Below are 230,686 nucleotides of genomic sequence, written 5' to 3' on the forward strand. Positions count from 1 at the left end.
TAAAATTCTCATTACCACACATCCTGAACATCGTGATGTTTGGCTTTGGTTAATTCCCTTTGCGGATAACCGTTGTTCAATCGGTGTAGTTGGGTTACCGGAAATATTGGCGGGTGAGAGCGAAACTGTGTTGAAAAAATTTGCTCTTGAATGTCCAATGCTGAGTAAAATTCTTGCTAAGGCAAATTGGGAAAATGAATTTCCGTATCGCCATATTCAAGGTTATTCCGCTAATGTGAAAACGTTGCATGGCAAACATTTTGCTTTATTGGGTAATGCAGCGGAATTTCTTGATCCGGTTTTTTCATCTGGCGTGACTATTGCGTTACATTCCGCTCGCTTGGCAAGTCGTCTTATTGCTCGTGGGCTTCAAGGACAAGCTGTGGATTGGCAACAAGAATTTGCAGATCCGTTAATGGTTGGCGTGAATGCGTTCCGCACTTATGTGAACGGTTGGTATGATTATAGTTTCCAAGATGTCATTTATGCCCGTAATCCACAACCTGAAATTCGCCAAATGCTTTCGTCTATTCTTGCCGGTTATGCGTGGGATGAGAAAAATCCGTTTGTGACGAAATCCTCCCCTCGCTTGAAAGCACTTGCGGAATTATGCGGCGAGGCAACACAAGATTAAAATAACAATATATAAGCATTCAAAAATTGCTATTTGCAAACGTTGAGTGCTTTTATTTTTTCATAAGGAAACACCATGCCATCGTTTGAAAATCTTTCTTTTATTACCGCACTTTTATTTTTTTGTATTTGTCTCATTTTATTTTTTATTTTTGTACGTAAGCAAAGAGAGGTGGAGGCGTTACAACAAGAGTTAGATAAAAATATTAATATTTTTAATCAATTGCTGAATAAATATGAACGTATAAAAGACGAAAAAACTCAGCTTGGGCAACAAGTTGTAAAGGCACAGACACTTGTCGAAACCGGTCAAATTCGTTTGTCGGAACGTGATGAAAAAATCCTTTATTTGCAAAAAGAATTAGATAAAGAACAATTACGGTGTGAGCAAGTTTCTCAGCTGGTAACAGGATTGAAAGAGCGTTTGGGGGTAGTAAGTACACAGGCGGAAAGTTTTCAACAGCAGTTAAATCAAAGTCGTGCAGAAAAAGAAAAGAGAGATTGTGCTTGGGCTGATTTAAATCAGAAACATACCGCACTTCAACAAGAACTGACAGAATTAAAAGTCACGTTAAGTGAAAAAGAAAAAAATTTTGTCGAGCAACAACAAAATTTTTCTCAGGCTAAACAACTGTTAAGTGTTGAGTTTCAAAATCTTGCCAATCGGATCTTGGAAGAAAAAAGTCAACGATTTAATCAAACTAACCAACAAACTTTAGACAGTTTATTGAAACCTTTTCGTGAACAAATTGATGGTTTTCAAAAGCGGGTGAACGAAATTCATTCCGAGTCCTTGAAAGGCAATGCCAGCCTTGAAAGTGAAATTAAAAAGGTGTTGGATATTGGGTTGGCAATGTCGAAAGAGGCGAATAACTTAACTTCTGCTTTGAAAGGCGAAAAGAAAACCTTGGGGAATTGGGGAGAAGTTCAGTTAGAGCGTACATTGCAATTAGCCGGATTGATTGAAAATGAGCATTACAGCAGTCAAGTACATTTTAAAAATGAGCAGGGCAAACATAATTATCCTGATTTTATTTTGCATTTACCCGATAATAAGCATTTGATTATTGACAGTAAAATATCTTTGGTAGCTTATGAAAGTGCGGTTAATTCTGACGATGAAAATCAACGTAAACTTGGTTTACAGGAACATGTTAAAGCCTTGAAAAATCATATTGACGATTTATCTCGGAAAGATTATAGCAATTTGATTGGTATGCGTAGTCCAAATTTTGTATTGATGTTTGTTGCTGTTGAAGCAGCTTATATTGAAGCGATGAAACATGACAGTAACTTATTTAATTACGGATATGAAAAAAATGTCATTTTAGTTTCTCACACGACATTAATGCCTATTTTGCGGACGGTAGCGAATTTATGGCGAATTGAGCGTGGTAATCTTGAGGCAAAAGAAATTAGTGCAAAAGCAGGTGAAATTTATAATCAAATTTGCGTAGTGGCAGAGCGTTTAAATAAATTAGGTAACAGTTTATCCGGTGTAAGTAATCATTATAATAATACCGTTACCGCACTTGTAGGACAGCAAGGTTTGGTGGGGAAAGTTGAGCGGTTCAAGGATTTATCCGCTAAGGCGAACAAGATAATGCCGGAGATTGAATTGTTGCATAATGATATAAACGTTGAGAAATTAATTGCCGTTCAAGCTGAAGTCGAAGAGAAATAGGATTTTTAGGTAAAAATCTTTTAAAATAATGACAGTTTTGACATAAGAGGGAATACATTATGATTATTGTTACAGGTGGAGCCGGATTAATTGGAAGTAATATCATTGCGGCATTAAACGATATGGGACGTCGAGATATTTTGGTAGTGGACAACCTGACTGATGGGACAAAATTTGTCAATTTGGTCGATTTGGATATTGCGGATTATTGTGATAAAGAAGATTTTATTGCTTCCATTATTGCCGGTGATGATTTTGGAGATATTGATGCAATTTTCCATCAAGGCGCTTGTTCTGCTACAACAGAATGGAACGGTAAATATTTAATGCAAAATAATTATGAATATTCAAAAGAACTATTGCATTATTGTCTATTGCGTGAAATTCCTTTCTTTTATGCCTCAAGTGCGGCGACTTATGGCGATAAAACAGACTTTATTGAAGAACGCCAATTTGAAGGTCCGTTAAATGTTTATGGCTATTCAAAATTCCTATTTGATGAATACGTGCGTCAAATTCTGCCACAGGCTACGTCGCCTGTTTGTGGGTTCAAATATTTCAATGTATATGGTCCTCGTGAACAACATAAGGGTTCAATGGCAAGTGTTGCATTCCATTTAAATAATCAGATGTTGAAAGGAGAAAATCCAAAATTATTTGCAGGATCAGAGCATTTTTTGCGTGATTTTGTTTATGTGGGCGATGTGGCAAAAGTGAATTTGTGGGCATGGCAACATGGTATTTCAGGCATTTATAATTGTGGAACAGGTAGAGCGGAAAGTTTTGAACAAGTAGCAAGAGCGGTGTTGAATTATCATGGCAAAGGTGAAATTGAAACTATTCCGTTCCCTGAGCATTTAAAATCACGTTATCAAGAATATACACAAGCTAATTTAACAAAATTACGTGCCGCTGGTTATCAAGCAGAATTTAAGTCGGTTGCTGAGGGAGTAGCGGAATATATGCAATGGTTAAATCGCAAGTCTTGATTTAGCGAGGAAAATAGTGTTAAAAGTGCGGTTTAATTGGGTGTTCATTTATTCGGTATTCCTTTTAAATCTGCAACTAAAAAGACTATTTTGCTTTATAATATCGGCAATCTTCACTGTTATTGGTCAAAACCTATGAAAATTCTCGTAATTGGACCTTCTTGGGTGGGTGATATGATTATGTCCCATAGTCTGTATCAAACCTTAAAACAACAATATCCCGATTGCCTGATTGATGTATTGGCACCGAATTGGTGTAAGCCTTTACTTGCACGTATGCCTGAGGTTCGCAATGCGATTACTATGCCCATTGGGCATGGTTCCTTTGACTTAAAAGGTCGGTATCGAATTGGTAAATCTTTGCGTAATCAATATGATATGGCGATTGTCTTGCCAAATTCCTTGAAATCGGCTTTTATTCCTGCCTTTGCGAAAATTCCTGTACGCCGTGGTTGGATAGGAGAAAGTCGTTATTTTTTGTTAAATGATTGGCGTCGCAATAAAAACGACTATCCGATGATGGTACAGCGTTATGTGGCATTGGGTTATGATAAAACCGTATTGCCGACAGCAAAACATTTAGCCATTCCTAAGCCTTATTTGCAAGTTGATGCTCAAGAGTTGGAACAAACTTTAGAAACTTTTGCAAAACAAACCGCACTTTGTACAAATCGTCCGGTAATTGGGTTTTGTCCTGGTGCAGAATTTGGACCTGCAAAGCGTTGGCCACATTATCATTACGCCGATTTAGCCCGACAGTTAATTGAACAGGGCTATGCCGTTCGTTTATTCGGTTCGGCGAAAGATAAAGAGGTAGGTGAGCAAATTAGTCAAGCGTTGCCTCAAAAATTACAACATTATTGTGTAAATCTTGCTGGTGAAACAGACTTAAATCAAGCTGTTGATTTGATTTCAGATTGTGTGGCAGTAGTGAGTAATGATAGCGGTTTAATGCATATTGCCGCCGCACTTAACAAACCTTTGGTTGCTGTTTATGGACCAACAAGTCCGGAATACACGCCGCCACTTTCCGACAATGCTGTGATTATTCGTCTAATTGAGGGAGGCTTGATTAAAGTGCGTAAAAGTCAAGATAGCTCGGAAGGTTATCACCAAAGTTTAATCGACATTACACCGCAAATGGTCATCGAAAAATTACAGGATTTTTTAAATTAATATGAAAGTTTGTTTGATTAAAACCAGCTCAATGGGCGATGTAATTCATACTTTGCCAGCCTTGACTGATGCTCAAAATGCTATTGCTGATCTGCAAGTGGATTGGGTGGTGGAAGAAAATTTTGCGGAAATTCCCCGTTGGCATTCAGCCGTTAATCATGTTATTCCTCTAGCAATACGACGTTGGCGTAAACAGCTTTTTTCCGCTCAAACAAGAAACGAATGGAAAAATTACCGCACTTTGTTACAACAAAATCAATATGATGCGGTAATTGATGCTCAAGGGTTAGTGAAAAGTGCGTTGTTTGGAGCGAGTTTAGCGAAAGGGGTAAAACATGGTTATGATCGTCATTCTATTCGTGAGCCTTTCGCCTCATTTTTCTATGACAAAAAATATACTATTTCTTATCAACAGCATGCTGTTGAACGTATTCGTCAATTATTTGCCCAAAGTTTAGGTTATGAATTGCCTCACGAAAAAGGCGATTATGGTATTGCGAAGCATTTTGTGCATTCGACTGAAAATGCACAACATTATGTCGTTTTTGTTCATAGCACTACAAGAGCGGATAAGCATTGGCTCGATGCGGAATGGAAAAAATTAGCCCAAAAATTGACCGCACTAGGTTTGCAAATTCGCTTACCTTGGGGTAATGAAAAGGAAAAAGCACGTGCCGATTGGATTGCACAAGATATTCAAAGTGCGGTAGTTTTACCAAAACTTTCATTGACCGAGTTGGCACAACAGATTACCTATGCAAAAGCGGTAGTTTCTGTGGATACTGGATTAGCACACTTGACTGCCGCTTTAGATGTTCCGAATATTACTTTATATGGAGCAACAGATCCGAAGTTGATCGGGACGTATGGTAAACATCAACATTATATTCAGAAACAGGGTATGGCGTTGATTAGTGCGGAAGATGTGTTGAGTGAATTACAGTCAAAAGAAATATTGAAATTTTAACCATAGAACATCTGCACTTTGCATTTACACTAAGTGCAGATGAATTTGATTATAAACGGATAACGCCGTCATAAATATGTGTTGCCTCGCCGGTCATATAAAGTGGGTGTCCTTTTCCTTGCCATTCAATCATTAACCTTCCTCCCGGCAAATCGACTTGTACGCAACTACCTAAAACGCCCTGCATAATGCCAACGGCAACTGCTGCACACGCACCGCTGCCACAGGCTTGTGTTTCTCCTGCTCCTCTTTCATACACACGCAGTTTAATATGATTGCGGTTGATAATTTGCATAAAACCGGCATTTACACGTTCAGGAAAGCGTTCATGGCTTTCTAAGAGCGGTCCTAATATTTCGATGTTTGCGTGTTGAATATCTTCCACTTGTGTTACACAATGTGGATTGCCCATAGATACCACACCACATAGCAAGGTTTGTATGTCTGTGCGAATAATATAATTTTTTTCAAATTTATTGGCGTTAAAAGGGATTTTATTCGGTTCCCAAATCGGTTCACCCATATTGACACATACCATGTCATCGTCTTTAACGCATAACATCATTTTGCCTTTTGCAGTACTCACGGCAATTTCTTTTTTATTGGTTAAACCTTTAAGCACGACAAAACGAGCAAAGCATCTTGCACCATTGCCACATTGCGAAACTTCACTACCGTCCGCATTGAAAATACGATAGTGAAAATCCAAATCCGGATCATAAGGCGGTTCAACGACTAGCAATTGATCAAAACCAATCCCACGATTGCGATCTGCCAATCTTTTTATGACTTCAGTGGGAAAATAAATGTTTTGAGTGACAGCATCTACCACAACAAAATCATTCCCCAGTCCGTGCATTTTGGAAAATTGCATTTCCTCTTCCTTAAGCAAATTAAAATTGGAGCTATTATAATCAGCTGCTTAAATTGAGTAAATGAGAGAAATCATTCACTCAGATTGTGAAATTCATATTTTTTTCTGCAAAATTGTATCGTATAATTCTCCGCCAGTTTAAAAAGATAAAATTAAACTATTTAAAAAATTTATTTCTTTGATACATAAGGAGTTTTTATGAAATACAAATTATCTTTAGTACTTTTGGCAATGCTGCCCGCACTTTCCCATGCGGGGGGGGGAATTTTAACTTTTACGGCAAAGCGGGAATTGATTTAACCTCTCGTTTTGAAACTATGAGAATAATTGCAAACCATGATGGTAACCCTCCCATTTCAGCAAGTTCAAGACAAAATACTTTCTCGCCAAGCATCTTTTTTGAAACCACTTATAATATTTTACCGCAAACAGAAATCGGTCTAGGATTAGGCTATATTAAACGCAAAGGCTTTGAGCATTCTGCAAGCTGGGGAATTCATGGAGGAGGAGAGTATGCACCGATTTCAGATAATACTGGAATCGAAACCTATAAAATACCTCGTTATGCCTCCCTGCCAATTTATTTTATTCTAAAACAAGATTATGCCCTAAGTCGAAATACAAACCTGTATTTCAAAGCAAATTTAGGTTATTCAATCAATAAAATTTCCAATACACAATATAAGTATTATACAGATCTAGAGCAAGAAAACGTTTTTAAATTATCGGAGTTTCAGAGCGGGTTGCGTCCGATGAAAGTGAAAAATGGTCTTTATTTAGGTTTAGGATTGGGGATTGAATATAAAGCTTTCTTAGCAGAAATTGGCTATTATCATACCAAATCAAAAGTAACTCGTAAAAACTATAACTATGAGATTAGAAACTCGATCTACGAAAGTACCTCTTACAATAATGATGCCATACGTTTAACCCTTGGGGTTAAATTCTAAAAGTAACATTCTCTCCGCACTTTGAGGCGGAGAGAATGTTAAGTTTTTGTTTTATACCACGCCAAGATAAATGTAGCAATTTGCGTCGGGTTGTTAATATCCAGTAAAGGAACGGAAGTCTGTACAGGATAATCTGTCGCTAACGCTATTACATATTCATCACAAGGCGGACAAGGTTTTGTCATATTTTGACGATGTAATAAAATTTTGGCGATGGGGTCTTGTTTAAACCCTTCTACTAAAATTAAATCTGTCAATTGGGGTGAAAATTGTTGAGCGAGATAATCTAAAGTGACAGGTTTTGGCGTTTCGGTCATTAATGCCCAACGGTTATCACATGCCAACATAACTTGTGTCGCACCAACCTCTTTCATACGCCAGCTGTCCTTTCCCTCTTTGTCGATTTGTGCGTTATGATGGCTATGTTTGATGACTGAAACCCGCAAACCTAAACGGAGCAATTCAGGCAGTAATTTTTCCAATAATGTGGTTTTTCCGCTACCGCTATAACCTGTGATACCTAGCATGGGTTGCATATAAATTCCTCTTTTATTGAATAATGCGTAACAGAATGGGTTGAAAAGCCTTTTTATGTTGCCATTTTTTACTGTATGAATGGATAAGCACAAAAGAAAGTGCGGTACAAAAAAGGATAAAAATTGCACCCCACAATTCTTGGCTAAAAATTTGGTTTGCAATGAGTGTTGCACTGAGCAAGGTCATTAAAGGAATAATATACAATAAAAGTGCGGTAGAAATCAGAGAACTTTCTTGTAAACCAAGCTCAACAATTTGACCTATTTTTAAGGGTATCAGGCTATTAACGATAAAGATATGCTCCGGACTTTTGCCGGTTAATTCAGAAAGTGCGGAAGTTCCGCAAGTATTTTTTGCTGTACATTGGCTACAAGCATTTTTGCTTTGACATTTCACTGTTGCTTTTCCTTGATGATAGGCAATGACTATCGCTCTTTCTGTTAGCATAAAAAACCTATTTAATTCGAATATCTTGAATAATACGTTTAGCGGAAAAGAGAGGAAGTTGACCGACAAAGGTTAATTCTTTGTTACCTAGAGTGTTGCTGTAAAAAGTGGTGGAGCCTTGCTTCCAAAATCTTTCTCCGTCATTATCAACAATGCTGTTAGACAAATAGAGTGCAAAAGAAAATAGTCCGTCACTATAAAATTGGCTCTCAATAGGGTGTTTATTGTCTTTTTCTATTGTTATGGATTGGCTAATTAACTTAAACCCTTTTGGGAGCCACTCCGGTTTCCAATTTTGTTGTTGAGTTTTCGGTTCACTTAATAACGGAGGAAAAATGACATTATCTATATAGCTACCTAATTCGATCAGTTCATCACCAAGATATAAATTAACTACTCGGAACTGCTCTAATAAATTGCCTTCACGATCCAACATATCACTGCGTAGCAACAAATGATTTTGTTCATCGATAAAGACTAAATATTGATAGCGAAAATCGTCTTTAGGCAAAATACGTAAAGTTTGTACAATGCGATCCGCCACACGATTACGCCCAATGGTTACGATATCGTAATAATCTGATAATTGCTTAACATCACTCCACATTACAACAGGTAAGTTATCCATAATATGACCGCTCTTTAAAGAGAATGCTTGGAAATTAGGTTGAAAATAACTCACTAAATTTTCATGTTGGATAATTTCTTGTTGAACACCATCTAAGGTAATAAGTTGGGCGTAACTTTTGCCATCCTGATTAATATGACGATAACGAAGTGAATCTATATTGGTTGGTGTGGCTTGTACAAAATAAATTTCATAATTTAATGTATTTTGTGCTGCAATCATTTTTTCCAATAATTGCTCAGGTTCTATATTTTCTTGAGCGAAAGTTGAAACTGAAAAAGTAAGAAGTGCGGTCAAAAAAGAGAAAATTTTTAACATAGTATTCTTCCTAAGAAAAAAATTCACCACCAAACGGTGGCGAATATCTTAACATGAATTGAGCTAATGTTCATTATTTGGCAATCCGAAACTGTCAGTATGCAGACGTCGCTGTAATTCATAGTTTTGTAACATTATGCCAATACGTTTGTTCCGTTGTTCTACTTGCTCCTGCGTAATTATTTCTTTTCTCGGAACATTATAGCTGATTTCTTGTACCGAATTATTAAATGGAAGCGTTTGTAGCGTTGGGGTATCCAGTGTATTTTTGCCCGCTCTTTCATGATTAAAAGATTGAACGCCAAGTACGGCAACGAAACAAACCGTTGCAGCAACTGCCATTTGTAACATTGGGGAAAAGAATGAGCGTATTTTTTGTATAAACGGAAGTTTTTCCACTTCTGCGAGTGTCGGTTGAGACTCGAGAGAATGTTCGATTTGTATTTTTTCTTCCTGTTCAATGAGCGTTCCCATTCTTGCTGTGAAATCAGAACCTAACAGCACTTTACTTTCTTTGCGTATAATGGAACGAATTAAATGATAATTTGACCAACTATTTTGTAAGTCTTTGTTTTGACAAAGGGTGTCAGTAAATTTGTTACCACAATGCTCACCATCGATATAAGCTGAAAGTAACTCTTTTTGCATCTTTAACTCCAAGTCTTTGCTTATTAAACTATTTAACGTTGTATCAAAGGTTGAATTTTGCTTTCGATTATTTCTCTTGCACGGAAAATACGAGAACGTACGGTTCCCACCGGACAATCCATAATTTCTGCAATTTCTTCGTAACTCAATCCTTCCATTTCACGTAGTGTAATAGCTGTTTTTAAATCTTCTTGCAGGTTACTGATAGTATCAAAAACAACTTTTTTCAATTCACCGGATAATATTTCATTTTCGGGAGTATTCACGTCCCTTAAATTTGTACCAACATTATAACTTTCAGCGTCTTCTGCTAATATATCCTCTGTTGGCGGACGCCGTCCTTGTGCCGTTAAGTAATTCTTTGCCGTATTAACCGCTATTCGATATAGCCAAGTATAAAAAGCACTTTCGCCACGAAATGATTCAATTGAGCGGTAGGCTTTTATAAAGGATTCTTGTACAACATCGGGAATATCGTTTTGTGAAATATAACGAGTAAGTAATCCAGCAACTTTATTTTGATAACGAGCAACCAATAAGTTAAAGGCCTTTTTATCTCCCTGCTGTACTTTTTCTACCAAAGCCTGATCCGTTAGTTGTTCAGCCATATAACCTCTTGTATCACATCTAACAAGCCTTAATATTAAAGCCAGCCAACCCCTGTGCTTGTTAGACGTAATGGAATAAAAAAAGTTCAATCTTTTTAGGAAAGATTATTGATATAAATTTAAATTTTCTTGAATATGATCTACCATCTCTTGTAATTCAAGATCAGCAGCCGGAGTTTTATTAAAAAACCAAGAAAAAAGTTGTAAATCCGAGCAAGCTAATAAACGCAAAAATATATCTTTTTTAGCATCAGGTAGTTCATCAAAATATTGTTGAAAAAAAGGCATAATAACTTTATCTAATTCCAACATGCCTCGGCGGCAATCCCATTCAATGCGGAATTTGTTGTATTTTTCCATGCTTAATTTCCTTTTATCTAATTTTCTTGTTAATAGTAACAATCGGAAGAAACGCTGTAAATAAAAGAGATGAATAAACTCGGTTCGGATAGATTTTAGGTGTGCAATATAAATGGCATACAAATAAGGCGTATTATATATCAATACGCCTTTGCTTTTAGGTGTAAATCCCTTTAACTTTTAACCAGCTCTACTACTTCACGGGTTAATCGTCCAATTTCTTCCCATTGTTGGGACTTAATCAAAGATTTCTCTACAAACCAAGAGCCACCGCAAGCAACTACGTTTGGAATAGCGAGATAGTCTTTGATATTTTGTGGCGAAATGCCACCGGTCGGCATAATTTGTAAGTTACCGTAAGGGCCAAGTAAGGCTTTTATCATTTTAACACCGCCACTTGCCTCAGCAGGGAAAAACTTGACAGCTTGTATGCCGAGTTCAAGAGCGGATTCGATTGCCATTGGATTATTTACCCCTGGCGTTACAGGTATATTTAACTCTTGACAATACTTCACAATATTTGGATTAAAGCCTGGAGTAACAATACAATTTGCTCCGGCATTTTTGGCAGCCAATACCTGTTCTTTGGTTAGCACCGTGCCTGCAGCTATGAGTACTTCAGGATATTGTTGGTGAACCAATTTAATGGCCTCTTCGGCAGCTTCGGAGCGGAAAGTAATTTCCACTACAGGCAAGCCGTTTTCAGACAATGTTTTTGCTAAGGGTAAAATATCCTCTGCTTTATCTAAAGCAATAACCGGAACAACTTTAAGCTGTTTCAACTTGTCAATAATTTGTTCAGTGGTATAACGCATTTTTAACCTCTTTTTTAATGTGAAAAAATTTCTTTAAAATGGTTATTTTATTTGAAATAACGTTTTGCATTGTCATAGCAAATGTCTTTCACCATCTTTCCTAGCAGGTTGAGATCATTTGGTGCTTCACCACGTTCAACCCAGCCACCAATCATTTCACATAAAATACGGCGGAAATATTCGTGGCGAGTGTAAGATAAGAAACTGCGAGAATCAGTCAGCATACCAACAAATTGGCTTAATAGTCCCAATTGTGATAGCTGTTGCAGTTGGCGTTCCATGCCATCTTTTTGATCGTTGAACCACCAGCCTGAACCGAATTGAATTTTACCTGCAATGCCCCCTGTTTGGAAATTACCGATCATTGTGCCAAGCATTTCGTTATCACGAGGATTTAAGCAGTATAAAATGGTTTTCGGGAGTTGGTCTGTTTGATCCATGCTGTCTAATAAACGAGAAAGTGATTCAGCAAACGCACGATCTCCGATTGAATCAAATCCAGCATCTGCACCTAGCAATTTGAACATTCTCGTATTGTTGTTACGAATTGCTCCGATATGGAGCTGCATTACCCAATGGTGTTTGTGGTACTCCGTGCCTAACCAAACTAATAGTGCGGTGCTAAATTGTGCAATTTCTTCTTCTTCAATAGGTTGATTGTTAAGTCTTTTTTGCAATATTTGATCAAGAGTTTTCTCATCAGGAATTGGTGAGAAACGGACAATTTCCATACCATGATCAGCAGATTTACAACCATATTTATCGAAATGTTCAATACGTTTCGATAGAGCCTGTTTTAGTTTATCGAAAGTGTTGATTTCAATATCTGCGACTTTTCCTAACTGCTCAATATAATCATTGAACAGAGGAAGCTCAATTTTAAACGCACGGTCAGGTCGGAAACTTGGTACAACCTCAACATCAAAGGTATTATCTTCTGCAATGGCTTTATGGTATTCCAATGAATCAATAGGATCATCGGTTGTACCAACCAAATTTACATTCATTTTTTTCATAATACCACGTGCTGAAAACTCAGGCTGTTGCAATAACTCTTTCCCTTTATGCCAAATTTTCTCCGCTGTTTCAGGTGAAAAAATCGTGTCGGTAATACCGAACGGACGACGTAATTCTAAGTGAGTCCAGTGATAAATCGGGTTACCGATACATTTTGGTACAGTGTTGGCAAATGCGAGATATTTACTGTACTTATCTGCACTTCCCGTAATTAAATGCTCTTCTACCCCAGCTGAACGCATTGCTCGCCATTTGTAGTGATCGCCCTCTAACCAAATTTCAGCTAAATCATTAAATTGGCGATTTTCTGCAATCTCTTTTGGGTTTAAATGGCAGTGATAGTCGAAAATCGGTTGTTCTTCAGCATAATCATGATAAAGCTTTTGAGCCGTTGAGGTTGATAGTAAAAAATCTTCCGTCATAAATTTCATCATTATGTCCTCTTATTGAGTTATTTTTTGTTCTAATATACTTGCATTTTCGTCCACTTTTTCTTTAGAAAGCGGGTAAACGTATTTCAACAGTAAAAAAATCAAGATGCAAGCCAATGCAGGTACTCCCGTTGCAAAGTTATAGATTGACTCTAACACTTCTTGTGGTTGTTGTGGGATTTTTGCAGAATAGCCAATGTAACTTAGTGCAAAGCCACCTAAACCACCAGCTAAAGCTTGACCGATTTTGCGAGCAAATGAATAAACTGCATAAATTGTGCCATCTTCACGGCGTCCAGTTTTGATAAATTGGTTATCAATAATATCTGTAATAAATGCCCATATAATAATTTGGAAATAACTTAGACCCAGTGTTGCAATGAGTGCAACAATGATAAATAACCAAACATTTGTGATTTTAACGAAGAATAGCACACTGTATATGACAGCAGTTATCAATAAACCTACAGAAGCTGATTCTTTTTTACCGTACTTTTTCACAATATTTTGGGCAAACGGAGCAACCATAAATGTTGTCACGGCACCTAAAATACCACCAAATGACAATGCTAATTTACTATTAAAGTAATCAACATACAAATATGGGTTCATTGTACCGATGATTAAGGTTGCTAGCAGTAAAATGATAGCGATTAAAATAAAGATAAGTAACGCACTGTTTGAGAATAGACTGCTAAAGATTGCTTTTACGTCATCTAAACAGTCTGATTTATTGTGTGATTTGTTGTGGCGACGACCTTCTTTTTCAGGCAATTGAACTCGCTCAACCGAAAATCTCCAACAGATTTGGTACAAAATAAACGCACAGATCATAAATGCTCCCATAATGTATGTGAACATTTCTGGGATAATCACTTGTTTACCCTCAACTTCTTTGTAAATAATGAGTGGAATTACAAATGAGATAAAAAGTACCGCAATATTTGCACCCACTGTACGGAAGATAGATAATCCGGCACGCTCATCAGCTTTTGTAGTAATCACGGAAGCCATTGAACCATAAGGAATATTGACCGCAGTATAGGCTAAACTACCCCAAACTATGTAGGTAACAGTGATGTAGACCAATTTTGCGGTATAAGACCAATCTTTCACAATGTGCAAGAAAAGCAGAAATCCTGAAATACAGATAAAGGGAGTTGCCCGGCGAATAAGACCTCTGAAACGCCCCTCTTTAAAAGGCTTTATAGTATCTACTAAACGTCCCATACCAATATCAGTAAAAGCGTCAATAAATCTAGAAACTAGAAATAGAAGACCGACAACATAACCTTCAATTTGTAGTACATTAGTATAAAATAGCATTAAAAAGAAGGCGGACATCATAAAACTGAGATCATTAGCAATATCGCCAGCCATATAGGCAAGTTTGTCTTTTAAACCAAAAGGTCTTTGTGTTGAACTCATAAAAACTCCTTGTTAGGAATATAGATTAAATACGGGTGTCTTTATAACCACAGAAAGCATCAACTGGGCTAATACCTTTAAACTCGGAATTACCCATTAATTTTTCTACCAGTAATTCTATGGTTGGTTCTTTGCCGTCATAGGCATTGATGTAAGTTTTTACCTGAGGAACATCAACTAAATGGAATGGGCATTGAACGGAAACGAAAATTGTAGGTACTTCATGTACATAGAATGGAATATCAGGCGTTCCTTTGGTCGCTTGCCATACGATACGTTGAACTGTACTCATTTGCACATTCGCAACATTGATAATCAGATCATAATGATCCGTTAATGTCGTAATTGGGCGTTTTTGGGAGTATTCATTACGAATAGTTTTGACCTGTTCTTCGTCCGACATCTTGAGAATATTATCCATCGGTGATGTATAAATAGAAACTGTAAATCCTTTTTCTTCCAGTTTTTCTTTTAAGATTTCTGTTGCACTGCGTTGACTACCTGCAACCATTTTACCGAAGCCACCATCTGTACCTTTAACATTTACAAGTAAGATTCTAGGGAAACGTTCAACATTAATTGGGAAAATATCTTGTTTATGTTTAACTAAGGTAATTGCTTTATCTGCAACATCACGGAAAATTGCTTTATGTTCTGGAAGTCCTATTTTTGCTAATGCTTGTTCTTTTGGTTCAAGCAATGTTTCTCTTGGGCGATTGTGTAAGCCTAATTTTGCTTTTAACCCTAGAATACGAGTAAGGGCATCATGAAGGCGTTCTTCGGTAATAATGCCGTTTTTATAACCTTCCATCATATAACCGAAATCTTCATCAGGATCGTTAAAGAAAAGGAATAAATCACAACCTGCAGCGATAGCAGTCGGTAGCATTTCGCTACGCTTCATTGCTGAAGTCATTGCTACCATATGGCTGGCATCAGTAACAACAACACCGTTGAAACCTAATTTACCTCGTAATAAGTCTGTTAAAATTGGTTTTGAAAGTGTCGCTGGTAGGCAGTCCTCATAAGCTAAATTTGGATTGAAATGCTGCTCGTAAGCAGGTAAGTGTATATGACCTGCCATCAACGATGGTAAACCGGCATCAATTAAGCCTTGATAAACTTTGCCGAAAGTTTTGTCCCACTCTTCGCAACTAAAACTGTTTACACTAAAAGAAAGATGCTGATCTCTTTCATCCACTCCATCACCAGGGAAATGTTTTGCAGCCGGGGCAATACCACTTTCTTGAATACCTTTCATATAAGCCAAGGACATTTCTAGTACTTTCTCTGGATTTGAACCAAATACTCGATTAGAAATAATTGGGTTTCGCCAGTTATAACTAATATCAACGATAGGAGCAAAACTCCAGTTACAACCGATAGCTGCTGCTTCAATACCAGCTACACGCCCCATTTCATAAGCATATTTAGCATCATCGGTTGCACCGATTTTGACTTGTAAACCAATTTCTGTTCCATCACTGCAAGCACCATTACCACCAGCTTCTGTATTCGCTGCAATTAAGAGAGGAATTTTACTTTTAGTTTGTAGAATATAGTTTTGGTCATAAACCTCCTCAGCAGGACCGGGATTATAACGTACCGCACCAATATGGTAACGGTTTAAAACATCAGTGAGATATTCCTCGGATCTGCTTGAACCCATATTCACAAAAAGCTGACCGATTTTTTCTTCCAACGTCATATTGGCTATAGTGTTTTTTACCCATTGAATATCTTCATCTTTTAAGTAATAAGGTTTTTTCGTTAAATCAACAGACATAATTTCTCCTTGCTTATTTGTCAAAATAGTAATAATTGTGATCAAGCGGTTAAATTTGCATTAAATTTTGCAACCAATTGGGCTTGATATTGAGAATCAAATTTTTGGTAAACCAATTTCCCTAATGTTTCTAATACTAACTGATCCCAAGATTCATCTTCATTGCCACATAAAATCGGGAAGAAATTTACACTTGCTTCATTGGCACTATTTAAATCACCCGGTGAATCACCAACCATTAAAATATTGTTCGGTTGATAGCCATATTGTGCTAATTGGTTTAAACAATGAGTTTTTGTACCCTCATCTTGTCCATAAACTAGATCTACAAAAGGGAACAAACCATGTCTTGTCCATTCATCAAGAATAGCTTCATTATTTGCGGAACTTACCACAGCGATGTCTGCAAACTCTTTAATAATCGCGAGGGAACGTTTGACTAAACGGAATGGTTTATCTTGAGTATGTAGAGTTTTAATACCCATATTGACTTTTTCCGACCATGCTAACGCAAGTTTTAGATCATCGGTATGGTTGTCTTGTATTGCTTGAATAAGTGAACGATTGGATAATTCCGAAGTTGTATTTACCCAGTGTTTTAATTGGGTGAAATCCTGTTCATAACCATACTCTTCCAAAGAAAGAATCAATCCTTTGAATCGATTGATACCACGTGTTTGAGAGTAAAGGTTAATTCTATTCCAAATTTCAATAAAACGTGCTTCATCTGTAAGTCCAAAAATTTCAACAGCATAAGGTCCGAAACACTTATCATGTTTAATGTTCATTGTATCCATTGCACAACCGTCAGAATCAATGCACACAATAAATTTATGTTTTGGTATAAATGTTGTCATTATTTTCCCCTATACACCGCTGTAAGCAGAGAAACCGCCATCAATCGGCAATACTACCCCATTTATGAAGCTGGCATAATTTTCATCCATTAAGAATAAAATTCCACCCATCAATTCATGTGCTTCACCAAAACGTCCCATTGGAGTATTAGTTAAAATTTTATTAGCTCGAGCTGTCGGATTTCCTTCACTGTCAAAAAGTAATCCTCTGTTTTGGTTACTGACTAAAAAACCCGGAGCAATGGCATTACAACGAATACCTACTTTAGAGAAATAAACAGCAAGCCATTGGGTAAAGTTACTGATAGCCGCTTTTGCTCCTGAATAGGCAGGAATTTTAGTTAACGGAGTATAGGCATTCATGCTGGAGACATTAATAATATTAGCCCCTTTTTTGCCGATCATATCTTTGGCAAATACTTGAGTAGGAAGTAAAGTACCTAAATAGTTGAGGTTAAATACAAATTCAATACCATTTTTATCTAAATCGAAAAATGATTTTGTACTATCTGCTAAGTTAAATTCATGAAATTCATTGTCGGTTGTTGCTTTTGGGCTATTACCACCGGCACCATTAATCAACACATCACAAGTTCCAAAGTCTTTTTCGATAGCATCACGAGTTTGTTGAATACTTTCCAAATCAAGTACATTGGTTTTGTATGCTTTTGCAATGCCACCATTTTGTACAATAGCTTGTGCATATTGTTCTGCCGATTCGAGGTTAATATCTAATAAAGCAACTTTTGCCCCTGTTTTTGCTATTTCTTGTGCAAAAAATGCACATAGCACTCCACCAGCACCTGTAATAACAACGACTTTACCTTTGAAATCATGATTGTTTGCAATATTCATATTTTTATCTCCTATTAAGATTAATTGATATGCTAAATATACGTCTATTTTTAAAACTGGTAAACCAGTTATTAATAAAAGTGTGATTTACATCACAAAATTTAAACTTTTTTGGGTTACCTTTTGGTTTTTTATGTAAAATATGCTTAAATTATAGTTGTTTTTTGGTGCGCGAAATGTTAATTTGGTGAACCAGAAAAGTATTTTACGAACACCATCAAGAAGTCAAAAAAGCAGAGAGACAAAAAAATGATGGCAACATCACCTGAAGAACTACGTTCTTATAAAAAAATAGGGCAAGAATTAAAAGCGGAATTATTGAGAGGAACTTATGGTATTGGGGATAAATTACCGGCAGAGCGTGATTTATCTCAGTACTTCAATGTCAGTCGTACTGTTATTCGTGAAGCACTTATCATGCTTGAACTTGAGAATTTAGTCGAAGTGCGGAAAGGATCTGGTGTTTATGTAATAAATTTACCTAAATCGAGTTCAGAGGAAACTGAAGATTTGCCTGATGTTGGACCCTTTGAATTGCTACAGGCAAGACAATTGTTAGAAAGTAGTATTGCAGAATTTGCAGCTATTCAAGCAACTCGAGCTGACGTTTTACACTTAAAAGAGATTTTAGATCGTGAACGTAGAACTTTAGAGTGCGGTGATGATGAAGATTATATTGCAGATGAGGATTTTCACAAAGCAATTGCAGAAATAACGCAAAATGAAGTGGTGATCCGCATGCAAAAGGATTTGTGGGAGTACCGAATTAATAGTCCTATGTGGAAAGGTCTGCATGCACATATCTCTGATCAAAGTTACCGCTATTTATGGTTAAAAGATCACGAAAATATTATTGTTGCAATACAGCGAAAAAATCCTGTATTAGCACGAAAAATGATGTGGCAGCATTTGGAAAATGTAAAACAGAAACTGTTTGAATTATCGGATTTAGATGATCCTAATTTTGATGGTTATCTGTTTAATGTTAGCCCTTTGGCTGCTGATTTTTAATTAGATGAGGAATTTACTATGGAACAAACATGGCGTTGGTATGGACCAAATGATCCGGTATCTTTGGATGATGTAAGACAGGCTGGTGCAACGGGAGTGGTGACTGCATTGCATCATATTCCCAACGGGCAAGTCTGGTCAGTTGAGGAAATCAATAAGCGTAAAGCATTGTTGGAGGAAAAAGGGTTGGTTTGGTCAGTTGTGGAAAGTGTACCTATTCACGAAGATATCAAAACCCAAACAGGTAACTATCAGCAATGGATTGATAACTATAAGCAAACATTGCGTAATCTAGCGAGTTGTGGCATTGACATAGTATGTTATAACTTTATGCCGGTGTTAGATTGGACTCGTACCGATCTTGAGTATGAAATGCCGGATGGTTCAAAAGCGTTACGTTTTGATCAAGTGGCTTTTGCTGCCTTTGAACTATATATTTTAAAACGTCCGGGAGCAGAGGAAACTTACTCACCGGAAGAGCAAGCAGAAGCCAAAGCCTATTTTGATCAAATGAGCGAAGCGGATATTGCGAAATTAACAAAAAATATTATTGCTGGGTTACCGGGATCTGAAGAGGGTTATACTCTTGAGGAATTTCAAGCACAACTTGATCGCTATAAAGGTATTTCTACAGAGAAATTCCGCACTCATTTAGCCTATTTCTTGAATGAAATTGTGCCTGTTGCACAAGAAGTGGGAATCCGTATGGCTATTCACCCGGATGATCCTCCACGTCCAATTCTCGGTTTGCCACGTATTGTGTCAACTATAGACGACATGCAATGGTTTGTGGATACTCAACCGCTTGCCGCTAATGGGTTTACTTTCTGTACTGGTTCATATGGTGTGTTAGCAGAGAATGATTTAGTGAAAATGGCGGAAAAATTTGCTGATCGTATTTACTTTGTTCATTTGCGATCCACTCAGCGGGAGGAAAATCCACGAAGTTTTCACGAAGCTGATCACCTTGCCGGTGATGTAAATATGTTTGGGGTAACGAAAGCATTACTCACCGAAGAATATCGTCGCAAGGCAAATGGTGATAATCGCTTAATTCCAATGCGACCAGATCACGGTCATCAAATGCTTGATGATTTGAAGAAAAAAACTAACCCGGGTTATTCTGCAATTGGTCGTTTAAGAGGTTTGGCAGAATTTCGAGGTTTAGAGTTGGCATTAAAAAAAGTGTATTTTAATGACTAATTAAAGAATAAAGGTACTAAGTGTCTTAGCTGGGAAGTATAGTTCTGGACATGGTGTGAAAGAAACCCGACAAATTGTCGGGTTTTTTTCATCTAAAAGAACGGTCTGTTTTATACTATTTTTTGTTTGACAGAAGAATAAATTACGCCGGTTATCAAAGACACGATGCTACTTACAACAAGATAAAAAGAATCTGTTAATCATTTTAGGTTATTAGTATATTATTTTACACAAAGTTTTAAAATTTGTTCGCTACCCTGCACGAGATATTGATCATCTTCAGATCGTACTCGATTATTTTTCAAATCTAACATGGCATCATAAATACCTTGTGTCAGACTTGCTTGATCAAGATGACTCCAACAAGTTGAACTTAATCTATTAAAGTTGGTTTGTAATCCGAAAGCAAAGAGAATACCGCTATAATAAGTATGCACATCGCTGTCTAATCCATTGCGTTGAAACAGTTTTTCTTTAATTTGATTGATCGGGACTGAAATTTTTGCGGAGTACCAATCTTTTACACCACTGACAAAAGCGTTCACATGATATTCTTTGTTCACACGACCTTGGTAACTTTGTACTGCCACCGCATAAGCAGTGGCATAAGATTTTTGATCTATTTTATCATTGTCCAAGTTAATCACCGTTTTTATATTGTTTTCCGATGAGGTATAAGAAGTAACAGATTTTACCGAGCAAGCTGAAATCAGCCCAATACATAAAAATAAAGATATTCTTTTAAACATAAAATTATCCCCAAAGAAAAAATAAATTAATTGTACAGACGGATCGGATTTAAGCCAATAAAGAAAATTCACCGCACTTTCTCATTTATTCTCAACCTTTAAAACAAAATCTAAAAATGCTATATTGTACGCTGTTTTTTCTGACTAACCTCAATTATTTATGGCTAATTATCAAGATATAACATTTGCCCTTGCGGGTGTGTGCCAAGCGGCAAAATTAGTACAGCAACTTGCAATGAACGGTACGGTTGACCAAGAAATTTTGCGAACTGGTTTAAGTACATTGTTGCAAACTGCACCGGAAGATACTTTAGCCGTTTATGGAGGGCAGAAAAGTAATTTAAAATTGGGGTTGGAAACCTTAATGGAACAATTAAACGGCAGTGATGTAACTTTAAATCGCTATTGGTTAGGACTTTTGGCTTTAGAAGGTAAATTACATAAAAATGCACAAGCTAAATCTGAACTGGCTCGTCGTATTCAGTATTTGCCTACACAACTTGCCCATTATGATTTACTTGATGAACAAATGCTATCAACTTTAGCTTCTATTTATGTTGATGTTATCAGTCCTTTAGGTGCTCGTATTCAGGTCCAAGGCTCCCCGCTTTATTTACAGCAATTAATGACACAAAATCGTATTCGAGCTTGCTTGTTGACCGGTATTCGTTCGGCGGTACTTTGGCGACAAGTTGGCGGTACGAAATGGCAATTTTTGTTTTCACGTCGCAAGCTGGTAGCAACAGCACAACAAATTTATTCATCTATTTAACTGTTCTTAGGAGTAATTCTTTTATGCAATTCAACGCATTGACCGCACTTTCCCCGATAGATGGTCGTTATCAAGACAAAGTAACTGCTTTACGTAGCATTTTTAGCGAATTCGGTTTATTGAAATTTCGTGTAACTGTCGAAGTTCGTTGGTTACAAAAATTATCTGCAACAGGCACTATTCAAGAAGTTTCTTCTTTATCTAAAGAGGCAAACGATTACTTAAATCAATTGGTAGAAAATTTCAGTTTGCAAGATGCTGAACGCATTAAAGAAATTGAACGTATTACAAATCATGATGTAAAAGCGGTTGAATATTTCTTAAAAGAAAAAAGTCTGGCAATACCTGAATTAGTGGCGATTAGTGAGTTTATCCATTTTGCTTGTACTTCGGAGGATATCAACAATCTTTCTTATGCGTTAATGTTAAAAAACGCACGTGATGAAGTACTTTTACCTGAGTGGCGTAAGTTAATTGATGAAATCACTCGCCTTGCTACAGAGTATAAAGCAATTCCATTATTATCCCGCACTCATGGACAACCTGCCTCACCTACCACAATAGGTAAAGAAATGGCGAATGTGGTATATCGCTTACAACGTCAGTTTAAACAGTTACAACACGTGGAAATTCTAGGCAAAATTAATGGTGCGGTAGGAAATTACAATGCCCATTTATCTGCCTATCCTGAGATTGATTGGCATCAATTTAGCCAAGAATTTGTGACCTCATTAGGTTTAACTTGGAATCCTTATACGACCCAAATTGAACCTCATGATTACATTGCGGAGTTTTTTGATAATGTAGCTCGTTTTAACACTATTATTATCGATTTTGACCGTGATTTATGGGGGTATATTGCCTTAAATCATTTCAAACAACGTACTATTGCCGGTGAAATTGGATCGTCTACCATGCCGCACAAAGTGAATCCGATTGATTTTGAAAATTCAGAAGGTAACCTTGGCTTAGCGAATGCTGTTATGTCGCATTTAGGTGCAAAATTACCGATTTCACGTTGGCAACGTGATTTAACCGACTCGACAGTTTTACGCAATTTAGGTGTGGGGCTTGGTTATTGTTTAATTGCTTATGCGGCAACATTAAAAGGTATCAGCAAACTTGAGGTAAATGAACCGCACTTACGTGAAGAACTAAATCAAAATTGGGAAGTGCTGGCTGAACCAATTCAAACTGTGATGCGTCGTTATGGTATTGAAAAACCTTATGAAAAGCTAAAGGAGTTGACGCGAGGTAAGCGTGTTAATGCAGAGGCGATGCGTGAGTTTATTGAGAAGTTGGAAATTCCAGCTCATGAAAAAGCTCGTTTAAAACAACTTACACCGGAAACGTATATCGGTAGTGCAATTAGTTTGGTGGAAAAATTGTAAATTCGGTGTGTTTGTCTTGGCTATTGCCCCTTAGTATAAAAGCGTATCTTAGCTACGTAAGGGGCAAATTTAAGACACTTCAGGTAAGATTTAATTCAAAAATAGACTTTTGCCGGTTAAGTTTAAAACCTTCTCTTATTAATAATTCCGGTTGTTGCAGATTTTGTTCCATGACTAAAAGTGTCGATTGAGTATAACTGACAAATTCTTTTGCTTTTGCAATAAGTGCGGTGTAAATTTCACTCTTATTTTGGGTATTTTTGACAAAAATATCATTTAATTGCCAATAACGTTGCAGTTGTAATGAAGAAAAGCGAGGATAGAGTTGAATAAAGCCGACAGGGTTTTGCTGATTATCGACGGCGAGAAAGAAGATACTTTCACTAAATCGAATTCGGTTTGATAAAAAAATAAGAGTTCGCTCCGGATTTTCTATCATATTATGGGTGAGGCGGTATTGTTCAAATAAAGACAATAAAGCGTCCAAATTCCATAGTTCAGCTTTAAATATTTTCATTTCTCAATAATTGTTCAAAATTTATGAAATTCATACAGTAGATTTTATCTTTTTAATACAAAATAATCATCTTTTATGAAAAATTTTTTATGGATACAGGAAAATTTTTGCAAAAAAGAGTATAGTACTGACAGAATTTTTTTATTAATTATTATGGAGAACATAAAATGGCTCGTCGTCCTTTAGTCATGGGTAACTGGAAATTAAATGGTAGTAAAGCCTTTACAAAAGAACTTATTACCGGTTTAAAAGATGAACTTAATGCGGTGTCAGGCTGTGATGTGGCAATTGCACCGCCTGTCATGTATTTAGCGGAAGCTGAAGCTGCACTGGTCAGCAGTGATATTGCTTTAGGTACTCAAAATGTTGATTTAAACAAACAAGGTGCATTTACCGGTGATATTTCAACAGAAATGTTAAAAGACTTTGGTGTAAAATATGTCATTATCGGTCATTCTGAGCGACGTCAATATCATCATGAAAGTGATGAATTTATTGCGAAAAAATTTGGTGTGTTAAAAGATGCTGGTTTAGTTCCTGTATTATGTATCGGTGAAAGCGAAGCTGAAAATGAAGCAGGCAAAACGGAAGAGGTTTGTGCACGTCAAATTGATGCGGTGATGAATACACTAGGTGTTGAAGCATTTAACGGTGCAGTAATCGCTTATGAACCGATTTGGGCTATCGGTACAGGTAAATCGGCGACTCCAGCTCAAGCACAAGCAGTACATGCCTTTATTCGAGGACATATTGCAAAACAAAGCCAAGCCGTTGCCGAACGGGTAATTATTCAATATGGCGGTTCCATCAATGATGCAAATGCAGCAGAATTGTTTACTCAGCCTGATATTGATGGTGCATTAGTTGGTGGTGCATCGTTAAAAGCGTCAGCGTTCGCTGTCATTGTTAAAGCGGCGGCGAAAGCAAAAAACTGATTTTAGTTCATTCATAAAAAGTGCGGTAATTGATACCGCACTTTTTAGTATTCATATTAGTATTCATAATTTCTCGTTTTCTTAATGTCTAAAATTTATGTGGTCTTTTTTTTATACCTCAATAATGTACTGTATTCAGCCATTTGTCTTGGTGTATAACCTTATACGCAGTTTTAAGTCGCCGAATTATCGAAAACGTATTTTAGAACGTTACGCTTTTTATCCTTCGCTGACTGAACCGAAGCCGAATGGGGTTGTGATTCATGCGGCTTCTGTGGGGGAAGTGATTGCGGCAACTCCTTTAGTTAAAAAGATACAACAGCAATATCCACATTTATCTATAACGTTTACAACGGTGACACCAACGGGATCAGATCGTGTCAAAGCCGCTTTTGGTCAATCCGTCTTCCATGTTTATTTACCTTATGATTTACCCGATGCAATTTTGCGTTTTATTGATTTTGTAAAACCGAAAATGTGCATTGTGATTGAAACGGAAATTTGGCCGAATTTAATTAAACAATTATATTTACGAGATATTCCTTTTGTTATCGCTAATGCAAGATTGTCTGAACGTTCGGCAAAACGCTATGGCTGGGTTAAAGCACAATTACAAAATATGTTTAGTCAGATTAGCCTGATTGCACCGCAAGACGAGGTAAGCCTGCAGCGTTATATTGATTTGGGCTACAATCCGTCAAAATTAAAATTGACGGGAAATATCAAATATGACTTAGTGGTGAATGATGAATTAGTGCAAAAAATTACCGCACTTCGCCAATCTTGGAGCCAAAATCGCCCAGTTTGGATTGCTGCAAGCACCCATGAGGGCGAGGAAATGATTATTTTGCAGGCTCATCAAAAGTTGCTAAAAACTTATCCGCAGTTGTTATTAATTTTAGTACCTCGTCATCCTGAACGTTTTAACCTTGTCGCAGAGTTAATTGAAAAGCAAAAGCTTAACTATATTCGCCGTTCTGCACATGTTAATCCCGATTTATTAACACAGGTTGTACTTGGAGATACCATGGGGGAGTTGATGTTAATGTACGGTATTTCCGATATTGCCTTTGTGGGGGGAAGTTTAGTCAAGCATGGGGGGCATAATCCTTTAGAGCCTCTCGCTTTTAAGTTACCTGTGATTAGCGGTCAATATACTTTTAATTTTCCGGTGGTTTACCAAAACTTATCAGAGGTTCAAGGGGTAGTGTTAGTCAATGAAAATAGCCAAGAGCTGGAAAGTGCGGTAAAAAATTTGTTATCTTCTCCTGAATTATGTGAACGCTATGGTAATGCCGGTTATGAAGTATTGGTCCAAAATCGTGGTGCATTACAACGACTATTTGAATTACTACAGCCTTATTTGGAGAAAGAATAATGACAACGGTTATTTATCCTGGCACTTTTGATCCTATTACCAATGGACATATGGATATTATTCAGCGTAGTGCGGTCTTATTTAGCAAAGTTATTGTTGCTGTGGCAAAAAACCCGAGTAAACAACCTTTATTTAATTTAGCTGAGCGAGTTGAATTAGTTCAATTGTCTGTTGTTCATTTAGACAATGTAGAGGTAATTGGGTTTGATGATTTATTGGCAAATGTGGTTAAAGCAAGACAAATTGATGCGATTATTCGAGGGGTACGCACGACAATGGATTTTGAATATGAATCACAACTTGCACATTTAAATCGTTTGTTGACGAATGGTGTAGAAAGTTTATTTTTACCCCCGACCGAGCAGTGGTCTTATGTTTCTTCAACTATTGTACGAGATATTTTTTTACATCAAGGTGATGTGTCCCGATTAGTTCCTGCAGCGGTATTACGAGCTTTAGAAAAGCGGGCTAAATAATTTGATGAGATTTTATTAAATAATCCTTACATTATGTATGTTTAAAACACTAAAACTAAATAGGAAATAATGAATGTTGAATAAAATTTTTGTGTGGTTTGAAAGTCGTTTAAATCCTTATCCGGAACAGACGTTCAATCACCTACATCAAGGTCTGTTTCGATTTATTTGGTCAAATTTGGAAGGAATGAAAAAATGGATTTTCCTACTTGCTTTCTTATCGTTCGGATTGGGGGCAATGGAGGCAATTCTTTTCCAATTTATGGGCGTTTTGGTGGAATGGCTCAGTCAATATGACGTGCAAACTTTATGGGTAGAAAAAGGTGCTTATTTAGTTGGGATGTTGATTTTATTGCTATTTAGCATTATATGGTCTTTTTTAGCATCAGCTACACGTTTGCAAACCTTACAAGGTGTTTTTCCAATGCGTTTGCGTTGGAATTTTCATCGTTTGATGTTGGGGCAAAGTTTAAGTTTTTATCAAGATGAATTTGCCGGTCGAGTGTCTGCAAAAGTCATGCAAACAGCGTTGGCATTGCGTGATACAGTGCTTACTTTGGCAGACATGATGGTTTATATTTTGGTCTATTTTGTTACCTCAGGTATTGTTTTAGCAGCATTAGATATATGGTTATTAGTTCCTTTTGTTCTATGGCTAATAGTTTTTGTGGTTATTTTATGGATTGTTATTCCTGAATTGGCTAAAAAAGCAGAACAACAAGCGGACTCAAGATCATTAATGACAGGTAGAATTACTGATGCTTATGCCAATATTTCCACTGTTAAGCTTTTTTCTCATGGTGCAAGAGAGGCAGCTTATGCAAAGCGATCCATGCAAGATTTTATGATGACTGTTCATGCACAAATGCGTCTTGCTACTTCCTTAGATACTCTGACTTATAGCACAAATGTAGCGTTAACTTTAAGTACGGGAATTCTAGGGATTGTGTTATGGGGAAAAGGTTTGGTCGGTGTAGGAGCCATTGCTACTGCGTTGGCAATGGCACTAAGAGTGAATGGATTATCTCGTTGGATTATGTGGGAAATGGCACGCTTGTTTGAAAATATCGGTACTGTAAATGATGGTATGTCAACACTGACAAAACCGCTAACTATTGTGGATAAACCGGACGCACAAGATTTGGAGATTAAACAAGGAAATATTCATTTTAATAATGTAGACTTTGCTTATACACCGGATAAGCCTTTACTAACAAATTTTAATTTACATATTAAAGCCGGAGAGAAAGTAGGGCTGATTGGTCGTTCCGGAGCAGGAAAGTCTACAATTGTAAATTTATTACTGCGATTTTATGAAACTCAGCAAGGTTCTATCACTATTGACGGGCAGAGTGTCGCAGATGTTTCACAAGAAAGTTTACGTCGCCAAATTGGTTTGGTCACACAAGATACTTCTTTATTGCATCGTTCTGTTCGGGATAATATTGTTTACGGTCGTCCGGAAGCGACAGAAGAAGAAATGGTTGAAGCTGCAAAGCGAGCAGAGGCGGCGGAGTTTATTCCATTTTTGAGTGATTCTCAAGGGAGACAAGGTTATGATGCTCATGTGGGAGAGCGAGGAGTAAAACTTTCTGGGGGGCAACGTCAGCGTATTGCTATTGCTCGAGTGATGTTAAAAGATGCACCGATTTTGTTACTGGATGAAGCAACCAGTGCGTTAGATTCTGAAGTGGAAATCGCTATTCAGAATAGTTTGGACAAAATGATGGAAAATAAAACAGTGATTGCCATTGCTCATCGTTTATCCACAATTGCTGCCATGGATAGATTAATTGTATTAGATCAAGGACGAATTGTTGAGCAAGGCACTCATACTGAATTGCTGGAGAAAAACGGTTTGTATGCAAAGCTTTGGCAACATCAGAGCGGTGGATTTTTGAGTGAATATTAGTCAAGATTTTAGGATTAATCAAAGACACTAAAAAGGCGGAAATGTAAGATTTCAAATTCCGCCTTTTGCTCCTCAAACAGTGTTATTTAAATTTGTCGGCATAAGCAGAGCTGTTGATCCACTGATGATCTTGTTCCCAAGTAAATTTCCATTTACGTACAGGTCCCGCCATAACATTAAGGTAATAGTTGTTATAACCGGCAATAGTGGCAACTGGGTGATAACCTTTTGGTACCAGCACCACATCGCCATCATATACCGCCATACATTCGTCCAAAGTGCGGTCGTCCGTATAGACACGTTGCAGAGCAAAACCTTGTGGTTTATCAAAACGATGATAATAACTTTCTTCTAAGTAAGTTTCATCAGGACTATCTTTTTGGTCATGCTTGTGGCTTGGGTAGGAACTGGTATTTCCTTCATCAGTAAATACTTCAACCACTAGCAAGGCATCTGCCTTTTCGGTTTCCGGCAAGATATTGTGTACAAGGCGTTTGTTATTACCAAAACCACGTCGTTCTACTCCCACTTGTTCAGGGGTAATTAAACGTACAGGCAAGTCACCGTTACTTGGTGCTCGACAAACAGCCAACTCTAAATAAGTTTCAGCTTTAATTTCTATTTGTTGATGGTGTGGAGCGTACACCGAATAAGGCGGAATTTTCTCAAACGGTGTAGTTCGATTACCAATATTATTATATGTTTCACCGCCAGCTGAGACAGTGGCTTTACCACTTACTAAAACAAAACAAGTCTCAGTAGTTTCTGTATTAAAACTTAATGTCTGCCCTGCTTGCAAATGATACATTTCAAAACCGACATATTCCCAACCTGCACTTTCCGGTGTGATTTTTTGTACTTCACCATTTGCAGCAGGATTGTCTTTGCGTGATTTAGATAATAAATAACTCATATTTTCCCCGATGTGATCATATTGATAAGATTTAGCTGAAATCATACCGCACTGCGTAAATTTCGCTATGAGAAATATAGAAAAATCAGAGATAGATCACAAAATAATTATTTTACTTCTATTAGAATTTGATAAAAATGTTTTATTTATGATTTTTTTTGCAGTATATAAACTAGGCGTTTTATAAGATTTAGTAGTATAGAAATCTTTGTTAATTAAAAATAAAGGAGTTTTGTATGAAAAGCTTTTTGCAAAAATATGGGTTTACCCCAGCCTCATTTTTTCAACTCATTCTGATCACTGTTAATGCACAATTGATTTATGCTTTTTGGGATATTCGTAATAGCGTACCCGGTGGTTTTCCTGCCGCTTTAGGGGTAACGGATCAACAAGCCGGTTATTTATATTCTATGCAAGGACTTGTGATTATTTTAGGGACTATTGCTTTAGGTTGGGTTGGTGACCGTTTTTCAATTCGTTCTATTATGTTGCTATCTACGGTTGGTGTGGGTGGAATTTCTTTATTTCTAACCCTCTCATCTCCGGGACTTAGCATGCCTGTGTTACTGGCTTGTTTCTTCTCTATGTTATTTTTTAGTGAGGTATTATTTAAACCGGCTAATTTCAAAGCATTAAGAATTTCAACCACGGAAAAACATCAAGGTATGGTATTTGGATTATTTGAGTTTGGTCGTGGGTTGCTTGCTTTCCTTATCTCCTTGTTATGGACGGTGATGCTTTATTATAAAGTCGGTCCGAAGGCAATGATGATGACAAGTTGTATTATTGTTATTATTACTGGTATTGCAGTGTTTTTTATTGTACCTAAAGATCAAAAAGTCGGAGATGAAGATACTCAAGTTAATACGACCAAAGAAGCTATTCAGGGTGTTGCTCGTGTAGCTAAATTACCGGTTGTTTGGATTGCCGGAATTAATGTGTTCTGTATTTATGGTGCGTTTGTTGCTGCTGGGACCTATTTTGCCCGTTTTTTACAAGGTGGATATGGTACAAGTGCGGTTGCTGCGGCAGTTTTTGCAACAGTAGTTATTGCATTGAGAATGTTACCTTTGGTTTCTTCCGTTTTAGTAGAAAAAGTCTTTGCTTCTACCGCACACTTCATGCGAATGATGCAAATTATTTTAGTGGTTATTCTTTCTGTAATTGGAATTATCTTTTTTACCAATCATCCAGATATTTCTTTATATGCAGATGGTTATATTCCGGATAATACCCCGGTAGGACTCATTTCTTCCAGTATGTTCTGGACACTGGTAGTTCTTATGTTATGTGCATCAGCTTGTATCTTCATGATTCGAGGTGTTTATTATGCCCCAATCGGTGAGATGGGGGTTGATAAAAAGCATTCCTCAGCAGCAATGTCTTTCGCCATTACTATTGGCTATTTTCCTGCTTTATTAGCACCAATTGTATTAGGTGGCTTGGTTAAATCACCGGCAAAAGATGCTACAGGACAAATTATCCGCTCTTATTTAACTGATACGCAAGTGTTAGCTTGTGCTTTCTTTGGGCTTGCGATTCTTGCGTTAATTTCTGTTTTTATGTCACATACTTTAATTAAAATGAAACAGAAACAGCAATTAAAAACTAGTAATCAATAGGCGGTTTTTTATGAATGGTCAAAAAATAATAGGAAGTCAGTGTATTACGCAATGTAATCCCGATCTTCGCATTACCGAATTGATTATTCCAGGAACTCATGACTCTGCCACATCAACGTGTTATGAACGTTATTATCGAACACAGGATTTATCAATAGCGGAGCAATTGGATTGCGGTGTTAGATTTTTAGACATTCGTTTACGCAAAGAAATGGTTGCAGCCCATCGAGAATGGGTTAGTGATATTCGAGCAGAGGAAATTTTTGAAAAGTGCGGTGAGTTTTTACAAAAAAATCCACAGGAATTCGTTTTAATGCGTATTCAAAATGCAAATGAACGGAAAGATGATTTTCCTGAATATGGCGAAGCGTTGTTGTCAAAAGTACAGCAATATAAATCTTTGTTTTATGCTTGGGAGCATTCTCAAATTGTTCAAGATGGCAATCCAAAATGGCCAACTATTGCACAAGCGGCTGGAAAAATTGTTCCGATCGAATGTGCTCCGCCAAGTATGTCAATTAACAAAATAAACGGTGAATTATGGGCAGCCAATTGGCATGATAATTCGCAGATTTTGTTACAAGACTTGTGGGATGGTCCGACAGTAGAAGAAAAATGTGTGGCAATTAAAACGCTGATTGAAAAAGGCAGAGAGGTACACTCGGACATACTGTTGTTAAATCATATTAGTGCGACTAATGGTGAATTGCAGTATCCGGATGCTTATGCAGCATATTTGAATGAATACTCTAGTCGATTATGGAAACAATTGGCGAAACGTAGTTTTAGAGGTGTGCAGATTTATGATTTTATTAATCCTTCTATCTGCCAAGAATTGTTGCGATTAAATTTTGATTAGTTGAGTTGATAGATTTAGCAAAAATCAAATCTAGATCACAAAAATGAAATAAATATTTCGTTTTCAATAAAATGAATTGAAAATTTTATTCCATTGATCTACTCTAAAGACGTAGCAAGAAATGCTTTGTGATTGAGCAAAAATACTTAAGGAGAAAATAATGGAAACGGTTTTGAACTTTATCAATGGTAAACAAGTAGCAAGTAAAGGTACTAAAGCTTGGCCTATTTATAATCCAGCCACGGGTGAGCAAATTCGCCAAGTAATGATGAGTACTGCAGAAGAGGTAAATGAAGCGGTTGAAGTTGCACAAAAGGCATTTCCTGCTTGGGCTGCGACTTCGCCACTTCGTCGTGCCCGTGTAATGTTTAAATTTAAGCAATTGTTAGAACGTGATTGGGATGACTTAGCTCGTTTAATTACCGAAGAACATGGTAAAGTTTTCTCTGATGCACAAGGTGAACTAACTCGTGGTTTAGAAGTTGTGGAGTTTGCTTGTGGCATTCCACATTTAGTAAAAGGTGAATTTTCTGAACAAGCCGGTCGTGGGATTGATATTCATTCAGCCATGCAACCTTTAGGAGTTTGTGTAGGTATCACACCATTTAATTTTCCTGCGATGGTTCCAATGTGGATGTTTCCGATTGCACTTGCTTGCGGTAATACATTTATCTTAAAACCGGCGAAAGCCGATCCATCTTTATCTATTCGTTTGGCTGAATTATTAAAAGAGGCGGGGTTACCGGATGGTGTGTTTAATGTAGTGCATGGTGATCGTCAAGACAATGAAATTTTATTGCGTGATCCTCGAGTGAAAGCTGTAAGCTTTGTGGGTTCAACTACGGCTGCGGCACATGTTCATGCGATTGGTTCGGCACATGGTAAACGTGTTCAAGCACTGGGTGCGGCGAAAAATCACGGTTTAGTGATGCCTGATGTAGATATTGAAGCAACAGCTAACGCACTATTAGGTGCGGCATTCGGTGCAGCCGGTGAACGCTGTATGGCATTACCTTTAGCAGTAACCATTGATGATGAAACGGCAGATAAATTAGTCGCAGCATTAAAACCGAAAGTAGAGGCATTACGTTATGGTCCCGGTCTCACTAAAGAAGGCGAAAAAGAAAATGATTTTGGTCCATTAATTACTCGTCAACATCGTGATAACGTAAAACGTTATGTAGATATAGGTGTGTCAGAGGGGGCAACTTTAGTGGTTGATGGACGTGATAAATTCCCTGCTGGTTACGAGAATGGTTTCTTTATTGGAGGGTGTTTATTTGACCATGTAACTCCTGATATGACTATTTACAAAGAAGAAATTTTTGGTCCAGTATTAGGCATTGTCCGTGCGAAAAATTTCCAAGAGGCTATGAAACTAATTAATGAGCATCAATTCGGTAATGGTGCAGCAATCTTTACCAATAATGGTGCGGCAGCTCGTGAATTTGCATATCAAGTACAAGCAGGTATGGTGGGCGTGAATGTGCCAATTCCGGTGCCGATGGCATTCCATTGTTTCGGGGGATGGAAAGAATCCGCTTACGGTGCATTAAATGCTTACGGTCCAGACGGTGTTCGTTTTTATACCAAAATGAAAACTGTAACAACACGTTGGCCAGAGAAAGATCTTTCATCACAAGCAGCATTCAGTATGCCAACCCTATAAACTAGACAACAGAATAAAAATTTAAGTTAATGTAAAGAAGATAGTTTTTTAGCTATCTTCTTTTGCAAGAAAAGGAAATGAAAATGAAAAAAGTCCGAGTCGGTTTAATCGGAACAGGTTATATTGGTCGTTGTCATGCGATTGCTTATGCACAAGCACCGACAGTTTTTCCTCTTGAGGCTGAATTGGTTTTGGAATATTTAGCTGAAATCACACCAGAACTGGCACAACAAAAAGCACAAGAATTTGGTTTTAATCGTTCGACAGGTGACTGGCGAGATGTAGTATCCGATCCAAATATAGATGTTGTTGATATTTGTACACCCAATTTCTTGCACAAAGAAATTGCTTTAGCCGCTATTGCTAATGGTAAACATGTTTATTCTGAAAAACCCTTAGCATTAACCGCAGTTGATGCAAAAATCATGTATGAGGCGGCAAAAAAAGCAGGTGTCAGAACCCTTGTGGGATTTAATTATATTAAAAATCCGACTACACAACTTGCTCGTGAAATTATTGAGCGTGGTGAAATTGGTGAAGTAATCCATTTCTATGGTACGCATAATGAAGACTATTTAGCATCAGATACGACACCCTTAGACTGGCATTGTGTTCGTGAAAAAGCAGGACTTGGTGCATTAGGTGATTTGGCAGCACACATTGTGCAAATGTCACAATATTTAGTAGGTAGCGATATTGAAAAAGTGATCGGTGATATGGAGACGGTAGTTAAAGAACGCCCAAATCCCCAAAATCTTGCAGAGCGTTTACCGGTAGAAAACGAAGATCAAGCAACTGCTATGGTGCGTTTTGCAAACGGTTGTATGGGAACCATTGAAACGTCTCGTATTGCTTGTGGACGTAAAATGGGATTGACTTATGTAATTACCGGAACAAAAGGTACAATTACCTACACACAAGAACGTATGGCAGAGTTAAAACTCTATCTTCACGATGAAGATCCAGCTCGTCAAGGCTTTAAAACAATTTTGACAGGTCCGTTACACGCAGATTATAAAAATTTCTGTGTAAGTGCGGGTCATGGTATTGGTTTTAATGATCAAAAAACGGTTGAAATTCGTGATTTAGTGAATGGAATAGCGAATAATCATAATATGTATCCTGACTTTGAAGAAGGTTTTAAAGTTTCTCGTGTATTAGATGCTATTGCACAATCTTGCCAAGAAAGACGTTGGGTTAACGTGAAAGAAATTGCGTAATTTTCACCGCACTTTTATAAGTATTTAAAAAGGTCGAGTTGAATGACTCGGCATTTTTTAGGTATAAATTTAAAATGTTGTTTATCTCTAATTTTTAAAAATTTTTCCCTCAAAAAGTAGATCTTGTTCACAAAATTTTAACTTCATCATTGCTCTGTATCTTGATAAATGTTACATACTGTTTTAAACAATTTATTTCAAATTGTTTTATTTTTGGAATTTATATTTCTTCAAGTGGAATATAGCTGTATTTCAGAATAGTGATTAACTCAACTTTCCAGGAGTAGCGTTCTTATGAAGAAAACATTATTGGCTATGTTATGTGGCGGTCTATTATTAACCTCTCAAGCTGTAATCGCAAAAAATTATGTCATTGGTGCACCTATGAACTCTTTTGCGGATAAATGGCAAACTTATCTTCAAGATGCCGTTCGTGATTTTGATGAAAAACATGATGATGTGCAAATCAAATTGGCTGATTCAAATAGCGATCCTAATATTCAAGTCAATTTAGTTCAGAATTTTATCGACCAAAATGTTGATGCGTTACTTGTGGTTCCAACCGATCCGACAGTAGTAAAACGTATTGGCGTGTTAGCAAAAAAAGCGGGCATTCCTTTAATCGTGGTGAACCGTAAACCAAATGATGAGCATATGCAATATGTAACCAGCTTTGTTGGTTCTGATGAAATTGAAGGGGGGCGAATTCAAGGTAATTTTATTGTCAATACTCTAGCCGGTAAAAATGCAGAGAGTCTCATTTTACTCGGACCATTGGGGCAAGATGCAGTCACTAAACGTACTCAAGGTAATGAGGAAATTTTTGCTCAGCACAAGAATATTAAAGTAGTGAGCAAGCAAGAAGGTAGATGGGAACGTGACCGTGGTTTAGCTATTGCAGAAAACGTATTGGCGGGGAATAAAGGTATTAACGTTATTGTGAGTAACAATGATGAAATGGCTATTGGTGCAATTCTTGCAACTCGTAAGTTAGGTATCAAAGACGAAGACATTACTATCGTTGGTTTAGATGCAACTCCCGATGCGTTAGAGTATTTAGGTAAAGGTTTGGATGCGACAGTATTCCAATCCGCACAAGGTCAAGGTTACACCGGAGCTGAAATGGCTTATTTAGCGGCTAAAGGTGAAAAAGTACCAAGCGTTAAATGGGTTCCTTTTGAGCTAGTTACTCCGGATAAAAAAGAAGAATATCAAGCAAGATATAAATAGACGCTTCTTAACCAACACAAAGGGTAGTGTAATACCTACCCTTTATCTTGAGCAAATGTTGATCGTTATCATCTAGAGACAAAGTTATGTTCAAAAAATCATTGTTTATTTTATTGGGAGTAGCGTCGTTGTTTTCCCCCATTGTTACGGCAAAAAATTTAACCGTTGGCGTGGCGATGTATAGTCTTTCAGATAAATATCCTACCTATTTGCAAGATGCTATGAAGAAATTTGATCAGGAAAAAGCTGATGTTACTTTTCGTTATGCTGATGCAAATTCAGATCCGGCAAGAATGTTAAGCGATATTGAAACATTTATTGATTCTGGTGTAGATGCTTTGTTAGTTATGCCGACAGATAGCGATATTATTAAAGCTATTGGTGTTAAGGCAAAAAAGGCAAAAATTCCGTTAGTTGTGGTGACAAATAAGCCTAAAGATGAGGATATGAAATATATCACCAGTTACGTAGGGTCAGAAGAGATTACTGGTGGTGAAATGCAGGCAAACTTTATTGTAGAACAATTAAAAGGTAAGCCGGCAAATGCGATTATTTTAATGGGACCTCTAGGTTGGGATGCTCAAATTAAACGCACTGAAGGAAATGAAAATATTCTGAGAAAACACCCTGAAATTCAGGTGATCAGTAAACAGGAAGGTAAATGGGATAGAGCAAAAGCAATTGATATTACAGAAAATTTGTTATCAGGTAGTCAAAAAATTGATGTAGTGATCAGTAATAATGACGAGATGGCAATCGGTGCACTCCTTGCCGCCCGTAAAAAAGGGATTGCAGACGAGGATATGTTGATTGTTGGATTAGATGCAACACCTGATGCGTTAGAGTATTTAGGTAAAGGTTTGGATGCGACAATTTATCAATCTGCTTCCGGTCAAGGGCGTACCAGTGCAGAAATAGCGTATAAAGCGGCAAAAGGTGAAAGTGTACCTAAGTTGAACTTTATTCCTTTTGAATTGGTTACACCGGATAAAAAAGCACAATATATTGATAAATATAGATGATAGAAAACAGTAAAAATTAACCGCTCTTTGTTGTTAGAAATTACCGTTATTAATACGACAATAAAAATAAGGAGTTCTAAATGAATGATTTGAGTCGTTCTCCATATATTTTAGATATGCGGAATGTATCTAAAACATTCCCCGGCGTTAAAGCATTGGACGGCATTAACTTAAAAGTCAAGCGTGGAACCATTCATGCCTTAATGGGGGAAAACGGTGCAGGTAAATCAACGTTAATGAAAATTCTCTACGGCATCTATACGCCGGATGCCGGTGGAGAATTAATTTTAGATGATAAGCCTTTTAAACCGAGTGCACCGATTGATGCTATTCGCACTGGGTTGACTATGGTACCACAAGAAATTTCTCCTGCGGGTAATTTAACTATCGCAGATAATTTCTATCTTGGGCGAGAAATTACTCGTGGTAAATTCTTTTTAAATCAAAAAGAAATGGATTGTAAAACAGCGGAAATCTTAAATGAATTGGGTATTCCGATGGATGTAACCGCTAAAATGTCAGATGTTTCCGTAGCGAAGGCACAATTGGTTGCGATTGCTACCGCAGTTTCTAATGATGCGAAAGTAATTATTATGGACGAACCGACAACGGCATTAACAGAAGTAGAGGTTGAACAGCTTTATAAAATTATTGAAACGGTAAGACAAAGAGGGATTTCAATTATCTTTATTTCACATAAATTAGATGAAGTTTTCCGTGTTTCTGATGAAATCACAGTAATTCGTGATGGTCAATATGTAGGTACGAAACTAACCTCAGAAGTAACCAAAGATGAATTGATTTCTATGATGGTTGGTCGTGATATGTCAGAAATGTTCCAACGTGAACGTATTGTTATTTCTGATGAGGTTGTACTCGAAATTAAAAACTTCTCTCGTGCAGGCAAATATCATGATATTAATTTCCAAGTGCGTAGAGGAGAAATCTTTGGTATTGCCGGTCTAGTCGGTGCAGGTCGTTCTGAGATTGTAGAGGGATTGTTTGGTTATAAATTGGCTGATAGTGGTGAAATCTATGTTCACGGCGAAAAAGCCGATATTAAAACCCCGTTAGATGCTATGAAATACAAAATTGGCTTTGTAACGGAAGATCGTAAGTTAACAGGACTGTTTTTAAATTTAAGTATTACTGACAATATGATTATGCCTAGAATGTCCCCTTACTTGGAAAATTTTTTAGTGTCGGTGACAAAAGCACAGAAGTCAGCAAATGCTCAAAAAGATAAATTAAAAATTAAAGCACCAAATGTTGAGGTCATTACCAATAATTTATCTGGGGGTAATCAGCAAAAAGTTTTATTGGCTCGTTGGTTATTACTTGAGCCGGATATTTTAATTTTAGATGAACCAACAAAAGGTATTGATGTTGGGGCAAAAGCTGAGCTTTATAAACTCATGGTGGAATTAGCAAAACAAGGTAAGAGTATTATCATGATTACATCAGATATGCTTGAATTGCTTTCGATGAGTGACAGAGTGATGGTAATGCACGAAGGTCGTGTAGCCGGAATTATTCCACAAGAAGAATTGACTCAAGAACGGGTGCTTGAATTAGCATCCGGTTTAGGTCAAGTATAAAAAGATTTCCCCTAGAATAACAATCGAGGTATTTATTATGTCAAATGCTACGCTTAAAAAAATATTGAACGCCTATGGAATGGTGTTTATTTTAATTGCCTTATTTTTAGCATTATCTGCATCAATTGATGGTTTCTTTTCCGCTCGTACTGTTTGGAGTATTATTGAGCAAGTTTCTATGTTTGGGATCATTGCAATTGGAGTAACCTTTGCTATTATCACAACGGGGATTGATTTGTCCTCTGGTTCAATGGTAGCGATGACTTCTGTTGTGGCTGCTTCTATCGTAACTGGTGGCGATACAGTAAGTTCGGCATTACTTGCTTTTGCGATTTCAATTGTATTAGGTGCTGCAATGGGGGCTATCAATGGTAGTTTAACCGCTTTTGGCTCTATCCCTCCGTTTATTGCTACTTTAGGTATGATGATTATTGCCCGTGGTGGTGCTCAACTTTATTCTTCAGGTCGTCCAATTGATGCCTCTTCTGAAGCATTTACTTGGATTTCTGATGTTGATTTCTTTGGATTACCCGGTTTAGTACTTGTTTATATCGTAATTGTCATTGCTTCACACATTTTACTGAGCCGTTCAACATTTGGCCGTCACGTTTATGCAGTTGGTGGTAATTTAAACGCAGCAAAAATTTGTGGTATTAATACAACTAAAACATTGATTTGGGTTTATGTTTTCGCCGGTGCTTTGTCTGGATTAGTGGGGGCATTACTAGCAGCTCGTACTTATGCAGGTAACCCCTCTTATGGTTTATCTTGGGAGCTTGATGCAATTGCCGCAGCAGTGATCGGTGGGGTATCGCTAAGTGGTGGTATTGGTACAATCCCTATGTGCGTTATCGGTGCTTTAATTATTGGGACAACAAACAAAGGATTAAATATGCTGGGAGTTGATCCATATTGGCAACAAATTATTAAAGGTTTGATTATTGTTGTTGCGGTATTAATCGATACATTAAAACGCCGTAGAAAAGCAAATTAAGCAAAAGGTTACAAGAAAAAAATAGCAATTGTATAGTTGCTATTTTTTTTGTTTGTTGGGGAAGTGCGGTTAGAAAAATTTGATCAGCTCCACAAAAATGAAATTTATTTTTCATTTTTATTTTATTTGAAACGAAAATATGATTATATAGCTACAAATTTCAATTATCTGATTTGGGAGATGATGATGAAGACAGTGAGATTAACGGTAGCTCAAGCATTAGTAAAATTTCTTGATAACCAATATATTGAATTCGATGGAAAGGTAACAAAATTCGTTGAAGGCATTTTCGGGATTTTTGGACATGGTAACGTGCTGGGTTTAGGTCAAGCACTGGAACAGGATAGTGGCGAATTGATTGTGCGTCAAGGACGTAACGAGCAGGGCATGGCTCACGTAGCAATAGGGTTTGCGAAGCAAAAATTACGCAAACAAATCTATGCCTGTACTTCATCTGTTGGTCCGGGGGCTGCAAATATGATTACAGCAGCTGCAACAGCAACGGCAAACCGTATTCCACTTCTTTTATTGCCGGGTGATGTTTTTGCTACTCGTCAACCAGACCCTGTGTTGCAACAAATTGAACAAACTTATGATTTAAGTATTAGTACCAATGATGCTTTTCGTGCGGTAAGTAAATACTGGGATCGTGTAAGTCGTCCTGAACAATTAATGACAGCTTGTATCAACGCAATGCGTGTATTGACTGATCCAGCAGAAACCGGTGCGGTGACAATTGCATTGCCACAAGATGTTCAGACTGAAGCTTATGATTTTCCTGAGTATTTTTTACAAAAACGTATTCATCGCATTGAGCGTACACCTCCAACGGAAGCGATGCTACAAGATGCTTTGACCTTAATTCAAAATGCGAAAAAACCACTAATTATTTGTGGTGGTGGAGTGCGGTACTCTGAGGCGGCAGAGCAATTAAAAGCCTTTGCTGAAATTTATAATATTCCATTTGCAGAGACTCAAGCGGGTAAAAGTGCGGTAGTTTCTGAGCATTATTTGAATGTTGGCGGTATAGGTGTAACAGGTTGTGTAGCTGCAAATTTATTAGCACCGGAGGCTGACTTAGTCATTGGTATTGGTACAAGATATACTGATTTTACGACGGGATCTAAATGGATTTTCAATAATGACGAAGTGAAATTCTTAAATATCAACGTTGCTCGCTTTGATGCTTATAAGTTAGATGGTGTACAAGTTACAGCTGATGCCAAAGAAACGCTAGAAAAATTAACCGCACTTTTAGCTACAACAGGTTATCAAGCCCAATGGGGTGATAAAGTGGCACAGGCAAAAAAAGCGTTGGAAACTGAATTAGAGCGTGTTCACAATATAACTTATACCGAAGATTTTGTACCTGAAATTGATGATCGTTTAAATCGTGAGGCGGTTTATGCTGAATTTATGGAGATGACCAAATCTTGTTTAGCTCAAACAAGGGTGTTAGGTATTTTAAATGAAACATTAGGTGAAAATGATGTCATCGTGGGGGCTGCGGGTAGTTTACCAGGAGATTTGCAACGTATTTGGCAGTCTAAAGGCGAAAATACCTATCACCTCGAATATGGTTATTCTTGCATGGGTTATGAAGTCAACGCGGCTTTAGGTGTCAAAGTTGCGGAGCCTCATCGTGAGGTTTATGCCTTATTAGGTGATGGATCTTACATGATGTTGCATTCTGAACTGGTAACGTCAATTCAAGAAAATAGAAAAATTAACGTAATATTATTCGATAATATGACAAACGGTTGTATCAATAACTTACAAATTGGCCATGGTATGGACAGTTTTGCAACGGAATTTCGTTTCAGAAACAAGAATACCAATAAATTAGATGGGGGCTTTGTACCGGTTAATTTTGCTATGAATGCCGCATCTTACGGTTGCAAAACCTATCAAGTAACTACCGAAGAAGAGCTACGATTGGCTTTGGCTGATGCAAAAAAACAACAGGTTTCTACTTTAATTGATATTAAGGTTTTACCAAAAACGATGGCGAAGGGATATGAAAGCTGGTGGCACGTTGGTGTGGCTGAGGTGTCAAATAAAGCTGAAATTAATGCTGCCTATGAAGATTCTGTTGCTCATATTGAGGTAGCAAGACGTTACTAATTTAACTTGATAGGCTCAATATTGAGCCCATTTATCATGAAATTCATTCATTCTTTTTAAGAAGGACAACAGTATGAAAGCTGAAAATGTAAAATTGGGCATTGCACCGATTGGTTGGACAAATGACGATTTACCGGAAATTGGTAAAGAGAATACTTTTGAACAGTGCGTAAGTGAAATGGCATTAGCTGGGTTCACCGGTAGCGAAGTGGGAAGTAAATATCCACGTGATATTGACGTTTTGAAACGTAAACTGGATTTACGGGGTATCCAAATTTGTAACGCATGGTTCAGTACATTCTTTGTTGATGGTAAAAAAGAAGAAACTATCAAAGGTTTTATAGAGCATCGTGATTTTTTACATGCTATGGGCGCTAAGGTTATTGGTTGCTCTGAGCAAAGTCGTAGTATTCAAGGTCAGAAAAAAGCAATTTTCAAAGAGAAAACTATTTTCACGGAAGCTGAATGGCAATTGCTAGCGGAAGGTTATAATGAGCTTGCAAAATTAGCCGCAGAAAAAGGCATGAAGGTATGCTTACATCACCATATGGGAACTGGTATTCAAACACCCGCAGAAATTGATAAATACATGGAAATCACTAATGATGATGTGTATTTATTATTCGATTCAGGTCACCTTTATTATTCAGAAGGCTCACAACAAGTTATGTTGGAGGTATTAGAAAAATATATTCACCGTGTTGTTCATGTTCACCTAAAAGATGTGCGTGATGAGGTTGTGGCGGAAGTAAAAGCAAATGATCTTAGTTTCTTGGAAGGGGTTGTTAAAGGTACATTCACTGTGCCAGGAGATGGTGTAATTGATTTCAAACCGATTTTTGATATTTTAGAAAAATATGATTATAAAGGTTGGATGGTTGTTGAAGCCGAACAAGATCCGGCAATTGCAAATCCGTTAGAATATGCAATTAAAGGTCGTCAATATATCAGAGAAGTTGCAGGAGTTTAAAATGATTAAAGTAGGTATTATTGGTGCAGGTCGTATTGGTCGTGTACACTCAGAAAGTATTACAAAATATGTAAAAGGTGCTGAAATCAAAGCGATTTCTGATGTTCGTGTTACTGAAGAATTAAAAGAATGGGCAAATGGAATGGGTATTCCGAATGTCTATGAAGACTATAAATTAATTTTACAAGATGCGGAGATTGATGCTGTTTTAGTCTGTTCTTCCACTAATACGCATGCACCGATTTCTATTGAAGCGGCTCGTGCAGGTAAACATATTTTCTGTGAAAAACCAATTGATGCAGATGTTGATCGTATTCAGCAAGTATTAGCAGAAGTGGAAAAAGCGGGTGTTAAATTCCAAGTCGGTTTTAACCGCCGTTTTGACCATAATTTCAAAGCAATTAAGAATGCGGTAGTCAATGGTGATATTGGTGAACCCCACGTTATTCGAGTCACTTCTCGTGATCCAGATGCACCGCCAATTGAATATGTAAAAGTGTCCGGCGGTATGTTATTTGATATGACAATCCATGATTTTGATATGGTGCGTTATTTGTCCGGCAGTGAAGTAACGGAGGTGTATGCGGCAGGAGGTGTTCTTGTTGATCCGAAAATTGGTGAAGCGGGCGATATTGATACCGCAGTTATTACCTTAAAACTTGCAAACGGGGCAATTGCAGTGATTGATAATAGCCGTAAAGCAGTTTATGGTTATGACCAACGTGCAGAAGTATTCGGTTCTAAAGGTGCGATCCAAACCGCAAATGATACGCCGTCAACAGCAATTTTATCTAATGTGAATGGTGTCATCGCAGAAAAACCAAAATATTTCTTCTTAGAACGTTACATGCAATCTTTTGCTGATGAAATGGCGTGCTTTGTTGACTCAGTGGTGAATGACAAACCAACATTAGTAAACGGTACTGACGGTTTGCAACCGGTATTAATCGCAATTGCAGCGAAAAAATCATTGGATGAAGGGCGTCCTGTTAAAATGAGTGAAATTTCCTAGTTTAAGGAGATTGCACGAAAAAGGGCGGTAAAATTACCGCTCTTTTAGTTTGTACTTCTGTTACGTTGCCAAATCTCCGAAACAGACCTGTAATGCGGTGATTGCACTAAGTGCGGTAGTTTCTGTACGTAGAACACGCTTACCAAGTAAAATTTCAGTAAATCCCTGAGTTTCTGTTTGACTAATTTCTTGTGCAGAAAGTCCTCCTTCTGGACCTATTAACAAGCGAACACCTTGTGGGGGAATTTCCGGTAAGGTACGAATTGTATATTTAGCTCTTGGGTGAAGATTAAGCTTTAAGGTTCCGTCTTGTTCAGCACACCAATCTTGCAATTTCATTAATGGGCGAATTTCAGGCACTATATTACGCCCACATTGTTCACAAGCGGAAATCGCAATTTTTTGCCATTGTTGGATTTTTTTCTCCATACGATCCTTATCAAGTTTTACTCCACAACGTTCAGACCATAATGGCGTAATTATGTTGACCCCTAACTCAACGGATTTTTGAATAGTAAACTCCATTCTTTCTCCACGAGAAATCACTTGACCTAGATGAATAAATAATGGACTTTCACGATTGTCCAATTGACGAGAGAGAATGTTAACTTCAATTGCTTTTTTATTTGTTTGAGTAATAATGGCTGGGTAAATATGGTTACTTCCGTCAAATAATTCAATTTGCTCACCTACCTGCATGCGTAGAACACGCCCTACATGATTTGCCGCATCATCGCTTAATTGACAGGTTTGTTGATTTTCTAAAGAGGTTGGATGATAAATTCGAGGAATACGCATATTATTTAATGGGTTAGTTAATTTTGTTGCTATGATAACAGAAATTAAAAGTGCGGTGAAATTCACCGCACTTTTTGTCATTGTATTTGTTGACTTGAAAAAATAAGTAATTTTACCTTATTTTTTTATATCAAATTTATAAGAAATAAATCCATATAGCGTCCAACCGATGAATGTTACGATTGATCCGTATAGCATAGCTTGCTCACCTGCTGCGTATAAGGCATATAAACTATATAACGAACCGATGAAGGCAACAAATGTGGTAATTTTAGCTTTATTTAATGCTACTTTTTCTACTTTAAGTAAGACCATTAATGCAGCCATTGATAACAGATAAGGTATTACGTTGGTCACCACCGCCAAGTCTACCAAGATGTTAAATTGTTTGTTTAAAGATGGACTGATAGTCATCAGTGCTAATAAACTTTGAATTGCAGTAATTGTAACCATACCAATGATAGGTGCGTTTTTACTGGTCACTTTTTTGAAGAATGCTGGGAAATATCCTTCTTCGGCTGAAGATTTGAATACTTGAGCAATGGTAAACTGCCAGCCTAATAATGAACCGAAGCAGGACATTACCATTAAGCCCATTACCACTTTACCTGTTGTTTCTTCAAACATATGTGCAAAAGCTAAACCGAACGGTGCTGTTGAATTAGCAAGTTCCAAATTAGGAACAATACCGGCAATTACGTTGGTGGAAACAATATAAATAACCGCCGCACCTAATGTTCCGCCAAGAACTGCGATAGGAACATTTCTTTCAGGATTTTCTACTACATCAGTATTCGCACAAGCTGACTCTAAACCTAAGAAGGCCCATAACGTCATAGAAATAGATACGCCGATGGCTTCAAAAGTGGGAACGTTATGTGGGTTCCAAGCACTGACATACATTTCACCACTAAACCAGAACCAACCAATTAAACAAATCCCTACGACCGGAATAATTACTCCCCAGATAGTAAAAGAGCTGATGTTACCAGTGATTCTTGCTCCACCAAAATTCAAAACAGTTGCTAACCATAGTGTGAATATAGTGCATAGTGCAATGGATATCGGTGATAAAGTGACATTTAATAGCTCTGATCCGTATCCAACGGCGGATATTGCAATCGCAGTATTGGCAATGACTAGAGAAACCCCATAAGTGTAGTTTGCCATAAAGTTACCGGCTTTACCGAAAGAATATTCCGCATAACCACCCATACCGCCTGATTTTTTACTGAACATACCACATTGAGCAAAAGCATAGGCTAAAGCAGTTGAACCAACAGCTGTGACTAACCAAGATACAATTGAGATAGTTCCAATTTCAGCTAATTTTGTCGGTAGCATGATAATGCCTGAACCCATCATATTTACCATTGTCAGTATAGTGAGTTGTACTACACCGATTTTATTACTTTTTTGAGTACTCATAATTTTATCCCTCTATTAAAGTGCGGTTATTTGTAATTAACCGCACTTATTTTTTTATTATGCTTCAGTTAATACATATCCATAAGCACGTGTACGTCCATCAGGATCTTTTTGTAGATATACGCCCTGAATTTCCGGTGCGAATCCAGGAAGAACATTAATGCCTTCTTCCAGTGCAAGGAAATATTGTTGTACTGTCGTACTCCAACGTTCACCGGGAACAACACATAAAACACCTGGAGGGTAAGGTAATGCACCTTCGGCGGCGATTCTCCCCACAATATCTGTCAATGGAACTAATTCAATTTTGTTACGAACAAATTCGATATTCGCTTTTTGTGGGTTCATAGCATATTCCGGTAGAGTTGTTTTTCTAAACAAGTCACGTTGTAGCTGTTTAACATTTCTACTGACGTAAAGATTGTGCATTTCTTGACATAATTGTCTGATAGTGTAGCCCTGATAGCGTTCCTCATTATTTTTGTACACAGTAGGCAGTACATCTTTGAGTAATGAGTTTTGTTTGATATGTTTTTCAAACGCAGCTATTTGAGCAACTAAAGTTTGCATTTTTGTCAATGTTTCAGCCGGTGTAAGCAAGAATAAAATGGAGTTCAAGTCACATTTTTCAGGAATGATTCCATTTTCTCGCAAGAAGTTAGCAAGGATTGTTGCTGGAATACCAAAGTCTTCATATTCCCCTGTTTCAATGTTAATCCCCGGAGTTGTGAGCATGAATTTACAAGGGTCAACAAAATATTGATTATCTGTATAACCCTCAAATTTATGCCATGTATCATTTGCATGGAAATTGAAAAACTCAAGATCATTTGCAATTTCTTTAGTATCGTGATCTTGCCATTTTTTACCTTTCACATAAGGAGGAATAAATGGTTTGATTAAAGTGCAGTGCTTAAGCATTAACTTTCTTGCCTCGATACCAACTTCTACACACTCGGCCCATAGACGTTTCCCTGCAGGAGAACCTTGAATTTGAGCGTTTACATCCAGAGTGGCGAATAGAGGATAGAATGGGCTGGTAGACGCATGCAACATAAAGGCATTATTAAAGCGTTTGTGATTGCAATATCTTGCTTGTCCTTTAATATGTTTGTCTTTTTTATGAATTTGTGATGTTTGTGAGAAACCTGCTTGTTGTTTATGTACCGATTGTGTCACGATAATACCAGGGTCATTTTCATCTAAATCTAGTAATAATGGAGAGCAATCTTTCATCATTGGAATGAATTGTTCATAGCCGACCCATGCAGAATCGAACAAGATGTAATCGCATAAATGTCCAATACGTTCAACAACTTGTTTGGCGTTATAAATTGTTCCGTCATAGGTACCCAATTGAATAATTGCAAGACGGAAAGGACGTTTCTCTTCAAGTTTTTCCGGTGCCACTTCTGCGATTAATTTTTTAAGATATGCTTCTTCAAAACAGTGGTTATCAATACCGCCGATGAAGCCGAATGGATTACGGGCAGTTTCCAAGTAAACAGGGGTTGCACCCGCTTGAATTAAAGCACCGTGGTGATTTGATTTGTGATTGTTGCGGTCAAATAATACTAGATCACCCGGTGCAAGTAGTGCGTTACAAACCACTTTATTGGAGGCGGAAGTTCCGTTTAGCACAAAATATGTTTTATCTGCATTATATACTTTTGCTGCATGTTGTTGAGCATCACATGGAGCACCCTCATGTATTAGTAAATCTCCCAATTTCACATCAGCATTACAAATATCTGAACGGAAAATATTTTCTCCATAGAAATCGTATAGATAACGGCCGGCTGGATGTTTGCGGAAATATTGACCGCCTTGGTGTCCCGGACAATCAAATGCCAAATTACCCATTTCGACATATTCGCTTAACATTTTAAAGAATGGAGGTAACATTTTTTGCTCATAAAGAGACGCAGCTGTTTCAATTTGACGGCTATACAAATTGATATCATAGCTGTTTAGATCTTGAACATGATAAACCTGATCAAAATATTCATCAGAAAGTGTTTCACCTTCATTTAATACGACAAAAATAGGAATATTAAATTCAGTCGTTTTTATTTGTTGAATATACTTAACATCTTCGGCAGTCAATATTATTGCACCTATATCGGTGAAATCAGTTTGATTTAATAAAACTAATTCACGAGTTGATGTAAAATATTTTTGCACTAATGGGCTATGTGCGATTTTTAATTTTAACATAAAAGACTCCTTTGTCTTATTTAAAGAATACAAATCACCCTCTCACAATAAATATAGAAATAGTGAGATAGCTTACTTTTAAAGTTTTATAAATTATTAATATAAACAGTACGTGAATTTTTATATTTATTTAACTATAAAAAACACGAACACTTATTCTAGAATTAAGAACAAACACAGGTTTTTATTTATCAAGAAAAACCGTATAAAGAATATAAAAATTCTAGGACAAAATATTAATAAAGTAGAAAACCGTGAAATCCCCTTTATTTAAAGGGAATTAAATGGAAAAGAATTGATATGGATCACTTTTAGAATGGAGAATAGCAAAAGAAAAACAAGAACGATGGGACGGTTTCATAAGGTGTCGAGTACGACGAATATGTGCCATCAAAGAGCGACCCTTAATAGGGTTATATTCTTGACTATAATTGTGGTCTAACATAATAGCCTCCGAAATTTATTTTGCTTATATAGTTTTAGTTGACTATCGAAGCGAATTTTGCGCCTATAAAATAAAAAGTCAATAAATTTTATTTTTTTTTTTTTTTTTTTTTTTTTTTTGACGGAGATCACAAAAATTAAATTTTGTTACTATTTTATGTTATGAATTATTTTCCTTTTTTGATCCAATATTTAAATGGAGTGTTTTCTAAATCACTTTTTAATAAATTATGATCCATAAATTGACAAAAGCTAGGAATATCTCTAGTTGTGGCAGGATCATCTGCAAGAATTAATAATATTTCTCCTTCTTGCATATGGCGAATTTTTTTGCGTAAGAGCATTATTGGTTCCGGACAACGTAATCCAATTGTGTTTAGAGTTTGTGTTACAATAATATCAGTCATAATAATTTCTTTGTTAGAATAGAAAGCGTGTATGATAGCGTCCAATTTCTTTAGGGTCAAAATAAGCAAAGTATGAAATATCTTATTCCCCAAAGTGCGGTTGTTTTTGAAGAAGAAATTAAGAAGAGCCGTTTTATTACTTATCTTCAGCATGCAGAAGGTTTGGAGCAGGCTAAAGCATTTTGGCATTCAATAAAAAATCAACATCCAAATGCTCGTCATCATTGTTGGGCAACGGTTTCGTTACAACCCGGTAATTCGCAAGGATTAGGGTTTTCTGACGATGGTGAACCTAGCGGTACGGCAGGAAAACCTATGTTGAATGTTTTATTGGGGAGTGGTATTGGTGAAATTTCTGCTGTAGTTGTTCGTTACTATGGGGGAATTTTGCTTGGTACAGGGGGATTAGTGCGAGCTTATGGAAATGGTGTGCAACAAGCTTTGCAATTGTTACAGACAAGTTTAAAAATAGAACGAAAAATTTATCAACTTTATTGTGCGTATCATCAGGTCAATTGGTTACATGTTTTATTTGAAAAATATAATATTAGGATCATTTCTCAACATTTTTTACAGGATGTTCAATTTGAGTTGGGTATAAGTGATGATAAACTGGCAGCATTTCAGAATGACTTATCTAGTTATTCAGCAGGACAGTTAAGATTATTAGAAAACAAATAAGAGAGAAAATTGTGCATATTTTATCTATTCTGCGTATAGTGGGAATTCTAGTAACCTGCTTTTCCATTACAATGTTAATTCCGGCTTTTATAGCGTTGATTTATGGAGATGGGGGTGGAAAGGCTTTTATCTTGTCGTTTTTTTACAATCTTTCAGCCGGAGTTGGGTTATGGTGGCTATGTCGAGCACATAAGGCAAGTTTACGTTCACGTGAAGGATTTTTAATCGTCACAATGTTTTGGGTTTTGCTCAGTTTATTGGCAGTTATTCCTTTTATGTTGTTCGATGAGCTAACATTGAGCCTTGCCGATGCTGTATTTGAGTCTTTTTCAGCCTTAACTACAACAGGGGCTACAGTAATTTTGGGGTTGGATCATTTGCCAAAATCTATCCTTTTCTATCGTCAACTTTTGCAATGGATTGGTGGAATGGGATTGATTGTATTAGTGGTTGCGATTATTCCATTGCTTGGTATTGGTAGTGGTCATTTATATCGAGCGGAATCTTCGGGGCCAATGAAAGATCAAAAAGCCTTGCCTCGTATTGGTGAAGTGGCAAAATTATTATGGTTTCTCTATTGTATATTGACTATTTTCTGTGCGTTTGCTTATTGGGTTGCGGGAATGAGTTGGTTTGATGCGATTTCTCATAGTTTTTCTACGGTGTCAAATGGCGGAATGTCCAATTACGACGCCAGTTTAGGTTACTTTGACAATCCGGCTATTTATTTGATTAGTGCTGGTTTTATGCTGATTAGTGGTTGTAATTTTGCTTTGCATATTCGAGCATTAACTAATTGGAAATACCAACCTGTCTGGAAAATTTACGCAAGAGATCCTGAATTTAGGTTTTTCTGTGCAATTCAAGGGATATTTATTTTCTTATTATCGTTAGGGTTATATCTGACCTATGAAAATTATTCTGTTTTTGATGCTTTCTCACAAGGTGCGTTGCAGTCAGTATCAATGGCAATGACTTCAGGTTATACTTTATTTGATTTAAATCAGCTTCCGGCTTTTTTGGGGATGTTACTGGTCTTTATGGCAATATTAGGAGGATGTGCGGGATCTACTACAGGTGGTTTAAAAATGATTAGAGTGCTTGTTGTATGGTTACAAATCAAAAGAGAATTTAAACATTTAGTTCACCCTCATTTGGTTATTCCAATTAAATTGGGGAAAATGTTATTGGTACAGAGAGTTATTGATGGGATATGGGGATTTTTAATTGCATTTTTCTTAACCTATTGGGTATGTGTATTTGCGGTTATATTATGTGGAATGAATGCTGCTGATGCGATGTTGTCTGTCTTTGCCACACTAACAAATGTTGGGCCAGGTTTGGGAATAATTAGCCAAAGTTTTTCACAAGTTCCGGATAATGCTAAATATGTATTTTCTTTTGCTATGGCAGCCGGTCGTTTAGAAATTTTTTCTCTTTTACTTTTGTTTACGCCGACTTTTTGGAAATCATAATGAAGACATTGATTTTATATTTAAGCCGAGAGGGTCAGACTAAAAAAATCGCAGAATATATAGGCACAAAATTTGAAAAAAGTGCGGTACAATCTTTGCTTGATTTTTCTGGTGATTTAGCTACCTTCGATCGTATTATTATTGGTGCCTCGGTTCGCTATGGTCATTTTGATCAAAGACTTTATCAATTTTTGCAAAAAAATACCGCACTTTTACAGCAGAAAGAGAGCAGTTTTTTTGGTGTGAATTTGACAGCTCGTAAAGAAAATAAGAATACACCGGAAACGAATGTTTATGTTAGGAAGTTTTTACAACGTATTCGGTGGAAACCCAAATATGTAGGGGTGTTTGCCGGAGCGTTGTTTTATCCTCGTTATTCTTGGTTTGATCGGATGATGATTAGATTAATAATGAAAATAACAGGGGGTGAAACCGATGTAAGTAAAGAAATTGAATATACAGATTGGGAAAAAGTAGACGATTTTGTACTAAAAATTAGACAAGGTGAATGAAAAATCAGCTTTTGATTATATATTTGAATTTTTTTGCAAAGATTGCTTGCAAGGAAGTGATAATTTTCTATAATACGCCTCCTCCTCTTTTAGAGGGGAATGAGAAATGAATATCATAGATTATTTGGAAAAATTTTAAGTAATCACTTGACATGAGGTTTCAATCTCACTAAAATTCGAAGCCTTGCATTTTTGATGCAGTGTAAATTGTTCTTTAACAAACTATCAGACAAACTGTGTGGGCACTTGTGAGACTGTATTAATAAGAGATTAAAAGAGTAAGATAAGTGCTTAAACTAGAGAAATTCATAGAGAAAATGTGGATGAAATAGTCAGTATTTATTGAGCGAAGAGATTAAAATGAAGAGTTTGATCATGGCTCAGATTGAACGCTGGCGGCAGGCTTAACACATGCAAGTCGAACGGTAACGGGGAGGGAGATTACTTTCTCTGCTGACGAGTGGCGGACGGGTGAGTAAAGCTTGGGAATCTGGCGAATGGAGGGGGATAGCCACGGGAAACTGTGGGTAATACCGCGTAATGTCTAAGGACTAAAGGGGTGGGACTGTGAGGCCACCTGCCATTTGATGAGCCCAAGTGGGATTAGGTAGTTGGTGAGGTAAGGGCTCACCAAGCTGACGATCTCTAGCTGGTCTGAGAGGATGGCCAGCCACACTGGAACTGAGACACGGTCCAGACTCCTACGGGAGGCAGCAGTGGGGAATATTGCGCAATGGGGGGAACCCTGACGCAGCCATGCCGCGTGAATGAAGAAGGCCTTCGGGTTGTAAAGTTCTTTCGGTGATGAGGAAGGCGATTAGTTTAAGAGATTAATTGATTGACGATAATCACAGAAGAAGCACCGGCTAACTCCGTGCCAGCAGCCGCGGTAATACGGAGGGTGCGAGCGTTAATCGGAATGACTGGGCGTAAAGGGCACGCAGGTGGTGACTTAAGTGAGGTGTGAAATCCCCGGGCTTAACCTGGGAACAGCATTTCAGACTGGGTGACTAGAGTACTTTAGGGAGGGGTAGAATTCCACGTGTAGCGGTGAAATGCGTAGAGATGTGGAGGAATACCGAAGGCGAAGGCAGCCCCTTGGGAAGATACTGACGCTCGAGTGCGAAAGCGTGGGGAGCAAACAGGATTAGATACCCTGGTAGTCCACGCTGTAAACGATGTCGATTTGGGGATTGGGTGAATACTTGGTGCCCGAAGCTAACGTGATAAATCGACCGCCTGGGGAGTACGGCCGCAAGGTTAAAACTCAAATGAATTGACGGGGGCCCGCACAAGCGGTGGAGCATGTGGTTTAATTCGATGCAACGCGAAGAACCTTACCTACTCTTGACATCCTAAGAAGCCGCCAGAGATGGTGGTGTGCCTACGGGAGCTTAGAGACAGGTGCTGCATGGCTGTCGTCAGCTCGTGTTGTGAAATGTTGGGTTAAGTCCCGCAACGAGCGCAACCCTTATCCTTTGTTGCCAGCATGTTAGGGTGGGAACTCAAAGGAGACTGCCGGTGATAAACTGGAGGAAGGTGGGGATGACGTCAAGTCATCATGGCCCTTACGAGTAGGGCTACACACGTGCTACAATGGCGTATACAGAGGGAGGCGAGCCTGCGAGGGTAAGCGAAGCTCAGAAAGTACGTCTAAGTCCGGATTGGAGTCTGGAACTCGACTCCATGAAGTCGGAATCGCTAGTAATCGCGGATCAGAATGTCGCGGTGAATACGTTCCCGGGCCTTGTACACACCGCCCGTCACACCATGGGAGTGGGTTGTACCAGAAGTAGATAGCTTAACGAAAGGGGGCGTTTACCACGGTATGGTTCATGACTGGGGTGAAGTCGTAACAAGGTAACCGTAGGGGAACCTGCGGTTGGATCACCTCCTTATAAGAGAAGTAATCACGAGTGTTCACACAGATTGTCTGATAGGTAAGAGACATCCTTTTGGGTCTGTAGCTCAGGTGGTTAGAGCGCACCCCTGATAAGGGTGAGGTCGGTGGTTCAAGTCCACTCAGACCCACCACTCAAGCATATATAGATGTAGTTATGGCGATATATAGACATAAGTTACGGAGATGTTGGAGTGAAAGCTAAAAGGGAAGTTGCAAAGTGTATGTGGGGATATAGCTCAGCTGGGAGAGCGCCTGCCTTGCACGCAGGAGGTCAGCGGTTCGATCCCGCTTATCTCCACCAAATTACGCCAAGTGACGAGTTATCATTATTGAGTATTGCATGAATTATGGTATTCAGATATAGAGTATTGAATAATGATAGCTTTTTAAAGCTGTCTCTAAAGAAGTTCTTTAACAATATAGAAACAAGCTGAAAACTGAGAGATTTTCGAGAGGAAGTCTGAGTAGGGTATACTTAGTCTGAAAGGTGGCTAAGTATGCTAGAGATACGAGAAGGGATGATGAAGTTATTGATAGAGCGGAACATTCAAGATTGTATGGTTAAGTGAATAAGCGCACAAGGTGGATGCCTAGGCAATCAGAGGCGAAGAAGGACGTGCAAATCTGCGAAAAGCTTGGATGAGTTGATAAGAAGCGAATAATCCGAGATATCCGAATGGGGAAACCCGATAGGCGAAGAGTCTATCATTTCATTATGAACACATAGTAATGAAAGGCGAACCGGGAGAAGTGAAACATCTAAGTAACCCGAGGAAAAGAAATCAAAAGAGATTCTGTGAGTAGCGGCGAGCGAAAGCGGAGGAGCCGGTTAGTGATAACGTAGCTGTTAGGGGAATGGACTGGGAAGTTCAATCATAGAGGGTGATAATCCCGTACCTTAAGGCGGCGCGGTGGTACTAAGCTAACGAGAAGTAGGGCGGGACACGAGGAATCCTGTTTGAAGAAGGGGGGACCATCCTCCAAGGCTAAATACTCCTGATTGACCGATAGTGAACCAGTACTGTGAAGGAAAGGCGAAAAGAACCCCGGGAGGGGAGTGAAAGAGAACCTGAAACCTTGTGCGTACAAGCAGTGGGAGCCGAGAGGTGACTGCGTACCTTTTGTATAATGGGTCAGCGAGTTATATTTTGTAGCGAGGTTAACTGAATAAGGGAGCCGAAGGGAAACCGAGTCTTAACTGGGCGTTAAGTTGCAAGGTATAGACCCGAAACCCGGTGATCTAGCCATGTGCAGGTTGAAGGTTGGGTAACACTAACTGGAGGACCGAACCGACTAATGTTGAAAAATTAGCGGATGACGTGTGGCTGGGGGTGAAAGGCCAATCAAACCGGGAGATAGCTGGTTCTCCCCGAAATCTATTTAGGTAGAGCCTTATGTGAATACCTTTGGGGGTAGAGCACTGTTTCGGCTAGGGGTCCATCCCGGATTACCAACCCGATGCAAACTGCGAATACCGAAGAGTAATGCATAGGAGACACACGGCGGGTGCTAACGTTCGTCGTGGAGAGGGAAACAACCCAGACCGCCAGCTAAGGTCCCAAAGTTTATATTAAGTGGGAAACGAGGTGGGAAGGCATAGACAGCTAGGATGTTGGCTTAGAAGCAGCCATCATTTAAAGAAAGCGTAATAGCTCACTAGTCGAGTCGGCCTGCGCGGAAGATGTAACGGGGCTGAAATATAGCACCGAAGCTGCGGCATCAGGAGCAACATTAATGGTTTTTAGGTAACGACTCACGAAGGGAGTGAGTTGGTTGAGTAAACGAAGGTTGAGTTGGATTGAGAAGCGACAAGAATCATTAATGTTGCTCCTGTTGGGTAGGGGAGCGTTGTGTAAGCGGAAGAAGGTAAATTGAGAGGTTTGCTGGACGTATCACAAGTGCGAATGCTGACATAAGTAACGATAAAACGGGTGAAAAACCCGTTCGCCGGAAGACCAAGGGTTCCTGTCCAACGTTAATCGGGGCAGGGTGAGTCGGCCCCTAAGGCGAGGCTGAAAAGCGTAGTTGATGGGAAACGGGTTAATATTCCCGTACTTTGATAAACTGCGATGTGGGGACGGAGAAGGTTAGGTTATCGGCCTGTTGGATGGTCGTTTAAGCCTGTAGGTGGGAAGATTAGGCAAATCCGGTCTTCTATTAAACGCTGAGGGGTGAAGAGGAGTTTCTAAGGAGACGAAGTAACTGATACCACGCTTCCAGGAAAAGCCACTAAGCGAAAGGTTTATTGGAACCGTACTGAAAACCGACACAGGTGGTCAGGTAGAGAATACTCAGGCGCTTGAGAGAACTCGGGTGAAGGAACTAGGCAAAATGGCACCGTAACTTCGGGAGAAGGTGCGCTTACGGTAATTGTAGCTCTTTACGGGTGAAGGTGAAGTAAGTCGAAGATACCAGCTGGCTGCAACTGTTTATTAAAAACACAGCACTCTGCGAACACGAAAGTGGAAGTATAGGGTGTGATGCCTGCCCGGTGCTGGAAGGTTAATTGATGTTGTAATCGAAAGAGAAGCAGCTGATCGAAGCCCCAGTAAACGGCGGCCGTAACTATAACGGTCCTAAGGTAGCGAAATTCCTTGTCGGGTAAGTTCCGACCTGCACGAATGGCATAATGATGGCCAGGCTGTCTCCACCCGAGGCTCAGTGAAATTGAAATCGCCGTGAAGATGCGGTGTACCCGCGGCTAGACGGAAAGACCCCGTGAACCTTTACTATAGCTTGACACTGAACATTGAATATTGATGTGTAGGATAGGTGGGAGACGAAGAAGTGTGAACGCCAGTTTGCATGGAGTCGGTGTTGAAATACCACCCTTTAATGTTTGATGTTCTAACGAAGTACCTGAGACGGGTACTCGGACAGTGTCTGGTGGGTAGTTTGACTGGGGCGGTCTCCTCCCAAAGAGTAACGGAGGAGCACGAAGGTTTGCTAATGACGGTCGGACATCGTCAGGTTAGTGCAATGGTATAAGCGAGCTTAACTGCGAGACGGACAAGTCGAGCAGGTGCGAAAGCAGGTCATAGTGATCCGGTGGTTCTGAATGGAAGGGCCATCGCTCAACGGATAAAAGGTACTCCGGGGATAACAGGCTGATACCGCCCAAGAGTTCATATCGACGGCGGTGTTTGGCACCTCGATGTCGGCTCATCACATCCTGGGGCTGAAGTAGGTCCCAAGGGTATGGCTGTTCGCCATTTAAAGTGGTACGCGAGCTGGGTTTAGAACGTCGTGAGACAGTTCGGTCCCTATCTGCCGTGGGCGTTGGAGAATTGAGGGGGGCTGCTCCTAGTACGAGAGGACCGGAGTGGACGCATCACTGGTGTACCAGTTGTTTCGCCAGAAGCATTGCTGGGTAGCTAAATGCGGGAGAGATAAGTGCTGAAAGCATCTAAGCACGAAACTTGCCTTAAGATGAGTTCTCCCTAATGAAGAGTTAGTAAGGGATGTTTGAGACTAAGACGTAGATAGGTGGGGTGTGTAAGTGTAGTGATATATTGAGCTAACCCATACTAATTTCCCGAGGGGCTTAACCATACAATCTTGAGTGTTTTGCATAGAGGAAGAAGCGGGACAGGATAGAGAGAGGAAGACTTGAAGTAGAGGCTTGTTTTTTTATTGAAGAAGAGATAGAGACGGGATATAAGAGAGAGGAATTTAACTTGGCGGCGATAGTGCGGTGGGACCACCTGACACCATGCCGAACTCAGAAGTGAAACGCTGTAACGCCGATGGTAGTGTGGGGATTCCCCATGTGAGAGTAGGGCACCGCCAAGTTTTTTATGATATGACCCTGGGTGGAGACACTCAGGGTTTTTTGTTATTTGGGATAAGGCGGGGAAGAGAGAAGAGGGAAGAGGAAAATGGGAGAAAAAAAGTAATAAGGTGATAACAAGGTAGTCATAAAAAGTAGGGTAATGAAGCAGAGTGAAGAGGTGCGGTAGGAAAATTGTTTTTTTTTCTACCGCTCTTTTTTTAGGTGATTTATTTTTAGCGATTTGCTTAATGCAGAAAAACGATTTGTGAGAGTTTATAAAAATGATAACGAACAAGTATTTTTACAAATGAGCTTAGAATCAGGTATGACAGAAGCATATTTGATAGAATCTATCAAGAGATTCATATCCCTTCAAACTATGTTTTCTGTGTTTGTCTCCTTTGGGTTGTAGGTGGTGGACCTGGCGGTGTTGCATTCGGATTGAAATTGGCATTTGGCGATTATGTACACTGCATTTTTGCTGAACCGACTCATTCACCTTGTATGCTAACAGCAAGTTATCGTCATGTGCCAGATGCTGATTTGCAGGGTGAATGGGAGATGACTAAATTTGTATTTAATAAAAAGGAATTTCCGTTAGAGCCGAAAAGCTTGTTTTATGACTGGTTATATTTAAATGTGTTGTTTTCTGAACACAATACAGCGTTGAGAGAAGATTTTTTTCAAACGGGTTATAACGCTTTTAGTGATATTGAGTTTAATCCTGAGAAATCGTTTAGTTGTCAGGCGCGTACTTTGGCATTGTGTGTATCGCTTTATGAAAATAATGCGATATAGGCTTTTATTCAGGATCCTGTGATTTTTTCAGCACAATATTCATTGTATCAAAAAGTAAATCTTGCACAGCAATCAGAACTTTTTTAGGAGAAATTTATGTTTTTATTTCAAAATATTGAGCATATTGAGTATGTATTCATATAAACTGATACATTCGTCGCTAAGGGTACAATTATGTCTGAAAATTTCTCACCACTCCAATCTATTGAACCTGATCTTTATCGTTTGGCAAAAGATGCTGGACATCACCTACATTCAGATCCACAATCTTCACTGATCAAATTACGTTGTTTTACCGAGCAATTTGTACTATTACTCTGTAAGCAGTTGCATATTGAATTAGTTGATAATGAAAGCTTATCAGATCGTATGCGTAAAGCAGATTTTAAAACCTATGTTCCAAAAGAGATTCAACAAAAACTCCATTTATTGAGAATAGCAGGAAATAAGGCTGTACATACTTCTTTCTCTCATCTAGATTTTTCAGAAGTGGCAGACTGTTTGCGTGAAGCCTATCTTTTAGGAAAATGGCTCTATCTTAATCGCGTTCCTACTACTTGTTACCCTGATTTTATCCTCCCAAGCCCTAATCACAGCATTGAACAATTGCAACAACATATTCTTTCATTAAAAGAAGAAAATAAAAAACTTAATGAACATAGCCAAAAAATAATAGCAGAAAATGCAAAACTACATTTATCATTTACAGAATTAGGAGAAATACGCCGAGTTCAAGCGGAAAAACTTCAAGAAAATACAGAGAAAGTAAATTTGGAGAGTGACAAAACACTTGCACGTTTAAAAAAATACAGACTACGGGATTGTTATAGCCAATTTAAATTAACCGATGGACAAAAAACATTAGAGGATCAATTAGATCAGTTTTTAGCAGATCCGAAACAACATATCTTTTTATTAAAAGGTTATGCCGGTACGGGTAAAATCTTTATTACCCTTGGTTTAACCGATTATTTAGATCTTATTGAACGTAGCTATTATTTAAGTGCACCTACTGGAAAAGCCGCTCGTGTTATATCCGAAAAAACCAGAAAAGGTGCATCGACCATTCATTCTGCCATATATAACTTGGACAAATTAGTGGAATATCAAGATGAAAAAGATCCGAAAACGTATAAATTCTATACCGCATTAAAAGTAAATACAGATATTTCTGATTGTGTTTATATTATCGATGAAAGTTCAATGGTAAGTGATGTTTATACTGATGGTGAATTTATGCGTTTTGGTTCGGGGTGTCTATTAAAAGATTTAATGGAATACATTAATATCGATCAAAATGATCATAATAAGAAAATTATCTTTATTGGTGATAATGCACAGCTTCCGCCGATTGGAATGAATAATTCACCGGCGTTGGATAGTAAATATTTAGCTACAAAGTACCGCTTGAATAGTCTCGAATATGAATTAACAGAAGTGGTTCGCCAAAAATCGGGGAGTGGTATTATTCAAAATGCGGTAAAAATTCGAGAATGTATCAATAAAAAAGAGTTTAATCGTTTAAATATGGATTTAAATTATCACGATATTCATCAAATCGAGGCGAAAGACACGATTCAAACTTATTTAGAGAGTTGTGGGCATAAGATAAATGACGAATCGATGATTATTGCTTGTTTAAATGCCGATGTGCAAACTTATAATGAAGCAATACGACAATACTTTTTTCCGGATAAATATGAAATTTGTCGTGGTGATAAAGTCATGTCATTACGTAATCGTAAAATTGGTGGGGTGCGTATTGCCAATGGGGATTTTGCTTTAGTTAGATGGGTATCAGATGAAACGGAAACAAAAACAGTGCCATTGAAGAAAAAATTAGAAAATGGCGAAGTGGAGACTAAGGTAATAGAACTCAACTTCCGAGATGTTGAGATCGGTTTTAGAAACACTGATGGGAAAGCGGTATTTGTTAAAACTAAAATTATTGAAAATACGCTTTATTCCAAAGATCCACAATTAAGCTCAGATGAACATAAAGCATTGTATATAGATTTTAGTATGCGAATTAGAAATGAAAGAGGGATTGAATATAGAAAAAATAAAGAGGAATTTAAAAATGCGATTTTAAGTGATCCTTATTTTAATGCACTACCTCTTAAATTTGGTTATGCGATTACTTGTCATAAAGCACAGGGTAGCGAATGGAATAATGTCATTGTGCAATGTAATAACACTCATCAAAATCAACATGCTTTAGGTTATTCTCGTTGGCTTTATACTGCGATTACTCGTAGTTCGAAACAACTCTATTTAATTGATCCGCCTAAATTTAATGCATGGGATAAATTAAAGAAAACTACTCCTACTTCTATTTCGCCAATTTTACTACAACCGCAGCTAGAAAAAACGGAAGAGAGGCCTAAAATGAAAAATGATCAAACAACAGCACCATTAAAACCGGCATTCAATGCTGCCGAATTATCAGCAATTTCTCAGCTCATTTATCAAACAGTATCTACTACAATTAATAATGCGGATATTATTAACATTGAAAGCAAACAATATCACGATATTTATACTGTGTTACAAGATCAACATAAAATCCGTTTTAAAGTTGCTTATAATGGAAAAAATCAAATCACCCATATTAACTGTATTGAAAATTTACAAGTAGTTCCATTATTGGAAAGTCAGTTAAAAACATTAGAAGGAAAAACATTTTTTATTGCCGCACAAGAAAAAAATGAAATTACATTTAGCTATGACTTTCTCAATGAATTTCATCAGCAAGTGATCTTTAATTTTCTAAGTAAAAATAAGATAACTATTTGCTCAGTAGATGAAAAACAGTGGAACATTCGTTATGAATTTGCCAATAAATCGGAAGGAACTGCGACTTTAGATATTTATTTTAATGGTAAACATGAATTTACCAATATCAAACCAATACAGCCTAAATCAACGTCTAACGAGTTTTTAGAAACTGTACATCGCCTTTTAATGTCGGAGTTGTGTAAATGTTAACTTTTACCAGTAAAGAAGTTTTTGCAGAAAGAAAAAATGGCAATGCCGAGCAAGCCTATAAAATGGCTAAACAGCTAATGGCAAATAATCCAAATGACGAATGGAATCAAAGAGCTTTAGCTTGGTGTTTAGTTGATCTGATAAAACATTCTACTCAACAACATCAAGAGGCGATACATTATATTAATGAATTTAAGCTAATTGATGTTGTAAAAAAAGATGAATTGTTAACGAAGCAATTAAATTACTTTGAGAAATAAAATGATCCATTGAACAATGAAATTAACCTCGCTAGAGAAGCTAGCAAATCGCGAAAATATAAAGAAGCTGCCAATATTTATTTTAAGATATTAAAACAACAACCGGATAACTTAGAAATTCAAACTAGCTTCGCGTGGAGTCTTTATTTTCTTGCTAAAGAAACATTAAGCCAATCATATATAAAAACTGAAAACATAAAACGTTATTTTTTTGAATACTTCAAACTTAACATTGAAAAAACATCAAAATTACATCACTGTTTTTTATTTCTTGCATTGAAATTGGTTAAGAATGAAAAATTAGCCAAAGAAAATAATATCGATTTTTCCGATTTTTGTTTAAAATGGAATTTAGATAATCTGAATTGGGAAGATTATAAAATACAAAAAATAGAAGGAAATGAATTTTCTCCCTTTGCTTTAGATATATTTAGAAATGCATTAAAAAGTGCAATAAATCATAATAATCATCAAAGTTTAGATTATTTGGTTCAATTTATTGAGGGTAAAAAAAGCCAGCTTCAAGGGGAAACTATTTGGCTGGAGTGGGATTTGGCTAAATCTTATCATTTTTTGAATCAGGATATATTAGCTAAAAATAAAGCATTTGCATTATTGAAATCGAAACCTAATGAATACTGGCTATGGGATTTCTTAGGTGATATTTATGCTGTGTTTGATAAAGAAACCTCGGCTGCTTGTTATGCTAAATCCATCACTTTACAAAAAGATATTGGTTTTATCTATAAAATAAAATTCAAACTGGTAAATTATTTTATTGCAAACGGTTATTTTGAAGCTGCAAAATGCGAAATTAAAGAAATTATTGATTATAAGGAGGCATAGACTCAAAAAACTCCGGAAGATATTTTATCATTAACGGAAAGCCAATGGTATTTATCCACTGAATGTGCTACTAATAATCAAACTTTCTATCAAAAACTTTCCAAGGAGGCAGAAGTCTTACTTTATAGCAATCTTCCTTGGATTGATGCATATTTAGGAGATATTTTTGAAAATAATGATAAGAAAATGTGTAAAGTGTTTATCAAATTTAATGAAATCCCAACGGAGATTTCATTACCTGAAAGCAAACTATCTTTAAAATCAGCAAAATCAGGGAAATATGCTCAACTTAAAGGGGAATTTGAGGGAGGTAAATTTAAGCTTTTTCTCTGCCGAGAGATTGATGAAATACATCAACATCAAAAAGATTTCTTTACTCGGAAAATAGCAATTATTGATAATATCAATCATGAGAAAAAAGTTGTGCATTTCTTAGTGAATGAAAAAATTGGTACGGTCGTTTCTATAAAAGAACTTAATTTTACCCCAAAAGTTGCTGATGTAGTTGAGATTAGCTTATCTCAGCATACTCTCAAAGATGGAGCAAAACGCTACAAGGTACATCATATTGAAAAAATCGAAAAATCAGCACCTAATGATTTACTAAAATGCTTTGATGAACAAATTCGGGAGAATAATGGCATTGCCTTTACAGAAGAGAGCGATATATTTATTCCAAGTGATATTGTTAAAAATTTTGAGTTAAGTGATGGAGATTGGGTTTTTGGTATCGCAATAAAAAATTACAATAAAAAGAAAAAGGAATGGGGATGGAAAGCGGTTAAAATAACATCTAAAGAGCTTTAAGTTGATTTTGATGGAGATATTTTATTCATAGATTAGATTTTTCCAAGACTTATTTAATCGGCAACAAGGTCATATATTTATCAATATGAATATCGGAAATTTTTTAAATCCAATAATTCCACTTTTTATGTCGTGCAGAGAATTATCCTAAGGCGTAGTTTTTCGTCTATGTCTTGCTCGTGTTTTGTTAGCTACTCCAAATAAAATGAATGTCAATGGGCTGATTATTTGAGGTATAGATGGCAAAAATGATGATACTACTACTGAAAGAGCTAGACTCCCCACGGAATTTTAGTAGCTCATCATGCCAATGTTGGTAGACCTTAGAATCAGGATTCGTCAAAGCTTGATGCCACCCTACACGTTGTGCAATGAACTGTCAAAGTCCTACATCAAGTCAGAACAGGTAACAAATCGCCCCAACTCTAATGGAACGGCTCCACATGGTACTTCTAAATAGACTTTGATATGATTCAACGCATAATCCAAAAAATCAAATTCGGGTAATTTAAATAAAGTTGCCATATACTGATTCAACAGCGGTTTTCGTTGAAATAGAGTTGATTTTGATAATATTACTTACTTCATACCCCGACAAAAAGTCGGGGTATTACGTTTTAAATCAGCAAAGTTGCTGCTTTTATGACAGCTTCAATAGCTTTCTGTTCAGTTTGATGAATGGTTTGTTCGTTTGGAATTTCTTGTTGAGTACGGTTTACGATTACACCTGATACCATACCTGCACGCAGTCCCAAAGCTGAACACATTGTAAATAATGTTGCACTTTCCATTTCATAGTTCATGACATTCAATGCTTGCCATTGTTTTAATGAACCTTGATAATGGCGACAAACTTTTCCGCTATAGGTATCGTAACGTTCTTGTCCTGGATAGAAGGTGTCTGATGAGGCGGTAATGCCGATATGAACACTATCTCCAGGTTCATTTGAAACAGCATGATGTAAAGCGGACATGCAATCAAAATGGGCAACAGCAGGATATTCTAGTGGAGCAAAATGACGGCTTGCACCATCAAGACGTACTGCTCCTGTGGTAATAAGAATATCTCCTACGTTGATGTGCGGTTGAATTGCACCCGTTGTACCGATTCTGAGGAAAGTTCGGATTCCCAGTTGTGCTAATTCTTCTACCGCAATAGAAACGGAAGGACCACCAATTCCAGTTGAGCAAACAACGACGGCTTTTTGATCTATATAACCCAACCAAGAAGTAAATTCTCGAGTTGAAGCTAAAAATTTCGGATTATCCAATAGACGAGCAATACGTTCTACCCTTTCAGGTGCACCTGGTACGATGGCTAACTCTGCTCCATCCAGTGAGGCTTTTGTTAAGCCAAGATGAAAGACATCAGACATAAAATATTCCTTTTGTTTATTGTAATATCTCTCAGTATAAAGCACCTCTGCAATTTCATCAATTCTTTCCTGTTGGTATAAAATATGGGAAGGTACAATATGAGTGTTAAGGTTGGACTCTAATCTTCTATAAGATTAGAATATTCCTTGAAATATAATTCCACCTGTTGGTAGAAAAATTGATTTTTTCACTGCTCTTTTTATTAGTATTTATTTTTAAAATATCGGTAAATGAGTATATCATAGAGTATGTTTTTATATATTTTTCATATTATTTTGGACTATGGATATAAAATTACATTTAAATGCAACTACGACACCAAAAATTCGAGCTTATTTACAAAAATCAGATAAATCAGATCTTGAATTAGCAGAACAGTTGGGTATTTCGGTTCAAACGGTACGTCGTTGGAGAAATAGGCAAGATGTTAATGATCGTTCTCATAGACCGAAAAAAATTAATAGAACTCTTTCTTTTGAACAGGAATATTTGATTTGCTATCTACGAAAATATTTCGCTTTATCTTTAGATGAACTTCTTGAAGCTGGAAGAAATCTAATCAATCAAAGAGTATCTCGAGCAGTTATTAGTCGTTGTTTAAAAAAATATGGTCTAAATATTGCTAATAAGAAAGATTTACCATCTCAAGTTGGTTGTACTTTTTTGGCAATGTTTCCCTTGCCTAAAGAGATTTCTAAAGAGGAAGATTATCTTTTTATTCTAATAGAGAAATTGACAGGATATATCAGTTGTGCTTGCTTGGACAGAAAACTACAGCGTCAACAAAGTATTATCAATTACTTTAAATCTAGTTTACCTTATGAAATTAAAGAAATTGAGTTAGCCGAAGATATTACTCATCATGCCATAGTACAGGCTTTTGCCAAAAAGACTAAAGTAGTTACGTCTACCTTAATTTTGCAAAGTGCGGTGAATTTTGAACAAGATTTTATACGGTTAGTATCAGGTTATTACACTGATAGCAGATTAGGATTTGATGCACAACTATTAAGATATGAAGAGTATCTGAATAAGCATCTTAAACGAAATCGCTTAAAAAAACTGTCCCCTTATGATTATCTTATGAAATATCGCCGGTAGGACAGTTAGTTTTTTTATTTTTTTCGATATAGCTCAATAAATTCTTTGATGATGTCCATTAACAAAACAGCATTCATTACATGATCTTGTGCATGCACCATAATAATAGTGACGGGTAGTTTCCCCTCACCTTCATCCTGTCCGATGAGTTCTGTTTGAGCGTGATGTGCTGCTAACAAAGCATCATCCGCCTGTTTAAGTAATCTATCTACTTCCTCAAACTGCTGTTTTTTAGCATGTTGTAGTGCTTCCATTAAAGCACTACGACATATTCCCGCTTGAAGAATTAAATTCATCAATTGCATTTCAAGTTGCTCACTCATTTTTCCTCCAATAAAGATAGTGCTTGTGCTAAAATTTTTTCTCCATCGGTCATGCCATAACTCATCATATCAATACAAGCGACAGGTTTGCCGAATTCTGCACCAATAGTTTGGCATTCTTGCAGCTTATAGGAAATTTGAGGACCTAATAGGACACAGTCAAAATCTTGTATTAATGAACGAAAGCTTTGCATACCCTTAGCTTCAATTTCAACGGGTAAACCCTGTGCTTCAGCTGCTTGTTTCATACGTTTAACTACTAAGCTGGTGGACATGCCTAAATCACAAATAAGTAAAATTCTTTTCATTTTTTCTCCCTATTTTGAAACATTATTTTTCAGAAATTGATAAAGTAGATGTAATGGTTTACCGCTTGAATAGATTCCTTGATCTCTAAATAAGGTTGTGCCGCTAATATCTAAATGAGCCCAAGTGCAGTCATTAACAAACCGACTAAGGAAATATCCTGCGGAAACACAAATCGCCGCATTATTTGGCGGAGTGTTGCAATAATCTGCAATATGGCTTTCCACTTGGCCGAGAAATCTATCATCACAAGGTAGTTGCCATATCGCCTCTTGTGTTTGTATTGCGGCTAAATTAAGTTGATGTAGAATTTCTGTATTATTTGTCATCACACCGGAAATATCATAACCAAGTGCTTTTACAACAGCTCCTGTTAAAGTTGCAACATCAATAATTACTGAGGGTTTTTGTTCAGCTGCGAATGATAATAAATCAGCTAAAATTAACCGCCCTTCTGCGTCTGTATTAATAATTTCAATAGTTTTTCCTGAATAAGATCGGACAATCTCTCCGGGGCGCATCGCTTTTTCATTTATCATATTTTCTGCTACACCGACAATAATACGTATGTTAATAGGCAATGAATTTTCTACAACGGTTTCAAGTAAGCCAATTAATAAGGCAGCACCACACATATCATATTTCATGGTTTTCATACCATCGCCTGTTTTTAACCATAATCCTCCTGTATCAAAAGTGATACCTTTACCAACGAAACAATAGGTCTGATTACAATCAGGGGAGCCTTGGTAATCGACTTGAATTAAAAAAGGGGGATGTAAACCGCTTTTACCTACGGCATATAAAGTGTTCAAACCATGGTTTTGTAGCTCTTCTGCATCTAAGCATCGTATGGAAAGTTGAGATTTATGTGCATAACTGTTTAATTTTTTTGCAATATATTCAGGCGTCGCAATATCGCTAGGCAGATCTGAAATTTTTCTGGCTGTTATCATACCCAATACTATTTTGCATAGTTCTAAATAATTATTCGATAGTTGCCGCTTTTGCTCCGGTGTTTCCACTATAACACCAAATTCAGGCGATGCGGCGGTCTCTTTAAAACCTAAATATTTTGGATGGTAAGAAAGGTTGAGATAACTAATAATCAATTGTTCATTGATCTGCCGTTCTAATTTTACGGTTTCTTTTCCCCAATGTAATAAGATTCTTTGTGCATCTGAGTGTGCCATTTTTTCCATCAAAAAATGACGTATTTTCCCCATTAAGTGTGGGTTTTCAGCCACTTCTTTTTTAGAAAAAGGTAAGCTATATAAGCCGGCATTCGATATATTTCTGCCTATCTCGATTTTGCTTTCCATGTCCAGTATAGAAAGCAGAGGTTTCAAGCAGGGTTGTTGCTGTAAAAAATCTCGATCTTCTTTCCAAAAAAACAACAAAGCGTTTTTTATCTCTAATTGGGTTTGCCAATCATAAAGCGGAAATTCAATGTTCATTTTAACTCTCCATGAATGCGGTCAAGATAAGCTTGTAGCCAACTTTCTGAGGCCGGTTCATATTGTGTAATTCCATTTTCTCGTTTAGCCAGATAAATGATAGGGTTATATTGCTCTGTTGATACGACAAAGGAAAAATTATCAATATTAGTTGATACACCGAACTCTCCTTGCATATTCATACATACAACCGACAAATCTCCTGCTGTTCCGTAACGTTCTAATAATCGTATTTCTAATTCATTGATTGTCGCATCAGCAGCTTGTTGTGGTGTCATCCCCTCTTTCATTTTTCGTACAATTTCATAACTGGTACAGCCTTTCATTAAGTCTTCCCCCAGACCTGTAGCTGTTGCCGCACCTATATGGGAATCAGCATAGAATCCTGAACCTGAGATAGGCGAATCTCCAACTCGCCCATGACGTTTCATAAATAACCCACTGGTAGAGGTACCCACACAAATATTATTATTTTTATCAAGTGCAATAATGCCCACTGTATCATGCCCGGAATATGGACTTAGTCCACGACCTAGAGTTTCTTGATAGCGTTTTTCATAAAATGTTTTAACACGGGGTGTAAGCATGTCTTTAGCAGGAAAACCTTTCTTTAATGCCCATTTTTCAGCGCCGTGACCTACCAAAAAACTATTAAAACGTTCATGACTTAATGCTTCGGCAACGAGAATTGGATTAGCGATATTACGCAAGCCGGCTACAGCTCCCAATGCCAGAGAAGTTCCATCCATAAAGGCAGCGTCCAATTCGACATCTCCCTCTTCATTGGGTAACCCGCCATAACCAACAGATTTATATAGAGGGTAATTTTCTACTTGTGTAACCGCAGTTAAAATTGCATCTCTTGCACTTCCTTTGTTTTTAAGTAATTCAACTGCCTGACAAAGTCCTTCAAATGCCATACGCCAAGTTGCAATCATCCCCCATCTTGAATTATTCATTTATACTTGTCCTTCTTTCATTCGATATTGCTTATCAATAATACGGAAGAATGGTAAATAAATCATTGCAGCAATGAATAAGTTGATTACTTGTATAAGTGCGCCGGAAATATGCCCAGTTACAATAAAACCACTTAAAACGGGCGGTAATGTCCAAGGGATATAAACTCCGGTTGTCGTCGCAACAATATCTAAATACATTGCAACATACTGTACTGTAGTAATAACTAAAGGTGCAAGATTGAATGGGATAAGCATAATTGGATTTAAAATAACGGGCAGACCAAATAAGACAGGTTCGTTGATGTTAAATACCGATGAGCCGGCAGCTAAACGTGACACTTTTTTAGCATGTTGGCTACGGGAAAAAATAAGCATTGCTAAGACTAAGGCGAGAGTTGAACCTGAACCTCCCATAAAGATCATATCAAAGAATTGTTCGGTAATCACATGAGGAGGGGTTAATCCATTTTGCATTGCTGCCAGGTTTTCAGCTTGATTATCTAACCAGAACGGTCGTAAGATTCCATTAACCATTGAACCTGAATTGATTCCTACCGACCATAAAATATCGATCATGAATACGGTCAGTAATGCACCAATATAAGAAGTACCAAAATGGCGAATTGGTGTAGCCAGCACGGTATATACAAATTCATGAATAGTATTATATTCAGTTTTCGAGAATAAAATCCGAATGCCTAATACTAAAATCATAATCAATAAGGCAGGTATCAGAGCTGAGAATGATTGTTGTACTGCCGGCGGTACGCCGTCAGGCATTTTGATCACAATATTTTTGCGAATGAGAAAGGCGAATAATTCGGTCCAAATGATTGCCCCAAGCATAGCAATAAATAAACCTTTTGAACCTAGCCATTGCGTTGAAATAACTGAACCGACGTTTTCAACTTTAACAAAAGGGGTCAAAATAAGGAATGCTGAGAGAGATAATATACCGGAGGAAAGTTTATCTATATTTAGACGTTCACCGAGTCTATAGGCAACCAGAAAAGCAATAAATATAGACATTGTAGAAAAAACAGCATTAAAGGGAATTTCTATGATATTATCCCAACCCTTTCCAAAGGTTGCGGTCATGAAATCTTTATAGCTTTGAGATGGAAATGAACTAATTACCAGTAAAATAGAACCAACAATGATAAAAGGCATAAACGAAATATAAGCATCTCGAATTGCTCCTAAATGACGCTGTTGGGCTAATTTACCGGCAGTCGCCATCAATTTATTTTCAATTTGTTTAAACAAGGACATAATAACCTCCAGTAAGTAAGAAATTACAAAACTTATTGTAGGTGATTTTTGTTTGAAAAAAGTTGATAAAGATCACAAAATTAAAAAAGTATCATATGATTAATTTTATTTTAATGTAAATATTATTAGAATATATTTAATTTTTTAAATGTTTAATTATGTGATACATTTTTTGAGGTTTGTATGGATATAGAAATATGTATTGATAATATTGAGTCAGCATTAATTGCACAAAATTCAGGTGCGGATCGTTTAGAAGTATGTGGATGTTTAGCGTTAGGAGGGGTAACTCCTCCTTATAGCCTGATCAAAACAGTATTGGATGTGTGTAACATTCCCTGTTATGTAATGATTCGTCCCAGATCCGGAGATTTTTTATTTAATGCACATGAAATAAAAATGATGGAGCAGGACATCCACATTGCGAAACAGTTAGGAGCTCAAGGTGTTGTTATTGGAGCATTAACCGAAAACGGTGAAATTGATTTATCAATTTGCCATCGTCTAATAAGTGCGGCTGAAGGTTTGGGGGTTACTTTTCATCGTGCGTTTGATCTTTGTAGCGATCCTTATCATGGTTTAGAACAGCTTATTGAATTGGGGTGTGAGCGAGTTTTAACTTCAGGACAGCAAAGGACGGCATTTGAGGGGAGATATGTTTTAAAGACCTTGGTACAACAGGCAAAAGGACGAATTAAGATTATGGCTGGTGCCGGCGTTAATCCAAATAATGCCTTGGAATTGGTAAAAATCAGTAAAGTTGATGAATTACATTTATCAGCCAAAACTTTTCGTCAGAGTTCAATGAAAGGTAATTCCAGTGTGACGATGGGAAATAAAGCAGAAGATGATTACAAAATTTGGACAACAGATCGAAATCAAATTATTGCCATAAAGAAACTTTTCCAAGAATAGAGGGGCATAAATTTTATCTGGAGAGCGGTGAAAAAAACAAAATTTTCACCGCTCTTTTTTCATTATTCAACCAACTAATTTTGCCGTGAAAATATTACTAATAACCACAACATTTTTAGAGAAATAAGGTAGAATACGCCCCTATTTATTTTTATAAAGAGCTTTGTTTTATTTATGTTATTTGCAATTGGTCAGCGTTGGATAAGTGAAAGTGAGAATAGTCTTGGTTTGGGTATTATTACGGGACAAGATAATCGTACCGTTACCATTTCTTTTCCCGCCTCGGATGAAATACGTATTTATGCTTTAGCAAGTGCCCCTTTAACTCGAGTATTGTTTCAAAAAGGTGATGAGATTACACACCAATTAGGTTGGAAAGCAAAAGTTGTTGATGTCATGATTCGCAATGAGTTGGCTTTTTATCTTGTGCAACGACTTGATAATAACGAAGAGATTGCTGTACAAGAAATGGAATTAGCTCACCAAATTTCTTTTAGTAAACCGCAGGATCGCTTATTTAGTACACAAATTGACCGCAATGAGCATTTTGTATTGCGTTACAAGGCACTAAAACACCAACAAGAACAATTTCAGTCCTCTTTAAGAGGATTAAGAGGAAATCGAGCCGGTCTGATTCCTCATCAATTACATATTGCACAAGAGGTAGGGCGACGTATCGCACCGAGGGTATTATTAGCCGATGAAGTCGGTTTGGGGAAAACGATTGAAGCGGGTATGATTTTACAGCAACAATTGCTTGCTGAAAAAGTTCAGCGAGTGCTAATTTTGGTGCCTGAAACTTTACAGCATCAGTGGCTTGTTGAAATGCTACGTCGTTTTAATTTGCATTTCTCTTTATTTGATGAAGAACGGTGTGCTGATTTTGATAATCCGGAAGATCATGTTGAAGCAAATCCTTTTGTTGCTGAAAACCTAATTATTTGTGCTTTAGATTGGCTTGTTCAACAACCGAAACGTGCAAAACAAGCCTTGGCGGGTGAGTTTGATTTATTGATTGTTGATGAGGCTCATCATCTCACTTGGTCGGAAGATTCGCCAAGCATAGCTTATGAATTGGTTATGCAATTAAGTGCGGTGATTCCTGCCGTATTATTATTAACGGCGACACCGGAGCAATTGGGGCAACAAAGTCATTTTGCCCGTTTGCATTTATTGGATCCTAATCGTTTTTATAGTTATCGGGCTTTTGAAAAAGAACAGCAACAATATCAACCTGTTGCTAAAGCAGTACAAAGTCTGTTATCAGAGCATATTTTAACAGTTGAAGAACAAAATCATTTAGCAGAATTACTTAGCGAGCAAGATATCGAGCCAATGCTCAAAGTGATTAATTCTCAAGCTGATACGGAACAAAAGCAGGTTGCTCGAGGAGAATTAATGAGTAATCTAATTGATCGTCATGGAACCGGTCGCTTGTTATTTCGCAATACAAGACAAGGTGTGCAAGGGTTTCCTCATCGTATTTATCATCAAATCAAATTAGATTTACCAACACAATATCAAAATGCGATTAATGTGTTGAAGATGTTGGGGGAAATAAAAGATCCTGAGTTATTTTATCCTGAGCAAATTTTCCAAAAAATGAATGCGGATGCAACTTGGTGGCGTTTTGATCCTAGAGTGGATTGGTTAATTCATTTAGTTAAGAGTTTACGTGAAGAAAAAATCTTAGTGATTTGTCAAGATGCGATAACAGCCACACAATTGGAGCAGGCATTGCGAGAGAAGGAAGGAATTCGTAGTGCGGTATTTCATGAGAATATGTCGATTATTGAACGAGATCGTGCCTCTGCATATTTTGCACAGCAAGAAGAGGGTGCACAGGTATTACTAAGTTCTTCAATCGGTTCGGAAGGTCGAAATTTTCAGTTTGCTTGTCATTTAGTGTTATTCCATTTGCCGAATAATCCCGATTTATTGGAACAATGTATTGGGCGGTTGGATCGTATAGGTCAACGTCGAGATATTCAAATTTATGTCCCTTGTTTTGCTGATACACCGCAAATTCGCTTGGCTCAATGGTACCATGAAGGTTTGAATGCATTTGAGGAAACCTGTCCAATGGGGGCTATTTTGCATGAAAAGTGCGGTGCAAAATTGACAGAATTTTTAACTTCAGACACAACGGACGATTTTCAGTCTTTTATTCAACAGACTCATCAGCAACAATTACAGCTAAAATCCGAATTGGAGCAAGGTCGAGATCGTTTATTGGAACTTAATTCCAATGGCGGTATCCAAGCCCAACAATTAGCAAATGACATCGCGATACAAGACGGTTCAACAGAGCTCATTGATTTCACATTGAACTTATTCGATATTATTGGTGTTGAGCAAGAAGATCTTGGCGAAAAATCTATTGTCATTAGCCCGACAGGAACGATGCTTGTCCCTGATTTTCCGGGTTTAAAAGAAGAAGGGGTTACTGTTACTTTTGATCGTGATTTAGCATTGGCTCGTGAAGAACTTGAGTTTCTTACTTGGGATCACCCAATTGTGCGTAATGGGATTGATTTAATCGTCAGTGGTGATATAGGTAAAAGTGCGGTGGCTTTATTGGTAAATAAACAATTACCGACCGGTACATTGCTACTTGAATTAGTTTATATAATTGAGAGCCAATCACCACGTGGATTACAGTTGACTCGCTTTTTACCTCCAACACCGCTACGTTTACTTCTTGATATTAAAGGGAATGATTTAAGTCATCAAATTTCTTTTCAGGGCTTGCAAAAACAACTGAAACCAATGGGTAAAAATATGGCAACAAAAGTCATTAAAATAATGCGTCCAGCGATTGAGCAATTAATTAAGCAAAGTGAAAAAAATGTAGTTGAGCCGGCTAAAATGATAATTGAACAAGCTAAACAACTGGCGGATCAATCATTGAGTGCGGAAATAAATCGATTATATGCGTTGCAGGCGGTCAATAAAAATATTCGTCCGGAGGAAATTGAACAGTTAGAAAGTCAGCGTACGTTATCTCTTGAATTGCTTAATCAAGCAAATTGGCGTTTAGACAGTTTACGGGTAATTGTGAGTAATAAGGAATAACATGGCATTAATTGATTATCGTCCCCCTTTAGAACCTTATTTGGACATTGTATATCGTGATGATCATATTCTTGTGGTGAATAAACCGAGCGGCTTGCTTTCTGTATCCGGTAATCAACCGCAATATTATGATAGTGCAATGTCGAGGGTAAAAGAAAAATATGGGTTTTGTGAGCCAGCACATCGTCTAGATATGGCAACAAGCGGCGTTTTGCTTTTTGCAATGAGTAAAATGGCAGATCGAGAGCTAAAACGCCAATTTCGTGAGCGTGAACCTAAAAAACATTATCAAGCACTGATTTGGGGACATTTAGCACAAGATACCGGCTCAGTGAATTTGCCGTTGATTTGTGATTGGGAGAATCGCCCAAGACAAAAAGTGTGTTTTGTTCATGGCAAAAGAGCGGTAACAAATTTTAAAGTTTTGCATCGGTTTGAAAATAATATCACTCAAGTCAGATTAACGCCTATTACCGGAAGATCCCATCAACTGCGTTTACATATGCTTGCATTAGGACACCCAATTTTAGGGGATAAATTCTATGCACATCCACAGGCAAAATCGCTTGCACCACGTTTGTGCTTACATGCAGAATTTTTACAAATAACTCATCCGCTTACAAAGAAAGTGATTCAGTTTAGAACACCGGCGGATTTTCCGATGTAAGTTGATCGCACAAAAAATCACCCCTTAATCCATATGATTGAGGGGTGTGTGTTCATAAGAAGTTATTGTCTATTTTTATAATATTCAATAGCTTGTGGCATTAATTTTAATAGATTCGCTTGGCGAACATCATCGGTGGGGTGAGTTGAGATGAGCTTATCCAGCAAACCTTTTGAACCCCCGGAGGCTTTTTTCATTTTTTCCCACAATTGTGGTGCTGCTTTAGGATTGTAGCCTGATTTTGCCATCAGGAATAAGCCTACTTCATCCGCCTCTTCTTCGGCACTACGTGAATAAGGTTTATTTAAGCCCCAATCCGCAGCAAGTCCGACAATCAGTCCACTTGCGTCAGTGCCAATTTTTGTTGATAAAGCAACATGAGCAACCTGTGCAACCACATTAGTGAACGTACCCAAATTCGCTTTTTTCTTACCATGTTCTTTTAACGCATGTGCCATTTCATGCCCCATTACTGTAGCAATTTCATCATCAGTTAATTTTAAGTTGTCAACTAATCCCGTATAAAACACCATTTTGCCTTCCGGCATCGCCCAAGCATTCATTTCTTTTGATTTGATAACATTTAATTGCCATGTAAAAACTTGCCCGGTGTTGTTTTCTTTATCTGCATAAGGATGCATTTTTTTAAAAATTTTATGTATACGTTTTGCCGTCGGTGAGCTTTTATCAACCACTCCTTTTGCTTCAGCTTGCCCGATTATCTGCACATAACTTGAGGCAGACTGTTGATTAATTGAAGATGAATCTGCACAAGCATTGAGCAGTAACACAGTAAATATGACAAAAATAATTTTTTTAATCGACATAATGATATTTAAACTGTTAATAAAAAACCGCCCTTTGAGTAAGAGCGGTTTTTAGAGATTATTTTTTAGCACGTTCGAATGATTCTAAAATTTCTTGGCGAGCTGCTTCAACGCCTTCCCAACCTTCTACTTTAACCCATTTACCTGCTTCCAATGCTTTATAGCTTTCAAAGAAGTGCTGGATTTGTGCTTTTAATAAAGCCGGTAGATCATCAACATCTTTAATATAATCATATTCTTTACTTAATTTTGTGTGCGGAACAGCTACAACTTTCGCATCGCCTCCCGCCTCATCTGTCATTTTTAATACACCAACTGGACGACAACGGATTACAGAACCCGGTTGTAACGGATATGGCGTTGGTACTAATACATCCACAGGATCACCATCAGAAGAAAGTGTATTATTTACATAACCATAGTTCGCCGGATAGAACATAGCGGTCGCCATAAAACGATCGACAAATAATGCCCCACTTTCTTTATCTACTTCGTACTTGATTGGATCTGAGTTTGCCGGAATTTCAATGACAACATAAATATCATCCGGTAACGCTTTACCGGCAGGTACATTTTCTAAACCCATTTTTCTTTTCCTTTTACATGTTATTGATGAATCAGGTTGGGGAATTATAGCGTTATTTCTAGGGAATTGTCGAGTTATCAACAAAGAATCTTCTTACTGAAAAAAGTATTGTAAAAAAGTTTTGAACTATTATAATAGTTCAAAATTTAATTTTCAAAATGAGGATCTATTATGACAAAAAAAATCCCTTCTTTATTTGGTGGTGCAATGATTATTGCCGGAGGAACTATCGGGGCAGGAATGTTAGCCAATCCTACTTCAACTGCGGGTGTATGGTTTTTAGGTTCAACATTAATCTTAATTTATACTTGGTTTTGTATGACAACATCAGGATTGATGTTACTTGAGGCAAATCTACATTATCCTACGGGTGCCAGTTTTGATACTATTGTCAAAGATTTATTAGGGAAAGGTTGGAATTTGATTAATGGTGTGTCTGTCGCATTTGTGCTTTATATTTTAACCTATGCTTATATCACTTCAGGCGGTGGGATTACGCAAGGTTTTTTTAATCAATTGTTAAGTAGTACAGAAAATGCGGTAGATATTGGGCGTAGTTCCGGATCGCTTATCTTTTGTATTGTGCTGGCAGGGTTTGTATGGTTTTCCACGAAAGCTGTTGATCGTTTCAGTGTGGTATTAATTGCAGGAATGGTCATTTCCTTTTTCCTCTCTATAACCAATCTTGTCGGTTCGGTAAATACAGAAGTATTGCTAAATGCTGTACAAGGTGAACAACAATATTTGCCTTATGCGTTGGTGGCGTTACCTGTTTGTTTGGTTTCTTTTGGCTTTCATCAAAATGTTCCCAGTTTGGTGAAATATTATGATCGCAATGCAAGTCAGGTTTTAAAAGCGATTTTCATAGGCACAGGCATTGCATTAGTGATTTATATCTTGTGGCAGTTGGCTATTCAGGGAAATTTACCAAGAGCTGAATTTATACCAGTCATTGAAAAGGGCGGTGATATTTCAGCATTATTAGACGCATTAAGTAAATACTTACAAACGGATTATATAGCACTTACACTGAAATTTTTTGCTTATATGGCAATTGCAAGTTCATTCTTAGGTGTAACGTTAGGGTTATTTGATTATATCGCTGATTTATTTAAATTTGATGATAGTGTTGCTGGACGCACTAAAACAGCGTTAATTACGTTTTTACCGCCATTATTATTGAGCTTACAATTTCCTTACGGCTTTGTATTAGCCATTGGTTATGCTGGTTTAGCGGCAACAATCTGGGCGGTAATTGTACCGGCTTTATTAGCGAAAGCCAGTCGTAAGAAATTCAAAAGTAGCAGTTTTACCGCTTACGGTGGAAATTTTATGATATATTTCGTCATCGCATTTGGTTTATTAAATATCCTCGCACAACTTGCAATGCAGTTCGGTTTTTTACCGGAGTTTAGAGGCTAAATAGCTTGAAAAAGTAAGAAAAATAATTATCTTGTTAACGTATGCTTTATTTGGCACCCACTGTGGATACGTGGGTGCTTTTCTGTAAATTTTCCTAGTATTAGCTTTGATTTGTTTGCTATAGTAGGCACAATTTTTAGGGAGTATTGTAGGACAAAAATGGCAGAAAAAATCATTATTGCTGAACATCAGTTTATGCGTACGATTTCTCGTATTTCCCATGAGATTATCGAAAAACATCAGTCGCTTGATGATATTGTGATTGTTGGCATTAAACGTCGAGGTGCTGAACTTGCCGAGTTAATAAAGCGAAAAATTATAGAGTTCAGTGGAATTGAATTGCCCTCTATTGATTTAGATATCACTTCTTACCGTGATGATTTAGAGTATGTGGATCAACAGCACCAGTTGCCTGTTTATAGTGGAGCATCCAATTATATTAATATCCAAAATAAAACGGTGATTTTAGTTGATGATGTGTTGTTTACTGGTCGTACCATTCGAGCCGCACTTGATGCTTTAGTTGATTTTGGTCGAGCGGCTAAAGTGGAATTAGTGATTTTTGTCGATCGTGGGCATAGAGAATTACCAATTCGTGCCGATTACGTCGGGAAAAATATTCCCACAAGTCGTAGTGAGCAAGTTCAGGTTCGCACAATGCAATTTGATGATCGTTATGAAGTTGCCTTGGTCACAAAATAACATTTGTGAACCTTTTGCAAAATTGCTACTCTAATGAACAAATTTACAAACGTCTTACGGAATGAAAAAGCGGAATAAAAAAATGAAAGTATTTAATTTCAAAGCAGTGTTGTTTTCAATAATTGGTCTACTTAGCATTACGATAACAGCACAGGCGGCTGAAAGGGTAGTGGCTACCGTTGATGGGAATCCTATTTTAGAAAGCCAAGTAAAAAAGGTGTTGGGAAAACGAGCAAATAATGAGGAAAATCGTCAAATAGCTTTGAATAGTATTATTGATGATTTACTAGTACAAAAAGCTATTCAAGAGTTAGGAATCAAGGTTGCTCCAGCACATGTAGATAGTGTTATCGAAAATATTGCCGCACAAAATGGATTAACCTTTGGACAGTTTCTTGATGTTTTAGATTATCAGGGCATTAATTATCAGGCGTATCGTCAACAGATTGCCTATCAGATTTTAATATCTGAAGTGCGTAATCAAGCTATTGGCAGTAGCGTGAATGTTACTCGTGAAGAAATTCAAGACTTAGGACTAAAACTATTTAAACAAGCGAAAAAACAAGGAAAAGAGAAAAAAGTAACCGCACCTGAATATAATGTACGGCATATTTTGTTAAAATTGAATCCTCTGCTGAATGATGCACAAGCCAAAGCAAAATTAACTCAAATTCGTGCAGATATTTTGGCGAATAAGATAACCTTTGCGGATGCCGCCTTGAAATATTCTAAAGATTATCTTTCCGGTGCAGATGGTGGAAGTTTAGGTTTTATGTTCCCTGAAGCTTATGTTCCAGAGTTTGCCAAGGTTATCCGAACATCTAAAAAAGGTGTGATTTCGACACCATTCAAAACAGAGTTTGGTTGGCATATTTTAGAAGTAACGGATATTCGCAATGCGGATATAACGAGAGAAGCTTATATGCAAGAAGCATATCAACAAATTGTGAATCAACAATTGCAAGAGGCATCAGGCGACTGGATAAAGGCTTTGCGTAAACGAGCACATATTCAATATTTTAATTAATTATGAGATCCCGACGCAAAGTCGGGATTTTTGTTTTATAATACCGCCAATTTTTTAGCATTCACACTTTCACTTATGAAGTCAAAAACACATTTAGGACATACTGCTCGTAAACGTTTTGGGCAAAATTTCTTGCATGACAATAATATTATTCAAAATATTGTGATGGCAATTTATCCACAAAAAGAACAATTTCTTGTTGAGATTGGTCCCGGTTTAGGTGCGTTGACTGAACCGGTTGCCGAAAAAGTAGAGCGTTTAACGGTTATTGAGTTGGATCGTGATCTTGCTGAACGTTTACGCCATCATCCATTTTTACATCAAAAATTAAATGTGATTGAATATGATGCAATGCAATTTAATTTTGAACAGCTTTATATTGATGAAAACTTGGCTGAGAAAAATCAGAAGTTACGTGTATTTGGTAACTTACCTTACAATATTTCAACACCTTTGATGTTTCATCTTTTCAAATATCATGCAATTATTCAAGATATGCACTTTATGTTGCAAAAAGAGGTCGTTAAACGTCTTTGTGCAGCACCAAACAGTAAAGCTTATGGTCGTTTAACTATCATGGCACAATATTTTTGCCAAGTATTACCGGTTTTAGAAGTTCCTCCGACCGCATTTAAACCTGCACCTAAAGTTGAATCGGCTGTTGTGCGTTTAATACCACATAAAGAATTACCTTATCCGGTGAAAGATTTGTACTGGTTAAATCGTGTGACTACACAAGCCTTTAACCAGCGTCGTAAAACTTTACGTAATGCTTTATCAACCTTATTTTCGGCGGAAAAATTAACCGCACTTGCAATTGATTTAGAGGCACGAGCCGAAAATTTATCTATTGCTGATTATGCAAGATTGGCAAATTATTTAGCGGATAATCCGCCAACAGAAGATCTGCAATCGGAGTAAAAATCCAAGACAAAACTGCAAGAGTTAAGATAATAATCAATGACAACATTATGGCAACTTATTTAGTCGGTGATTTACAAGGCTGTTATGACGAATTACAGCTTTTGTTAGAGACGGTTCAATTTAATCCTGTACAAGATAAACTTTATCTTGTTGGTGACTTAGTAGCACGAGGCGATAAATCCTTAGAATGTTTGCGTTTTGTAAAATCTTTAGGGGCGGCGGCACAAATGGTATTGGGCAATCACGATTTGCATCTGATTTCAACCGCACTTGGTATTAAAAAAGTAAGTTTACAAGACCATGTCGAAGCGATTTTTACAGCACCGGATTTTGTTGAATTAATTGATTGGTTGCGACATCAGCCTTTGCTTGTCCATGATGAAAAATGTGATTTTGTCATGAGTCATGCGGGCATTTCGCCTGACTGGGATTTGGATACCGCAAAATCTTGTGCAAGAGAAGTTGAAAATGAATTACAACATGGTGATTACCATTATTTAATCAGCAATATGTATGATAACCAACCTGATCGTTGGTCTGCCGATCTGCAAGGTTTGCAACGTTTACGTTATAGTATCAATGTATTTACTCGAATGCGTTTTTGCTACAGGGATCATCGCTTAGATTTCGCTTGTAAAGCGTCAGTAGAAAAAGCACCGCAAGAACTTATCCCTTGGTTTAACTTGGATAATCCGTTGTTTAAAGTACAAAATTTGGTTTTCGGACATTGGGCAAGTTTAGTGGATACACCGACACCGGCAAATATTTATGCCCTTGATACAGGTTGTGTTTGGGGTAACCGTATGACGATGTTACGGTGGGAAGATAAACAGTATTTTGTTCAAGGAGCATTGAAAGATTATTTTTAGAGTGGCAACAGTGCAATATTATGTCGTGTGCAATAATCTGAATAACAGAGAACTGTAGTGCGGTGCGGTTCATATAACAATATATGTTAAGTGTGCGGTTGTATTGTGAGTAACGATTTTTCCTTGTCGCCGCTCAAGAATTTCCCTGTTCATTTCTCTGGTTTTAGGCTATCCTATAGCACATTTTCTATATCCAATTTGCACCGCACTTTCCATTATGAATAAGTCTTTTAGTAAGGGGTTTAGCGGAAAAAGTGCGGTAATTTTTCATATAAAAGGTAATATTATGCAAGAACAATATCGTCCTGATCTTATCGAAGCAGACGTACAGAAATATTGGGCTGAAAAGAAAACATTCAAAGCCGTTAAAGATCCTTTCAAAGAAAAATATTATTGTCTTTCCATGTTTCCTTATCCTTCCGGTCGTTTACACATGGGGCATGTTCGTAACTATACCATTGGCGATGTTATCTCCCGTTATCAACGAATGAACGGTAAAAATGTTTTACAGCCTATGGGCTGGGATGCTTTTGGGTTGCCAGCAGAAGGTGCGGCAATTAAAAATAAAACCGCACCGGCAAAATGGACTTATGAAAATATCGAATACATGAAAAATCAGCTTAAAGTGTTGGGCTTCGGATTTGATTGGGATCGTGAAATTACCACTTGTAAACCTGAATATTATAAATGGGAGCAATGGTTTTTTACTGAGTTGTACAAAAAAGGATTGGTTTATAAAAAAACCTCAACAGTAAACTGGTGTCCGAATGATGAAACCGTTTTAGCAAATGAGCAAGTACATGAGGGGGGTTGTTGGCGTTGCGATACCCCTGTGGAGCAAAAAGAAATTCCGCAATGGTTTATTAAAATTACGGACTATGCTGAACAATTATTAAGTGATTTAGATCAGCTTCCTGAATGGCCGGATATGGTAAAAACTATGCAACGTAACTGGATAGGTCGCTCCGAAGGGGTTGAAATTACCTTTAACGTTGCTCATTCAGATCAAACCTTAACAGTTTATACAACTCGTCCGGATACTTTCTATGGTGTTTCTTATTTAGCGGTTGCAGCGGCACATCCGTTAGCTGAAAATGCGGCAAAAAATAATCCTGAATTGGCTGCTTTTATTCACGAGGCAAAAAATACCAAAGTGGCTGAAGCGGAACTTGCTACAATGGAGAAAAAAGGCATGGCAACAGGATTGTATGCAGTTCATCCGATGACAGGTAAACAGTTACCGATTTGGGTAGCAAATTTTGTGTTAATGCACTACGGTACAGGTGCGGTTATGGCAGTTCCTGCACATGATCAACGTGATTATGAATTTGCACAAAAATATCAATTGCCTTTATTCCCCGTGATTAAGCCGGCGGATAATTCTGCATGGGATTTTTCAAAACAGGCTTATACTGAGCATGGTATCACCATTAATTCTGCTGAGTTTGACGGTTTGGATTTTGAGGCAACCTTTAACGGTATTGCGGATAAACTTGAAAAAATCGGTGTAGGAAAACGCCAAGTAAACTATCGTTTACGTGACTGGGGAGTTTCCCGTCAACGTTATTGGGGAGCACCAATTCCAATGCTGACACTGGAAAATGGTGATGTTGTAGTTGCCCCATTACAGGACTTACCAATTGTTTTGCCGGAAGATGTAGTCATGGACGGAGTAAAAAGTCCGATTAAGGCTGATCCTGAATGGGCAAAAACCACTTATAACGGACAAGTAGCATTAAAAGAAACGGATACCTTTGATACTTTCATGGAATCTTCTTGGTACTATGCACGCTATACCTCTCCACAATATCAACAAGCGATGTTAGATGCAGATGAAACGAATTATTGGCTACCGGTGGATCAATATATTGGTGGCATTGAACATGCAACCATGCACCTATTATATTTCCGTTTCTTTCACAAATTGTTGCGAGATGCCGGTTTCGTAACTTCTGATGAGCCAAGCAAAAAATTACTGTGTCAAGGTATGGTACTTGCAGACGCATTTTATTACACCAGCCCAACCAATGAGCGTATTTGGGTATCGCCGACAAAAGTAACGTTAGAGCGTGATGAGAAAGGTCGTATTATCAAAGCTGTTGATGATGAAGGTCACGAGCTTGTTCACAGCGGTATGACCAAAATGTCTAAGTCCAAAAATAATGGTATTGATCCGCAAGAAATGGTGGAGAAATACGGTGCAGATACAGTCCGTTTATTTATGATGTTTGCTTCACCGGCAGAAATGACACTTGAATGGCAAGAGTCAGGAGTAGAGGGGGCAAATCGTTTCTTACGCCGCCTATGGAATTTAGTTTTTGAATACAATCAAAATCCGGCACAAACCGCATTAGATCCTACCGCTCTTTCAGTCGAACAAAAAGCATTGCGTCGTGAGGTACATAAAACTATTGCAAAAGTGAGCGATGATATTGGTCGTCGCCAAACATTCAATACCGCAATTGCGGCAATCATGGAATTAATGAATAAACTCACCAAAGCATCATTATCCAATGAGCAAGATCGTGCAGTAATGGCGGAAGCATTGAATGCCGTTGTGCGTATGCTTTATCCGATTACACCACATATTTGTTTCCAACTTTGGCAAGACTTAGGTAACGAAAGTGCGATTGATTTTGCACCTTGGGTGATAGCCGATGCTGAAGCTATGGTTGAAGATGAAAAATTGGTTGTGATACAAGTGAATGGTAAAGTTCGTGCTAAAGTAACCGTTCCTGCTGATATGTCGGAAGATGAAATTAAACAAGTTGCTTTAGCAGAAGAAAATGTACAAAAATTCTTGAATGGTTTAACTGTAGTTAAGACCATTTATGTACCGGGTAAATTATTTAGCTTTGTAGCAAAATAAGAAAACATAACCGCACGTGAAAGTGCGGTTCAATTTAGGGGAGGTTTTATGTTCAAAAAAATTAAAATAGCATTACTGGGCATTGGCATTTTGCTTATTAGTGCTTGTGGGTTTCATTTTCAAAATGGTGAATTAATTCCATATGAATTAAGAACATTGGTACTGGAAAGCAACGACCCTCACAGTAAAATGTCAATTGCACTACGTCGTCAATTACAAGCTAACAATGTGAGTATCGTTGATAATCAAAATAATGTCACTGTTTTGCGTCTAAATAGCACAAAAAATACTGAGCAGGTAGCCTCAGTTTTCAAGCGAGGTTATGAAGCAGAGAAAATTTTAACCTTAGAAGTATGGGCAACAGTGAGTTTACCGAATAAACAAAGCTATCCGATTTTTGCTAATGTCAACCGCACTTTCTTTGATAACTCTCGTGCCGCATTAGCAAAATCAGCAGAGAAGGAGATTATTTGGAATGATATGCGTGAACAGGCAGCCCGCCAATTAATTGGCAAAATGATTGCATTACAAACGCAACTTCAAGGTAAATAATGAACCGCATCTTTTCCGAACAGCTCCAATTATCACTCAATAAACGGTTGTCCACTGTGTATTATTTGGTTGGACAAGATCCTTTATTGCTGACTGAGAGCCGAGATGCAATTGTACAGACTGCGATATTACAAGGGTTTGATGAAAAGTTAGAAATTACTGTAGATAATACCACTAACTGGCGTTCTATTTTGGAACAGGCTCAATCTATCGGGTTATTCTTTAAGCGTCAAATGCTGATTTTAACTTTACCTGAAAATCCGACCGCACTTATACAGCGGAATTTACAAGAACTGATAACGTCGCTTCATACCGATATCTTACTGATTTTACAGATGGCGAAACTTACTAAGCCAATGGAAAAACAAACGTGGTTTGAATTAGCAGGACAAAAAGAGCCTCAAGCTGTGTTAGTGAATTGCCAAACACCGACTGTCGACCAATTGCCTCGTTGGATCAGTCAGCGTGCATACAGTATGAAATTAGAGATTGTGCCGGAGGCGATAAATCTGCTTTGTTATAGCTATGAGAACAATTTACTTGCTTTAAAGCAGGTTTTACAATTGCTTGATTTGCTTTATCCGGATCATAAATTGACCTTTAATCGAGTGAATTCGGTCATAGAGCAATCTTCCGTATTTACCGTATTTCAATGGATTGATACGTTGTTAGAGGGAAAATTAGAGCGGGCAGTGCGAATTTTACAAGGGTTAAAAGCAGAAGATGTACAACCGATAATTTTGTTACGTGCTTTACAACGAGAGCTACTCACGATTTTACAATTGACCCAACCACAACAGCATATCGCTAATATTGACATTCCGCTGGTGAGTTCACAATTAAAAGAACGGTTTGATCGCTTAAAAGTATGGCAAAATCGACGTCCTTTTTTTATCCAAGCGATACAACGTATGACTTACCGAAAGTTGTATATGATAATTCAGCAACTTGCTGATTTAGAAAGAAAAACCAAGGCGGATTTTAGTCATGATATTTGGAATGAATTAGATAATTTATCTGCAAAAATTTGCTGTTTTTAGTTGAATTCACAAAAAATTTAGGTTTATTCCATATCTCTACTAACGCTTTTTCTTGGATTCATCATTTTTTGTACAAAATATCCGTTATAATTCGTCAATTAAAAAAGTTAATACATAGGAAGAAAAATGATACGTTTTGAAAATGTGAGTAAAGCCTATTTGGGCGGTAATCCTGCTTTGCAAGGACTCAATTTTCATTTACCTATAGGGAGCATGACTTACGTTGTGGGGCATTCCGGTGCAGGGAAAAGTACCCTATTAAAGTTAATTATGGGCATGGAACGAGCAAATGGCGGTAAAATTTGGTTCAATGGGCATAATATTACACGTTTATCTAAATATGAAATTCCTTTTCTACGCCGTCAAATTGGCATGGTTCATCAGGATTATCGTTTAATCACGGAGTATACCATTGCTGAAAATGTTGCACTTCCTTTAATTATTAGTGGTATTCATCCTAAAGAGGCTGAAACTCGAGCATTGGCTGCTTTAGATCGTGTTGGTTTGCGTGAGCGTGCGAAACATTACCCTGTTTATTTATCGGGTGGTGAACAGCAACGAGTGGATATTGCTCGTGCTATTGTGCATAAACCTCAATTATTATTAGCCGATGAACCGACGGGAAATTTAGATATCAAATTATCGTTGGGTATTTTTAATTTATTTGAAGAACTTAATCAATTAGGCATGACGGTGTTAATTGCTACTCATGATTTAACACTTGTCCAGCAGAAACCGAAGCCTTGTTTGGTTTTGGAAAATGGTTATTTACGTTAAGGAAAGGTTATGGCTTATCGTCCTATTTATGCCTCTTGGGGCGTGCAGGTACATTATGTACTGAAAGCAGTGTTGGCAGGGTTAATCAAGAAAAAGTATTCAACTTTAATGACTATTTTAGTTATTGCGGTTTCGTTAACCATTCCAACCGTTAGCTATTTGTTGTGGAAAAATTTATATCATGCAACGACAAAATTTTCTCCTAAAACTGAATTCACGCTATTTTTGCATAAAAATCTATCGGAAACAGATGCCAATATTGTTGTAGAGAAAATACGTCAGCAAGAGGGCGTAGAAAGTTTAAATTATATTTCTCGAAAGGAAAGTTTAAACGAATTTCGTCATTTTTCCGGCTTTTCTGAAGGATTGGATATTCTGGATGATAACCCGCTTCCTGCTGTTGTAATGATTAAACTTACTCAAGAATACAATGAAAATACTAAACGCCATCAACTGCGTGAAAATCTTTTTAAGATTAAGGGAGTGGATGATATACGTTTAGATAATGAATGGTTAGAAAAATTGACCGCACTTTCTTGGCTAATCGCACATATTGCGATATTTTGTGCCGTATTGATGGTATGTTCAGTATTTTTAGTAATTGGAAATAGTATCCGATCTGATGTATATAGCAGCCAAGCGAATATTGAAATTATGAAATTACTAGGTGCAACAGATCAGTTTATTTTACGTCCTTATCTTTACACCGGCATGATTTATGCAATATTAGGTGCGTTATTTGCCGGTATATTTAGTGCCGCACTCATTGGTTATTTTACAAGTGCGGTCAAATATGTCACTGATATTTTTGCAGTCAGTTTTACGTTGCAAGGAATTACTATCATTGAGTTATTGTTTTTATTTGTTTGCTGTACATTAATGGGCTATTTAAGTGCTTGGCTCTCAGCAAGTCGTTATATGAATTTGTTACATAAAAATATTAGATAAAAAGCAGAAAATTTAAAATTCTTCGCTTTTTTATTAAAAAAACTTGATTTTATCTTAAATGTTCTGTAATTAATTGAGATATTCTTTTTACAATTCAACACAACATTAACTAATAAGGGAGATTATATGAAAAATGTAGGTTTTATCGGTTGGCGTGGTATGGTTGGTTCTGTACTCATGGATCGCATGGTACAAGAAAATGACTTTACGAATATTAATCCAGTATTTTTTACCACTTCTCAGGTAGGACAAAAAGCCCCTGTTTTTGCGGGTAAAGATGCAGGTGAATTAAAAAATGCGTTTGATATTGCAGAGTTACAAAAACTCGACATTATCGTTACTTGTCAAGGCGGTGATTATACCAATGAAGTTTATCCGAAATTAAAAGCAACAGGTTGGAATGGCTATTGGGTTGATGCAGCATCGGCATTACGCATGAAAGATGATGCGATTATTGTATTAGATCCGGTAAACCAACATGTGATTAGTGAAGGCTTACAGAAAGGGATCAAAACCTTTGTTGGAGGAAATTGTACTGTTAGCTTAATGTTGATGGCAATTGGGGGGCTGTTTGAACGTGATTTAGTGGAATGGGTTTCTGTTGCAACTTATCAGGCTGCTTCCGGAGCAGGTGCAAAGAATATGCACGAGTTATTAGTACAAATGGGACAGCTGGAAGATAGTGTCAAGGACGAATTGGCAAATCCTGCCACATCAATTCTTGATATTGAACGTAAAGTTACCGCCAAAATGCGTGCAGAGGACTTCTCAACAACCAATTTTGGTGCAGCATTAGCAGGTAGCTTAATTCCTTGGATTGATAAATTATTACCGGAAACAGGACAAACTAAAGAAGAATGGAAAGGCTATGCAGAAACCAACAAAATCTTAGGACTAAGTAATAATCCAATTCCAGTTGACGGTTTATGTGTACGTATCGGTGCATTACGTTGCCACAGTCAAGCTTTCACGATCAAACTGAAAAAAGATTTACCTTTAGATGAAATTGAACAGATTATTGCAAGTCACAATGAATGGGTAAAAGTTATCCCTAACGATAAAGAAGTAACCTTGCGTGAATTAACGCCGGCGAAAGTAACAGGCACATTAAGTATTCCTGTAGGACGATTACGCAAATTAGCAATGGGACCTGAATACTTAGCGGCATTTACAGTTGGAGATCAATTATTATGGGGGGCAGCTGAACCGGTTCGCCGTATTTTGAAACAGCTAGTGCTTTAAATTTAAGAGTGTAGTTAAATTTATTACTCAAGTTGACACTCGTTATTGTTTGTTATCTGAATTAAATACAGTGATAATAAAATAAATAAAGCCCTAATTGGGGCTTTTTTATATTTTAATTATTAATTTGAACGCACTTACATCAATGCTTTGGTAGGATTTTTTCGCTAGAAATAAAAAACTATTTTTTCATCAACAAATCACAACTTTTTCTTCATCAGCATTCGCATGTTCGATTTTACCGATTACCCATGCTTTTTCGCCTACTTGTTGTAATAATGCCAATGCAGTTTCCACATCTTCCTGTGGGAGAGCGATAATCATGCCTACGCCACAGTTAAAGGTTCTATACATTTCATAGCGATCAATATTTCCTTGTTCTTGTAACCATTTGAAAATAGGATGCCATTCCCAACTCTTTTCATTAATTACCGCTTTAACGGAAGACGGTAAAACACGCGGAATATTTTCCCAAAAACCGCCGCCTGTTAAATGGCAAATAGCATGAACGTCAGTATGTTTAATTAATTGCAACACCGGTTTTACATAAATTTTTGTCGGTGCAAGAACTTGTTCAGCGAATGAATGCTCGGCTAATTGTGCTGTTGTCGGATCAATACCTGAAACTTCAATGACTTTGCGAATTAATGAATATCCATTTGAATGAGGACCGCTTGAAGCTAAGGCAAGTAATGCATCGCCTGCTTTAACGTTGGAACCGTCAATAATTTCCGATTTCTCAACTACACCCACACAAAAACCTGCCAAATCATAATCACCGGTATGATACATTCCCGGCATTTCTGCGGTTTCACCCCCTACTAAAGCACAACCGGCTTGCACACAACCATCAGCAATACCTTTGATGACATCTGCTGCAACGTCCACATCCAATTTACCTGTTGCATAATAGTCGAGAAAAAATAACGGTTCTGCACCTTGCACTACAAGATCATTGACACACATTGCGACCAAATCAACACCAATTGTGTCATGTTTTTTTAGGTCAATCGCAAGGCGTAACTTAGTCCCAACACCATCAGTTCCGGATACAAGAATAGGATCCTTATATTTACTTGGCAATGCACATAGTGCACCGAAGCCCCCTAACCCACCAATAACCTCGGGTCTAGTTGTACGTTTTACATCAGATTTAATACGTTCTACTAATGTATTCCCCGCATTAATATCCACACCTGCGTCTTTATAACTTAATGATTGTTTACTCACAATTGAATCCTAAAATTAGTATCGTTATTAAAATAAGCGATATTGTAACACGCTCAGGCAATCGTTTTCGATGAATTTTGTAAAGAAATTTTATCTTTTATTCAGCAAAAGCGGGTTGAAAAATAACCGCACTTTTCCTCGTCTAAAAACGCAGAAATGATTATCTAACGAATTTTCCTGAAAATGATTTAATCCATTAGAAAATCATGCAAAATTTCGGCGGTAAATTCTTTCCGCAAATAAAATCCTAAAGGCAAAGTATCGATTATTTCGCCATTTTTACCGATTCCTTTGGTTAACGCTCGACTATTTGCCCCTTTGGGACGGAGTTGCAGGACCTCACCAATACGGGCTGTAATTTCTGTGAGCTTACCCAGCACAATATAATCCATCAATTCTTCCCAATCTTGACGCAGACGTTGTTCTTGAGAACTTGATGGCTGCCACAAAATTGGTACACCGACATGGCGTTCAGCAAGCGGAATTTGACGTTCACCCTCAATAGGAATCCAAAGCACTTTGGATAATTTATATCTGACATGAGAAGAGTGCCACGTTACACCGCTATTTTGGGCTAAAGGTGCTAAACTCACAAAAGTAGTTTCTAGAGGATAACCTTGTTGATTAACAGGAATTGTTTTTAGCTCAATACCTAAATGGCTAAAATCTTGTTCCGCTTTGCTTCCGGCAGTTGCACCCAGTGCGGTTTCAATAAGCATTCCGACCCAGCCTTTATCTCGCTTCAAATCAGGAGGCACAACCAAATTTAACTCTTCTGCTAATTCAGCAAAGGTTAAACCTGCAATAGATTTTGCACGTTGTAACAGTTCAGCTTCGTGTTGAGGGGGAGTAAGTGCGGTCATGATTGATGATATTTTTGTAATAACTTTGGTTTCACGTATTCAATGCCTCGATCAATATAATCAATTTTTTCCAATTGCAATAAATAGCGTTTTGCCGGCAAGCCTCCGCCAAAACCGGTAAGTTGCTTTTGTTTTCCTAAAATACGATGGCAAGGAATAATAATGCTAATTGGATTACGTCCTACGGCACCGCCCACTGCTCTTACGGCTTTCGGATGATCAATGAAACCTGCCAATTCGCTGTAACTGGCGGACTGCCCATATGGAATTCGGCGTAAAGCCTGCCATATTTTTTGTTGAAATTTTGTGCCTTGCGGATGTAAAGAAAGATCGGAAAAATCTTCCGCTTCCCCTTTAAAATAACGATCCAATGCCGATGTTACCTGCAAAAAGAGCGGTAGATTTTGATTAAAAATCCAACGTGAATTTGGCTCAATTTGTTCTAATTCAAAATCAAGATTTGTCAGCTGATTATTTTGCGACAACATCAGCAATCGTCCAATTGGCGAATGATAATAACAATAAAAAGTAGGTTGCATAAAAGAAAAAAGGCGTATTAACAAAATACGCCTGATTATAACGAATAGCCGTTAGAAACGGTAGCTAAGATTTAAACCGTACAAATTGGCACGTGCCGTTGATTGGTAGTCCGCACTTACTACGGCTAACTGTACATTTGTAACCTGACCTCTATTACCCGGATAAGATACAGTATTTCCAATTTCATATCCCTCTTTAAATTGCCGTTTTTTACCACGTAAATGAGCAAAACCTACGTCAACCGAAAGATTTGGCGTGAAATGATAGGTTGCCCCCAAGCTATACCAAGTGCGGTCGGTATCGGGGATTGAAGCACTCGGATGTTCGGCGGATTCATCATAAGCAATACCCGCACGCAAGGTTAATTTATCATTGACATTATAAGTCGCCCCTAGAGCTACACGAGAACTGTCATCAAAGTTTTCATCTTTATGAAAAGCGACCTGACCGTTATCATAAACGGCATGCAAACTTTGTAAACGGCTCCATTTAGTATATTTATAGCTATAGTGCATAGCGAATTTTTCCGTTAATTGGTGGAAACCGGAAATTTCAAGATAGTCCGGTAAATGTAACGTTAATTTACCTCTATTTCTATAAGGTTCAATACTTCCAGATCCAGCAAGTCTATAACGTAATGCATCGCTATCTTTAAAATTAATATCTACCTTGGAATGATAGGCAATACCGATACGGTTACCCTGATTAAATTCATAAACTGCACCGATATTCCAACCCAATCCCCATGCATTGTTATCTTGTAATTGCACTATAGGGGAATTTGCATCAACCATAGAGGCTAGTGGTGAGAAAATCTTTTTCAGTTTAGGAAGAGAAGCAAGTTTATTAACTCCCTTATCTAAAATACCGGCACGACGCTCAATTTTCGCTTTGGCATAAACCGCATTTAATCCCACACCAATGCTTAAGCCTTTGCTGATACGATATGAACCGCTTAAATTTAAATTAATGGAATTTAGCTCGGTAGTTCCGCCAAAAACACCGGCTTCGTAATTGCTTTTATATTGGCTTTTTAATCCAAAGTTCACATTCATCGCCGCACCGACAGCAAATTTATCATTAATGGGTGCAACAAAATACATATTAGGAATCAAAGCACCGGGAACAATATTCTTTTGTGTGGCTTCTTCGGTTATTGGTTGTCCGCTTGCTCCCTGACCTTGTAAAGCTTTTCCGGCAGAAACACTCACATTACCATTCAGATTAATCTTAGACTGCACATAAACCCCCCCCCATGGAGAATTGTTTTGTATTAAATAAACTCATTAACGCAGGGTTGGTCGCCACAACAGCAGCATTATCGGCAATTGCCGCTTCCCCCGCATAAGCACGTCCCAAACCAGAACTGGAAACTTCAGCAAGTTGGAATGCCGCCGCATTGGCATAAGTTGTGGATAATGCTAGTGCTGACGCAATAAGCGTTGGCGTAAAAAAGTTTTTTGTGAATTTCATTTTTTTCATAAGCAATATAGATAATCTTAGTTGTTAAAAGTCCATCGAATTCTAAAACATGGTTATGACATGAGCAAATAAGTTTACGCCATTAGGTAAGAGGTCAGATCAGTTAAAGAGGGTTTATTTTTTTTAACCTGTTACATTTTATGACAAAAAGAGCGGTCCAAATTGGTTTGGAAGTTGGAGCAAAATTAAAATAATGTTAAAATTCCACCAATTTTTTAATTTTAAATCAAGGAAATAACGATGTCAGAAAATGTATTGAAATGTACTCCGGAGGAAACTAAGGCTTGTTGTTGTGCAGATGTGGGAACGATTATAGATAATTCGGAACTCAGCGTAGACTTTTCTCAAGTCTATGAAAATGAAACAACAGCTCAAGAGGCATTGGCATATTTAACGGAAAAAGCCAGAAAAGCGGAAACGGAATCTTGTGACATTCGTAGCGAGATTAAGGAAGTAAACGGCAATTATCAGCTTAATGCAACGTTTACTTTTAGCTGTCAAGCAGAAACGCTGATTTTTCAATTATCTATAAGATGATTGAACAAATGAGGAATCGAAAAAGGATCATGTTGCCCGTAGCACGAGTTAAGGCAATATGTAACGGTCAAGAATTGTAACTTGTTGAGAACGTGTTCAGAATAGGAAAATGTTCAAATAATGAACACCCCATATTACGTCGAGGAAAATAAATGTTTTATATTAGAAAAGCCAATGAACGTGGTCATGCCAATCATGGCTGGCTAGACAGTTACCATACTTTTTCATTCGCCGGCTACTATGATCCTAAATTTATGGGATTTTCATCATTGCGGGTCATTAATGAAGATCGAGTCAAAGCAGGGTTCGGTTTTGGTACACACCCACATAAAAATATGGAAATTCTTTCTTATGTTTTGGAGGGAACGATTGCACATCAAGATAGTATGGGAAATGTGCAAACAATTTCAGCAGGTGAATGTCAAATTATGTCTGCGGGTACGGGCATAACGCATTCAGAATTTAATCCAAGCAGTACAGAAAATTTACATTTTTACCAAATTTGGATTCAGCCGAATGAGTTAAATATTGCTCCACGTTATGAACAAAAAGCGTTTGCTCATCACGAAGGTGCAACTTTGATTTTGTCACCTCATGCGGAAAATGGGGCATTCAAAATTTATCAAGATATGAAATTATGGCGTTATCAATTAAGAGCAGGTACTCAAACTGATATTACGTTGGATAGTAACCGCTCTTATTGGATACAAGTTGTTAAAGGCACTTTCTTTATCAATGGTCAAACAGTTTCAACAAGTGATGGTGTGGCAATTAACCAAGAACGTTTAGCGAAGATTGAGACGGAAAATGATATTGAGTTTTTGATATTTGATTTGGCTTAAAAATTTTTGGGATTCAATGTTGAGCAAATTCAATGTTCAAGCAAAATAAAAATGCCTGTCTTTGATATATTTCAAAAGCAGGCATTTCCACAATGTTCGAGTAATGCTTAAAAACTCACCGCACTTTTCAGTTTTTTCAACGCATTTGTTTCAAGCTGACGTACACGTTCAGCAGAAATGTTATATTTTGCTGCAAGATCATGTAGTGTTGCTTTTTCATCATCTAACCAGCGTGATTTAATAATATCTCGACTACGTTCATCCAGTTCAGCTAAGGCGTTGGCAACCTGATCTGCTGCTTGTGTCTCAAAATTTTCGTTTTCTAGCTCAGCCGCAAAATTTGAGCTTTTATCTTCTAAATAGAGTGCTGGTGCGTAACTTTCGTCATCATCAACAGGTAAATCAAAACCGACGTCAGATCCTGTCATTCGGCTTTCCATCTCAAGGACATCTTCTTTGGAAACGCCCAATTCATTTGCAACCATATCAACTTCTTTATCACTGAACCAACCTAAGCGTTGTTTAGTTTTACGTAGATTAAAGAATAATTTACGTTGTGCTTTAGTTGTTGCGACTTTAACAATACGCCAATTACGTAATACATATTCATGGATTTCAGCCTTAATCCAATGTACTGCAAAAGAAACCAGACGAACACCAACTTCAGGATTAAAACGTTTCACCGCTTTCATCAAGCCGATATTACCCTCTTGAATAAGATCGGCTTGCGGTAAACCATAACCGGAATATCCACGTGCGACATGAATAACAAAACGTAAATGGGACAAAATCAATGTTTTTGCCGCATCTAAATCTTGGTGATAGTACAAACGTTCCGCCAATTCCTTTTCTTCTTCTGCAGTCAACATTGGGTAATCATAGGCTGCGTGGATATAACCTTCGATACTACCTTGCGGAACTAACATCATTGCTTGTGTTTCTTTATTCATTCTATTCCTTTTTGTTTATAAAAGACTTATTTTCTCTATACTTTAAGACTTTTAATTGTTTTAATCAATTAATATCTTAAATTCTAATAGTTAGACCATAAATACATTAAAAAGTTTTCGTGTTATTTTAAAATTGGCACAAGAACATATTCTACATTTTGTTCAATTACTTGTAATAATAAATCAATATTTGGGTGCTTCCCCGGATTTTCTTTAGCATCTAAAACATGTTCGGCAAATAGTTGCACGCCTTTTTCCGCACAAGTGCGGTCTAATTTACCGTTAAATTTTTGAGCCAACGCATTATAAACACGCAAAGAACCTAATTTTCCCTGCTCGGCAGGAATATGATGCACGACTTGATCGTTTGCTAATATATCTAAACCGGACAAGTGTTCAATACTGGGTAAGCTCGTTAAAATTGTTTGGAAATCCATTTTATTTCTCCATTATTATGAAATATAAGCAGTACTATCCACTTCACCGTTTTCCCCAATAAAGCGTACTTCCGGTCGTAAATAGACGTTAAATTTTAGTATTACCGTTTGGTGAATATGCTGTGCTAATTTAACCACATCCGCACTACTTGCATTATCTTTATTAATAATGACGAGTGCTTGTTGCTGATGAACAGCGGCACCGCCGATTTGATAGCCTTTAAGTCCAGCTTGGTCAATTAACCAACCTGCTGCTAACTTAATTGTGCCGTCCGGCTGTGGAAAAAAAGGTATAGTTGGGTAATCTTGTTGTAAAAGCGAAAATGCTTGTGCTGAAATAATCGGATTTTTAAAAAAACTACCGCTATTACCAAACTCATCGGGATTGGGTAATTTGCTTTGGCGAATATGACAAATTTCAGCAAAAATTTCTTGTGCGTTGACTTGATGTGTATCGAATTCAGTTAATGTGCCGTATTTTAATACCGGTTGCCAATTTTTTGCTAATTTTAGACCAACTGCGGTAATAAAATACCCTTCTCTGTATTGCCTTTTAAAAATACTTTCTCGATAAGCAAACGCACATTCTTCATTGCTTAAACGAAATATTGTATTTTTTTGTAAATCCAATACGTCCACATAATCACAAACATCTTTAAATTCTACGCCATAAGCACCGATATTTTGAATGGGTGCCGATCCTGCACAACCCGGAATCAAAGCGAGGTTTTCTAAACCATAAATGCCTTGTGTTAAGGACCATTGCACTAAATTATGCCAATTTTCTCCGCCATTAACATGTAAATAATGAAAGTTTGCATCTTGCTTATGTTCAATCCCCATAAGCTGATTAATAAATACAATGCCTTTAAAATCGTCCACAAATAAAACGTTACTTCCTTGTCCCAAAAATAAGATCGGCAAAGCGTTCTTTTTCGCTAATTTCCATTGCTCAATTAACTCGGAAAGTGCGGTGATTTTTATAATTTTTTTTGCTTTAGACGGAAGATGAAATGTATGAAAGTCTTGTAAATTTTCCATTAATATTCCTTAAAATGTATTCGGTAAAGTTAATTTCACTTCGGTACCGCCTGTCGAATGATTTTGAATAGACAAACGTGCATTTAATTGGTTACTGCGTTCTAACATAATATTTAATCCATAATGCCCGGTTGGTTCCTTTAAACTTGGAATACCAATGCCATTATCACGCACAGCCAATTCATATTCACCGTCATCATTAGTATAAGCCAGCACTTCAATTTCTGTGCCTTGTGAATGTTTAATCGCATTTAATGTCGCCTCTCGCACAATTTGTAACGCATGAACTAGTTGTTGGGCGTTAAATGTTTGTGAAGGCAAAGAACAATCCACTCGCATTCGCATTGAGGTTTGATTGCGTAATGAATCTATCACTTGTTCTAAAGCAACCTGTAAATTTGCCTCTTGTATGGTTAAGCGGAATGTGGCGAGAAGTTCACGCAACTGTAGATAACCGGCGGTAACTGCTTGCTCAAAATCTTGAATAATTTCTTGGCTTTTGGCTTTGGCATCTTGAGTTTCTTGTTGTAGGGTATGTTTTAATAAAGTGAGTTGAATTTTCAAATAAGACAATACTTGAGCCAAAGAATCATGTAATTCTCTTGCAATAATTGACCGCTCTTCCATGAGTAATAAATGCTGTTGTTGTCGTTGCATTTGGTAAAAATACAGCGTGCGACTGAGCATTTGCGAGACATTGTGCATTGTGCGTAAATCCGGACAAGGTAAGCCGGCTTGCCAACGCATAATCCCAAGTTGATTATTTTCGATTTCTAAATCCATACTTTGTAAATCAACGGGGTCTTGTTTTGTTCCTAAAGAAATATGCCAATGCTCTGCACCATGAACAATTAATTCTAAATACCGCAAATGTTCATTAATCATCACTTGTTTTAGCATTTGTTGAAATAGTTTAGGTTCAATGGCTTTTGTAGTAACAAGTTGAGAACAATGATAAAGCATGGTTAAAGAGCGGTTAGCTTGACTTAACTTTTGTGTTTTCTCATTCACTTTTTCCTCCAACGTGGCATAAAGTTTTTTTAACTCGGCTGCCATTTGGGTAAAAACTAAAGCTAATCGACCAATTTCATCATCACTTTTGGTGTCTAACGGAATATGGTTAAATTGTCCAATTTGAACTTGAGAACTTGCCAACGCTAATTTTTCCAATGGGGTAACAACTCTTTTGCGTGTAAAATAAATGACATAGGATACCATAGCTAAAATCACAATCATTGCTACTAAAATACTGAGTACGGCGATTTTAAGTTTCAGCTCCGCAAAATACTGTAAAGTATTTACAAATTGATCTACTTGATCGACATAGCTGGCGATTTCTGCACGGTAAGCATCCTTGTTGTTTTCTTTTGCATGCTTTTCCATGATCTCCCAACGCTTGATTAAATTACGATAGGATTGCCTTACATCATTAGGTACAAGAAAATGCCGACTAATTTTGAGTAATGGCTCTGAATGCAAACTTAAACGATATTGACGCAATGCCCTCTCTACATTGTCCGGTTCATATTCCATTTCATAAAAAAGTCGGTAACTTTGCATACGTAATGAGCCGGAAACATTGATTAACTCTGCATCAGATTTATTACTTTGCATAATAGCTAAACTCATTATGCTAATTAACGATACAAAAATAATGATGAGCAATAAATAGTTGGCAATTTTAGTTGAAACAGAATGATTTTTTATATTCATATGAAAATCTTTAAACAAAATCCGCACGCTATCATACAACAGAATATGCTGAATACCGCATACTTTATTATTCATGCCGATGGCTTATCATATACTGACTGTATTCAACTTTAATATCATCGGCAAATTCCCTCAAAATACGCCATCAATTTTGCTATAATACTCCCCGCATATTGAGGGCAGAAACAATGGTAAAAAATAGCACAATCAATCAACATCCGGAACAACAAACCAAAGACATTATTGACGAAAAACTCATACAAGCAGGTTGGCTTATTCAAACAGTTAAAGCTTATAATCCTAATGCAGGTTTAGGCATTGCCGTGCGTGAATATCCCACCGGCACAGGACCTGTGGATTATCTGTTGTTTGTGGATAGAGAGCCTGTTGCCATTATTGAAGCCAAACAAGAAAATTTCGCCTACAAACTCAACACCATTGAAGAGCAAAGTGCACGCTATGCCAAAAGCGAACTCAAAAACATTGCCCAAGCCGACATCGCTTTTTTGTATGAAAGCACGGGTACCATCACACGCTTTACTAATTGCAATGACCCCACGCCAAGAGCCAGAGAAGTATTCAACTTTCATCGCCCCGAAACCTTACAAAAATGGGCAACTGAAGGCAAAAACACCTTGCGTGCTAAATTAAAAGCACTACCTGTACTCAATCCGCAAAATTTGCCTGCTTGTGAGTTAAACTTGCGTGATTGCCAACTGACCGCCATTGAAAATATACAAACTTCGCTTGCTAAAGATTTGCCACGTGCCTTAATTCAAATGGCAACAGGTGCAGGCAAAACTTATACTGCGATTAACATTATGTACCGTTTGCTCAAATACACAGGCAAACGGCGGATTTTGTTTTTGGTGGACACCGTCAACTTGGGCGAACAAGCCGAACAAGAAATGCTGGTTTTTACTCCGCCGGACGATAACCGTAAATTCACCGAACTTTACAACACCCAAGTCATCAAATCACCACATATCCCTAAAGGTGTGGAAGTGTGCATTTGCACTATTCAGCGTATGTATTCTTTATTGAAAGGCGAAGATGTAGCTATTCCTGATGACAGCGTTGAATTGGAAGAATGGGAAAACCGTTTAAAAGAACCTTTATCCGTTGCCTATCAACCCAATTTACCGCCCGAATTTTTTGATTTTATTTTTATTGATGAATGCCATCGATCTATTTACAACTTATGGCGACAAGTGCTGGATTATTTTGATGCCTATTTGATCGGCTTAACCGCAACACCCGATAACCGCACTTTTGGTTTTTTCAATCAAAATGTGGTCAGTGAATATAGTCACGAACAGGCGGTTGCAGACGGCGTCAATGTGGGCAATGAAGTGTTTTTGATTAACACTAAAATCAGCATACAAGGCGGTAAATTCAAAGCCGAGGAACTGGTAGAATACCGTGAACGTACTACACGCCGTAAGCGTTGGCAACAGCAGGACACAGACGAAAGCTACACTGCCAAACAGCTTGATCGTGATATTGTTAATCCTAGTCAAATTCGCACAATTATCCGCACTTTCCGTGATCATTTGCCAATCATATTTCCCAATCGTCAAGAAGTGCCAAAAACGCTGATTTTCGCCCAAAACGACAGTCATGCTGATGACATTATCAAAATGGTGCGTGAAGAATTTGGGCAGGGCAACGAATTTTGTAAAAAAATCACTTACAAAGCTAAAGACGATATTTTGGACGAAAATGGCGATATTGTAGAGCAAGGCGAGGAGCCGAAAACCATTCTTGCCAATTTCAGAAACAGCTATCACCCACGCATAGCCGTGACGGTGGATATGATTGCCACAGGCACCGATGTGCGTCCGCTTGAATGTTTGCTGTTTATGCGTGATGTGAAAAGTCGAAATTATTTTGAGCAAATGAAAGGGCGTGGCACACGCACGCTTGATAAAGACGGTTTGCAAAAAGTCAGTCCGCCCGCACCGTCTGCCAAAACCCATTATGTGATTGTTGATGCGATTGGTGTAACCAAGTCCTTAAAAACCTCAAGTATTCAGTTAGACACCAAGCGTTCCGTGAGTTTTGCCGAACTGGGCAGAGCGGTGGTGTTTGGCGGAGCGTTTGATATGGACAGTATTAGCTCATTGGCTTGTCGTTTGTCTCGTTTGGACAAACAATTAAGCCAAGATGAACAGCAGCAAATCAGTGAAATTCTAGGCGGTGTTGCCTTATCACAAGTGGTCAAAGACTTGTTTCACGCCATCAATGCCGATGAAATTCACAAGCATGCTTGCGAACAAGAGGGTATTTCCCTTGATGAAACGCCGTCCGAAGAAACGCTATTAAAAGTGCAAAAGCAACGTGTTCGCACCGCTACTAAAACACTTTCCATGGAGCTGATTACCGCTCTTGATGAAATTCGCAAACAGCACGAACAAAAAATCGACCACGAACTGGACGAAGTTACCCATGTGGGCTGGGCGGAAAATGACGAAGCGATTACCCAAAATTTTGCAGATTGGATAAATGAACATAAGGACGGCATTACCGCCCTGCAAATTTTTTACAACCAGCCTTATCAACGCCAAGCATTTACCCTTGCAATGATAAAAGAGTTGGCAAACGCAATCAAAAAAGCCAAACCCAAACTGGCATTCAGCCACATTTGGCAAGCCTACGCACGCCTAGACCAAGTCAGCGAGCAAAAACAAAATGAACTCACTGCACTAGTCGGTCTCATTCGTCGCGTGGTGGGTATTGATAACAAAATCACACCATTTGCTCATATTGTGCGTAAAAATTTCCAAAAATGGACATTTGAGCATAATGCCCGAGCAGACAAAAAGCTCACCGAAGAACAAATGGCGTGGCTTGCGATGATAAAAGAACATATCATCACTTCATTTTCGATAAAAAGCGATGACTTTGAACTCACACCGTTTAATCAGCACGGTGGATTGGGACAAGCCTATGATGTGCTTTGTGGCATTACCCAAAATGACGATTTTGACGCATTGCTTGATGAAATTAACCAACGATGGACAGCGTAACCGAAAACAGGGCAAAAATAATGAGCGATTTAATTATTTACCAAACCGATGACGGCAAAACCCAAGTCAGCCTATTGGTTGAACAAGGCGAAGCGTGGCTCACCCAAAATCAGCTTGCCGAACTTTTTGATACCTCTGTACCAAACATAACCACTCATATTAAAAATATATTACAAGACAATGAGTTAGATGAGGATTCAGTTATTAAGGATTATTTAATAACTGCGTCAGACGGCAAAAATTACCAAGTCAAACATTATTCATTGGCGATGATTTTGGCAATCGGTTTTCGGGTGCGAAGCCCACGTGGTGTACAATTTCGCAAATGGGTAAACAGCACACTGCAAACTTATCTAGAAAAAGGTTTTTTGATTGATAAAGAACGGCTGAAAAATCCACAAGGTCGCCTTGATTATTTTGATGAATTATTAGCCGATATTCGTGAAATTCGTGCCAGCGAAATGCGGTTCTATCAAAAAGTGCGTGAACTGTTCAGCCTGTCCAGCGATTATGACAAAACAGACAAAGCCACGCAGATGTTCTTTGCCGAAACACAAAACAAACTGCTCTTTGCCGTTACGCACCACACCGCCGCTGAGCTGATTTTAAGCCGAGCCGATGCCGATTTACCGAATATGGGTTTGACTGCTTGGAAAGGCAAAGTGGTTCGCAAAGGCGATGTTGTGATTGCCAAAAATTATCTAACGGCAGACGAATTGGACAGCCTAAACCGTTTGGTAACAATTTTTCTTGAAAGTGCCGAATTGCGTGTCAAAAATCGCCAAGATTTAACCTTGTCATTTTGGCGGAACAATGTGGATAATTTACTTGAATTTAACGGATTTGCCATTTTGGACAATCAAGGCAGTCGCACCAACGCCCAAGCCCAAACCATAGCTCACGAGCGATACGAGCAATTTCACGCTAAGCGACAAGCCCAAAAACTTATCAATGCAGACAGTCAGGACTGGCAAGAATTGCAAACCCTAGAAATTGAACTTAAAAAAGCGAAATAACCCAACGATGAGCAAGCATACAATGACCGCAAACAACACATTACCGCAAGGGTGGAAGAAATATAATTTATTTGAAATTTGTAAACCCAAACAATGGAAAACTATTGCAGTAAAAGATTTAACAGATACAGGTTACCCTGTTTATGGTGCAAATGGTGTTATTGGCTATTACCATAAATATAATCACGAAAATGCTACTGTTCTACTAACTTGTCGTGGAGCAACTTGTGGTGAAATTCACATTTCCAAGCCATATTCATACATAAATGGCAATGCAATGTGCATGGATAATTTATCTGAAAAAATAACAATTGAATTTCTGTATTTTTATTTAAAATCAATTAATTTAAGTTTTATTATTTCAGGTTCTGCACAACCACAAATTACACAAGTTGGACTAAAAAAACTAGAAATCCCGGTTCCTCCATTGCCAACTCAACAAGCCATCGTCAATAAAATAGAAACCCTATTTGCCGACATTGATGCAGGGATAGATAGATTGAAAACGGCACAAAAGCAGTTAAAACAATACCGCCAATCCTTGCTCAAAAATGCCTTTAATGGCGAACTGACTAAAGATTGGCGTGAACAAAATGCTGATAATTTGCCGTCATCAAGCGAATTACTCGCCCAAATTCAACAAGCAAGGGAAGCTCACCACGCCAAACAGCTTGCCGATTGGCAAAGTGCGGTTGAAAAATGGGAACAAACAAGGAAAATTGGGAAAAAACCGAGTAAACCAAAAGCCCAAACACAAGCGGTTCAATTTGAAGAAAGTTTGGAAGATTTGCCAAGTGGGTGGGGAACAATCAAAATCAATCAAGTGGCTAATATTTTTACAGGTGCGACACCATTAAAAAGTAATCCTAATTATTATATAAATGGTTCAATTCCTTGGGTTACAAGTGGTAGCTTAAATAATGCATTTGTAGAATGTGCTGATAATTTTGTTACAGATTTGGCTTTAAAAGAAACCAATTTAAAATTATTGCCAAAGCATACTTTACTTATTGCAATGTATGGAGAAGGCAAAACTCGTGGAAAATGTTCTGAATTATTAATTGAAGCAACAACCAATCAAGCGATTGCAGGAATTGTTCTTTATGAAAATTTTCCAATCAGCAGACAATTTTTGAAATTCTATATGTTTAAAAATTATGCAGATTTACGCCGACAATCATCTGGTGGAGTTCAACCAAATTTAAATTTAAGTTTAGTGGGAAATATTGTTTTTCCTTTTCCCTGCTTAACCGAACAAACCGAAATTGTCCGTATTTTGGAAAGCAAACTTTCTGCCTACGACCAACTTGCCACCACATTAAGCAAACAACTTAAACAAGCCGAATTGTTAAAACAGGCGGTATTGAAATCGGCATTTTCGGCTAGATTGGAGATTGATCAAGGGGGCGATAAGCAATGTTAAATTGGAATGATATTGAACAGATGCTAATCAGTGGCAATCTATGCCAAGAAAAGCTTTATTTGGAGTATAAAGAAGCAAAAAACGATGTACCCAAAGCGGTATGGGAAAGCTACTCTGCATTTGCCAACCAATCGGGGGGGCTTTATTTTGCTCGGGGTTGCCGAAAAACCAAATCTGCATATTTCCGGCGTGGGTAATCCTATAAAAATTCAAGATCTCTTGTTCTCACAATGCTGAAATGTGGAAAAAGCTAGTTGTGCTTTGCTCAATAGCGATGATGTCCGACAATTTGGGATCCAAGGCAAAACGGTGATTGCTGTTTATGTTCGCAAGGCGGAAACAACACAACGCCCAGTGCATCTAAATCAAGATTATCGCCGCTCTTTTATTCGGTTAAATACAGGCGATCATCGGCTCAACGATAGCGAATTGCGTTCTTTCTTAATCTAGCTATACCCATAAAGATTTTGATGGGCATATTTTACCCTATGGCACATTGGATTATTTGAATCGAGAAACCTTGAACAAATATCGCCATTTATTAAAAGCACATAATCCTTCATCACCATTATTGATTCTTTCTGATGAACGCTTTGCCAAGAAGGCTGGGATTTTTTCCATTGATGCCACAACAGGCAAGCAAGGTATTACCTACGCTGCTTTGCTGTTATTTGGCAAAGGGGAGGCTATTAAAGGTGTTTTTCCGCATTTTTTCTTTGAGTATATTGAAAAAAGCGAAGAGAACCGCCGTTATGATCTCCGTATTACGGATTTTGATCTTGAAGATGGCAACTTATTTGAGTTTTACCTAAAAATTGAACCGAGAATTATTGCACTGGGCAAGGATACTCATTTCAAATTAGATAAACTCACACGCACGGAAGAAAATGAAATTACCGAAGCATTGCGAGAAGCCTTGGTCAATGCCATTGCTCACGCAGACTATTTCAATAATGCACGCCATCTGAAAATTGTGAAAACGACCAATCAAATCAGCTTTGAAAATGCGGGGATAATGTTGGTGGAGGTTGAGCAGGCAATTCTTGGAAACCGTTCCGAATGTCGCAATGGCAAAATTCACGACCTCTTACGACGTATCGGCTTATGCGAACGGCAAGGCGAGGGTGTGCGAGATATTTTCGCTCATTGGAAAAGCCGTTATTTCAACACGCCAAAATTAGAAAGCCATATTGATCACACCAAGCTCACACTCACTTTTCAAGATGGTGAAATTGCAAAATGGCAGGAAAAATTGACTGCTTGCTTGGGAAAAGATTTTCTAAAACTTAAAGAAATCGGCAAAGATTGCCTGCTTTATATTGCCGTAAACGGTCAACAAGCAAGCCATAAACACATGACAGATAAAATGCCTCAGTATTCTTCTCGTGCCATTACCCTTGCTTTAGCACAGTTAAAAAATAAAGGTTTATTAAGTGTATCAGGTGAAAAACGTAGTGACCGTGTTTATCATCTTCTAGAGCTAATTGCAGATAAGTCAAAATGTGATTATGTGGATAACAGCCTAACCGTACAAGATAAAACTATTGAAAATCAAATGGTTATAGAGAATAACTCGTTGGGTTATATACAAGATAGGATACAAGATAGGATACAAGATAATCTTGCTTCTTTGTTGGAAATTTTAAATGATACTGCGTACAGTACGAGTGAATTATTAACATTGCTGGCGTTAAAAAGTCGTCCAAGCTTTGTCAAAAATTATCTTAATAAAGCATTACAGGCGGAGTTAATTGAAATGACTATTCCTGACAAGCCAACCAGCCGTAACCAAAGATATCGATTAACTCGGACAGGTAAACAGCTTTTAGCAAAATTGAAAAGAGACACACAATGACCATACAAACACACACCTCAAACGCCATTGTCCAAAAAGTTTGGAGTTTTTGTCATATGCTCCGTGATGACGGCGTGAGCTATGGCGATTATTTGGAACAGATTACCTATTTGATTTTCTTAAAAATGGCATTTGAATACAGCCAGCCACCCTATAAGAGAAATGTCGGCATTCCTACTGAATACAACTGGCAAAGTTTGATTAACCGTTCGGGGATGGAATTGGAAAGTCATTATTTGGCATTATTGCGTGATTTAAGCTAGAAAAAAGGCTTGCTTGGGCAGATTTTCGCCAAAGCACAAAACAAAATTCAAGACCCTGCCAAACTTTCTCGTTTAATTGCGATGATAGACGAAACCAAGTGGACCCGTTTAAATACTGATGTGAAAGGCGATATTTACGAAGGTATTTTGGAAAAAAATGCTGAAGACACTAAATCGGGAGCTGGGCAATATTTTACACCACGAGCCTTGATTGCAGCGATTGTAGAATGTGTTCGTCCGCAAGCCGATACGATCATTGCTGACCCGGCAGCGGGAACAGGCGGTTTTTTATTGGCAGCATACAGTTATTTAGAAAAACATACCAATTTAAACGCTGAACAGAAAGTGCGGTTAAAAAAAGGGACTTTTTTTGGCAATGAAATTGTTGCCAATACCCGCTGTTTGTGTTTGATGAATTTGTTTTTGCACGGTATTGGCGAAATGGACGGTGAAAGTCCGATTAGCTCTGATGATTCTTTGCTTGCACCAAGTAGTCGAAAAGCGGATTTGGTTTTAGCTAATCCGCCCTTTGGCAAAAAAAGCAGTATGACGTTTACCAATGCGGACGGTGAAGCTGAAAACGAAGATTTTGTTTATAACCGTCAGGATTTTTGGGCAACAACTGCCAATAAACAGGTCAATTTTTTGCAACATATTTACACTATGCTTAAAAACAATGGTCGTGCGGCGGTAGTGGTGCCTGATAACGTGTTATTTGAAGGCGGTGCAGGCGAAACGGTGCGTAAAAAATTGTTGCAGATGACGGATTTGCACACTATTTTACGTTTACCGACGGGTATTTTTTATGCTCAAGGTGTGAAAGCAAATGTACTGTTTTTTGATAATCGCCCAACTCAAGAACAGGCGGTTACCACAGAAATTTGGGTATATGATTACCGCACTAATGTGCATCACACTTTAAAGAAAAGACCAATGCAATTGACTGATTTACAAGACTTTATCAATTGCTATTGTGCTGATGATCGCCGTAAACGTACGGAAACCTATCACGCCGATAACAATCCTGACGGTCGCTGGCGTAAATTTACCCTTGATGAAATTAACAAGCGGGAGAAAACCAGTTTAGATATTTTTTGGTTAAAAGATCGTTCTTTGACCGACTTGGATCATTTGTCGGACCCTGATGTGTTAGCCAATGAAATCATAGAAAATATGGAAATAGCTTTGATGAATTTTAGACGTGTAGCACAGGAATTGATAGATAAATGAAATGAGTTGTCCTCAAACACCGTTTACAGAAATGTAAACGGTTTTTTAAATAAATCAATGATATATCATTTTTCTCAAGCATATCCGCAATTCCACGCTTCGTAACTTCCTATACTGAAATCATAAATTTGATCTACCTCAACAAACTTGCATTTTGTCGAGCAAATACTCATTTTTGGTTATTAAAAATCAGCGGTAAGGTTTGGACAATAAAAATCTATAAAAGAATAGTGTGGTTTTTAGGCATAACGTTGGTGGAAGAACAGTTATCCGGCAACGATAACAACCTCAAAATAAGAAAGAATATGAAAGAAAATAAAAACGCAAAAAATCATGCTGAGGAGTGGCATGTTTGTGGCTTAATTATTCAAGTAAACCCACAAAAAATAGCACAAGTTAAGACCGCTCTTTTGACGATTCCGCATACGGAAATTCCAGCAGAGGATGAAAAAGGAAAATTGGTTGTGGTTATGCAATCGGACGATCCGCAGGTTTTACTGAATCATATGGAAAATTCACGCAATATTGATGGCGTGATTGATTTGTCGCTGATTTATCATCAACAAGATGACAATGTTGAGCAATAGTTTAAAAATGAATAGTGGGGGAGACTATGAATTTAAGTCGTCGTGATTTTATGAAAGCAAATGCTGCTTTAGCTGCCGCTTCAGTGGCTGGCTTAATTATTCCGGTAAAAAATGTAAATGCAGCTGACACAAGTATTACTTGGGATAAAGCCGTATGTCGCTTTTGCGGTACAGGATGTGCGGTATTAGTGGGGACAAAAGATGGACGTGTTGTTGCTTCGCAAGGTGATCCTGATGCAGAAGTTAATCGAGGGTTAAACTGTATTAAAGGTTATTTCCTACCCAAAATTATGTATGGGAAAGACCGTTTAACGCACCCTATGCTACGTATGAAAAACGGTCAATATGACAAAGAAGGGGAATTTACCCCCGTAACTTGGGATTTTGCCTTTAAAACAATGGCGGAAAAATTTAAGTCTGCATTAAAAGCAAAAGGACCGAACGGTGTAGGTATGTTCACCTCCGGACAATCCACTATTTTTGAAGGTGTGGCAAAATCGAAATTATTCAAAGCAGGATTACTTTCAAATAATATTGATCCGAATGCTCGTCACTGCATGGCATCGGCAGCTGTTGCCTTTGTACGTACCTTTGGTATAGATGAGCCCATGGGCTGTTATGATGATATTGAGCATGCCGATGCTTTCGTGCTTTGGGGGTCAAATATGGCGGAAATGCACCCGATTTTATGGTCTCGAATCTCGGATCGCCGTTTGGCTAATCCTGATACGGTTAGTGTAAATGTCCTTTCTACCTTTGAGCACCGCTCTTTTGAACTTGCCGATTTAGGTATTCTTCTCAAACCTCAGTCTGATTTGGCTATTTTGAACTATATTGCAAATTATCTCATTGAAAATAATGCAATTAATCGAGAGTTCATCGAAAAACATACCAAATTTAAACGTGGCGAAACTGATATTGGTTATGGTTTACGTCCACAAGATCCTCGTGAGCAAACAGCGAAAAATGTTAAAACTGCGGGCAAGATGTATGATAGTTCTTTTGAGGAATTCAAAAAATTAGTTGCACCGTACACCTTAGAAAAAGCACATGAAATTTCCGGAGTACCAAAGGAGCAATTAGAAAAACTGGCAAAACTTTATGCCGATCCAAATAAAAAAGTTGTTTCTTATTGGACAATGGGTATAAACCAACACACACGTGGTGTATGGGCAAACCATTTAATTTATAACATTCATTTATTAACCGGAAAAATTTCATTACCGGGGTGTGGTCCTTTCTCATTAACAGGTCAACCCTCTGCTTGTGGTACTGCACGTGAGGTGGGTACTTTTATTCATCGGTTACCGGCGGACTTAGTAGTTATTAAACCGGAACATCGTAAAATCGCAGAAAAAATTTGGAAACTACCGGAAGGTTTGATTTCAGATAAATTAGGCTTCCACGCTGTTGCACAAAGTCGTGCATTAAAAGACGGCAAAATGCAGGTGTTATGGCAAATGTGTAATAACAATATGCAGGCAGGTCCAAATATCAATGAGGAAACTTACCCAGGGTGGCGTAATCCGGATAACTTTATTGTCGTTTCAGATCCCTATCCAACCGTATCCGCACTTTCAGCCGATTTGATCTTACCAACAGCAATGTGGGTTGAAAAAGAAGGGGCTTATGGAAATGCGGAACGTCGCACTCAATTTTGGCGTCAACAAGTGAAAGCACCGGGTGAAGCAAAATCTGATTTATGGCAATTAGTTGAATTTTCTAAATATTTTACGACTGATGAAGTATGGCCGGCAGAAATTTTAGCGAAAAATCCGGCATACCAAGGTAAAACACTTTATGAGGTGCTTTATCTCAATGGACAAGTAAATCAATACTCAAATGATGAACTGAAAGGTCGCCTAAATGATGAGGCTTACCATTTTGGTTTCTATATACAAAAAGGGTTATTTGAAGAATACGCAAGTTTTGGTCGAGGACATGGTCATGATTTAGCTGATTTTGACACTTACCATAAAGCTCGAGGCTTGCGTTGGCCTGTAGTTGACGGTAAAGAAACTTTATGGCGTTATCGTGAAGGTTATGATCCTTATGTAAAAGCAGGGGAGGGTGTTTCTTTTTATGGTCAGGCGGATAAAAGAGCGGTGATTTTAGCGGTACCATATGAACCGCCGGCAGAGGTGCCGGATAGAAAATATGATTTATGGCTGACCACAGGTCGCATTCTTGAGCATTGGCATACAGGATCAATGACACGTCGTGTACCAGAATTACACCGTTCTTTCCCGAATAACCTTGTTTGGATGAATCCGAATGATGCGAAAAAACGTGGTTTGAAACATGGGGATAAGATTAAGGTTATTTCTCGCCGAGGTGAAATAACGTCTTATATAGATACTCGTGGACGTAATAAATGTCCTGAAGGTTTGATTTATACGACTTTCTTTGATGCTGGACAGCTGGCAAATAAACTGATATTAGATGCAACAGATCCGATTTCGAAAGAAACTGACTTCAAAAAATGTGCAGTAAAAGTGGTGAAAGCGTAACAATCAACAAAAGGCACCGCACTTTACTTGCTAAAGTGCGATGAATACTCATGAAGAAAATTGCTTTTACACCGGAACGCCGAAAATTTTTAAGAGATACCGTCCGAACCTGTGGCGGACTTGCCGGATTAGGCGTATTACTTGGCTTACAACAACATCAAAGTCTGGCTAGACAGGGGGTGGCATTACGTCCGCCCGGTGCTTTGGCTAATGACCAAGATTTTACAGCGGCTTGTATTCGTTGCGGTCAATGTGTACAGGCTTGTCCTTATAAAATGCTGCATTTAGCCTCATTATTATCTTCCATAGAGGCAGGAACTCCCTATTTTATTGCAAGAGAGAAGGCTTGTGAAATGTGTGAGGATATTCCTTGTGTTAAGGCTTGTCCGAGCGGTGCATTGGATAATCAACTTGATGATATTAGTAAAGCAACAATGGGATTAGCCGTTTTGCTTGATCACGAAACCTGTTTAAACTGGCAGGGTTTACGTTGTGATGTTTGTTATCGTGTTTGCCCTTTAATTGATAAAGCGATTACGTTGGAAAAACATCGGAATGAAAGAACAGGAAAGCATGCTGTGTTTATTCCAACTGTTCACTCCAATGCTTGTACAGGATGTGGTAAATGTGAAGAGGCTTGTGTATTGGAAGAAGCCGCCATCAAGGTTCTTCCTAATACATTAGCAAAAGGTATGTTGGGAGAACATTATCGTTTGGGCTGGCAAGAGAAAGATAAAGTAGGGCATTCTCTTGCACCAAAAGACTTAATATCCTTACCAATTCGTCAACCGGAGAGTAAATAATGGCAAATTCTCCTAAACACAGCGGTAGAGAATCAAGAGAAAAATTAGGTTTTTGGCGTGCAAACCGGTTCCTCATTTTACGTCGGGTAACTCAATTCAACATTCTCACCATGTTCTTGAGCGGACCTTATTTAAACTTTTGGATTCTAAAGGGTAATTATAGTGGTAGTTTATTATTCGACACTATCCCATTAACCGATCCGCTTATTGTCGCCGAAAGCCTTGCAACAGGCTATTTACCGAACAGTTCAACGATTATTGGAACAATTATTGTTGTATCAATATATGCTTTACTTGGTAGCAAAGTTTTTTGTGGCTGGGTTTGTCCTCTTAATGTTGTAACGGATTGTGCCGCTTGGTTACGTCGAAAATTAGGTATTCGTCAAAGTGCCAAACTTCCTCGTGGCTTGCGTTATGGTATTTTGCTGATGATTTTAATGGGGAGTGCAGTAAGTGGCGTATTGTTATGGGAATGGATAAATCCTGTTTCCGCTTTGGGACGTGCGTTAATTTATGGGGTTGGTGCAACAACTTGGTTGATATTGGCAGTTTTCTTATTTGACTTATTTATTGTGGAACATGGCTGGTGCGGTCATCTTTGTCCTATTGGTGCAATTTATGGTGTGATTGGGGCAAAAAGTTTATTGCGTATTAAAGTAGTTGAGCAACAAAAATGTGATCACTGTATGGATTGTTACCATATTTGTCCGGAGCCGCAAGTTTTACGTGCACCGCTACACGGTAAAAATAATGAAAGTCGGTTTGTACTTTCAAAAGATTGTATCAGTTGCGGACGTTGTATTGATGTCTGTGCTGAAAAAGTATTTATATTTAGCAATAGATTTAATCATTCTGGGAGTGATCAAAAATGATGAAAAAAACACTATTATTTATTACCGCACTTTTTGTGTCTTCTGCTTTTGCAACGCAGAAAGTAGGAAAAAACTACCAAGATGCTGTTGAAAATGTGCCAGCTGCATTTCATAACCATATAAAAGAAAGTACAACGCCCGCATTAAACTATGTAAATCAACCACCTATGATCCCGCATAGCGTTGCAAATTATCAAGTAACAAAAAATACAAACCAGTGTTTAAATTGCCATAGTCCGGAAAACTCGAGAATTACCGGAGCAACAAGAATTAGTCCAACGCATTTTACAGATCGTGACGGCAATGTTACCGGTCAAACTGCACCACGACGCTATTTCTGTTTACATTGCCACGTATCGCAAGCAGATGTTGCTCCTATTGTGCCAAATGAATTTAAGCCAATGAAAGGCTATGGTAACTAGATGAGGATAGATGTATGGCAAATGAAAAATCAAATATCATCGTTCGTTTAAGTAAAAGCGGTTGGAAATGGTTTAGGAAGCCAAGTCGTGCTGTCAGTGTATTGATTTTATTATCATTTATTGCAGGTATTATTTTTTGGGGAGGGTTTAACACCGCATTTGAATACACGAATACGGAAGAATTTTGTTCCAGTTGTCATATGAATGACGTTGTACCTGAATATCGTCATTCTGTTCACTATATGAATCGCAGTGGAGTAAAAGCCGACTGTGCCGACTGTCATTTACCGCACGAATTTATTCCGAAATGGACACGTAAAATCGGGGCGGCAAAAGAAGTTTATGCGTATATTACAGGCAAGGTAGATACCAAAGAGAAATTTGAGGCACATCGCTTAGAAATGGCACAACGTGAATGGGCTAGAATGAAAGCCAATGACTCACAAGAATGTCGTCATTGCCATAATTTCAATGATATGGATACTACTCAGCAAAAAAATGTCGCACAAAAAATGCACAGAATGGCACAAGAACAAGGAAAAACCTGTATTGATTGTCATAAAGGTATTGCTCACCAATTACCGAATATGAAAGACGTGCAATCCGGTTTTTTACCTGAGCAATAGTGAAAAAATTGACCGCACGTTGAGTTGCACCTCAAACGTTGGATACATCCGACTGATTGAGGTGCAACATTGTGACTATTTGATTTTAAATTATTTATCCTAATGCAACTCTCGCATTTTGGAATAAACGCATCCAAGCCCCGTCTTCTTGCCAATTTTCAGGATACCAAGAATTGTTTACTGCTCTAAATACACGCTCAGGGTGTGGCATCATAATAGCGACTCGTCCGTTGGAATTAGAAAGTGCGGTAATTCCCTCCGCAGATCCGTTCGGATTTGCCGGATATATTTCTGTCGGATTTAACTGACTGTCGATATATTGTGCAGCAATCAAATTCTGTGCTTTTAATGCTTGCAACTGCTGATCATGCTTAAATTCAATTCGTCCTTCACCATGAGAAACCGCAATCGGCATATGTGATCCCGACATTCCGTTAAACCATACGGAATGAGTATCGTTAATGCGAACCATTGCAACACGAGCTTCAAAACGTTCTGATTTATTTCGTACAAATCGTCCCCAGTTTTCCGTACCGGGTATAATTTCTGCTAAATTGGATAACATTTGACAACCGTTACAAACACCTAAGGCTAATGTGTCCTGACGATGGAAAAATGCACTGAATTGATCACGAAGTGCAGTGTTAAACAGAATGGATTTAGCCCAACCGCCACCGGCTCCCAAGACATCGCCATAAGAAAAACCACCACAAGCAACGAGTGCGTTGAAATCCTGAAGATGGTGACGTCCTTTTTGCAAATCACTCATATGAACATCAATGGCATTAAATCCAGCACGATCAAAAGCTGCCGCCATTTCATAATGGCTGTTTACCCCTTGTTCACGTAAAATAGCAATACGAGGTTTTGTTCCTTTGTGGATATAAGGTGCGGTGATTTTTTCATTTAGATCATAGGTCAAATAAGCGGAAAGTCCTTTATCATTCGGATCTTTTTTCATCTCAAATTCTTGATCGGCACAATCCGGATTATCACGTAAACGTTGCATTTGATGTGTTAATTCAGCCCAAATCCCACGTAATACGGAACGTTTTTCACTCAATAAGACTCTGGTACTGCGAGTAATCTCGATATGATCATCTGCGGTAACAATACCGAGTTCTTTGGTTAAATGAATTAATCCATGTTCGGTCAATACGGCACGCACCGCTTTAAGGTCACTTTCTTTGACTTGAATTACGGCACCTAATTCTTCATTGAATAAAACACCGAGATCATTGTCACCCAATGCACTGATGTCTATGGAAATACCGCAATGACCGGCAAAAGCCATTTCCGCAAGCGTAACAATCAAACCACCGTCCGAACGATCATGATAGGCCAGCAATTTCTCTTGTTTCACGAGAGCTTGCATTGCATTAAAAAAGCCTTTTAGCAAAGACACATTTACCACATCTGCCGGTACATCGCCTAATTGCTTATACACTTGAGCAAGTGCGGTTGCACCTAAACGATTTTTTCCCTCACCTAAATCAATTAATAGTAATCGGCTATCTCCTTTGTCCAGACGTAATTGAGGTGTAACCGTCTTACGCACATCTTCTACACGAGCAAACGCACTGATAATTACGGAAAGCGGTGCGGTTACGGATTTTTGATATCCTTCTTCCTGCCAAGTGGTTTTCATAGACATGGAATCTTTTCCAACCGGAATGGTTAAACCTAATTGAGGGCATAATTCCTCACCGATTGCTTTTACAGCCTCATAAAGTCCGGCATCTTCGCCGCCATGACCTGCGGCAGCCATCCAGTTAGCGGATAATTTAATCCGTCTAATATTGCCGATATCCGTTGCGGCAATATTGGTAATGCTTTCTGCGACAGCTAAACGTGCAGAGGCGGCAAAATCCAACAAGGCAACAGGAGTTCGTTCTCCGATAGACATTGCTTCACCGTGATAACTGTCTAAACTTGCTGTTGTTACCGCACAATCCGCCACAGGTACTTGCCACGGACCGACCATTTGATCCCGTGCTACCATACCTGTTACTGAGCGGTCGCCGATAGTGATTAAAAATGTTTTCTCTGCTACGGCAGGTAACCGCAATACCCTGAACAATGCTTCTTTAATTTGGATCATAGACTGATCCAATTGGGGATTATTGACTTTTGCGGATTTCACATCACGTATCATTTTAGGGGTTTTACCTAACAAGATGTTCATTGGTAAATCAATAGGATTGTTATTAAAATGGCTATCTTGCAAAGTTAACTGCTGTTGTTCCGTTGCCTCACCAATCACCGCAAAAGATGCTCGCTCACGCTGACAAATCGCTTCAAAGAGCGGTAATTTTTCTGGTGAAACGGCTAAAACATAACGTTCTTGTGATTCATTGCACCAAATTTCTAACGGCGACATTCCTTTTTCATCGCATAAAATTTTTCGCAACTCGAATCGACCACCTCGACCACCATCATGAACTAATTCAGGCATCGCATTAGATAACCCGCCGGCACCGACATCATGAATAAAAAGAATGGGGTTTTCTGAACCTAATTGCCAACAACGGTCTATTACTTCCTGACAGCGACGCTCCATTTCCGGATTATCCCGTTGTACAGAAGCAAAATCCAAATCTTCTTTTGACTTTCCTGATGCCATAGACGAGGCTGCACCACCGCCCAGACCAATATTCATTGCTGCTCCGCCTAACACAATTAATTTCGCACCAACAGGAATTTCGCCTTTTTGCACATGTTCATGACGAATATTACCTATCCCGCCTGCCAGCATAATCGGCTTATGATAGCCCCGCACTTCTTCGCCGTTAAAACTGTTGACTTTTTCTTCATAAGTACGGAAATAACCCAATAAAGCAGGACGCCCGAATTCATTATTGAAAGCAGCACCGCCAAGCGGACCTTCAATCATAATATCCAGTGCGGAGGCAATACGGCTCGGTTTACTCAACGCATTTTCCCAAGGTTGCGGAAAATTCGGAATACAAAGATTAGACACGGAGAAACCGACTAAACCGGCTTTCGGTTTTGCACCACGTCCCGTGGCTCCCTCATCACGAATTTCGCCACCTGAACCAGTTGCAGCTCCGGGGAAAGGTGAAATGGCGGTAGGGTGATTATGGGTTTCCACTTTCATCAAAATATGCGTGTCTTCTTGATGATAACGATATTGCCCGTCTTGGTCAGGGAAAAAGCGTCCGACTTTTGAACCTTCCATCACCGCAGCATTATCTTTATAAGCTGACAATACATAATCAGGCGTTTTCTCAAAGGTGTTTTTAATCATTTTAAACAGCGATTTATCCTGTTTTTTTCCATCAATAATCCAATCTGCATTAAAAATCTTATGACGACAATGTTCTGAGTTCGCTTGTGCAAACATATAAAGTTCAACATCTGTAGGATTGCGACCGAGTGCGGTGAAATTTTCCACTAAATAATCAATTTCATCTTTTGCTAATGCCAATCCTAAAGTCACATTCGCCTTTTCCAATGCAACATGCCCACCGGTTAAAATATCTACCGTGGTGAAAGGTTTTGGGTCATGCTGTTCAAATAAAACAGCTGCTTCTTGTGGAGAACGGACAATACTTTCCATCATAGGGTCGTAGATACGGAATACTAATTGTTGTTCTTCTTCAGCCGTTAAAGTGCGGTTAAATTTGAAATAATAAGCGATACCACGTTCCAAACGAAGTACCTTATTTAAATCACAATTATGTGCAATATCAGTTGCTTTTGATGCCCAAGAAGAAATCGTACCTATACGTGGAATCACCACAAAACATTCCCCATAAGGCTCTTGCGATTTCTGAGTCGGACCATAACGCAAAAGCTCCTCTAATTTTTCTCTTTCTACCTCAGTTAATGCTTCACTTAAATGGGCAAAATGCAAAAATTCTGCATAACAAGACACAATGGGTAAATTATCTTGCTGAAAACCACTGAATAACTGATTTAAACGAAAATTGGATAATGCGGGCGTACCACGAAAAATGTGTAACATAGAAAAGATCCATCAAAAAAATAAAAAACGACCACATTATAAAGGAATTTTTATCGGAACGAAAACGTTTGCCTAATGCAATTTTCAAAAAATAGTTAATAAAAAGCTGATAACTGAAATGATCTGCACCCCAAAAGTTGGATTAAACAACTAACTGATGAAGTGCAGATTTTTTTAGGATTAATTTTTTGGTAAATATCTCATTGGATCTACTGATTGACCTTTATAACGAATTTCAAAATGGAGTTTGATTGTGTTTGTTCCAGAACTTCCCATTTTAGCAATTTGTTGACCCGCTTTAACTTCTTGCTGATCTTTGACGAGTATACTTTCATTATGTGCATAAGCACTTAAATAACTGTCATTATGTTTAATAATAATTAAATTACCATATCCACGTAAAGCGTCTCCGGCATATACAACTCGTCCAGCAGCAGCTGCATTAACAGCTTGTCCACGAGAACCGCTAATATCAATACCTTTATTGCCTCCATCAGCACTGGAAAATCCTTGAATAATTTTTCCATTTGTTGGCCAAATCCAAGCTATATTTGAGGTGGCTGGAGGTGTTTTATTGATTGGCATTGTTGAATGTGTTGGTGTAGCAACGGGGTTCATTTGTTCATTTGTTGGTCTATTAGCATTCCATGTCTCATTGACTGTATTTTGTGTCACCTCTGATTCATTTATTGTCTGTGTTGGTATCATATTGCTATCGGGAATATTATTTGCAATTTTCAATATTTGTCCAATACTCAGATGATATGGTTCAGACATATTATTTAGTGTGGCCAATTCTTTTATATCCATGCCTGAAATATAAGCAATAAGAAACATGGTATCGCCTTTGCGTACTTTGTAAGTATCACCTTTGTAAAAACCCTTATCAATTTTGCTATAAACAGGCACATTAGTTTTAGGATCTCTTGGAATTTCAAAATTTTGTAGAGCCTGTTTTTTTGCTATCGATTCTGTTTTTTGTTGATTTTGTTGAATGATTTCAGGTTGATAAGTGGAATTTGTTGCTTTCGGCACTCTCATACTTTCGGGCATCTTTTGTTGAATAACTTGAGGTTCCCAAGCGGTTGAGTTTGTACCATTAATCGGTTTGATAATACTTGGTGCTAAATCCTTAGCATTTTCTACCGGAGCCGGAGTGTGTGAACTACAAGCAGCTAGTACAGTGATACTAATAGATAAAGGTAAAAATTTTTTCATGTAAATTCTCCGTTACTTTATATTCATTTTTTATCTTAGATTATTTCAAGACAAGATATACAACTATAGCAATAATGACAACTGACCAACCGATAAATTCAATAGATTGACGTAATTTCGCAGCAAATTTTTTTCCGCTCCAAGCCGCTAAATGGGTAACGAGCAAAAATCTTGCAATACGAGAAATAAAGGCAGTAAGTAAGAAAGGCAAAAATGCCATTTGCATGACGCCTGCACAAATCGTAAAAATTTTATAAGGAATAGGTGAAAAACCTGCAACGAAAACTACCCAAATACCCCATTCTTTGAACCAAGAAAGAGCAGTTTCCCAATGTTGTTGATAACCCCATTGTTGAATATAACTTTGTATGAAATCAAAAGCGTAATAACCTAATCCATAACCAATTGCCCCACCAATGGCTGAAGCCATTGCTGCATAAAATGCAAATTTAGTAGCACATTTAGGTTTATTTATTGACATCGGAATAAGCATGACATCAGGTGGTATTGGGAAGAAAATAGCCTCAATAAAACTAACAAAAGTTAGCCAAAATGTAGCAAAACGGTGATTTGCCCATTGCATAGTTTTATCATATAGCGTACCGAAAATTTTCATGTTTTATTCCTTCGATGAAAAGATTATCGTTATTCCTTATCTAACCATTGTTGTAAAGCTGTCATTGAATGATATGCCGTCATATCTGTTTGAATGGGTGTAATTGACACATAGCCGTTTTTAACGGCATGGAAGTCCGTTCCTTCCGATTCATTTTCTGCCAGTCCTATTGGTCCAATCCAATAAATCTCTTCACCTCTTGGATCTTTTTGTTTAATAATATCCGCTGCAGCTGCACGATACCCAAGATGACAAACTTTAATACCTTTTATTTCTGAATAGGGGAGATCCGGCACATTAATATTAATAATTTCTCGGCTTTTTAATAATCGTCCATATAGTTTAGGAATAAGTTGACTCACAATTATTGCCGCACTTTCATAATGTTGTCGTCCATCTAAAGAAACTGCGATTGCAGGTAAGCTTAAATGGCGACCTTCCAGTGCAGCTGCAACAGTTCCCGAATAAATAACGTCATCACCTAAATTGACTCCTGCATTAATACCTGAAACGACAAGGTCGATCTGACCGGATAAAAAACCGTTGAGTGCTAAATGTACACAATCTGCGGGAGTGCCATTGATACTATAATCACCATTATCCAATTTCATTGGTCGTAAAGGCTCAACGAGTGTGAGTGAGCTTGAAGCAGCACTACGATTACGGTCTGGTGCAACAACAGTGACTTGTGCAAATTTACGTAATTCTTTAGCAAGAGTTTTGATTCCCTCTGCCTGTATGCCATCATCATTAGAAAGCAGAATATGCATATTGTTTCCTATGTTTTAAATTATTATTCATTAATATTAACCAGTTCTCTTACGAGGGCTGTCGCATAACTTCCTGCTGGTAAATAAAAAGTCAGTTTTAATCCCTCAGGTATAAATGACCAGCTTAAGTGTTGAGCTTGCATAAGTATTGGACGACGTGCCGATTTCATTTTTTCCTGGTGCATTAAGTACAGGAGTTCTTGATGTTTAGCGATAATTTCATTTTCTACATCACTGGCAATTTGTACATTTTCACCAATTAATGGTGCAGTGATTTGAATATCCTGTTGTGCTAAACGTTGTTGTAATAAATTAAAATCTTCTTTTTGATCAGCATGGAACCAACTGTGTGAGCCGGATAACTGCAAAATATCATTTACTAAGATTTTATGGTGTAGACCTTGTCGAATACGAGCGGATACAATCAAGTTAAAAATTTCACTACGAGCAGCGGAGAGATAAAAACTACGCTTTTTGCGATCTTTAACGTTAATTTCACCTTTAGCCCAGCGTAAAGCCTGAGTTAAATTGTGTCCATCTCGTCCGAAACGTTGCTCGGTAAAATAATTTGGGAACCCATTTTTCTTGATATTTTCTAACCGCACTTTGAGATCTGCATCTTCTTGTGCTTCACGCAGTAAAATTTCAAAATGGTTTCCGTCCAAGCTTCCTGTGCGAATTTTTCGATTGTGACGTGTTACCTCAAGGATTTCCACACCATCAAGTTGAAATTGATTAAAGTCAGGTGTGGGTTGTCCCGGCATCTGTAAACAAAACCATTGTTCTGTAATCGCTTTACGATCTTTGAGTCCTGCATATCCCATATTTTTAGCAGGTATACCAGCAAAGTGTGCCAATTTTTCTGCGACAAATAGAGTATTACAATCTGTTTTACGCACTTTAACAGCAACAAATTCGCCATCACCGGACATTTCATAGCCCAGTTGTTCTTTCACAACAAAATCAGCACAGTGTGTTTTTAAAAGTGCGGTCTGTTTTGGCATTGTTTGTAAATAAGCGAGTTCGTTCATTACTTTGTGCCATTTTGTTTTATTAATAGGACAACAGCTTCACAAGCAATGCCTTCACTGCGTCCAGTGAAGCCTAATTTTTCTGTTGTAGTTGCTTTTACATTAACCTGTTCAATATCACAATGTAAGTCCTGTGCAATCACAGTACGCATTGAGTCAATATATGGACGCATCTTGGGAGCCTGTGCAATGATAGTTATATCAACATTACCGACTTGATAGCCTTTGTCTAAAATTGCTTGGTAGGCTGTTCTTAATAACCTGCGACTATCAGCACCTTTATATTGTATATCAGTATCTGGGAATAATTTTCCTATATCTCCTAAAGCCATTGCACCCAGTAAAGCATCTGTTAATGCGTGTAATGCCACGTCGCCATCACTATGTGCAACTAAACCTTTTTCATAAGGGATAGCGACACCTCCAATGATAATAGGACCTTCACCACCAAAGGCATGTACATCAAAGCCATGACCAATTCTTATCATATTTTTTCCTAATTAATGCTCTTTTTTCATAATTTGTTGGATTTCAGCCATCATTTCTTGGTCGACATCTAAGGCTATTTGAATTAATTCTTTATTTTCAAAGCGAGAGAGTTTTGGATCATAAACCTCTGCCATCAGTTTCACGCTATGACAATCTTTTCTAAAATACACATCACCAATTTCTGCTACTATATCTTCGTTCATACCTAAAGAGAGTAAGGCTTGTTTACTTGTTCTTAATGCCGAGTCAAAGGTTTCACGAATTTGAATATTGGCACCTGCACCATACAGATTGTAAACATGAATACGGTCGTGAGCACGTGCAATAATTTTAATTTGTGGGTTCATTTTACGAGCTTGCTCAACAATTTGTAGAGTTTGTTCTCTGTTATCAATTGCTATAATCAATAATTCGGCATTTTCGACACCTGCAGCATGTAATAGCTCAGGACGAGCAGCATCTCCATAGTAGCATTTAATGCCTAATTTTTTCATACCGGCAATTAGGTTTGCGTCTTTATCAATAATAGTTGGGTGATGCCCCGTCATCACTAACATTCTATTTACAACTTGTCCAAAACGTCCTAGACCAATTAGTATAGTTGGATGTTGTTCATCAATATGATCCGCTTTTCTTTCCGGTTGAGTCGGTTTGAGACGAGGAATTATGTATTTCTTTTGAGCAATAATAAAGAGCGGTGTTAAAATCATTGAAAGTACAACAATAGCTGTCATATTCGCTTGCATTTCTTCACTAATAACATTTTGGCTGGCAGCCGCAGAGAATAATACAAAGGCGAATTCCCCACCCTGTGCCATAATAAATGCTCGGTCAATAGAATTAGCATTACCGGTTTTTGTGATTAAAGCGATTAAATAAATTATAAATCCTTTCACTAACATGAAAAGTAGTACACCAAAAATAATTAAGAACCAATTTTCAGCAACAACAGAAAGGTTGAGTGACATACCAACCCCAAGAAAGAACAAGCCTAACAGCAACCCTCTAAAAGGCTCAATATCAGCTTCGAGTTGATGACGAAAACTGGATTCTGAAAGTAGCACTCCGGCTAAAAAAGCACCCATAGCCATAGAGAAGCCCCCCTCTTCCATAAGTAAAGCAGAGCCTAGAACAACGAGAAGAGCAGCTGCGGTCATTACTTCTCGAGTCTTGGTTTTAGCCAACATTTTAAATAATGGGTTTAAGAGCCAAAGTCCGGCTGCCACTAAAACAGCAAAAGCCGTGCCGGATATTGCAATTTTATGCCAAAGCGGATCAGTTGAAGTAACTTTATCCGGCGATAAAAAAGCCACAAAAGCAAGTAATGGAACAATGAGTAAATCTTCAAAGAGTAAAATCGAAATAATACGCTGTCCTCTTGGAGAGGTCAGATCATTACGCTCACTCAGTTCTTGCATTACAATTGCAGTAGAGGTCAATACAAAACCGGAGGCGGCAACAAAAGCAACTTTCCAATCAAAGCCAAATAAAGTAGCAATATAAGTTAAAGCACTGGTACAAAGGGTAATTTGAAATGCACCTAAGAGAAAGATATAGTTACGTAGTCCCCAGATATGAGAGGGTTTCATTTCGAGTCCAATGATGAATAAAAACATCACCACACCTAATTCTGCTATATGGATTATTCCCTCTGGATCTGTAAAGAGACCGAACCCAAAGGGACCAATAACTAAACCGGCGGCTAAATAGCCCAATACTGAACCTAGTCCTAAGCGTTTGAATAGAGGAACCGCAACTACGGCCGCCGCTAAAAGCGTAACAACGCTAACAAGTGGGTTTGCCCCTTCTGCTACCATAATAATTACCTTTGTTTTCTAGTTAAAAAAAATTCTGCCAATGCCAAGTCTTCAGGACGTGTTACTTTAATATTATCACTATGTCCTGCTACTAAGTGCGGTCTAAATCCGGCAAGTTCCATCGCTAATGCTTCATCTGTGACGATAATACCTCGTTTTGCTGCTTGCTCTAGAGCGTGTTGCAATAAGTGTACAGGGAAAAATTGCGGTGTTTGAGCCAACCATAATTGATTACGGTCTTCTGTACATTGAATTTGCAATACTGAATTTGATCGTTTAATAGTATCTACCGCAGGAATGGCTAAAATAGCACCATTTTGATCTTCAACTTGTAGTAATGTATCTAAATCTTCATTGCGTAAACAAGGACGTGCTGCATCATGCACAAGCACCCAGGCTTTTTTATTTTTAAGGTGACGTAGGCCGTTTAGCACGGATTCCGCACGATTCTTTCCGCCAATAACCATATTGATACGAGGATTTCGCAATAACTCAATATCAATTAAATAAGGATCATTTTCAGCGACAGATAAAACAATTTGGCTAATTTTTTCGCAACTCAAAAAAATACTTAATGTATGCTCTAAAATTGTTTTGCCCAGTATCTTTAAATATTGTTTTGGGCGATCTGCTTGCATACGGCAACCAATGCCAGCAGCAGGTATTATAGCAACAATTTCTCTATCCATTTATCTATTCTTATTTTTTACTATACGATAAAAAACTTCATTTTGCTTGATCATTTCATGTTCCATTCTGGCTCTTTCCTCGATTGCTTCTATACCATTCTTCAGATCCTGAATTTCAGCAAAAATAGTTTGATTACGTTGTGACAGCTTTTTGTTTTCTTGTTTACGTTGGATAATTTCTGCTTTGATATCTTGATAATCAAGATAGCCATTTTTTCCAAACCAAAAATCATACTGAAACATAACTAACAAAGCGAAAAGACTTAAAATAAATAAACGCATTTTTATCTCTTATTTTTCATACCAAATTCTATTTATGTACAAAGAAACTATACCTGAGGGAGTGGCTACTTTGATTTCGTCATCGACTTCTTTGCCAATTAATGCCCGTGCTACAGGGCTATCAATGGAGATCCAATTCTTTGCGGGATCAAATTCATCACAGCCTACAATGCGATATTGTTTTTCCTCTCCTTGCTCATCTTCTAAGGCAACCCATGCACCAAAAAAGACTTTACCTTCTTGCTTTGGGTTATAGTCCACGATTTGCAATACTTCCAAGCGTTTCATTAGAAAACGAACTCGGCGATCAATTTCTCTTAAACGACGCTTGCCGTAAATATATTCTGCATTTTCACTACGATCACCCAAGGCGGCCGCATCGGAAACAGCTTGCGTGATTTTAGGTCGTTCGTCTTTCCATAAATATTTTAGCTCTTGATCTAGAATATTCCAGCCGGAACGAGTGATATAATTAGATTTAGGCATTGTATCTTTCCTTTCAAAGAGAGCGAAATTGTAACATAAGATCAATAATAAATATGTGAAGAATAGTTAAAATTACAGTTAATTTTACAATTTTTTCCAATAATTGTTTGAACTATTACGTTAAACTCAGTATGCTACTGCGAATTTTTTAAACAGAATATAATAGAAATAGAGACAAGATGTTAAATCAACAAATCGCCGGTATTATTGCGAAAGAATTAGCTGTTCTGCCAAGTCAAATTTTATCGGCTATCCAATTATTAGATGATGGCAATACAATTCCTTTCATTGCTCGTTATCGTAAAGAAATGACCGGTGGATTAGATGATACCCAATTACGTCATTTTGAAACACGTTTAATTTATTTACGTGAGTTAGAAGATCGTCGCCAAACGATTCTCAACTCTATTGAAGAACAAGGGAAATTGACAGATGAATTGCGTAGTCAAATTGAACAAACGCAAAGTAAAACTGAATTAGAAGATCTTTATTTACCGTATAAACCGAAACGTCGCACAAAAGGGCAAATCGCAATTGAGGCAGGAATTGAACCTTTAGCTGATTTGCTTTGGAATGCACCTGAGAATGAACCAGAAATCGTTGCGGCAGATTATATCAATGCGGAACAAGGGTTTGCGGATATAAAATCTGTGCTTGATGGTGCTCGTTATATTTTAATGGAGCGTTTTGCCGAAGATGCACAATTGTTAGCGAAAATCCGCCAATATTTACAGAAAAGTGCGGTACTGGTTTCCAATGTTTTAGAAGGCAAAGAGGCTGAGGGAGAAAAGTTCCGAGATTATTTTGAACATCAGGAATTACTCCGCAATGTTCCTTCTCATCGTGCTTTAGCTATGTTCCGAGGGCGTAATGAAGGCTTTTTGCAATTAAGGTTGAATGCGGATCCTGAGCAAGAAGAAGGTGTTCGTCATAGTTATTGTGAAGAAATTATTCGAGAGCATTTGGGTATTCATTTAACTCAGCAACCAGCGGATAAGTGGCGTGAGCAGGTTATCTCGTGGACTTGGCGGATTAAAATCTCTTTACATCTTGAAACTGAACTGATGAGCAGTTTACGTGAGAAAGCTGAAGATGAGGCAATTGATGTTTTTGCCCAAAATCTAACTTCATTATTAATGGCAGCACCTGCCGGAGCGAAAAATACTATGGGGCTAGATCCCGGTTTAAGGACAGGTGTAAAAGTCGCTATTGTTGATAATACGGGAAAACTAGTGGCAACAGAGACGGTTTATCCACATACCGGACAAATGAATACGGCAATGTCAGTTATTTATCAATTAATTAAGCAACATAATGTTGAGTTAATTGCCATTGGTAACGGCACAGCTTCAAGAGAAACTGAACGATTTGCTAAAGATGTTATTAATAAAATTGAGCAAAATAAACCACAAACAGTTGTGGTCAGTGAAGCAGGTGCATCTGTTTATTCCGCATCAGAATTAGCGGCACAAGAGTTTCCTGAACTGGATGTGTCTTTGCGAGGTGCAGTTTCTATTGCTCGCCGTTTACAAGATCCACTGGCGGAGTTAGTGAAAATTGAACCGAAAGCAATTGGCGTTGGGCAATATCAACATGATGTAAACCAAACTCAGCTTGCTCGTAAGCTAGATGCGGTAGTAGAAGATTGTGTAAATGCCGTTGGGGTTGATTTAAATACGGCATCAGCACCTTTACTTGCTAGAGTTGCGGGTATGACTAAACATCTTGCACAAAATATTGTGGCATATCGTAATGAAAACGGGCGTTTTGAAAGCCGTAATCAGTTAAAAAAAGTACCGCGTTTGGGTCCCAAAGCCTTTGAACAATGTGCCGGTTTTATGCGTATTGCACAAGGTAAAAATCCGCTTGATGCCTCCGGTGTTCACCCTGAGGCTTATCCTGTTGTTGAAAAGATTTTACAGGCTACGGAAAAATCTATTCAAGATTTAATGGGAAATGTGAGTGCTGTTCGACAATTAGATGCAAAACAATTTACTGATGAGCAATTTGGAATGCCAACAGTTTTAGACATTTTCAAAGAGTTGGAAAAACCCGGAAGGGATCCTCGAGGTCAATTTAAAACGGCAGTATTTATGGACGGTGTTGAAGAAATCACTGACTTAAAAGCAGGTATGATTTTAGAAGGATCTGTAACTAACGTAACGAATTTTGGGGCATTTGTTGATATCGGTGTGCATCAAGACGGTTTAGTTCATATTTCATCTCTTTCCGACAAATTTGTGGAGAACTCTCATGAAGTTGTGAAAACAGGCGATATTGTGAAAGTCAAAGTGTTGGAAGTTGATGTTGCCCGTAAGCGTATTGGACTAACCATGCGTTTAGATGAAAATCCGTCCAAAACCGACCGCACTTCAGTTAAAACGACCTCAGTCCATGTAAAAGAAGTGAATAAAAATCGGAAAAGTAGCAATAATGTTATGGGAAATGCGTTTGCCGATGCGTTAAAAAATTGGAAAAAATAGTTTTAGTACAGGGTATTTGGGTATTAAGTTATGATGGGTTTAATTGTATAACACAGGAAATTTTATATGAATAAAAACACTTTTTTTGTAGGCTTTATGCTGTTTGCTATCTTTTTTGGTGCAGGGAATTTAATTTTTCCTCCCAAGTTGGGATTTGATAGCGGATCTGAATTTATTCCTTCTATTTTAGGCTTTGTATTAACAGGGGTTGGCTTACCGCTATTGGGCATCGTTGTTAGTGCATTTTATAATGGTGGATACAAAGAAGCACTTAAACAAATTCATCCTGCATTTTCATTAATTTTTTTAATTGCGATTTATTTATCTATCGGCCCTTTTTTTGCCGGACCAAGAACCGGTGCAACAGCTTATGAATTTGTGATTCTACCTTTTATGGGGGAAGCAACATCAATTTCTAAACTGGTATTCTTTGCGGTCTATTTTTCATTGACTTTATGGCTAAGTTTAAATCCGACGAAATTAGTCGATCGTATCGGCTCTATTTTAACGCCTATTTTATTGGTAGCGATTATCGCATTAGTTATCCGTTCTGTTTTTTTATTAAGCGGACAGGATATTCCAAGTGTAACGGTGAATACATCAGGTAGCTTTTTTAATGGCGTGATTGAGGGCTACTTTACTATGGATGCCTTAGCATCCGTTGCTTTTTCTGTGGTTGTGTTAAATGCTATACGAAATAAAACCGACCTAAGTGTTTCATTAAAACAGCAAACAATTTTTGCTGCATTTATTGCTGCCATTGCCTTGGGTTTAATTTATGTAGCATTAGGATGGATTGGAAACAATATTTCAATTAATGCGGATGTATTAGCTGATTTGCAAGCCAAAAAACAAGACCTTGGTACTTACATTCTAAACGATGTAACTACATTAGCTTTTGGTGAGTTAGGTCGTACGTTGTTAGGAATTATCGTTTCTCTTGCTTGTTTAACAACTGCGGTAGGATTAGCGGTTGCTGTGAGCGAATATTTTAATGAGATTTATCCGAAGATTTCTTACAAAACCTATGTTGTTTTATTTTGTTTAGTGAGTTTTGTAATTGCAAATTTAGGCTTAAAAGAAGTTATTAGTTTATCATTACCTGTATTGCTAATCCTTTATCCTATTGCAATGACAGTGATTTTGTTGCTTTTTGTTAATATTATTTTCCCGACGCCAATTTTAGCTCATCGCTTATCTTTAGGATTGGTGACTGTCGTGTCTGTTTTATCGGTATTTGGGGTTGGAAAAATTGAGTTTATAGAGCAACTTCCACTAAAACCTTACTCTATGGAATGGCTACCTTTTGCATTGGTTGGATTTATTTTAGGATGTTTTTTACACATATTCTTCAGTAAAGAAAAATCAGTGTTAAAAAGATAAGATATAAAAATGAGGGCATATTCAATGCCCTTATTTTCTAGTAGTAAGAGTGTTCACCCCGCTGGTGTTCAGTTACGTCTTTTACACCTGTCAATTCATCGGCAAACATTGCTAATAATTGTTTTTCAATGCCATCTTTTAGGGTGACATCTACCATCGAACAGCCATTACACCCCCCGCCAAATTGTAAAATAGCCTTGCCATCTTTGGTAATTTCAATCAAGGTAATATGCCCGCCATGTCCTGCCAATTGAGGATTGATTTGCGTTTGGATAGCATATTCCACACGTTCAATCAATGGTGCATCATCAGCTACTTTACGCATTTTAGCATTAGGTGCTTTTAAGGTTAATTGAGACCCCATTTCTTCAGTTATATAATCAATTTCAGCATCTTCTAAAAAAGGGAAACTGACTTCATCTATGAAAGCAGAAAACTCACTGTATTTTATTTCATGATCTGTTGTTTCTACGGCATTTTTAGGGCAATAAGACACACCGCATTCTGCATTAGGAGAGCCTGGATTAACGACAAAAATTCGGATATTTGTACCTTCTTCTTGTTGATCTAAAAGACGACGAAAATGTGCTTGTGCAGCCTCTGAAATGGTAATTTGCATAAATTAATATTCCTAGCAATACTTGAGTAAAATTATCAGGAATGATACTCCTAGACCGCTCTTTTTTCCAGTAATATTACTTAGTTTTTATGTTAAGTTTTTGCCAGTCCCCATACATGAATAACGTTAATTCCTGCTTGTTTTAATAGTTTTGCTATTTCATTTAATGTTGAGCCTGTTGTAATAACATCATCAATTAAAGCGATGGAATGATATTGTTTTGCTCGCTTAATATTCACGTTAAAAGCGTTGTGTAAATTAGAGCGTCTTGCTTTTTCATTTAATCCTCGTTGCATTTTTGTGTATTTTTGGCGGACAACCAGTTTATTATCCAGTGGAATCGAAAGTTGGCGTGAAAGTTGTTTAGCAATTAAGTACGCTTGATTATACCCCCTGTACCATTGACGAAAATGATGTAACGGAACAGGAACAATGACTTCAGGCAAACTGAATAAATACTCTCTTCTTGCATGGTAAATCGCTAACAACATTAATTGTGCCAAAGTGCGGTCTAAATAATAGCGATTTTGAAATTTGAATTGATGAATAAGTGTGGATAAAGGTGGTTGATAGCGTCCAATAACTACCATTTGTTGCCAATTTGGTGATTGTTTTGCACAATTCCCACAAAACATCTGTCCTCTAAAGGCTTGATTTTTTGATAAAACAGCACCACAACGTCCACAATAATTTAAGCGAGAAATTTGTTTATCACATTGATAACACAAATGACGGTGTGCAAAATTTAACGGTTTTTGACAATGGACACAGCTAAAATTAAACCAGTTCACTTAAGTTATAACCTCCAGAGTGGAAAAAAGTGCAGTATTCCATTCAGGAAAATATAGATCAAAAGATTAGGGATAATTTCTCGATCTTAATCACAAAAATGCTAGAATTAGCCAGGCTAAACTAATCATTTTATGAAGGAAAATTTATGTCTTTAACTGACTATCGTGAAAAAATTAGCATGGTATTTTTTGATATTGACGAAACCTTATTTTCAAAAGAAAAAGATCATTTACCAGCAAGCACTTATTTTGCATTAAAATCTTTGCGTGAAAAAGGTGTTTTGGTAGGTATTGCGACAGGGCGTGCACGCTGTACTTTTCCTGCCAAAATCAATCAAATGATTGATGAATTAGGGATTGATATTTTTGTTACTGCCAATGGGCAACATGTTGAGTATCAGGGGCGGACATTAGCTCGTTATGCAATTGACAAAAATAAATTGTACAAACTGGTTGAGTTTTTTGATCAATATGGCATTGATTATGTTCAAGTAGCGAACACCGAGATTAAAATTTCCAGCCTCAATCCAATACTCACTGATGCTTTTAATCCAATTAGTACGAATTATCAAGTAGATCCTCGTTATTTTGAACGGCATGATGTATTACAAATTTTGTCATTCTATGAGGATAAAAGCTACGATGAATTAATTGCTCAATCTAATATTTTAGAAGGGTTAAAAACAGTGCGTTGGCATCCTAATTCAGTGGATATATTTGATAAAGACGGTTCAAAAGCACGGGGAATCCAAGTTGTTGTTGAGCATTTAGGGTTGAATATGGAAAATGTGATGGCATTTGGTGATGGGCTTAATGACATAGAAATGCTAAGTGCGGTCGGTGTTGGCGTTGCTATGGGAAATGGTCATGAATTGTTAAAACAACAAGCGAATTATGTTACTGATCACATTGAAGAAAATGGCATTTATAATTTTTTACATAAAGTTGGTTTGGTGTAATTTTAACAAGGTTAAATAACTTATAGGTCGCTTTTTATTTTCTCGGCATCATTATCCTCAGTAAGAATTCACCGCACTTTTCTATTAGCTATGATAAACTTATTGCCCTTTTAGGTTGATGATGAGTGTTTATGAAGAAAATTTTATTCATTGTATTGTTGTTTTTGTGTGGTGCAGGCGGTAGCGTTTTTTGGGCATATTGGCAAATAACTGACTTTGTAAAACAACCTGTTAAAGTCAAAGAAGAGCAACTTTTAACTGTTGTGCGAGGAACGACCGGCAATAAATTGGCAATATTATTAGAAAATGAAGGGTTAATCGAAAATGGGAAATGGTTGCCTTGGCTGCTTAAATTAAAACCCGAATTGAATAAAATTAAAGCCGGTACTTATTCCCTCGTTAATGTAGAAAATATTCAAGATCTTCTTGATGTACTTAATCAGGGCAAAGAGGTGCAATTTAATTTGCAATTGATTGAAGGGCAACGTTTTAAAACTTGGCGTAAAATTTTAGAAAATGCACCGCACTTGCGGCAAACATTACAAGGAAAATCGGAGAAAGAGATTTTTACTTTGCTGGAGTTGCCGGCTTATTCAAAAGCTGTTTATGAATGGAAAACGATTGATGGTTGGTTATATCCGGATACTTATAGTTACACGCCTAACTCTAGCGATTTGGCACTGTTAAAACGTGCGGCTTCCCGTACCATAAAAGCGTTAGAGCGAGCTTGGCAACAAAGAAATGTAAATTTGCCATTGAAAAATCCCTATGAAATGTTAATTCTTGCTTCTATTGTGGAAAAGGAAACAGCATTGAGTGAGGAGAGAGCGAAAGTAGCGGGCGTTTTTGTGAATCGTTTAAATAAGCAAATGAAATTACAAACAGATCCAACGGTGATCTATGGTATGGGTGATGATTATAAAGGTAATATTCGGAAAAAAGATTTATTGACACCAACCCCTTATAATACCTATGTGATTGATGGTTTACCGCCGACGCCGATTGCTATGGTAAGCGAGGAAAGTTTACAGGCTGTTGCTAAACCGGAACAGCATGATTATTTATATTTTGTCGCAGATGGAAGCGGTGGACACAAGTTTAGTAAAACATTGGCAGAACATAACCGTGCTGTGCAAGAATATTTGCGTTGGTACCGTTCTCAATCAAAATAGTGAAATAAAATGAAAACAGGAAAGTTTATTGTTATTGAAGGCTTAGAAGGTGCAGGTAAAAGTAGTACACATCAAGTTGTGGTAAATACATTGACGGAGTTTGGTATTCATGAAGTTGTTTTTACCCGAGAGCCGGGCGGTACGCCTTTAGCGGAAAAATTACGTTATCTTATTAAACATGAAGCCGAGGAACTTGTCACGGCTAAAGCAGAATTGCTCATGTTGTATGCTGCTCGAGTTCAGCTCGTAGAGAATGTTATAAAGCCGGCTTTAGCAAGAGGCAAATGGGTAGTGGGAGATCGTCATGATTTATCTTCACAGGCTTATCAAGGAGGCGGTCGAGGTTTGGATCGGCATTTGATGACAACGTTAAAAAATGCTGTGTTGGGCGATTTTAAGCCCGATTTTACGTTGTATCTTGATATTGAACCAGAAATTGGTTTAGCAAGAGCAAAAGGAAGAGGGGAATTAGATCGTATTGAACAACAAAATTTAGATTTTTTTCACCGCACTCGAGAGAGATATTTACAGTTGGTTCAGCAAGATCCTAATGCAGTGCTAATTAATGCGGGGCAACCTATTGAGCTTGTGCAGCAAGATATTCGTAAAGCTGTGCAAAAATTTATTGAAGAAAATGTGTAATTTATATCCTTGGTTACAACCTTATTATCAACAAATTATCCAACCTTTTTTACAAGAGAAAGGGCATCATGCTTTGTTATTTAAAGCTGAACAAGGAATAGGTATCGAGCAATTGATTGAAAATATCGCAGGTTGGTTAATGTGCCGGAAAAAAGATGCCCCACAATCTTGCCGACAATGCCAAAGTTGTGCATTATTCAGAGCAGGAAATCATCCTGATTTTTATCGACTTGAATCTCTTGACAATAAGGATATTGGTGTCGAGCAAGTGCGAGAAATGAATGAAAAAGTTAGTCAGTTTGCAAAACAAGGCGGAAATAAAGTTGTGTTTATTCGTCAAGCTGAACGTTTAACTGAAAGTGCGGCGAATGCGTTACTAAAAACGTTGGAAGAGCCTAGACCGCATACTTATTTTTTATTACAAATGGACTTTTCGGCTGGGTTGTTAGCGACAATTTATAGTCGTTGTCAAGCTTGGGTTATTAATACGCCAACAGAGCAACAAGGTCTTGTATGGTTGCAACAGCAGCGTCAGGAAAAAATCGCAGATTTACAAACCGCACTTCGTATTAATTATAATCGTCCATTGCTGGCATTGGATTGTTTGGAAAAGGGGTTATTGGAACAACGAACGACATTTTTACGTCAGTTTTGGTTGTTTTATATTCGACGTTCTCCCTTGGAGTTATTACCGCACTTTACGAAAGAAAATGTTTTATTACAACTGGACTGGATGAGTGCATTTTTACATGATGCACTCAAAGAAAAATTAGGTGTTCGGCAAGGTTGGATCAGCCAAGATTTAGCTCGTGGCATTTTGCAATTTAATGAAAAGCAAAATGTGGAAGAGTTGTTAAAAGCAATTCAAATTATCCAAAAAATGCGTTTGAATCTAACGCAAATCAATGGGGTTAACCAAGAGTTAATTTTATTAGAGGGATTGACTCGTTTGGTAACCGATGTATTTGAAAGGAAAGAATAGGAAAAGAAATGTTTATTGTGGATAGTCATTGTCATCTTGATGCCTTGGATTATGAAAACTTACATACAGATATTGCCGATGTGGTGGATAAAGCAAAACAGCGTGATGTTAAACATTTATTGGCAGTAGGGGTAACTTTGAAGCGTTTTGAGCAGGCTTATGCACAATTAGCCTTATTTAAGGAAGTTTCCCTCGCTTGTGGTGTTCATCCTTTGGATTTGGCGGAAGAACCTTTTGATTATCAGCGTTTATTGAGGTTGGCACAAGATGAAAAGGTAGTTGCGATAGGCGAAACCGGATTGGATTATTATTACAGCATTGAAAATAAAGCTTTGCAGCAATCTGTTTTTGCACAACAAATAGAGATTGCAAATCAACTGAGTAAGCCCGTGATTGTACACACTCGATCCGCCCGAGACGATACCATTGCCATTTTGCGAGAAAATAATGCACAAAAGTGCGGTGGTGTTTTACATTGTTTTACAGAAAATTGGGGAATGGCAAAACAAGCACTTGATTTAGGGTTTTATATTTCGATTTCAGGTATTATTACCTTTAAAAATGCACAAGAGTTACGTGATGTAGTACGTCAAGTACCATTAGAGAGTTTGTTAGTGGAAACTGATAGCCCTTATTTAGCACCAGTCCCGTATCGAGGTAAACAAAATCAGCCGGCTTATACACGTGAAGTTTGTGAATATGTTGCAACATTGAAGGGATTATCAGCGGAAGACTTTGCACAAATTACTACGCAAAATTTTGAGCGTTTATTTAAGATTAATGTACAATAAAGCAACGATTTACAGGGGGAGTTATTTATGAGAAAAATATTTAAAAAGGTAGTGTTGGGGTTACTATTCTTATTCCATGTTTTTTTATTTTCTGTGGTGCATTATGTTACGCCACATTATGATGTTACCAAAGTTACCGGTGTAGAAGTTAAGAGAGTTGATAAAGATGGACCTATTACTAAAGCTAATCCGGCTGACGGTCCGACTCGTGATGTGTATTATATTTACACGCAAAAACCGAATGAGGAAAACGTGATGGTGTATCGTAATGAAGATACACGTTGGAGTTTTCCATTTTATTTTAAATTCGGTTCCGCCGATTTACAGGCAAAAGCCCAAAGTTTTTCAGTGGATCATAAGTTAGTGGAAATTAAGTATTATGGTTGGCGTTTGGTTATGTTTGATGAATTCCGTAATGCAGTGTCAGTCAAAGAGGTGAGTGCGGATACAGAAGCTTCTCATTCCATTTTAGCTTATGTTTTTTACGCATTTTTATTGATTACGTTATTTTTCTCTATCCAATTTGTGCGTGGTTGGTTTGATAGTGAAGACTAACTTTTTGGTTTGATATGCTTCTATTCTCATCAGAAGCTACTTTGTTAGGCATTGAATATTATGAGTTTATTACAGGCAATATTAGTCATTATTGGCTTAATTATTATTAGTGCGGTCGTTTCTTCCGCTGAAATTTCGTTAGCCGGTTCACGTAAATTGAAATTGCAAATGTTAGCGAATGAGGGTGATAAACGAGCTGTGCAAGTATTAAAATTACAAGAGCAACCGGGACGCTTTATCACAGTTGTCCAAATTGGACTAAACATGGTGGCAATTTTTGGAGGGATTGTGGGTGAAAGTGCCATTCGCCCTTTTTTACAGGAGATTTTAAGTGCTTATACGCAATCTTTTTGGGTAGAAAGTGCGGCTTCTTGGCTGGCTTTTATTATTGTCACTGTTTCTTTTGTTCTCTTCGCTGATTTAATGCCCAAACGTTTAGCGATGACAAGTCCGGAAAAAGTAGCATTGTCAACAGTAGGAATAATGTCTTTTTGCATTGTTATTTTTAAACCAGTGGTCTTAATTTTTGATACTATTGCGAACGGAATTTTTCGCTTATTGGGAATTTCTACCATGCGGGAAGAGAGTATGACGCCAGCGGATATTGTTGCAATTGTAGATGCCGGTGCTGAAGCAGGCGTATTAAAAGCACAAGAGCATTATCTGATTGAAAATATTTTTGAAATGCAAGAGCGTACAGTTACGTCAACTATGACGACTCGTGAAAATATTGTGTTTTTAGACCGCTCTTTTGAGCGTGAGCAAGTCATCACCACAATTAAAAATAATCCACATTCAAAACTACTTATTTGTGATCACGGTTTAGATAAAATTTTGGGTTATGTGGAAAGTCATAATTTATTAACCTTATATTTGCAGGAGCAAAAAGTTTCTTTAACCGAACCTAGAATTTTACGGAAAGCATTATTTATTCCTGATACGCTTTCCCTATATGAAGTATTGGAGTTGTTCAAGTCTTCTGGTGAAGATTTTGCTGTTATTGTAAATGAATATGCTCTCGTAGTGGGGATTGTAACTTTAAATGATGTAATGAGTATTGTAATGGGCGAATTAGTTTCTAATGAGGAAGAACAAATTGTTCGCCGTGATGAAACATCTTGGTTGATTGATGGTGCAACTCCCTTAGAGGATGTAGCACGGGCATTGGAAATTAATGAGTTTCCGGATGAAGAAAATTACGAAACCATAGGGGGATTTATGATGTATATGCTACGTAAAATTCCGAAAAAGACAGATTTCGTATTATATGATAGATATAAATTTGAGATTATTGATACCGAGAATTTTAAGATTGATCAATTGATGGTATCGCTAAGAAAGGATATTTAGACAAGATTCAAAAGAGAGTAAACCACATCTTCGCTTTCTTTAGATATTATCAGTCAAATGCAATTAATGGGATTTTTCTTATAAAAATAGAAGGTTATGTAAAAGAGATAAAAAGCAATCCGAAGATTGCTTTTTTGTTCCGCTTATTGAGCAAGTGCACGTTTTAATTTTAGGATAGTCGCCTTCCCTTTATCTTCATCGACTTGTTTAAGATTGGCTCCGCCAACAAATGCACCGGGTTTAATATATTGGCGAATAAAATAATTTTTTCCGCCATCTGTCGTAATATCAAGGTGATTATCACTAAACTCTGATTCTGTTGAGAGCCTATGATTACCTGGGATTACACGCTTGTAAAAATATGTTTTGGGTGCGGATTCACCAATAAGTTTGCCATCGATATAAAGATTCTTCTTCAACGCAGCTCCAAATATTGAATCACGATAAATATAAATCCCTGATTCATCCTTTGATGGAAGCAAAAACTGTTTAGCCAAAGCATCATTTTCAGGGGTATCCATCACCGTTCTGGCACAACCGGTAAGTCCCAAAGTGATTGCCAGCAAGAGAGTTGAAAAAATTTTCATTTGATGCCTAGCCCATACGACTTAGAAGTAATAACTTGCACTCAATGACAAGCTTTGTGGTTTGAAGCGAATATCGCCCTTTATATTGCGGAGGAAGACTTTTTGATATTCAACACCCACATCAAATTTATCCGTTACGGCATATTTTACCCCTACAGCAGCACCAATACCGACAACAGAGTTTCCTTTTATGGTGCAACTATCACAAATTTTCTTGGCATTAAGATCATAAAAATGACTATTTAAACTCACTTTAAGATACGGCATGAAATTGTTACTAATGCGATAGCCTTGAAGATAGCCAACACTGAAAGAAAATTTTTCTTTGGATAGTAGTTCGTTATTAGAAGTGATTTTTGAACCGCCGGTACGTAATTTTACTTCTGCCTGACCTACAAAATTACTGTCACCAAAATTAAAGCCGTAACCACCGAATAAACCAAAGCCTATTTTGCCTGATTTTTTTTGGGTTTCGCTTTTTGCTGTTTGAGAAAGCGTACCCTCATAACCATGTTTTGAATGATGAACTTCTCCACCCATAAAAAAGCCAGTGAAAGTATCTTGTGCCATTGCACCACTTGCCATGCAAGATAATAATACCGTTGCAGCGATAGATATTTTTTTCATAAATAAACCCTCTTAATAAAGATTAAGTTAAATTTGAAACTATTTTATTGTTAAGAGAAAACTAAGTCCTAAGATCTTAATTTTCAAAGATATATTCTACATAGGTATATTATGAGTACCATAGACAAATAAGACATTATTAGTCTAATAAGTAGAAAAACAGTCTAAAAAGAGGAAATGAAAAAATTATCTACATATTGTCTGAAAGTATTTAAACGAAAAGAGCGGTGTAAATTTTAAAAATTCGTACCGCTCTTTTTCTATATCAGTTACTTAAAAAGAATATTCATATTTCTGCGATGTTGCAGTCGGTATTTTCTATTAAGAATTATAATTTAGGCTCACCAATTGGTAATATGGTTTTACCAAAACTTTCATTGATAATATCAGCAGCAGCGAGATAGAACGCTAAAAGTGCGGTCAATAAACCAAAGTTTCCACCTAGTTGGCTAAAGTTGTGATTACCAGTAAAATCGCCTGCGGCAAGTAAGTAGAAGGTGATGGTTAACGCTAAGAAAATAGCCTGTAATGCACGAGTTTTTGCTAATGTGCCGATAAACATCATCAATGTGAATGTTCCCCACGCCGCTAAGTACCAGCCTACAAAAGATGATGTGACACCTTGTGAGAAAAATACTTTGAATAAGGCAAAACTCCACCAAAAGGCACCATAGCTGGTAAATGCAGTAAAACCGAAAGTATTACCTTTTTTGTATTCAAACATACCGGCGATCATTTGGGCTGTACCACCAAACGCAAATCCCATGGCTAGTACTAAACCTAAATTTTCACCGCTGAACATACCGTTATTGATTAAACTTAATAACCAAGTTGTTAATGCAAACCCACATAAGCCCAATGGTGCCGGATTCGCTAAGTTATCTTTTGTTGTCGACATTATATTTTGCCCTTAAATTAATTTGATAAATAAAAAAGGCGTTATTATCTATGATTTTATTGAATAAATAAAGATTGGCATGAAAAACGCTAGGATAAGAACAATGAAATTGGGAAAGTAGCTAGAAAATTAATTATTTTTTGTTTTTCGCTATTGTTATTTAGATGTAAAATACGTTCACCTGAGTTTTAAGGGTAAAATACGATGAGCGTTTAGTCGCCACTTAGTCTGCAAAATGCGAAATGTTAAATCACAAGCATGTGAGTTTAAGGATTGGCAAGAAATGTTATCATCAAGTTAAACGTCAGTTTCTCGTTTTTACGCCTAAAGTTGCTGGAGCACATCATTGGACACAGGTAAGCTCGACATTAGAGGGGAGTTAGAATAAAATGGATTTCGTTTTCTAACAGAAGAAAGTAATTGTTTTTAAAAGGAAAATTTGTTGAATACTCAATCTAAGCAAAACGCTAGTTTTGTTTTTATTTTAACCTTAGGCATTTTATCAATGTTACCTCCACTTGGAGTGGATATGTATTTGCCGGCATTTTTAAATATTGCACAAGATTTGAAAGTAAGCCCAGAGCAAGTGCAACATACTTTGACTTTTTTTACTTATGGTTTGGCGGCGGGGCAATTATTTTGGGGACCTGTGGGAGATAGTTACGGACGTAAACCGGTTATTTTATTAGGTGTGATTGTTGCGACTATTACAGCATTTATTTTAACCGGCATTAATAATATTCAAAATTTCACCGCACTTCGTTTTATTCAAGGCTTTTTTGGTGCGGCACCTGTGGTTTTATCCGGTGCACTATTACGAGATTTGTTTAGCAAAAATGAGCTTTCTCGAATGCTATCGATGATTACTTTAGTGTTTATGATTGCTCCATTACTCGCTCCAATTATTGGCGGTAATTTGATGCGTTTTTTCCATTGGCATGCAATTTTTTATGTTATCTCGGCAATGGGAATGCTAAGTGCGGTATTGGTTTTTTATGTTATTCCGGAAACTCATAAAAAAGAAAATCGCATTCCTCTCAGATTGAATATTATCGCACGTAACTTTTTTTCTCTGTGGAAACAGAAAGAAGTACTGGGTTATATGTTTATGTCTGCTTTTGGTTTTGGCGGGTTATTTGCTTTTGTGACAGCAGGTTCAATCGTTTATATCGGACTTTATGGTATAGCCGTTGAAAATTTTGGTTATTTCTTTATGTTAAATATTGGGGTTATGATTATTGCCTCCTTTATGAATGGGCGATTGGTGTTTAAAGTGGGTGCTGAACGTATGCTACAGGTTGGTTTGATGGTGCAATTTATCGCCGGTCTTTGGTTAGCATTCGTTGCGTTTTTTGATTTAGGTTTTTGGTCTATGGCAATTGGTGTTGCTTTTTTTGTAGGGCAAAATCCATTAATCAGTTCGAATGCTATGACATCTATTTTAGAGAAATTTCCAACTATGGCAGGAACATCAAATTCTATGGTTGGAAGTGTGCGTTTCGGTATGGGGGCAATTGTGGGGACAATTGTTGCTTTATTTGAAATGAAAACGGCAGCACCAATGCTTTTAACAATGACGATTTGTTCTTTGCTTGCGGTAAGTTGCTATTATTTTTTAACTTACCGTCATTTAAAAAAATAAAGGAAGATCATGGCATTGCAACCTTGCCCTGAGTGTCGGCGTAAAATCAGTGAGTGTGCGATAAGTTGTCCACATTGCGGTTTTTCGTTACAAGAAGAAAATTTGATGCTATATCGTGAAAAACTAAAAAAACATTGTCAGTATAATCAGGAGATTAACCGAGCAAGTATTAAAATCCATTTATTTTGGTTGGCGGTGTTTTCTATAGTGATCGGGATTGTCGGTTGGTTAAGTAATTAGTCGTTAAAAGATATTCAAGCCCCTGTAATAAGGGGCTTTTTTGTATGGTTTAACTTTTTGTTTTCATTGCTGGAAATAAAATTACATCACGAATTGAGTTAGCGTTGGCAAATAACATCGCTAGACGATCAATTCCTAAACCCTCACCAGCCGTTGGTGGCAATCCATGCTCAAGTGCGGTAACAAAATCTTCATCTTTAAACATAGCTTCATCGTCACCAGCTTCTTTTGCTGCAACCTGTGCATCAAAACGCTCATTTTGATCTTCTGCATCATTTAATTCTGAGAAACCGTTACCGATCTCACGTCCTCCGATAAATAATTCAAAGCGGTCTGTTACGTCAGGATTTTCATCATTGCGGCGTGCTAAAGGGGAGATTTCTGCCGGATGAGCCATTAAGAAAGTTGGTTGAATTAAATGATGTTCAGCAACTTCTTCAAAAATTGCATTGACTAAGCTACCTAGCCCCCATGATTTTTGTACTTCGATACCCAATTTTTGTGCTACTGCAACAGCACGATCGAAATCGTATAAATCTTCTTTCACAATACCTTGCTCGGCACCGTATTTTAAGATTGCCTCGTGCATGGTAATACGTTCAAACGGTTTGCCGAAATCGAATTTTAAATCGCCGTAAGGAACAATGGTCGTACCTAAAATATCCAGTGCTAATTTGCGTAAAAGTTCTTCTGTATTGTCCATTAAATCGTGGTAATCCGCATAGGCTTGGTAGTATTCCAACATAGTAAATTCAGGGTTATGGCGAATAGAAACACCTTCATTGCGGAAGTTACGATTTAACTCGAATACACGTTCAAAACCGCCAACTACCAAACGTTTTAAATAAAGTTCAGGTGCAATACGTAAATACATATCCACATCTAACGCATTGTGATGAGTAATAAATGGACGTGCAGATGCACCACCCGGAATAATTTGTAACATAGGGGTTTCTACTTCCATAAATCCCTTGGAAATGAAATATTCACGAATGCCTGCGATTACTTTAGATCGAATAATAAAAGTGCGGCGTGAATCTTCATTAGCAATTAAATCTAAGTAGCGTTGACGGTAACGAGTTTCTTGATCGCTCAGTCCATGAAATTTATTAGGAAGCGGGCGTAATGCTTTAGTTAATAAGTGAACTTCCGTTGCACGTATTGTCAACTCATTGGTTTTAGTTTTAAATAAAGTACCTTTTACACCAACAATATCCCCTAAATCCCAATTGCCCACATCATCAGTATAAACACCTTCAGCTAGGTTATCACGAGCAACATAAAGTTGAATTTTTCCGCTCATGTCTTGCAATGTGATAAAGGTTGCTTTACCCATGACACGACGAGTCATAATACGCCCCGCCACTTTTACTTCAATTCCCTGTGTTTTTAAGCTCTCACTTTCAATTTCATCATATTGTGTATGTAAGTCCTGTGCTAAAGCATTGCGACGGAATGTATTTGGAAAGGCGTTGCCTTTTGCTCTTAACGCAGCTAATTTTTCACGACGAACCAACATTTCGCCATTGAGATCCAATTCTTGAATTATTTCTGTCATTATGTACTCCTCTTGGAAAGTCACTTGTAGAATAAATTTGTCATTTGAATAAAATATTGTGGTTTTTGACCGCTCTTTATAGTCCGGCTTTTAAGCTGGCTTCAATAAAACGATCCAAATCGCCGTCCAATACAGCTTGAGTATTGCGATTTTCAACACCTGTTCGCAAATCTTTAATACGGGAATCATCCAGCACATAGGAGCGGATTTGACTACCCCAGCCGATATCAGATTTACTGTCTTCCATGGCTTGTTTATCAGCATTTTTTTTCATCATTTCCATTTCGTACAGTTTTGCTTTTAGCTGCTTCATGGCTTGATCTTTATTCTGATGTTGAGATCGTCCATTTTGGCATTGCACCACAATACCGCTAGGAATATGAGTAATACGCACCGCACTTTCTGTTTTATTAACGTGTTGTCCGCCGGCGCCTGATGCACGATAAACATCAATACGTAAATCTGCAGGATTGATTTCTATTTCAATATCATCATCAATTTCAGGATAAACGAAGGCAGCTGCGAAAGAAGTATGGCGACGATTATTGGAATCAAATGGACTTTTACGTACTAACCGGTGAATACCTGTTTCTGTTCTTAACCAACCGAAAGCGTATTCGCCTGCAATACGAATAGTGGCAGATTTCAAGCCTGCAACATCGCCACTGGAAACTTCAACTAATTCGGTTTTAAAGCCCTTGCTTTCTGCCCAACGTAAATACATACGCAATAGCATTTCTGTCCAATCCTGAGCTTCTGTTCCGCCGGAGCCTGCTTGTAGGTCAACATAACAATCACAGTTATCATGTTGTCCGCTGAACATACGACGGAACTCAAGGGTGGCAAGTTTTTTTTCCAATTCTTCCGCTTCTGCGACAGCTTCATTAAACGTTGTTTCATCTTCCGCTTCTACAGAAAGTTCCAGTAAGCCATCGACATCTTCCAAACCTTGCTCAAGGGTTTTTATTGTATTAACAACAAGCTCTAAATTAGCCCGCTCTTTGCCTAGCGATTGAGCTTTTTCCGGTTCATTCCAAATATCCGGTTGTTCAAGTTCTGCATTTACTTCTTCTAAACGTTCAACTTTTGTATCAAAGTCAAAGATACCCCCTAAGCATATTTGTACGCTCAGTGAGATCGATTAATTTATTTTTTATCGGATTAATTTCAAACATAGCTTTTCCCAATGATAACAAGTGCTGAATTATAAGCTATTTTGCTGATGTTGGGTAGTTGCAGATTAGATTGTTCAAAGGATTTATGTTAGAATTTCGTCCGTTTTTTACTGAAAATTAGGAACTTAAAATGAAAAAATTTTTAATGGTAAGTTTAGCCATGTTGATGTCAACTTTTGTAAAGGCAGATAATAATGTCACAATTCGCAAAAATTTACAAAAATTAGGTATGACTGATGTAGAAATTATGGAGTCTCCCATTAAAAATATAAAGAGTGTTTTGACCCGTGAAGGTACTCTGTATGTTTCGGAAGATGGTAAATATGTTTTACATGGTGCTTTGTATGAAATTACTGACAAAGGTATTGTGAATTTAACGACAAAGTCTTTATTGGTAAAACTGAATAACTTAAAAAATGAGATGATAGTTTATCCAGCGAAGAAGGAAAAATATGTTATTACCGTATTCATGGACATTACTTGTCATTATTGTCATTTATTACATCAAAAAATTAAAGAATATAATGAGTTAGGTATTACTGTTCGTTATTTAGCTTTTCCACGTGCCGGTCTAAATAGCAATACAGCAAAACAAATGGAGGCGATTTGGATATCTCGAGATCCTGTTTTCGCTTTAGATGAAGCAGAAAAGGGCAATTTACCGAAAGAGCTGAAAATTCCAAATATGATTCAGAAACATTATGAGCTTGGTATTCAATTTGGAGTTAGTGGCACACCAAGTATTATAACTGAAAGCGGCGAAGTGATTGGCGGTTATGTAGAGCCTAAAAAATTATTGCAAGTATTAGAAGATATTCGTGAATAAGTTTATTAAACGACGTGATGTTGCGATAGATGTTCAAGTTTGTGAACATCCTTTATTGGACCGAATTTACCGTGCACGTCAAATTAAAAATCCTCAACAATTAGACCGCACTTTGAAATCTATGTTGGCACCTGATTTGCTACATGGTATTGGAAGTGCGGTGGATTTATTGGTAACAGCGAGAGAAAAACAACAAAAGATTGTTATTGTCGGTGATTTTGATGTTGACGGAGCAACCAGCACAGCACTTATTGTTTTGGCTCTGCGTCAACTTGGGTTCACAGATGTAGATTATTTAGTACCTAATCGCTTTGAGCAAGGTTACGGTTTAAGCGTGGAAGTAGCTAAATTAGCATTAGAAAAAAATGTTGAGTTATTGATTACAGTAGATAATGGGGTATCTTCTTTTGATGGTGTTGTGTTTTTAAAAAATGCGGGAGTGCAAGTGTTGATTACAGATCACCACTTACCGCCGGAAATATTGCCTCCTGCCCATGCTATTGTTAATCCAAATCTTACACAATGTAATTTTCCTTCAAAATTTCTTGCTGGTGTCGGTGTCGCTTTTTATGTCATGCTGGCATTGCGTGCAAAATTACGTGATTTAGGGATTTTTACTACGCAAACCCAACCGAATTTTACAGAGTTATTAGATTTAGTTGCCCTTGGTACAATTTCCGATGTAGTACCGCTTGATCAAAATAATCGTATTTTAGCTTATCAAGGTTTAGCCAGAATTCGAGCTGAGCGTTGTCGTCCCGGTATTCGTGCTTTGGCGGAAATTGCAAATCGTAATATGAGTCGATTGACCGCTTCCGATTTAGGCTTTTCTATTGGTCCAAGATTGAATGCTGCCGGGCGTTTGGACAATATGTCTGTTGGTGTGGAGTTATTATTGACCGATGATATGCAACATGCTCGTCAATTAGCTTTTGAATTAGATAGTTTGAATCAGGCTCGTAAAGAAATTGAGCAAGGTATGAAACAGGAAGCGTTAGAAATTTGTCGGAATTTGACCGCACTTTCTAAGCAATTACCGCTGGGCATCGTACTATATCAGGTTGATTGGCATCAAGGTGTACTCGGTATTTTGGCTTCTCGAATTAAAGATAAATTTCATCGACCGACCATTGCGTTTGCTCAGGATCAAGTCGGAATTTTAAAAGGTTCAGCACGATCTATTGAAGGTTTACATATGCGTGATGTGTTAGAGCGTATTCATTCTCGCTATCCGGATATGATTTTAAAATTTGGTGGTCATGCGATGGCTGCAGGGTTGAGTATTCGTGAGGAATTGTTTACACAATTTCAACAAGCCTTTATTCAAACTGTGACTGAATGGTTAAAAGAAGAACAATTACAAGGTATTATTTGGACTGATGGTCAATTAGCACCAGCGTTTTTAAATTTGGAAACAGCGGAATTACTGCGTCAAGCCGGTCCTTGGGGGCAAGGTTTTCCGGAGCCGTGTTTTGATGGTGAATTTACAATTTTACGCCAGAGTATTGTGGGTGAAAAACATTTAAAAATGCTTGTTGAGCCTAAACAAGGAGGTCCGCTGTTGGATGCTATTGCATTTAATATTGATAAGGATTACTACCCTGATTTTTCGATAAAACATGCAAGAATAGCTTATAAATTAGATAGTAATGAGTTTCGTGGAAATCGTCATGTTCAGTTGTTGGTAGATTATATTGAACCTTTAGATCATTAAATTTATTTTTCGGCACTGGTACATAATAATGTTTTAGGGACAATAAAAATGACAGAAGAATATGGCGTATTTACTTATCCCTATGTCATTATTAATGGTAAATATGTTTTGACAGCAAGTACTTTATATAACGATGATTATAGTGTTGCAGTGCTTGATTTTTTAATTCATCAAATTCAAGTGGAGAGCAGGAAATGAAAGTAGGTATTGTTGGTGCGATGGCACAAGAAGTTGAGATTTTAGCGAGTTTAATTGAGAATAAAAACGTAGTTCATATTGCCGGCTGTACAATTTATCAAGGAAACATTCAAGATAAGGAGGTTGCCTTATTACAATCTGGTATTGGAAAAGTTGCAGCGGCAATGGGAACTACACTATTATTGCAAATGTTTAAGCCTGATATTGTTATTAATACAGGATCTGCCGGCGGCGTATCCTCCGGATTAAAAGTGGGTGATGTTGTTGTGTCTACTCAAACTGTTTATCATGATGCTGATGTGACAGCCTTTGGCTATGCTAAAGGTCAACTGCCTGCTTGTCCGCCCGCTTTTATTTCTGATCCGAAACTGACCGCACTTGTTGAAAATGTTGCGGAGCAACAAGGAATTAATCTGACTTCCGGTTTAATTTGCTCCGGTGACAGTTTTATTAATAGTGCAGAAAAATTAGCTTGGATAAAAGCAAATTTTCCAGAAGTTGTTGCTATTGAAATGGAGGCAACAGCTATTGCTCAGGTATGTCATAAATTCAATATTCCGTTTGTTGTCATACGGGCGATTTCTGATGTCGGAGACGGTGAAGCAAGCATATCTTTTGAAGAGTTTTTGCCTTTAGCGGCTAGACAGTCTTCCTCTATGGTTCTAAAGATATTACAAAGTTTGTAGGGAATTGATTTATTATAAATATCAACTTGATAAATAAAGAAAAAATCTCCAAATTGATCTGCACCCAAAAAGTTGGACTAAACAGCCAACTGATTAAGGTGCAGATTTTTTATGACTAAATATAACCAATCTTTCAAACAACAAGTCATCAAATTTTATCTTCAAAACGGGAAAAATCGCTCGCTTACTCGTCAGCATTTTCAGCTAGAGAAAAGTACATTACGTCATTAGATTAACCAATATCATCACTATGGGTTCAAAAGGTTAGCTGTTTTAGGTAAACAGCAAATGTTGTAAAGGCACTGCGAGAGCAATTTCCGCTTGAAATCCTGTTGCCACTTATCGACTTAAAACGTAGTACTTTCTTTTATCACCTTGCAGATAAAGTGGATAAAAATGCGGAAATTAAGCAGAAAGAGGCCGAGATTTATCACGAAAACAACGGTAACTATGGCTATCGTCGTATCACGCTGATATTGAGAAAAATCTGAACAATCAACCATAAAAAAGTCCAAGCAACAGAATGTTACTTCGGCAAGCGTTTGACACGCTTGGCGAACTTAAGCAAACCATTCATGAATACATTCATTACTACAACAATGAGCGTATTCAAGTGAAATTAAAAGGACCAAGTCCTGCAGAATACAGAACTCAGTCCTCAAGTTAACGCAGTCTAACTTTTTTGGGTCAGATTAATTCGGAGATTTTTTGTTTTGGATTATTTTGAGCTTGGAATGCTGAAACGCTTGTTGAAACGTTCTACACGACCGCCGGTATCAACAACACGTTGTTTACCAGTATAGAAAGGATGGCAGTTGCTACATACGTCCAAGTTCAAATTTTTACCCACTGTTGAACGAGTTTTAATTACGTTACCGCAAGAACACGTCGCAGTAATTTCTTTATATTCAGGGTGAATACCTTGTTTCATAGAAAACCTCTTAAAAATCACTCCGCTCTCCAAAACCGAATTTGGCACCGAGTGCTGTTAATATTACGCCATCTAAAGGCAATTTAGTAAGATGGCAGATTATACCGAAAAAATGGGCTTTTTCAAGTTATCTGTATAAAAAACCGCACTTTATCCTTGCATGTTAAAGTGCGGTATAATTTGCAACAATTTTTTACATTGCTGTCCAAAGTAAAATGGCAAGCAACTGAGGCGACATAATACGCAGGAACATAGAAAGCGGATAAACAGTAGCGTAAGATAATGCAGCTATACCGCTATCTTCTTTAATTGCATTGGCAAAAGCCAGTGCGGGAGGATCAGTCATTGAACCTGCAAGCAAACCGCATAAGCTGAGATAGTTTAATTTCATGTATAAGCGAGCAATAATGCCGGTGATCATTAATGGAATAAAGGTAATGAACATACCATATCCCATCCATTCAAGTCCTTGACCATTAACCAGTGTGTCAACAAATCCGCCTCCGGATTTTAGTCCAACAACAGCTAGGAATAAAACGATACCAATTTCACGTAGTGCTAAGTTTGCACTGGGTGGCATAAACCAATAGAGTTTACCGACACTACCAATACGAGCAAGGATTAGTGCGACAACTAATGGACCTCCGGCTAAACCTAATTTTAATGCTACAGGGAATCCTGGAATGTAGAATGGAATTGAGCCTAATAGCACGCCTAATCCAATTCCGATAAATACCGGTAACATTTGCACTTGTTGTAGTTTTTGTTGTGCATTGCCAATAATTGAGGTTGCATTACCAATTGTATCGGATCGCCCTACAATATGTAGCACATCGCCAAATTGTAATGCGGTGTTGGCTGTTGGAACTAACTCTACGCCGGCACGATTTAAACGTGAAATCACAACGCCATATTTTTTATGAATTCCTAGGTGTTTTATGCGTTTACCAAGCACTTTTTCATTGGTAACAACAATACGTTCAGAGCGAAGATCTCCTGCTAAATGAGTCATAGGCATATCAATTTCCTCACCTATCACCAATTTCATTTTTTTCAAGGCATTGATTTCACCAACTAAATGTAATACGTCATCAATTGCTATTATGGTATCTGCACTTGGTACACTAATATTTTCTTGTCGTTTTAAACGAGAACAAACCACATCTTTATTGTCAAAGCCGGGAATATCAATTAATCGTAAACCACTTAAATTTGGATTGGTCACTTTAACATTTACTGTTGTTAAGCTTTCTTTATCCTGTCCGCTGGCTTTTTGGAATTGTTTCTCTTCTTCTTCAACCTTAATTTTAAAAAATAAACGAATTAACCACATGCTAAGTAAAATGCCGCAAATCCCGAAAGGATAAGCCATAGCGTACGCCATACCCATTGTGCTGTTAGCATTTTCTATGCCTAGTTCAGTGAGAATTTGTTGACCCGCACCCAAGGATGGCGTATTAGTGACCGCACCGGAGTAGATACCGAGAATAATATCAAGATCAACATTAACAACTTTATATAGGACAAAAACACTTACTGCACCGAGAACAACAATTAATGTTGCTAAGCCGTTAAGTTTTAAACCAGCAGAAAGTAGAGAGGCGAAAAATCCCGGACCGACTTGAATGCCAATGGTATAAACAAATAGAATTAACCCAAATTCTTGGATAAAGTGTAGAGTGTGTGCATCTAATTTCAATCCATTTTGGTTCATAAAATGAGCGACAATAATCCCACCGAATAATACTCCCCCGATGCCTAAACCGACTCCGCGTATTTTCCAATGCCCTATCCATAAACCAATAACGGCAACAAGGGCTAGGATACAAATTGTGATAGCAATATCACTCATACCGACCTCTTTTAAAGTTAAATATAAAAAATAGCTACTCGAATTATATCAAGCTCAATTCAAAGAAACGATAAAAATCTAAAAAATGTAGGATTTATCACATTTTTCTTGATTAAGTTATGGTTTTTATTAACAATATTTGAAAAAAATTAAATTTCATTTAATCCCTTTATTATAAGAGGCGTTGAGAATACAAAATGAATTGGACGGAAGAACTTTTTACATCGTTACTTTGGATAGTGAAAAGCTTATTTATAGCAAGCTTGGTTTTCTCTTTAATTTTATATTTTTTGATAAAAATGACCCGATGGGGACATCAATTTTGGCTATTAGCGAAAAGTTATTTATCACCACGTCATAGCCTTATGCCTTTGTGTTATTTTTGGGTAATCGTTTTTTTTGACTTATTATCCGTGCGTTTGGACATTTTATTTTCCAGTTGGTACAAGTCCATGTATGATGCCTTACAAGAAATGAACGTAGTTGGATTCTAGCAGCAAATGGTTGTTTTTTCCCTTTTGGCTATGGTTCATATATTTAATGTTTTGCTTACTTACTATATTTCTCAGGATTTCAAAATTAAGTGGAGAACTTGGCTTAATAATGAAATGTTAGATAAATGGTCTGAAAATCAGGCTTACTATAAAACCCAGTGCCTTGCTCATCAATTGGATAATCCGGATCAACGTATTCAACAAGATGTTGATGCCTATGTTTCTAATTCATTAAACTTTGCTACAGGTGTTATTTCTTCTACAGTGTCTTTAGCTGCATTTACCGTGATTTTATGGAATTTGTCAGGTCCGATGGTAATTATGGGCTATGAAATTCCACATATGATGGTATTCTTGGTTTTTATTTATGTATTAGTGAGTAGTGTAATTGCTTTTAGAATTGGGCGGCCATTGATTCAATTGAATTTTGTTAATGAGCGTTTAAATGCAAACTATCGTTATTCATTAATTCGTTTAAAAGAATACGCAGAAAGCATAGCTTTTTATCGAGGGGAAAATATAGAAAAATCGATGTTATTACGCCAATTTGAAAAAGTAATTGGTAATTTGTGGCAAATAATTCACCGCACTTTGAAATTATCTGGCTTCAATTTAGTGGTTTCACAGGTATCAGTCATTTTTCCATTTATTATTCAGGCAGCCCGTTATTTTTCCGGACAGATTAAATTAGGTGATTTAATTCAGACGTCACAGGCTTTTAGCAAGGTTCAGTCAGCATTATCGTTTTATCGAAACTCCTATGATGATTTTGCTGCCTATCGAGCGGTTCTGGATCGTCTAACAGGTTTCCATAGTGCTATTGAAGCAGCTAATCAGCCATCAAAAACACAAATTAAACCTCATATGTCAGCGGTTATTTTTGAGAATTTAAATATTAATACACCGGAAGGAAATACTCTCATTGAGAAGCTGAACTTAACAATTGAGCAAGGGGTTTCTTTATTGATTAAAGGTAAATCGGGTGTAGGGAAAACAACTTTATTGCGTACAACAGCAGGTTTATGGCCGTATTCAGAAGGGCAGATTTTTTGTCCACAACAAACATTGTTTCTAGCACAAAAAACCTATTTACCACAGGGGTGCTTAATTGATGCTCTTTATTATCCTGAACCGGTTCCGGCCGACATTGACGCAGACAATATCAGTAACATTTTGCAAAAAGTGCATTTGTCTCATCTGGTTGACAAATTGGATGTAGAAAATGATTGGACGAGAGTACTATCTTTAGGGGAACAGCAACGTGTAGCTTGTGCCAGAGTATTGTTGCATAAGCCTAAAGTTGTTTTCTTAGATGAGGCTACATCAAGCATGGATGAAGGGCTTGAAGATGCGATGTATCGCTTATTATTAACTGAATTACCTAGTACAACTTTAATCAGCGTGGGACATCGTTCAACTTTGCATAAGTATCATCAATTACACTTGCAGATCAATAGTGATAAAAGTTGGGACATGATGAAACATACAGAAACATTTTAGCGTAAAACATATTTGTTAATTTGCTGAATGAAATGTATCCATTGATGTTAAGTCGATGGATTTTTTTACGTTCTAAATTTGACATAGATCAAATAAACTTTATTTTTATTTGCAAAGCATTCTCAATAAAAATGAGTTTTTTTACTAGAAAAATGAATGATTAAGCAGGTTTTTCTTACAAAATTTATGCAAATAACACACAATATATAGTGGTTGAGTTTTTAAAAGTAACAATATATAGTGATTTGACTTTTCTTAAACGCAACATATAGGTTTATGTAAAAATGGGTTCATTCTTCGTTATTAAACGTGATGGTTCACGTGCAGAATTTGAAATACAAAGAATTATTAATGCTATTAAAAAAGCTGCAAGTGCGGTCAATATCCAAGATGAAATGTTCTGTCATAAAATTGGACAACTGGTCTGTGATAATATTTTTGCTCATTACCAAAAAGAAATTGATATTAGCCACATCCAGGAGATTGTTGAAAATCATCTGATGGCTAGCAAGTATCCACAAGTTGCACGAGCTTATATTGAATATCGTCATGAGCGTGATTTAGCTAGAGAGAAACGTAGTAATTTGACTAAAGAAATCGAAGGATTAATTGGGCAAAGTAATGTGGAATTGTTAAATGAGAATGCCAATAAAGATTCGAAAGTCATTCCAACTCAGCGTGATTTATTGGCGGGTATTGTCGCTAAACATTATGCTAAACGTTATATTCTGCCAAAAGATGTCGTTGATTCCCATGAAAAAGGCGAAATTCATTATCATGATTTAGATTATGCACCATTCTTTCCTATGTTTAACTGCATGCTGGTCGATTTAAAAGGTATGCTGACGAAAGGATTTAAAATGGGGAATGCGGACATTGAGCCGCCAAAATCTATTGGTACTGCGACTGCGGTTACCGCACAAATTATCGCTCAAGTAGCAAGTCATATTTATGGGGGCACCACGGTTAATCGTATTGATGAAGTACTTGCACCTTATGTGCAACTCAGCTATGAAAAACACTTGAAAACAGCTGCACTTTGGCAAATTCCAGATCCCAAAGCTTATGCCGACAGTTTAATTCAAAAAGAATGTTTTGATGCTTTTCAATCGTTGGAATATGAAGTCAACACTCTGCATACTGCCAATGGACAAACGCCATTTGTTACTTTTGGGTTCGGTTTGGGGATCAGTTGGCAAGAGCGGTTGATTCAGAAAGCTATTTTGCAAAACCGAATTCGTGGATTGGGGAAAAATCATAAAACACCTGTTTTTCCTAAGTTGGTTTTTACAATTAAAAAAGGGGTCAATCAAAATTCAGGAGATCCGAATTATGATATTAAACAGCTCGCTTTAGAATGTGCTTCAAAACGCATGTATCCGGATATTCTCAATTATGATCAAGTTGTGAAAGTAACAGGTTCATTTAAAGCACCAATGGGATGCCGTAGTTTTCTTGGTGCTTATGAAGAAAATAACGAATTGGTCCATGATGGACGGAATAATTTGGGTGTAGTTAGCCTAAATTTGCCACGTATTGCACTGGAAGCGAAAGGAGATGAACAGCAATTCTATACATTGCTTGAAGCAAGGTTGGATCTTGCTAAAAAAGCATTGATGACACGTATTGCCCGTTTGGAAAATACAAAAGCACGAGTTGCACCAATTTTATATATGGAGGGGGCTTGTGGTGTTCGTTTAAAAGCAGATGATAATGTGGCACAAATTTTCAAAAACGGTAGAGCATCAATTTCGCTTGGTTATATTGGTATTCATGAAACTATTAACGCCCTATTTGGCGGTAAACACATTTATGATGATACAAAATTGCGTAAAAAGGGCATTGAAATTGTCAGTTTCTTGAGCGAAAAAGTTAAACATTGGAAAGCGGAAACTGGCTATGCTTTTAGTTTATATTCCACACCGAGCGAAAACTTGTGTGATCGTTTTTGTCGTTTAGATACCAAACAGTTTGGTGTTGTTGATGGAGTGACGGACAAAGGTTATTACACAAATAGCTATCATTTAGATGTTGAGAAAAAAGTAAATCCTTATGATAAATTGGATTTTGAGATGCCTTACCCTCGTTTAGCGAGCGGTGGATTTATTTGCTATGGTGAATATCCAAATATTCAGCATAATTTAAAAGCACTTGAAGATGTTTGGGACTATTCTTATGAACGAGTTCCTTATTATGGTACTAATACACCGATTGATGAATGCTATGAATGTGGTTTTACAGGAGAGTTTAGTTGTACAAGCAAAGGATTTACTTGCCCTAAGTGCGGTAATCATGATAGTGAAAAAGTCTCTGTAACCCGTCGAGTATGCGGTTATTTAGGAAGCCCGGATGCACGTCCGTTTAATGCTGGAAAACAAGAAGAGGTTAAACGCCGTGTTAAACATTTATAAAAATCATCACTCTTTATGAATTATCTGCAATATTATCCGATTGATGTTGTAAATGGCGAAGGCACAAGATGTACTTTGTTTGTCAGTGGTTGCTCCCATGCTTGCAAAGGGTGTTACAACCAAAAGAGTTGGTCATTTAGGGCTGGAGTATTATTTGATCGAGAGATGGAAGATCAAATTATTCGAGATCTACAGGATAGACGCATTCGTCGACAAGGATTGAGTTTAACAGGCGGTGATCCTTTACATCCTCAAAATATTACCGCACTTTTGCCTTTTGTGCAGAGAGTAAAAAAGGAATGTCCTGATAAAGATATTTGGCTATGGACAGGTTATTTATTAGCGGAGCTTGATGAATTGCAACGGAAAATGTTGCCTTACATTGATGTGTTAATTGATGGTAAGTTTGAGCAAGAAAAAGCCGATCCAAGTTTGATTTGGCGAGGATCCGCCAATCAAGTAATTTATCGTTTTAAGCTTTAGCTTTTACACAAGTCCTTGCATAAGCATACTCATACGAATGGTGCGGTATATTTAAACTCTATATTGAATTTGTATAACCAACGTCAATTTAGATCGTTATTACGATATAGAATATATCAGCAAATCGAATATTATAAAAAAACCGCTCCTAAAGAGCGGTTTTTTTGCGAAGGTTTTAAATCGGGTAGCCAAGTTGTATTACTACAACTTAGCCCCCTAAGAACTGTACAAGCAAATTTCTCTGCATACAGCTCAAGCCTTTCTATTAACTGCTACGCAGTCGGTTTCGCAACGTTCAAATTCAGGCGATGAATTTGTTGGTGACACTCAGGATGTACTAAACATCTGTTATTTAGTGAATCTGTTCCACCATACATTTTGTAAATTATATGATGATCGTGCCAGCCGCTTTCTTTCGTTATTGACGTATTACACAATGCACATTTTCCTTTCTGCTCTTTGTAAAGAGCTTGCCATTGCTGTCTGTGTGATTGTTCATCATACATTCTGGCTTGAGCAAGGTTTTCTCCATACATTTCCCATTCAGGTAAAAATGGTTTGTATTGTGATTTTATCTTTCTGTGTCGCTTAATTTTCACATATCCACAATAGAGTAAATTTATTGGGATTTGTTCTTCTTTATTGCTGTTGGTGACTGTGCCGAAAATCCAATTCCGAGTTGCATTTGAATAAAAGTATTTCTCTTTAATCCAAATTTTTCCTTTGTTTGGATGTCTTCGTCTGCACCAACGCCATAAGGCTTTCCAAATTAAACTATCCATTCGGTTAAATATCACTTTAGCCACAACGTGTTTATGATAGTTTGTCCAACCTCTTATCATTGGATTTAATACTTTTATTAGGTCATCTTGTTTCGCCATTTTCATTTTTGAAATTGATTGTTTTACCTTGTCGTAAAATGCTTTTGCATTTTTCTTACTTGGTTTAATAATCAATTTTTTATCAAAACGTTTAACAGTCCAACCTAAAAAGTCAAATCCGTGTTCGATATGCACTACCTTGGTTTTACTTTCCGATAAGGAAAGCCCTCTTTCTGCAAGAAAGTTTTTCACCATAGGGATAACTTGTTCTTCCAGTAATTCTTTTGATATACCTGAAATAATAAAGTCATCTGCATACCTAACGAGGTATGTCCGATGTTTTGCTATTTTAAGACTATTCTTTGCACCAAAGTGCTTGATTAGCTCTTTTTCTAACCCATCTAACGCCATATTTGCCAACGTTGGAGAGATAATATCACCTTGCGGTGTCCCCTCCGTTGTTGGTTTTAGTTGACCGAACTCAACAACACCTGATTTTAACCATTTCTTGAGTATTCGCTTATTCATTGGAATATGCTTGAGTAGCCAGTCGTGGTTAATAAAATCAAAACAACCATGTATATCTGCATCCAGTACCCATTCTGCCATTTGACGAGATTGGTTTCCTTTTGTTGAAAATATACTATGTATATGTGATATAGCATCTGCCGTTGAACGGTTTAATCTAAATCCATACGAATTATTGTCTGCTGTTGTTTCTGCTATGGGTTGCAATGCTAGTAAATACAACATTTGCATTGCTCTATCTTTCATCGTGGGTATGCCTAATGGACGTTTCTTCCCATTTGACTTTGGAATGAAAACCCGTCTTAATGGTTTAGGTTGATACCCTTTACTTGATAGATCTTGTATAGCAATCCATTTGGATTCAGGTGTATCCCAAATCCGTTTATCAATACCAGCGGTTCGTTTGCCTGTATTTTCCGTCACCCGTCGTACTGCTAATGCTTTTGCATAAAACGAGTGGGTAAGCATTCGTTGTAAGTTTTTAACCTTACGCCAATTGCTTTCCTGTGTTGCCTTCGCAATCCGCACCTGCATTCCTTTCACATATCGGTTTGCTTTATACCAATTGATATAATGCCATTGCGATATATGTGAGGTCGCTGGAGCTAGACTGCTTACTAATTTCTTAGTATGATGAGTTTGCTCTTTCATACTTACCTCCGTTGAGAGATAAGTTTTCTTGGTAAATTAATCGTTCCTCTTTCTGTTTGGACACTTCAAGAGTTGCTATGGTTACCAATAAACTTACACTCTTGAATCACTAAGGATAAAGAGTGCGTGCGTTGGTTTTATTTGATTGGTTTTCAATCTGCAAGCCAACGCTCGCTTTTATCCCGTCAAATTTTAAAGGAATTTGTCAGACATCTTGCGATGAAAGACCGGTTAGAAGTCTGCACCCTTTCGGGTTAGGTCATATTTCATACCCTATTTGCACCATTACAGTACAACCTTCGCTTTCTCTAACTTCTTTTACCTACACCACCAACAGCATTGCTTACGCGTTGCCTGCCATTTTTCAGGCGGAGATATAGGCTTACCAAGTTCCATTATTACTACATGGATAGGGAAGATATAGTCTTTTTTCCCGACAGTGTTTATGATGACGTATCCCAAGGCTAAAATGAGATAACCCACTGCATACCTTTTGGTTCAAGCCGATAGCGACCGTAGGCTTGTTCTACATAACGAGAATTACGACTATTCACTTACGTTTATCTTTCTATCCAACCTAGTCCCTCAACCCAATGGTCGTTTCGAGTCTCTTATTAATACTTCACAGTATTAATAACCTTATCGGGGGTACATTGTCAGGAAGCTCCGCACAAAATCGTTGCCAATTATGCACTATCCCTAGGTTACTGTTAGTCATATAACAGGTTACACTCATTTATTTCTTCGCAACTGCATATATCAACGTTGAAACAAATTGTAACAATAGTAATAACAGCTTACTCATACTTAACTAAGTTGTTACCTAATACAGCAATAAATAAGCCCTTGCTGGTTTGCTTTAAAACTTACTTTATCCATTAAACAAATGTTTAATAGTACTTTGATAGTACTTTGTTTACGTTTAATCCTCTAATAGGAAATAACTAACCTTTAACAAATAAAAACTCATTTGTTAGTAATGATTATTTCAATGAAAGGGGATTTGGGTAAATTTTAGACCGAGAAGTAGCAGTGCTGTTCCGCAAGCCATTCACGGGCAACTATTACTTTCAAGTTGCTGAGGGTGTTTCTTAATAAAAGAATATCCCGAAGTACAGTAAATAAAGATAAGTGTAAAGGTGGCAACCAAATAGAAGAAATTCCACTTTCTTATACTCGAACCGTTTCAGATTGCTACGGTATCTTTCGGACTTTATTTATAGTAGGGTTGAATAATCATTCTTTATGGACGATATGACGTTTTGGATTTGACCCAAGTCACTCTATAAATAGGCGACTAACGGTAGTCCTATCTTTCGATAACGGATCTTGCTTGCTTACTCCTCTTAATATTTATCTAAATATTAAGTACATAAAAGTGAAGACCATACCTTATTACCGCATAAAGTTGGAGATATTCTTACCAACTTAGAACTAGATCTTGAGCAACGCTCCTTTTCTAGTCTGCTACCCAAACTCTTCCCGAGAAGATCTGGATAGTCAAGAGAAAGCTACATTACATAGCTTTCTCTTAATTGAGTTAAATCCTTGATATATAAGGACTTAACCCCAGTAAGCACAACACTTGTCGCACTTAGCCTTTGTAGTTATGTACATGAGCAACTAAATCTAATACTTTATTTGAGTAGCCAGTTTCATTATCATACCAAGAAACTAATTTAACGAAAGTATCAGTTAATGCAATACCTGCTGCCGCATCGAATACAGAAGTCAAGCTACAACCGTTGAAATCAGTAGAAACTACAGCGTCTTCAGTATAACCTAATACACCTTTCATTTCATTTTCAGAAGCACGTTTGATTTCTGCACAGATTTCTGCATAAGTTGCCGGTTTTTCCAAGTTTACAGTTAAATCAACGACGGAAACGTTTGGTGTAGGAACACGGAATGCCATACCTGTTAATTTACCATTCAATGCAGGGATAACTTTACCAACAGCTTTTGCCGCACCTGTTGAAGAAGGGATAATATTTTGTGCCGCACCACGACCTCCACGCCAGTCTTTTGCAGAAGGGCCATCAACAGTTTTTTGGGTTGCTGTTGTTGCATGAACTGTTGTCATTAAACCGTCTTTGATACCGAATTTGTCATTGATAACTTTAGCTAACGGTGCTAAACAGTTTGTTGTACAAGAAGCATTAGAAACAATGTCTTGACCGGCATACGCATCAAAGTTTACGCCGTTAACAAACATTGGCGTTGCATCTTTAGATGGACCGGTTAAAACAACTTTTTTCGCACCTGCGGTAATATGTTTACGAGCAGTTGCGTCATCTAAGAATAAACCTGTCGCTTCAACAGCAACATCAACACCGAGCTCATTCCATTTTAAATTAGCAGGGTCACGCTCTGATGTAACACGAATCGCTTTACCATTAACCACTAAGTTTCCATCTTTGACTTCAACTGTACCATCAAAACGACCATGAGTTGAATCATATTTAAGCATATAAGCCATATATTCAACATCAATTAGATCGTTAATACCAACTACCTCAATGTCATCACGAGTTTGTGCTGCACGAAATACGATACGACCGATACGACCGAAACCATTAATACCAATTTTAATTGTCATAATATTTTCACCTATAATATTTTAAGTTAAACGAAACTCGATGCTTTACAGAAGTGCTTAGTCTTTCTAGTTTTCAGGCTGGGGTAGATTATAGCATAAATTCTTCTTTGATTATAGTGTCTCTAGAGTAAATCCGGCATATATAGATTTTTTATGATCCACGTCAAAGTTGATAATGTTTGTACCACATTGATTTTTTAGTGTAGTATGTGCGGAGATTTATGTTTCATCGTTAAGCGGAAAATGACTTTTCATATGGAAATAGGAAGAATATCATGTTAACCAACCAACCAACCAACCAACCAACCAACCAACCAACCAACCAACCAACCAACCAACCAACCAACCAACCAACCAACCAACCAACCAACCAACCAACCAAATGAACGTTTATTTTCCATAGTAAAGGAAGTTTTTCCGAAAAGTCATAGCATAAATTTTTCTCTTTTAGGAGGAATGACCAACAAGAATTATCTCCTTTATGTTGATAATGAAAAATATGTATTGCGTCTGCCAGGGGTAATGACATCGAATTTGATTTCAAGGCACTATGAAATGAATAATAGTATATTGATGTCTCAGGCAGAATTTAATGTTGAAACAATTTATTTTAATGCTGATAATGGTATTAAAATAACGAAGTTTTTAGAAAAAGGTATCAATTTTAATCATAATAATATTCATCAATATGAATATTTATTTCTCATCTCAAAAGAATTATATAAATTACATCATTCAGATATTCAATTTAATAATGAATTTAATGTATTTGAAACTTTTCAACAATATTTTGACTTATTAAAAGATAAGAATGGATTTTTCTGCTTTAATAAAAATATTCCATTGATATACGAATTTTTTATTAAAATTTCAAAGAATAATTCTTTTTATAACATCAAATGTCCTTGCCATAATGATCTTGTTCCTGAGAATATTTTAATGAAAAACAATAAATTATTTTTTATTGATTGGGAATATTCAGGAATGAATGCTCCGTTATTTGATGTAGCGGCTTTTTTTCTTGAGTCGAGAATACCAGAAGAAAAACAAAAATATTTCCTTGTTCATTATGATCATCATCTGGATTTTGAAAAGTCTCGTATGGAAATACTATTTCATCAATTTACCCAAGATGTTTTATGGTTTTTATGGACTTTGATAAAAGAAGAAAATAATGAGAAATTTGAAAATTATGCCTCAACAAGAATAAATCGTGCTTATGAACTGATGAAGGAGTTGGTGAAAAATGGGTTTATTTAGTGAAGATAAACGATTAGTTCATGTCGGTTATTTTTGTGGATTATTATCCGGTTTATTTTGGGCAATATCAGGAATTTCTTACGAAAAATTATATCTAGATTTCCCAATGCTGAATGCGTTTGCATTAAATATTATTATATTAAGTATTGCTGAGATTACTTTGCTGTTAATGGCTTATGGTTATTTGATAAAAAGAAAATTATTACCGCACTTTAATAAGGTTTCTTTGTTAGCGATTTTGGGAGGTTGTTTGGGTGGTCCTGTTGGGATGATTTGCTATTTACAGTCCTTACAATATGTTGGAGTGAGTTATGCGGCGACGATTTCAATTTGTTATCCAATTATAGCATCTATTTTATCCATCAAGTTTTTAGCTGTGAAAGCATCAAGAAGAACACTATTTTCTTTTGTTTTTATTGTCTTATTATTAATGCCTGTCATGTATCAAGGTGAAAATTCAGAAATCAGGATTTTAGGCATTATTTTTGCTTTTTCTTGTGCATTATGTTGGGCACTTGAAATTGTGATTTCCAGTTATGTCATGCAACACTATTTATCCGATCAAGTTTATTTATTTAGACAAATAGGATCGTCTTTAGGATATTTTCTTATTATTCTTTTCATGTTTTTTTATGGAACTTATGACAATTTAATTGATTTTAATTTTTTTAAGGATGTAAATCTATGGAAATTGGAGTGGATAGTTATTATTTCCTCAGGATTTTCTTATTTTCTATATTATAAATCAATTGCAATTTTGAATCCAATTAGAGCAATGGCATTAAATATTACATATAGTCTTTGGGCGATTGTATTAAGTGCGGTTCTTTTATCAAAGGAAATTAGTATCTTTCTGCTTATGATTGGAATAATTGTATTGATGAATATTTTTATTGTGGCGAAAGGAGAAGAAAAATGAATGCCATTATTTTAGCGGCAGGTTTAGGAAGTCGTTTTAGAGAGATTACGCAGAAGAAGCATAAGGCTTTACTTCCGTTACCTAATGGAATTCCTAATATTGAGCAAACAATTATTTATTTAAAGCAAGCAGGTATTCATGAAATTCACATTGTAACAGGTTATTTTTCTGAGCAGTTTGATTTTTTAAGTGGTAAATACGGGGTTAATCTTATTTATAATAAGTTTTATAAAAAGTACAATAATATCTATTCTTTTCATTGTGCTATTGAGCATTTCGGAGAAAGTTTTGTTATTGACAGCGATGTGACGCTTTTTAGCAATATTTTTAATGATAAATTAAAACGAAGTCAATATTTTTTAATTCAACGAAATAAAAGTCATAATAAAGAATGGATTCCGATAGTAAAAGATAACCGAGTTATTGATATTATTATTGACAGTTTGGAGTTGCCGAGTTTACTGGGTGTCTCTTTTTGGTCAAATAATGACGCAGTTAAAATAAAATCATTTCTGGCTGATTATGTGAATAATGAAAATTTATTACTTGATTCATCATTGTATTGGGATAATATTCCAATGGAAAATCTTAAAGAATTGGATATTGGTGTAAAGCTTTTGAATATAAAGGAAGCTTATGAAATAGATAATTTATCCGAGTATGAATTTATATTTCATCATTTAAAAGGTAAATAGTATGAAAAAATTATCATTGAGAGAACTTCAATTGGCATCATTAGATATTTTGAAATATTTTGATCAATTATGTGCTAAAAATGATATTCAATATTCCTTAGGCGGAGGCACATTAATCGGTGCAGTAAGACACAAAGGATTTATTCCATGGGATGATGATATTGATGTCTATATGCATCGTGATCATTATCAAAAATTTGTTAATATTTGGAAAAGTGAGACGCATGATAAATATGAATTATCTTTAGCGGAGGATATTCATGGTATGTTTCCAGGGGAGATGACAAAAATTTTTGATAAAAATACTTTAATCATAGATACGAAAGGAAGAAAAAGTGGCATATTTATAGATATTTTTATTTATGATAGTGTGCCAAATGCCCCGGCGGTGATTTATAAAGTTATGAAGAAACATCGTCGCCTTAAATTGAGGTTTTCATCTTGTCGTAAGAGATGGTATAAAGCTAATAATGAGAGTTTAATTCAGTCTATATTTTTTAGATTATCCCAGTATTTATTTAATAAGATGATGTTAAATTTAAAACAATTTCAAGACAAATATCCTATTGATGAGGCTGAATATATAGGACTTGTTTTATCAGATTATGGTGGCTGGAAGAAGTCTTATATGCCTAAAAAATATTTTAACTCCGTTGTTTATTTGGATTTTGAAGAGAGTAAGTTTCCTGTTATGAACGGTTATCATGAACATTTGACCATGTATTATGGTGATTATATGGAACTGCCTCCTGTTAGCGAACAGAAACCTCAACACACGATTGAAGCTTATATATTAGATTAGGCAATCTATTCCTTTTTTATTAAAAATCAGCAAAAGAGCGGTCATTTTGCTGATTTTTTTTTGATTTATCGGCATAATAGGTGTTATAAAAATTTTATGGGAGTCATTATGTGTAGGGGAAATTTATATATTATTTCTGCCCCAAGCGGAGCAGGGAAATCTTCTTTGATTTCAGCATTATTGGAACGGGATAAAAACGATAGTATGACGGTGTCCATATCACATACAACAAGATCCCCAAGACCGGGTGAAATTGATGGGGTGCATTATCACTTTGTTTCACATGAAAAATTTGAACAGCTTATTTTAGAAAACTCATTTTTAGAATATGCGAAAGTATTCGGTGGGAATTATTATGGTACGTCATTACTGAATATTGAGAAAAATTTAGCGGCAGGTATAGATGTATTCTTGGATATTGATTGGCAGGGAGCAAGACAAATTCGAGAAAAACGTCCTGATGTTAAAAGTATTTTTATTTTGCCTCCTTCTATTTCTGCTTTAGAGAAGCGTTTGATTGGGCGTGGTCAAGATAGTCAAGACATTATTGCAAAGAGAATGGAAAAGGCAGCGGATGAAATCTCCCATTATGATGAATATGATTATGTCATTATTAATGCTGATTTTGATCAAGCATTAGTAGATTTAGAACATATTTTGCGAGCTGAACGATTGACTGTAAATTATCAAAAAACGCAAAATGCGGCTTTAATTCATCAATTACTAGTAAAATAATTTTGGTTTTAGTATCATGAGAGCGTTTTTTGTGAATACATTAATGGAGAAATTATGGCTCGAGTAACAGTACAAGATGCGGTAGAAAAAGTAGGTAATCGTTTTGATTTAATTTTAACTGCGGCTCGCCGTGCGAGAGAATTGCAATTACATAAGCGTGAACCTTTAGTGCCGGAAGATAATGATAAACCGACAGTCATTGCGTTGCGTGAAATTGAGAAAGGATTAATTAATAACGATATTATGAACGCTCATGAGCGTCGTGAGGCATTAGAACAAGAAACTGCTGAATTGAATACAATATCGCTGTTATATCAAAATAATTAAGTAAAGTGCAGTTCTTTTTTGTAAACTTTATCAAGTACATTTCAATCTTTTTTGCATATTAATCAATAGTCAGGTGTCTTTTGTATTTATTTGAGAGTTTAGAGAAAATTATCAGAGGATATTTGTCTCCGTCACAAATTGAGTTAGTTCGGCATGCTTTTGTTATTGCAAGAGATGCTCACGAAGGACAAGCGAGGGCTAGTGGCGAACCTTATATTACTCATCCGGTTGCCGTTGCTTCTATTATTGCAGAAATGCATTTGGATCATGAAGCAGTGGTTGCAGCGTTATTGCATGATGTAATTGAGGAGACGCCTTATACTGAAGAGCAATTAAAAGAAGAGTTTGGTGCGAGTGTTGCTGAAATTGTGGAGGGTGTTTCGAAATTAGATAAATTGAAATTTCGTACACGTAAAGAAGCGGAAGTAGAGAATTTTCGCAAAATGATTTTGGCAATGACAAAGGATATTCGTGTTGTGTTGATTAAGCTAGCCGACCGTACTCATAATATGCGTACACTGGGTGCTTTAAGACCGGAGAAACGCCGTCGGATTGCGAAAGAAACCCTAGAAATTTATGCTCCTTTAGCTCATCGTTTAGGGATAGAGCACATTAAAAATGAATTAGAAGATTTAGGTTTTGAAGCAATGTACCCTCAACGTTATGCGGTATTACGAAAAGTGATTCAAATTGCTCGTGGTAATCGTAAGGATATGATTGAGTGTATCGCTTCAGATATTAAAGGACGCTTGACGGAGGTAGGCATTACGGCACGAGTATTTGGTCGTGAAAAACATCTTTATGCTATTTACCAAAAAATGCGATTGAAAGATCAGCAGTTTCATTCCATTATGGATATTTATGCTTTCCGGACGGTGGTAAAGGATGTGGATACTTGCTATCGAGTACTTGGTCAAATGCACAGTTTGTATAAGCCGCGTCCGGGACGGGTGAAGGACTATATTGCTGTACCTAAAGCCAATGGCTATCAATCTTTGCATACATCTATGATTGGACCACACGGTGTACCTGTCGAAGTACAAATTCGTACGGAAGAAATGGATCGGATGGCGGAAATGGGTGTGGCAGCACATTGGGCATATAAGCAATCAGGACGAAATGACAGTACAACGGCACAAATTCGAGCTCAGCGTTGGTTGCGAAGTCTTGTGGAATTACAGCAAAGTGTTGGTAATTCTTTTGAGTTTATTGAAAGCGTAAAATCAGAGTTCTTTCCTAAAGAAATCTATGTATTTACCCCTAAAGGACGTATTGTTGAGTTGCCTAAAGGTGCAACTGCGGTCGATTTTGCTTATGCGGTACATACAGATGTTGGACATCATTGCGTGGCAGCTACTGTTGATCGTAAACCTTATCCGCTTTCCTTTGCATTACAATCAGGTCAAACGATTGATATTAGTATCGATGAAAATTCAAAACCAAATTCGGGGTGGCTAAATTTTGTTGTGACAGCGAAAGCTCGCACAAGTATTCGCCAAGCATTGAAATCGTTAGGTGCCGATGATGCTGTTAATTTAGGCAAACGCCAATTACTGCAGGCACTTTTACCTAAAAAACTTAGTGATATTCCACCGCACATTGTGCAAGAAGTTTTAGATGATTTGAAATTAACGAGTTTTAATGACTTGCTGATGGAAATTGGTTTAGGAAATCAGATTAGTGGAGCAATTGCTTATCGATTGGTGGGTGAGCCATTGAAAATTGATACGGATGGTAATCCTAAAAATAATACGGAATTATTGCAAATTAAGAGCTCTGAAGGTTTATCAACAACCTTTGGGCAATGTTGTCATCCTATTCCGGGAGATCCAATTGTGGCTTATACGAGTTCAGGGAAAGGGCTTGTTATTCATCATAAGGATTGCGCTAATTTGAAAAAACGTAAAGAGAATACTGAACATTATATGCAGGTACAATGGGAGGATGAAGATACCTCGATTGAGTTTGAAACTGAGTTGCGTATTGAATTACTAAACCAACAGGGTGCTTTACCTCATTTAATGTCAATGATTTCTTCTTTGGATAGTCGCATTCATAGCATTTGGACGGAAGAGCAAGACGGTCGCCTTTACCAAATTGTTATTTTATTAACCGTGAAGAACACAGAACATTTGGAGCAAATTATGCGTAAGATTAAAAGTGTTCCTGGCTTTTTATCTGTCAAACGCAACATTAATAATTAATGGGTGGACAATTCTTAGACGCTATTCCACTTACTTCTTTGTCGGGTGTCGGTGCCGCAATAGCAGAAAAATTAGGTAGAATTGGGCTTTTTAGCCTGCAAGATCTTCTGTTTCATTTGCCTATTCGTTATGAAGATCGTACCCGTATTACCCCTATTATTGATCTTCGTATTGATCAACATGCGACAATTGAAGGAATAGTACAAACTTGTGATATTCAATTTGGTCGTCGTCCAGTTCTTGTGGTGACGCTTTCTGACGGTACTGCCAAAATTGCCTTACGCTTTTTTAATTTTAATGCAGGTATGAAAAATGGCTTTCAGCTTGGAGCGAGGGTGAAAGCCTTTGGGGAAATTAAGCGTGGTCGATTTATGGCTGAAATTCATCACCCTGAGTATGAAATTATTCGTGATAATAGACCTCTTCAGTTAGCAGAAACGCTCACCCCAATTTATGCGACAACGGAAGGTTTGAAGCAAAATACATTACGAAAGTTGACTGAGCAGGCATTAGCGTTGCTAGAAAAAATGCCATTAGCGGAATTATTGCCTAGAGCTTTTAATCCCCATGATTTTAGTTTAAAACAGGCCATTTACGTTTTACATCGCCCACCACCAGATATTTCTTTGGAATTGTTGGAGCAAGGAAAACACCCTGCACAGTTACGTTTAATTTTTGAAGAATTATTAGCACATAATCTTGCTATGCAAAAAGTGCGGTGCGGATCTCAACATTTTTCAGCTTTACCCTTACGTTATCAAACAGCATTGAAGCAAAATTTTCTTGATTTATTGCCATATCAACCGACAAATGCACAACAAAGAGTTGTTGCTGAAATTGAATATGATCTGGGACGTTCTTTCCCAATGATGCGTTTGGTACAAGGCGATGTTGGCTCCGGTAAAACTTTAGTTGTTGCCTTAGCTGCATTAACTGCTATTGATAACGGTAAACAGGTAGCACTCATGGTGCCGACTGAAATTTTGGCAGAGCAACATACTGCAAATTTCCAACGTTGGTTTGAACCGTTAGGAATAAGAGTGGGTTGTTTGACAGGAAAAGTAAAAGGCAAATTTCGTCAAGCCACATTGGAGGAGATATCCCAAGGCAATATACAAATGGTTGTTGGTACTCATGCCTTGTTTCAAGATGATGTCAAGTTTGCCGAACTGGTATTAGTTGTTATTGATGAACAACATCGCTTTGGTGTACATCAACGCCTGATGTTGCGTGAAAAAGGAAAGTATGCCGGTATTTATCCACATCAATTAATTATGACTGCAACACCTATTCCTCGTACATTGGCAATGGTAGCCTATGCAGATTTAGATACTTCAATTATTGATGAGTTACCTCCGGGAAGAACACCAATTCAAACTATTGCGGTATCTGAAGAACGCAGAACCGAAATCGTCGCTAGGGTGTATAATGCTTGTGTTAATGAAAAACGCCAAGCGTATTGGGTTTGTACTTTGATTGATGAAAGTGAAGTATTAGAAGCCCAAGCAGCAGAAAGTATTGCAGAGGATCTACAAAAAGCCTTGCCGGTACTACGGATTGGTTTGATACATGGCAGAATGAAAGTGAGTGAAAAGCAAGAAGTAATGAGGCAATTTAAAAATGCTGAATTGAATTTGTTGGTCGCTACAACAGTAATTGAAGTCGGGGTTGATGTACCTAATGCGAGTTTAATGATTATTGAAAATGCGGAACGATTAGGTTTGGCACAATTACATCAATTGCGTGGTCGGGTTGGGCGTGGTAGTACGGCATCCTATTGTGTTTTAATGTATAAATCACCTTTGAGTAAAGTATCGAGAAAACGTTTAGAAGTAATGCGTTCAAGTCAAGATGGCTTTTTTATTTCTGAGCAAGATTTAGAAATTCGTGGACCGGGAGAAGTTTTAGGTACCAAACAGACGGGTGTTGCAGAGTTTAAAGTGGCTGATTTAATACGAGATCGTAAAATGCTGCCTACTGTTCAACATTATGCCCGTCTATTAATTACACGATCTCCAAAGTTAGCAGATGACCTCATTCAGCGTTGGCTTAAAAATAAAGAAATTTATACCAATGCGTAAGTGAACATTTAACTTTTGTGGAACTGAGAATTATATAAGTAAAGAGCGGTCAATTTTTAGGAAAATTTTATGAGGTTCTCAATACAACCAACAATTTTATTTTTTGATTCAGGTGTAGGTGGGTTGAGTGTTTATAAAGAAACTAAACAACTTTTACCGGATTGTCATTATTTATATGGTTTTGATAACGGATTTTTTCCTTATTCAGAAAAGGACGAAAAAGATATTATTGACCGCACTTTAAGAATTTGTCAGAAAATCAATCAAACTTATCCCTTAGATTTAATTGTAATTGCTTGTAATACGGCAAGTACGGTTGTTTTGCCTGAATTACGCCGGAATTTTTCTATTCCCATCGTGGGAACCGTACCTGCGATCAAGCCTGCTGCAGAAATGTCAGAAACAAAACATATTGGTTTGATTGCGACGAAAGGAACTATAAAAAGAACTTATGTTAATGATTTGATTAAAAATTATGCATATCATTGCATGGTGGAAAAAATTGGTAGCACTAAGTTGGTAGAGATTGCGGAGCAAAAATTACGAGGCGGTGAAGTTGATCTTAATGTCCTAAAACAAGAACTTAGTCCATGGAAAACTATGAAATCACTTGATTCTGTTGTATTGGGGTGTACACATTTTCCTCTAATCAAAGAGGAAATAGAATGCTGTTTACCGCAGGTAAAATTTTTTGTGAGTTCTGGTAAGGCAATTGCGAAACGGGTTAAATTTTTATTAAAAGGTATAGAAGTGCGGTCAAAAATTCAGAAAAAAAATTTGATTTTTTGTACTAAACCTCTTGAAGATGATAAGTCTGTTCAACAAATTTTAGATTTTGGGGAATTTGAGAATTTAGTGATATTGTCTGATTGAGACCAAGCAACTAGACAAAAATAAAACTTGTATTTTGTAATTGAATAGATTTTTACTCAGATAAATGTAGGAAAATTGAGCAAATAGTTTTTATTTTAGACAAAGGAGAATATTTTTAAAAAAAATTATAAAAAAAGCTTGCATTGAAATATAAAATGCCTATAATGCACGGCACACAACGACACGCTGTTGTGAGAGGTTAAGCAGTGTGTCGTTATTTTTTGTTCTTTAACAAACTATCAGACAAACTGTGTGGGCACTTGTGAGACTGTATTAATAAGAGATTAAAAGAGTAAGATAAGTGCTTAAACTAGAGAAATTCATAGAGAAAAGATGGATAAAATAGTCAGTATTTATTGAGCGAAGAGATTAAATTGAAGAGTTTGATCATGGCTCAGATTGAACGCTGGCGGCAGGCTTAACACATGCAAGTCGAACGGTAACGGGGAGGGAGATTACTTTCTCTGCTGACGAGTGGCGGACGGGTGAGTAAAGCTTGGGAATCTGGCGAATGGAGGGGGATAGCCACGGGAAACTGTGGGTAATACCGCGTAATGTCTAAGGACTAAAGGGGTGGGACTGTGAGGCCACCTGCCATTTGATGAGCCCAAGTGGGATTAGGTAGTTGGTGAGGTAAGGGCTCACCAAGCTGACGATCTCTAGCTGGTCTGAGAGGATGGCCAGCCACACTGGAACTGAGACACGGTCCAGACTCCTACGGGAGGCAGCAGTGGGGAATATTGCGCAATGGGGGGAACCCTGACGCAGCCATGCCGCGTGAATGAAGAAGGCCTTCGGGTTGTAAAGTTCTTTCGGTGATGAGGAAGGCGATTAGTTTAAGAGATTAATTGATTGACGATAATCACAGAAGAAGCACCGGCTAACTCCGTGCCAGCAGCCGCGGTAATACGGAGGGTGCGAGCGTTAATCGGAATGACTGGGCGTAAAGGGCACGCAGGTGGTGACTTAAGTGAGGTGTGAAATCCCCGGGCTTAACCTGGGAACAGCATTTCAGACTGGGTGACTAGAGTACTTTAGGGAGGGGTAGAATTCCACGTGTAGCGGTGAAATGCGTAGAGATGTGGAGGAATACCGAAGGCGAAGGCAGCCCCTTGGGAAGATACTGACGCTCGAGTGCGAAAGCGTGGGGAGCAAACAGGATTAGATACCCTGGTAGTCCACGCTGTAAACGATGTCGATTTGGGGATTGGGTGAATACTTGGTGCCCGAAGCTAACGTGATAAATCGACCGCCTGGGGAGTACGGCCGCAAGGTTAAAACTCAAATGAATTGACGGGGGCCCGCACAAGCGGTGGAGCATGTGGTTTAATTCGATGCAACGCGAAGAACCTTACCTACTCTTGACATCCTAAGAAGCCGCCAGAGATGGTGGTGTGCCTACGGGAGCTTAGAGACAGGTGCTGCATGGCTGTCGTCAGCTCGTGTTGTGAAATGTTGGGTTAAGTCCCGCAACGAGCGCAACCCTTATCCTTTGTTGCCAGCATGTTAGGGTGGGAACTCAAAGGAGACTGCCGGTGATAAACTGGAGGAAGGTGGGGATGACGTCAAGTCATCATGGCCCTTACGAGTAGGGCTACACACGTGCTACAATGGCGTATACAGAGGGAGGCGAGCCTGCGAGGGTAAGCGAAGCTCAGAAAGTACGTCTAAGTCCGGATTGGAGTCTGGAACTCGACTCCATGAAGTCGGAATCGCTAGTAATCGCGGATCAGAATGTCGCGGTGAATACGTTCCCGGGCCTTGTACACACCGCCCGTCACACCATGGGAGTGGGTTGTACCAGAAGTAGATAGCTTAACGAAAGGGGGCGTTTACCACGGTATGGTTCATGACTGGGGTGAAGTCGTAACAAGGTAACCGTAGGGGAACCTGCGGTTGGATCACCTCCTTATAAGAGAAGTAATCACGAGTGTTCACACAGATTGTCTGATAGGTAAGAGACATCCTTTTGGGTCTGTAGCTCAGGTGGTTAGAGCGCACCCCTGATAAGGGTGAGGTCGGTGGTTCAAGTCCACTCAGACCCACCACTCAAGCATATATAGATGTAGTTATGGCGATATATAGACATAAGTTACGGAGATGTTGGAGTGAAAGCTAAAAGGGAAGTTGCAAAGTGTATGTGGGGATATAGCTCAGCTGGGAGAGCGCCTGCCTTGCACGCAGGAGGTCAGCGGTTCGATCCCGCTTATCTCCACCAAATTACGCCAAGTGACGAGTTATCATTATTGAGTATTGCATGAATTATGGTATTCAGATATAGAGTATTGAATAATGATAGCTTTTTAAAGCTGTCTCTAAAGAAGTTCTTTAACAATATAGAAACAAGCTGAAAACTGAGAGATTTTCGAGAGGAAGTCTGAGTAGGGTATACTTAGTCTGAAAGGTGGCTAAGTATGCTAGAGATACGAGAAGGGATGATGAAGTTATTGATAGAGCGGAACATTCAAGATTGTATGGTTAAGTGAATAAGCGCACAAGGTGGATGCCTAGGCAATCAGAGGCGAAGAAGGACGTGCAAATCTGCGAAAAGCTTGGATGAGTTGATAAGAAGCGAATAATCCGAGATATCCGAATGGGGAAACCCGATAGGCGAAGAGTCTATCATTTCATTATGAACACATAGTAATGAAAGGCGAACCGGGAGAAGTGAAACATCTAAGTAACCCGAGGAAAAGAAATCAAAAGAGATTCTGTGAGTAGCGGCGAGCGAAAGCGGAGGAGCCGGTTAGTGATAACGTAGCTGTTAGGGGAATGGACTGGGAAGTTCAATCATAGAGGGTGATAATCCCGTACCTTAAGGCGGCGCGGTGGTACTAAGCTAACGAGAAGTAGGGCGGGACACGAGGAATCCTGTTTGAAGAAGGGGGGACCATCCTCCAAGGCTAAATACTCCTGATTGACCGATAGTGAACCAGTACTGTGAAGGAAAGGCGAAAAGAACCCCGGGAGGGGAGTGAAAGAGAACCTGAAACCTTGTGCGTACAAGCAGTGGGAGCCGAGAGGTGACTGCGTACCTTTTGTATAATGGGTCAGCGAGTTATATTTTGTAGCGAGGTTAACTGAATAAGGGAGCCGAAGGGAAACCGAGTCTTAACTGGGCGTTAAGTTGCAAGGTATAGACCCGAAACCCGGTGATCTAGCCATGTGCAGGTTGAAGGTTGGGTAACACTAACTGGAGGACCGAACCGACTAATGTTGAAAAATTAGCGGATGACGTGTGGCTGGGGGTGAAAGGCCAATCAAACCGGGAGATAGCTGGTTCTCCCCGAAATCTATTTAGGTAGAGCCTTATGTGAATACCTTTGGGGGTAGAGCACTGTTTCGGCTAGGGGTCCATCCCGGATTACCAACCCGATGCAAACTGCGAATACCGAAGAGTAATGCATAGGAGACACACGGCGGGTGCTAACGTTCGTCGTGGAGAGGGAAACAACCCAGACCGCCAGCTAAGGTCCCAAAGTTTATATTAAGTGGGAAACGAGGTGGGAAGGCATAGACAGCTAGGATGTTGGCTTAGAAGCAGCCATCATTTAAAGAAAGCGTAATAGCTCACTAGTCGAGTCGGCCTGCGCGGAAGATGTAACGGGGCTGAAATATAGCACCGAAGCTGCGGCATCAGGAGCAACATTAATGGTTTTTAGGTAACGACTCACGAAGGGAGTGAGTTGGTTGAGTAAACGAAGGTTGAGTTGGATTGAGAAGCGACAAGAATCATTAATGTTGCTCCTGTTGGGTAGGGGAGCGTTGTGTAAGCGGAAGAAGGTAAATTGAGAGGTTTGCTGGACGTATCACAAGTGCGAATGCTGACATAAGTAACGATAAAACGGGTGAAAAACCCGTTCGCCGGAAGACCAAGGGTTCCTGTCCAACGTTAATCGGGGCAGGGTGAGTCGGCCCCTAAGGCGAGGCTGAAAAGCGTAGTTGATGGGAAACGGGTTAATATTCCCGTACTTTGATAAACTGCGATGTGGGGACGGAGAAGGTTAGGTTATCGGCCTGTTGGATGGTCGTTTAAGCCTGTAGGTGGGAAGATTAGGCAAATCCGGTCTTCTATTAAACGCTGAGGGGTGAAGAGGAGTTTCTAAGGAGACGAAGTAACTGATACCACGCTTCCAGGAAAAGCCACTAAGCGAAAGGTTTATTGGAACCGTACTGAAAACCGACACAGGTGGTCAGGTAGAGAATACTCAGGCGCTTGAGAGAACTCGGGTGAAGGAACTAGGCAAAATGGCACCGTAACTTCGGGAGAAGGTGCGCTTACGGTAATTGTAGCTCTTTACGGGTGAAGGTGAAGTAAGTCGAAGATACCAGCTGGCTGCAACTGTTTATTAAAAACACAGCACTCTGCGAACACGAAAGTGGAAGTATAGGGTGTGATGCCTGCCCGGTGCTGGAAGGTTAATTGATGTTGTAATCGAAAGAGAAGCAGCTGATCGAAGCCCCAGTAAACGGCGGCCGTAACTATAACGGTCCTAAGGTAGCGAAATTCCTTGTCGGGTAAGTTCCGACCTGCACGAATGGCATAATGATGGCCAGGCTGTCTCCACCCGAGGCTCAGTGAAATTGAAATCGCCGTGAAGATGCGGTGTACCCGCGGCTAGACGGAAAGACCCCGTGAACCTTTACTATAGCTTGACACTGAACATTGAATATTGATGTGTAGGATAGGTGGGAGACGAAGAAGTGTGAACGCCAGTTTGCATGGAGTCGGTGTTGAAATACCACCCTTTAATGTTTGATGTTCTAACGAAGTACCTGAGACGGGTACTCGGACAGTGTCTGGTGGGTAGTTTGACTGGGGCGGTCTCCTCCCAAAGAGTAACGGAGGAGCACGAAGGTTTGCTAATGACGGTCGGACATCGTCAGGTTAGTGCAATGGTATAAGCGAGCTTAACTGCGAGACGGACAAGTCGAGCAGGTGCGAAAGCAGGTCATAGTGATCCGGTGGTTCTGAATGGAAGGGCCATCGCTCAACGGATAAAAGGTACTCCGGGGATAACAGGCTGATACCGCCCAAGAGTTCATATCGACGGCGGTGTTTGGCACCTCGATGTCGGCTCATCACATCCTGGGGCTGAAGTAGGTCCCAAGGGTATGGCTGTTCGCCATTTAAAGTGGTACGCGAGCTGGGTTTAGAACGTCGTGAGACAGTTCGGTCCCTATCTGCCGTGGGCGTTGGAGAATTGAGGGGGGCTGCTCCTAGTACGAGAGGACCGGAGTGGACGCATCACTGGTGTACCAGTTGTTTCGCCAGAAGCATTGCTGGGTAGCTAAATGCGGGAGAGATAAGTGCTGAAAGCATCTAAGCACGAAACTTGCCTTAAGATGAGTTCTCCCTAATGAAGAGTTAGTAAGGGATGTTTGAGACTAAGACGTAGATAGGTGGGGTGTGTAAGTGTAGTGATATATTGAGCTAACCCATACTAATTTCCCGAGGGGCTTAACCATACAATCTTGAGTGTTTTGCATAGAGGAAGAAGCGGGACAGGATAGAGAGAGGAAGACTTGAAGTAGAGGCTTGTTTTTTTATTGAAGAAGAGATAGAGACGGGATATAAGAGAGAGGAATTTAACTTGGCGGCGATAGTGCGGTGGGACCACCTGACACCATGCCGAACTCAGAAGTGAAACGCTGTAACGCCGATGGTAGTGTGGGGATTCCCCATGTGAGAGTAGGGCACCGCCAAGTTTTTTATGAGTTTATTTTGTTAGTTTATTTATATTAGTAAACTAACAAAATAAATTTTGGCAGTCATAGTGCAATGGAACCACCTAACTCCTTGCCGAACTTAGAAGTGAAACGTTGTTACGCCGATGGTAGTGTGGGGATTCCCCATGTGAGAGTAGGTCACTGCCAAATATCAAATTTAGCGGAGTGGTAGTTCAGCTGGTTAGAATACCTGCCTGTCACGCAGGGGGTCGCGGGTTCGAGTCCCGTCCATTCCGCCAATTTATATCTGTTTAGGGGCGTAGTTCAATTGGTAGAGCACCGGTCTCCAAAACCGGGTGTTGGGAGTTCGATCCTCTCCGCCCCTGCCATGTTTTCCTTAGTCATATATTTCATTAAAATTTTTTATCTCATATCTTTTCATAGTTTCAAAAATGCAATATTCTATTACAAGACGAAGAATATGCAGCAGTTAATAGAAATTTTGGTGGCATTTTCTTATCAAAAAACTCAGTAAAATCTATGTGGAGACAATTGTGGGAAATAAAATCTTAAAAGGGATTTTTTTGCTCTATCCGCCGCTGCGTTGAATAGTAGTATTGGAATTTTTAGCAAAAATTTATTAGAGCAGAACCTAAATATTCAATCTATTGCCTTTTTTAAAACAATTATCGCTTTTGCTATGATCAGTCTGGTGTTAAGTCGCTCATCATGGCAAGAACAGAAAAATCAAATAAAACCTTTTGCAAAAAATACAGTGAACCTACTTTTCCAAATAGCTATTTGCGCATTTCTGGGGATTTTACCTTATTTTTCTTTGAAACCACTGCTTATCAGTATGGCCATGCCGCTAATGTGGTAGTCGTACTAATGACCGCTGCTGCCGTATCCTCCCTGCTCGGAGGGCTATATTATTGTCAGAGCCATTGAAGGTTTCCGCCATTGCTGGTACTTGTTTTGCCGTATCTGGCGTATTTATCATTTCTTGGTCGGGCTCTAGTCAATGGCTATCTATTCTATATGCCATTCTTGCAGGTAGTGGCTACGGTTTATTTTCCGTACTCATTAAAAAATTTAATTTAAATGGTGGCATACCATTAACACGATTATTGATGATGTTTGGAGCACTATATTTGTTCTATCCATTTGTCACACATTTTCAACATATAGAAATCCAGTGGAATACGACTGTTATACTCAATCTTGTTGCACTTGCTTTACTACCCACGCTGATTGGTTTTTACTGCACAACCAAGGCGTTAGTTTATCTCAGTGCATCGAAAGTACAGGTAACTGAACTGTCAGAACCTATCTTCACTATGGTACTGGCATGGCTACTACTCAATGAAGTTCCAAATCAAACTTTCTTTTTAGGTGCGTTTTGTATTGTGTTAGGCATTGCGTTGATCAATCAAATGTTGCACTTCAAAAAGTGAGAAGTGAGTTCTAACAGGTTATGTACGCTATGTGTAGGGTATTTTGATGGGTATGAGTTTTATATTTAATCGATACGATTTTTAGGCGACCTGAAAACTCATTTTTATACTTACTTACTTCCTTTCTTTTCTACAAATTTAATTATTTTTTGTATTATTTAAATAAATTAATTGAGCGATTTCAAAAAATAAGTATGATAGCCGGAGTTTTTTGTTTATCTCTTTTAAGGAGCTTTTATGCTTTATTTGGAATTTTTATTTTTACTTTTAATGCTTTATGTAGGAAGTCGCTATGGCGGTATTGGATTAGGTGTTGTATCCGGTATTGGCTTAGCTATAGAGGTCTTTATCTTCCGTATGCCAGTAGGTAAGGCACCAATTGATGTTATGCTAATTATCCTTGCTGTTGTGACTTGTGCGTCGGTACTTGAGGCAGCGGGCGGTTTGAAATTTATGCTACAAATGGCTGAACGTGTATTACGTAGCAATCCTAAGCGTGTAACTATCCTTGGACCTTTAGTAACATATTTTATGACATTTATGCTCGGTACAGGGCATTCTGTTTACTCTATTATGCCAATTATTGGTGATGTAGCACTAAAAAATAATATTCGTCCGGAACGACCTATGGCTGCAGCATCTGTTGCATCTCAACTTGCAATTACATCTAGTCCATTATCAGCGGCTGTTGTTTTTTATCTTGGGAAAATCACCGCACTTCCAGGATTTGAGCATATTACCTTATTAGATATTATTTGTGTTACTGTACCTGCGACATTGGCAGGAACTATTGCATTGTCACTTTATAGTTTACGCCGTGGTAAAGAGCTTGAATATGACAAGGAATATCAACGTCGTTTACAGGATCCTATTTGGCGTGAGCGTATTTTAAATACAACTAGTACAACTTTAAATGAAGTATTACCGCCAGCAGCTAAGCAGTCGGTATATTTATTTTTACTCTCGTTAGTTGTGATTGTAATGATCGCAATGTTTCCTGAAATTCGTACTATCGGTAGTGCTTCTAAACCTATTTCAATGTCATTAATTATTCAAATGATGATGCTATGTTTTGGCGGTATTACCTTGTTGGTTACAAAAACTAATCCACAAGTTGTACCGAACGGTGTTGTATTTAAATCAGGAATGGTTGCAGCAATTGCTATTTTTGGTATTGCCTGGATGAGTGACACTTATTTTCAGTATGCAATGCCACAATTTAAGGCAGGTATTGTAGATATGGTGAAAGCCTATCCATGGACTTTTGCTTTGGCACTATTTGCTGTTTCAGTTGTTATTAATAGCCAAGCAGCAACAGCGGTTATGATGTTACCTGTTGGAATTGAATTAGGTTTATCTCCAGCATTATTAGTTGGTCTGATGGCGGCAACATATGCTTATTTCTTTATTCCTAATTATCCATCAGATATTGCAACGGTGAACTTTGATGTGACAGGTACAACGAAAATTGGTAAATATTACTTTAACCATAGCTTTATGGCTCCAGGTTTAATAGGCGTTTTTACGGCTTGTGTGGTTGGCTACCTCATTGCACAAGTTGTTATTCGTTAAGTTCATCAAATAAAAAGTGCGGTTTAAAACCGCACTCATACCGTTAACAGTTTGATACGAGAGATATTCCGTAAAAAGCAACATCACTCAGCATTGTGAGGTAACTTTTTTGCTTTGGTTGTTTGCTAATTTGTACTTCACGTAATTCTTTGACATGGGCATAGAGATGTTTTTAGAATAAAACCTCATTCAATCGTCAAATGTATCTTGCTAAAAACTATTTGGAATGATAGAATCTCAAGCCATTTTAGTAAATTGCTGATAGTTTTATACTCTCAGCAATTTACATTTTTTAAATACACCGTTTGATTGCAAAAGAGTTAGGCTAAATCAAACTATTAGCTTAATGCAATCCGCACATCAGAAGTAAGGTTCAGAGGGCGGTACCTAGCAAACGGGTTCAAGCATTGATATAAAATTTATTATAAAATCGACCGCACTTTATGTTGTCGAACTGAATTTTATATTGAATCGGTCTCACTAATATTTACAGAGGAACCCAAATGGTTTACTCCTATACCGAAAAAAAGCGTATTCGTAAAAGCTTCGGCAAACGTCCGCAAGTTTTAAATGTACCTTATTTATTAACAATTCAACTTGACTCTTTTGATAAATTTATCCAAAGAGATCCTGACGGTCAACAAGGTTTAGAAGCTGCATTCCGTTCTATATTTCCTATTGTCAGTAACAATGGTAATACAGAATTGCAGTATGTCAGTTATCAATTAGGAGAACCTGTTTTTGATGTAAGAGAATGTCAAATTCGAGGTACTACTTATGCTGCATCATTACGTGTAAAATTACGCCTTGTTAGCTACGATAAAGATGCGGCATCCGGCACGATAAAAGACATAAAAGAACAAGAAGTTTATATGGGAGAAATCCCATTGATGACCAGTAATGGTACTTTTGTCATCAATGGTACTGAGCGTGTTGTTGTATCACAATTACATCGGAGTCCAGGTGTATTTTTTGATAGTGACAAAGGAAAAACCCATTCATCAGGCAAAGTACTTTATAATGCACGAATTATTCCTTATCGTGGTTCATGGTTGGATTTTGAATTTGATCCGAAAGATAATTTATATGCTCGTATTGACCGTCGTCGTAAATTACCGGCTACTATTATTTTACGTGCATTAAATTACACTACCGAAGAAATTTTGGATTTATTCTTTGATAAGGTTTCGTTTGAGATCAAAGATAATAAATTACTAATGACTTTAGTTCCTGAAAGATTGCGAGGTGAAACCGCATCTTTTGATATTGAAGCGAATGGTAAAGTGTATATTGAGCGTGGTCGCCGTATTACCGCTCGTCATATTAAAGCATTAGAAAAAGATAAGATTACACAAGTTGAAGTACCGACAGAATATATCGTAGGTAAAGTTTCAGCTAAAGATTATGTTGATTTAACAACAGGTGAGATTATTTGTCCGGCAAATATGGAAATTTCGTTAGAATTGTTAGAGAAATTATCACAAGCCGGTTATAAAAATATTGAAACGTTATTTACCAACGACCTAGATTTTGGTCCGTACATATCTGAAACATTACGTGTTGATCCATCCTATGATCGTCTAAGTGCATTAGTTGAAATTTATCGTATGATGCGTCCGGGGGAGCCACCAACAAAAGAGGCGGCAGAAGGTTTATTTGATAACTTATTTTTCTCTTCCGAACGTTATGATTTGTCAGCTGTAGGTCGCATGAAATTCAACCGCTCTTTGGGCATTGAAGACACTACAGGTAGCGGTACATTGAGCAAAGAAGATATTGTTAATGTAATGCGTAAATTGATTGACATTCGTAATGGGCGTGGTGAAGTAGATGATATTGACCACTTAGGTAATCGTCGTATTCGTTCAGTGGGTGAAATGGCTGAAAATCAATTCCGCATTGGTTTAGTCCGTGTAGAAAGAGCGGTAAAAGAACGTCTTTCTTTGGGCGATTTAGAGTCGGTTACACCACAAGATTTAATTAATGCTAAACCTATTTCAGCAGCAGTAAAAGAGTTCTTTGGCTCTTCACAACTTTCTCAATTCATGGATCAAAATAATCCGTTATCAGAAGTTACTCATAAACGTCGTATTTCTGCATTAGGTCCGGGTGGTTTAACACGTGAACGTGCCGGCTTTGAGGTTCGAGATGTTCATGCAACGCACTATGGTCGAGTTTGTCCAATTGAAACCCCTGAGGGACCAAACATTGGTTTGATTAACTCGCTATCTGTTTATGCACGTACTAATGATTATGGTTTCTTAGAAACACCATATCGCAAAGTGGTAAACGGTCAAGTCACAGAAGAAATTGAATATTTATCTGCGATTGAAGAAGGAAAATATGTTATTGCTCAGGCAAACTCAAACCTTGACAATGAGCTTCGTTTTACTGATGCCTTTGTAACTTGTCGTGGTGAGCATGGTGAGTCCGGATTATATCGACCGGAAGAAATTCATTATATGGACGTTTCAACTCAACAAGTTGTGTCCGTCGCTGCAGCACTTATCCCATTCCTTGAACATGACGATGCAAACCGTGCATTAATGGGTGCAAACATGCAACGTCAAGCAGTTCCAACCTTACGTGCTGATAAACCGTTGGTGGGAACAGGAATGGAAAAACCTGTAGCACTGGACTCTGGTGTAGCGGTGGTGGCAAAACGTGGAGGTACTATCCAATATGTTGATGCTTCTCGTATTGTTGTAAAAGTCAATGAAGATGAAACTATTGCGGGTGAAGCGGGGATTGATATTTACAACTTAATTAAATATACCCGTTCAAACCAGAATACTTGTATTAACCAAATTCCTTGTGTGCAATTGGGAGAACCGATTGAACGTGGTGAAATCTTAGCTGATGGACCATCAACGGATCTCGGAGAACTTGCACTTGGTCAAAATATGCGTGTCGCATTCATGCCTTGGAATGGTTATAACTTTGAAGACTCAATGTTAGTGTCTGAGCGTGTGGTACAGGAAGATCGTTTCACTACTATTCATATTCAAGAATTATCTTGTGTGGCACGAGATACTAAATTAGGTTCTGAAGAAATTACCGCCGATATTCCAAATGTAGGTGAAGCTGCGTTAAGTAAACTTGATGAATCAGGGATTGTTTACATCGGTGCTGAGGTTAAAGGTGGAGATATTCTTGTCGGTAAAGTAACACCTAAAGGCGAAACCCAATTAACTCCGGAAGAAAAACTGCTACGTGCTATTTTTGGTGAAAAAGCATCTGATGTTAAAGACTCTTCCTTGCGTGTACCTAACGGCACATCAGGTACAGTCATTGATGTTCAAGTCTTCACTCGTGATGGTGTTGAAAAAGATAAACGTGCATTAGAAATTGAAGAAATGCAATTAAAACAGGCTAAAAAAGATCTTGTAGAGGAATTAGAGATTTTAGAAGCCGGTTTGTTTGCTCGAGTACGTAATTTACTTCTTTCCGGTGGTTTCAATGATAAACAATTGGAAAACTTAGACCGCACTCAATGGTTAGAGCAGACTTTAGTTGATGAAGATAAACAAAATCAATTAGAGCAACTTGCTGAACAATACGAAGAGTTACGTAAAGATTTCGAACATAAACTTGAAATTAAGCGTAGTAAAATTATCCAAGGTGATGATTTAGCCCCGGGAGTATTGAAAGTTGTCAAAGTTTATCTTGCAGTAAAACGTCAAATTCAACCAGGTGATAAAATGGCGGGTCGTCATGGTAACAAAGGGGTTATCTCGAAAATTAACCCTGTTGAAGATATGCCATACGATGAAAACGGTCAACCTGTTGATATTGTCTTGAACCCGTTAGGGGTACCATCCCGTATGAATATCGGTCAGATTTTAGAAACTCATTTGGGACTGGCAGCTAAAGGCATTGGTGATCAAATCAACGCAATGATAAAACAAAAACAAGATGTTGAAAAATTACGTGGCTATATCCAAAAAGCTTATGATTTAGGAGATGGTTCACAAAAAGTTGATCTTTCGACCTTTACTGACGAAGAAGTATTGCGTTTAGCAAAAAACTTGCGTAAAGGTATGCCATTAGCAACGCCGGTATTTGACGGTGCACATGAGAAAGAAATCAAAGCGTTATTAGAATTAGGTGGGTTACCAACTTCCGGTCAAATTATCCTGTTTGATGGTCGTACAGGTGAAAAATTTGAACGTCCTGTAACGGTAGGTTATATGTATATGCTGAAATTGAACCATTTAGTTGATGACAAAATGCATGCTCGTTCAACAGGTTCATATAGTCTTGTTACTCAGCAGCCACTTGGTGGTAAAGCACAGTTTGGTGGTCAACGTTTTGGTGAGATGGAAGTATGGGCACTGGAAGCATATGGTGCAGCCTATACATTACAAGAAATGTTAACAGTGAAATCCGATGATGTGAATGGTCGTACGAAGATGTATAAAAACATCGTTGGAGGCACACACCAAATGGATCCAGGTACGCCAGAATCTTTCAATGTAATCATGAAGGAAATTCGTTCATTAGGTATCAACATTGATCTTGATGAAGAGTAATGGGTAACCACAAAAATACGCCCAAGTGCGGTGGGATTTATAAAAGTTTTAACCGCACTTGAATAATTTTAACTCCGATAGGAGCAAATCGTGAAAGACTTAGTTAAGTTTTTAAAAGCACAATCAAAAACCTCTGAAGATTTTGATGTTATTAAAATTGGTTTAGCATCACCGGATATGATCCGTTCTTGGTCATATGGTGAGGTTAAGAAGCCTGAAACAATTAACTACCGTACATTCAAACCTGAGCGTGACGGTCTTTTCTGTGCCCGTATTTTTGGACCGGTAAAAGATTATGAGTGTCTATGCGGAAAATACAAGCGTTTGAAACACCGTGGAGTGATTTGTGAAAAATGCGGTGTTGAAGTAACACAAGCCAAAGTACGCCGTGAACGCATGGGGCATATTGAGCTTGCCTCACCTGTTGCACATATTTGGTTCTTAAAATCATTACCGTCCCGTATTGGTTTATTGTTGGATATGCCACTACGTGATATTGAGCGTGTACTTTATTTTGAATCTTACATTGTTATTGAACCGGGAATGACTGATCTTGAGAGAGGTCAATTATTAACGGAAGAACAATTCTTAGACGCAGAAGATCGTTGGCAGGATGAGTTTGATGCAAAAATGGGTGCAGAAGCAATTCAAGCCTTGTTACGTGATATGGATTTAGAAGTTGAATGTGAAACATTACGTGAAGAATTGCAATCAACGAATTCTGAAACTAAACGTAAGAAAATTACAAAACGTTTGAAATTGTTAGAATCTTTTATCCAGTCAGGCAATAAGCCGGAGTGGATGGTGATGACAGTATTACCTGTTTTACCACCGGATCTACGCCCATTAGTACCTCTTGACGGAGGGCGTTTTGCAACATCCGATTTGAATGATTTATATCGTCGTGTAATCAATCGTAACAACCGTTTAAAACGCCTATTAGATTTAATTGCACCGGATATTATCGTTCGTAACGAAAAACGTATGTTACAAGAGTCAGTTGATGCGTTATTAGATAATGGTCGTCGTGGTCGTGCAATCACCGGTTCAAATCGTCGTCCGCTAAAATCTCTTGCGGATATGATTAAAGGTAAGCAAGGTCGTTTCCGTCAGAATTTATTAGGGAAACGTGTTGATTACTCAGGTCGTTCCGTCATTACAGTTGGTCCATACTTGCACTTACATCAATGCGGATTGCCGAAAAAAATGGCATTGGAATTATTCCGTCCATTTATCTACGCTAAATTAGAAAGTCGTGGCTTTGCAACGACTATTAAAGCTGCGAAAAAAATGGTTGAGCGTGAAGATGCTATTGTTTGGGATATTCTTGCCGATGTTATTCGTGAACACCCAATTTTGCTCAACCGTGCACCAACATTACACCGTTTAGGTATCCAAGCATTTGAGCCAATTCTTATTGAGGGAAAAGCTATTCAGTTGCACCCGCTGGTTTGTGCGGCATTTAATGCTGACTTCGATGGTGACCAAATGGCTGTACACGTTCCATTGACATTAGAAGCTCAATTGGAAGCTCGTGCATTGATGATGTCCACAAACAACATTTTATCTCCGGCGAATGGTGAGCCGATTATTGTTCCTTCACAAGACGTTGTATTAGGTCTTTACTATATGACACGTGATAAAGTCAACGGTAAAGGCGAGGGAATGTTATTACAAGATTCACGTGAAGCAGAAAAAGCCTATCGTACAGGTCAAGCTGAATTGCATTCTCGTGTAAAAGTGCGTATTACTGAATATGTTAAAAATGCAATTGGTGAATTTGAACCTCAAACACATTTAGTCGATACTACAATTGGTCGTGCAATTTTATGGATGATTGCACCAAAAGGCATGCCATTTAGTTTATTCAACCAAACTTTAGGTAAAAAAGCGATTTCTAAATTAATCAACGAAAGTTATCGTCGTCTAGGATTGAAAGAGAGTGTATTGTTTGCTGACCATATTATGTATACCGGTTTTGCTTATGCTGCACGTTCCGGTTCATCTGTTGGTATTGATGACATGGTTATTCCTCAGAAAAAATATGAAATTATTTCTGCTGCGGAAGAAGAGGTTGCTGAAATTCAAGAACAATTCCAATCCGGTCTTGTAACAGCTGGTGAACGCTATAACAAAGTAATTGATATTTGGGCTGCGGCAAACGAACGTGTTGCTAAAGCGATGATGGAAAATCTTTCGCAAGAAGAGGTTATCAATCGTGAAGGGCAGCCGGAAAAACAAGCCTCATTCAATAGCATCTTTATGATGGCAGATTCTGGTGCTCGTGGTTCTGCGGCACAGATTCGTCAGTTAGCGGGGATGCGTGGTCTAATGGCACGTCCGGATGGCTCAATCATTGAAACACCGATTACAGCAAATTTCCGTGAGGGTTTAAATGTATTACAGTACTTTATTTCAACCCACGGGGCACGTAAAGGTCTTGCGGATACAGCATTAAAAACCGCTAACTCAGGTTATCTAACCCGTCGTTTAGTTGATGTTGCACAGGACTTAGTGATTATCGAAGATGACTGTGGTACACATGAAGGAATCGTAATGACTCCACTTATCGAGGGTGGCGATGTAAAAGAAGCATTACGTGATCGTGTATTAGGTCGTGTAGCGGCAGAAGATATTTTAAAACCAGGCACAAACGAAGTGTTAATTTCTCGTAATACCTTATTAGATGAAAAACTTTGTGATGTCATTGATGAAAATTCTGTTGATAGCATCAAAGTGCGGTCTGTTGTAACTTGCGATACTGATTTTGGTGTGTGTGCAAAATGTTACGGACGTGATTTAGCACGTGGACATTTGATTAATCAAGGTGAAGCTGTCGGTGTTATTGCCGCTCAATCAATCGGTGAACCGGGTACACAGTTAACCATGCGTACATTCCATATCGGTGGTGCGGCATCTGCTGCGGCAAAAGAATCCAGTGTTCAAGTTAAAAATACCGGTACATTACGTTTAACAAATGTTAAATTCGTAACGAATAAAGAAGGGAAGTTAGTTTTAACTTCACGTAACACTGAGTTGACAATTATTGATACATTCGGAAGAACAAAAGAGCATTATAAAGTACCTTATGGTGCGGTATTAAATCATGCTGATGGTGAAGAAGTTACGGCAGGTGAAACCGTGGCTAATTGGGATCCTCATACAATGCCTGTTATTTCTGAAGTCAGTGGTTTTGTGAAGTTTGTGGAGATTGTTGATGGACTAACGGTAACTCGCCAAACCGATGAATTAACAGGGTTATCTTCAATCGTAGTTCAAGATGTAGGTGAACGTGCAACAGCAGGGAAAGATTTACGTCCGGCATTAAAACTGGTTGACGCTCAAGGTAACGATATTTTTATCCCAGGCACCGATGTTATGGCACAATATTTCTTACCGGGTAAAGCAATTGTTAGCTTAGATGATGGTGCGGAAGTCTTTGTTGGTGAACCATTGGCTCGTATTCCACAAGAGTCTGTAGGAACAAAAGATATTACCGGTGGTCTTCCTCGTGTAGCAGATTTATTTGAGGCACGTAAACCAAAAGAACCGGCAATTTTAGCTGAAATTTCTGGTATCGTGTCTTTCGGTAAAGAAACCAAAGGTAAACGTCGTTTGTTAATTACACCGATGGAAGGTGAAACATACGAAGAAATGATTCCAAAATGGCGTCAATTGAACGTATTTGAAGGTGAGTTGGTGCAACGTGGTGATTTAATTTCTGATGGTGCGGAAACACCACATGATATTTTACGTTTACGTGGTGTACATGCCGTAACAGATTATATCGTTAATGAAGTTCAAGAAGTTTACCGCTTACAAGGGGTAAAAATTAACGATAAACATATTGAAGTTATCGTACGTCAAATGTTACGCAAAGCGATTATCACTAATGCTTATGACTCTGAATTCTTAGAGGGAGAGCAGGTCGAAGTCGCTAGAGTTAAAATTGTCAACCGTAAACGTGCCGAGGAAGGTAAGCCACTTGTAGAATTCGAACGTGAATTATTAGGGATTACTAAAGCGTCGTTGGCAACGGAATCCTTTATTTCAGCGGCTTCGTTCCAAGAAACAACTCGTGTTCTAACTGAAGCGGCAGTTGCAGGTAAACGTGATGAATTGCGTGGCTTAAAAGAAAACGTGATTGTAGGTCGCTTAATTCCTGCTGGTACAGGTTTTGCATATCACCAAAACCGCCAAAAAAATCGATTGGTAGGTGGTATGGAAAATACGACTGAGGTTAAATTATCTGCAGTTGATGAGGAAGAAATTGCTTCTGAATTTACCTTTTCAGCAGAAGATGCAACAGCAAATTTGGCAGAGATGCTAAATATGGCAGATGATGCAGAATAATAAGTAGCTTGGTACAAAATATTTAATTTTAAAAACCGATATTTATGTTTGTAAATATCGGTTTTATTGTTTAGATAATAAAGTACATGCAACATTATTAAAACCGAAAATCTGTGTCATATTCAATGATCACGACTATTGTTCAAAATTTTCTGTAATATAGAGGAAACGGAGAAACTTCATTTTTAAAGGATTTGCTGAAAGGTATTTTGTATGAAAAAAGCTTTCAACAGTGTGAAATGCCTGCTATAACTTTTGTAATTTTCGTTTCCGTTTTATACAATATTCAGCAACATAAATGTCTTCAAGTAATTAACCTTAATAGTGGAACACCTCATGGAAAAAAGCTTATCCCTTATTCCTAATATCAGAATGAAACGAGAAGGAATGACAAATACGGAAAAACGAGTAGTTGACTGGTTATTAGATGCAACTAAATTTAATAAATCCACAGCATTGAATGCTATTGCAAATGATCTTGACGTATCTGAGGCTTTAATTGTAAAAGTTGCAAAATTACTCGGTTTCTCCGGTTTTCGTGATTTAAGAAAACAAATCACTACTTCTTTTGAAGAAAATCAATTAGATACATTTGAACTTTCCAGTCAAGATACGCCTCAAGATCTTGTAGATAAGGTTTTTAATGTCTCTTTACAAACAATCTCTGAAGGCAAGGCGATTTTAAATTCCAAAGTCATTTCTGAAGCTGCAAAATGCTTTTTTAATGCTCAAAATAGAGATCTGTATGCTGCTGGTGGTTCAAATACAATCTGCGATGATATTGAACATAAATTCTTGCGTATCGGAATTCGCTGTAATACCTATCGAGATATTCATTTAATGATGATGTCAGCCTCATTACTCACTGAAAATGATGTGATCTTAGTGGTTTCTCATTCGGGTAAAACAACCGATTTGTTAAAAGTTGTCTATGAAGCTAAACAAAATGGAGCAAAAATTATCTGCATCACACATAGTGATATTTCTCCTATTGCTGTTATTTCGGATTTTGTAATTTGTACGCCCGCACCAGATACTCCATTGCTGGGAAAAAATGCTTCAGCAAGAATTTTACAACTTATTTTAGTTGATGCCTTCTTTGTCTCTGTAGCTCAACAAAATATTCACTTATCTGAAATGAACTTAGAGAAGACATTTACTGCAACAAAATACTTCAGAAAAAAATAGCTTCCTTCCATTAAAAAGGTCCTTTTTTATCATTAAAAACTTTACAATATTTTAATATTTGTGAAGTTGATCACTTTTTTACCCCTTTCAATAAAGTATAATTATAAAAAAATAAATAAAAATTATAAAAATATGAAGTTTAATCATTTTTTATAATTTTTAGTTTTCTATTAACTTACATAAGGAGTAATTTCATGAAAAGGTTCAAAACACTAAAATCCTGTTTGGCTATACTTGGCTTAGTTTGCTCTGTTTCGGTTTATTCTGCTGAATATGCCGTAATACTTAAAACGCTTTCAAATCCTTTTTGGGTAGCAATGAAAGAAGGGATTGAAAATGAGGCAAAAGCACTGGGAGTAGATGTAGATATTTTTGCTTCACCATCTGAAGGTGATTATCAATCACAACTTCAATTATTTGAAGATTTAATCAATAAGAATTATAAAGGTATCGCTTTTGCTCCACTTTCTCCTGCAAATCTTGTTATGCCTGCTGCCAAAGCCTATCGGAAAGGTATTTATCTTGTGAATTTAGATGAAAAAATCGATATTAAAAATTTACAAAAGGCAAAAGGCAATGTAGAGGCATTTATCACAACAGATAACGTAGCTGTAGGTGGAAAGGCTGCTCAATTTATAGTAGATAAATTAGGTTCTGAAGGAGGCGAAGTTGCCATTATTGAAGGAAAAGCAGGCAATGCTTCGGGTGAAGCTCGTCGTCGTGGAGCAAGAGAAGTTTTTGTTAAAAGTTCGAGCATTAAATTAGTTGCTAGTCAACCTGCAGATTGGGATCGTATTAAAGCACTGGATGTAGCAACCAATGTACTATCAAGAAATCCAAATCTAAAAGCCTTTTATGTCGCAAATGATACGATGGCAATGGGGGTAGCACAAGCTGTTATTAATGCTGGGAAACAAGGTAAAATTTTAGTTGTGGGTACCGATGGAGTTCCTGAAGCAAGAAAAATGGTTAGCGAAAGAAAACTCACTGCCACTATCGCTCAAGATCCGGCAATGATTGGTGCAAAAGGGTTGAAACTGCTTGTTGATGCAGCGAGAGCAGGAAAACAAATACCTGTTGATGTTGAGCCAAAAATTGAAACTGTTGATTCAATATTAATTTCTCAATAATACGGAAGTATGTGGGGATTTTAATCTCCACATAGGAGTGTTTTTCTATGGCAATCCCATTAATACAAATGAAAAATATCTCAAAAAGTTTTGGTGTTGTTCAGGCATTAAAAAATGTCAATCTTGATATTTATACGAATGAAATTCACGCATTACTGGGTGAGAATGGAGCGGGTAAATCAACTTTAATGAAAGTCTTATCAGGATTGCATATGCCTTCCTCTGGTTCAATTATCATTAAAGATAAAGAATATGATCATTTAGATCACAAAATCGCAACAGAACTTGGAATTGGGATTATTTATCAAGAATTAAGTTTAATTGATGAATTAAGCGTACTTGAAAATCTTTATATCGGTCGTTTACCAACAAAAAAATTTTGGGGTATTCCCATTGTTGATTGGTCAAAAATGCGTTCTCAAGCGTCTATTATTTTATTAAGACTAGGAATTAAAGTTGACTTAGATGAGAAAGTAGGAAATTTATCTATTTCTTACAAGCAAATGATTGAAATTGCTAAAGTTCTTATTTCAGATGTAAAAATCATCATTATGGATGAACCTACCTCATCATTGACTAACTCAGAAATTGATTACTTATTTTTCATTATGAATCAATTACGTAATGATGGAAAAGCGATTATCTACATTTCTCATAAAATGAATGAAATTCGCCAAATTTGTGACCGTTATACAATTCTTAAGGACGGAAGTAGTGTGGCTTCCGGTATGATAAAAGAAATCAGTAATCAAGAGATTATCCGCTTGATGGTAGGACGTGATATAGAATCTCGGTTTATCAGCAGACAACATACTGTGAGTAATGAGGTTATTTTTGAAGTTAAAAATCTTATAGGTAAAAAATTTAAACAAGTCAATAATGTTTCATTTTCCTTAAAAAAAGGGGAGATTTTAGGCTTTGCCGGTTTAGTTGGTGCAGGTCGTACGGAGTTGATGAACTGTATCTTTGGCATTGATAAACGCATTTCTGGGGAAATTTATTTAAACGGTAAAAAGATTACACCGTCATCACCATTAGAAGCAGTGAAAAAAGGTATGGCGTATATCACAGAAAGCAGGCGTGAGAATGGCTTTTTTTCCAATTTTTCTATCAAGCAAAATATTGCTGTTTCAAAAAGTTTAAAAGATGGTGGTTATAAAGGTGCGGTGGGAATTTTTTCTCCTTCAAAGGAAGCCAAACTTGCACAACAGCAACAAGATCTTTTATCCATAAAATGTGCGTCCATTGAGCAAAATATTACGGAGCTGTCAGGTGGTAACCAACAAAAAGTTATTATCGGAAAATGGATTGTTTGTGATCCTGAAGTATTAATTTTTGATGAACCGACTAGAGGTATTGATATAGGGGCAAAAACAGAAATTTATAAAATTATGCGTAAATTAGCAGAACAGGGAAAAGCTATTTTGATGGTCTCTTCCGAACTTCCCGAAATTATGTCTGTATGTGATCGCATTGTGGTATTCCGAGAAGGAGCTATTTCCTCTATTTTAGAGAATACTAAAGCGTTAACAGAAGAAACTATTATGCGTTGGGCTTTACCAGAGACAAAAGAGGTAAATTAATGATGAATACAGGTAAATTTAATTTTTCGCAATTTTGGGATAAATACGGCACATTCTTTATTCTTGCTGTTATTGTCCTTATCTTTGGATCTATATCCAGCCAATATTTTTTGAAAGCCAGTAATATTCAGCAAATTTTTGTTCAAAGCTCGGTAACAGCCCTAATTGGAATGGGGGAATTTTTCGCTATATTGATAGCTGGTATTGATTTGTCTGTTGGTGCTATTTTAGCTCTTTCGGGGATGGTGACAGCACAGTTAATGATTATAGGGATAGATCCTCTTGTTGCCTCTATTATTGGTGGCATTCTAGTGGGAGGTGGACTTGGTGCTATTAATGGTGCGTTAGTCAATTACACAGGCTTACATCCTTTTATTATTACATTAGGCACAAATGCCATTTTTAGAGGTATTACACTCGTCATTTCAGATGCAAATTCGATTTACGGCTTTTCTTTTGAGTTTGTTGATTTTTTTGCTCAGGATATTTTCTTCATTCCTGTACCGGTTATATTCGTTGTGGTTATTGCTATTCTACTTTGGTTCGTTACAACTAAAACACGATTAGGTCGTAATATCTATGCGTTAGGTGGAAATAAAGAATCAGCATATTATTCCGGAATTGATGTCAAGTTTCACACTATGGCGGTCTTTATTATTTCAGGTATCTGTGCCGGTCTTGCCGGTGTTGTTTCTACGGCTCGATTAGGTGCAGCAGAGCCGTTGGCGGGGGTTGGTTTTGAAACTTATGCGATAGCAAGTGCGATTATCGGCGGAACCAGTTTTTTCGGAGGAAAAGGACGTATTTTTGCTGTCGTTATTGGTGGCTTAATTATCGGTACGATCAATAACGGACTAAATATTTTACAAGTTCAAACTTACTATCAACTTGTGGTTATGGGTGGTTTAATCATCATCGCTGTCGCATTGGATAGATTAATTAGTCGTTAATTTTTTGAGGTAACATCATGAAAGTTTTTATTTCACCATCACTCATGTGCATGGATCTTACTAAATTCAAAGAACAGATTGAATTTTTGGATCAAAAAGTAGCTTATTTTCATATTGATATTATGGACGGTCATTATGTACCTAACTTAACTCTTTCACCATTTTTTGTCAGTCAAGTTAAAAAACTCGCTACGAAACCATTGGATTGCCATCTTATGGTAACTAACCCAGAAAATTATATTGATGATTTGGCTAAAGCTGGTTGCGACATGATCACTTTGCATGTAGAAACCATTTCAGGACAAGCATTTAGACTTATTGAAAAGATCCGGTATTTAGAAATGAAAGTCGGCATCATTTTTAATCCTGAAACGCCAATTGAAAAAGCAAAATATTATTTATCTAAAGCCGATAAAGTTACGATATTGACGGTCGATCCTGGATTTGCAGGTCAATCATTTATTCCTGAAATGTTAGAAAAAGTGGCGGAACTTAAATTATTCCGAGAAACTCATCAATTAAATTATGAAATTGAAATCGATGGCTCCTGCAACCCGAAGACTTATGAAATGCTTATTAAGGCAGGTGCGGATGTGCTTATAGTAGGAAGTTCAGGTCTTTTCAATAATTCAGATAATATTGTTGAGGCTTGGGATATGCTTGAAAAAGAGATAGAAAGAATATTAAGTAAAGGAATGTTGTAATGAAGAAAGTATTTGTTGGTATTGATATGGGGGCAACGCACATTCGCATTTGTGTGATGGATGAGCATCATCAAATTCTTTCTACTGATAAAAGGAAAACATTAGAAGTACTCAAAAATCAACCGCTCTATGGACTAACAACATTTTGTAAAGAATTTACAACTGACTTTATTATTCAACGAATTGTTATAGGACTTCCTGCAGCAGTTTCATTGGATAGAAAAGAAATTCTTTCTGTACCTAACTTATCTCTTTCTAAACAAGAACTAGACGGACTTGTTCCAATGTTAGAGCAATATTTTCATTGTGACGTACAATTGGAAAGAGATGTTAATTTACAATTGATCTACGATGTTAATGATTATCAACGGAATAATAAGTTAGTGATAGGTGTTTATCTAGGCACTGGGATGGGTTTTTCAATATGGAACCAAGGAAAGCTATTTATTGGAGGGCATGGTGTAGCGGGTGAACTTGGACACATTCCTTACGGTGATGAACATCTTCAATGCGGGTGTGGCAATATGGGATGTTTGGAAACTAACTGTTCAGGGACTGCACTAAGAAAATGGTATGATAAACAACAAGCAAATTATCCATTAGAGCAACTTTTTGATAGAGCAATTCAAGAGAAATTCATTCAAAATTATCTTATCAAAGTCGCTAAAGCAATTAGTACTGCGGTTAATTTATTTGATCCTCATACTTTGATTTTGGGCGGTGGCGTAATTGACATGCAAAAATTCCCATTTGAACAACTAAAAATATTGATCAGAAAACACCTGAGAAAACCATTACCTTACAATGAATTAGAAATATTAAAAGCTAAACCTTCCTCTATTAATGGGGCAATAGGCGGTGCTATTTACGCTATAAATAAGGAGAAATGATGAAAACAATCGCTATTGGTTCGGATCATATTGGTTTGGCACTCAAAACCTTTTTAATTGAAAAATTAGAAAAACAGGGACATAACTTACTAGACTTAGGTGCTGTTTCACAAGAACGTACAGATTACCCCATTTACGCTGAAAAAGTTGCTTATGCTGTTAAGCGGAATGTAGCTGATGTTGGAATTTTAATCTGTGGAACAGGAGTTGGCATTTCTATTGCAGCAAATAAAATCTCAGGCATTCGATGTGCATTATGTTCAGATGAACTTACCGCACTAATGTGTCGTGAACATAACAACTGCAATATCATTGCATTTGGTGCCAATATTATATCTTCAGAAAAAGCGATATCCTTAGCAACACTTTGGCTGAATACGCCCTATGACGGAGGACGACATCAAAAACGCCTTGACATGATGGAAATGCTTGAAAAAACAGGAAGTTATTGTGGATTGGTTACTGAAAGATAAAATCTATAAAATAATATAAATATCTAAGAATATTTAAATTATGCTATAACCACACCTATGAATAAACTTTGCTCTATCGGACAAGCAGGTAAATTGCTAAGCGTAACTATTCAGACATTGCAAAACTGAGGTAGAAAAGACTGTTACAAGCTGATGAGCTGACCAAAGGTTGGTATCGCAGATATAAACTGGAAATGCTTAAAGCAATTAATCACAATATCGTGCTTAATCGAGATGATTTAAAAACCATTTCTTATGCAAGAGTAAGTAGCCACACTCAGAAAGAAGATTTTGTTCTTATAGGTTTGTTTTCCTTGTGAATAATCTAACCAAATATTACTCGGATTTAATTTCTTTTTGAAGGCAAAAATTTTATTACAGCAGATACATTTAAAACGTTTTTTGGTGAGGCAATCTGTTATTAGAAAGGATTTAAAATGTTGGGGGTATTTATGTAGGAATCCCCGCCCTTTAGGACGGGGAAGTGTTGAGTTTTAGTTATAGAATAAAGTGGCTTAAATCTTCGTTCTCTACGACATCACCTAATGCTCCGGTAACGTAATCACCGTCAATTATGACGTTTTGACCGCTCATTTCACTGGCATCAAAAGAGATCTTATCCATTAAGCGTTCCATAACGGTATGTAAACGGCGAGCTCCGATGTTCTCTGTTTTTTCATTGACTCTAAAGGCTGCTTCAGCGATTTTTTTCACCGCACTTTCAGTAAATTCAATATCAACCCCTTCGGTTGCCATCAGTGCTTGATATTGTTCGGTTAGGGACGCATTAGGTTCAGTTAAAATTCGTTCAAAATCCTTTGCAGTTAAAGCGGAAAGTTCGACACGAATAGGTAAACGCCCTTGTAATTCGGGAATTAAATCTGATGGGCGAGCGACTTGGAATGCGCCAGATGCAATAAATAAAATGTGATCGGTTTTTACCATACCGTGTTTGGTATTGACTGTTGAACCTTCCACTAATGGCAATAGATCTCGTTGTACGCCTTCACGAGATACATCAGCACCGCTGTATTCGCCTTTTTTGCAGATTTTGTCAATTTCGTCAATAAAGACAATTCCATTTTGCTCAACCGCATCAATGGCTTTTTGTTTTAATTCTTCAGGATTAATTAGTTTTGCCGCCTCGTCATCAATTAATGCTTTTAACGCATCTTTGATTTTCATTTTGCGTTTTTTAGTTTGACCGGAAGATAAATTTTGGAACATTGATTGCAATTGATTGGTCATTTCTTCCATACCGGGAGGTGCCATAATTTCAACGCCGATATTTGGTGCGGCAATGTCAATTTCAATTTCACGATCGTCCAATTGCCCCTCACGTAATTTCTTGCGAAAAATTTGGCGTGTGTTGGTATTGGTATCTCGTTCTTCAATTTGTCCCCATTGATCTTTCGCTGGGGGTAATAGGGTATCTAAAACTCGCTCTTCCGCCATTTCTTCAGCACGAAAACGATTTTTTTCAATTTCTGTTTGGCGTACAAGTTTCATGGCACTATCTGTTAAGTCACGGATAATTGAATCAACTTCTTTACCCACATAGCCTACTTCCGTAAATTTTGTTGCTTCAACTTTGATAAATGGTGCATTAGCTAATTTAGCTAGACGGCGGGCGATTTCTGTTTTACCTACGCCGGTAGGCCCTATCATTAAAATATTTTTTGGGGTGACTTCATGGCGTAACGGTTCTTGTAGTTGCATTCTACGCCAGCGATTTCTTAAGGCAATAGCAACCGCTCTTTTGGCATCAGCTTGTCCAATGATATGTTGATCTAATTCAGAAACAATTTCACGAGGGGTCATTTCAGACATAATATATTCCTTGACAATTATTCGGATAATTCTTCGATAGTGTGGGTTAAATTGGTGAATACACAAATGTCACCGGCAATTTTTAATGATTTTTCTACAATTTCACGTGCGGATAAATCCGTATTTTCGACTAATGCTCGTGCTGCAGATAATGCATAATTTCCGCCAGATCCGATCGCTAAAATTTGATCTTCTTCCGGTTGTACCACATCGCCATTACCGGTAATAATTAACGATTCTGTTTTATCAGCAACAATAAGCATTGCTTCTAAACGGCGTAATGCTCTGTCTGTACGCCATTCTTTAGCCAATTCCACCGCACTTTTTAACAAATGTCCTTGGTGCATTTCCAATTTACGCTCAAAAAGTTCAAATAACGTGAAGGCATCTGCTGTACCACCGGCAAATCCTGTTAGAACCTTACCGTTGTATAGACGGCGGACTTTACGTGCATTGCCTTTCATTACTGTATTGCCGAGTGATACTTGTCCATCACCGCCAACCACGACTTGCCCTTTACGGCGAACGCTGACAATTGTAGTCATTTTTGATTCCTTAACTTTCTTTTCTTTTATCTGTCGCTATATGAGGATTAACTGTGACCTTTCAAGGATATATACAAAATAAAATTTTGATTTTTGTAGAGGGATAGAATTTAACATTCTTATTTGAAGCACTAAAGGAGCGATTGCATTGAAATTGATTGGACAATCGCCGAGATTATATTAACAATCTGTCGGATCAAGTCGCTAAATACAGAAAATCTCTTTATAATGACCGCACTTTTACCGCAAGTGCGGTTTCTTTTTACTATTTTTAAAGGAAGATAAAATGACGGTATTGAAAAATGATCGTTACTTGAAAGCGTTACTACGTGAACCTGTGGATATGACGCCCGTTTGGATGATGCGTCAAGCCGGACGTTATTTACCGGAATATAAAGCAACTCGTGCAAAAGCAGGGGATTTTATGTCCCTTTGCCGTAATGCCGATTTAGCTTGTGAAGTGACTTTGCAACCTTTACGTCGCTATGATCTGGATGCTGCTATTTTATTTTCGGATATTCTGACTATCCCTGATGCTATGGGGCTGGGATTGAGTTTTGGTGTGGGCGAAGGTCCTAAATTTGCACGACCAATTGATAACAAAAGTGCGGTACAAAATCTTCCGATTCCCGACCCTGAACAAGAGTTACAGTATGTGATGAATGCGGTACGTACTATTCGCCGTGAGTTAAAAGGTGAAGTTCCTCTTATCGGTTTTTCCGGAAGTCCTTGGACTTTAGCAACCTACATGGTTGAAGGCGGAAGCAGTAAAGCCTTTACTAAAATCAAAAAAATGATGTATTCCGAGCCAAAAATATTGCATCTGTTATTGGATAAGTTAGCAGACGCCGTGATACTTTATCTTAATGCACAAATTAACGCTGGTGTGCAGGCGGTGATGGTTTTCGATACGTGGGGCGGTGTATTGGGACATCGTGAATATTTGGATTTCTCATTGCAATATATGCACAAAATTGTTGATGGCTTAATTCGTGAAAATGACGGATATAAAGTGCCAGTTACTTTGTTTACGAAAGGTGGTGGTTTGTGGTTAGAGGCAATGGCAAGTACGGGGTGTGATGCACTAGGTTTAGATTGGACGGTAAATTTAGCAGAGGCAAAAGCACGAGTTGGGCATAAAGTTGCGTTACAAGGAAATATGGATCCTTCCGTATTATATGCTTCGCCTGCACGAATTGAGCAGGAAGTACAACAAATTCTTGCCGATTTTGGACAAGGTAGCGGACATGTGTTTAACTTAGGACATGGTATTCATCAAGATGTTCCGGAAATTAGTCCGAAGGTTTTTGTGGATGCTGTTCATCAATATTCAATATTCTATCATCAATAAAAGTGCGGTGAAAATAATGCGAAATCCTATTCATAAACGCTTAGAAAAATTTGAAAGTTGGAAAAATATCACATTTATGCTGTGTTTATGTGAACGTATGTACCCCAATTTTTATTTATTTTGTCAAATGACAGAGCAAATGGATAAAGCCAAAATATATCAAAATATTTTGAATTTAGTTTGGGAATATTTAACCGTTAAAAATGCCAAAATTAATTTTGAAAATCAGTTGGAAAAATTAGAAAATATTATTCCTGATGTGAATAATTATGAATTTTTTGGTGTTGTACCGGCATTAGATGCCTGTGAAGGCTTATCGGAATTATTACATGCAATTATTGCTGGAGAAACACTGGAGAAAGCAATAAAAATAAGTCAGTTGTCGTTGCAAACTGTGATAACTTTGCTGGAAACTCAGCAAGACAAAGCGTTTTCTGAAGCCGAGTTGAAGCAAAGTGAAGAAATTGAATTGGAATTGGATGTACAGTGGCAAATTTATCGTACGCTGAATGAGCCTGAAGAAAGAGATATTAGACTGATTTTAGATTTAAAAAATGAGTTAAGAGAGAGCAGGGTGTCTAATATCGGTATAGAAATTGCTCAATAATGTGATTTAGTTATCAATTTTTACAGATATTACTTTTTTTTCTATAAAACTTAGATTATGCTTGACACCACTGTAGTTGCAGTAATTGTTGCCGCTGGAAGATGAGCGATCTTTTTCGGCACTTTTAAAAAAATTTAATATGAAGAAGGTACTAATTTATGAATAAGACAGACTTAATTGATGCGATCGCAGGCGCAGCAGAATTAAATAAAAAACAAGCAAAAGCGGCGTTAGAAGCAACCTTAGGTGCAATTGCCGGCAGTTTAAAAGCAGGTGAAGCTGTGCAGTTAATCGGTTTTGGTACATTTAAAGTGAATGAGCGTAAAGCTCGTACCGGTCGCAACCCACAAACCGGTGCAGAAATCCAAATTGCAGCATCAAAAGTACCAGCATTTGTAGCAGGTAAAGCGTTAAAAGATTCGGTAAATAGCTAAGTTATTTTTCTCTATCTACTTTAAACCTCGCATTTGCGAGGTTTTTTGTTATCTTATTTTTTCTCTACCTCTACCTCTACCTTTCTTTCTAAATCAAAACGTATTTACAATTCTTTTTTTTTATGTAAAATTCGAAACGAAATTTAAATCATGGTTTTTTTATGAAACGAAACTTTTATCCTAGGAATACTGAACAGCGTCGTCAAGTGATAATGCAGTTACTGCAAGACAAGGGAGAGATTAGTGTTGAGCAGTTAGTGCAGTATTTTAATACATCTGAAGTGACTATTCGCAAGGATCTTAGTGCATTAGAAAGTACTGGTTTTTTATTACGTAAGTACGGAGGAGCAGTTTTAATACTGCAAGAGCCATTGGAAGCAAATCACGAAGAATTACTTTCTAATCGAAAGTTAGCTATTGCAAAAGCTGCTGCGGAACGTATTGCTGATAACAACAGAATTATTATAGATAGCGGTAGTACAACAGCCGCACTTATTAAGCAATTAAATAATAAACAAGGCTTAGTTGTTATGACTAATTCTTTGTCTGTTGCGAATCAATTACGATCTTTGGAGTATGCACCTACATTATTAATGACCGGTGGTACATGGGATACCGGATCTGAATCATTTCAAGGCAAAGTAGCTGAACAAGTATTGTATTCTTATAACTTTGATCAATTATTTATTGGTGCAGATGGTATTGATTTAGCTAGAGGAACGACAACGTTTAATGAACTTGTTGGGTTAAGTCAGGTCATGGCAGAGGTTGCTCAAGAAGTTATTGTCATGGTGGAGTCACAAAAAATTGGTAGAAAAATGCCTAATTTAGAATTAACTTGGCAGCAAATTGATGTATTGATTACCGATGAGCTATTGAGTGATAAAGTTAAAAAGCAAATTGAATTACTTGGCGTAGAAGTAGTCTGCGTAAGTGCGGTATAAATTTTTTTATTTTAAGGAAGTAATTATGTGTGGAATTGTCGGTGCAGTGGCACAACGTGATGTGGCAAAAATTTTAATTGATGGATTATATCGTTTGGAATATCGAGGGTATGATTCTGCTGGTGTTGCAATATTAAATGAGCAACGTCATGTACAAATTGTACGCAGAGTCGGTAAGGTTCAGGCATTAGATGACGCAATTGAAAAGCAACAGTTATCCGGAGGAACGGGAATTGCACATACACGTTGGGCAACACATGGGGAGCCTTCAGAAATTAATGCTCACCCACATTGTTCGGGAAAAATTATTGTTGTACATAATGGGATTATCGAAAATTACCAAGAATTACAAGAAGTTTTACAACAACGAGGATACATTTTTCAATCTCAGACAGATACGGAAGTGATTTCTCATTTAGTCGAATGGGAATTGCGTAGTGCAAACACTTTACTGGAGGCGGTACAAAAAGCGATTGCTCAATTGCGAGGCGCTTATGGAACCGTTGTGATGAACCAAGATGAGCCGGAGCATTTGATTGTGGCCCGTTCCGGCAGTCCGTTAGTCATTGGGTTAGGTATAGGAGAAAATTTTTTAGCTTCGGATCCCCTTGCATTATTAAATGTAACACACCGTTTTATCTATCTCGAGGAGGGTGATGTTGCAGAAATTACATGCCACAGCGTGGATATTTTTGATTTTAATGGTAAACAAGTAGAGCGAGCAGTTCATAAGAATAATTTTGAGACAGATGTAATAGATAAGGGACCTTATCGCCACTATATGCAAAAAGAAATTTTTGAGCAACCGCAGGCAATCATGAATACTTTAGATGGGCGTATTTTAAATGGACAGGTTAATATTGAGGCTATTGCACCGAATGCAGAGGAAATTTTACGGCAAGTAGAACATATTCAAATTGTTGCTTGTGGGACTTCTTATAATGCGGGTATGGTTGCTCGTTATTGGTTTGAATCTATTGCGAGAGTGAGTTGTAATGTGGAAATTGCCTCTGAGTTTCGCTATCGTAAGTCTGTCACCAGACCAAATAGTTTATTTATTACGCTTTCTCAATCGGGTGAAACAGCTGATACATTAGCTGCATTGCGTTTAGCAAAACAATCTGGGGATATGTCGGCTATGACAATTTGTAACGTAGCCAGTTCTTCATTGGTGAGAGAGTCTGATTTTGCCTTTATGACACGTGCCGGCGTTGAAATTGGCGTTGCCTCGACAAAAGCATTTACAACACAATTAACTTGTTTACTTTTATTAAATGTCGTTCTTGGTCGTATTAAAGGATCTATTAATGTAGAACAGGAACGTAATATCATTCGATCCTTACAACGTTTACCGGCTCAGGTTGAGAGTGCTTTGGTTTTTGATAAGCAAATTCAAAAATTATCAGAAGATTTTGCAGAAAAACATCATACTTTATTTTTAGGACGTGGTGAGTATTATCCGATAGCGATGGAATCTGCATTAAAATTAAAAGAAATTTCTTATATTCATGCAGAGGCTTATGCCGCAGGTGAATTGAAACACGGACCTTTAGCATTAATTGATGGTGATATGCCTGTTATTGTTGTTGCACCGGAAAATGATTTGCTGGAAAAGGTGAAATCTAATATTGAAGAAGTGCGTGCTCGTGGCGGGCGATTATATATTTTTGCTGATCATGAGTTCGGTTTTGGTAATAGCGATAGTTTTAAAACGTTGGTATTGCCAAAAGTTGATGCTATCACAGCACCAATTTTTTATACGGTACCTTTGCAGTTATTGTCTTACTACATTGCTTTAATTAAAGGCACTGATGTGGATCAACCCCGTAATTTGGCAAAAGCAGTTACAGTTGAATAAAAAATAGTAAAAGTGCGGTAAAATTTACCGCACTTTGGTTATTTGATTCAAGTTGCTACCGTAAACAGCTATTACCAGCCTTTTGCGACACCGTCTTTAAAGTGCTTATAAGCTTCTTGATAAACTTCCTCAGTTTGATAGGCTTTTACAAAGTTTTGTACTTCTACGCTGTCTTTATTATCTTTACGAGCAACAATAATATTGACGTATGGAGAATCTTTATCTTCAGTAAAGATACCATGTTCTGCACTGTTTAAACCGACTTGACCTGCGTAAGTATTATTGACAACAGCTAAAGCTACATCATCTAACGCACGAGCGGCAACAGAAGTATCTACTTCTTTAATCTCTAAATTTTTCGGATTTTCGATAATATCCAATGCAGTAGAGAATAAATTTGTATTATCTTTTAATTTAATTAATCCTTGTTTTTCTAATAAAATCAACGCACGAGCCAAATTGCTTGGATCGTTAGGTACGGCAACTGTATCACCATCTTTCAATTCACTGATATTCTTAATTTTTTTAGAATAGCCGGCAAGCGGATAAACAAAGGTGTTACCTACAATTTCCAAGTTGGTGATATTTTTAGATTGTGTATCTTTATCTAAATAAGGTTTATGTTGCATCGCATTAATGTCTAAATCACCTTTTGATACAGCAGTGTTAGGTAATGCGTAATCATTAAATATGACAAATTCCACTGCTAAGTTATATTTTTCTTTAGCAATCTGAGCTGCTTTTTCTGCCACTTGATGTTCAGGACCTGCCATTACGCCGACTTTAATTTTTGCCGGTTTGTTTTGATTTGCTACTGTTTCTGTTTTTTTATCATCGTTACAAGCTGTCAAGGCAACAGTTGAAGCAATGGCAATAGTTGCGAAAAGTTTGTTTAATTTCATAAGATTTCCTCTTAAATAGTTGTGTTTAAAATAAATTAGCGATGATCAACTTTTTTAGCTAAATCATCCCCTAGTTTTTGGCTAATAATAACAAATAACACGATGATAATGGTTGAAATCCAAGTGATGAATCCCATGCCACGATGTACTCCGTAGTTAATAGCTAAACTTCCTAAACCACCTCCGCCTTGGGTTCCAGCCATTGCAGTATAGCCAATTAGCGTTACAAAAGTTAATGTAATTCCATTGATAAGAGAGGGTAGAGCCTCAGGTAAATAGAATTTTGTAATAATTTGCCAATTGGTAGCCCCCAATGCTTTTGCTGTTTCTGTTAGACCGGTTGGAATTTCAAATAATGCATTGCTGGTTAAGCGAGCAAAGAATGGAATTGCAGCGACACTTAAAGAAACAATAGCAGCATTGGTTCCTAACGAAGAACCAACGATATAGCTTGTTACAGGAATTAAGATCAATAACAAAATAATATAAGGGACAGATCGACCTATATTAATAATGACATTGAAAATTTTATTAGCATTGCTATTTTCCAGAATTTGTTTTTTGCCCGTTAAAAAGGTTACGCAACCAATAGGTAAACCGATGAGGACTGCGATAAACGTTGACACAATCGTCATATAAACGGTTTCCCAAGTAGAAAGAGCAATTTTGCTCCACATTTCCGGCGTTAATTGTTGATTGAACGTAATTAGCAGATTATCCAACATAGCCTAATACCTCCACACGGACGTTATTTTCCATTAAATAAATTTTAGTTTGCGTGATGGCTTCTTCCTCACCTTCAACTTCGGCAATAACAAAGCCGAATTTTACCTCACCGGCGTAATCTATTTGTGAACTTAAAATACTGAGATCGACGCCAAATTGTTTAGATGCTTGAGATAATAACGGTGCATCAACGGAGCGACCGGTAAATTCAAATTTGATAATTGGGTAAGATTTTGCATGTTTTGGCGTTGCCGGTAAATTTTCCATATATTCTTCCGGTAGATTAATATGGAAAGTTGAATGAATAAACTCTTGAGCAAGAAGGGTTTTCGGATTAGAGAAAATATCTCCGACAGAACCTTGTTCAATTAATTGCCCTTTATTAATTACCGCAACTTGATCGCAAATACGTTTCACCACATCCATTTCGTGTGTAATCAGTAAAATAGTGATACCTAAAGTGCGGTTAATTTCTTTTAATAATTTTAAAATAGATTGTGTTGTAGCCGGATCTAATGCACTGGTTGCTTCATCGCACAGCAATACCTTAGGACTGTTTGCAAGTGCACGAGCAATAGCAACACGCTGTTTTTGTCCGCCGGATAAATTTGCCGGATAGACATCTTTTTTATCGTATAGTCCTACTAAATTTAAAAGAGCGTCAACTTTTTGTTTAATTTGGGTTTTATCCGTTTTCTCTAGTTCTAGCGGCAGTGCAACGTTATCAAAGACTGTGCGTGAGCTTAATAAATTAAAGTGCTGAAAGATCATACCAATATGACGGCGAGCATGAATTAACTCGTTATCTGAAAGTTGAGTTAAATCTGTATTATCTACAATGACAGAGCCTGAAGTTGGACGCTCCAATAAATTGATGCAGCGAATAAGAGTACTCTTTCCTGCTCCGGAGGCACCAATTACTCCACATATTTGTCCTCGAGGTACTTCAAGACTGACATTATCAAGTGCGGTCAGATTTTTGCCTGAAACATTGAACACTTTACTGATATTTTTTAGCTTAATCATATAAGCCCTTTTCTATATAGTTAAATTAAAATTAGCTTGTATTTTAGACGTCTAGATTGCTATGTCAATATTTATTGAATAGATTTTTATAAGGATTTATTAGTTATTGGCGATATAATAAAGAAACTTTGTTTTTCATAGAGGTATTATGTATATGAATAAAGCGATTTTTTTAGATCGAGACGGCACGTTAAATATCGATCACGGTTATGTGCATGAAATTGACAAATTCCAGTTTATAGCAGGAAGCATAGAAGCATTGAAACAACTTAAATCTATGGGATTTTTATTGGTTTTAGTCACAAATCAGTCCGGCATTGCAAGGGGGTATTTTTCTGAGGAACAATTTTTACAGCTCACTGAATGGATGGATTGGTCTCTTGCAGACAGAGGCGTTGATTTAGATGGTATTTACTATTGTCCTCATCACTTAGAAGGAATCGGGGAGTATAAACAAGATTGTGATTGTCGTAAGCCTAAAAATGGCATGCTACTGCAAGCAATAAAAGAATTAAACATTGATCCTGCAAGATCTTTTATGGTGGGAGATAAGAAAGAAGACCTTTTGGCGGGGAAAAGTGCGGGGATAAAAAAGAATATTTTGGTCAGAAGCGGTAAAGAAATCACCGATGACGGATTGTCTTTGGCTGATTATGTGTTGGATACTATTGCTGATTTACCTGAATTAATAAAAAAATTAAAATTTTAACCGCACTTTTTATTAAAAAATTAGGCTATGTCTTAAAATAAGATTGAATGATGAAATTCAGTTTTTTGCGTTCTGTTTGCATAATTGCTTATTCTGTACATACAAAAAGAGATAACATTTCTGCTATCTCTAATTCCTAAAATCATATTTTTTAGTTTCTACCTACAAGCTGTTTTGTTGCTTCAATTTTCTTATCTTTCCACATAACAACATCTTTTATAACAAGTTTTTGGACAGCAGAAATAAGAAGTTCCATATAGGAAAAGTCTATTTCGTTATTTTTTGTTGGCAGTTTAATTATTTGATTATTTATTACTTTTTCACTAAAACTATTTGCTCCCCAAGAAAATGTACTAAAGGATTTTCTCATAGTAGATATTAAAAACATCGAGTTTATCTTATTAAATTTATCATATCTACATTCTAAAATTTTAATTTTATCTCCAGTAAAATATGGCTTTTCTTGATAAAACATTGTCGCAGTATCTTGTCCAAACGCAATAGTATTCCCATGATTTAGTAATTGTTCATCTTGGTTTAGATAACCTTTTATACCATTATTAGTTGACATTCTAACAATATAAGGAAAGCCACAATTTAAAATTTCAACCTTATTAGCATCAAATCTCTTTTTAGAAGATTTTACATTAAAAATATCTTGTATTTTAAATAAATTCCAATTATTAGATATTAACTCAAATTTATCTAAAGCTTCTTTTTCCTCACTAGACAATTCATAATTGTCTAGTCTGCTTACCGTTAGGTAAGCGGAGAGTTCTCTTATACGCTCATCTTCGAGTTCGCTTATAAAGCTCTCCATAAATTCAAAATCTATCTTGTTATCTTTTGTTGGAAGTTGGATCACAAAGGATTTTATCATTTCAACATTTGAACCATCTCCCCAACTTAAATTACTTAATAGATTGTTAAATACGGCAACAAAAAATTCACTTATTACCTCATTAAAAATTTTAAATTTTGGAACAAGAACTTTAACTTTATTTCCAGTAAAATATTTATTTTTTTGATAAAAAACGGTAAATGTATCCTGAGCAAAAGACAATGTATTACTAGGATTTAAAAATTCTTCACTTTCTTTAATGTATCCTTTAATACCATTTTCTCCTGTTTTTCTCACAACATATGGGTAACTATCCAATACTTGTTCATCAAAAACCTCTATATTGCTAGCATGAAATATTTTTTTTGATGAATTTACATCAAACAAATCCCCAATTCTATACTCGCCCCACTGAACATTTTGGAGTTTTTCGTTCAGTGAGGCATTTATTTTTTTAGGCGTTCATTCTCCTTATCTGTATTTTTAAGAAGAGTGGATACTTCCCAAGCAAGGTAATCAGCTACAGTTTTCTTGAAATCTTCAAGAGTTGGTCTTGTATCTATCGGTGCTGATTGATTCCAGTCTGAACCATTTAAAGGGTCAATATGACCTTCGTAATATTCTTTTTCTGTAAAGATGTTTAATTTTTGTTTTCCAAAACGCACAAGGTCTACTACTTCTTGATATCTTTCTTTTGCTCTGTCGGTATCTCTAAGATTTACACTTGCTTTTTTTCTGTTCGTTCTTGTGTATCCATCGTTTGAAAAGTCGATAAACTTCACAACTTCATCTTTTTGATGAGATTCGCCTACTCTAAATACATAAATATTTGTTTGAACACTTGATTTTCCAACAAATAAATCGATGGGCATTTTAATACTTGCAAGTAGTGTATTTTTTGCTAGTATCTTCTTGTTAAGTTCTTTTGCTTTTCCACTTCCTGCAGAGTTTTGAATGATGATTGCTGCATAGCCCTTGTTCATCATAGATAGGGCTTTTTCTACGAAAATCATTCCATTGCCCTCTGCTGAATAAGGCGGATTTAACACAAAAGCAGTAGCTGGAAATTTCTCATCTGTTTTACCAAATCCATATTTACCGTCAAAATCATGTAGCGAGTCTTTATTTAAGATGTTTGAGCTACCATCTCCCATAAGTATCATATTTAAAATGGCAAGCATATAGATGTTGGATAGAACTTCTAAGCCTAAAAGCTGTTCTGCTTTTATCTTTAGTTGTTTTTGCTCTAGCTCAAGTGGTGATGTGATTTTTGCTTTTGCATCTATAATCATCTCGTTCATTGCAGCAACAAGTAGCCCCGCACTTCCCGTTGCAAAATCCCACACATAGCTGTCTTTATCAACTCTTGCAAGTTTTACTAAAAAAGTTGCTACATAAGATGGGGTTAAAACAACATCGTTTAGTTTATCTTGCGTAAAGCCGAGCCAAGAGTACATTTCATTAAAAAGCTTACCTGTGAAGTCTGTAGTTAAACCTATTTTGTAGTAAATACCTAGGTCATCAACGATTTTAGCAAATATTCTTTTTAATTGGCTTTCTCCGTTTATTGGCTTATTAATATTTTCTGATAATAATGTATTTTTTAGTGTTCTTACGATAAGGTCTTGTTTTGTTTTTGGTAGGTTTTTCTTTTTTAAAAACGCTTCTATTTTTCTAACGATAATTTCGCCGTCTGTGTTTCCCTCTTCTATTGATGATTTTAGGTCAGACTTTTCTAGTGGACTTACCCCCCCCCGGTATTCCTAATGTTGCCATAATAGAAGCTGACACAAGATAGACTCTGTCGTTTTCACTAAGCCCTTTTTCATTTGCGTAAATATCATTGTTTAGCTTTACTAAACTTGCATTTATTTCTTTTTCACGTTTTTCTTTAAGTGCTTCAAGCTCTTCAGCAGATAAAGAAAGTTCGTTTACTTTTTGAATAAAATCTGTAAAGTTTTCTTTTCTTAAAAATGAAAGGTCTGTGTATTTTCCTACTTCTTGCCCTATCCCAAAATTATCTTTTGATACATAGTAAACGCCAATAGAGTGTTCTATTTCTCCGTTTTCTTTTTTATATCCCGTAACACCGATTGCTATTACATTTGTGTAGCTTGTGTAGTGAAGTATGGCATTGGCATAATGAACCGCTCCATTTACAGCATAGCTATTAATATTTTTGTAATTAGGCTCGTTTTTACTTGTTCTATTGTCAACTCTACCGTCAATGTCTAACTTTACTAATTTATCTTTATATCCTTTATATTCTATCAGTATTGGATAATAGTTAAGTGCCTCATCTTGCAATAAAAGTTTTGCATCCGGTCTATTTCCACCCGTTCCGCCACTTTTTGATTTATATTCATCAAGTGCCTTATCTATTTGTGCATTTAGACTTTCTTGTTCTAATTTATAATCTAGCCCATAACTTTTAAGCCACCCATTTACAAGGTCAACTATGTTTGGTTCTATAGATTGCATTTTAACCATTGTCTATTCTCCCTTTTCAACATATTCATCATCAAAAGAAAATCCATCGTTCGGCGTGCAGTCAAATGCCTTGAATATTCTCTCTAAATTTTTAAGTGTTATCGGTTTATTTTTCCCATTTTTGCCATAATATTGGTTGTTAAATCTGACATTGTTATAACATCAATTTTCCTTAAGCCTGTCAATCGTATTTTAGAATGCAACCAAAAATTATCTTAAAAACCCTTAATAATAAGGACTTTGGGTGAGAGAGTTTTTAATGAGAACGTTGTACTAGCAAGTGCATTCTGGCGATATTTTGAGCGGTAGATTCTAGATTTTGTCTGCCTTGAGCCAAAATTTCAGGCAAACTGTCTAATTGACGAATAATGGGGAATACTGCATCAATGCCATGCTCATAGACTACTTCATAATCTTCCCGTAAGCAGCCTGTAATGGCTATAACAGGTTTATTTGCCAGTTTGGCAGTTTTTGCTACCCCAATAGGCGTTTTACCGTGAATAGTTTGTGAATCTATTCTACCTTCTCCGGTAATGACCAAATCGGCATCCTTGATAATTTCTGCTAAATTTACTGTATCAATGACAATCTGTACACCGGATTTGAGTTGTACTTGAGGCAATAATAGCAATCCACCACCCATACCGCCTGCAGCACCCGATCCGGGACGCTCAGCAATCCGTTTTCCGCAATCTCGTTCTACAATACGGCTAAAATGCAGTAGAGCTTGGTCCAATTGTTGCACCATTTCCGGTGTTGCTCCTTTTTGTGGACCGAAAGTAGCAGAAGCACCTTTTTCACCACATAAAGGATTATTTACGTCGCAAGCTACATTAAATTGAACTTGTGTCAAACGTTGATCTAAATGTGCAGTGTCGATATGAGCGATTTGTTGCAGAGCTAGACCGCCCAAGCCGATTTCTTTTCCTTGAGCGTCTTTGAATTTGATACCTAAGGCTTGTAGCATACCGACACCACCGTCATTGGTTGCACTGCCACCGATACCCAAAATAATTTGGCTCACCCCTAGATCCAAGGCGGCGTTAATTAGTTCTCCTGTACCATAGCTTGTGGTGTAGTAAGGATTGCGTTTTTCTATCGGCACTAAATGTAAACCGGAAGCCGCCGCCATTTCAATAATTGCGATTTTTCCATCACCCGATATGGCAAATTCAGCTTGCGTTTTATTACCTAGAGGTGCGGTAACCTCTACAGAAATCAGTTTGCCTTGTAGTGCATCGGCAAGAGATTGGACTGTGCCTTCTCCTCCATCTGCCATGGGAACTTTTACATAATCTGCATTGGGGTAGATTTTTTTGAAACCATTTTCAATAGCTTGAGCCACTTCAAGTGCGGTTAAACTTTCTTTAAAAGAATCCGGTGCAATGACAATTTTCATTTTAGTTCTCCTTGATAGTGATTGATTAAAATAATTGCCATACACCAAAAATCAGAGTAGAGATAATTGTCATGATCAAACCTACTGCAGTTTCGTATGGGATTAGTTTTAACCGCTCTTTAATATCCATATTAACACTACCGCCGGTTGCATGAAAGAAAGAACCATGAGGCATATGATCGAAGACGGTTGCACCGGCATGAATCATTGCTGCCGCTGCGATACCGCTGACGCTCAGTTCAATTAAAGTTGCTCCGAACACTTGAGACGCTACAGCGGTTCCTGCTGTAGTGGAAGCTGAGGCTAATGACATTAATCCCCCGGAAATCGGTGCTAATAGATAAGAAGGTAGTCCGGACGCAGTTAACCCTTCAATTAAGAGTTCTTTTAATTCGGAATTAGCGATTACACCGGCTAATGTTCCGGTACCTAACAACATCACAGCAACAGGTGCCATTTTACCTAATCCTATCACTGCATATTGATTTAAGTAACGTGTTTTATTCATGCAAATTGTGCCTACAATACCGCCAAGAGGCAGTGCGATTAAAGGATCAATTTTTATGCCGAATAATGGGCGAAGGGCAAGTAAAATAATAGTAAAGAGCGGTGCAATAATCGCTGGCAAGAATTTTGGTAATTCGCCAGTGATCCCAACGATTTCTTTTTCACTTACTTTTGAGCCTTTATTCATTAGGCTTTTGGCTAGAAAATAGGTGATGATTAGACCAAAAACAGCAGGAATGATACCCGCTGTCATCACTGAAGTTAGAGGGATGTTGAAGGCATCTGATGCAGCGATAGCATTTGGGTTAGGAGACATAATATTACCCGCTTTACCACCCCCAATCATGGCTAACAAAATAGCCATTTTGGATAAATTGCTACGTTTTGCCAATGCCAGTGCAATTGGGGCAACTGTGATGACTGCAACGTCAATAAATACACCTACAGCCGTTAATAACATTGCGGCAAGAATGAGTGCCAACAATGATCTGGATTCACCCAGTTTTTTTACGATAGTATCGGCAATAGTACTTGCCGCACCGGATTCAATTAATACACCTGCCAGCACACCAGCGGCTAAAATCCTCATAACAGCGGTAGTGATACCTTGTGCCCCGCCTATCATCAGCGTAACTGTTTGGCTTAGATCCGCACCTCCGATTAAACCTCCCACAAGTGCACCAATAATCATGCCATAAGCAGGTGGGACTTTTTTCAAAATGAGCACAATTGCAGTAAAAAGGGCAACAATTGCCCCGAGAGCAGTTACAGTTATCATGATCGTTTCCTCATATATTAATAAAAAATCATGTTGTGTATTATTGAATGTATGAGGTTAAAAAATCTTCATATATAAATACAAAAATACCTGATAAATAGGATTATTTTTTGTATATTTATACAATTTATTGGTTTAGCAATGTGCTTAGGTAGAGTGTAAATTTTTCATCTATCTTATTGAAAGACAAGCCGGTTATTTTCTCAATCTTGCTTAGACGATACCTTAATGTATTGATATGAATAAATAATTGTTGTGAAGTGAGAGCAAGATCACAATTTGAAAAAAAATACTGTTGCAATGTTTTTTGTAACAGATGATTTTCGTCTTGTTGATATAAGGTATCAATAGGTTTTAATAACTCCTTACTTTGCCAAGTACTACGTAAGTTATCTAATAAGGCAGGCAATTTATATTGATTAAAGAAATAGATGGATTTCTTAGGAAAATAAGTTTCCCCATAACGAAGGGTACTAAGTGCGGTCTGAAATGAAAGTGAAATGTTGCGATTATTTTCAACTTCGGAACCGATAGCCACTTTCAGCCCTTTTAATCCCGAAGGTAATAGATAAGGAGGAAATAATTTCTGTAATCCTTTTGTACCAAGTAAGGCTTGAAGTTCTTCAGCCGGTTGTATAAGTGCGATTTTATCATGCGATAAGATTGCGAAGTGGTTAATCGATTGTTCTAAATATCCAGCAAGCTTTTGAAGTTTCTCTGCTGTGGGATGCAAAATTTGGATAATAATGACCGCACTTTTAGTGTGTAGCGTTAGTCCGAAAAAAGCACTTTGTTTCTCAATTTCTGCCTCGTTGAGTTTACCTTTTAATAAACCTAGAATAAACTCTTCTTTATAACGTTTATCCCAACGTTCTTTTTCTAACAAAAAATGTTGTTCAATCATCAATTCGGCAGTCATTTTAACCATTTCACCATAGGATCGAACAGTGTCGGGATCTCCGGAAATACCTACAACACCTAAAATTTCTCCCAAATAACTAATGGGAAGATTAATACCCGGTTGCACTTCAAATAACCATTTTTCAGCCAACTCCTGATTTATTTCTATAGTTTGGTTGTGACGAATAGAGTATATGGCACCAATATGTCTTTGTTGCAAACGGTGAGGATTACTTGAGGCAATAATAATGCCGGTTTCATTCATTACATTGATGGGCTTATGTAGAACACGGTTTGTTCGTTGCACAATATTTTGAGCTAAAGAAACGCTTAATTTCATGTTCATAGCAGGACATTTACTGTAATTATCAATAGAGTGACTCTCATTTTATGAGAATTTTAGACAAGGTAAAAGTATAAAATTTCAGCAAGTAAAAAATTTTTTTAAAAAATTACTTGCATTGAAATATAAAATGCCTATAATGCACGGCACACAACGACACGCTGTTGTGAGAGGTTAAGCAGTGTGTCGTTATTTTTTGTTCTTTAACAAACTATCAGACAAACTGTGTGGGCACTTGTGAGACTGTATTAATAAGAGATTAAAAGAGTAAGATAAGTGCTTAAACTAGAGAAATTCATAGAGAAAAGATGGATAAAATAGTCAGTATTTATTGAGCGAAGAGATTAAATTGAAGAGTTTGATCATGGCTCAGATTGAACGCTGGCGGCAGGCTTAACACATGCAAGTCGAACGGTAACGGGGAGGGAGAATACTTTCTCTGCTGACGAGTGGCGGACGGGTGAGTAAAGCTTGGGAATCTGGCGAATGGAGGGGGATAGCCACGGGAAACTGTGGGTAATACCGCGTAATGTCTAAGGACTAAAGGGGTGGGACTGTGAGGCCACCTGCCATTTGATGAGCCCAAGTGGGATTAGGTAGTTGGTGAGGTAAGGGCTCACCAAGCTGACGATCTCTAGCTGGTCTGAGAGGATGGCCAGCCACACTGGAACTGAGACACGGTCCAGACTCCTACGGGAGGCAGCAGTGGGGAATATTGCGCAATGGGGGGAACCCTGACGCAGCCATGCCGCGTGAATGAAGAAGGCCTTCGGGTTGTAAAGTTCTTTCGGTGATGAGGAAGGCGATTAGTTTAAGAGATTAATTGATTGACGATAATCACAGAAGAAGCACCGGCTAACTCCGTGCCAGCAGCCGCGGTAATACGGAGGGTGCGAGCGTTAATCGGAATGACTGGGCGTAAAGGGCACGCAGGTGGTGACTTAAGTGAGGTGTGAAATCCCCGGGCTTAACCTGGGAACAGCATTTCAGACTGGGTGACTAGAGTACTTTAGGGAGGGGTAGAATTCCACGTGTAGCGGTGAAATGCGTAGAGATGTGGAGGAATACCGAAGGCGAAGGCAGCCCCTTGGGAAGATACTGACGCTCGAGTGCGAAAGCGTGGGGAGCAAACAGGATTAGATACCCTGGTAGTCCACGCTGTAAACGATGTCGATTTGGGGATTGGGTGAATACTTGGTGCCCGAAGCTAACGTGATAAATCGACCGCCTGGGGAGTACGGCCGCAAGGTTAAAACTCAAATGAATTGACGGGGGCCCGCACAAGCGGTGGAGCATGTGGTTTAATTCGATGCAACGCGAAGAACCTTACCTACTCTTGACATCCTAAGAAGCCGCCAGAGATGGTGGTGTGCCTACGGGAGCTTAGAGACAGGTGCTGCATGGCTGTCGTCAGCTCGTGTTGTGAAATGTTGGGTTAAGTCCCGCAACGAGCGCAACCCTTATCCTTTGTTGCCAGCATGTTAGGGTGGGAACTCAAAGGAGACTGCCGGTGATAAACTGGAGGAAGGTGGGGATGACGTCAAGTCATCATGGCCCTTACGAGTAGGGCTACACACGTGCTACAATGGCGTATACAGAGGGAGGCGAGCCTGCGAGGGTAAGCGAAGCTCAGAAAGTACGTCTAAGTCCGGATTGGAGTCTGGAACTCGACTCCATGAAGTCGGAATCGCTAGTAATCGCGGATCAGAATGTCGCGGTGAATACGTTCCCGGGCCTTGTACACACCGCCCGTCACACCATGGGAGTGGGTTGTACCAGAAGTAGATAGCTTAACGAAAGGGGGCGTTTACCACGGTATGGTTCATGACTGGGGTGAAGTCGTAACAAGGTAACCGTAGGGGAACCTGCGGTTGGATCACCTCCTTATAAGAGAAGTAATCACGAGTGTTCACACAGATTGTCTGATAGGTAAGAGAGGGCGGGAGAGCATCGTTGAATGTTGTCCCCATCGTCTAGAGGCCTAGGACATCGCCCTTTCACGGCGGTAACCGGGGTTCGAATCCCCGTGGGGACGCCATTTAAGGATACTTTTGAAGTGTCTCTAAAGAAGTTCTTTAACAATATAGAAACAAGCTGAAAACTGAGAGATTTTCGAGAGGAAGTCTGAGTAGGGTATACTTAGTCTGAAAGGTGGCTAAGTATGCTAGAGATACGAGAAGGGATGATGAAGTTATTGATAGAGCGGAACATTCAAGATTGTATGGTTAAGTGAATAAGCGCACAAGGTGGATGCCTAGGCAATCAGAGGCGAAGAAGGACGTGCAAATCTGCGAAAAGCTTGGATGAGTTGATAAGAAGCGAATAATCCGAGATATCCGAATGGGGAAACCCGATAGGCGAAGAGTCTATCATTTCATTATGAACACATAGTAATGAAAGGCGAACCGGGAGAAGTGAAACATCTAAGTAACCCGAGGAAAAGAAATCAAAAGAGATTCTGTGAGTAGCGGCGAGCGAAAGCGGAGGAGCCGGTTAGTGATAACGTAGCTGTTAGGGGAATGGACTGGGAAGTTCAATCATAGAGGGTGATAATCCCGTACCTTAAGGCGGCGCGGTGGTACTAAGCTAACGAGAAGTAGGGCGGGACACGAGGAATCCTGTTTGAAGAAGGGGGGACCATCCTCCAAGGCTAAATACTCCTGATTGACCGATAGTGAACCAGTACTGTGAAGGAAAGGCGAAAAGAACCCCGGGAGGGGAGTGAAAGAGAACCTGAAACCTTGTGCGTACAAGCAGTGGGAGCCGAGAGGTGACTGCGTACCTTTTGTATAATGGGTCAGCGAGTTATATTTTGTAGCGAGGTTAACTGAATAAGGGAGCCGAAGGGAAACCGAGTCTTAACTGGGCGTTAAGTTGCAAGGTATAGACCCGAAACCCGGTGATCTAGCCATGTGCAGGTTGAAGGTTGGGTAACACTAACTGGAGGACCGAACCGACTAATGTTGAAAAATTAGCGGATGACGTGTGGCTGGGGGTGAAAGGCCAATCAAACCGGGAGATAGCTGGTTCTCCCCGAAATCTATTTAGGTAGAGCCTTATGTGAATACCTTTGGGGGTAGAGCACTGTTTCGGCTAGGGGTCCATCCCGGATTACCAACCCGATGCAAACTGCGAATACCGAAGAGTAATGCATAGGAGACACACGGCGGGTGCTAACGTTCGTCGTGGAGAGGGAAACAACCCAGACCGCCAGCTAAGGTCCCAAAGTTTATATTAAGTGGGAAACGAGGTGGGAAGGCATAGACAGCTAGGATGTTGGCTTAGAAGCAGCCATCATTTAAAGAAAGCGTAATAGCTCACTAGTCGAGTCGGCCTGCGCGGAAGATGTAACGGGGCTGAAATATAGCACCGAAGCTGCGGCATCAGGAGCAACATTAATGGTTTTTAGGTAACGACTCACGAAGGGAGTGAGTTGGTTGAGTAAACGAAGGTTGAGTTGGATTGAGAAGCGACAAGAATCATTAATGTTGCTCCTGTTGGGTAGGGGAGCGTTGTGTAAGCGGAAGAAGGTAAATTGAGAGGTTTGCTGGACGTATCACAAGTGCGAATGCTGACATAAGTAACGATAAAACGGGTGAAAAACCCGTTCGCCGGAAGACCAAGGGTTCCTGTCCAACGTTAATCGGGGCAGGGTGAGTCGGCCCCTAAGGCGAGGCTGAAAAGCGTAGTTGATGGGAAACGGGTTAATATTCCCGTACTTTGATAAACTGCGATGTGGGGACGGAGAAGGTTAGGTTATCGGCCTGTTGGATGGTCGTTTAAGCCTGTAGGTGGGAAGATTAGGCAAATCCGGTCTTCTATTAAACGCTGAGGGGTGAAGAGGAGTTTCTAAGGAGACGAAGTAACTGATACCACGCTTCCAGGAAAAGCCACTAAGCGAAAGGTTTATTGGAACCGTACTGAAAACCGACACAGGTGGTCAGGTAGAGAATACTCAGGCGCTTGAGAGAACTCGGGTGAAGGAACTAGGCAAAATGGCACCGTAACTTCGGGAGAAGGTGCGCTTACGGTAATTGTAGCTCTTTACGGGTGAAGGTGAAGTAAGTCGAAGATACCAGCTGGCTGCAACTGTTTATTAAAAACACAGCACTCTGCGAACACGAAAGTGGAAGTATAGGGTGTGATGCCTGCCCGGTGCTGGAAGGTTAATTGATGTTGTAATCGAAAGAGAAGCAGCTGATCGAAGCCCCAGTAAACGGCGGCCGTAACTATAACGGTCCTAAGGTAGCGAAATTCCTTGTCGGGTAAGTTCCGACCTGCACGAATGGCATAATGATGGCCAGGCTGTCTCCACCCGAGGCTCAGTGAAATTGAAATCGCCGTGAAGATGCGGTGTACCCGCGGCTAGACGGAAAGACCCCGTGAACCTTTACTATAGCTTGACACTGAACATTGAATATTGATGTGTAGGATAGGTGGGAGACGAAGAAGTGTGAACGCCAGTTTGCATGGAGTCGGTGTTGAAATACCACCCTTTAATGTTTGATGTTCTAACGAAGTACCTGAGACGGGTACTCGGACAGTGTCTGGTGGGTAGTTTGACTGGGGCGGTCTCCTCCCAAAGAGTAACGGAGGAGCACGAAGGTTTGCTAATGACGGTCGGACATCGTCAGGTTAGTGCAATGGTATAAGCGAGCTTAACTGCGAGACGGACAAGTCGAGCAGGTGCGAAAGCAGGTCATAGTGATCCGGTGGTTCTGAATGGAAGGGCCATCGCTCAACGGATAAAAGGTACTCCGGGGATAACAGGCTGATACCGCCCAAGAGTTCATATCGACGGCGGTGTTTGGCACCTCGATGTCGGCTCATCACATCCTGGGGCTGAAGTAGGTCCCAAGGGTATGGCTGTTCGCCATTTAAAGTGGTACGCGAGCTGGGTTTAGAACGTCGTGAGACAGTTCGGTCCCTATCTGCCGTGGGCGTTGGAGAATTGAGGGGGGCTGCTCCTAGTACGAGAGGACCGGAGTGGACGCATCACTGGTGTACCAGTTGTTTCGCCAGAAGCATTGCTGGGTAGCTAAATGCGGGAGAGATAAGTGCTGAAAGCATCTAAGCACGAAACTTGCCTTAAGATGAGTTCTCCCTAATGAAGAGTTAGTAAGGGATGTTTGAGACTAAGACGTAGATAGGTGGGGTGTGTAAGTGTAGTGATATATTGAGCTAACCCATACTAATTTCCCGAGGGGCTTAACCATACAATCTTGAGTGTTTTGCATAGAGGAAGAAGCGGGACAGGATAGAGAGAGGAAGACTTGAAGTAGAGGCTTGTTTTTTTATTGAAGAAGAGATAGAGACGGGATATAAGAGAGAGGAATTTAACTTGGCGGCGATAGTGCGGTGGGACCACCTGACACCATGCCGAACTCAGAAGTGAAACGCTGTAACGCCGATGGTAGTGTGGGGATTCCCCATGTGAGAGTAGGGCACCGCCAAGTTTTTTATGATATGACCCTGGGTGGAGACACTCAGGGTTTTTTGTTATTTGGGATAAGGCGGGGAAGAGAGAAGAGGGAAGAGGAAAATGGGAGAAAAAAAGTAATAAGGTGATAACAAGGTAGTCATAAAAAGTAGGGTAATGAAGCAGAGTGAAGAGGTGCGGTAGGAAAATTGTTTTTTTTTCTACCGCTCTTTTTTTAGGTAATTTATTTATCGTTTGCCTTATTCATACGTCCGGCAAACAATATCTTTTTCTTCACAAAACATCTCACTATGCTGTGCTTGACACTGTCTTTGTACATTAAGTTTAGCTCGGCCTCTGTTGGTATGCTCACTGCGATATTCTTGAGTAAATGGTTTTAATGTACAAACATGAATAGCATCAAAATCAGTTTGTTCCGAAACACCGATGAAAATTGGAACTGGAATGGCTGTTTGATCTTTTGTTGATGTCGGTACAATGCAACTTGTTAATAATATACACAAACCGATTAAACAAAAACGCATATTTTTCTCCTAAAAATAACCTTAATTTCAAATTTTAAGACGATTTTATTATACTCAATTTTTACAAGAATGTTCAGAGAAATGACAAAACATATAGTTTTACTTTTTCTCCATAAAAATGTAGGCATGATGTAATTGAAACTAAGTTGTATCTCGTGTTTAATTAACATTCATGCCGATATCGAAAACATATAAGCAATATTTGCTTCGTTTGTTACAAATTATTTTTCAATTCGTAATCCATAAGATTTAAATTTCTCTAATACAATCTCCATTTCTTTTGGAGTTAACAATGGGATTTCTAAACCTGTCGCTAAAAGTTTCATGTACCATTGTGCCAAGACTTCAACTTCATGAGCAAGCCATAGTGCTTTATCAAGATTTTTCTCTGCAGCAATTAAACCGTGATGTGCTAATAAAATTGCTTTACATTTTTTAATACCTTGTTTTACATGCTCAGCTAATTCATGTGTACCAAAAGTTGCATAAGGAACACAAGGAATATGATCAGCACCGCCTACGGCAATCATGTAATGAAAAGGAGGAATGGGTTTTTCTAAAATAGAGACAGCTGCACAATTGATTGAATGATTATGTACAACTGCATCAACATCAGGACGTGCTTCATACACAGCTAGATGGAAATGCCATTCACTGGAGGGGAATTTGCCTTCTTCATGTTTGCCATGTTTATCTACATAAACAATGTTGTTTTCAGTCAGCAATTCATATGGCATGCCTGTAGGAGTAATTAACATACCGTCTTTATATCTGACACTGACGTTACCCGCAGTTCCTTGGTTTAAACCAAGTCTTGTCATTTCTAAACAGGTGAAGATAATTTTTTTTGAAAGTAGTGATCTATCCATTTTTATTGTCCTTCTATTTCACAGGTGTAACACCTTTTTTAATAATAATATTGCCGTATTTTGCAGTTTCACCGGTAATAACTACTGCATAAGCCTGTTTTGCTCGCTCATAAAAAGCAAAACGATCCATTCTTGCTAATTTAGGCACATTACCTACCGCACTTTTAATTGTTTGAAGATAGCTTTGCTCCACAGCGGGATCCAAACTATCCCCTTCCACTGCTTGCATCATAATTAACGGTGCCTCAGTATAAGTATCAAACTCAAATAAAGGGGTAATACCTGTCAGTAAAGAATTGATACTAATACCGTCAGCACGAACAACTTTATGATGCAATTGATGAGCTGGAAAATGAGCATCAGATAAAACTAACTCATCTCCATGTCCCATTTCTGCTAAAATTTTCAACAAATCCGGTGAAATTGCCGGATGAATCCCTTTTAACATATATCCTCCTGAAGTTTTTTATAAAATTCCATATCTGTTGAAGGCTCAATTCGTCGGAATGTCGGCTTCATTTTTTGCTGTGCCTCTTCGACGTTTGCAAAAACGCCCGCACCGGTTAAAGTAAACATAGCTGCACCCAATACTGTACTCTCTGCTATATCAATAACATCAATAGGGCAACCTAAGACATCAGCACGAATTTGGTTCCAAAGTTTATTTTTAGATCCACCGCCAACCACAATCAAACGATCCGCACTAAAATTTCCCACTTTTTGTAATACATTCAAGCCTGCTTTTAAACGGTAAGCCATGTATTCCAAACCTGCACGATAAATTTCGCCACGTTTCGTATGCATTGATAAACCTTTGATTTCACCTGTTTGTTCCATTTTGCCGTCAAAATTTCCTACGAGCTTCACGCCATTGGAACCGGCAGGTACTGTTTCGCCCTCTGCGATCATAGTTTGGTAATATTGCTCTTTGGTTACATCGGAAAAGAATTGTTTGCCCAACCATTCAATCACACCCGAACTAACCCATTGCACTCCCGGATTAAAAGCATCAGGCAGACTATCAAATTCTATGGTTAAACCATCTCTGACATATTGCCATTGTGCTTGAGCTTGCTGTGTTCTTACCATTAAAATTTCCCAAGTACCTGAACTTAAAACAGGTTGGTTATATTTGGCACCGGAACCGAAAATAGCAAATTGAGTGTCATGTCCACAGGAAAGTACTGGGATATGTGTTGATAAACCTAAATATTTTGCCACCTCAGGTAATAAATTACCTATTTTTTCACCCGCTCTTTTCATCGGCGGGAAATGTTGTTCGTTCAAACCTAGAAAATCTAAAACCTCTTTATCCCAAGAGTCATTTTCTATATTTGTCATCATTGATGTACCTGCCATAGTACGATCTGTACTAAATTGACCTGTCAAACGTTGAGTTAATATAGATGAAATGAATACCCACTTATCCATCTCGGCAAAAATATCCGGTTTATTTTCTTTCAACCACAATAATTTGAACAATGTATTGAAACTATATTGTCCAATACCATTACGCTGATAGAGCTTTTTTACATCAAGGTATTGATGAAGTTTCTCCATGACAGGCAAAGTGCGGGGACATTTCCAAGAAATTATTGGAAAAATTTGCTTCCTATTTTTCGAAAAAGGAGCACCATCTACACCAAAGGTAGTAATACCAATCCCTTTAATTTCAGCTAAATCAATTTGTTTTTGGCGTAGATTCACAATTGTTTTTTCTGCACAAAAAATAAGTTTTTGGTAGATTTCTTCGATGTCCCAAATATGATAAAGAGAGTTTTCAGGATCAGGTTGAGTGTGATTAGGTGTATGATGTGATGCAACGATTTTACCTGCTTCATTTATTGCAATGGTACGTAAATTTGTTGCACCACAATCAAAAATCAATGCAATTGCCATAATAACTCCATAAAATCATGAGCTTATTGCTTAATTAAGAGGGGAAATTTAGTCCTTCCCCCTCCCCTTGGATTTCATAAATTAACGATATAAAGGACCAAAGTTTGCACAAGCACGGTAATCTTGACCTTCTTTATCTTGACCAAATGCACTCCAAGCACTTGGACGGAAAATGTCTTTTTCTTCGACATTGTGCATACAGACTGGAATACGTAGCATGGAAGCAAGAGTGATCAAATCAGCACCAACATGTCCATAAGTTGCAACGCAATGGTTTGCCCCCCAATTTGCCATGACAGAATAAACGTCAGTAAATGCTCCTGTACCCGTTAAACGTGGAACAAACCAAGTAGTTGGCCATGTTTGATCAGTACGTTTATTTAAAATATCATGCACGTTTTCTGGTAAAGCAATAGACCATCCTTCGGCGATTTGTAAAACAGGCCCAATACCTTTGACTAAGTTAATTCTATGTATGGTAAATGGCATCCCGCCTTTAGTTAAAAATTGTGACGATAAACCGCCTCCTCTGAAATATTCGTGTACCGCCGGACACCAACGAGTATTTTCTAAGCAACGCTTTCCATCTTCTTTTGTTACTTCCCATACCGGTTTAATGACTGATGTTCCGTTTGGATCTGTATGTTGTCCCGTGCCATCCAAAGCGGCAGAGCCGGAATTTAGTAAATGAATAAATCCACTTTCAGGACGCCAACCTGTTACACGCTCAACAGAATCTTCACTCCAATAGGTACGTACATCAGCAAAAATTTGAGCCTGACCGGTTAGCAAATTGCCGAATAACATGTTAACGCCATTTAATGAATCATTTTCTGTGGCTAAAATATAAGGAGGACGTACACCGTTCCAGTCATAAGTTGAATTCAATATTGCTTCCATAAAGTCGCCGTTCGGTAGATGATCTGTCCAATGGCGTTGACCTTGGAAACCAGCACTAATCGCATTATGTCCCATTGATTCTTCTACATAACCAAGTTCAGCTAAACGAGGATTACCAACCATTAGATCTCGACAAATAATCGTCATTTTGACAACATTTTCCCAAAGTTTTGCACGTTCTTCCGAACTACGCTGATTTTCTTCAGCATTTACATCAATACCTTCTTTACAGTATTGAGTTACCCATTCCATTGCTAATTTAACTTCTTTTTCATCATAGATTTTGCGATCTAAACGGCGTTTAATTTCGGTCATATCTACATATTCATTACGCATATCCAAATATTCTTGAAAGAATGCTTGATTAACGATAGAACCGGCAATACCCATAGAAACTGAACCTATAGATAAGTAAGATTTACCACGTAAAGTCGCAACTGCGAGACCGGCACGAGCAAAACGTAGTAATTTCTCTTTAACATCTGTTGGAATTGTTGTATCAGATGCTTCTTGAACTTCAGTACCGTAAATAGAGAATGCAGGTAGCCCCATTTGGTTATGTCCGGCAAGAGCCGCTGCCAAATACACCGCACCGGGACGTTCTGTACCGTTAAAGCCCCAAATTGCTTTTGGCATATGAGGATCCATATCAATTGTTTCAGAACCATAGCACCAGCAAGGGGTTACAGTGATGACTGCACCGACATTTTCACGTTTGAATTTTTCAGCACATGCAGCAGCTTCAGCGACACCACCAATCGTGGTGTCCGCAATTACACATTTCACAAATTGCCCATTTGTGTGCCGCACTTCCGTTTCAATTAATTGAGCAACCGCTTTTGCCATATTCATGGTTTGATCTTCTAAAGATTCACGAACGCCCATACGACGTCCATCAATAGTTGGACGGATACCGATTTTTACCGGTGTTGATTTTAAATGTGTCATTTTTTATTCCTTCTTGATGATTAAGTTTATTTTTTCACAAAAAACAACAGAACATAGTTTTTTGTGTAATTTGTAAAATTTTCGTGAGATAAATCACAAAAAAATCCTTTTTTGGGTTAAATTTCTTGTTTTTATTTGCCCGATTTTTAAATGATTCATGATTTTTCGGGCAAAACGATCAAATCAGGCTTCGAATTATTTCAATACCTTCCAACTTCTATAACCATATATAGTAATTGGAATAAAACAGATTAACGGTAGAACAAAAGAAATGTTGACCGCCGGCATATTTAAAATTTCGCCTTTGTCGATGATCATGCCTTGCAAAGGTGGCATTAATGCACCGCCTACGATTGCCATAACCAGACCTGCGGCACCAAGACTTGCCTCTTCTTTTAATCCGTATAAAGCAATACCGTAGATAGTTGGGAACATAAGTGACATAAAGCCTGAGGTTAAAATTAAGCAATATAAGCCTAATACACCGTTGATAAAAATTACGCCTAAAATGCTTAAGAAACCGCCGACCCCAAATAGGCATAACATCAACTCAGCTTTTAAATACTTCATCATACTGGTGCTGATAAAGCGACTGGTAACAAAAATTATCATTGCAATAATATTAAAGTTTTGGGCTTCAGCTTTAGTAAAACCTAAACGCTCGGCATATTGAATGATGAATGTCCAGCACATAATTTGAACACCCACATAGAAAACCTGAGCAATTACACCTTCACGATACTTTGCATTTTGGATTAGGCGAGAAAATGCGTCTTTGAATGCAATTCTTCCCCCCCCCCCTAGCTCTTCCATTTTTGTAGTAGGCATTTTGTATAAACTAATGACTAACATGATGATTAAAACAACACCTCCAACAGCTAAATAAGGATTACGAATAATTTCTAAATCATGGGTGCGTATAGTCGCTTTTTCTGCGGTAGATAAGGTATTAAAAATTAGATTTCCCATTGCATCACGTTTTTCAGATTCTAGGCTGGTTAATACTACTTGTGATGCCACAAACATACCTGTAATCGAACCCAACGGGTTAAAAGATTGTGCTAAATTTAAACGGCGGGTTGCAGTTTGCGGATCTCCCATCGAAAGAATATATGGGTTGGCTGTGGTTTCTAAAAAAGCTAACCCAAAAGTCAGAATATAAAGTGATAGTAAGAAAAAAGTAAATTCTTCATACAAAGCTGCCGGATAGAATAAGAATGCACCAACTGCATAAAGGGCTAAACCTAATAAGACACCGGATTTATAATTAAATCGGCTGACAAAAAGTGCGGCTGGAATTGCCATTGTTCCATAGCCTCCATAAAAGGCAAATTGAACAAGAGCAGCTTCTGATGCTGGAATTTCCATAACAGTTTGGAAAACGGCTACCATTGGATTCGTAATATCATTTGCAAATCCCCACAAAGCAAACAAACTGGTAATTAATATAAAAGGTGCAATAAATTGCTTTTCAAGAGTTTTAGCTGTCATTTTTCTTTCCTTAATTATGAGAGTAGTTTCAAGGATTACATTCTCGTAAAATTATGCTGCGTGCTTTGCATCATTTTTTGAAAGAATGTTAAAACTATTAGAAAGGAAAAATAGAAAGACAATAAGAAATTTATGAAAGTAGTTAAATTTCTGTGAAATTCATCACAAAAAACGCTAAAAAAATTAAAAGATAATGCCCGAATTAAATCAATTCTTTTGTAAATCGGGCATTATTTTGTTTGGATAAAGAGGATTTAAACAATAGTGATTAAAACATCAGATTTTTGGCAGTATGATGTCAAAGTTGGATTTGGAACTTGGTCTGTAAATAAAATATCTATTTGTGATAAATCTGTTAAACGAATCAAATTTCTACGTTCAAACTTAGAACTGTCTAATAAGAGAAATTTCTGTTCACAAGCATCCATTAATTTACGTTTAATTGAGGCATTAAGCTCATTTGATTCCCAAACTCCACCGCTACTATCAATGCCGGTGCAAGAGAAAATCCCAATATCAATATGTAAACGTTGTAATAATTGTTCGGATAACGGTCCATAAAAAGCATCATATTTCACTGAATAAACGCCACCCGTTGCAATGGTTTTAATATTAGGTTTATTAACAAGTGCGGTAATGTTATGCATAGAATTGGTCACTACTGTGCAAGGAATATTGGGGATCATTTGTGCAAAATGCCAGCTGGTTGAACTGGCATCCAAACCAAGTACAATACCTTCAAACATATATTCAATGGCGGAAGCGGCTATGGCACGTTTTTTATCGCAATTAAAGCGTTGTCGGCTTTGAAAAGAACTCCCGACATCTTTCGCTTTACGGCTGACAGCACCTCCATGTACACGATGAATTAACCCTCTCTTATCCAAATCGGTTAGATCTCTTCGAATAGTTTCCACAGATACGTCAAATTGTTTAGCTAAATCATTTACATTCACTTTTCCGGATGAATTTATTAATTGCAAAATCAATGTTTCTCTTGATGACATTTCTTTTCTCCAAGCAGTCAAGATGGTTACGAAAGATTACACGCTAAACGATAGTAAGATCAACTGTTGAAAAATTACCGCACTTTGCCTTAAATTTATTTTACTGTCATTGGTAGTGTTAATATGTTCAAGAAGAATTGCGTCAGATCAGGAAAAGCTGACTTTTCACTTTAAAATATACTCATTTTTTGCTATAAAGTCGGCAGTTTTTTACTTAATACTTAGGAGATATTTTATGGAGTTAGTATTTATTCGCCATGGTTTTAGTGAGTGGAATGCCAAAAACTTGTTTACCGGCTGGCGTGATGTGAATTTAACAGAACGTGGTATTGAAGAAGCTAAAGCAGCAGGTAAAAAATTACTTGAAGCTGGTTATGAATTTGATATTGCATTTACCTCAGTTTTAACTCGGGCAATTAAAACCTGCAATATCGTGTTAGAAGAATCTAACCAATTATGGATTCCTCAAGTGAAGCACTGGCGTTTAAATGAGCGTCATTACGGTGCTTTACAAGGGTTGGATAAAAAAGCAACTGCTGAACAGTATGGTGATGAACAAGTTCACATTTGGCGTCGTTCTTATGATGTTTCTCCACCGGATTTAGATCCGCAAGATCCGAATTCTGCACATAACGACCGCCGTTATGCTCTTTTACCTAAAGACGTTGTGCCAAATGCTGAGAACTTAAAAATCACTCTTGAACGTGTTCTGCCATTTTGGGAAGATCAAATTGCACCCGCACTTCTTTCTGGTAAACGTGTACTTGTCACTGCACACGGTAACTCTTTACGTGCATTAGCAAAACACATTATCGGTATTTCTGATGAAGAAATTATGGCTTTTGAAATTCCAACTGGCCAGCCGTTAGTGTTAAAACTGGATGAACAGTTAAATTTTGTTGAGAAATTCTATCTATAATTTCTTTATATACCTAATCAATGGCTGAGGGCATCTCAGCCTTTTTGTATCACTTTTTACATTGATTTGATTTTATCTTGTCGCAATTCCTCTTTAATTTCTGTACAATTGGCAGATTTTGTGTTTATTGAGATATTCTATGAGTTCATCCCCAAATATTGGCTTTATCAGCCTTGGTTGCCCCAAAAATTTAGTTGATTCTGAGCGTATTCTGACAGAGTTACGTTCAGATGGTTATAATATTATTTCCAGTTATGAAGGGGCAGATTTAGTTATTGTCAATACCTGTGGCTTTATTGATAGTGCGGTGCAGGAATCATTGGAATCTATCGGAGAAGCTTTAGAGAATAACGGTAAAGTGATTGTGACTGGTTGTTTAGGGGCGAAAGAGAACCAAATTCGTGAAATTCATCCGCAGGTGCTGGAGATCACAGGTCCGCATAGCTATGAAGCCGTGATGAAACATGTGCATAAATATGTACCTAAACCTGAATACAGTCCTTATACTAGTCTTGTGCCGAAACAAGGGATAAAACTGACGCCAAAACATTATGCTTATTTAAAAATTTCGGAAGGTTGTGATCATCGTTGTACTTTTTGTATCATCCCTTCTATGCGAGGTGATTTAGATAGCCGTTCCATTGTGCATATACTCGATGAAGCCAAACGCCTTGTAGATGCTGGTGTGAAAGAGATTTTGGTAGTATCTCAAGATACCTCTGCTTATGCCTTGGATAAGAAGAAAGAAAATGCCAGTAAAACGGTATTCTGGAATGGGATGCCGATTAAAAATGATCTGATTACTTTATGTGAAAAATTAGGTTCGCTCGGTGCGTGGGTGCGGTTGCATTATGTTTATCCTTATCCGCACGTAGACAATCTCATTCCATTGATGGCAGAAGGTAAAATCTTGCCTTATTTGGATATCCCCTTACAACATGCCAGTCCTAAAATTTTAAAGATGATGAAACGTCCGGGTTCAATTGAACGTACTTTAGAGCGTATCAAAAAATGGCGTGAAATTTGTCCTGATTTAACTTTGCGTTCTACCTTTATTGTTGGTTTTCCGGGAGAAACGGAGGAAGATTTCCAGTTATTATTGGATTTCTTGCAAGAAGCACAACTTGATCGTGTTGGTTGTTTTAAATTCAGTCCTGTTGAAGGTGCGGTCGCCACCGATATGGAAGATCAAATACCGGAAGAAATCAAAGAGGAACGGTTTCACCGTTTTATGCAGTTGCAACAAAAAATTTCCGCTGAACGTTTACGGCAAAAAATTGGTAGAACATTATCTGTCATTATTGATGAGATTGACGAAGAAGGCATTATTGGTCGTACGATGGCAGATGCACCGGAAATTGATGGCGTTGTTTACGTAGATAATTTTTCAAAAGTGGAAGTAAAACTCGGACAAATTATTAATGTAACTATTACCAACGCAGATGAATATGATTTATGGGGAGAGATTTAAGTGCAGTTAAGTGCGGGTTGAATTACCGGAATATTTATTCTCCCTCAGAAGCAGTGATATATTATAAAATTCAATTTCCAGGATATGTATCATGTTATTTTTACGACAAAAATTCAAAAATAGATTAAAACTTACCGCACTTTTTTATGTAGTTTATTTGCTTTTTTCGTTTGTTGCTCGTGCCAATGAACTTACTCGCCTCCAAGAAAAAATTAAGTTACAAGAACAAAAAATTGCACAACAAAAAAATGAACAAAATGAATTACAAAACGTATTAAAAAACCAAGAAAATAAAATTAGTCAAGCGGAAGATAAATTACGTCAAACAGAAGAAAATTTGAAAGAAACACAACAACTTATCAATACAACAGATAAACAGATAAAACGCTTGGAAATGCAGCTCAAAAGTCAAAAAAAACTGCTTGCAGAGCAAATAGATAAAATGTACCGAGCTGAGATTAATTCTTCCGCAGTTGAAAAGTTGTTTTCTCAAGAGGCACAAAAATCTGAACGTATGCAGATTTATTATCGTCAGATGAATCAAACTCGTGTAAAGTTGATTAATGAAATCCAACAAACTCAAGAACAGCTGGAGAATGAAAAAGCCCTTATTCAAGGAAAAAGAAAAAATCAGCAAAATCAGCTGACAACACAAAAACAACAACGACAAGAACTACAAAAATTACAGCGTGAGCAACAATTAATGCTTGAACAGCTGAATCAAAATTTAGTAAAAGATCAAAATAAGTTGGAGCAATTAAAGGCAAATGAAATTGCCTTGCGTCAACAAATTCAGCGAGCGGAGAAAATTACTAAAGAGAAGGAACAGCGAGAGCGGGCAGCATTGGCACGGAAAAAAGAGTCGGAAGAAAGGAAAAACCGAAAACCTTATAAACCGACAGCACAAGAAAAGCAACTTATGGCAAGTAAAAAAGGTTTAGGTGTTGCAAAAAAACAGTATTCTTTTCCTGTACAGGGTAAAGTTGTACAAGGTTTCGGTACAAGTCAAATGGGAGAATTGAAATGGAAGGGTATGGTAATTTCTGCGGTAAAAGGTTCTCCAGTAAAAGTAATTGCAGATGGACGGGTTATTTTAGTCAGTCGTCTTGCAGGTTATGGTTTAATGGTAATCGTTAAACATGGAGAGCATGATCTCACCCTGTACGGTTACAATCAATCTGCTATGGTTGAAGAAGGACAATTTGTGAAAGCCGGACAAAAAATTGCTGAGGTTGGTGATACGGGGAGTTATGCACTTCCGGCACTTTATTTTGAGATTCGTCGTAAAGGGATACCTGTTAACCCGATGGGTTGGGTAAAATAAAATGAGAAGAAATATATGTATTAAAAGTGCGGTTAAAATCAGTCTTATGGGGCTAATCCTGAGCATTGTATCGTCTTTTATTTATGCTCAACATAAACTGGCGATTGTAATTGATGATATTGGATATCGTCTTAAGGAAGATAATCAGATTTATTCTCTGCCAAAAGAAGTTTCTGTTGCCATTATTCCTTCCGCACCTCATGCTAAACAACGTGATCAACAGGCAAAACAACAAAACAGAGATATTTTAATTCATTTACCTATGCAACCGCTTAATCAGCAAAAAATTGAAGATGGCGGAATAAAATTAGGTATGTCGCAGCCGGAAGTTTATCAGCGAGTCAGAAATGCTAAAAGTATTTTACCTAACGCTATAGGTATGAATAATCACATGGGAAGTGCGGCGACAGCCGATAAAGATTTAATGAACAAATTAATGACCGCACTTTTGCAACAAAATTTATTCTTTCTTGATAGCCGAACCATTGGGCGATCAGTTGCGGGGAAAATAGCGAGAGAGTTTGGTATACCCACTTTGGAACGTCATATTTTTCTTGATGATAGTGATAAACTTAGTGATGTTCAACGCCAATGGAATGCCGCCATTCAATATGCTCGTAAACGGGGAACGGCTATTGTGATTGGACATCCGAGAAAAAATACGATTGCAGTTTTGCAAATGGGGATAAAACAATTACCAAAAGATATTCAATTAGTGGGTATTGGCAGTTTGTGGCGTAATGAGAAGATAATTCCTCAGAAACCTTTTATTTATCTGTTTAATGATATACCCGCACCGACATCGCAAGCACCATTTCAAACTATTCCTTTGTTAAGAGGAGTACCGACCGATATATAACAGAAAATACATGATTGAAGAATAAACCTCTGAAGGATTTTCAGAGGTTGGAAGTTAAGGGCGAATGTCTCGTAAGATAGGATTTTGCATAGAAATTAATGTTTCTGTAGATTGAATTTCATCAATTAATTGAATTTTTGTAGCAAGAACTGAATGAAGTTCTGCAATAGTATGGGTCATGACTTTAATGAAGATAGAATAGTTACCGGTCGTATAGTATGCTTCAACTACTTCATTGATATTCTCTAATTGCTTGATAACTTTGTCGTAATCTTTAGCACTTTTTAAAATAATACCGATAAAGCAACATACATCATAACCTAATTTACGTTCATCAATGCGGATTTTTGTGCCTTGAATGATGCCGGATTGACGCATTTTTTCTACTCGCACATGGATAGTGCCGGGACTGACACCGAAATTTTTCGCCATTTCTGCATAAGGTGTACGTGCATCTTTGATTAATACTCGTAAGATTTGTTGATCTAATTGGTCTAAATTTGGCATATTTATTTTTCCTTATTATTCAGAATTAGAAAATATATAAAAATATTATGCTATTTTTAATATAAATTCAATATTAATAAAAAAATAAATAAATGGTATTGAATTAGTGGTATGTTTTATTAAATAATACCTAACGTGAATTTAATATTCAATTACTCGTTATTAATTATTAGGATGTATGTCATGAAAAAATCATTTATTTTACAACAACAAGAAATTAGTTTTGCTAAAAACACTTTTACAGAAAAATTAATCGAACATTTAGGCATCATTGAAGTTCAAGGACCTATCTTAAGTCAAGTGGGAAATGGTATTCAAGATAATCTTTCAGGTACAGAGAAAGCGGTTCAAGTAAATGTGAAACAGATCACTGATGCCAAATTTGAAGTGGTGCATTCATTGGCAAAATGGAAACGTCATACATTAGCTCGTTTTAACTTTGCAGAGAATGAAGGCTTATTTGTACATATGAAAGCATTACGTCCCGATGAAGATAGTCTGGATCAAACCCACTCTGTTTATGTTGATCAATGGGATTGGGAAAAAGTTATTCCAACAGGACGTCGCAACCTTGCTTATTTAAAAGAAACTGTACGTTCAATTTATCAAGCTATTTTGGAAACGGAAGATGCAGTACACCAAAAATTTGGGTTGAGTAAATTTTTACCTAGAGAGATTACTTTTATACACAGTGAGGAACTTGTTCAACGTTATCCTGAATTGAACGATAAACAACGTGAAAATGCGATTTGTAAAGAATATGGTGCAGTATTCTTAATGGGAATTGGGGGAGTATTATCAGATGGCAAACCACATGATAAGCGTGCACCTGATTATGATGACTGGACAACACCGTCTGAAGGTGAGTATTTAGGTTTGAATGGTGATATTCTTGTTTGGAATCCTGTATTGGAGCGTGCATTTGAAGTATCTTCTATGGGCATTCGTGTAGATGAAACCGCATTACGTAAACAACTGGCATTAACTGGTGATGAAGATCGGTTGCAATTTGACTGGCATCAAGATCTTGTCAACGGACGTTTACCGCTTTCTATTGGTGGTGGGATTGGTCAATCTCGCTTGGCGATGTTGCTTTTACAGAAAAAACATATTGGCGAAGTGCAATCAAGTGTTTGGCCAAAAGTTGTTACAGAACAGTTTGAAAACATTCTGTAGCGTGCTTTTGAATATTATATTGAAAAAGTGCGGTAAAAATACCGCACTTTTTTATATTAACGCTGGTGTATTCTTGATAGAATGAGCACTCACTTATGCTTAATAAAATATAATTTATGTATAACTCATTTTCTTCTTTATTTGAACAAGTTTTGCAGTCTCCCGATTTTATCATTTTAATAAAAATGTCTGTTGCTATGCTATTGGGTGGAGCAATTGGCTTGGAACGAGAATTGAAGCATAAACCAGTTGGTGTAAAAACTTGTGTGATTATTGCGGTTACAACTTGTATTCTGACCATTGTGTCAATTAAAGCTGCGGAACATTATGCACAAGTTTCAGAAAATATCCGAACGGATCCAATGAGGTTAGCGGCACAAGTCATTAGTGGCATCGGGTTTCTAGGTGCGGGGGTAATTTTACGTAAAAGTAACGATGCTATTTCAGGATTGACAACTGCTGCTATTATTTGGGCAGCTGCTGGTATTGGTATTGTTGCTGGAGCCGGCTTCTTTTTTGATGCTTCAGTTGCTACATTTATGATTTTAATCGCAGTTCGGGTAGGTCCGACGTTACAACAAATTATCCGTCGCAGTACACGTAGAACACGTAAAACTAAAATTTATATTCAACTTAGTTCACCATTGATCATCAGTAACGTTACGGATATTTTAATTAATAATAATTACCGAATTGATAGTTTATCTGTCAAAGATTTACAAAATGGAGAAGTGCGTTTAACCATTAGAGGATTAATCACAGATAAATCGAAAGTACAAGGCGTTTATTTGTTACTAAAAG

190 protein-coding genes, 7 tRNA genes, 10 rRNA genes and 6 pseudogenes (2 of these 213 running past the window's edge) are annotated in these 230,686 nt (G+C 37.8%); 135 read left to right on the top strand and 78 right to left on the bottom strand.

The features are described 5' to 3' along the window. The 5 genes from HSM_RS02015 to rfaC all read left to right on the top strand — a co-directional run. A protein-coding gene (locus HSM_RS02015) for an NAD(P)/FAD-dependent oxidoreductase (RefSeq protein WP_012341243.1) crosses the window boundary here: on the top strand, positions 1 to 634 show its 3' portion. The gene continues 602 nt to the left of window position 1, outside the view; only the last 634 of its 1,236 coding nucleotides appear in the window; the start codon falls outside the window, past its left edge; it ends in the stop codon at positions 632 to 634. Between the two features lie 75 nt (positions 635 to 709). Next, a complete protein-coding gene (rmuC, locus tag HSM_RS02020) occupies positions 710 to 2,317 on the top strand; it encodes a DNA recombination protein RmuC (protein ID WP_012341244.1) in 1,608 nt (535 codons plus the stop codon). 59 nt (positions 2,318 to 2,376) lie between these two features. Further along, a complete protein-coding gene (gene rfaD / locus HSM_RS02025; RefSeq protein WP_011609759.1) occupies positions 2,377 to 3,306 on the top strand; it encodes an ADP-glyceromanno-heptose 6-epimerase in 930 nt (309 codons plus the stop codon). A gap of 135 nt (positions 3,307 to 3,441) precedes the next feature. Next, a complete protein-coding gene (gene waaF / locus HSM_RS02030) occupies positions 3,442 to 4,482 on the top strand; it encodes a lipopolysaccharide heptosyltransferase II (protein ID WP_012341245.1) in 1,041 nt (346 codons plus the stop codon). A 1-nt stretch (position 4,483) separates the two neighbouring features. Then, positions 4,484 to 5,449, top strand: coding sequence for a lipopolysaccharide heptosyltransferase RfaC (rfaC, locus tag HSM_RS02035; protein WP_012341246.1), 966 nt, complete (start codon positions 4,484 to 4,486; stop codon positions 5,447 to 5,449). A 49-nt stretch (positions 5,450 to 5,498) separates the two neighbouring features. On the opposite strand, the gene dapF is transcribed toward rfaC, so the two are convergent. Further along, on the bottom strand, positions 5,499 to 6,323 hold the full coding sequence (dapF, locus tag HSM_RS02040) for a diaminopimelate epimerase (RefSeq protein ID WP_012341248.1): 825 nt from the start codon (positions 6,321 to 6,323) through the stop codon (positions 5,499 to 5,501). Between the two features lie 317 nt (positions 6,324 to 6,640). Between dapF and HSM_RS02045 the strand changes: the two genes are divergently transcribed. Beyond that, positions 6,641 to 7,273: a hypothetical protein gene (locus tag HSM_RS02045; RefSeq protein WP_012341249.1), complete on the top strand. Its 633-nt coding sequence runs from the start codon at positions 6,641 to 6,643 to the stop codon at positions 7,271 to 7,273. Positions 7,274 to 7,311: 38 nt separating this feature from the next. On the opposite strand, the gene mobB is transcribed toward HSM_RS02045, so the two are convergent. From mobB to HSM_RS02105, 12 genes are all read right to left on the bottom strand, one after another. Further along, positions 7,312 to 7,809: a molybdopterin-guanine dinucleotide biosynthesis protein B gene (gene mobB, locus HSM_RS02050; protein ID WP_012341250.1), complete on the bottom strand. Its 498-nt coding sequence runs from the start codon at positions 7,807 to 7,809 to the stop codon at positions 7,312 to 7,314. A 13-nt stretch (positions 7,810 to 7,822) separates the two neighbouring features. After that, positions 7,823 to 8,257: a SoxR reducing system RseC family protein gene (locus tag HSM_RS02055; protein ID WP_012341251.1), complete on the bottom strand. Its 435-nt coding sequence runs from the start codon at positions 8,255 to 8,257 to the stop codon at positions 7,823 to 7,825. Positions 8,258 to 8,264: 7 nt separating this feature from the next. Next, positions 8,265 to 9,203: a sigma-E factor regulatory protein RseB gene (rseB, locus tag HSM_RS02060; RefSeq protein WP_012341252.1), complete on the bottom strand. Its 939-nt coding sequence runs from the start codon at positions 9,201 to 9,203 to the stop codon at positions 8,265 to 8,267. Positions 9,204 to 9,266: 63 nt separating this feature from the next. Beyond that, complete coding sequence (locus HSM_RS02065) at positions 9,267 to 9,851, bottom strand: sigma-E factor negative regulatory protein (RefSeq protein ID WP_012341253.1); 585 nt, start codon at positions 9,849 to 9,851, stop codon at positions 9,267 to 9,269. A gap of 32 nt (positions 9,852 to 9,883) precedes the next feature. Next, positions 9,884 to 10,459 (bottom strand): RNA polymerase sigma factor RpoE, encoded by a 576-nt coding sequence (rpoE, locus tag HSM_RS02070; protein ID WP_011609751.1) that lies wholly within the window; start codon positions 10,457 to 10,459, stop codon positions 9,884 to 9,886. Positions 10,460 to 10,564: 105 nt separating this feature from the next. Next, positions 10,565 to 10,819, bottom strand: a complete 255-nt coding sequence (locus tag HSM_RS02075) for an FAD assembly factor SdhE (RefSeq protein ID WP_011609750.1) — start codon at positions 10,817 to 10,819, stop codon at positions 10,565 to 10,567. Positions 10,820 to 10,992: 173 nt separating this feature from the next. Then, entirely contained in the window at positions 10,993 to 11,634 is a 642-nt protein-coding gene (locus tag HSM_RS02080; protein ID WP_012341254.1) for a bifunctional 4-hydroxy-2-oxoglutarate aldolase/2-dehydro-3-deoxy-phosphogluconate aldolase, read from the bottom strand. 47 nt (positions 11,635 to 11,681) lie between these two features. Continuing rightward, a complete protein-coding gene (gene uxaC / locus HSM_RS02085; protein ID WP_012341255.1) occupies positions 11,682 to 13,085 on the bottom strand; it encodes a glucuronate isomerase in 1,404 nt (467 codons plus the stop codon). 9 nt (positions 13,086 to 13,094) lie between these two features. Next, a complete protein-coding gene (locus tag HSM_RS02090) occupies positions 13,095 to 14,510 on the bottom strand; it encodes an MFS transporter (RefSeq protein ID WP_012341257.1) in 1,416 nt (471 codons plus the stop codon). Positions 14,511 to 14,535: 25 nt separating this feature from the next. Continuing rightward, the gene (locus HSM_RS02095; protein ID WP_012341258.1) at positions 14,536 to 16,296 is read right to left on the bottom strand and encodes a glycoside hydrolase family 3 protein; all 1,761 of its coding nucleotides are present in this window, start codon (positions 16,294 to 16,296) and stop codon (positions 14,536 to 14,538) included. A gap of 41 nt (positions 16,297 to 16,337) precedes the next feature. Further along, on the bottom strand, positions 16,338 to 17,153 hold the full coding sequence (locus HSM_RS02100) for an HAD family hydrolase (RefSeq protein ID WP_012341259.1): 816 nt from the start codon (positions 17,151 to 17,153) through the stop codon (positions 16,338 to 16,340). 9 nt (positions 17,154 to 17,162) lie between these two features. Beyond that, on the bottom strand, positions 17,163 to 18,008 hold the full coding sequence (locus HSM_RS02105) for an SDR family oxidoreductase (RefSeq protein ID WP_011609744.1): 846 nt from the start codon (positions 18,006 to 18,008) through the stop codon (positions 17,163 to 17,165). A gap of 249 nt (positions 18,009 to 18,257) precedes the next feature. Here HSM_RS02105 and HSM_RS02110 point away from each other — a divergent pair, with 249 nt between their 5' ends. Both HSM_RS02110 and uxuA read left to right on the top strand, forming a co-directional pair. Further along, on the top strand, positions 18,258 to 19,019 hold the full coding sequence (locus HSM_RS02110; RefSeq protein ID WP_012341260.1) for a GntR family transcriptional regulator: 762 nt from the start codon (positions 18,258 to 18,260) through the stop codon (positions 19,017 to 19,019). A gap of 18 nt (positions 19,020 to 19,037) precedes the next feature. Further along, complete coding sequence (gene uxuA, locus HSM_RS02115) at positions 19,038 to 20,222, top strand: mannonate dehydratase (protein ID WP_012341261.1); 1,185 nt, start codon at positions 19,038 to 19,040, stop codon at positions 20,220 to 20,222. A gap of 221 nt (positions 20,223 to 20,443) precedes the next feature. Here the strand turns inward: uxuA and HSM_RS02120 are convergent, their stop codons facing one another. Continuing rightward, a complete protein-coding gene (locus tag HSM_RS02120) occupies positions 20,444 to 20,971 on the bottom strand; it encodes a hypothetical protein (protein WP_012341262.1) in 528 nt (175 codons plus the stop codon). Positions 20,972 to 21,131: 160 nt separating this feature from the next. On the opposite strand from HSM_RS02120, the gene hflD reads away from it, so the two are divergent. After that, a complete protein-coding gene (gene hflD, locus HSM_RS02125; protein WP_011609740.1) occupies positions 21,132 to 21,743 on the top strand; it encodes a high frequency lysogenization protein HflD in 612 nt (203 codons plus the stop codon). A gap of 23 nt (positions 21,744 to 21,766) precedes the next feature. Next, positions 21,767 to 23,134 (top strand): adenylosuccinate lyase, encoded by a 1,368-nt coding sequence (gene purB, locus HSM_RS02130; RefSeq protein WP_011609739.1) that lies wholly within the window; start codon positions 21,767 to 21,769, stop codon positions 23,132 to 23,134. Positions 23,135 to 23,213: 79 nt separating this feature from the next. Here the strand turns inward: purB and HSM_RS02135 are convergent, their stop codons facing one another. After that, positions 23,214 to 23,651 (bottom strand): hypothetical protein, encoded by a 438-nt coding sequence (locus HSM_RS02135; RefSeq protein ID WP_011609738.1) that lies wholly within the window; start codon positions 23,649 to 23,651, stop codon positions 23,214 to 23,216. 167 nt (positions 23,652 to 23,818) lie between these two features. On the opposite strand from HSM_RS02135, the gene tpiA reads away from it, so the two are divergent. From tpiA to HSM_RS02155, 4 genes are all read left to right on the top strand, one after another. Next, positions 23,819 to 24,586 carry a triose-phosphate isomerase gene (gene tpiA, locus HSM_RS02140; protein ID WP_012341263.1) on the top strand — a complete coding sequence of 256 codons (768 nt, stop codon included), beginning with the start codon at positions 23,819 to 23,821 and terminating at the stop codon, positions 24,584 to 24,586. Positions 24,587 to 24,683: 97 nt separating this feature from the next. Next, a complete protein-coding gene (waaA, locus tag HSM_RS02145) occupies positions 24,684 to 25,964 on the top strand; it encodes a lipid IV(A) 3-deoxy-D-manno-octulosonic acid transferase (protein ID WP_012341264.1) in 1,281 nt (426 codons plus the stop codon). Then, positions 25,964 to 26,440 carry a pantetheine-phosphate adenylyltransferase gene (coaD, locus tag HSM_RS02150; RefSeq protein ID WP_012341265.1) on the top strand — a complete coding sequence of 159 codons (477 nt, stop codon included), beginning with the start codon at positions 25,964 to 25,966 and terminating at the stop codon, positions 26,438 to 26,440. Before waaA ends, coaD begins: the two co-directional genes overlap by 1 nt. A gap of 73 nt (positions 26,441 to 26,513) precedes the next feature. Further along, positions 26,514 to 28,352 carry an ABC transporter ATP-binding protein gene (locus tag HSM_RS02155; RefSeq protein ID WP_012341266.1) on the top strand — a complete coding sequence of 613 codons (1,839 nt, stop codon included), beginning with the start codon at positions 26,514 to 26,516 and terminating at the stop codon, positions 28,350 to 28,352. Positions 28,353 to 28,434: 82 nt separating this feature from the next. Here the strand turns inward: HSM_RS02155 and iolB are convergent, their stop codons facing one another. Then, positions 28,435 to 29,265 (bottom strand): 5-deoxy-glucuronate isomerase, encoded by an 831-nt coding sequence (iolB, locus tag HSM_RS02160; protein ID WP_011609733.1) that lies wholly within the window; start codon positions 29,263 to 29,265, stop codon positions 28,435 to 28,437. 236 nt (positions 29,266 to 29,501) lie between these two features. Between iolB and HSM_RS02165 the strand changes: the two genes are divergently transcribed. The 11 genes from HSM_RS02165 (at position 29,502) to iolG (ending at position 43,585) form a co-directional block, all read left to right on the top strand. Continuing rightward, complete coding sequence (locus tag HSM_RS02165) at positions 29,502 to 30,887, top strand: MFS transporter (RefSeq protein ID WP_011609732.1); 1,386 nt, start codon at positions 29,502 to 29,504, stop codon at positions 30,885 to 30,887. A 10-nt stretch (positions 30,888 to 30,897) separates the two neighbouring features. After that, a complete protein-coding gene (locus tag HSM_RS02170) occupies positions 30,898 to 31,746 on the top strand; it encodes a phosphatidylinositol-specific phospholipase C (RefSeq protein ID WP_012341268.1) in 849 nt (282 codons plus the stop codon). 160 nt (positions 31,747 to 31,906) lie between these two features. Next, entirely contained in the window at positions 31,907 to 33,415 is a 1,509-nt protein-coding gene (locus tag HSM_RS02175) for a CoA-acylating methylmalonate-semialdehyde dehydrogenase (protein ID WP_012341269.1), read from the top strand. Between the two features lie 83 nt (positions 33,416 to 33,498). Next, on the top strand, positions 33,499 to 34,635 hold the full coding sequence (locus tag HSM_RS02180) for a Gfo/Idh/MocA family protein (protein WP_012341270.1): 1,137 nt from the start codon (positions 33,499 to 33,501) through the stop codon (positions 34,633 to 34,635). Between the two features lie 294 nt (positions 34,636 to 34,929). Further along, the gene (locus HSM_RS02185) at positions 34,930 to 35,865 is read left to right on the top strand and encodes a substrate-binding domain-containing protein (protein WP_011609728.1); all 936 of its coding nucleotides are present in this window, start codon (positions 34,930 to 34,932) and stop codon (positions 35,863 to 35,865) included. An 86-nt stretch (positions 35,866 to 35,951) separates the two neighbouring features. Continuing rightward, entirely contained in the window at positions 35,952 to 36,887 is a 936-nt protein-coding gene (locus HSM_RS02190) for a sugar ABC transporter substrate-binding protein (protein ID WP_012341272.1), read from the top strand. Positions 36,888 to 36,967: 80 nt separating this feature from the next. Beyond that, positions 36,968 to 38,485 (top strand): sugar ABC transporter ATP-binding protein, encoded by a 1,518-nt coding sequence (locus tag HSM_RS02195; RefSeq protein ID WP_012341273.1) that lies wholly within the window; start codon positions 36,968 to 36,970, stop codon positions 38,483 to 38,485. Positions 38,486 to 38,522: 37 nt separating this feature from the next. Then, positions 38,523 to 39,479: an ABC transporter permease gene (locus tag HSM_RS02200; protein WP_012341274.1), complete on the top strand. Its 957-nt coding sequence runs from the start codon at positions 38,523 to 38,525 to the stop codon at positions 39,477 to 39,479. Positions 39,480 to 39,665: 186 nt separating this feature from the next. After that, positions 39,666 to 41,603, top strand: a complete 1,938-nt coding sequence (gene iolD / locus HSM_RS02205; RefSeq protein ID WP_012341275.1) for a 3D-(3,5/4)-trihydroxycyclohexane-1,2-dione acylhydrolase (decyclizing) — start codon at positions 39,666 to 39,668, stop codon at positions 41,601 to 41,603. 73 nt (positions 41,604 to 41,676) lie between these two features. Beyond that, positions 41,677 to 42,573, top strand: a complete 897-nt coding sequence (gene iolE / locus HSM_RS02210) for a myo-inosose-2 dehydratase (RefSeq protein ID WP_011609723.1) — start codon at positions 41,677 to 41,679, stop codon at positions 42,571 to 42,573. 1 nt (position 42,574) lies between these two features. After that, entirely contained in the window at positions 42,575 to 43,585 is a 1,011-nt protein-coding gene (iolG, locus tag HSM_RS02215; protein WP_012341276.1) for an inositol 2-dehydrogenase, read from the top strand. Between the two features lie 60 nt (positions 43,586 to 43,645). Here iolG and rsmE read toward each other — a convergent pair whose 3' ends face one another. The 5 genes from rsmE to tusA all read right to left on the bottom strand — a co-directional run bounded on the left by rsmE (position 43,646) and on the right by tusA (position 48,879). Next, positions 43,646 to 44,383, bottom strand: a complete 738-nt coding sequence (gene rsmE / locus HSM_RS02220) for a 16S rRNA (uracil(1498)-N(3))-methyltransferase (protein ID WP_012341277.1) — start codon at positions 44,381 to 44,383, stop codon at positions 43,646 to 43,648. 117 nt (positions 44,384 to 44,500) lie between these two features. Next, a complete protein-coding gene (potE, locus tag HSM_RS02225) occupies positions 44,501 to 45,811 on the bottom strand; it encodes a putrescine-ornithine antiporter (RefSeq protein WP_011609720.1) in 1,311 nt (436 codons plus the stop codon). 57 nt (positions 45,812 to 45,868) lie between these two features. Then, on the bottom strand, positions 45,869 to 48,028 hold the full coding sequence (gene speF / locus HSM_RS02230; RefSeq protein ID WP_012341278.1) for an ornithine decarboxylase SpeF: 2,160 nt from the start codon (positions 48,026 to 48,028) through the stop codon (positions 45,869 to 45,871). Between the two features lie 280 nt (positions 48,029 to 48,308). Next, positions 48,309 to 48,473: a leader peptide SpeFL gene (gene speFL / locus HSM_RS10520; protein WP_012341279.1), complete on the bottom strand. Its 165-nt coding sequence runs from the start codon at positions 48,471 to 48,473 to the stop codon at positions 48,309 to 48,311. 166 nt (positions 48,474 to 48,639) lie between these two features. Beyond that, positions 48,640 to 48,879, bottom strand: a complete 240-nt coding sequence (tusA, locus tag HSM_RS02235) for a sulfurtransferase TusA (RefSeq protein WP_041604994.1) — start codon at positions 48,877 to 48,879, stop codon at positions 48,640 to 48,642. Between the two features lie 72 nt (positions 48,880 to 48,951). Here tusA and HSM_RS02240 point away from each other — a divergent pair, with 72 nt between their 5' ends. The 13 genes from HSM_RS02240 (at position 48,952) to HSM_RS02300 (ending at position 62,921) form a co-directional block, all read left to right on the top strand. After that, positions 48,952 to 49,560 (top strand): YigZ family protein, encoded by a 609-nt coding sequence (locus HSM_RS02240; RefSeq protein ID WP_011609717.1) that lies wholly within the window; start codon positions 48,952 to 48,954, stop codon positions 49,558 to 49,560. An 11-nt stretch (positions 49,561 to 49,571) separates the two neighbouring features. Beyond that, on the top strand, positions 49,572 to 51,035 hold the full coding sequence (locus HSM_RS02245) for a TrkH family potassium uptake protein (protein ID WP_012341282.1): 1,464 nt from the start codon (positions 49,572 to 49,574) through the stop codon (positions 51,033 to 51,035). Further along, the gene (gene hemG / locus HSM_RS02250; RefSeq protein WP_012341283.1) at positions 51,035 to 51,547 is read left to right on the top strand and encodes a menaquinone-dependent protoporphyrinogen IX dehydrogenase; all 513 of its coding nucleotides are present in this window, start codon (positions 51,035 to 51,037) and stop codon (positions 51,545 to 51,547) included. The genes HSM_RS02245 and hemG overlap by 1 nt, the downstream gene beginning before the upstream one ends. A 357-nt stretch (positions 51,548 to 51,904) precedes the next feature. Continuing rightward, positions 51,905 to 53,445: ribosomal RNA gene (locus tag HSM_RS02255) — 16S ribosomal RNA — on the top strand. 59 nt (positions 53,446 to 53,504) lie between these two features. Beyond that, positions 53,505 to 53,581, top strand: a tRNA-Ile gene (locus HSM_RS02260). 94 nt (positions 53,582 to 53,675) lie between these two features. Beyond that, positions 53,676 to 53,751: transfer RNA gene (locus HSM_RS02265), tRNA-Ala, on the top strand. Between the two features lie 258 nt (positions 53,752 to 54,009). Beyond that, positions 54,010 to 57,002: ribosomal RNA gene (locus HSM_RS02270) — 23S ribosomal RNA — on the top strand. Positions 57,003 to 57,126: 124 nt separating this feature from the next. Then, positions 57,127 to 57,242: ribosomal RNA gene (gene rrf, locus HSM_RS02275) — 5S ribosomal RNA — on the top strand. Together the 16S, 23S and 5S rRNA genes with 2 tRNA genes alongside form the textbook arrangement of a ribosomal RNA operon. A 427-nt stretch (positions 57,243 to 57,669) precedes the next feature. Beyond that, positions 57,670 to 58,020, top strand: coding sequence for a DarT1-associated NADAR antitoxin family protein (locus HSM_RS02280; RefSeq protein WP_052292866.1), 351 nt, complete (start codon positions 57,670 to 57,672; stop codon positions 58,018 to 58,020). 174 nt (positions 58,021 to 58,194) lie between these two features. Then, entirely contained in the window at positions 58,195 to 61,008 is a 2,814-nt protein-coding gene (locus tag HSM_RS02285; RefSeq protein ID WP_012341285.1) for an ATP-dependent DNA helicase, read from the top strand. Further along, the gene (locus tag HSM_RS02290) at positions 61,002 to 61,268 is read left to right on the top strand and encodes a hypothetical protein (protein ID WP_012341286.1); all 267 of its coding nucleotides are present in this window, start codon (positions 61,002 to 61,004) and stop codon (positions 61,266 to 61,268) included. Before HSM_RS02285 ends, HSM_RS02290 begins: the two co-directional genes overlap by 7 nt. A gap of 9 nt (positions 61,269 to 61,277) precedes the next feature. Further along, the gene (locus tag HSM_RS02295) at positions 61,278 to 62,114 is read left to right on the top strand and encodes a DUF7017 domain-containing protein (RefSeq protein ID WP_041604995.1); all 837 of its coding nucleotides are present in this window, start codon (positions 61,278 to 61,280) and stop codon (positions 62,112 to 62,114) included. Positions 62,115 to 62,300: 186 nt separating this feature from the next. Continuing rightward, positions 62,301 to 62,921 (top strand): hypothetical protein, encoded by a 621-nt coding sequence (locus HSM_RS02300; RefSeq protein ID WP_041604996.1) that lies wholly within the window; start codon positions 62,301 to 62,303, stop codon positions 62,919 to 62,921. Between the two features lie 617 nt (positions 62,922 to 63,538). Here HSM_RS02300 and udp read toward each other — a convergent pair. Further along, a complete protein-coding gene (gene udp / locus HSM_RS02305; protein WP_012341288.1) occupies positions 63,539 to 64,297 on the bottom strand; it encodes a uridine phosphorylase in 759 nt (252 codons plus the stop codon). A 283-nt stretch (positions 64,298 to 64,580) separates the two neighbouring features. On the opposite strand from udp, the gene HSM_RS02310 reads away from it, so the two are divergent. Beyond that, complete coding sequence (locus HSM_RS02310) at positions 64,581 to 65,399, top strand: hypothetical protein (protein ID WP_012341289.1); 819 nt, start codon at positions 64,581 to 64,583, stop codon at positions 65,397 to 65,399. A 14-nt stretch (positions 65,400 to 65,413) separates the two neighbouring features. Here HSM_RS02310 and HSM_RS02315 read toward each other — a convergent pair whose 3' ends face one another. The 5 genes from HSM_RS02315 to celB are packed head-to-tail and all read right to left on the bottom strand — an operon-like array spanning position 65,414 to position 69,719. Beyond that, positions 65,414 to 65,722 carry a PTS lactose/cellobiose transporter subunit IIA gene (locus HSM_RS02315; RefSeq protein ID WP_012341290.1) on the bottom strand — a complete coding sequence of 103 codons (309 nt, stop codon included), beginning with the start codon at positions 65,720 to 65,722 and terminating at the stop codon, positions 65,414 to 65,416. Further along, positions 65,719 to 66,030: a PTS sugar transporter subunit IIB gene (locus HSM_RS02320; RefSeq protein ID WP_012341291.1), complete on the bottom strand. Its 312-nt coding sequence runs from the start codon at positions 66,028 to 66,030 to the stop codon at positions 65,719 to 65,721. The genes HSM_RS02315 and HSM_RS02320 overlap by 4 nt, the downstream gene beginning before the upstream one ends. 9 nt (positions 66,031 to 66,039) lie before the next feature. Then, on the bottom strand, positions 66,040 to 67,485 hold the full coding sequence (locus tag HSM_RS02325) for a M17 family metallopeptidase (RefSeq protein WP_012341292.1): 1,446 nt from the start codon (positions 67,483 to 67,485) through the stop codon (positions 66,040 to 66,042). Further along, positions 67,482 to 68,444 (bottom strand): N(4)-(beta-N-acetylglucosaminyl)-L-asparaginase, encoded by a 963-nt coding sequence (locus tag HSM_RS02330; protein ID WP_012341293.1) that lies wholly within the window; start codon positions 68,442 to 68,444, stop codon positions 67,482 to 67,484. The genes HSM_RS02325 and HSM_RS02330 overlap by 4 nt, the downstream gene beginning before the upstream one ends. Then, positions 68,445 to 69,719, bottom strand: a complete 1,275-nt coding sequence (gene celB, locus HSM_RS02335) for a PTS cellobiose transporter subunit IIC (protein ID WP_012341294.1) — start codon at positions 69,717 to 69,719, stop codon at positions 68,445 to 68,447. Positions 69,720 to 69,902: 183 nt separating this feature from the next. Here celB and HSM_RS02340 point away from each other — a divergent pair, with 183 nt between their 5' ends. The 3 genes from HSM_RS02340 (at position 69,903) to rluA (ending at position 74,376) form a co-directional block, all read left to right on the top strand. Beyond that, complete coding sequence (locus HSM_RS02340; protein WP_012341295.1) at positions 69,903 to 70,634, top strand: copper homeostasis protein CutC; 732 nt, start codon at positions 69,903 to 69,905, stop codon at positions 70,632 to 70,634. 174 nt (positions 70,635 to 70,808) lie between these two features. Next, complete coding sequence (gene rapA, locus HSM_RS02345; RefSeq protein WP_012341296.1) at positions 70,809 to 73,709, top strand: RNA polymerase-associated protein RapA; 2,901 nt, start codon at positions 70,809 to 70,811, stop codon at positions 73,707 to 73,709. A gap of 1 nt (position 73,710) precedes the next feature. Then, the gene (rluA, locus tag HSM_RS02350) at positions 73,711 to 74,376 is read left to right on the top strand and encodes a bifunctional tRNA pseudouridine(32) synthase/23S rRNA pseudouridine(746) synthase RluA (protein ID WP_012341297.1); all 666 of its coding nucleotides are present in this window, start codon (positions 73,711 to 73,713) and stop codon (positions 74,374 to 74,376) included. Between the two features lie 62 nt (positions 74,377 to 74,438). On the opposite strand, the gene HSM_RS02355 is transcribed toward rluA, so the two are convergent. Both HSM_RS02355 and ppa read right to left on the bottom strand, forming a co-directional pair. Beyond that, a complete protein-coding gene (locus HSM_RS02355; protein ID WP_012341298.1) occupies positions 74,439 to 75,203 on the bottom strand; it encodes a M48 family metallopeptidase in 765 nt (254 codons plus the stop codon). Positions 75,204 to 75,261: 58 nt separating this feature from the next. Further along, positions 75,262 to 75,789, bottom strand: a complete 528-nt coding sequence (gene ppa / locus HSM_RS02360; RefSeq protein WP_012341299.1) for an inorganic diphosphatase — start codon at positions 75,787 to 75,789, stop codon at positions 75,262 to 75,264. A gap of 171 nt (positions 75,790 to 75,960) precedes the next feature. On the opposite strand from ppa, the gene HSM_RS02365 reads away from it, so the two are divergent. From HSM_RS02365 to asd, 11 genes are all read left to right on the top strand, one after another. After that, the gene (locus tag HSM_RS02365) at positions 75,961 to 77,211 is read left to right on the top strand and encodes an aromatic amino acid transporter (protein ID WP_012341300.1); all 1,251 of its coding nucleotides are present in this window, start codon (positions 75,961 to 75,963) and stop codon (positions 77,209 to 77,211) included. A gap of 159 nt (positions 77,212 to 77,370) precedes the next feature. Further along, positions 77,371 to 77,913: a bifunctional pyr operon transcriptional regulator/uracil phosphoribosyltransferase PyrR gene (pyrR, locus tag HSM_RS02370; RefSeq protein WP_012341301.1), complete on the top strand. Its 543-nt coding sequence runs from the start codon at positions 77,371 to 77,373 to the stop codon at positions 77,911 to 77,913. 82 nt (positions 77,914 to 77,995) lie between these two features. Next, positions 77,996 to 78,940, top strand: coding sequence for a peptidylprolyl isomerase (locus HSM_RS02375; RefSeq protein WP_041604998.1), 945 nt, complete (start codon positions 77,996 to 77,998; stop codon positions 78,938 to 78,940). A gap of 75 nt (positions 78,941 to 79,015) precedes the next feature. After that, positions 79,016 to 79,861: a 16S rRNA (adenine(1518)-N(6)/adenine(1519)-N(6))-dimethyltransferase RsmA gene (gene rsmA / locus HSM_RS02380; RefSeq protein WP_011609705.1), complete on the top strand. Its 846-nt coding sequence runs from the start codon at positions 79,016 to 79,018 to the stop codon at positions 79,859 to 79,861. Positions 79,862 to 79,911: 50 nt separating this feature from the next. Continuing rightward, positions 79,912 to 80,733, top strand: coding sequence for a bis(5'-nucleosyl)-tetraphosphatase (symmetrical) ApaH (apaH, locus tag HSM_RS02385; protein ID WP_012341303.1), 822 nt, complete (start codon positions 79,912 to 79,914; stop codon positions 80,731 to 80,733). A gap of 286 nt (positions 80,734 to 81,019) precedes the next feature. Further along, positions 81,020 to 83,602, top strand: coding sequence for a leucine--tRNA ligase (gene leuS / locus HSM_RS02390; RefSeq protein ID WP_012341304.1), 2,583 nt, complete (start codon positions 81,020 to 81,022; stop codon positions 83,600 to 83,602). Positions 83,603 to 83,650: 48 nt separating this feature from the next. Beyond that, positions 83,651 to 84,154, top strand: coding sequence for an LPS-assembly lipoprotein LptE (locus tag HSM_RS02395; RefSeq protein WP_012341305.1), 504 nt, complete (start codon positions 83,651 to 83,653; stop codon positions 84,152 to 84,154). Beyond that, the gene (gene holA, locus HSM_RS02400) at positions 84,154 to 85,194 is read left to right on the top strand and encodes a DNA polymerase III subunit delta (protein WP_012341306.1); all 1,041 of its coding nucleotides are present in this window, start codon (positions 84,154 to 84,156) and stop codon (positions 85,192 to 85,194) included. Before HSM_RS02395 ends, holA begins: the two co-directional genes overlap by 1 nt. A gap of 126 nt (positions 85,195 to 85,320) precedes the next feature. Beyond that, positions 85,321 to 85,971, top strand: coding sequence for a cell division ATP-binding protein FtsE (ftsE, locus tag HSM_RS02405; RefSeq protein ID WP_012341308.1), 651 nt, complete (start codon positions 85,321 to 85,323; stop codon positions 85,969 to 85,971). A gap of 9 nt (positions 85,972 to 85,980) precedes the next feature. Further along, the gene (gene ftsX, locus HSM_RS02410) at positions 85,981 to 86,919 is read left to right on the top strand and encodes a permease-like cell division protein FtsX (protein ID WP_012341309.1); all 939 of its coding nucleotides are present in this window, start codon (positions 85,981 to 85,983) and stop codon (positions 86,917 to 86,919) included. A gap of 126 nt (positions 86,920 to 87,045) precedes the next feature. After that, positions 87,046 to 88,161 (top strand): aspartate-semialdehyde dehydrogenase, encoded by a 1,116-nt coding sequence (gene asd / locus HSM_RS02415; protein ID WP_012341310.1) that lies wholly within the window; start codon positions 87,046 to 87,048, stop codon positions 88,159 to 88,161. A gap of 192 nt (positions 88,162 to 88,353) precedes the next feature. Here the strand turns inward: asd and purM are convergent, their stop codons facing one another. From purM to HSM_RS02435, 4 genes and pseudogenes are all read right to left on the bottom strand, one after another. Beyond that, complete coding sequence (gene purM / locus HSM_RS02420) at positions 88,354 to 89,391, bottom strand: phosphoribosylformylglycinamidine cyclo-ligase (RefSeq protein WP_012341311.1); 1,038 nt, start codon at positions 89,389 to 89,391, stop codon at positions 88,354 to 88,356. A 188-nt stretch (positions 89,392 to 89,579) separates the two neighbouring features. Then, positions 89,580 to 90,254 carry a DNA mismatch repair endonuclease MutH gene (gene mutH / locus HSM_RS02425; RefSeq protein ID WP_012341312.1) on the bottom strand — a complete coding sequence of 225 codons (675 nt, stop codon included), beginning with the start codon at positions 90,252 to 90,254 and terminating at the stop codon, positions 89,580 to 89,582. After that, positions 90,251 to 90,793, bottom strand: coding sequence for a methylated-DNA--[protein]-cysteine S-methyltransferase (locus HSM_RS02430; protein ID WP_012341313.1), 543 nt, complete (start codon positions 90,791 to 90,793; stop codon positions 90,251 to 90,253). The genes mutH and HSM_RS02430 overlap by 4 nt, the downstream gene beginning before the upstream one ends. A 51-nt stretch (positions 90,794 to 90,844) precedes the next feature. Next, a pseudogene (locus tag HSM_RS02435) lies at positions 90,845 to 92,267 on the bottom strand (porin). Positions 92,268 to 92,516: 249 nt separating this feature from the next. Between HSM_RS02435 and HSM_RS02440 the strand changes: the two are divergent. Both HSM_RS02440 and HSM_RS02445 read left to right on the top strand, forming a co-directional pair. Continuing rightward, positions 92,517 to 92,813 (top strand): YfcZ/YiiS family protein, encoded by a 297-nt coding sequence (locus tag HSM_RS02440; RefSeq protein WP_011609693.1) that lies wholly within the window; start codon positions 92,517 to 92,519, stop codon positions 92,811 to 92,813. Between the two features lie 152 nt (positions 92,814 to 92,965). Then, positions 92,966 to 93,655, top strand: a complete 690-nt coding sequence (locus tag HSM_RS02445) for a pirin family protein (RefSeq protein ID WP_012341316.1) — start codon at positions 92,966 to 92,968, stop codon at positions 93,653 to 93,655. 107 nt (positions 93,656 to 93,762) lie between these two features. On the opposite strand, the gene rpoH is transcribed toward HSM_RS02445, so the two are convergent. The 4 genes from rpoH to narQ all read right to left on the bottom strand — a co-directional run bounded on the left by rpoH (position 93,763) and on the right by narQ (position 97,796). After that, positions 93,763 to 94,605 (bottom strand): RNA polymerase sigma factor RpoH, encoded by an 843-nt coding sequence (rpoH, locus tag HSM_RS02450; protein ID WP_012341318.1) that lies wholly within the window; start codon positions 94,603 to 94,605, stop codon positions 93,763 to 93,765. A 122-nt stretch (positions 94,606 to 94,727) separates the two neighbouring features. Further along, positions 94,728 to 95,042 (bottom strand): DUF2322 family protein, encoded by a 315-nt coding sequence (locus tag HSM_RS02455; protein ID WP_011609690.1) that lies wholly within the window; start codon positions 95,040 to 95,042, stop codon positions 94,728 to 94,730. 15 nt (positions 95,043 to 95,057) lie between these two features. Further along, a complete protein-coding gene (murB, locus tag HSM_RS02460) occupies positions 95,058 to 96,083 on the bottom strand; it encodes a UDP-N-acetylmuramate dehydrogenase (RefSeq protein WP_012341319.1) in 1,026 nt (341 codons plus the stop codon). A 9-nt stretch (positions 96,084 to 96,092) separates the two neighbouring features. After that, on the bottom strand, positions 96,093 to 97,796 hold the full coding sequence (gene narQ, locus HSM_RS02465; protein WP_041605000.1) for a nitrate/nitrite two-component system sensor histidine kinase NarQ: 1,704 nt from the start codon (positions 97,794 to 97,796) through the stop codon (positions 96,093 to 96,095). A gap of 188 nt (positions 97,797 to 97,984) precedes the next feature. Between narQ and HSM_RS02470 the strand changes: the two genes are divergently transcribed. The 14 genes from HSM_RS02470 to HSM_RS02520 all read left to right on the top strand — a co-directional run bounded on the left by HSM_RS02470 (position 97,985) and on the right by HSM_RS02520 (position 112,432). After that, positions 97,985 to 100,825, top strand: coding sequence for a type I restriction endonuclease subunit R (locus HSM_RS02470; RefSeq protein WP_012341321.1), 2,841 nt, complete (start codon positions 97,985 to 97,987; stop codon positions 100,823 to 100,825). A 20-nt stretch (positions 100,826 to 100,845) separates the two neighbouring features. Further along, complete coding sequence (locus tag HSM_RS02475) at positions 100,846 to 101,841, top strand: virulence RhuM family protein (protein ID WP_012341322.1); 996 nt, start codon at positions 100,846 to 100,848, stop codon at positions 101,839 to 101,841. Between the two features lie 22 nt (positions 101,842 to 101,863). Then, positions 101,864 to 103,264, top strand: a complete 1,401-nt coding sequence (locus HSM_RS02480; RefSeq protein ID WP_041605002.1) for a restriction endonuclease subunit S — start codon at positions 101,864 to 101,866, stop codon at positions 103,262 to 103,264. Next, positions 103,258 to 103,461, top strand: a complete 204-nt coding sequence (locus HSM_RS11075; protein ID WP_012341324.1) for a hypothetical protein — start codon at positions 103,258 to 103,260, stop codon at positions 103,459 to 103,461. The genes HSM_RS02480 and HSM_RS11075 overlap by 7 nt, the downstream gene beginning before the upstream one ends. A 43-nt stretch (positions 103,462 to 103,504) precedes the next feature. Beyond that, positions 103,505 to 103,714, top strand: a complete 210-nt coding sequence (locus HSM_RS11080) for a hypothetical protein (protein ID WP_012341325.1) — start codon at positions 103,505 to 103,507, stop codon at positions 103,712 to 103,714. 55 nt (positions 103,715 to 103,769) lie between these two features. Then, positions 103,770 to 105,119 carry a Fic family protein gene (locus HSM_RS02485; protein WP_256692761.1) on the top strand — a complete coding sequence of 450 codons (1,350 nt, stop codon included), beginning with the start codon at positions 103,770 to 103,772 and terminating at the stop codon, positions 105,117 to 105,119. After that, complete coding sequence (locus tag HSM_RS10960; RefSeq protein WP_203414995.1) at positions 105,116 to 105,382, top strand: type I restriction-modification system subunit M N-terminal domain-containing protein; 267 nt, start codon at positions 105,116 to 105,118, stop codon at positions 105,380 to 105,382. The genes HSM_RS02485 and HSM_RS10960 overlap by 4 nt, the downstream gene beginning before the upstream one ends. Before the next feature lie 9 nt (positions 105,383 to 105,391). Then, positions 105,392 to 106,612, top strand: coding sequence for an HsdM family class I SAM-dependent methyltransferase (locus HSM_RS02490; RefSeq protein WP_203414996.1), 1,221 nt, complete (start codon positions 105,392 to 105,394; stop codon positions 106,610 to 106,612). A 305-nt stretch (positions 106,613 to 106,917) separates the two neighbouring features. Continuing rightward, positions 106,918 to 107,199 carry a chaperone NapD gene (locus HSM_RS02495; RefSeq protein WP_012341328.1) on the top strand — a complete coding sequence of 94 codons (282 nt, stop codon included), beginning with the start codon at positions 106,918 to 106,920 and terminating at the stop codon, positions 107,197 to 107,199. 26 nt (positions 107,200 to 107,225) lie between these two features. Then, positions 107,226 to 109,709, top strand: a complete 2,484-nt coding sequence (gene napA, locus HSM_RS02500; RefSeq protein WP_012341329.1) for a nitrate reductase catalytic subunit NapA — start codon at positions 107,226 to 107,228, stop codon at positions 109,707 to 109,709. 50 nt (positions 109,710 to 109,759) lie between these two features. Further along, the gene (napG, locus tag HSM_RS02505; RefSeq protein WP_012341330.1) at positions 109,760 to 110,512 is read left to right on the top strand and encodes a ferredoxin-type protein NapG; all 753 of its coding nucleotides are present in this window, start codon (positions 109,760 to 109,762) and stop codon (positions 110,510 to 110,512) included. Continuing rightward, positions 110,512 to 111,384: a quinol dehydrogenase ferredoxin subunit NapH gene (gene napH / locus HSM_RS02510; protein ID WP_012341331.1), complete on the top strand. Its 873-nt coding sequence runs from the start codon at positions 110,512 to 110,514 to the stop codon at positions 111,382 to 111,384. Before napG ends, napH begins: the two co-directional genes overlap by 1 nt. Then, positions 111,384 to 111,806 (top strand): nitrate reductase cytochrome c-type subunit, encoded by a 423-nt coding sequence (locus HSM_RS02515; protein ID WP_011609656.1) that lies wholly within the window; start codon positions 111,384 to 111,386, stop codon positions 111,804 to 111,806. Before napH ends, HSM_RS02515 begins: the two co-directional genes overlap by 1 nt. A gap of 14 nt (positions 111,807 to 111,820) precedes the next feature. Beyond that, positions 111,821 to 112,432, top strand: coding sequence for a NapC/NirT family cytochrome c (locus HSM_RS02520; RefSeq protein ID WP_012341333.1), 612 nt, complete (start codon positions 111,821 to 111,823; stop codon positions 112,430 to 112,432). Positions 112,433 to 112,526: 94 nt separating this feature from the next. Here the strand turns inward: HSM_RS02520 and purL are convergent, their stop codons facing one another. From purL to greB, 10 genes are all read right to left on the bottom strand, one after another. Further along, positions 112,527 to 116,420, bottom strand: coding sequence for a phosphoribosylformylglycinamidine synthase (purL, locus tag HSM_RS02525; protein WP_012341334.1), 3,894 nt, complete (start codon positions 116,418 to 116,420; stop codon positions 112,527 to 112,529). Positions 116,421 to 116,600: 180 nt separating this feature from the next. Further along, positions 116,601 to 117,638 carry a peptidoglycan DD-metalloendopeptidase family protein gene (locus tag HSM_RS02530; protein ID WP_012341335.1) on the bottom strand — a complete coding sequence of 346 codons (1,038 nt, stop codon included), beginning with the start codon at positions 117,636 to 117,638 and terminating at the stop codon, positions 116,601 to 116,603. Positions 117,639 to 117,678: 40 nt separating this feature from the next. Then, complete coding sequence (locus HSM_RS02535) at positions 117,679 to 118,254, bottom strand: YqaA family protein (protein WP_011609652.1); 576 nt, start codon at positions 118,252 to 118,254, stop codon at positions 117,679 to 117,681. A 29-nt stretch (positions 118,255 to 118,283) separates the two neighbouring features. Further along, the gene (gene surE, locus HSM_RS02540; RefSeq protein ID WP_011609651.1) at positions 118,284 to 119,024 is read right to left on the bottom strand and encodes a 5'/3'-nucleotidase SurE; all 741 of its coding nucleotides are present in this window, start codon (positions 119,022 to 119,024) and stop codon (positions 118,284 to 118,286) included. Between the two features lie 23 nt (positions 119,025 to 119,047). Further along, positions 119,048 to 120,055, bottom strand: coding sequence for a tRNA pseudouridine(13) synthase TruD (gene truD / locus HSM_RS02545; protein ID WP_012341338.1), 1,008 nt, complete (start codon positions 120,053 to 120,055; stop codon positions 119,048 to 119,050). Further along, positions 120,055 to 120,543, bottom strand: coding sequence for a 2-C-methyl-D-erythritol 2,4-cyclodiphosphate synthase (gene ispF / locus HSM_RS02550; RefSeq protein ID WP_012341339.1), 489 nt, complete (start codon positions 120,541 to 120,543; stop codon positions 120,055 to 120,057). Before ispF ends, truD begins: the two co-directional genes overlap by 1 nt. A 12-nt stretch (positions 120,544 to 120,555) precedes the next feature. Further along, positions 120,556 to 122,361, bottom strand: coding sequence for a monovalent cation:proton antiporter-2 (CPA2) family protein (locus HSM_RS02555; protein WP_012341340.1), 1,806 nt, complete (start codon positions 122,359 to 122,361; stop codon positions 120,556 to 120,558). A gap of 5 nt (positions 122,362 to 122,366) precedes the next feature. Next, complete coding sequence (gene ispD, locus HSM_RS02560) at positions 122,367 to 123,050, bottom strand: 2-C-methyl-D-erythritol 4-phosphate cytidylyltransferase (RefSeq protein ID WP_012341341.1); 684 nt, start codon at positions 123,048 to 123,050, stop codon at positions 122,367 to 122,369. Beyond that, the gene (ftsB, locus tag HSM_RS02565) at positions 123,051 to 123,332 is read right to left on the bottom strand and encodes a cell division protein FtsB (protein ID WP_011609646.1); all 282 of its coding nucleotides are present in this window, start codon (positions 123,330 to 123,332) and stop codon (positions 123,051 to 123,053) included. 9 nt (positions 123,333 to 123,341) lie between these two features. Beyond that, positions 123,342 to 123,818, bottom strand: coding sequence for a transcription elongation factor GreB (gene greB, locus HSM_RS02570; protein WP_012341342.1), 477 nt, complete (start codon positions 123,816 to 123,818; stop codon positions 123,342 to 123,344). Between the two features lie 179 nt (positions 123,819 to 123,997). Here greB and HSM_RS02575 point away from each other — a divergent pair, with 179 nt between their 5' ends. Together HSM_RS02575 and brnQ are read left to right on the top strand one after the other, a co-directional pair. Beyond that, positions 123,998 to 126,301, top strand: a complete 2,304-nt coding sequence (locus HSM_RS02575; RefSeq protein ID WP_012341343.1) for a Tex family protein — start codon at positions 123,998 to 124,000, stop codon at positions 126,299 to 126,301. A gap of 66 nt (positions 126,302 to 126,367) precedes the next feature. Then, the gene (gene brnQ / locus HSM_RS02580; RefSeq protein ID WP_011609643.1) at positions 126,368 to 127,684 is read left to right on the top strand and encodes a branched-chain amino acid transport system II carrier protein; all 1,317 of its coding nucleotides are present in this window, start codon (positions 126,368 to 126,370) and stop codon (positions 127,682 to 127,684) included. 37 nt (positions 127,685 to 127,721) lie between these two features. Here brnQ and nfuA read toward each other — a convergent pair whose 3' ends face one another. Together nfuA and HSM_RS02590 are read right to left on the bottom strand one after the other, a co-directional pair. Continuing rightward, positions 127,722 to 128,303 carry a Fe-S biogenesis protein NfuA gene (gene nfuA, locus HSM_RS02585; protein ID WP_011609642.1) on the bottom strand — a complete coding sequence of 194 codons (582 nt, stop codon included), beginning with the start codon at positions 128,301 to 128,303 and terminating at the stop codon, positions 127,722 to 127,724. A gap of 92 nt (positions 128,304 to 128,395) precedes the next feature. Beyond that, complete coding sequence (locus HSM_RS02590) at positions 128,396 to 129,094, bottom strand: ComF family protein (protein ID WP_012341345.1); 699 nt, start codon at positions 129,092 to 129,094, stop codon at positions 128,396 to 128,398. Positions 129,095 to 129,240: 146 nt separating this feature from the next. Between HSM_RS02590 and HSM_RS02595 the strand changes: the two genes are divergently transcribed. The 7 genes from HSM_RS02595 (at position 129,241) to HSM_RS02625 (ending at position 135,545) form a co-directional block, all read left to right on the top strand. Further along, positions 129,241 to 130,053 (top strand): Cof-type HAD-IIB family hydrolase, encoded by an 813-nt coding sequence (locus HSM_RS02595; RefSeq protein WP_012341346.1) that lies wholly within the window; start codon positions 129,241 to 129,243, stop codon positions 130,051 to 130,053. Between the two features lie 131 nt (positions 130,054 to 130,184). After that, entirely contained in the window at positions 130,185 to 131,225 is a 1,041-nt protein-coding gene (mltG, locus tag HSM_RS02600; RefSeq protein WP_012341347.1) for an endolytic transglycosylase MltG, read from the top strand. Positions 131,226 to 131,234: 9 nt separating this feature from the next. Continuing rightward, positions 131,235 to 131,867, top strand: a complete 633-nt coding sequence (gene tmk / locus HSM_RS02605; RefSeq protein ID WP_012341348.1) for a dTMP kinase — start codon at positions 131,235 to 131,237, stop codon at positions 131,865 to 131,867. Next, positions 131,860 to 132,849: a DNA polymerase III subunit delta' gene (locus HSM_RS02610; RefSeq protein WP_041605003.1), complete on the top strand. Its 990-nt coding sequence runs from the start codon at positions 131,860 to 131,862 to the stop codon at positions 132,847 to 132,849. Before tmk ends, HSM_RS02610 begins: the two co-directional genes overlap by 8 nt. 8 nt (positions 132,850 to 132,857) lie before the next feature. After that, complete coding sequence (locus tag HSM_RS02615; RefSeq protein WP_012341350.1) at positions 132,858 to 133,640, top strand: TatD family hydrolase; 783 nt, start codon at positions 132,858 to 132,860, stop codon at positions 133,638 to 133,640. Positions 133,641 to 133,667: 27 nt separating this feature from the next. Next, positions 133,668 to 134,195 (top strand): DUF1523 family protein, encoded by a 528-nt coding sequence (locus HSM_RS02620; protein ID WP_012341351.1) that lies wholly within the window; start codon positions 133,668 to 133,670, stop codon positions 134,193 to 134,195. Between the two features lie 60 nt (positions 134,196 to 134,255). Then, a complete protein-coding gene (locus HSM_RS02625; RefSeq protein ID WP_012341352.1) occupies positions 134,256 to 135,545 on the top strand; it encodes a hemolysin family protein in 1,290 nt (429 codons plus the stop codon). Between the two features lie 143 nt (positions 135,546 to 135,688). Here the strand turns inward: HSM_RS02625 and HSM_RS02630 are convergent, their stop codons facing one another. The 3 genes from HSM_RS02630 to HSM_RS02640 all read right to left on the bottom strand — a co-directional run bounded on the left by HSM_RS02630 (position 135,689) and on the right by HSM_RS02640 (position 137,657). After that, positions 135,689 to 136,132, bottom strand: coding sequence for a DUF2846 domain-containing protein (locus tag HSM_RS02630; protein WP_012341353.1), 444 nt, complete (start codon positions 136,130 to 136,132; stop codon positions 135,689 to 135,691). A gap of 21 nt (positions 136,133 to 136,153) precedes the next feature. Then, the gene (locus HSM_RS02635) at positions 136,154 to 136,759 is read right to left on the bottom strand and encodes an outer membrane beta-barrel protein (RefSeq protein WP_012341355.1); all 606 of its coding nucleotides are present in this window, start codon (positions 136,757 to 136,759) and stop codon (positions 136,154 to 136,156) included. A 328-nt stretch (positions 136,760 to 137,087) separates the two neighbouring features. Next, positions 137,088 to 137,657 carry an acetate uptake transporter gene (locus HSM_RS02640; protein ID WP_011609631.1) on the bottom strand — a complete coding sequence of 190 codons (570 nt, stop codon included), beginning with the start codon at positions 137,655 to 137,657 and terminating at the stop codon, positions 137,088 to 137,090. Between the two features lie 439 nt (positions 137,658 to 138,096). On the opposite strand from HSM_RS02640, the gene HSM_RS02645 reads away from it, so the two are divergent. After that, positions 138,097 to 139,299 carry a Bcr/CflA family multidrug efflux MFS transporter gene (locus HSM_RS02645; RefSeq protein ID WP_012341356.1) on the top strand — a complete coding sequence of 401 codons (1,203 nt, stop codon included), beginning with the start codon at positions 138,097 to 138,099 and terminating at the stop codon, positions 139,297 to 139,299. Between the two features lie 9 nt (positions 139,300 to 139,308). Next, the gene (locus HSM_RS02650; protein WP_012341357.1) at positions 139,309 to 139,539 is read left to right on the top strand and encodes a membrane protein; all 231 of its coding nucleotides are present in this window, start codon (positions 139,309 to 139,311) and stop codon (positions 139,537 to 139,539) included. Positions 139,540 to 139,588: 49 nt separating this feature from the next. On the opposite strand, the gene lysS is transcribed toward HSM_RS02650, so the two are convergent. Together lysS and prfB are read right to left on the bottom strand one after the other, a co-directional pair. Continuing rightward, entirely contained in the window at positions 139,589 to 141,097 is a 1,509-nt protein-coding gene (gene lysS / locus HSM_RS02655; protein ID WP_012341358.1) for a lysine--tRNA ligase, read from the bottom strand. Between the two features lie 76 nt (positions 141,098 to 141,173). Beyond that, positions 141,174 to 142,272 (bottom strand): peptide chain release factor 2 gene (gene prfB, locus HSM_RS02660; RefSeq protein WP_136121517.1). Its coding sequence is split into 2 segments (ribosomal slippage): positions 141,174 to 142,196 and positions 142,198 to 142,272, totalling 1,098 coding nucleotides; the frame shifts between segments, so codons are not numbered across the junction. Positions 142,273 to 142,402: 130 nt separating this feature from the next. Here prfB and dsbC point away from each other — a divergent pair. The 6 genes and pseudogenes from dsbC to HSM_RS11330 all read left to right on the top strand — a co-directional run. Then, the gene (dsbC, locus tag HSM_RS02665) at positions 142,403 to 143,098 is read left to right on the top strand and encodes a bifunctional protein-disulfide isomerase/oxidoreductase DsbC (protein WP_012341360.1); all 696 of its coding nucleotides are present in this window, start codon (positions 142,403 to 142,405) and stop codon (positions 143,096 to 143,098) included. Then, the gene (gene recJ / locus HSM_RS02670) at positions 143,091 to 144,812 is read left to right on the top strand and encodes a single-stranded-DNA-specific exonuclease RecJ (protein WP_012341361.1); all 1,722 of its coding nucleotides are present in this window, start codon (positions 143,091 to 143,093) and stop codon (positions 144,810 to 144,812) included. Before dsbC ends, recJ begins: the two co-directional genes overlap by 8 nt. A gap of 42 nt (positions 144,813 to 144,854) precedes the next feature. Further along, a pseudogene (locus HSM_RS10750) lies at positions 144,855 to 145,010 on the top strand (thiol:disulfide interchange protein DsbA/DsbL); the annotation flags it as partial. Next, complete coding sequence (gene mtnN, locus HSM_RS02675) at positions 145,007 to 145,696, top strand: 5'-methylthioadenosine/S-adenosylhomocysteine nucleosidase (RefSeq protein ID WP_012341363.1); 690 nt, start codon at positions 145,007 to 145,009, stop codon at positions 145,694 to 145,696. The pseudogene HSM_RS10750 and the gene mtnN, both read left to right, overlap by 4 nt. A gap of 111 nt (positions 145,697 to 145,807) precedes the next feature. Continuing rightward, positions 145,808 to 146,178 (top strand): annotated as a pseudogene (locus HSM_RS10530) (helix-turn-helix domain-containing protein); the annotation flags it as partial. A 95-nt stretch (positions 146,179 to 146,273) separates the two neighbouring features. Beyond that, a pseudogene (locus tag HSM_RS11330) lies at positions 146,274 to 146,363 on the top strand (IS3 family transposase); the annotation flags it as partial. Between the two features lie 51 nt (positions 146,364 to 146,414). Here HSM_RS11330 and rpmE read toward each other — a convergent pair. Both rpmE and HSM_RS02685 read right to left on the bottom strand, forming a co-directional pair. Beyond that, entirely contained in the window at positions 146,415 to 146,627 is a 213-nt protein-coding gene (rpmE, locus tag HSM_RS02680; protein ID WP_012341368.1) for a 50S ribosomal protein L31, read from the bottom strand. A gap of 193 nt (positions 146,628 to 146,820) precedes the next feature. Beyond that, positions 146,821 to 148,479, bottom strand: coding sequence for a putative transporter (locus HSM_RS02685; RefSeq protein WP_012341369.1), 1,659 nt, complete (start codon positions 148,477 to 148,479; stop codon positions 146,821 to 146,823). 197 nt (positions 148,480 to 148,676) lie between these two features. On the opposite strand from HSM_RS02685, the pseudogene HSM_RS02690 reads away from it, so the two are divergent. From HSM_RS02690 to nrdG, 3 genes and pseudogenes are all read left to right on the top strand, one after another. Then, a pseudogene (locus HSM_RS02690) lies at positions 148,677 to 150,473 on the top strand (ABC transporter ATP-binding protein/permease). 284 nt (positions 150,474 to 150,757) lie between these two features. Further along, entirely contained in the window at positions 150,758 to 152,884 is a 2,127-nt protein-coding gene (gene nrdD, locus HSM_RS02695) for an anaerobic ribonucleoside-triphosphate reductase (RefSeq protein WP_012341370.1), read from the top strand. Between the two features lie 15 nt (positions 152,885 to 152,899). After that, positions 152,900 to 153,367 (top strand): anaerobic ribonucleoside-triphosphate reductase-activating protein, encoded by a 468-nt coding sequence (gene nrdG / locus HSM_RS02700; RefSeq protein ID WP_012341371.1) that lies wholly within the window; start codon positions 152,900 to 152,902, stop codon positions 153,365 to 153,367. Between the two features lie 272 nt (positions 153,368 to 153,639). Here nrdG and ltrA read toward each other — a convergent pair whose 3' ends face one another. The 3 genes from ltrA to HSM_RS11085 all read right to left on the bottom strand — a co-directional run bounded on the left by ltrA (position 153,640) and on the right by HSM_RS11085 (position 158,367). Beyond that, positions 153,640 to 155,367, bottom strand: coding sequence for a group II intron reverse transcriptase/maturase (gene ltrA / locus HSM_RS02705; RefSeq protein ID WP_012341372.1), 1,728 nt, complete (start codon positions 155,365 to 155,367; stop codon positions 153,640 to 153,642). A 1,594-nt stretch (positions 155,368 to 156,961) separates the two neighbouring features. Then, positions 156,962 to 157,966, bottom strand: coding sequence for a type I glyceraldehyde-3-phosphate dehydrogenase (gene gap / locus HSM_RS02710; RefSeq protein WP_011609617.1), 1,005 nt, complete (start codon positions 157,964 to 157,966; stop codon positions 156,962 to 156,964). Positions 157,967 to 158,244: 278 nt separating this feature from the next. After that, positions 158,245 to 158,367 carry a hypothetical protein gene (locus HSM_RS11085; RefSeq protein WP_265468971.1) on the bottom strand — a complete coding sequence of 41 codons (123 nt, stop codon included), beginning with the start codon at positions 158,365 to 158,367 and terminating at the stop codon, positions 158,245 to 158,247. Positions 158,368 to 158,422: 55 nt separating this feature from the next. Between HSM_RS11085 and HSM_RS02715 the strand changes: the two genes are divergently transcribed. The 30 genes and pseudogenes from HSM_RS02715 to HSM_RS11100 all read left to right on the top strand — a co-directional run. Continuing rightward, positions 158,423 to 159,226 carry a choline kinase family protein gene (locus HSM_RS02715; RefSeq protein WP_012341375.1) on the top strand — a complete coding sequence of 268 codons (804 nt, stop codon included), beginning with the start codon at positions 158,423 to 158,425 and terminating at the stop codon, positions 159,224 to 159,226. Further along, entirely contained in the window at positions 159,213 to 160,145 is a 933-nt protein-coding gene (locus tag HSM_RS02720) for a DMT family transporter (protein WP_012341376.1), read from the top strand. The genes HSM_RS02715 and HSM_RS02720 overlap by 14 nt, the downstream gene beginning before the upstream one ends. Beyond that, complete coding sequence (locus HSM_RS02725; RefSeq protein ID WP_012341377.1) at positions 160,142 to 160,840, top strand: NTP transferase domain-containing protein; 699 nt, start codon at positions 160,142 to 160,144, stop codon at positions 160,838 to 160,840. Before HSM_RS02720 ends, HSM_RS02725 begins: the two co-directional genes overlap by 4 nt. A gap of 1 nt (position 160,841) precedes the next feature. Next, entirely contained in the window at positions 160,842 to 161,642 is an 801-nt protein-coding gene (locus HSM_RS02730; RefSeq protein WP_012341378.1) for a LicD family protein, read from the top strand. 108 nt (positions 161,643 to 161,750) lie between these two features. Then, positions 161,751 to 162,377 carry a guanylate kinase gene (gmk, locus tag HSM_RS02735; RefSeq protein ID WP_012341379.1) on the top strand — a complete coding sequence of 209 codons (627 nt, stop codon included), beginning with the start codon at positions 161,751 to 161,753 and terminating at the stop codon, positions 162,375 to 162,377. A 54-nt stretch (positions 162,378 to 162,431) separates the two neighbouring features. Beyond that, complete coding sequence (gene rpoZ / locus HSM_RS02740) at positions 162,432 to 162,704, top strand: DNA-directed RNA polymerase subunit omega (protein ID WP_011609609.1); 273 nt, start codon at positions 162,432 to 162,434, stop codon at positions 162,702 to 162,704. A gap of 80 nt (positions 162,705 to 162,784) precedes the next feature. Continuing rightward, positions 162,785 to 164,908 (top strand): bifunctional GTP diphosphokinase/guanosine-3',5'-bis pyrophosphate 3'-pyrophosphohydrolase, encoded by a 2,124-nt coding sequence (gene spoT, locus HSM_RS02745; RefSeq protein ID WP_012341380.1) that lies wholly within the window; start codon positions 162,785 to 162,787, stop codon positions 164,906 to 164,908. After that, positions 164,908 to 166,989, top strand: coding sequence for an ATP-dependent DNA helicase RecG (gene recG / locus HSM_RS02750; protein WP_012341381.1), 2,082 nt, complete (start codon positions 164,908 to 164,910; stop codon positions 166,987 to 166,989). The genes spoT and recG overlap by 1 nt, the downstream gene beginning before the upstream one ends. Positions 166,990 to 167,058: 69 nt before the next feature. Beyond that, complete coding sequence (gene murI, locus HSM_RS02755) at positions 167,059 to 167,862, top strand: glutamate racemase (protein ID WP_012341383.1); 804 nt, start codon at positions 167,059 to 167,061, stop codon at positions 167,860 to 167,862. 371 nt (positions 167,863 to 168,233) lie between these two features. Continuing rightward, positions 168,234 to 169,774 (top strand): 16S ribosomal RNA (locus tag HSM_RS02760). 59 nt (positions 169,775 to 169,833) lie between these two features. After that, positions 169,834 to 169,910: transfer RNA gene (locus tag HSM_RS02765), tRNA-Ile, on the top strand. A gap of 94 nt (positions 169,911 to 170,004) precedes the next feature. Continuing rightward, positions 170,005 to 170,080, top strand: a tRNA-Ala gene (locus HSM_RS02770). Between the two features lie 258 nt (positions 170,081 to 170,338). Further along, positions 170,339 to 173,331, top strand: a 23S ribosomal RNA gene (locus tag HSM_RS02775). A 124-nt stretch (positions 173,332 to 173,455) separates the two neighbouring features. Beyond that, a 5S ribosomal RNA gene (rrf, locus tag HSM_RS02780) occupies positions 173,456 to 173,571 on the top strand. Positions 173,572 to 173,626: 55 nt separating this feature from the next. After that, positions 173,627 to 173,742: ribosomal RNA gene (gene rrf / locus HSM_RS02785) — 5S ribosomal RNA — on the top strand. 12 nt (positions 173,743 to 173,754) lie between these two features. Beyond that, positions 173,755 to 173,831 (top strand) — tRNA-Asp (locus tag HSM_RS02790). Positions 173,832 to 173,845: 14 nt separating this feature from the next. Beyond that, a tRNA-Trp gene (locus HSM_RS02795) sits at positions 173,846 to 173,921 on the top strand. A gap of 340 nt (positions 173,922 to 174,261) precedes the next feature. After that, positions 174,262 to 174,480 carry a hypothetical protein gene (locus HSM_RS11090; protein ID WP_143432534.1) on the top strand — a complete coding sequence of 73 codons (219 nt, stop codon included), beginning with the start codon at positions 174,262 to 174,264 and terminating at the stop codon, positions 174,478 to 174,480. Then, positions 174,465 to 174,986 (top strand): DMT family transporter, encoded by a 522-nt coding sequence (locus HSM_RS11095; RefSeq protein WP_012341384.1) that lies wholly within the window; start codon positions 174,465 to 174,467, stop codon positions 174,984 to 174,986. Before HSM_RS11090 ends, HSM_RS11095 begins: the two co-directional genes overlap by 16 nt. 237 nt (positions 174,987 to 175,223) lie before the next feature. Continuing rightward, a complete protein-coding gene (locus tag HSM_RS02810; RefSeq protein ID WP_012341385.1) occupies positions 175,224 to 176,558 on the top strand; it encodes an anaerobic C4-dicarboxylate transporter in 1,335 nt (444 codons plus the stop codon). Between the two features lie 503 nt (positions 176,559 to 177,061). Next, the gene (gene rpoB / locus HSM_RS02815; protein WP_012341386.1) at positions 177,062 to 181,090 is read left to right on the top strand and encodes a DNA-directed RNA polymerase subunit beta; all 4,029 of its coding nucleotides are present in this window, start codon (positions 177,062 to 177,064) and stop codon (positions 181,088 to 181,090) included. Positions 181,091 to 181,180: 90 nt separating this feature from the next. Beyond that, complete coding sequence (gene rpoC / locus HSM_RS02820) at positions 181,181 to 185,443, top strand: DNA-directed RNA polymerase subunit beta' (RefSeq protein WP_012341387.1); 4,263 nt, start codon at positions 181,181 to 181,183, stop codon at positions 185,441 to 185,443. A 336-nt stretch (positions 185,444 to 185,779) separates the two neighbouring features. Next, positions 185,780 to 186,631 carry a transcriptional repressor AlsR gene (alsR, locus tag HSM_RS02825; RefSeq protein WP_012341388.1) on the top strand — a complete coding sequence of 284 codons (852 nt, stop codon included), beginning with the start codon at positions 185,780 to 185,782 and terminating at the stop codon, positions 186,629 to 186,631. Between the two features lie 194 nt (positions 186,632 to 186,825). After that, positions 186,826 to 187,761, top strand: a complete 936-nt coding sequence (gene alsB / locus HSM_RS02830; protein ID WP_012341389.1) for a D-allose transporter substrate-binding protein — start codon at positions 186,826 to 186,828, stop codon at positions 187,759 to 187,761. 47 nt (positions 187,762 to 187,808) lie between these two features. Further along, complete coding sequence (alsA, locus tag HSM_RS02835) at positions 187,809 to 189,344, top strand: D-allose ABC transporter ATP-binding protein AlsA (protein ID WP_012341390.1); 1,536 nt, start codon at positions 187,809 to 187,811, stop codon at positions 189,342 to 189,344. Continuing rightward, positions 189,344 to 190,294 carry a D-allose ABC transporter permease gene (gene alsC, locus HSM_RS02840; protein ID WP_012341391.1) on the top strand — a complete coding sequence of 317 codons (951 nt, stop codon included), beginning with the start codon at positions 189,344 to 189,346 and terminating at the stop codon, positions 190,292 to 190,294. The genes alsA and alsC overlap by 1 nt, the downstream gene beginning before the upstream one ends. A 17-nt stretch (positions 190,295 to 190,311) precedes the next feature. After that, positions 190,312 to 190,998: a D-allulose 6-phosphate 3-epimerase gene (alsE, locus tag HSM_RS02845; RefSeq protein WP_012341392.1), complete on the top strand. Its 687-nt coding sequence runs from the start codon at positions 190,312 to 190,314 to the stop codon at positions 190,996 to 190,998. Continuing rightward, entirely contained in the window at positions 190,998 to 191,888 is an 891-nt protein-coding gene (gene alsK / locus HSM_RS02850; RefSeq protein WP_012341393.1) for an allose kinase, read from the top strand. Before alsE ends, alsK begins: the two co-directional genes overlap by 1 nt. After that, positions 191,888 to 192,361 carry a ribose 5-phosphate isomerase B gene (gene rpiB / locus HSM_RS02855; protein ID WP_012341394.1) on the top strand — a complete coding sequence of 158 codons (474 nt, stop codon included), beginning with the start codon at positions 191,888 to 191,890 and terminating at the stop codon, positions 192,359 to 192,361. Before alsK ends, rpiB begins: the two co-directional genes overlap by 1 nt. 57 nt (positions 192,362 to 192,418) lie before the next feature. Then, positions 192,419 to 192,657 (top strand): annotated as a pseudogene (locus tag HSM_RS11100) (IS607 family transposase); the annotation flags it as partial. Between the two features lie 202 nt (positions 192,658 to 192,859). Here HSM_RS11100 and hslU read toward each other — a convergent pair. Continuing rightward, positions 192,860 to 194,191, bottom strand: a complete 1,332-nt coding sequence (gene hslU, locus HSM_RS02860) for an HslU--HslV peptidase ATPase subunit (protein WP_012341395.1) — start codon at positions 194,189 to 194,191, stop codon at positions 192,860 to 192,862. A gap of 17 nt (positions 194,192 to 194,208) precedes the next feature. Beyond that, positions 194,209 to 194,736 (bottom strand): ATP-dependent protease subunit HslV, encoded by a 528-nt coding sequence (gene hslV / locus HSM_RS02865; protein ID WP_011609687.1) that lies wholly within the window; start codon positions 194,734 to 194,736, stop codon positions 194,209 to 194,211. A 286-nt stretch (positions 194,737 to 195,022) separates the two neighbouring features. On the opposite strand from hslV, the gene hemE reads away from it, so the two are divergent. The 5 genes from hemE to glmS all read left to right on the top strand — a co-directional run bounded on the left by hemE (position 195,023) and on the right by glmS (position 199,930). Next, positions 195,023 to 196,087: a uroporphyrinogen decarboxylase gene (gene hemE / locus HSM_RS02870; protein WP_012341396.1), complete on the top strand. Its 1,065-nt coding sequence runs from the start codon at positions 195,023 to 195,025 to the stop codon at positions 196,085 to 196,087. 16 nt (positions 196,088 to 196,103) lie between these two features. Further along, positions 196,104 to 196,694 carry a YjaG family protein gene (locus HSM_RS02875; RefSeq protein ID WP_012341397.1) on the top strand — a complete coding sequence of 197 codons (591 nt, stop codon included), beginning with the start codon at positions 196,104 to 196,106 and terminating at the stop codon, positions 196,692 to 196,694. Between the two features lie 158 nt (positions 196,695 to 196,852). Next, a complete protein-coding gene (locus tag HSM_RS02880; RefSeq protein WP_012341398.1) occupies positions 196,853 to 197,128 on the top strand; it encodes an HU family DNA-binding protein in 276 nt (91 codons plus the stop codon). A gap of 161 nt (positions 197,129 to 197,289) precedes the next feature. Beyond that, positions 197,290 to 198,072, top strand: coding sequence for a DeoR/GlpR family DNA-binding transcription regulator (locus HSM_RS02885; RefSeq protein WP_012341399.1), 783 nt, complete (start codon positions 197,290 to 197,292; stop codon positions 198,070 to 198,072). 25 nt (positions 198,073 to 198,097) lie between these two features. Then, positions 198,098 to 199,930 carry a glutamine--fructose-6-phosphate transaminase (isomerizing) gene (gene glmS, locus HSM_RS02890; RefSeq protein WP_012341400.1) on the top strand — a complete coding sequence of 611 codons (1,833 nt, stop codon included), beginning with the start codon at positions 198,098 to 198,100 and terminating at the stop codon, positions 199,928 to 199,930. 71 nt (positions 199,931 to 200,001) lie between these two features. On the opposite strand, the gene HSM_RS02895 is transcribed toward glmS, so the two are convergent. The 3 genes from HSM_RS02895 to metN are packed head-to-tail and all read right to left on the bottom strand — an operon-like array spanning position 200,002 to position 202,584. Continuing rightward, complete coding sequence (locus HSM_RS02895) at positions 200,002 to 200,832, bottom strand: MetQ/NlpA family lipoprotein (RefSeq protein WP_012341401.1); 831 nt, start codon at positions 200,830 to 200,832, stop codon at positions 200,002 to 200,004. 35 nt (positions 200,833 to 200,867) lie between these two features. Further along, positions 200,868 to 201,557 (bottom strand): methionine ABC transporter permease, encoded by a 690-nt coding sequence (locus HSM_RS02900; protein ID WP_012341402.1) that lies wholly within the window; start codon positions 201,555 to 201,557, stop codon positions 200,868 to 200,870. Continuing rightward, entirely contained in the window at positions 201,547 to 202,584 is a 1,038-nt protein-coding gene (gene metN, locus HSM_RS02905) for a methionine ABC transporter ATP-binding protein MetN (RefSeq protein WP_012341403.1), read from the bottom strand. Before metN ends, HSM_RS02900 begins: the two co-directional genes overlap by 11 nt. 154 nt (positions 202,585 to 202,738) lie before the next feature. Between metN and gmhB the strand changes: the two genes are divergently transcribed. Further along, positions 202,739 to 203,293, top strand: a complete 555-nt coding sequence (gmhB, locus tag HSM_RS02910) for a D-glycero-beta-D-manno-heptose 1,7-bisphosphate 7-phosphatase (protein WP_012341404.1) — start codon at positions 202,739 to 202,741, stop codon at positions 203,291 to 203,293. 151 nt (positions 203,294 to 203,444) lie between these two features. Here gmhB and HSM_RS02915 read toward each other — a convergent pair whose 3' ends face one another. The 6 genes from HSM_RS02915 to HSM_RS02935 all read right to left on the bottom strand — a co-directional run bounded on the left by HSM_RS02915 (position 203,445) and on the right by HSM_RS02935 (position 210,554). After that, the gene (locus HSM_RS02915) at positions 203,445 to 204,584 is read right to left on the bottom strand and encodes a restriction endonuclease subunit S (RefSeq protein WP_080514385.1); all 1,140 of its coding nucleotides are present in this window, start codon (positions 204,582 to 204,584) and stop codon (positions 203,445 to 203,447) included. Next, complete coding sequence (locus HSM_RS11105; RefSeq protein WP_233145373.1) at positions 204,581 to 205,591, bottom strand: HsdM family class I SAM-dependent methyltransferase; 1,011 nt, start codon at positions 205,589 to 205,591, stop codon at positions 204,581 to 204,583. Before HSM_RS11105 ends, HSM_RS02915 begins: the two co-directional genes overlap by 4 nt. Before the next feature lie 268 nt (positions 205,592 to 205,859). Further along, positions 205,860 to 206,624 (bottom strand): hypothetical protein, encoded by a 765-nt coding sequence (locus HSM_RS11110; RefSeq protein WP_233145374.1) that lies wholly within the window; start codon positions 206,622 to 206,624, stop codon positions 205,860 to 205,862. Between the two features lie 256 nt (positions 206,625 to 206,880). Beyond that, positions 206,881 to 208,023, bottom strand: coding sequence for a glycerate kinase (locus HSM_RS02925; protein ID WP_012341406.1), 1,143 nt, complete (start codon positions 208,021 to 208,023; stop codon positions 206,881 to 206,883). Positions 208,024 to 208,048: 25 nt separating this feature from the next. Then, positions 208,049 to 209,308 carry a GntP family permease gene (locus HSM_RS02930; protein ID WP_012341407.1) on the bottom strand — a complete coding sequence of 420 codons (1,260 nt, stop codon included), beginning with the start codon at positions 209,306 to 209,308 and terminating at the stop codon, positions 208,049 to 208,051. Positions 209,309 to 209,435: 127 nt separating this feature from the next. Beyond that, positions 209,436 to 210,554: a CdaR family transcriptional regulator gene (locus tag HSM_RS02935; protein WP_012341408.1), complete on the bottom strand. Its 1,119-nt coding sequence runs from the start codon at positions 210,552 to 210,554 to the stop codon at positions 209,436 to 209,438. Positions 210,555 to 210,897: 343 nt separating this feature from the next. Here HSM_RS02935 and HSM_RS02940 point away from each other — a divergent pair. The 4 genes from HSM_RS02940 (at position 210,898) to rrf (HSM_RS02955) (ending at position 216,007) form a co-directional block, all read left to right on the top strand. Continuing rightward, positions 210,898 to 212,438: ribosomal RNA gene (locus tag HSM_RS02940) — 16S ribosomal RNA — on the top strand. A 75-nt stretch (positions 212,439 to 212,513) separates the two neighbouring features. Continuing rightward, positions 212,514 to 212,589, top strand: a tRNA-Glu gene (locus HSM_RS02945). A 185-nt stretch (positions 212,590 to 212,774) separates the two neighbouring features. Then, positions 212,775 to 215,767: ribosomal RNA gene (locus tag HSM_RS02950) — 23S ribosomal RNA — on the top strand. A gap of 124 nt (positions 215,768 to 215,891) precedes the next feature. Beyond that, positions 215,892 to 216,007: ribosomal RNA gene (gene rrf, locus HSM_RS02955) — 5S ribosomal RNA — on the top strand. Positions 216,008 to 216,230: 223 nt separating this feature from the next. Here rrf (HSM_RS02955) and HSM_RS02960 read toward each other — a convergent pair. From HSM_RS02960 to HSM_RS02990, 7 genes are all read right to left on the bottom strand, one after another. Beyond that, a complete protein-coding gene (locus HSM_RS02960) occupies positions 216,231 to 216,515 on the bottom strand; it encodes a hypothetical protein (protein WP_012341409.1) in 285 nt (94 codons plus the stop codon). A gap of 221 nt (positions 216,516 to 216,736) precedes the next feature. After that, the gene (gene fucA / locus HSM_RS02965) at positions 216,737 to 217,384 is read right to left on the bottom strand and encodes an L-fuculose-phosphate aldolase (protein WP_012341411.1); all 648 of its coding nucleotides are present in this window, start codon (positions 217,382 to 217,384) and stop codon (positions 216,737 to 216,739) included. A gap of 13 nt (positions 217,385 to 217,397) precedes the next feature. Then, a complete protein-coding gene (gene fucU, locus HSM_RS02970; protein WP_012341412.1) occupies positions 217,398 to 217,832 on the bottom strand; it encodes an L-fucose mutarotase in 435 nt (144 codons plus the stop codon). Next, entirely contained in the window at positions 217,826 to 219,283 is a 1,458-nt protein-coding gene (gene fucK, locus HSM_RS02975; protein ID WP_012341413.1) for an L-fuculokinase, read from the bottom strand. Before fucK ends, fucU begins: the two co-directional genes overlap by 7 nt. A gap of 81 nt (positions 219,284 to 219,364) precedes the next feature. Next, the gene (gene fucI, locus HSM_RS02980) at positions 219,365 to 221,131 is read right to left on the bottom strand and encodes an L-fucose isomerase (RefSeq protein ID WP_012341414.1); all 1,767 of its coding nucleotides are present in this window, start codon (positions 221,129 to 221,131) and stop codon (positions 219,365 to 219,367) included. 195 nt (positions 221,132 to 221,326) lie between these two features. Continuing rightward, positions 221,327 to 222,622: an L-fucose:H+ symporter permease gene (gene fucP / locus HSM_RS02985; protein ID WP_012341415.1), complete on the bottom strand. Its 1,296-nt coding sequence runs from the start codon at positions 222,620 to 222,622 to the stop codon at positions 221,327 to 221,329. Positions 222,623 to 222,876: 254 nt separating this feature from the next. Further along, positions 222,877 to 223,629 carry a DeoR/GlpR family DNA-binding transcription regulator gene (locus tag HSM_RS02990; protein ID WP_012341416.1) on the bottom strand — a complete coding sequence of 251 codons (753 nt, stop codon included), beginning with the start codon at positions 223,627 to 223,629 and terminating at the stop codon, positions 222,877 to 222,879. 235 nt (positions 223,630 to 223,864) lie between these two features. Between HSM_RS02990 and HSM_RS02995 the strand changes: the two genes are divergently transcribed. From HSM_RS02995 to HSM_RS03010, 4 genes are all read left to right on the top strand, one after another. After that, positions 223,865 to 224,548, top strand: a complete 684-nt coding sequence (locus HSM_RS02995; protein WP_011609598.1) for a 2,3-diphosphoglycerate-dependent phosphoglycerate mutase — start codon at positions 223,865 to 223,867, stop codon at positions 224,546 to 224,548. Positions 224,549 to 224,687: 139 nt separating this feature from the next. Continuing rightward, positions 224,688 to 226,019 (top strand): 30S ribosomal protein S12 methylthiotransferase RimO, encoded by a 1,332-nt coding sequence (gene rimO / locus HSM_RS03000; protein WP_012341417.1) that lies wholly within the window; start codon positions 224,688 to 224,690, stop codon positions 226,017 to 226,019. A 91-nt stretch (positions 226,020 to 226,110) separates the two neighbouring features. Continuing rightward, complete coding sequence (gene envC / locus HSM_RS03005) at positions 226,111 to 227,343, top strand: murein hydrolase activator EnvC (protein WP_012341418.1); 1,233 nt, start codon at positions 226,111 to 226,113, stop codon at positions 227,341 to 227,343. 1 nt (position 227,344) lies between these two features. Further along, the gene (locus HSM_RS03010; protein WP_012341419.1) at positions 227,345 to 228,202 is read left to right on the top strand and encodes a divergent polysaccharide deacetylase family protein; all 858 of its coding nucleotides are present in this window, start codon (positions 227,345 to 227,347) and stop codon (positions 228,200 to 228,202) included. Positions 228,203 to 228,256: 54 nt separating this feature from the next. Here HSM_RS03010 and asnC read toward each other — a convergent pair whose 3' ends face one another. After that, complete coding sequence (gene asnC / locus HSM_RS03015) at positions 228,257 to 228,709, bottom strand: transcriptional regulator AsnC (RefSeq protein WP_011609594.1); 453 nt, start codon at positions 228,707 to 228,709, stop codon at positions 228,257 to 228,259. 183 nt (positions 228,710 to 228,892) lie between these two features. Here asnC and asnA point away from each other — a divergent pair, with 183 nt between their 5' ends. Further along, positions 228,893 to 229,885 carry an aspartate--ammonia ligase gene (asnA, locus tag HSM_RS03020; RefSeq protein WP_012341421.1) on the top strand — a complete coding sequence of 331 codons (993 nt, stop codon included), beginning with the start codon at positions 228,893 to 228,895 and terminating at the stop codon, positions 229,883 to 229,885. A 116-nt stretch (positions 229,886 to 230,001) separates the two neighbouring features. Further along, on the top strand, positions 230,002 to 230,686 hold the 5' portion of the coding sequence (locus tag HSM_RS03025; protein ID WP_011609592.1) for an MgtC/SapB family protein. The gene runs 38 nt beyond the window's last position; only the first 685 of its 723 coding nucleotides appear in the window; it begins with the start codon at positions 230,002 to 230,004; the stop codon falls past the right edge of the window.

It is taken from the genome of Histophilus somni 2336 (assembly GCF_000019405.1).
GTDB classification, from domain to species: domain Bacteria; phylum Pseudomonadota; class Gammaproteobacteria; order Enterobacterales; family Pasteurellaceae; genus Histophilus; species Histophilus somni.

What these genes read in the sequence shown, in the direction of transcription:
- rmuC (WP_012341244.1), top strand. Translation starts at nt 710, where the DNA reads ATGCCATCGTTTGAAAATCTTTCTTTTATTACCGCACTTTTATTTTTT.
- rfaD (WP_011609759.1), top strand. Translation starts at nt 2,377, where the DNA reads ATGATTATTGTTACAGGTGGAGCCGGATTAATTGGAAGTAATATCATT.
- waaF (WP_012341245.1), top strand. Translation starts at nt 3,442, where the DNA reads ATGAAAATTCTCGTAATTGGACCTTCTTGGGTGGGTGATATGATTATG.
- rfaC (WP_012341246.1), top strand. Translation starts at nt 4,484, where the DNA reads ATGAAAGTTTGTTTGATTAAAACCAGCTCAATGGGCGATGTAATTCAT.
- dapF (WP_012341248.1), bottom strand. Translation starts at nt 6,323, where the DNA reads ATGCAATTTTCCAAAATGCACGGACTGGGGAATGATTTTGTTGTGGTA.
- HSM_RS02045 (WP_012341249.1), top strand. Translation starts at nt 6,641, where the DNA reads ATGAGAATAATTGCAAACCATGATGGTAACCCTCCCATTTCAGCAAGT.
- mobB (WP_012341250.1), bottom strand. Translation starts at nt 7,809, where the DNA reads ATGCAACCCATGCTAGGTATCACAGGTTATAGCGGTAGCGGAAAAACC.
- HSM_RS02055 (WP_012341251.1), bottom strand. Translation starts at nt 8,257, where the DNA reads ATGCTAACAGAAAGAGCGATAGTCATTGCCTATCATCAAGGAAAAGCA.
- rseB (WP_012341252.1), bottom strand. Translation starts at nt 9,203, where the DNA reads ATGTTAAAAATTTTCTCTTTTTTGACCGCACTTCTTACTTTTTCAGTT.
- HSM_RS02065 (WP_012341253.1), bottom strand. Translation starts at nt 9,851, where the DNA reads ATGCAAAAAGAGTTACTTTCAGCTTATATCGATGGTGAGCATTGTGGT.
- rpoE (WP_011609751.1), bottom strand. Translation starts at nt 10,459, where the DNA reads ATGGCTGAACAACTAACGGATCAGGCTTTGGTAGAAAAAGTACAGCAG.
- HSM_RS02075 (WP_011609750.1), bottom strand. Translation starts at nt 10,819, where the DNA reads ATGGAAAAATACAACAAATTCCGCATTGAATGGGATTGCCGCCGAGGC.
- HSM_RS02080 (WP_012341254.1), bottom strand. Translation starts at nt 11,634, where the DNA reads ATGCGTTATACCACTGAACAAATTATTGACAAGTTGAAACAGCTTAAA.
- uxaC (WP_012341255.1), bottom strand. Translation starts at nt 13,085, where the DNA reads ATGATGAAATTTATGACGGAAGATTTTTTACTATCAACCTCAACGGCT.
- HSM_RS02090 (WP_012341257.1), bottom strand. Translation starts at nt 14,510, where the DNA reads ATGAGTTCAACACAAAGACCTTTTGGTTTAAAAGACAAACTTGCCTAT.
- HSM_RS02095 (WP_012341258.1), bottom strand. Translation starts at nt 16,296, where the DNA reads ATGTCTGTTGATTTAACGAAAAAACCTTATTACTTAAAAGATGAAGAT.
- HSM_RS02100 (WP_012341259.1), bottom strand. Translation starts at nt 17,153, where the DNA reads ATGACAACATTTATACCAAAACATAAATTTATTGTGTGCATTGATTCT.
- HSM_RS02105 (WP_011609744.1), bottom strand. Translation starts at nt 18,008, where the DNA reads ATGAATATTGCAAACAATCATGATTTCAAAGGTAAAGTCGTTGTTATT.
- HSM_RS02110 (WP_012341260.1), top strand. Translation starts at nt 18,258, where the DNA reads ATGATGGCAACATCACCTGAAGAACTACGTTCTTATAAAAAAATAGGG.
- uxuA (WP_012341261.1), top strand. Translation starts at nt 19,038, where the DNA reads ATGGAACAAACATGGCGTTGGTATGGACCAAATGATCCGGTATCTTTG.
- HSM_RS02120 (WP_012341262.1), bottom strand. Translation starts at nt 20,971, where the DNA reads ATGTTTAAAAGAATATCTTTATTTTTATGTATTGGGCTGATTTCAGCT.
- hflD (WP_011609740.1), top strand. Translation starts at nt 21,132, where the DNA reads ATGGCTAATTATCAAGATATAACATTTGCCCTTGCGGGTGTGTGCCAA.
- purB (WP_011609739.1), top strand. Translation starts at nt 21,767, where the DNA reads ATGCAATTCAACGCATTGACCGCACTTTCCCCGATAGATGGTCGTTAT.
- HSM_RS02135 (WP_011609738.1), bottom strand. Translation starts at nt 23,651, where the DNA reads ATGAAAATATTTAAAGCTGAACTATGGAATTTGGACGCTTTATTGTCT.
- tpiA (WP_012341263.1), top strand. Translation starts at nt 23,819, where the DNA reads ATGGCTCGTCGTCCTTTAGTCATGGGTAACTGGAAATTAAATGGTAGT.
- waaA (WP_012341264.1), top strand. Translation starts at nt 24,684, where the DNA reads ATGTGGTCTTTTTTTTATACCTCAATAATGTACTGTATTCAGCCATTT.
- coaD (WP_012341265.1), top strand. Translation starts at nt 25,964, where the DNA reads ATGACAACGGTTATTTATCCTGGCACTTTTGATCCTATTACCAATGGA.
- HSM_RS02155 (WP_012341266.1), top strand. Translation starts at nt 26,514, where the DNA reads ATGTTGAATAAAATTTTTGTGTGGTTTGAAAGTCGTTTAAATCCTTAT.
- iolB (WP_011609733.1), bottom strand. Translation starts at nt 29,265, where the DNA reads ATGAGTTATTTATTATCTAAATCACGCAAAGACAATCCTGCTGCAAAT.
- HSM_RS02165 (WP_011609732.1), top strand. Translation starts at nt 29,502, where the DNA reads ATGAAAAGCTTTTTGCAAAAATATGGGTTTACCCCAGCCTCATTTTTT.
- HSM_RS02170 (WP_012341268.1), top strand. Translation starts at nt 30,898, where the DNA reads ATGAATGGTCAAAAAATAATAGGAAGTCAGTGTATTACGCAATGTAAT.
- HSM_RS02175 (WP_012341269.1), top strand. Translation starts at nt 31,907, where the DNA reads ATGGAAACGGTTTTGAACTTTATCAATGGTAAACAAGTAGCAAGTAAA.
- HSM_RS02180 (WP_012341270.1), top strand. Translation starts at nt 33,499, where the DNA reads ATGAAAAAAGTCCGAGTCGGTTTAATCGGAACAGGTTATATTGGTCGT.
- HSM_RS02185 (WP_011609728.1), top strand. Translation starts at nt 34,930, where the DNA reads ATGAAGAAAACATTATTGGCTATGTTATGTGGCGGTCTATTATTAACC.
- HSM_RS02190 (WP_012341272.1), top strand. Translation starts at nt 35,952, where the DNA reads ATGTTCAAAAAATCATTGTTTATTTTATTGGGAGTAGCGTCGTTGTTT.
- HSM_RS02195 (WP_012341273.1), top strand. Translation starts at nt 36,968, where the DNA reads ATGAATGATTTGAGTCGTTCTCCATATATTTTAGATATGCGGAATGTA.
- HSM_RS02200 (WP_012341274.1), top strand. Translation starts at nt 38,523, where the DNA reads ATGTCAAATGCTACGCTTAAAAAAATATTGAACGCCTATGGAATGGTG.
- iolD (WP_012341275.1), top strand. Translation starts at nt 39,666, where the DNA reads ATGAAGACAGTGAGATTAACGGTAGCTCAAGCATTAGTAAAATTTCTT.
- iolE (WP_011609723.1), top strand. Translation starts at nt 41,677, where the DNA reads ATGAAAGCTGAAAATGTAAAATTGGGCATTGCACCGATTGGTTGGACA.
- iolG (WP_012341276.1), top strand. Translation starts at nt 42,575, where the DNA reads ATGATTAAAGTAGGTATTATTGGTGCAGGTCGTATTGGTCGTGTACAC.
- rsmE (WP_012341277.1), bottom strand. Translation starts at nt 44,383, where the DNA reads ATGCGTATTCCTCGAATTTATCATCCAACCTCTTTAGAAAATCAACAA.
- potE (WP_011609720.1), bottom strand. Translation starts at nt 45,811, where the DNA reads ATGAGTACTCAAAAAAGTAATAAAATCGGTGTAGTACAACTCACTATA.
- speF (WP_012341278.1), bottom strand. Translation starts at nt 48,028, where the DNA reads ATGTTAAAATTAAAAATCGCACATAGCCCATTAGTGCAAAAATATTTT.
- speFL (WP_012341279.1), bottom strand. Translation starts at nt 48,473, where the DNA reads ATGTTAGACCACAATTATAGTCAAGAATATAACCCTATTAAGGGTCGC.
- tusA (WP_041604994.1), bottom strand. Translation starts at nt 48,879, where the DNA reads ATGACTGATATTATTGTAACACAAACTCTAAACACAATTGGATTACGT.
- HSM_RS02240 (WP_011609717.1), top strand. Translation starts at nt 48,952, where the DNA reads ATGAAATATCTTATTCCCCAAAGTGCGGTTGTTTTTGAAGAAGAAATT.
- hemG (WP_012341283.1), top strand. Translation starts at nt 51,035, where the DNA reads ATGAAGACATTGATTTTATATTTAAGCCGAGAGGGTCAGACTAAAAAA.
- HSM_RS02285 (WP_012341285.1), top strand. Translation starts at nt 58,195, where the DNA reads ATGTCTGAAAATTTCTCACCACTCCAATCTATTGAACCTGATCTTTAT.
- HSM_RS02290 (WP_012341286.1), top strand. Translation starts at nt 61,002, where the DNA reads ATGTTAACTTTTACCAGTAAAGAAGTTTTTGCAGAAAGAAAAAATGGC.
- HSM_RS02300 (WP_041604996.1), top strand. Translation starts at nt 62,301, where the DNA reads ATGTGTAAAGTGTTTATCAAATTTAATGAAATCCCAACGGAGATTTCA.
- udp (WP_012341288.1), bottom strand. Translation starts at nt 64,297, where the DNA reads ATGTCTGATGTCTTTCATCTTGGCTTAACAAAAGCCTCACTGGATGGA.
- HSM_RS02310 (WP_012341289.1), top strand. Translation starts at nt 64,581, where the DNA reads ATGGATATAAAATTACATTTAAATGCAACTACGACACCAAAAATTCGA.
- HSM_RS02315 (WP_012341290.1), bottom strand. Translation starts at nt 65,722, where the DNA reads ATGAGTGAGCAACTTGAAATGCAATTGATGAATTTAATTCTTCAAGCG.
- HSM_RS02320 (WP_012341291.1), bottom strand. Translation starts at nt 66,030, where the DNA reads ATGAAAAGAATTTTACTTATTTGTGATTTAGGCATGTCCACCAGCTTA.
- HSM_RS02325 (WP_012341292.1), bottom strand. Translation starts at nt 67,485, where the DNA reads ATGAACATTGAATTTCCGCTTTATGATTGGCAAACCCAATTAGAGATA.
- HSM_RS02330 (WP_012341293.1), bottom strand. Translation starts at nt 68,444, where the DNA reads ATGAATAATTCAAGATGGGGGATGATTGCAACTTGGCGTATGGCATTT.
- celB (WP_012341294.1), bottom strand. Translation starts at nt 69,719, where the DNA reads ATGTCCTTGTTTAAACAAATTGAAAATAAATTGATGGCGACTGCCGGT.
- HSM_RS02340 (WP_012341295.1), top strand. Translation starts at nt 69,903, where the DNA reads ATGGATATAGAAATATGTATTGATAATATTGAGTCAGCATTAATTGCA.
- rapA (WP_012341296.1), top strand. Translation starts at nt 70,809, where the DNA reads ATGTTATTTGCAATTGGTCAGCGTTGGATAAGTGAAAGTGAGAATAGT.
- rluA (WP_012341297.1), top strand. Translation starts at nt 73,711, where the DNA reads ATGGCATTAATTGATTATCGTCCCCCTTTAGAACCTTATTTGGACATT.
- HSM_RS02355 (WP_012341298.1), bottom strand. Translation starts at nt 75,203, where the DNA reads ATGTCGATTAAAAAAATTATTTTTGTCATATTTACTGTGTTACTGCTC.
- ppa (WP_012341299.1), bottom strand. Translation starts at nt 75,789, where the DNA reads ATGGGTTTAGAAAATGTACCTGCCGGTAAAGCGTTACCGGATGATATT.
- HSM_RS02365 (WP_012341300.1), top strand. Translation starts at nt 75,961, where the DNA reads ATGACAAAAAAAATCCCTTCTTTATTTGGTGGTGCAATGATTATTGCC.
- pyrR (WP_012341301.1), top strand. Translation starts at nt 77,371, where the DNA reads ATGGCAGAAAAAATCATTATTGCTGAACATCAGTTTATGCGTACGATT.
- HSM_RS02375 (WP_041604998.1), top strand. Translation starts at nt 77,996, where the DNA reads ATGAAAGTATTTAATTTCAAAGCAGTGTTGTTTTCAATAATTGGTCTA.
- rsmA (WP_011609705.1), top strand. Translation starts at nt 79,016, where the DNA reads ATGAAGTCAAAAACACATTTAGGACATACTGCTCGTAAACGTTTTGGG.
- apaH (WP_012341303.1), top strand. Translation starts at nt 79,912, where the DNA reads ATGGCAACTTATTTAGTCGGTGATTTACAAGGCTGTTATGACGAATTA.
- leuS (WP_012341304.1), top strand. Translation starts at nt 81,020, where the DNA reads ATGCAAGAACAATATCGTCCTGATCTTATCGAAGCAGACGTACAGAAA.
- HSM_RS02395 (WP_012341305.1), top strand. Translation starts at nt 83,651, where the DNA reads ATGTTCAAAAAAATTAAAATAGCATTACTGGGCATTGGCATTTTGCTT.
- holA (WP_012341306.1), top strand. Translation starts at nt 84,154, where the DNA reads ATGAACCGCATCTTTTCCGAACAGCTCCAATTATCACTCAATAAACGG.
- ftsE (WP_012341308.1), top strand. Translation starts at nt 85,321, where the DNA reads ATGATACGTTTTGAAAATGTGAGTAAAGCCTATTTGGGCGGTAATCCT.
- ftsX (WP_012341309.1), top strand. Translation starts at nt 85,981, where the DNA reads ATGGCTTATCGTCCTATTTATGCCTCTTGGGGCGTGCAGGTACATTAT.
- asd (WP_012341310.1), top strand. Translation starts at nt 87,046, where the DNA reads ATGAAAAATGTAGGTTTTATCGGTTGGCGTGGTATGGTTGGTTCTGTA.
- mutH (WP_012341312.1), bottom strand. Translation starts at nt 90,254, where the DNA reads ATGACCGCACTTACTCCCCCTCAACACGAAGCTGAACTGTTACAACGT.
- HSM_RS02430 (WP_012341313.1), bottom strand. Translation starts at nt 90,793, where the DNA reads ATGCAACCTACTTTTTATTGTTATTATCATTCGCCAATTGGACGATTG.
- HSM_RS02440 (WP_011609693.1), top strand. Translation starts at nt 92,517, where the DNA reads ATGTCAGAAAATGTATTGAAATGTACTCCGGAGGAAACTAAGGCTTGT.
- HSM_RS02445 (WP_012341316.1), top strand. Translation starts at nt 92,966, where the DNA reads ATGTTTTATATTAGAAAAGCCAATGAACGTGGTCATGCCAATCATGGC.
- rpoH (WP_012341318.1), bottom strand. Translation starts at nt 94,605, where the DNA reads ATGAATAAAGAAACACAAGCAATGATGTTAGTTCCGCAAGGTAGTATC.
- HSM_RS02455 (WP_011609690.1), bottom strand. Translation starts at nt 95,042, where the DNA reads ATGGATTTCCAAACAATTTTAACGAGCTTACCCAGTATTGAACACTTG.
- murB (WP_012341319.1), bottom strand. Translation starts at nt 96,083, where the DNA reads ATGGAAAATTTACAAGACTTTCATACATTTCATCTTCCGTCTAAAGCA.
- narQ (WP_041605000.1), bottom strand. Translation starts at nt 97,796, where the DNA reads ATGAATATAAAAAATCATTCTGTTTCAACTAAAATTGCCAACTATTTA.
- HSM_RS02470 (WP_012341321.1), top strand. Translation starts at nt 97,985, where the DNA reads ATGGTAAAAAATAGCACAATCAATCAACATCCGGAACAACAAACCAAA.
- HSM_RS02475 (WP_012341322.1), top strand. Translation starts at nt 100,846, where the DNA reads ATGAGCGATTTAATTATTTACCAAACCGATGACGGCAAAACCCAAGTC.
- HSM_RS02480 (WP_041605002.1), top strand. Translation starts at nt 101,864, where the DNA reads ATGACCGCAAACAACACATTACCGCAAGGGTGGAAGAAATATAATTTA.
- HSM_RS11075 (WP_012341324.1), top strand. Translation starts at nt 103,258, where the DNA reads ATGTTAAATTGGAATGATATTGAACAGATGCTAATCAGTGGCAATCTA.
- HSM_RS10960 (WP_203414995.1), top strand. Translation starts at nt 105,116, where the DNA reads ATGACCATACAAACACACACCTCAAACGCCATTGTCCAAAAAGTTTGG.
- HSM_RS02495 (WP_012341328.1), top strand. Translation starts at nt 106,918, where the DNA reads ATGAAAGAAAATAAAAACGCAAAAAATCATGCTGAGGAGTGGCATGTT.
- napA (WP_012341329.1), top strand. Translation starts at nt 107,226, where the DNA reads ATGAATTTAAGTCGTCGTGATTTTATGAAAGCAAATGCTGCTTTAGCT.
- napG (WP_012341330.1), top strand. Translation starts at nt 109,760, where the DNA reads ATGAAGAAAATTGCTTTTACACCGGAACGCCGAAAATTTTTAAGAGAT.
- napH (WP_012341331.1), top strand. Translation starts at nt 110,512, where the DNA reads ATGGCAAATTCTCCTAAACACAGCGGTAGAGAATCAAGAGAAAAATTA.
- HSM_RS02515 (WP_011609656.1), top strand. Translation starts at nt 111,384, where the DNA reads ATGAAAAAAACACTATTATTTATTACCGCACTTTTTGTGTCTTCTGCT.
- HSM_RS02520 (WP_012341333.1), top strand. Translation starts at nt 111,821, where the DNA reads ATGGCAAATGAAAAATCAAATATCATCGTTCGTTTAAGTAAAAGCGGT.
- purL (WP_012341334.1), bottom strand. Translation starts at nt 116,420, where the DNA reads ATGTTACACATTTTTCGTGGTACGCCCGCATTATCCAATTTTCGTTTA.
- HSM_RS02530 (WP_012341335.1), bottom strand. Translation starts at nt 117,638, where the DNA reads ATGAAAAAATTTTTACCTTTATCTATTAGTATCACTGTACTAGCTGCT.
- HSM_RS02535 (WP_011609652.1), bottom strand. Translation starts at nt 118,254, where the DNA reads ATGAAAATTTTCGGTACGCTATATGATAAAACTATGCAATGGGCAAAT.
- surE (WP_011609651.1), bottom strand. Translation starts at nt 119,024, where the DNA reads ATGCATATTCTGCTTTCTAATGATGATGGCATACAGGCAGAGGGAATC.
- truD (WP_012341338.1), bottom strand. Translation starts at nt 120,055, where the DNA reads ATGAACGAACTCGCTTATTTACAAACAATGCCAAAACAGACCGCACTT.
- ispF (WP_012341339.1), bottom strand. Translation starts at nt 120,543, where the DNA reads ATGATAAGAATTGGTCATGGCTTTGATGTACATGCCTTTGGTGGTGAA.
- HSM_RS02555 (WP_012341340.1), bottom strand. Translation starts at nt 122,361, where the DNA reads ATGGTAGCAGAAGGGGCAAACCCACTTGTTAGCGTTGTTACGCTTTTA.
- ispD (WP_012341341.1), bottom strand. Translation starts at nt 123,050, where the DNA reads ATGGATAGAGAAATTGTTGCTATAATACCTGCTGCTGGCATTGGTTGC.
- ftsB (WP_011609646.1), bottom strand. Translation starts at nt 123,332, where the DNA reads ATGCGTTTATTTATTTTAAGTCTTTTCGCTTTGTTAGTTATGTTTCAG.
- greB (WP_012341342.1), bottom strand. Translation starts at nt 123,818, where the DNA reads ATGCCTAAATCTAATTATATCACTCGTTCCGGCTGGAATATTCTAGAT.
- HSM_RS02575 (WP_012341343.1), top strand. Translation starts at nt 123,998, where the DNA reads ATGTTAAATCAACAAATCGCCGGTATTATTGCGAAAGAATTAGCTGTT.
- brnQ (WP_011609643.1), top strand. Translation starts at nt 126,368, where the DNA reads ATGAATAAAAACACTTTTTTTGTAGGCTTTATGCTGTTTGCTATCTTT.
- nfuA (WP_011609642.1), bottom strand. Translation starts at nt 128,303, where the DNA reads ATGCAAATTACCATTTCAGAGGCTGCACAAGCACATTTTCGTCGTCTT.
- HSM_RS02595 (WP_012341346.1), top strand. Translation starts at nt 129,241, where the DNA reads ATGTCTTTAACTGACTATCGTGAAAAAATTAGCATGGTATTTTTTGAT.
- mltG (WP_012341347.1), top strand. Translation starts at nt 130,185, where the DNA reads ATGAAGAAAATTTTATTCATTGTATTGTTGTTTTTGTGTGGTGCAGGC.
- tmk (WP_012341348.1), top strand. Translation starts at nt 131,235, where the DNA reads ATGAAAACAGGAAAGTTTATTGTTATTGAAGGCTTAGAAGGTGCAGGT.
- HSM_RS02610 (WP_041605003.1), top strand. Translation starts at nt 131,860, where the DNA reads ATGTGTAATTTATATCCTTGGTTACAACCTTATTATCAACAAATTATC.
- HSM_RS02615 (WP_012341350.1), top strand. Translation starts at nt 132,858, where the DNA reads ATGTTTATTGTGGATAGTCATTGTCATCTTGATGCCTTGGATTATGAA.
- HSM_RS02620 (WP_012341351.1), top strand. Translation starts at nt 133,668, where the DNA reads ATGAGAAAAATATTTAAAAAGGTAGTGTTGGGGTTACTATTCTTATTC.
- HSM_RS02625 (WP_012341352.1), top strand. Translation starts at nt 134,256, where the DNA reads ATGAGTTTATTACAGGCAATATTAGTCATTATTGGCTTAATTATTATT.
- HSM_RS02630 (WP_012341353.1), bottom strand. Translation starts at nt 136,132, where the DNA reads ATGAAAATTTTTTCAACTCTCTTGCTGGCAATCACTTTGGGACTTACC.
- HSM_RS02635 (WP_012341355.1), bottom strand. Translation starts at nt 136,759, where the DNA reads ATGAAAAAAATATCTATCGCTGCAACGGTATTATTATCTTGCATGGCA.
- HSM_RS02640 (WP_011609631.1), bottom strand. Translation starts at nt 137,657, where the DNA reads ATGTCGACAACAAAAGATAACTTAGCGAATCCGGCACCATTGGGCTTA.
- HSM_RS02650 (WP_012341357.1), top strand. Translation starts at nt 139,309, where the DNA reads ATGGCATTGCAACCTTGCCCTGAGTGTCGGCGTAAAATCAGTGAGTGT.
- lysS (WP_012341358.1), bottom strand. Translation starts at nt 141,097, where the DNA reads ATGACAGAAATAATTCAAGAATTGGATCTCAATGGCGAAATGTTGGTT.
- dsbC (WP_012341360.1), top strand. Translation starts at nt 142,403, where the DNA reads ATGAAAAAATTTTTAATGGTAAGTTTAGCCATGTTGATGTCAACTTTT.
- mtnN (WP_012341363.1), top strand. Translation starts at nt 145,007, where the DNA reads ATGAAAGTAGGTATTGTTGGTGCGATGGCACAAGAAGTTGAGATTTTA.
- rpmE (WP_012341368.1), bottom strand. Translation starts at nt 146,627, where the DNA reads ATGAAACAAGGTATTCACCCTGAATATAAAGAAATTACTGCGACGTGT.
- HSM_RS02685 (WP_012341369.1), bottom strand. Translation starts at nt 148,479, where the DNA reads ATGAGTGATATTGCTATCACAATTTGTATCCTAGCCCTTGTTGCCGTT.
- nrdD (WP_012341370.1), top strand. Translation starts at nt 150,758, where the DNA reads ATGGGTTCATTCTTCGTTATTAAACGTGATGGTTCACGTGCAGAATTT.
- nrdG (WP_012341371.1), top strand. Translation starts at nt 152,900, where the DNA reads ATGAATTATCTGCAATATTATCCGATTGATGTTGTAAATGGCGAAGGC.
- ltrA (WP_012341372.1), bottom strand. Translation starts at nt 155,367, where the DNA reads ATGAAAGAGCAAACTCATCATACTAAGAAATTAGTAAGCAGTCTAGCT.
- gap (WP_011609617.1), bottom strand. Translation starts at nt 157,966, where the DNA reads ATGACAATTAAAATTGGTATTAATGGTTTCGGTCGTATCGGTCGTATC.
- HSM_RS11085 (WP_265468971.1), bottom strand. Translation starts at nt 158,367, where the DNA reads ATGGAAAATAAACGTTCATTTGGTTGGTTGGTTGGTTGGTTGGTTGGT.
- HSM_RS02715 (WP_012341375.1), top strand. Translation starts at nt 158,423, where the DNA reads ATGACCAACAAGAATTATCTCCTTTATGTTGATAATGAAAAATATGTA.
- HSM_RS02720 (WP_012341376.1), top strand. Translation starts at nt 159,213, where the DNA reads ATGGGTTTATTTAGTGAAGATAAACGATTAGTTCATGTCGGTTATTTT.
- HSM_RS02725 (WP_012341377.1), top strand. Translation starts at nt 160,142, where the DNA reads ATGAATGCCATTATTTTAGCGGCAGGTTTAGGAAGTCGTTTTAGAGAG.
- HSM_RS02730 (WP_012341378.1), top strand. Translation starts at nt 160,842, where the DNA reads ATGAAAAAATTATCATTGAGAGAACTTCAATTGGCATCATTAGATATT.
- gmk (WP_012341379.1), top strand. Translation starts at nt 161,751, where the DNA reads ATGTGTAGGGGAAATTTATATATTATTTCTGCCCCAAGCGGAGCAGGG.
- rpoZ (WP_011609609.1), top strand. Translation starts at nt 162,432, where the DNA reads ATGGCTCGAGTAACAGTACAAGATGCGGTAGAAAAAGTAGGTAATCGT.
- recG (WP_012341381.1), top strand. Translation starts at nt 164,908, where the DNA reads ATGGGTGGACAATTCTTAGACGCTATTCCACTTACTTCTTTGTCGGGT.
- murI (WP_012341383.1), top strand. Translation starts at nt 167,059, where the DNA reads ATGAGGTTCTCAATACAACCAACAATTTTATTTTTTGATTCAGGTGTA.
- HSM_RS11090 (WP_143432534.1), top strand. Translation starts at nt 174,262, where the DNA reads ATGGCAAGAACAGAAAAATCAAATAAAACCTTTTGCAAAAAATACAGT.
- HSM_RS02810 (WP_012341385.1), top strand. Translation starts at nt 175,224, where the DNA reads ATGCTTTATTTGGAATTTTTATTTTTACTTTTAATGCTTTATGTAGGA.
- rpoB (WP_012341386.1), top strand. Translation starts at nt 177,062, where the DNA reads ATGGTTTACTCCTATACCGAAAAAAAGCGTATTCGTAAAAGCTTCGGC.
- alsR (WP_012341388.1), top strand. Translation starts at nt 185,780, where the DNA reads ATGGAAAAAAGCTTATCCCTTATTCCTAATATCAGAATGAAACGAGAA.
- alsB (WP_012341389.1), top strand. Translation starts at nt 186,826, where the DNA reads ATGAAAAGGTTCAAAACACTAAAATCCTGTTTGGCTATACTTGGCTTA.
- alsA (WP_012341390.1), top strand. Translation starts at nt 187,809, where the DNA reads ATGGCAATCCCATTAATACAAATGAAAAATATCTCAAAAAGTTTTGGT.
- alsC (WP_012341391.1), top strand. Translation starts at nt 189,344, where the DNA reads ATGATGAATACAGGTAAATTTAATTTTTCGCAATTTTGGGATAAATAC.
- alsE (WP_012341392.1), top strand. Translation starts at nt 190,312, where the DNA reads ATGAAAGTTTTTATTTCACCATCACTCATGTGCATGGATCTTACTAAA.
- alsK (WP_012341393.1), top strand. Translation starts at nt 190,998, where the DNA reads ATGAAGAAAGTATTTGTTGGTATTGATATGGGGGCAACGCACATTCGC.
- rpiB (WP_012341394.1), top strand. Translation starts at nt 191,888, where the DNA reads ATGAAAACAATCGCTATTGGTTCGGATCATATTGGTTTGGCACTCAAA.
- hslU (WP_012341395.1), bottom strand. Translation starts at nt 194,191, where the DNA reads ATGTCTGAAATGACCCCTCGTGAAATTGTTTCTGAATTAGATCAACAT.
- hslV (WP_011609687.1), bottom strand. Translation starts at nt 194,736, where the DNA reads ATGACTACAATTGTCAGCGTTCGCCGTAAAGGGCAAGTCGTGGTTGGC.
- hemE (WP_012341396.1), top strand. Translation starts at nt 195,023, where the DNA reads ATGACGGTATTGAAAAATGATCGTTACTTGAAAGCGTTACTACGTGAA.
- HSM_RS02875 (WP_012341397.1), top strand. Translation starts at nt 196,104, where the DNA reads ATGCGAAATCCTATTCATAAACGCTTAGAAAAATTTGAAAGTTGGAAA.
- HSM_RS02880 (WP_012341398.1), top strand. Translation starts at nt 196,853, where the DNA reads ATGAATAAGACAGACTTAATTGATGCGATCGCAGGCGCAGCAGAATTA.
- HSM_RS02885 (WP_012341399.1), top strand. Translation starts at nt 197,290, where the DNA reads ATGAAACGAAACTTTTATCCTAGGAATACTGAACAGCGTCGTCAAGTG.
- glmS (WP_012341400.1), top strand. Translation starts at nt 198,098, where the DNA reads ATGTGTGGAATTGTCGGTGCAGTGGCACAACGTGATGTGGCAAAAATT.
- HSM_RS02895 (WP_012341401.1), bottom strand. Translation starts at nt 200,832, where the DNA reads ATGAAATTAAACAAACTTTTCGCAACTATTGCCATTGCTTCAACTGTT.
- HSM_RS02900 (WP_012341402.1), bottom strand. Translation starts at nt 201,557, where the DNA reads ATGTTGGATAATCTGCTAATTACGTTCAATCAACAATTAACGCCGGAA.
- metN (WP_012341403.1), bottom strand. Translation starts at nt 202,584, where the DNA reads ATGATTAAGCTAAAAAATATCAGTAAAGTGTTCAATGTTTCAGGCAAA.
- gmhB (WP_012341404.1), top strand. Translation starts at nt 202,739, where the DNA reads ATGAATAAAGCGATTTTTTTAGATCGAGACGGCACGTTAAATATCGAT.
- HSM_RS11105 (WP_233145373.1), bottom strand. Translation starts at nt 205,591, where the DNA reads ATGTACTCTTGGCTCGGCTTTACGCAAGATAAACTAAACGATGTTGTT.
- HSM_RS11110 (WP_233145374.1), bottom strand. Translation starts at nt 206,624, where the DNA reads ATGGTTAAAATGCAATCTATAGAACCAAACATAGTTGACCTTGTAAAT.
- HSM_RS02925 (WP_012341406.1), bottom strand. Translation starts at nt 208,023, where the DNA reads ATGAAAATTGTCATTGCACCGGATTCTTTTAAAGAAAGTTTAACCGCA.
- HSM_RS02930 (WP_012341407.1), bottom strand. Translation starts at nt 209,308, where the DNA reads ATGATAACTGTAACTGCTCTCGGGGCAATTGTTGCCCTTTTTACTGCA.
- HSM_RS02935 (WP_012341408.1), bottom strand. Translation starts at nt 210,554, where the DNA reads ATGAACATGAAATTAAGCGTTTCTTTAGCTCAAAATATTGTGCAACGA.
- HSM_RS02960 (WP_012341409.1), bottom strand. Translation starts at nt 216,515, where the DNA reads ATGCGTTTTTGTTTAATCGGTTTGTGTATATTATTAACAAGTTGCATT.
- fucA (WP_012341411.1), bottom strand. Translation starts at nt 217,384, where the DNA reads ATGGATAGATCACTACTTTCAAAAAAAATTATCTTCACCTGTTTAGAA.
- fucU (WP_012341412.1), bottom strand. Translation starts at nt 217,832, where the DNA reads ATGTTAAAAGGGATTCATCCGGCAATTTCACCGGATTTGTTGAAAATT.
- fucK (WP_012341413.1), bottom strand. Translation starts at nt 219,283, where the DNA reads ATGGCAATTGCATTGATTTTTGATTGTGGTGCAACAAATTTACGTACC.
- fucI (WP_012341414.1), bottom strand. Translation starts at nt 221,131, where the DNA reads ATGACACATTTAAAATCAACACCGGTAAAAATCGGTATCCGTCCAACT.
- fucP (WP_012341415.1), bottom strand. Translation starts at nt 222,622, where the DNA reads ATGACAGCTAAAACTCTTGAAAAGCAATTTATTGCACCTTTTATATTA.
- HSM_RS02990 (WP_012341416.1), bottom strand. Translation starts at nt 223,629, where the DNA reads ATGTCATCAAGAGAAACATTGATTTTGCAATTAATAAATTCATCCGGA.
- HSM_RS02995 (WP_011609598.1), top strand. Translation starts at nt 223,865, where the DNA reads ATGGAGTTAGTATTTATTCGCCATGGTTTTAGTGAGTGGAATGCCAAA.
- rimO (WP_012341417.1), top strand. Translation starts at nt 224,688, where the DNA reads ATGAGTTCATCCCCAAATATTGGCTTTATCAGCCTTGGTTGCCCCAAA.
- envC (WP_012341418.1), top strand. Translation starts at nt 226,111, where the DNA reads ATGTTATTTTTACGACAAAAATTCAAAAATAGATTAAAACTTACCGCA.
- HSM_RS03010 (WP_012341419.1), top strand. Translation starts at nt 227,345, where the DNA reads ATGAGAAGAAATATATGTATTAAAAGTGCGGTTAAAATCAGTCTTATG.
- asnC (WP_011609594.1), bottom strand. Translation starts at nt 228,709, where the DNA reads ATGCCAAATTTAGACCAATTAGATCAACAAATCTTACGAGTATTAATC.
- asnA (WP_012341421.1), top strand. Translation starts at nt 228,893, where the DNA reads ATGAAAAAATCATTTATTTTACAACAACAAGAAATTAGTTTTGCTAAA.